Annotated in this window: 247 protein-coding genes, 1 rRNA gene, 4 pseudogenes, 2 riboswitches and 2 other annotated features (1 of these 256 cut by a window edge); of the genes and pseudogenes, 188 read left to right on the forward strand and 64 right to left on the reverse strand. The window is 34.0% G+C overall.

What is annotated here, in order from left to right; all coding sequences use genetic code 11:
- From ACOQFO_RS15350 to ACOQFO_RS15360, 3 genes are all read right to left on the reverse strand, one after another.
- Positions 1–703: IS66 family transposase zinc-finger binding domain-containing protein (locus tag ACOQFO_RS15350; RefSeq protein ID WP_421690551.1), on the reverse strand; the 703-nt coding region annotated here is incomplete at its 3' end.
- Between the two features lie 62 nt (positions 704–765).
- Entirely contained in the window at positions 766–1,119 is a 354-nt protein-coding gene (gene tnpB / locus ACOQFO_RS15355; RefSeq protein ID WP_421690552.1) for an IS66 family insertion sequence element accessory protein TnpB, read from the reverse strand.
- Positions 1,109–1,303, reverse strand: coding sequence for a hypothetical protein (locus ACOQFO_RS15360; protein WP_421690553.1), 195 nt, complete (start codon positions 1,301–1,303; stop codon positions 1,109–1,111). The genes tnpB and ACOQFO_RS15360 overlap by 11 nt, the downstream gene beginning before the upstream one ends.
- A 218-nt stretch (positions 1,304–1,521) precedes the next feature.
- Between ACOQFO_RS15360 and recO the strand changes: the two genes are divergently transcribed.
- Positions 1,522–2,307: a DNA repair protein RecO gene (gene recO, locus ACOQFO_RS15365; protein WP_421690554.1), complete on the forward strand. Its 786-nt coding sequence runs from the start codon at positions 1,522–1,524 to the stop codon at positions 2,305–2,307.
- An 8-nt stretch (positions 2,308–2,315) separates the two neighbouring features.
- Here the strand turns inward: recO and ACOQFO_RS15370 are convergent, their stop codons facing one another.
- Positions 2,316–2,795, reverse strand: a complete 480-nt coding sequence (locus ACOQFO_RS15370) for a hypothetical protein (RefSeq protein ID WP_421690555.1) — start codon at positions 2,793–2,795, stop codon at positions 2,316–2,318.
- Positions 2,796–3,249: 454 nt separating this feature from the next.
- Positions 3,250–4,638 carry a glycine--tRNA ligase gene (locus ACOQFO_RS15375; protein ID WP_421690556.1) on the reverse strand — a complete coding sequence of 463 codons (1,389 nt, stop codon included), beginning with the start codon at positions 4,636–4,638 and terminating at the stop codon, positions 3,250–3,252.
- Positions 4,639–5,163: 525 nt separating this feature from the next.
- Here ACOQFO_RS15375 and ACOQFO_RS15380 point away from each other — a divergent pair.
- The 9 genes from ACOQFO_RS15380 (at position 5,164) to ACOQFO_RS15420 (ending at position 14,300) form a co-directional block, all read left to right on the forward strand.
- A complete protein-coding gene (locus ACOQFO_RS15380) occupies positions 5,164–5,802 on the forward strand; it encodes a helix-turn-helix transcriptional regulator (RefSeq protein ID WP_421690557.1) in 639 nt (212 codons plus the stop codon).
- 11 nt (positions 5,803–5,813) lie between these two features.
- On the forward strand, positions 5,814–6,629 hold the full coding sequence (locus ACOQFO_RS15385; RefSeq protein ID WP_421690558.1) for a pyruvate, water dikinase regulatory protein: 816 nt from the start codon (positions 5,814–5,816) through the stop codon (positions 6,627–6,629).
- Between the two features lie 215 nt (positions 6,630–6,844).
- Positions 6,845–8,665, forward strand: coding sequence for a DNA primase (gene dnaG / locus ACOQFO_RS15390; RefSeq protein ID WP_421690559.1), 1,821 nt, complete (start codon positions 6,845–6,847; stop codon positions 8,663–8,665).
- Between the two features lie 32 nt (positions 8,666–8,697).
- Positions 8,698–9,822, forward strand: coding sequence for an RNA polymerase sigma factor RpoD (rpoD, locus tag ACOQFO_RS15395; RefSeq protein WP_421690560.1), 1,125 nt, complete (start codon positions 8,698–8,700; stop codon positions 9,820–9,822).
- 169 nt (positions 9,823–9,991) lie between these two features.
- Complete coding sequence (locus ACOQFO_RS15400; RefSeq protein WP_421690561.1) at positions 9,992–10,552, forward strand: hypothetical protein; 561 nt, start codon at positions 9,992–9,994, stop codon at positions 10,550–10,552.
- A gap of 152 nt (positions 10,553–10,704) precedes the next feature.
- Positions 10,705–11,847 (forward strand): acyl-CoA dehydrogenase family protein, encoded by a 1,143-nt coding sequence (locus ACOQFO_RS15405; RefSeq protein WP_421690562.1) that lies wholly within the window; start codon positions 10,705–10,707, stop codon positions 11,845–11,847.
- A gap of 147 nt (positions 11,848–11,994) precedes the next feature.
- Positions 11,995–12,342, forward strand: coding sequence for a cytochrome c550 (cccA, locus tag ACOQFO_RS15410; RefSeq protein WP_421690563.1), 348 nt, complete (start codon positions 11,995–11,997; stop codon positions 12,340–12,342).
- Positions 12,343–12,483: 141 nt separating this feature from the next.
- Positions 12,484–13,179, forward strand: coding sequence for a tRNA (adenine(22)-N(1))-methyltransferase (locus tag ACOQFO_RS15415; protein WP_421690564.1), 696 nt, complete (start codon positions 12,484–12,486; stop codon positions 13,177–13,179).
- Positions 13,179–14,300 (forward strand): Nif3-like dinuclear metal center hexameric protein, encoded by a 1,122-nt coding sequence (locus tag ACOQFO_RS15420; RefSeq protein ID WP_421690565.1) that lies wholly within the window; start codon positions 13,179–13,181, stop codon positions 14,298–14,300. Before ACOQFO_RS15415 ends, ACOQFO_RS15420 begins: the two co-directional genes overlap by 1 nt.
- A gap of 64 nt (positions 14,301–14,364) precedes the next feature.
- Here ACOQFO_RS15420 and dctA read toward each other — a convergent pair whose 3' ends face one another.
- Together dctA and ACOQFO_RS15430 are read right to left on the reverse strand one after the other, a co-directional pair.
- Positions 14,365–15,627, reverse strand: a complete 1,263-nt coding sequence (dctA, locus tag ACOQFO_RS15425; protein WP_421690566.1) for a C4-dicarboxylate transporter DctA — start codon at positions 15,625–15,627, stop codon at positions 14,365–14,367.
- Positions 15,628–15,958: 331 nt separating this feature from the next.
- Positions 15,959–17,005 carry a DctP family TRAP transporter solute-binding subunit gene (locus ACOQFO_RS15430; RefSeq protein ID WP_421690567.1) on the reverse strand — a complete coding sequence of 349 codons (1,047 nt, stop codon included), beginning with the start codon at positions 17,003–17,005 and terminating at the stop codon, positions 15,959–15,961.
- 103 nt (positions 17,006–17,108) lie between these two features.
- Here ACOQFO_RS15430 and ACOQFO_RS15435 point away from each other — a divergent pair, with 103 nt between their 5' ends.
- The 7 genes from ACOQFO_RS15435 to dacB all read left to right on the forward strand — a co-directional run bounded on the left by ACOQFO_RS15435 (position 17,109) and on the right by dacB (position 25,308).
- Entirely contained in the window at positions 17,109–18,686 is a 1,578-nt protein-coding gene (locus ACOQFO_RS15435; RefSeq protein WP_421690801.1) for an ATP-binding protein, read from the forward strand.
- A gap of 11 nt (positions 18,687–18,697) precedes the next feature.
- Entirely contained in the window at positions 18,698–19,396 is a 699-nt protein-coding gene (locus ACOQFO_RS15440; RefSeq protein ID WP_421690568.1) for a response regulator, read from the forward strand.
- A 143-nt stretch (positions 19,397–19,539) separates the two neighbouring features.
- Complete coding sequence (gene vrrA / locus ACOQFO_RS15445; protein ID WP_421690569.1) at positions 19,540–20,190, forward strand: VrrA/YqfQ family protein; 651 nt, start codon at positions 19,540–19,542, stop codon at positions 20,188–20,190.
- Between the two features lie 94 nt (positions 20,191–20,284).
- Positions 20,285–21,253 carry a 4-hydroxy-3-methylbut-2-enyl diphosphate reductase gene (locus tag ACOQFO_RS15450; protein ID WP_421690570.1) on the forward strand — a complete coding sequence of 323 codons (969 nt, stop codon included), beginning with the start codon at positions 20,285–20,287 and terminating at the stop codon, positions 21,251–21,253.
- A gap of 247 nt (positions 21,254–21,500) precedes the next feature.
- Positions 21,501–22,820: a DEAD/DEAH box helicase gene (locus ACOQFO_RS15455; RefSeq protein ID WP_421690571.1), complete on the forward strand. Its 1,320-nt coding sequence runs from the start codon at positions 21,501–21,503 to the stop codon at positions 22,818–22,820.
- A 38-nt stretch (positions 22,821–22,858) separates the two neighbouring features.
- Entirely contained in the window at positions 22,859–23,746 is an 888-nt protein-coding gene (locus ACOQFO_RS15460; RefSeq protein WP_421690572.1) for a deoxyribonuclease IV, read from the forward strand.
- 128 nt (positions 23,747–23,874) lie between these two features.
- Positions 23,875–25,308 carry a D-alanyl-D-alanine carboxypeptidase/D-alanyl-D-alanine endopeptidase gene (gene dacB, locus ACOQFO_RS15465; RefSeq protein ID WP_421690573.1) on the forward strand — a complete coding sequence of 478 codons (1,434 nt, stop codon included), beginning with the start codon at positions 23,875–23,877 and terminating at the stop codon, positions 25,306–25,308.
- Between the two features lie 51 nt (positions 25,309–25,359).
- On the opposite strand, the gene ACOQFO_RS15470 is transcribed toward dacB, so the two are convergent.
- A complete protein-coding gene (locus ACOQFO_RS15470) occupies positions 25,360–25,602 on the reverse strand; it encodes a hypothetical protein (RefSeq protein WP_421690574.1) in 243 nt (80 codons plus the stop codon).
- A 117-nt stretch (positions 25,603–25,719) separates the two neighbouring features.
- Here ACOQFO_RS15470 and ACOQFO_RS15475 point away from each other — a divergent pair, with 117 nt between their 5' ends.
- The 6 genes from ACOQFO_RS15475 to ACOQFO_RS15500 all read left to right on the forward strand — a co-directional run bounded on the left by ACOQFO_RS15475 (position 25,720) and on the right by ACOQFO_RS15500 (position 30,280).
- Positions 25,720–26,466 carry a metal ABC transporter ATP-binding protein gene (locus ACOQFO_RS15475; RefSeq protein ID WP_421690575.1) on the forward strand — a complete coding sequence of 249 codons (747 nt, stop codon included), beginning with the start codon at positions 25,720–25,722 and terminating at the stop codon, positions 26,464–26,466.
- A gap of 14 nt (positions 26,467–26,480) precedes the next feature.
- Positions 26,481–27,332, forward strand: coding sequence for a metal ABC transporter permease (locus ACOQFO_RS15480; RefSeq protein WP_421690576.1), 852 nt, complete (start codon positions 26,481–26,483; stop codon positions 27,330–27,332).
- Positions 27,333–27,336: 4 nt separating this feature from the next.
- Positions 27,337–27,747, forward strand: a complete 411-nt coding sequence (locus ACOQFO_RS15485) for a Fur family transcriptional regulator (RefSeq protein ID WP_421690577.1) — start codon at positions 27,337–27,339, stop codon at positions 27,745–27,747.
- Positions 27,748–27,823: 76 nt separating this feature from the next.
- Positions 27,824–27,995, forward strand: a riboswitch (cobalamin riboswitch).
- A 219-nt stretch (positions 27,996–28,214) separates the two neighbouring features.
- Positions 28,215–28,625: a DUF4430 domain-containing protein gene (locus tag ACOQFO_RS15490; protein ID WP_421690578.1), complete on the forward strand. Its 411-nt coding sequence runs from the start codon at positions 28,215–28,217 to the stop codon at positions 28,623–28,625.
- 12 nt (positions 28,626–28,637) lie between these two features.
- Positions 28,638–29,189 (forward strand): ECF transporter S component, encoded by a 552-nt coding sequence (locus ACOQFO_RS15495; RefSeq protein ID WP_421690579.1) that lies wholly within the window; start codon positions 28,638–28,640, stop codon positions 29,187–29,189.
- Positions 29,190–29,638: 449 nt separating this feature from the next.
- On the forward strand, positions 29,639–30,280 hold the full coding sequence (locus tag ACOQFO_RS15500; RefSeq protein ID WP_421690580.1) for an alpha/beta hydrolase: 642 nt from the start codon (positions 29,639–29,641) through the stop codon (positions 30,278–30,280).
- Positions 30,281–30,329: 49 nt separating this feature from the next.
- On the opposite strand, the gene ACOQFO_RS15505 is transcribed toward ACOQFO_RS15500, so the two are convergent.
- Positions 30,330–32,510: an EAL domain-containing protein gene (locus tag ACOQFO_RS15505; protein ID WP_421690581.1), complete on the reverse strand. Its 2,181-nt coding sequence runs from the start codon at positions 32,508–32,510 to the stop codon at positions 30,330–30,332.
- Positions 32,511–32,622: 112 nt separating this feature from the next.
- Positions 32,623–33,114, reverse strand: coding sequence for a hypothetical protein (locus ACOQFO_RS15510; protein WP_421690582.1), 492 nt, complete (start codon positions 33,112–33,114; stop codon positions 32,623–32,625).
- Positions 33,115–33,309: 195 nt separating this feature from the next.
- On the opposite strand from ACOQFO_RS15510, the gene ACOQFO_RS15515 reads away from it, so the two are divergent.
- Entirely contained in the window at positions 33,310–33,438 is a 129-nt protein-coding gene (locus tag ACOQFO_RS15515; RefSeq protein WP_421690583.1) for a hypothetical protein, read from the forward strand.
- Between the two features lie 72 nt (positions 33,439–33,510).
- Here the strand turns inward: ACOQFO_RS15515 and ACOQFO_RS15520 are convergent, their stop codons facing one another.
- The 4 genes from ACOQFO_RS15520 to ACOQFO_RS15535 form a co-directional block, all read right to left on the reverse strand.
- Complete coding sequence (locus ACOQFO_RS15520) at positions 33,511–34,083, reverse strand: hypothetical protein (protein WP_421690584.1); 573 nt, start codon at positions 34,081–34,083, stop codon at positions 33,511–33,513.
- A gap of 14 nt (positions 34,084–34,097) precedes the next feature.
- Positions 34,098–35,207, reverse strand: coding sequence for a flavodoxin-dependent (E)-4-hydroxy-3-methylbut-2-enyl-diphosphate synthase (gene ispG, locus ACOQFO_RS15525; RefSeq protein ID WP_421690586.1), 1,110 nt, complete (start codon positions 35,205–35,207; stop codon positions 34,098–34,100).
- A 194-nt stretch (positions 35,208–35,401) separates the two neighbouring features.
- Entirely contained in the window at positions 35,402–35,746 is a 345-nt protein-coding gene (locus ACOQFO_RS15530; protein WP_421690587.1) for a hypothetical protein, read from the reverse strand.
- A 52-nt stretch (positions 35,747–35,798) separates the two neighbouring features.
- Positions 35,799–36,311, reverse strand: a complete 513-nt coding sequence (locus ACOQFO_RS15535; RefSeq protein WP_421690588.1) for a DUF1189 family protein — start codon at positions 36,309–36,311, stop codon at positions 35,799–35,801.
- Positions 36,312–36,601: 290 nt separating this feature from the next.
- Between ACOQFO_RS15535 and ACOQFO_RS15540 the strand changes: the two genes are divergently transcribed.
- From ACOQFO_RS15540 to ACOQFO_RS15700, 33 genes are all read left to right on the forward strand, one after another.
- Positions 36,602–37,207: a superoxide dismutase gene (locus ACOQFO_RS15540; RefSeq protein ID WP_421690589.1), complete on the forward strand. Its 606-nt coding sequence runs from the start codon at positions 36,602–36,604 to the stop codon at positions 37,205–37,207.
- Between the two features lie 126 nt (positions 37,208–37,333).
- Positions 37,334–37,516, forward strand: a complete 183-nt coding sequence (locus ACOQFO_RS15545; RefSeq protein WP_421690590.1) for a hypothetical protein — start codon at positions 37,334–37,336, stop codon at positions 37,514–37,516.
- 170 nt (positions 37,517–37,686) lie between these two features.
- A complete protein-coding gene (locus ACOQFO_RS15550) occupies positions 37,687–38,595 on the forward strand; it encodes a patatin-like phospholipase family protein (protein ID WP_421690591.1) in 909 nt (302 codons plus the stop codon).
- A gap of 49 nt (positions 38,596–38,644) precedes the next feature.
- Positions 38,645–39,064: a pyridoxamine 5'-phosphate oxidase family protein gene (locus tag ACOQFO_RS15555; RefSeq protein WP_421690592.1), complete on the forward strand. Its 420-nt coding sequence runs from the start codon at positions 38,645–38,647 to the stop codon at positions 39,062–39,064.
- A gap of 298 nt (positions 39,065–39,362) precedes the next feature.
- On the forward strand, positions 39,363–39,584 hold the full coding sequence (locus tag ACOQFO_RS15560) for a hypothetical protein (protein WP_421690593.1): 222 nt from the start codon (positions 39,363–39,365) through the stop codon (positions 39,582–39,584).
- A 171-nt stretch (positions 39,585–39,755) separates the two neighbouring features.
- Positions 39,756–41,171 (forward strand): FAD-binding oxidoreductase, encoded by a 1,416-nt coding sequence (locus tag ACOQFO_RS15565; RefSeq protein WP_421690594.1) that lies wholly within the window; start codon positions 39,756–39,758, stop codon positions 41,169–41,171.
- Positions 41,161–42,507 carry a (Fe-S)-binding protein gene (locus tag ACOQFO_RS15570; protein ID WP_421690595.1) on the forward strand — a complete coding sequence of 449 codons (1,347 nt, stop codon included), beginning with the start codon at positions 41,161–41,163 and terminating at the stop codon, positions 42,505–42,507. Before ACOQFO_RS15565 ends, ACOQFO_RS15570 begins: the two co-directional genes overlap by 11 nt.
- A 29-nt stretch (positions 42,508–42,536) precedes the next feature.
- Positions 42,537–43,646 carry a CdaR family transcriptional regulator gene (locus ACOQFO_RS15575; RefSeq protein WP_421690596.1) on the forward strand — a complete coding sequence of 370 codons (1,110 nt, stop codon included), beginning with the start codon at positions 42,537–42,539 and terminating at the stop codon, positions 43,644–43,646.
- A gap of 208 nt (positions 43,647–43,854) precedes the next feature.
- Positions 43,855–44,886 carry a DctP family TRAP transporter solute-binding subunit gene (locus ACOQFO_RS15580; RefSeq protein WP_421690597.1) on the forward strand — a complete coding sequence of 344 codons (1,032 nt, stop codon included), beginning with the start codon at positions 43,855–43,857 and terminating at the stop codon, positions 44,884–44,886.
- 12 nt (positions 44,887–44,898) lie between these two features.
- A complete protein-coding gene (locus tag ACOQFO_RS15585) occupies positions 44,899–45,441 on the forward strand; it encodes a TRAP transporter small permease (RefSeq protein ID WP_421690598.1) in 543 nt (180 codons plus the stop codon).
- Positions 45,438–46,763 (forward strand): TRAP transporter large permease, encoded by a 1,326-nt coding sequence (locus ACOQFO_RS15590; protein WP_421690599.1) that lies wholly within the window; start codon positions 45,438–45,440, stop codon positions 46,761–46,763. Before ACOQFO_RS15585 ends, ACOQFO_RS15590 begins: the two co-directional genes overlap by 4 nt.
- A 19-nt stretch (positions 46,764–46,782) precedes the next feature.
- Positions 46,783–47,529 carry an SDR family NAD(P)-dependent oxidoreductase gene (locus ACOQFO_RS15595; protein ID WP_421690600.1) on the forward strand — a complete coding sequence of 249 codons (747 nt, stop codon included), beginning with the start codon at positions 46,783–46,785 and terminating at the stop codon, positions 47,527–47,529.
- Positions 47,522–48,004, forward strand: a complete 483-nt coding sequence (locus ACOQFO_RS15600; protein ID WP_421690601.1) for a PCC domain-containing protein — start codon at positions 47,522–47,524, stop codon at positions 48,002–48,004. Before ACOQFO_RS15595 ends, ACOQFO_RS15600 begins: the two co-directional genes overlap by 8 nt.
- A 5-nt stretch (positions 48,005–48,009) precedes the next feature.
- On the forward strand, positions 48,010–49,491 hold the full coding sequence (locus tag ACOQFO_RS15605) for a class I adenylate-forming enzyme family protein (protein ID WP_421690602.1): 1,482 nt from the start codon (positions 48,010–48,012) through the stop codon (positions 49,489–49,491).
- Positions 49,488–50,624: a thiolase domain-containing protein gene (locus ACOQFO_RS15610; RefSeq protein WP_421690603.1), complete on the forward strand. Its 1,137-nt coding sequence runs from the start codon at positions 49,488–49,490 to the stop codon at positions 50,622–50,624. The genes ACOQFO_RS15605 and ACOQFO_RS15610 overlap by 4 nt, the downstream gene beginning before the upstream one ends.
- Positions 50,625–50,954 carry a Zn-ribbon domain-containing OB-fold protein gene (locus ACOQFO_RS15615; RefSeq protein ID WP_421690604.1) on the forward strand — a complete coding sequence of 110 codons (330 nt, stop codon included), beginning with the start codon at positions 50,625–50,627 and terminating at the stop codon, positions 50,952–50,954.
- Between the two features lie 52 nt (positions 50,955–51,006).
- Complete coding sequence (locus tag ACOQFO_RS15620; RefSeq protein WP_421690605.1) at positions 51,007–51,981, forward strand: DMT family transporter; 975 nt, start codon at positions 51,007–51,009, stop codon at positions 51,979–51,981.
- A 125-nt stretch (positions 51,982–52,106) separates the two neighbouring features.
- Complete coding sequence (locus tag ACOQFO_RS15625; protein ID WP_421690606.1) at positions 52,107–53,366, forward strand: M48 family metallopeptidase; 1,260 nt, start codon at positions 52,107–52,109, stop codon at positions 53,364–53,366.
- Positions 53,367–53,586: 220 nt separating this feature from the next.
- On the forward strand, positions 53,587–54,183 hold the full coding sequence (locus ACOQFO_RS15630) for a histidine phosphatase family protein (RefSeq protein WP_421690607.1): 597 nt from the start codon (positions 53,587–53,589) through the stop codon (positions 54,181–54,183).
- 219 nt (positions 54,184–54,402) lie between these two features.
- Positions 54,403–56,070: an EAL domain-containing protein gene (locus ACOQFO_RS15635; RefSeq protein ID WP_421690608.1), complete on the forward strand. Its 1,668-nt coding sequence runs from the start codon at positions 54,403–54,405 to the stop codon at positions 56,068–56,070.
- A 139-nt stretch (positions 56,071–56,209) separates the two neighbouring features.
- Complete coding sequence (locus ACOQFO_RS15640) at positions 56,210–57,304, forward strand: histidine kinase (RefSeq protein WP_421690609.1); 1,095 nt, start codon at positions 56,210–56,212, stop codon at positions 57,302–57,304.
- Positions 57,301–57,942, forward strand: a complete 642-nt coding sequence (locus ACOQFO_RS15645; protein ID WP_421690610.1) for a response regulator — start codon at positions 57,301–57,303, stop codon at positions 57,940–57,942. The genes ACOQFO_RS15640 and ACOQFO_RS15645 overlap by 4 nt, the downstream gene beginning before the upstream one ends.
- Positions 57,943–58,095: 153 nt before the next feature.
- Positions 58,096–59,028: an ATP-binding cassette domain-containing protein gene (locus ACOQFO_RS15650; RefSeq protein ID WP_421690611.1), complete on the forward strand. Its 933-nt coding sequence runs from the start codon at positions 58,096–58,098 to the stop codon at positions 59,026–59,028.
- 11 nt (positions 59,029–59,039) lie between these two features.
- On the forward strand, positions 59,040–60,296 hold the full coding sequence (locus ACOQFO_RS15655; RefSeq protein ID WP_421690612.1) for an ABC transporter permease: 1,257 nt from the start codon (positions 59,040–59,042) through the stop codon (positions 60,294–60,296).
- Entirely contained in the window at positions 60,293–61,399 is a 1,107-nt protein-coding gene (locus tag ACOQFO_RS15660) for an ABC transporter permease (RefSeq protein ID WP_421690613.1), read from the forward strand. Before ACOQFO_RS15655 ends, ACOQFO_RS15660 begins: the two co-directional genes overlap by 4 nt.
- Positions 61,400–61,590: 191 nt before the next feature.
- Entirely contained in the window at positions 61,591–63,804 is a 2,214-nt protein-coding gene (locus ACOQFO_RS15665) for a peptidoglycan D,D-transpeptidase FtsI family protein (protein WP_421690614.1), read from the forward strand.
- A 167-nt stretch (positions 63,805–63,971) separates the two neighbouring features.
- Positions 63,972–64,952, forward strand: a complete 981-nt coding sequence (locus tag ACOQFO_RS15670; RefSeq protein ID WP_421690615.1) for a PstS family phosphate ABC transporter substrate-binding protein — start codon at positions 63,972–63,974, stop codon at positions 64,950–64,952.
- Positions 64,953–65,028: 76 nt separating this feature from the next.
- Positions 65,029–65,976: a phosphate ABC transporter permease subunit PstC gene (gene pstC / locus ACOQFO_RS15675; protein WP_421690616.1), complete on the forward strand. Its 948-nt coding sequence runs from the start codon at positions 65,029–65,031 to the stop codon at positions 65,974–65,976.
- Position 65,977: 1 nt separating this feature from the next.
- Complete coding sequence (gene pstA / locus ACOQFO_RS15680) at positions 65,978–66,856, forward strand: phosphate ABC transporter permease PstA (RefSeq protein WP_421690617.1); 879 nt, start codon at positions 65,978–65,980, stop codon at positions 66,854–66,856.
- Positions 66,857–66,880: 24 nt separating this feature from the next.
- Positions 66,881–67,717 carry a phosphate ABC transporter ATP-binding protein PstB gene (gene pstB / locus ACOQFO_RS15685; protein ID WP_421690618.1) on the forward strand — a complete coding sequence of 279 codons (837 nt, stop codon included), beginning with the start codon at positions 66,881–66,883 and terminating at the stop codon, positions 67,715–67,717.
- A gap of 21 nt (positions 67,718–67,738) precedes the next feature.
- A complete protein-coding gene (phoU, locus tag ACOQFO_RS15690) occupies positions 67,739–68,395 on the forward strand; it encodes a phosphate signaling complex protein PhoU (RefSeq protein WP_421690619.1) in 657 nt (218 codons plus the stop codon).
- A 123-nt stretch (positions 68,396–68,518) separates the two neighbouring features.
- Positions 68,519–68,739: a binding site (T-box leader), on the forward strand.
- A gap of 151 nt (positions 68,740–68,890) precedes the next feature.
- Entirely contained in the window at positions 68,891–70,279 is a 1,389-nt protein-coding gene (gene trpE, locus ACOQFO_RS15695) for an anthranilate synthase component I (protein WP_421690620.1), read from the forward strand.
- Positions 70,276–70,857: an anthranilate synthase component II gene (locus ACOQFO_RS15700; RefSeq protein WP_421690621.1), complete on the forward strand. Its 582-nt coding sequence runs from the start codon at positions 70,276–70,278 to the stop codon at positions 70,855–70,857. Before trpE ends, ACOQFO_RS15700 begins: the two co-directional genes overlap by 4 nt.
- Positions 70,858–70,926: 69 nt before the next feature.
- Here the strand turns inward: ACOQFO_RS15700 and ACOQFO_RS15705 are convergent, their stop codons facing one another.
- Both ACOQFO_RS15705 and ACOQFO_RS15710 read right to left on the reverse strand, forming a co-directional pair.
- Positions 70,927–71,397: a glutathione peroxidase gene (locus ACOQFO_RS15705; RefSeq protein WP_421690622.1), complete on the reverse strand. Its 471-nt coding sequence runs from the start codon at positions 71,395–71,397 to the stop codon at positions 70,927–70,929.
- Between the two features lie 19 nt (positions 71,398–71,416).
- Positions 71,417–72,634, reverse strand: coding sequence for an MFS transporter (locus ACOQFO_RS15710; protein ID WP_421690623.1), 1,218 nt, complete (start codon positions 72,632–72,634; stop codon positions 71,417–71,419).
- A gap of 147 nt (positions 72,635–72,781) precedes the next feature.
- Between ACOQFO_RS15710 and ACOQFO_RS15715 the strand changes: the two genes are divergently transcribed.
- Entirely contained in the window at positions 72,782–73,678 is an 897-nt protein-coding gene (locus ACOQFO_RS15715) for a LysR family transcriptional regulator (RefSeq protein ID WP_421690624.1), read from the forward strand.
- 32 nt (positions 73,679–73,710) lie between these two features.
- On the opposite strand, the gene ACOQFO_RS15720 is transcribed toward ACOQFO_RS15715, so the two are convergent.
- Together ACOQFO_RS15720 and ACOQFO_RS15725 are read right to left on the reverse strand one after the other, a co-directional pair.
- Positions 73,711–74,229 carry a hypothetical protein gene (locus ACOQFO_RS15720; protein ID WP_421690625.1) on the reverse strand — a complete coding sequence of 173 codons (519 nt, stop codon included), beginning with the start codon at positions 74,227–74,229 and terminating at the stop codon, positions 73,711–73,713.
- Positions 74,226–74,660 carry a hypothetical protein gene (locus tag ACOQFO_RS15725; protein WP_421690626.1) on the reverse strand — a complete coding sequence of 145 codons (435 nt, stop codon included), beginning with the start codon at positions 74,658–74,660 and terminating at the stop codon, positions 74,226–74,228. Before ACOQFO_RS15725 ends, ACOQFO_RS15720 begins: the two co-directional genes overlap by 4 nt.
- 172 nt (positions 74,661–74,832) lie before the next feature.
- Between ACOQFO_RS15725 and rpmG the strand changes: the two genes are divergently transcribed.
- From rpmG to ACOQFO_RS15745, 4 genes are all read left to right on the forward strand, one after another.
- Positions 74,833–74,982, forward strand: coding sequence for a 50S ribosomal protein L33 (gene rpmG, locus ACOQFO_RS15730; RefSeq protein ID WP_036173524.1), 150 nt, complete (start codon positions 74,833–74,835; stop codon positions 74,980–74,982).
- 229 nt (positions 74,983–75,211) lie between these two features.
- Positions 75,212–75,799 carry a 5-formyltetrahydrofolate cyclo-ligase gene (locus tag ACOQFO_RS15735; RefSeq protein ID WP_421690627.1) on the forward strand — a complete coding sequence of 196 codons (588 nt, stop codon included), beginning with the start codon at positions 75,212–75,214 and terminating at the stop codon, positions 75,797–75,799.
- Positions 75,796–75,999 (forward strand): YqgQ family protein, encoded by a 204-nt coding sequence (locus ACOQFO_RS15740; protein WP_421690628.1) that lies wholly within the window; start codon positions 75,796–75,798, stop codon positions 75,997–75,999. Before ACOQFO_RS15735 ends, ACOQFO_RS15740 begins: the two co-directional genes overlap by 4 nt.
- 306 nt (positions 76,000–76,305) lie before the next feature.
- On the forward strand, positions 76,306–78,201 hold the full coding sequence (locus tag ACOQFO_RS15745) for an LTA synthase family protein (RefSeq protein ID WP_421690629.1): 1,896 nt from the start codon (positions 76,306–76,308) through the stop codon (positions 78,199–78,201).
- A 130-nt stretch (positions 78,202–78,331) separates the two neighbouring features.
- On the opposite strand, the gene ACOQFO_RS15750 is transcribed toward ACOQFO_RS15745, so the two are convergent.
- Positions 78,332–78,511, reverse strand: a complete 180-nt coding sequence (locus ACOQFO_RS15750) for a DUF2759 domain-containing protein (RefSeq protein WP_421690630.1) — start codon at positions 78,509–78,511, stop codon at positions 78,332–78,334.
- 167 nt (positions 78,512–78,678) lie between these two features.
- On the opposite strand from ACOQFO_RS15750, the gene ACOQFO_RS15755 reads away from it, so the two are divergent.
- A complete protein-coding gene (locus ACOQFO_RS15755; protein WP_421690631.1) occupies positions 78,679–79,323 on the forward strand; it encodes an MBL fold metallo-hydrolase in 645 nt (214 codons plus the stop codon).
- A gap of 92 nt (positions 79,324–79,415) precedes the next feature.
- On the opposite strand, the gene ACOQFO_RS15760 is transcribed toward ACOQFO_RS15755, so the two are convergent.
- Both ACOQFO_RS15760 and ACOQFO_RS15765 read right to left on the reverse strand, forming a co-directional pair.
- Positions 79,416–79,658: a DUF2626 family protein gene (locus ACOQFO_RS15760; protein ID WP_421690632.1), complete on the reverse strand. Its 243-nt coding sequence runs from the start codon at positions 79,656–79,658 to the stop codon at positions 79,416–79,418.
- A gap of 116 nt (positions 79,659–79,774) precedes the next feature.
- Positions 79,775–80,473 (reverse strand): helix-turn-helix transcriptional regulator, encoded by a 699-nt coding sequence (locus ACOQFO_RS15765; RefSeq protein WP_421690633.1) that lies wholly within the window; start codon positions 80,471–80,473, stop codon positions 79,775–79,777.
- 289 nt (positions 80,474–80,762) lie between these two features.
- Between ACOQFO_RS15765 and comGA the strand changes: the two genes are divergently transcribed.
- The 10 genes from comGA to gcvPB all read left to right on the forward strand — a co-directional run bounded on the left by comGA (position 80,763) and on the right by gcvPB (position 89,529).
- Positions 80,763–81,782: a competence type IV pilus ATPase ComGA gene (gene comGA / locus ACOQFO_RS15770; RefSeq protein ID WP_421690634.1), complete on the forward strand. Its 1,020-nt coding sequence runs from the start codon at positions 80,763–80,765 to the stop codon at positions 81,780–81,782.
- Complete coding sequence (gene comGB, locus ACOQFO_RS15775) at positions 81,757–82,815, forward strand: competence type IV pilus assembly protein ComGB (RefSeq protein ID WP_421690635.1); 1,059 nt, start codon at positions 81,757–81,759, stop codon at positions 82,813–82,815. Before comGA ends, comGB begins: the two co-directional genes overlap by 26 nt.
- 17 nt (positions 82,816–82,832) lie before the next feature.
- Positions 82,833–83,174 (forward strand): competence type IV pilus major pilin ComGC, encoded by a 342-nt coding sequence (gene comGC, locus ACOQFO_RS15780; RefSeq protein ID WP_421690636.1) that lies wholly within the window; start codon positions 82,833–82,835, stop codon positions 83,172–83,174.
- Positions 83,174–83,626, forward strand: a complete 453-nt coding sequence (gene comGD / locus ACOQFO_RS15785) for a competence type IV pilus minor pilin ComGD (RefSeq protein ID WP_421690637.1) — start codon at positions 83,174–83,176, stop codon at positions 83,624–83,626. The genes comGC and comGD overlap by 1 nt, the downstream gene beginning before the upstream one ends.
- Positions 83,613–83,927, forward strand: a complete 315-nt coding sequence (locus ACOQFO_RS15790) for a hypothetical protein (protein WP_421690638.1) — start codon at positions 83,613–83,615, stop codon at positions 83,925–83,927. Before comGD ends, ACOQFO_RS15790 begins: the two co-directional genes overlap by 14 nt.
- Positions 83,900–84,355, forward strand: coding sequence for a competence type IV pilus minor pilin ComGF (gene comGF / locus ACOQFO_RS15795; protein WP_421690639.1), 456 nt, complete (start codon positions 83,900–83,902; stop codon positions 84,353–84,355). The genes ACOQFO_RS15790 and comGF overlap by 28 nt, the downstream gene beginning before the upstream one ends.
- A gap of 192 nt (positions 84,356–84,547) precedes the next feature.
- The gene (locus tag ACOQFO_RS15800) at positions 84,548–85,060 is read left to right on the forward strand and encodes a shikimate kinase (RefSeq protein WP_421690640.1); all 513 of its coding nucleotides are present in this window, start codon (positions 84,548–84,550) and stop codon (positions 85,058–85,060) included.
- Between the two features lie 130 nt (positions 85,061–85,190).
- Positions 85,191–85,363: riboswitch (glycine riboswitch) on the forward strand.
- A gap of 238 nt (positions 85,364–85,601) precedes the next feature.
- Entirely contained in the window at positions 85,602–86,705 is a 1,104-nt protein-coding gene (gene gcvT, locus ACOQFO_RS15805) for a glycine cleavage system aminomethyltransferase GcvT (RefSeq protein ID WP_421690641.1), read from the forward strand.
- 21 nt (positions 86,706–86,726) lie between these two features.
- Complete coding sequence (gene gcvPA, locus ACOQFO_RS15810) at positions 86,727–88,073, forward strand: aminomethyl-transferring glycine dehydrogenase subunit GcvPA (RefSeq protein WP_421690642.1); 1,347 nt, start codon at positions 86,727–86,729, stop codon at positions 88,071–88,073.
- Positions 88,066–89,529, forward strand: a complete 1,464-nt coding sequence (gene gcvPB / locus ACOQFO_RS15815; protein ID WP_421690643.1) for an aminomethyl-transferring glycine dehydrogenase subunit GcvPB — start codon at positions 88,066–88,068, stop codon at positions 89,527–89,529. The genes gcvPA and gcvPB overlap by 8 nt, the downstream gene beginning before the upstream one ends.
- 375 nt (positions 89,530–89,904) lie before the next feature.
- On the opposite strand, the gene ACOQFO_RS15820 is transcribed toward gcvPB, so the two are convergent.
- Positions 89,905–90,288 (reverse strand): rhodanese-like domain-containing protein, encoded by a 384-nt coding sequence (locus ACOQFO_RS15820; RefSeq protein WP_421690644.1) that lies wholly within the window; start codon positions 90,286–90,288, stop codon positions 89,905–89,907.
- 102 nt (positions 90,289–90,390) lie between these two features.
- Here ACOQFO_RS15820 and ACOQFO_RS15825 point away from each other — a divergent pair, with 102 nt between their 5' ends.
- The 6 genes and pseudogenes from ACOQFO_RS15825 to ACOQFO_RS15850 all read left to right on the forward strand — a co-directional run bounded on the left by ACOQFO_RS15825 (position 90,391) and on the right by ACOQFO_RS15850 (position 95,991).
- Entirely contained in the window at positions 90,391–91,224 is an 834-nt protein-coding gene (locus ACOQFO_RS15825; RefSeq protein WP_421690645.1) for a lipoate--protein ligase family protein, read from the forward strand.
- Positions 91,225–91,474: 250 nt separating this feature from the next.
- A pseudogene (locus ACOQFO_RS15830) lies at positions 91,475–92,914 on the forward strand (vitamin B12-dependent ribonucleotide reductase); the annotation flags it as partial.
- Between the two features lie 203 nt (positions 92,915–93,117).
- On the forward strand, positions 93,118–93,300 hold the full coding sequence (locus tag ACOQFO_RS15835) for a hypothetical protein (protein WP_421690646.1): 183 nt from the start codon (positions 93,118–93,120) through the stop codon (positions 93,298–93,300).
- Between the two features lie 398 nt (positions 93,301–93,698).
- Positions 93,699–94,253: pseudogene (locus tag ACOQFO_RS15840) on the forward strand (ribonucleotide-diphosphate reductase subunit alpha); the annotation flags it as partial.
- Positions 94,254–94,475: 222 nt separating this feature from the next.
- The gene (locus ACOQFO_RS15845) at positions 94,476–95,309 is read left to right on the forward strand and encodes an HNH endonuclease (protein ID WP_421690647.1); all 834 of its coding nucleotides are present in this window, start codon (positions 94,476–94,478) and stop codon (positions 95,307–95,309) included.
- A gap of 64 nt (positions 95,310–95,373) precedes the next feature.
- Positions 95,374–95,991 (forward strand): response regulator SirA, encoded by a 618-nt coding sequence (locus ACOQFO_RS15850; protein WP_421690648.1) that lies wholly within the window; start codon positions 95,374–95,376, stop codon positions 95,989–95,991.
- 69 nt (positions 95,992–96,060) lie between these two features.
- On the opposite strand, the gene ACOQFO_RS15855 is transcribed toward ACOQFO_RS15850, so the two are convergent.
- Positions 96,061–96,825 carry a TSUP family transporter gene (locus tag ACOQFO_RS15855; protein ID WP_421690649.1) on the reverse strand — a complete coding sequence of 255 codons (765 nt, stop codon included), beginning with the start codon at positions 96,823–96,825 and terminating at the stop codon, positions 96,061–96,063.
- 120 nt (positions 96,826–96,945) lie between these two features.
- Positions 96,946–97,884 carry a DUF1385 domain-containing protein gene (locus ACOQFO_RS15860; protein WP_421690802.1) on the reverse strand — a complete coding sequence of 313 codons (939 nt, stop codon included), beginning with the start codon at positions 97,882–97,884 and terminating at the stop codon, positions 96,946–96,948.
- A gap of 131 nt (positions 97,885–98,015) precedes the next feature.
- On the opposite strand from ACOQFO_RS15860, the gene ACOQFO_RS15865 reads away from it, so the two are divergent.
- The 15 genes and pseudogenes from ACOQFO_RS15865 to ACOQFO_RS15935 all read left to right on the forward strand — a co-directional run bounded on the left by ACOQFO_RS15865 (position 98,016) and on the right by ACOQFO_RS15935 (position 107,030).
- Positions 98,016–98,474 carry a hypothetical protein gene (locus ACOQFO_RS15865; protein WP_421690650.1) on the forward strand — a complete coding sequence of 153 codons (459 nt, stop codon included), beginning with the start codon at positions 98,016–98,018 and terminating at the stop codon, positions 98,472–98,474.
- Positions 98,475–98,647: 173 nt separating this feature from the next.
- On the forward strand, positions 98,648–99,094 hold the full coding sequence (aroQ, locus tag ACOQFO_RS15870; RefSeq protein WP_421690651.1) for a type II 3-dehydroquinate dehydratase: 447 nt from the start codon (positions 98,648–98,650) through the stop codon (positions 99,092–99,094).
- On the forward strand, positions 99,091–100,152 hold the full coding sequence (locus tag ACOQFO_RS15875; protein ID WP_421690652.1) for a M24 family metallopeptidase: 1,062 nt from the start codon (positions 99,091–99,093) through the stop codon (positions 100,150–100,152). The genes aroQ and ACOQFO_RS15875 overlap by 4 nt, the downstream gene beginning before the upstream one ends.
- Before the next feature lie 13 nt (positions 100,153–100,165).
- A complete protein-coding gene (gene efp, locus ACOQFO_RS15880; protein ID WP_421690653.1) occupies positions 100,166–100,723 on the forward strand; it encodes an elongation factor P in 558 nt (185 codons plus the stop codon).
- Positions 100,724–101,064: 341 nt separating this feature from the next.
- On the forward strand, positions 101,065–101,196 hold the full coding sequence (locus tag ACOQFO_RS15885) for a hypothetical protein (RefSeq protein ID WP_421690654.1): 132 nt from the start codon (positions 101,065–101,067) through the stop codon (positions 101,194–101,196).
- Positions 101,197–101,199: 3 nt separating this feature from the next.
- A pseudogene (locus tag ACOQFO_RS15890) lies at positions 101,200–101,310 on the forward strand (DoxX family membrane protein); the annotation flags it as partial.
- A gap of 6 nt (positions 101,311–101,316) precedes the next feature.
- A complete protein-coding gene (locus tag ACOQFO_RS15895; protein WP_421690655.1) occupies positions 101,317–101,490 on the forward strand; it encodes a hypothetical protein in 174 nt (57 codons plus the stop codon).
- A 215-nt stretch (positions 101,491–101,705) separates the two neighbouring features.
- Positions 101,706–101,912: a stage III sporulation protein AC gene (locus tag ACOQFO_RS15900; RefSeq protein ID WP_421690656.1), complete on the forward strand. Its 207-nt coding sequence runs from the start codon at positions 101,706–101,708 to the stop codon at positions 101,910–101,912.
- Between the two features lie 202 nt (positions 101,913–102,114).
- On the forward strand, positions 102,115–102,297 hold the full coding sequence (locus tag ACOQFO_RS15905) for a hypothetical protein (protein ID WP_421690657.1): 183 nt from the start codon (positions 102,115–102,117) through the stop codon (positions 102,295–102,297).
- Between the two features lie 12 nt (positions 102,298–102,309).
- Positions 102,310–103,221, forward strand: a complete 912-nt coding sequence (locus ACOQFO_RS15910) for a stage III sporulation protein AE (protein ID WP_421690658.1) — start codon at positions 102,310–102,312, stop codon at positions 103,219–103,221.
- Between the two features lie 206 nt (positions 103,222–103,427).
- Positions 103,428–103,832 (forward strand): hypothetical protein, encoded by a 405-nt coding sequence (locus ACOQFO_RS15915; RefSeq protein ID WP_421690659.1) that lies wholly within the window; start codon positions 103,428–103,430, stop codon positions 103,830–103,832.
- Positions 103,829–104,368, forward strand: coding sequence for a SpoIIIAH-like family protein (locus ACOQFO_RS15920; RefSeq protein ID WP_421690660.1), 540 nt, complete (start codon positions 103,829–103,831; stop codon positions 104,366–104,368). The genes ACOQFO_RS15915 and ACOQFO_RS15920 overlap by 4 nt, the downstream gene beginning before the upstream one ends.
- A 182-nt stretch (positions 104,369–104,550) precedes the next feature.
- Positions 104,551–105,060, forward strand: a complete 510-nt coding sequence (gene accB / locus ACOQFO_RS15925; protein ID WP_421690661.1) for an acetyl-CoA carboxylase biotin carboxyl carrier protein — start codon at positions 104,551–104,553, stop codon at positions 105,058–105,060.
- A 12-nt stretch (positions 105,061–105,072) separates the two neighbouring features.
- On the forward strand, positions 105,073–106,452 hold the full coding sequence (accC, locus tag ACOQFO_RS15930; RefSeq protein ID WP_421690662.1) for an acetyl-CoA carboxylase biotin carboxylase subunit: 1,380 nt from the start codon (positions 105,073–105,075) through the stop codon (positions 106,450–106,452).
- Between the two features lie 173 nt (positions 106,453–106,625).
- Positions 106,626–107,030, forward strand: coding sequence for an Asp23/Gls24 family envelope stress response protein (locus tag ACOQFO_RS15935; protein WP_421690663.1), 405 nt, complete (start codon positions 106,626–106,628; stop codon positions 107,028–107,030).
- A 135-nt stretch (positions 107,031–107,165) separates the two neighbouring features.
- Here ACOQFO_RS15935 and ACOQFO_RS15940 read toward each other — a convergent pair whose 3' ends face one another.
- On the reverse strand, positions 107,166–107,366 hold the full coding sequence (locus ACOQFO_RS15940; protein ID WP_106779816.1) for a cold-shock protein: 201 nt from the start codon (positions 107,364–107,366) through the stop codon (positions 107,166–107,168).
- 292 nt (positions 107,367–107,658) lie between these two features.
- Between ACOQFO_RS15940 and glpK the strand changes: the two genes are divergently transcribed.
- Positions 107,659–109,149 (forward strand): glycerol kinase GlpK, encoded by a 1,491-nt coding sequence (gene glpK / locus ACOQFO_RS15945; protein WP_421690664.1) that lies wholly within the window; start codon positions 107,659–107,661, stop codon positions 109,147–109,149.
- A 42-nt stretch (positions 109,150–109,191) separates the two neighbouring features.
- Here the strand turns inward: glpK and ACOQFO_RS15950 are convergent, their stop codons facing one another.
- On the reverse strand, positions 109,192–109,791 hold the full coding sequence (locus ACOQFO_RS15950; protein ID WP_421690665.1) for a hypothetical protein: 600 nt from the start codon (positions 109,789–109,791) through the stop codon (positions 109,192–109,194).
- 173 nt (positions 109,792–109,964) lie between these two features.
- Here ACOQFO_RS15950 and nusB point away from each other — a divergent pair, with 173 nt between their 5' ends.
- From nusB to ACOQFO_RS16020, 14 genes are all read left to right on the forward strand, one after another.
- Complete coding sequence (gene nusB, locus ACOQFO_RS15955) at positions 109,965–110,345, forward strand: transcription antitermination factor NusB (RefSeq protein ID WP_421690666.1); 381 nt, start codon at positions 109,965–109,967, stop codon at positions 110,343–110,345.
- A gap of 37 nt (positions 110,346–110,382) precedes the next feature.
- Positions 110,383–111,228: a bifunctional methylenetetrahydrofolate dehydrogenase/methenyltetrahydrofolate cyclohydrolase FolD gene (gene folD, locus ACOQFO_RS15960; RefSeq protein WP_421690667.1), complete on the forward strand. Its 846-nt coding sequence runs from the start codon at positions 110,383–110,385 to the stop codon at positions 111,226–111,228.
- Between the two features lie 116 nt (positions 111,229–111,344).
- Positions 111,345–112,700 carry an exodeoxyribonuclease VII large subunit gene (gene xseA, locus ACOQFO_RS15965; protein WP_421690668.1) on the forward strand — a complete coding sequence of 452 codons (1,356 nt, stop codon included), beginning with the start codon at positions 111,345–111,347 and terminating at the stop codon, positions 112,698–112,700.
- A gap of 1 nt (position 112,701) precedes the next feature.
- Positions 112,702–112,941, forward strand: a complete 240-nt coding sequence (locus ACOQFO_RS15970; RefSeq protein WP_421690669.1) for an exodeoxyribonuclease VII small subunit — start codon at positions 112,702–112,704, stop codon at positions 112,939–112,941.
- Positions 112,938–113,822, forward strand: a complete 885-nt coding sequence (locus ACOQFO_RS15975; protein ID WP_421690670.1) for a polyprenyl synthetase family protein — start codon at positions 112,938–112,940, stop codon at positions 113,820–113,822. Before ACOQFO_RS15970 ends, ACOQFO_RS15975 begins: the two co-directional genes overlap by 4 nt.
- A 94-nt stretch (positions 113,823–113,916) precedes the next feature.
- Positions 113,917–115,821, forward strand: a complete 1,905-nt coding sequence (gene dxs, locus ACOQFO_RS15980; RefSeq protein ID WP_421690671.1) for a 1-deoxy-D-xylulose-5-phosphate synthase — start codon at positions 113,917–113,919, stop codon at positions 115,819–115,821.
- On the forward strand, positions 115,818–116,636 hold the full coding sequence (locus ACOQFO_RS15985; protein WP_421690672.1) for a TlyA family RNA methyltransferase: 819 nt from the start codon (positions 115,818–115,820) through the stop codon (positions 116,634–116,636). The genes dxs and ACOQFO_RS15985 overlap by 4 nt, the downstream gene beginning before the upstream one ends.
- 156 nt (positions 116,637–116,792) lie before the next feature.
- Positions 116,793–117,242 carry a transcriptional regulator AhrC/ArgR gene (gene ahrC / locus ACOQFO_RS15990; protein ID WP_421690673.1) on the forward strand — a complete coding sequence of 150 codons (450 nt, stop codon included), beginning with the start codon at positions 116,793–116,795 and terminating at the stop codon, positions 117,240–117,242.
- Positions 117,243–117,264: 22 nt separating this feature from the next.
- Positions 117,265–118,956, forward strand: a complete 1,692-nt coding sequence (gene recN / locus ACOQFO_RS15995) for a DNA repair protein RecN (RefSeq protein ID WP_421690674.1) — start codon at positions 117,265–117,267, stop codon at positions 118,954–118,956.
- A 172-nt stretch (positions 118,957–119,128) separates the two neighbouring features.
- Positions 119,129–120,070: a SpoIVB peptidase S55 domain-containing protein gene (locus ACOQFO_RS16000; protein WP_421690675.1), complete on the forward strand. Its 942-nt coding sequence runs from the start codon at positions 119,129–119,131 to the stop codon at positions 120,068–120,070.
- Between the two features lie 266 nt (positions 120,071–120,336).
- The gene (gene spo0A, locus ACOQFO_RS16005; RefSeq protein WP_421690676.1) at positions 120,337–121,128 is read left to right on the forward strand and encodes a sporulation transcription factor Spo0A; all 792 of its coding nucleotides are present in this window, start codon (positions 120,337–120,339) and stop codon (positions 121,126–121,128) included.
- A gap of 178 nt (positions 121,129–121,306) precedes the next feature.
- Positions 121,307–121,594, forward strand: coding sequence for a phage holin (locus ACOQFO_RS16010; RefSeq protein ID WP_421690677.1), 288 nt, complete (start codon positions 121,307–121,309; stop codon positions 121,592–121,594).
- Positions 121,595–121,726: 132 nt separating this feature from the next.
- A complete protein-coding gene (locus ACOQFO_RS16015) occupies positions 121,727–123,307 on the forward strand; it encodes a DUF342 domain-containing protein (RefSeq protein WP_421690678.1) in 1,581 nt (526 codons plus the stop codon).
- Entirely contained in the window at positions 123,300–124,031 is a 732-nt protein-coding gene (locus tag ACOQFO_RS16020; protein ID WP_421690679.1) for a glycerophosphodiester phosphodiesterase, read from the forward strand. Before ACOQFO_RS16015 ends, ACOQFO_RS16020 begins: the two co-directional genes overlap by 8 nt.
- An 88-nt stretch (positions 124,032–124,119) precedes the next feature.
- On the opposite strand, the gene ACOQFO_RS16025 is transcribed toward ACOQFO_RS16020, so the two are convergent.
- Positions 124,120–124,389, reverse strand: coding sequence for a DUF2627 domain-containing protein (locus ACOQFO_RS16025; RefSeq protein WP_421690680.1), 270 nt, complete (start codon positions 124,387–124,389; stop codon positions 124,120–124,122).
- Between the two features lie 244 nt (positions 124,390–124,633).
- Here ACOQFO_RS16025 and ACOQFO_RS16030 point away from each other — a divergent pair, with 244 nt between their 5' ends.
- From ACOQFO_RS16030 to ACOQFO_RS16075, 10 genes are all read left to right on the forward strand, one after another.
- Positions 124,634–125,728 (forward strand): Glu/Leu/Phe/Val dehydrogenase dimerization domain-containing protein, encoded by a 1,095-nt coding sequence (locus ACOQFO_RS16030; RefSeq protein WP_421690681.1) that lies wholly within the window; start codon positions 124,634–124,636, stop codon positions 125,726–125,728.
- A 61-nt stretch (positions 125,729–125,789) separates the two neighbouring features.
- On the forward strand, positions 125,790–127,211 hold the full coding sequence (lpdA, locus tag ACOQFO_RS16035; RefSeq protein WP_421690682.1) for a dihydrolipoyl dehydrogenase: 1,422 nt from the start codon (positions 125,790–125,792) through the stop codon (positions 127,209–127,211).
- A 179-nt stretch (positions 127,212–127,390) separates the two neighbouring features.
- Positions 127,391–128,341 carry a thiamine pyrophosphate-dependent dehydrogenase E1 component subunit alpha gene (locus ACOQFO_RS16040; RefSeq protein WP_421690803.1) on the forward strand — a complete coding sequence of 317 codons (951 nt, stop codon included), beginning with the start codon at positions 127,391–127,393 and terminating at the stop codon, positions 128,339–128,341.
- Complete coding sequence (locus ACOQFO_RS16045; protein WP_421690683.1) at positions 128,341–129,324, forward strand: alpha-ketoacid dehydrogenase subunit beta; 984 nt, start codon at positions 128,341–128,343, stop codon at positions 129,322–129,324. The genes ACOQFO_RS16040 and ACOQFO_RS16045 overlap by 1 nt, the downstream gene beginning before the upstream one ends.
- 17 nt (positions 129,325–129,341) lie before the next feature.
- Complete coding sequence (locus ACOQFO_RS16050) at positions 129,342–130,640, forward strand: dihydrolipoamide acetyltransferase family protein (protein ID WP_421690684.1); 1,299 nt, start codon at positions 129,342–129,344, stop codon at positions 130,638–130,640.
- Positions 130,641–130,813: 173 nt separating this feature from the next.
- Positions 130,814–132,502 (forward strand): methylmalonyl-CoA mutase family protein, encoded by a 1,689-nt coding sequence (locus ACOQFO_RS16055; protein WP_421690685.1) that lies wholly within the window; start codon positions 130,814–130,816, stop codon positions 132,500–132,502.
- Positions 132,499–134,652: a methylmalonyl-CoA mutase gene (gene scpA / locus ACOQFO_RS16060; protein WP_421690686.1), complete on the forward strand. Its 2,154-nt coding sequence runs from the start codon at positions 132,499–132,501 to the stop codon at positions 134,650–134,652. Before ACOQFO_RS16055 ends, scpA begins: the two co-directional genes overlap by 4 nt.
- Positions 134,652–135,758 carry a methylmalonyl Co-A mutase-associated GTPase MeaB gene (gene meaB, locus ACOQFO_RS16065; RefSeq protein WP_421690687.1) on the forward strand — a complete coding sequence of 369 codons (1,107 nt, stop codon included), beginning with the start codon at positions 134,652–134,654 and terminating at the stop codon, positions 135,756–135,758. The genes scpA and meaB overlap by 1 nt, the downstream gene beginning before the upstream one ends.
- Positions 135,759–135,822: 64 nt before the next feature.
- Positions 135,823–136,263 (forward strand): BrxA/BrxB family bacilliredoxin, encoded by a 441-nt coding sequence (locus tag ACOQFO_RS16070; RefSeq protein WP_421690688.1) that lies wholly within the window; start codon positions 135,823–135,825, stop codon positions 136,261–136,263.
- A 95-nt stretch (positions 136,264–136,358) separates the two neighbouring features.
- A complete protein-coding gene (locus tag ACOQFO_RS16075; protein ID WP_421690804.1) occupies positions 136,359–137,324 on the forward strand; it encodes an aromatic acid exporter family protein in 966 nt (321 codons plus the stop codon).
- A gap of 36 nt (positions 137,325–137,360) precedes the next feature.
- On the opposite strand, the gene prli42 is transcribed toward ACOQFO_RS16075, so the two are convergent.
- A complete protein-coding gene (prli42, locus tag ACOQFO_RS16080; protein ID WP_421690689.1) occupies positions 137,361–137,456 on the reverse strand; it encodes a stressosome-associated protein Prli42 in 96 nt (31 codons plus the stop codon).
- A gap of 124 nt (positions 137,457–137,580) precedes the next feature.
- Here prli42 and mce point away from each other — a divergent pair, with 124 nt between their 5' ends.
- The 8 genes from mce to ACOQFO_RS16120 all read left to right on the forward strand — a co-directional run bounded on the left by mce (position 137,581) and on the right by ACOQFO_RS16120 (position 143,874).
- The gene (gene mce, locus ACOQFO_RS16085) at positions 137,581–137,991 is read left to right on the forward strand and encodes a methylmalonyl-CoA epimerase (protein WP_421690690.1); all 411 of its coding nucleotides are present in this window, start codon (positions 137,581–137,583) and stop codon (positions 137,989–137,991) included.
- Positions 137,992–137,995: 4 nt separating this feature from the next.
- A complete protein-coding gene (locus tag ACOQFO_RS16090) occupies positions 137,996–139,543 on the forward strand; it encodes an acyl-CoA carboxylase subunit beta (protein ID WP_421690691.1) in 1,548 nt (515 codons plus the stop codon).
- 228 nt (positions 139,544–139,771) lie between these two features.
- Complete coding sequence (locus ACOQFO_RS16095; RefSeq protein WP_421690692.1) at positions 139,772–140,884, forward strand: M20/M25/M40 family metallo-hydrolase; 1,113 nt, start codon at positions 139,772–139,774, stop codon at positions 140,882–140,884.
- 19 nt (positions 140,885–140,903) lie between these two features.
- The gene (locus ACOQFO_RS16100; protein WP_421690693.1) at positions 140,904–141,389 is read left to right on the forward strand and encodes a chemotaxis protein CheW; all 486 of its coding nucleotides are present in this window, start codon (positions 140,904–140,906) and stop codon (positions 141,387–141,389) included.
- 97 nt (positions 141,390–141,486) lie between these two features.
- Positions 141,487–141,996, forward strand: a complete 510-nt coding sequence (locus ACOQFO_RS16105; RefSeq protein ID WP_421690694.1) for a DUF1648 domain-containing protein — start codon at positions 141,487–141,489, stop codon at positions 141,994–141,996.
- A 27-nt stretch (positions 141,997–142,023) separates the two neighbouring features.
- Positions 142,024–142,374: a fluoride efflux transporter FluC gene (locus tag ACOQFO_RS16110; protein ID WP_421690695.1), complete on the forward strand. Its 351-nt coding sequence runs from the start codon at positions 142,024–142,026 to the stop codon at positions 142,372–142,374.
- Entirely contained in the window at positions 142,374–142,715 is a 342-nt protein-coding gene (locus ACOQFO_RS16115) for a fluoride efflux transporter FluC (protein ID WP_421690696.1), read from the forward strand. The genes ACOQFO_RS16110 and ACOQFO_RS16115 overlap by 1 nt, the downstream gene beginning before the upstream one ends.
- A gap of 112 nt (positions 142,716–142,827) precedes the next feature.
- The gene (locus ACOQFO_RS16120; protein WP_421690697.1) at positions 142,828–143,874 is read left to right on the forward strand and encodes an LLM class flavin-dependent oxidoreductase; all 1,047 of its coding nucleotides are present in this window, start codon (positions 142,828–142,830) and stop codon (positions 143,872–143,874) included.
- 44 nt (positions 143,875–143,918) lie between these two features.
- Here ACOQFO_RS16120 and ACOQFO_RS16125 read toward each other — a convergent pair whose 3' ends face one another.
- Positions 143,919–144,287: a hypothetical protein gene (locus ACOQFO_RS16125; RefSeq protein ID WP_421690698.1), complete on the reverse strand. Its 369-nt coding sequence runs from the start codon at positions 144,285–144,287 to the stop codon at positions 143,919–143,921.
- Between the two features lie 78 nt (positions 144,288–144,365).
- On the opposite strand from ACOQFO_RS16125, the gene ACOQFO_RS16130 reads away from it, so the two are divergent.
- Positions 144,366–145,055: a DNA alkylation repair protein gene (locus ACOQFO_RS16130; protein ID WP_421690699.1), complete on the forward strand. Its 690-nt coding sequence runs from the start codon at positions 144,366–144,368 to the stop codon at positions 145,053–145,055.
- On the opposite strand, the gene ACOQFO_RS16135 is transcribed toward ACOQFO_RS16130, so the two are convergent.
- The gene (locus tag ACOQFO_RS16135; RefSeq protein ID WP_421690700.1) at positions 145,056–145,577 is read right to left on the reverse strand and encodes a methylated-DNA--[protein]-cysteine S-methyltransferase; all 522 of its coding nucleotides are present in this window, start codon (positions 145,575–145,577) and stop codon (positions 145,056–145,058) included. It abuts the gene before it with no gap.
- Between the two features lie 174 nt (positions 145,578–145,751).
- Between ACOQFO_RS16135 and ACOQFO_RS16140 the strand changes: the two genes are divergently transcribed.
- From ACOQFO_RS16140 to ACOQFO_RS16160, 5 genes are all read left to right on the forward strand, one after another.
- The gene (locus tag ACOQFO_RS16140) at positions 145,752–146,186 is read left to right on the forward strand and encodes a MarR family winged helix-turn-helix transcriptional regulator (RefSeq protein WP_421690701.1); all 435 of its coding nucleotides are present in this window, start codon (positions 145,752–145,754) and stop codon (positions 146,184–146,186) included.
- Between the two features lie 232 nt (positions 146,187–146,418).
- A complete protein-coding gene (locus tag ACOQFO_RS16145; protein ID WP_421690702.1) occupies positions 146,419–147,039 on the forward strand; it encodes an NADPH-dependent FMN reductase in 621 nt (206 codons plus the stop codon).
- 195 nt (positions 147,040–147,234) lie between these two features.
- Entirely contained in the window at positions 147,235–147,789 is a 555-nt protein-coding gene (gene lepB / locus ACOQFO_RS16150) for a signal peptidase I (RefSeq protein WP_421690703.1), read from the forward strand.
- Between the two features lie 21 nt (positions 147,790–147,810).
- Positions 147,811–148,533, forward strand: coding sequence for an alpha/beta fold hydrolase (locus ACOQFO_RS16155; protein ID WP_421690805.1), 723 nt, complete (start codon positions 147,811–147,813; stop codon positions 148,531–148,533).
- A 195-nt stretch (positions 148,534–148,728) separates the two neighbouring features.
- Complete coding sequence (locus ACOQFO_RS16160) at positions 148,729–149,499, forward strand: ABC transporter ATP-binding protein (RefSeq protein WP_421690704.1); 771 nt, start codon at positions 148,729–148,731, stop codon at positions 149,497–149,499.
- Between the two features lie 101 nt (positions 149,500–149,600).
- Here the strand turns inward: ACOQFO_RS16160 and ACOQFO_RS16165 are convergent, their stop codons facing one another.
- Positions 149,601–149,921, reverse strand: coding sequence for a MerR family transcriptional regulator (locus ACOQFO_RS16165; protein WP_421690705.1), 321 nt, complete (start codon positions 149,919–149,921; stop codon positions 149,601–149,603).
- Between the two features lie 308 nt (positions 149,922–150,229).
- Between ACOQFO_RS16165 and ACOQFO_RS16170 the strand changes: the two genes are divergently transcribed.
- The 5 genes from ACOQFO_RS16170 (at position 150,230) to ACOQFO_RS16190 (ending at position 155,396) form a co-directional block, all read left to right on the forward strand.
- Positions 150,230–151,435 carry a branched-chain amino acid ABC transporter substrate-binding protein gene (locus ACOQFO_RS16170; protein ID WP_421690706.1) on the forward strand — a complete coding sequence of 402 codons (1,206 nt, stop codon included), beginning with the start codon at positions 150,230–150,232 and terminating at the stop codon, positions 151,433–151,435.
- Positions 151,436–151,610: 175 nt separating this feature from the next.
- The gene (locus tag ACOQFO_RS16175; protein ID WP_421690707.1) at positions 151,611–152,597 is read left to right on the forward strand and encodes a branched-chain amino acid ABC transporter permease; all 987 of its coding nucleotides are present in this window, start codon (positions 151,611–151,613) and stop codon (positions 152,595–152,597) included.
- 9 nt (positions 152,598–152,606) lie between these two features.
- A complete protein-coding gene (locus ACOQFO_RS16180; RefSeq protein ID WP_421690708.1) occupies positions 152,607–153,887 on the forward strand; it encodes a branched-chain amino acid ABC transporter permease in 1,281 nt (426 codons plus the stop codon).
- Between the two features lie 11 nt (positions 153,888–153,898).
- Positions 153,899–154,702 carry an ABC transporter ATP-binding protein gene (locus tag ACOQFO_RS16185; protein WP_421690709.1) on the forward strand — a complete coding sequence of 268 codons (804 nt, stop codon included), beginning with the start codon at positions 153,899–153,901 and terminating at the stop codon, positions 154,700–154,702.
- Positions 154,689–155,396 carry an ABC transporter ATP-binding protein gene (locus ACOQFO_RS16190; RefSeq protein WP_421690710.1) on the forward strand — a complete coding sequence of 236 codons (708 nt, stop codon included), beginning with the start codon at positions 154,689–154,691 and terminating at the stop codon, positions 155,394–155,396. The genes ACOQFO_RS16185 and ACOQFO_RS16190 overlap by 14 nt, the downstream gene beginning before the upstream one ends.
- Before the next feature lie 176 nt (positions 155,397–155,572).
- Here ACOQFO_RS16190 and guaC read toward each other — a convergent pair whose 3' ends face one another.
- A complete protein-coding gene (gene guaC / locus ACOQFO_RS16195; RefSeq protein WP_421690711.1) occupies positions 155,573–156,556 on the reverse strand; it encodes a GMP reductase in 984 nt (327 codons plus the stop codon).
- A 289-nt stretch (positions 156,557–156,845) separates the two neighbouring features.
- Between guaC and ACOQFO_RS16200 the strand changes: the two genes are divergently transcribed.
- The 5 genes from ACOQFO_RS16200 to ACOQFO_RS16220 all read left to right on the forward strand — a co-directional run bounded on the left by ACOQFO_RS16200 (position 156,846) and on the right by ACOQFO_RS16220 (position 160,864).
- Complete coding sequence (locus tag ACOQFO_RS16200; protein WP_421690712.1) at positions 156,846–157,079, forward strand: hypothetical protein; 234 nt, start codon at positions 156,846–156,848, stop codon at positions 157,077–157,079.
- A gap of 88 nt (positions 157,080–157,167) precedes the next feature.
- Positions 157,168–157,383, forward strand: a complete 216-nt coding sequence (locus ACOQFO_RS16205) for a hypothetical protein (protein WP_421690713.1) — start codon at positions 157,168–157,170, stop codon at positions 157,381–157,383.
- A gap of 226 nt (positions 157,384–157,609) precedes the next feature.
- Positions 157,610–158,905, forward strand: coding sequence for an ammonium transporter (locus ACOQFO_RS16210; protein ID WP_421690714.1), 1,296 nt, complete (start codon positions 157,610–157,612; stop codon positions 158,903–158,905).
- A gap of 198 nt (positions 158,906–159,103) precedes the next feature.
- The gene (locus ACOQFO_RS16215; RefSeq protein WP_421690715.1) at positions 159,104–160,057 is read left to right on the forward strand and encodes a DUF294 nucleotidyltransferase-like domain-containing protein; all 954 of its coding nucleotides are present in this window, start codon (positions 159,104–159,106) and stop codon (positions 160,055–160,057) included.
- Between the two features lie 81 nt (positions 160,058–160,138).
- Positions 160,139–160,864: an exonuclease domain-containing protein gene (locus ACOQFO_RS16220; RefSeq protein WP_421690716.1), complete on the forward strand. Its 726-nt coding sequence runs from the start codon at positions 160,139–160,141 to the stop codon at positions 160,862–160,864.
- A 77-nt stretch (positions 160,865–160,941) separates the two neighbouring features.
- Here the strand turns inward: ACOQFO_RS16220 and ACOQFO_RS16225 are convergent, their stop codons facing one another.
- Entirely contained in the window at positions 160,942–161,793 is an 852-nt protein-coding gene (locus ACOQFO_RS16225) for a DegV family protein (protein WP_421690717.1), read from the reverse strand.
- A gap of 237 nt (positions 161,794–162,030) precedes the next feature.
- On the opposite strand from ACOQFO_RS16225, the gene ACOQFO_RS16230 reads away from it, so the two are divergent.
- From ACOQFO_RS16230 to ACOQFO_RS16245, 4 genes are read left to right on the forward strand one after another with little or no spacing between them, the layout of a single operon-like run.
- Positions 162,031–162,774 carry a GTP cyclohydrolase II gene (locus ACOQFO_RS16230; protein ID WP_421690718.1) on the forward strand — a complete coding sequence of 248 codons (744 nt, stop codon included), beginning with the start codon at positions 162,031–162,033 and terminating at the stop codon, positions 162,772–162,774.
- Between the two features lie 13 nt (positions 162,775–162,787).
- On the forward strand, positions 162,788–163,894 hold the full coding sequence (gene ribD / locus ACOQFO_RS16235) for a bifunctional diaminohydroxyphosphoribosylaminopyrimidine deaminase/5-amino-6-(5-phosphoribosylamino)uracil reductase RibD (RefSeq protein WP_421690719.1): 1,107 nt from the start codon (positions 162,788–162,790) through the stop codon (positions 163,892–163,894).
- Position 163,895: 1 nt separating this feature from the next.
- The gene (locus ACOQFO_RS16240) at positions 163,896–164,978 is read left to right on the forward strand and encodes an FAD-dependent monooxygenase (protein WP_421690720.1); all 1,083 of its coding nucleotides are present in this window, start codon (positions 163,896–163,898) and stop codon (positions 164,976–164,978) included.
- Between the two features lie 18 nt (positions 164,979–164,996).
- Positions 164,997–165,551, forward strand: coding sequence for a 5' nucleotidase, NT5C type (locus ACOQFO_RS16245; protein ID WP_421690721.1), 555 nt, complete (start codon positions 164,997–164,999; stop codon positions 165,549–165,551).
- Positions 165,552–165,586: 35 nt separating this feature from the next.
- On the opposite strand, the gene ACOQFO_RS16250 is transcribed toward ACOQFO_RS16245, so the two are convergent.
- Positions 165,587–166,138 (reverse strand): biotin transporter BioY, encoded by a 552-nt coding sequence (locus tag ACOQFO_RS16250; RefSeq protein ID WP_421690722.1) that lies wholly within the window; start codon positions 166,136–166,138, stop codon positions 165,587–165,589.
- A gap of 231 nt (positions 166,139–166,369) precedes the next feature.
- On the opposite strand from ACOQFO_RS16250, the gene ACOQFO_RS16255 reads away from it, so the two are divergent.
- From ACOQFO_RS16255 to ACOQFO_RS16265, 3 genes are all read left to right on the forward strand, one after another.
- Positions 166,370–167,608 (forward strand): DNA polymerase IV, encoded by a 1,239-nt coding sequence (locus ACOQFO_RS16255; RefSeq protein WP_421690723.1) that lies wholly within the window; start codon positions 166,370–166,372, stop codon positions 167,606–167,608.
- Positions 167,609–167,642: 34 nt separating this feature from the next.
- Positions 167,643–168,587, forward strand: coding sequence for a ribonuclease Z (gene rnz, locus ACOQFO_RS16260; protein WP_421690724.1), 945 nt, complete (start codon positions 167,643–167,645; stop codon positions 168,585–168,587).
- Between the two features lie 278 nt (positions 168,588–168,865).
- Positions 168,866–169,096, forward strand: coding sequence for an acyl-phosphate glycerol 3-phosphate acyltransferase (locus tag ACOQFO_RS16265; protein WP_421690725.1), 231 nt, complete (start codon positions 168,866–168,868; stop codon positions 169,094–169,096).
- 92 nt (positions 169,097–169,188) lie between these two features.
- Here ACOQFO_RS16265 and proC read toward each other — a convergent pair whose 3' ends face one another.
- Positions 169,189–169,995, reverse strand: a complete 807-nt coding sequence (proC, locus tag ACOQFO_RS16270) for a pyrroline-5-carboxylate reductase (RefSeq protein ID WP_421690726.1) — start codon at positions 169,993–169,995, stop codon at positions 169,189–169,191.
- 61 nt (positions 169,996–170,056) lie between these two features.
- Positions 170,057–170,272, reverse strand: a binding site (T-box leader).
- 245 nt (positions 170,273–170,517) lie between these two features.
- Between proC and ACOQFO_RS16275 the strand changes: the two genes are divergently transcribed.
- A complete protein-coding gene (locus tag ACOQFO_RS16275; protein WP_421690727.1) occupies positions 170,518–171,459 on the forward strand; it encodes an MBL fold metallo-hydrolase in 942 nt (313 codons plus the stop codon).
- A 91-nt stretch (positions 171,460–171,550) separates the two neighbouring features.
- Here the strand turns inward: ACOQFO_RS16275 and hmpA are convergent, their stop codons facing one another.
- Positions 171,551–172,720 (reverse strand): NO-inducible flavohemoprotein, encoded by a 1,170-nt coding sequence (hmpA, locus tag ACOQFO_RS16280; protein WP_421690728.1) that lies wholly within the window; start codon positions 172,718–172,720, stop codon positions 171,551–171,553.
- Between the two features lie 231 nt (positions 172,721–172,951).
- On the opposite strand from hmpA, the gene ACOQFO_RS16285 reads away from it, so the two are divergent.
- The 4 genes from ACOQFO_RS16285 (at position 172,952) to argH (ending at position 177,069) form a co-directional block, all read left to right on the forward strand.
- Positions 172,952–173,389 carry an RrF2 family transcriptional regulator gene (locus tag ACOQFO_RS16285; RefSeq protein ID WP_421690729.1) on the forward strand — a complete coding sequence of 146 codons (438 nt, stop codon included), beginning with the start codon at positions 172,952–172,954 and terminating at the stop codon, positions 173,387–173,389.
- Between the two features lie 125 nt (positions 173,390–173,514).
- Positions 173,515–174,267 carry an SDR family NAD(P)-dependent oxidoreductase gene (locus tag ACOQFO_RS16290; protein ID WP_421690730.1) on the forward strand — a complete coding sequence of 251 codons (753 nt, stop codon included), beginning with the start codon at positions 173,515–173,517 and terminating at the stop codon, positions 174,265–174,267.
- 178 nt (positions 174,268–174,445) lie between these two features.
- A complete protein-coding gene (locus tag ACOQFO_RS16295) occupies positions 174,446–175,657 on the forward strand; it encodes an argininosuccinate synthase (protein ID WP_421690731.1) in 1,212 nt (403 codons plus the stop codon).
- A gap of 41 nt (positions 175,658–175,698) precedes the next feature.
- Positions 175,699–177,069, forward strand: coding sequence for an argininosuccinate lyase (gene argH, locus ACOQFO_RS16300; RefSeq protein WP_421690732.1), 1,371 nt, complete (start codon positions 175,699–175,701; stop codon positions 177,067–177,069).
- A gap of 288 nt (positions 177,070–177,357) precedes the next feature.
- Here argH and ACOQFO_RS16305 read toward each other — a convergent pair whose 3' ends face one another.
- On the reverse strand, positions 177,358–177,837 hold the full coding sequence (locus tag ACOQFO_RS16305; protein ID WP_421690733.1) for a hypothetical protein: 480 nt from the start codon (positions 177,835–177,837) through the stop codon (positions 177,358–177,360).
- A gap of 177 nt (positions 177,838–178,014) precedes the next feature.
- On the opposite strand from ACOQFO_RS16305, the gene ACOQFO_RS16310 reads away from it, so the two are divergent.
- Complete coding sequence (locus ACOQFO_RS16310; RefSeq protein ID WP_421690734.1) at positions 178,015–179,073, forward strand: LLM class flavin-dependent oxidoreductase; 1,059 nt, start codon at positions 178,015–178,017, stop codon at positions 179,071–179,073.
- A 41-nt stretch (positions 179,074–179,114) separates the two neighbouring features.
- Here the strand turns inward: ACOQFO_RS16310 and ACOQFO_RS16315 are convergent, their stop codons facing one another.
- Positions 179,115–180,380 carry a glutamate-5-semialdehyde dehydrogenase gene (locus ACOQFO_RS16315; protein ID WP_421690735.1) on the reverse strand — a complete coding sequence of 422 codons (1,266 nt, stop codon included), beginning with the start codon at positions 180,378–180,380 and terminating at the stop codon, positions 179,115–179,117.
- A gap of 17 nt (positions 180,381–180,397) precedes the next feature.
- Positions 180,398–181,489 (reverse strand): glutamate 5-kinase, encoded by a 1,092-nt coding sequence (gene proB / locus ACOQFO_RS16320; protein ID WP_421690736.1) that lies wholly within the window; start codon positions 181,487–181,489, stop codon positions 180,398–180,400.
- A gap of 550 nt (positions 181,490–182,039) precedes the next feature.
- Between proB and ACOQFO_RS16325 the strand changes: the two genes are divergently transcribed.
- The 11 genes from ACOQFO_RS16325 to ACOQFO_RS16375 all read left to right on the forward strand — a co-directional run bounded on the left by ACOQFO_RS16325 (position 182,040) and on the right by ACOQFO_RS16375 (position 191,367).
- Positions 182,040–182,423, forward strand: a complete 384-nt coding sequence (locus tag ACOQFO_RS16325) for a VOC family protein (protein ID WP_421690737.1) — start codon at positions 182,040–182,042, stop codon at positions 182,421–182,423.
- A gap of 134 nt (positions 182,424–182,557) precedes the next feature.
- On the forward strand, positions 182,558–182,773 hold the full coding sequence (locus ACOQFO_RS16330; protein WP_421690738.1) for an acetyl-CoA carboxylase biotin carboxyl carrier protein subunit: 216 nt from the start codon (positions 182,558–182,560) through the stop codon (positions 182,771–182,773).
- A gap of 158 nt (positions 182,774–182,931) precedes the next feature.
- Positions 182,932–183,603 (forward strand): GNAT family N-acetyltransferase, encoded by a 672-nt coding sequence (locus ACOQFO_RS16335; RefSeq protein ID WP_421690739.1) that lies wholly within the window; start codon positions 182,932–182,934, stop codon positions 183,601–183,603.
- A gap of 81 nt (positions 183,604–183,684) precedes the next feature.
- A complete protein-coding gene (locus ACOQFO_RS16340; protein ID WP_421690740.1) occupies positions 183,685–184,863 on the forward strand; it encodes a rhomboid family intramembrane serine protease in 1,179 nt (392 codons plus the stop codon).
- A gap of 149 nt (positions 184,864–185,012) precedes the next feature.
- The gene (locus tag ACOQFO_RS16345; protein ID WP_421690741.1) at positions 185,013–186,077 is read left to right on the forward strand and encodes a branched-chain amino acid aminotransferase; all 1,065 of its coding nucleotides are present in this window, start codon (positions 185,013–185,015) and stop codon (positions 186,075–186,077) included.
- Between the two features lie 229 nt (positions 186,078–186,306).
- A complete protein-coding gene (locus ACOQFO_RS16350) occupies positions 186,307–187,077 on the forward strand; it encodes a gluconate 2-dehydrogenase subunit 3 family protein (protein WP_421690742.1) in 771 nt (256 codons plus the stop codon).
- A gap of 14 nt (positions 187,078–187,091) precedes the next feature.
- A complete protein-coding gene (locus ACOQFO_RS16355; RefSeq protein ID WP_421690743.1) occupies positions 187,092–188,804 on the forward strand; it encodes a GMC family oxidoreductase in 1,713 nt (570 codons plus the stop codon).
- 21 nt (positions 188,805–188,825) lie between these two features.
- Positions 188,826–189,038, forward strand: coding sequence for a twin-arginine translocase TatA/TatE family subunit (tatA, locus tag ACOQFO_RS16360; RefSeq protein WP_421690744.1), 213 nt, complete (start codon positions 188,826–188,828; stop codon positions 189,036–189,038).
- Between the two features lie 12 nt (positions 189,039–189,050).
- Positions 189,051–189,935, forward strand: coding sequence for a twin-arginine translocase subunit TatC (gene tatC / locus ACOQFO_RS16365; RefSeq protein ID WP_421690745.1), 885 nt, complete (start codon positions 189,051–189,053; stop codon positions 189,933–189,935).
- 66 nt (positions 189,936–190,001) lie between these two features.
- Entirely contained in the window at positions 190,002–190,772 is a 771-nt protein-coding gene (locus ACOQFO_RS16370) for a metallophosphoesterase (protein WP_421690746.1), read from the forward strand.
- Positions 190,773–190,878: 106 nt separating this feature from the next.
- Entirely contained in the window at positions 190,879–191,367 is a 489-nt protein-coding gene (locus ACOQFO_RS16375; RefSeq protein WP_421690747.1) for a helix-turn-helix transcriptional regulator, read from the forward strand.
- Positions 191,368–191,373: 6 nt separating this feature from the next.
- Here ACOQFO_RS16375 and ACOQFO_RS16380 read toward each other — a convergent pair whose 3' ends face one another.
- The 5 genes from ACOQFO_RS16380 to ACOQFO_RS16400 all read right to left on the reverse strand — a co-directional run bounded on the left by ACOQFO_RS16380 (position 191,374) and on the right by ACOQFO_RS16400 (position 193,551).
- The gene (locus tag ACOQFO_RS16380) at positions 191,374–191,856 is read right to left on the reverse strand and encodes an MFS transporter (protein WP_421690748.1); all 483 of its coding nucleotides are present in this window, start codon (positions 191,854–191,856) and stop codon (positions 191,374–191,376) included.
- The gene (locus ACOQFO_RS16385; RefSeq protein ID WP_421690749.1) at positions 191,823–192,551 is read right to left on the reverse strand and encodes an MFS transporter; all 729 of its coding nucleotides are present in this window, start codon (positions 192,549–192,551) and stop codon (positions 191,823–191,825) included. The genes ACOQFO_RS16380 and ACOQFO_RS16385 overlap by 34 nt, the downstream gene beginning before the upstream one ends.
- 160 nt (positions 192,552–192,711) lie before the next feature.
- Positions 192,712–192,876, reverse strand: a complete 165-nt coding sequence (locus ACOQFO_RS16390) for an aspartyl-phosphate phosphatase Spo0E family protein (RefSeq protein WP_421690750.1) — start codon at positions 192,874–192,876, stop codon at positions 192,712–192,714.
- A 331-nt stretch (positions 192,877–193,207) separates the two neighbouring features.
- On the reverse strand, positions 193,208–193,330 hold the full coding sequence (locus ACOQFO_RS16395) for a hypothetical protein (protein ID WP_421690751.1): 123 nt from the start codon (positions 193,328–193,330) through the stop codon (positions 193,208–193,210).
- Positions 193,331–193,428: 98 nt separating this feature from the next.
- Positions 193,429–193,551, reverse strand: a complete 123-nt coding sequence (locus tag ACOQFO_RS16400; protein ID WP_421690752.1) for a hypothetical protein — start codon at positions 193,549–193,551, stop codon at positions 193,429–193,431.
- A 695-nt stretch (positions 193,552–194,246) separates the two neighbouring features.
- On the opposite strand from ACOQFO_RS16400, the gene ACOQFO_RS16405 reads away from it, so the two are divergent.
- Positions 194,247–194,612, forward strand: coding sequence for a DoxX family protein (locus ACOQFO_RS16405; RefSeq protein ID WP_421690753.1), 366 nt, complete (start codon positions 194,247–194,249; stop codon positions 194,610–194,612).
- A gap of 92 nt (positions 194,613–194,704) precedes the next feature.
- Here the strand turns inward: ACOQFO_RS16405 and ACOQFO_RS16410 are convergent, their stop codons facing one another.
- Both ACOQFO_RS16410 and ACOQFO_RS16415 read right to left on the reverse strand, forming a co-directional pair.
- Positions 194,705–194,845, reverse strand: coding sequence for a hypothetical protein (locus ACOQFO_RS16410; protein WP_421690754.1), 141 nt, complete (start codon positions 194,843–194,845; stop codon positions 194,705–194,707).
- Between the two features lie 327 nt (positions 194,846–195,172).
- The gene (locus ACOQFO_RS16415) at positions 195,173–195,421 is read right to left on the reverse strand and encodes a hypothetical protein (protein ID WP_421690755.1); all 249 of its coding nucleotides are present in this window, start codon (positions 195,419–195,421) and stop codon (positions 195,173–195,175) included.
- A gap of 193 nt (positions 195,422–195,614) precedes the next feature.
- Between ACOQFO_RS16415 and ACOQFO_RS16420 the strand changes: the two genes are divergently transcribed.
- On the forward strand, positions 195,615–196,067 hold the full coding sequence (locus ACOQFO_RS16420) for an SRPBCC family protein (protein ID WP_421690756.1): 453 nt from the start codon (positions 195,615–195,617) through the stop codon (positions 196,065–196,067).
- Positions 196,068–196,155: 88 nt separating this feature from the next.
- On the opposite strand, the gene ACOQFO_RS16425 is transcribed toward ACOQFO_RS16420, so the two are convergent.
- Positions 196,156–197,511: a hypothetical protein gene (locus ACOQFO_RS16425; RefSeq protein ID WP_421690757.1), complete on the reverse strand. Its 1,356-nt coding sequence runs from the start codon at positions 197,509–197,511 to the stop codon at positions 196,156–196,158.
- Between the two features lie 273 nt (positions 197,512–197,784).
- Between ACOQFO_RS16425 and ACOQFO_RS16430 the strand changes: the two genes are divergently transcribed.
- The 3 genes from ACOQFO_RS16430 (at position 197,785) to ACOQFO_RS16440 (ending at position 201,325) form a co-directional block, all read left to right on the forward strand.
- Positions 197,785–199,302: a DEAD/DEAH box helicase gene (locus tag ACOQFO_RS16430; protein ID WP_421690758.1), complete on the forward strand. Its 1,518-nt coding sequence runs from the start codon at positions 197,785–197,787 to the stop codon at positions 199,300–199,302.
- Between the two features lie 43 nt (positions 199,303–199,345).
- Entirely contained in the window at positions 199,346–200,134 is a 789-nt protein-coding gene (locus ACOQFO_RS16435) for a YqhG family protein (RefSeq protein WP_421690759.1), read from the forward strand.
- A 369-nt stretch (positions 200,135–200,503) separates the two neighbouring features.
- Entirely contained in the window at positions 200,504–201,325 is an 822-nt protein-coding gene (locus ACOQFO_RS16440) for a carbonic anhydrase (RefSeq protein ID WP_421690760.1), read from the forward strand.
- A gap of 42 nt (positions 201,326–201,367) precedes the next feature.
- Here ACOQFO_RS16440 and cbpA read toward each other — a convergent pair whose 3' ends face one another.
- On the reverse strand, positions 201,368–202,006 hold the full coding sequence (gene cbpA, locus ACOQFO_RS16445) for a cyclic di-AMP binding protein CbpA (RefSeq protein WP_421690761.1): 639 nt from the start codon (positions 202,004–202,006) through the stop codon (positions 201,368–201,370).
- A gap of 772 nt (positions 202,007–202,778) precedes the next feature.
- On the opposite strand from cbpA, the gene ACOQFO_RS16450 reads away from it, so the two are divergent.
- Positions 202,779–203,102 (forward strand): SCP2 sterol-binding domain-containing protein, encoded by a 324-nt coding sequence (locus tag ACOQFO_RS16450; protein ID WP_421690762.1) that lies wholly within the window; start codon positions 202,779–202,781, stop codon positions 203,100–203,102.
- An 81-nt stretch (positions 203,103–203,183) separates the two neighbouring features.
- Here the strand turns inward: ACOQFO_RS16450 and ACOQFO_RS16455 are convergent, their stop codons facing one another.
- A complete protein-coding gene (locus ACOQFO_RS16455; protein ID WP_421690763.1) occupies positions 203,184–204,137 on the reverse strand; it encodes a TRM11 family SAM-dependent methyltransferase in 954 nt (317 codons plus the stop codon).
- 21 nt (positions 204,138–204,158) lie between these two features.
- Entirely contained in the window at positions 204,159–204,614 is a 456-nt protein-coding gene (locus ACOQFO_RS16460) for a hypothetical protein (protein ID WP_421690764.1), read from the reverse strand.
- A gap of 270 nt (positions 204,615–204,884) precedes the next feature.
- On the opposite strand from ACOQFO_RS16460, the gene ACOQFO_RS16465 reads away from it, so the two are divergent.
- Positions 204,885–205,091 (forward strand): hypothetical protein, encoded by a 207-nt coding sequence (locus tag ACOQFO_RS16465; protein ID WP_421690765.1) that lies wholly within the window; start codon positions 204,885–204,887, stop codon positions 205,089–205,091.
- 23 nt (positions 205,092–205,114) lie between these two features.
- Here the strand turns inward: ACOQFO_RS16465 and qoxD are convergent, their stop codons facing one another.
- The 4 genes from qoxD to qoxA are packed head-to-tail and all read right to left on the reverse strand — an operon-like array spanning position 205,115 to position 208,921.
- Positions 205,115–205,396, reverse strand: a complete 282-nt coding sequence (gene qoxD / locus ACOQFO_RS16470; RefSeq protein WP_421690766.1) for a cytochrome aa3 quinol oxidase subunit IV — start codon at positions 205,394–205,396, stop codon at positions 205,115–205,117.
- 1 nt (position 205,397) lies between these two features.
- Positions 205,398–205,997, reverse strand: a complete 600-nt coding sequence (gene qoxC, locus ACOQFO_RS16475; RefSeq protein WP_421690767.1) for a cytochrome aa3 quinol oxidase subunit III — start codon at positions 205,995–205,997, stop codon at positions 205,398–205,400.
- Entirely contained in the window at positions 205,963–207,945 is a 1,983-nt protein-coding gene (gene qoxB, locus ACOQFO_RS16480; protein WP_421690768.1) for a cytochrome aa3 quinol oxidase subunit I, read from the reverse strand. Before qoxB ends, qoxC begins: the two co-directional genes overlap by 35 nt.
- 58 nt (positions 207,946–208,003) lie before the next feature.
- Positions 208,004–208,921 (reverse strand): cytochrome aa3 quinol oxidase subunit II, encoded by a 918-nt coding sequence (qoxA, locus tag ACOQFO_RS16485; RefSeq protein ID WP_421690769.1) that lies wholly within the window; start codon positions 208,919–208,921, stop codon positions 208,004–208,006.
- A 436-nt stretch (positions 208,922–209,357) separates the two neighbouring features.
- On the opposite strand from qoxA, the gene ACOQFO_RS16490 reads away from it, so the two are divergent.
- On the forward strand, positions 209,358–210,227 hold the full coding sequence (locus ACOQFO_RS16490; RefSeq protein ID WP_421690770.1) for a protein kinase domain-containing protein: 870 nt from the start codon (positions 209,358–209,360) through the stop codon (positions 210,225–210,227).
- A 329-nt stretch (positions 210,228–210,556) separates the two neighbouring features.
- Complete coding sequence (locus ACOQFO_RS16495) at positions 210,557–211,816, forward strand: mechanosensitive ion channel family protein (RefSeq protein ID WP_421690771.1); 1,260 nt, start codon at positions 210,557–210,559, stop codon at positions 211,814–211,816.
- A 50-nt stretch (positions 211,817–211,866) separates the two neighbouring features.
- On the opposite strand, the gene ACOQFO_RS16500 is transcribed toward ACOQFO_RS16495, so the two are convergent.
- The 6 genes from ACOQFO_RS16500 to ACOQFO_RS16525 form a co-directional block, all read right to left on the reverse strand.
- The gene (locus ACOQFO_RS16500; RefSeq protein WP_421690772.1) at positions 211,867–213,087 is read right to left on the reverse strand and encodes an amidohydrolase family protein; all 1,221 of its coding nucleotides are present in this window, start codon (positions 213,085–213,087) and stop codon (positions 211,867–211,869) included.
- A gap of 3 nt (positions 213,088–213,090) precedes the next feature.
- A complete protein-coding gene (locus ACOQFO_RS16505; RefSeq protein ID WP_421690773.1) occupies positions 213,091–214,110 on the reverse strand; it encodes a hypothetical protein in 1,020 nt (339 codons plus the stop codon).
- Between the two features lie 105 nt (positions 214,111–214,215).
- Positions 214,216–214,380 (reverse strand): hypothetical protein, encoded by a 165-nt coding sequence (locus ACOQFO_RS16510; RefSeq protein ID WP_421690774.1) that lies wholly within the window; start codon positions 214,378–214,380, stop codon positions 214,216–214,218.
- An 88-nt stretch (positions 214,381–214,468) separates the two neighbouring features.
- On the reverse strand, positions 214,469–215,638 hold the full coding sequence (locus tag ACOQFO_RS16515) for an aminotransferase (protein ID WP_421690775.1): 1,170 nt from the start codon (positions 215,636–215,638) through the stop codon (positions 214,469–214,471).
- Entirely contained in the window at positions 215,638–216,141 is a 504-nt protein-coding gene (locus ACOQFO_RS16520) for an Lrp/AsnC family transcriptional regulator (protein ID WP_421690776.1), read from the reverse strand. The genes ACOQFO_RS16515 and ACOQFO_RS16520 overlap by 1 nt, the downstream gene beginning before the upstream one ends.
- Positions 216,142–216,340: 199 nt before the next feature.
- Complete coding sequence (locus ACOQFO_RS16525) at positions 216,341–218,092, reverse strand: B12-binding domain-containing radical SAM protein (protein ID WP_421690777.1); 1,752 nt, start codon at positions 218,090–218,092, stop codon at positions 216,341–216,343.
- A 441-nt stretch (positions 218,093–218,533) separates the two neighbouring features.
- Between ACOQFO_RS16525 and ACOQFO_RS16530 the strand changes: the two genes are divergently transcribed.
- The 8 genes and pseudogenes from ACOQFO_RS16530 to ACOQFO_RS16565 all read left to right on the forward strand — a co-directional run bounded on the left by ACOQFO_RS16530 (position 218,534) and on the right by ACOQFO_RS16565 (position 223,885).
- Complete coding sequence (locus ACOQFO_RS16530) at positions 218,534–218,749, forward strand: hypothetical protein (RefSeq protein ID WP_421690778.1); 216 nt, start codon at positions 218,534–218,536, stop codon at positions 218,747–218,749.
- A 284-nt stretch (positions 218,750–219,033) separates the two neighbouring features.
- Positions 219,034–219,648 (forward strand): methyltransferase, encoded by a 615-nt coding sequence (locus ACOQFO_RS16535; RefSeq protein ID WP_421690779.1) that lies wholly within the window; start codon positions 219,034–219,036, stop codon positions 219,646–219,648.
- 10 nt (positions 219,649–219,658) lie between these two features.
- Positions 219,659–220,243 (forward strand): DNA-3-methyladenine glycosylase I, encoded by a 585-nt coding sequence (locus ACOQFO_RS16540; RefSeq protein ID WP_421690780.1) that lies wholly within the window; start codon positions 219,659–219,661, stop codon positions 220,241–220,243.
- A gap of 150 nt (positions 220,244–220,393) precedes the next feature.
- Positions 220,394–220,819 (forward strand): hypothetical protein, encoded by a 426-nt coding sequence (locus ACOQFO_RS16545; RefSeq protein ID WP_421690781.1) that lies wholly within the window; start codon positions 220,394–220,396, stop codon positions 220,817–220,819.
- 376 nt (positions 220,820–221,195) lie between these two features.
- A complete protein-coding gene (locus ACOQFO_RS16550; RefSeq protein WP_421690782.1) occupies positions 221,196–221,711 on the forward strand; it encodes a GNAT family N-acetyltransferase in 516 nt (171 codons plus the stop codon).
- Between the two features lie 435 nt (positions 221,712–222,146).
- The gene (locus ACOQFO_RS16555) at positions 222,147–222,335 is read left to right on the forward strand and encodes a hypothetical protein (RefSeq protein ID WP_421690783.1); all 189 of its coding nucleotides are present in this window, start codon (positions 222,147–222,149) and stop codon (positions 222,333–222,335) included.
- Between the two features lie 27 nt (positions 222,336–222,362).
- Positions 222,363–222,477: ribosomal RNA gene (gene rrf / locus ACOQFO_RS16560) — 5S ribosomal RNA — on the forward strand.
- A 415-nt stretch (positions 222,478–222,892) separates the two neighbouring features.
- A pseudogene (locus ACOQFO_RS16565) lies at positions 222,893–223,885 on the forward strand (S66 family peptidase).
- Between the two features lie 60 nt (positions 223,886–223,945).
- Here ACOQFO_RS16565 and ACOQFO_RS16570 read toward each other — a convergent pair.
- Positions 223,946–224,713, reverse strand: a complete 768-nt coding sequence (locus tag ACOQFO_RS16570) for a TerC family protein (protein ID WP_421690784.1) — start codon at positions 224,711–224,713, stop codon at positions 223,946–223,948.
- A 530-nt stretch (positions 224,714–225,243) separates the two neighbouring features.
- On the opposite strand from ACOQFO_RS16570, the gene ACOQFO_RS16575 reads away from it, so the two are divergent.
- Positions 225,244–225,522 carry a CC/Se motif family (seleno)protein gene (locus tag ACOQFO_RS16575; RefSeq protein ID WP_421690785.1) on the forward strand — a complete coding sequence of 93 codons (279 nt, stop codon included), beginning with the start codon at positions 225,244–225,246 and terminating at the stop codon, positions 225,520–225,522.
- A 378-nt stretch (positions 225,523–225,900) separates the two neighbouring features.
- Here the strand turns inward: ACOQFO_RS16575 and ACOQFO_RS16580 are convergent, their stop codons facing one another.
- On the reverse strand, positions 225,901–226,167 hold the full coding sequence (locus ACOQFO_RS16580; RefSeq protein WP_421690786.1) for a hypothetical protein: 267 nt from the start codon (positions 226,165–226,167) through the stop codon (positions 225,901–225,903).
- 103 nt (positions 226,168–226,270) lie between these two features.
- On the opposite strand from ACOQFO_RS16580, the gene ACOQFO_RS16585 reads away from it, so the two are divergent.
- The gene (locus ACOQFO_RS16585) at positions 226,271–227,107 is read left to right on the forward strand and encodes a DUF2268 domain-containing protein (protein WP_421690787.1); all 837 of its coding nucleotides are present in this window, start codon (positions 226,271–226,273) and stop codon (positions 227,105–227,107) included.
- A gap of 81 nt (positions 227,108–227,188) precedes the next feature.
- Here the strand turns inward: ACOQFO_RS16585 and ACOQFO_RS16590 are convergent, their stop codons facing one another.
- Positions 227,189–228,127 carry a 3-hydroxyacyl-CoA dehydrogenase family protein gene (locus tag ACOQFO_RS16590; RefSeq protein ID WP_421690788.1) on the reverse strand — a complete coding sequence of 313 codons (939 nt, stop codon included), beginning with the start codon at positions 228,125–228,127 and terminating at the stop codon, positions 227,189–227,191.
- Between the two features lie 338 nt (positions 228,128–228,465).
- Between ACOQFO_RS16590 and ACOQFO_RS16595 the strand changes: the two genes are divergently transcribed.
- Together ACOQFO_RS16595 and ACOQFO_RS16600 are read left to right on the forward strand one after the other, a co-directional pair.
- Positions 228,466–229,497 (forward strand): S66 family peptidase, encoded by a 1,032-nt coding sequence (locus ACOQFO_RS16595; RefSeq protein WP_421690789.1) that lies wholly within the window; start codon positions 228,466–228,468, stop codon positions 229,495–229,497.
- Positions 229,498–229,637: 140 nt separating this feature from the next.
- Entirely contained in the window at positions 229,638–230,504 is an 867-nt protein-coding gene (locus ACOQFO_RS16600) for an alpha/beta fold hydrolase (protein ID WP_421690790.1), read from the forward strand.
- A 58-nt stretch (positions 230,505–230,562) separates the two neighbouring features.
- Here the strand turns inward: ACOQFO_RS16600 and ACOQFO_RS16605 are convergent, their stop codons facing one another.
- Positions 230,563–230,686, reverse strand: the end of a protein-coding gene (locus ACOQFO_RS16605; protein ID WP_421690791.1) for a glycerophosphodiester phosphodiesterase. The gene runs 716 nt beyond the window's last position; only the last 124 of its 840 coding nucleotides appear in the window; its start codon lies beyond the right edge, outside the window — the gene reads right to left on this strand; it ends in the stop codon at positions 230,563–230,565.

Here is a 230,686-nt window from a genome sequence, read left to right on the forward strand (position 1 = left end):
TTGAAAGATTTTTATCGTTCGTGATTAAGCCTGAACGTTCCCATTCTTTCACTTGGCGATACAGTGGTAAATATTGAATGAACTTATCATATATTAATTTTGCCAACACCGTTGGACCTGCAATACTTCGTGGAATAACCGCCATCGGCGCTTTTCCACGTTTAATTTGAGCGTTTTGTGCCGTGTCTTTTTTACATTGCTTGCACTCATATGCATACTCAATGTGTTGTACGCGAACCATTCTTGCTGGGATAAATTTTGCTTCTTCACGTGCAACGCTGCTTCCGATTCTATACATGTCACTTTGACAACAGTCGCATTGTGTATTACTTGGATGATGATGTACTTCCTCAATCTCTACTCCTTCAATAAATGAGTCATTCCGCTTTTTGTTTTTTGTTCTACGAATAACTGTGTAGCTAATAGTCTCCGTGCTTTGTTCTTCTGTGTGCTCAGATTCGTTAAAAGAAGGATCATCCTCGAATAAGGAGCACTGACCATCTGGTGCTTGATATTTTGATTTCTCTGATTTTGAACCATATAACGCTTTTGTTAATTGGCGAACTTGTTCAGTTAACGCTTCAATTTGTTTCAATAAATCTTTATTTTGTTTTGTTAAATCACCGTTTTGTAGTTTCATATAAGTCAGCTGTTCTTCAAAAAGTTGAACCATTTTTTCTGTTGTTATTGAAGCGTTCGTCAAGTTATTCACCACATTTCCGTCCAGTATTTTCTAAAACCTATTATACATTTAGAATAATGAGTTTAAAAGACACCTTTAGAAGATTTCGCAATTGCTTTTGGTTGTGATAAAGATAATCCTTCTAACAACCAGCGCAATTCTTGATGTGATAAATTTCGTACTTCTGCTTCATTTTTCGGCCATTGCAACTTCCCGTTATCTATACGTTTATACAATAAAGCAAATCCGTCACCATCAAAATATAAACATTTATAACGGTCTCGACTCCATCCAGAAAATAAGAAAATCGCATCACAATAAGGATCTAGCTGAAATGAATCCTGCACAAGCGTAGCCAAGCCGTCTATTCCTTTACGCATATCCGTTCGACCACAAATGATATAGATTTTTTTCACCTTTGTAAAATCATGAATCATGGTTGCGTAACTCCTTCATAATTGTTTGAATGACAAAGTTCTTAACATCAGGGTAAAAGGAAATTTTTAATTCATTCGCTTGAATTACGCAGATTGGTTTTGCTGGTGAACGACTCGTATTACTAGAAGAAGTTGGAGTAGGTTCCAACTTGACTGGAACGATTGAAACCTTATTTGTTGACATAAAAAACACCTCCCTTGAAAAGATACTTTTATAGTACCGGGAGGTGCGTTCTGAAAATATGCGTTATTTGATTACGGGCTTACTTTATATATACATAATTAATGTAAATAATCTACCCTCAATAACTGTTTCTCTAATACAAATAACGAAGAAGTTACTTCAATCTAGCTTTCTCATGTATAATAGAAATAATGAATTTTTTGAAGGAAGTGCCGTGAGTGTTACATAAATGGGAAGGCATTGTCATAAAATCTCGCGCTTATGGCGAGTCAAATAAAATCGTTACCCTTTTGACGAGAGAAGCAGGTAAAGTAACGGTGATGGCAAGAGGAGCAAAAAAACCAACAAGTCGTTTAGCGGGAATTACACAAACCTTTATGCATGGAATGTTTGTATGTCAGCGTACGAGTGGAATGGGAACACTCCAACAAGGAGAGCATTTAAACTCGATGCGACATGTTCTAACGGACATTACGTTAACTGCCTATGCAAGTTATATCGTTGAAATTATCGATCGGCTTGTGGAAGAGGGGAAACCTGAACCTTATGCTTTTGATGTTTTACAACAAGCTCTCAATGCAATTGAAGAAGGTTATGATCCTGAGGCAATTACTTTATTCGTAGACTGGAAGATGCTTCCCTATACTGGGGTGCAGCCAATTTTACATGCATGCGCTCAATGTGGAGCCGTGGATGGGGAATTTGCTTTTTCTTTCTCACAAGGGGGTTTTTTATGCCACCGTTGTTTTCATCTAGATCCTTATATCATTCGTTTGACACCAACTCAATTGAAATTAATCCGTATGTTTTATATGGTGCCGATTGAGCAATTAGGAAAACTAGAGTTGAAGCGAGAAACGAAAAGATTTATTAAAAAAATCGTTACAACCATCTATGAAGAACAAACAGGCATTCGATTGAAATCTAGAACTTTTATCGAGCAATTAGAAAGAACGCCTGAGTTATTGCCAAGAAAGACCGATAAAAAGGAGGATAGCGAATAGCTACCTCCTTATCTTAATTCTGCTAATAAAGGCATTAAATCTTGTTTATATGCTTTCCAAAACAATTCTTGCATTTCCTGCTGTACTTTTGCTTTTTTGAAATCAATTAACTCGTTATATAAGGCTATCACCTCATCATCCTTAAAACTTAAACGATGATTAATTCTTTCTCTATCAGTATCAATGTGAAGTGTTATATATGAATCTATGAGTAATTGTAACTGGTTTGTATTTTTTATCGCTAAATCGTAAGCTTCCTTATGAAATTGTCCTATAGATGAATATAGATTAATTCGTTTTCTATGATATGAAGCTAATTCTTTTAGTTCTTCCAAACGTAAATTTGCTGTATAAAGAATATGATTCGCAGCATAATGCGATGGTAATTCTCTATTTAAAAGCGTTACAACTACAAATTGTAGTTGTTCATATAAATCTTTTTTTGTATCCCTTTCAATCTGCTTTTTTGATATTGCCTGAAAAAACATACTACTCCCCCCTAAGTACAAAAATCCCCTTACCACTAATATACCGAATTGGAAATAACTATTCATTAATAAAATTTGAATCTTCTGAATTTTTATTAAGGAATAGAAGGAAATGAAAAACTATCAGAAAATGATCCTAGTGATCAATTGGAGGTATAGAGCAATCTTATTGAGTGAACAAAGTGGGTTATAGTGACCATATGGATTGAAATTCTAATCGAAAGGTAACAGAGAAGGCTAATCAGTGACCATTTGGGTTGAAATTGCAATGGAAAGGTAACAGAGAAGCACTCTCAGTGACCAAACAGGTATGATTTAACACAGAAAGGTAACATAGAAACATTCAATTAGACCTGTTCCAGTAGTAGTCTTGTAATCGTAAAAAACCACTCAAGTAAACCAGATACAAAATAAAGGAGCATATCTCGCATTAGCGAAATATGCTCTATTTTTTTTAGAATTGTAAATGTTTTTCGATATAAGCTTTCACTTCTGAAATTGGCATACGTACTTGATCCATAGAGTCGCGGTGACGTACTGTTACTTGACCGTCTTCTTTTGAATCGAAGTCGTAAGTGATACAGAATGGTGTACCGATTTCATCTTGACGACGGTAACGTTTACCAATTGATTGTGATTCATCATAATCAACAGGGAATGATTTACGAAGTTCATCCCAAACAGCTGTTGCATCATCAGCAAGCTTTTTCGATAATGGTAGAACTGCTGCTTTAAATGGTGCTAGTGCTGGGTGGAAGCGTAGTACTGTACGTACATCGCCACCTTCTATTTCTTCTTCATCGTATGCATCAACTAAGAATGCTAACGTAACACGGTCTGCACCTACAGATGGTTCGATACAATATGGAACGTAACGCTCGTTAGTTACTGTATCAATATAAGTGAAATCTTCACCTGAATGCTCCATATGTTGTTTTAAATCGTAGTCTGTACGGTCTGCGATACCCCATAATTCACCCCAACCGAATGGGAAGCGGTATTCAATGTCAGTTGTTGCATTTGAGTAATGAGATAACTCCTCTTCACCGTGATCGCGAAGGCGAATACTATCTTCTTTAATACCTAAGTTTAATAACCAGTTTTTACAGAATTCTTTCCAATAATTTTGCCATTCTAAATCTTCCCCAGGTTTACAGAAGAATTCAAGTTCCATTTGTTCGAACTCACGTGTACGGAAAGTGAAGTTACCAGGTGTGATTTCGTTACGGAATGATTTACCTACTTGTGCAATACCGAATGGGATTCTTTTACGCATTGAGCGTTGAACGTTTTTGAAGTTCACAAAAATACCTTGAGCAGTTTCAGGGCGTAAATAAATTTCATTTGTTGAAGATTCAGTAACACCTTGGAATGTTTTGAACATAAGATTGAATTGGCGAATATCTGTAAAGTCATTTTTACCACAGTCTGGGCATGTTACTTCAAGCTCTTCCATTTTTGCTTTCATTTGATCGAAGCTCATACCATCTACAACGATTTCTTGGCCTGTTTTTTCAATGGATGCTTCTTCGATTAGTTTATCTGCGCGGTGTCTTGCTTTACATGATTTACAGTCGATCATTGGGTCATTAAAGTTACCTACGTGACCAGAAGCAACCCAAGCACGAGGGTTCATTAAGATTGCAGCATCAAGACCTACATTGTATGGAGATTCTTGAACGAATTTTTGCCACCAAGCACGTTTTACGTTGTTTTTAAGTTCAACACCTAATGGACCGTAATCCCAAGTGTTTGCTAAACCTCCGTAAATTTCAGATCCAGGAAATACAAACCCACGGTGTTTGGCAAGGGCTACAATTGTTTCCATTGATTTTGTTGTCATGAATATTCCTCCTATAGAAAAAATAAAATAAAAGCACCCGTCTCCGGGCACAATGGTTTTATGCCCAGGGACGAGTGCTTTACCCGCGGTTCCACCCTGATTGACTGAAAAACTGTTGGCAAGCGTTCGCACTCTGCGTTACGAGGTTCTTCACAATCCTCACGAACCCAAAAAGTTCGCTCCGGTTGTTCATCACCTCGTGCCTTGATTGACAAACGCTTTCAATCAGTTTTTCCTACTTACCAAAGCGTTTGCAAATCCGAGAACTTGCTGTTTTTCAATCCTCTTTTAATTTCAATGGCTCAAGGGTGCCGTTTCTCTTTTCGATGTAGGCTTTCACCAAATCCTACTCGCTTTTGTGGAAAAGATACTTATAGTCCTATCATTGCCTTATGATTTTGTTAGCTATAGTTTATGCTAATAATCTTAACTATGTCAATATTGTAGCATCTACTACTTTTCTTAGCAATTCATTGAATATTAGTATATAATATTTAAGTAAAAGTATAACACTATTTGAGGCGGGTGAGTCCAATAGAACTCAATAAACGTCAGGACACGATTCTGCAGATTGTCAAAGAAAATGGTCCTATTACTGGAGAGCAAATTGCAGAACGACTGAATTTGACTCGGGCAACATTAAGACCAGATTTAGCCATACTAACTATGGCTGGTTTTTTAGATGCTAGACCTCGTGTCGGGTATTTTTATTCAGGTAAAAAAACAATGGCAAGCGTTACAGAATCAATGATGAACTTAAAAGTTAAAGATTTTCAATCAGTTCCTGTTGTGGTATCTGAAAACATGATGGTATATGATGCCATCGTGCACATGTTTTTAGAAGATGTGGGAACTTTATTTGTTGTAGACCATAGATCACACTTACAGGGTGTACTGTCAAGAAAGGATCTACTTCGAACAAGTATTGGCACTCAAAATTTAAATCAAATCCCAGTACATATCATAATGACTAGAATGCCGAATATTGTATTTTGTCATAAAACAGACTCTCTAATCGTTGCAGCAAAAAAATTAATCGAGAGACAAGTAGATTCGCTTCCGGTCGTGAATGAGAAAGAAGATGGATTTGAAATTGTTGGGCGCATAACAAAAACGAATATTACAAAAGCATTTATATCATTAGCTGAAACGCATGATTTATAAGGAGTGCTAATTTGAAAAAGTTACAAGTATATGTCGTATCCGATTCTGTTGGTGAGACTGGTGAACAGGTAGTTAAAGCAGTTATTACTCAATTCCGTCCAAACTTTGATAATACGATTATTCGAAAATTTGCACATATAAACAATAAAGATCATATAGATAACATCGTTGAAATTGCCAAAGCACAAGATGCAATGATCGTCTTTACTCTAGTAGAAGAGAGTATGCGATTATATATGATTGAGGCCTGCAACCAAAAAGGTGTAAAATCGTATGATTTATTAGGACCTATGATTAGTATTTTTGAAAAAGAAACAAATCAAAAGCCACTACAAGAGCCTGGATTAGTTCATAAACTCGATGATGATTATTTTAGGAAAATAGAAGCTGTCGAATTTGCTGTTAAATATGATGATGGACGTGACCCTCGAGGTCTATTACTTGCGGATGTTGTATTAATAGGTGTGTCTCGAACATCCAAGACACCATTATCACAATATTTAGCACATAAACGATACAAGGTGGCAAATGTCCCTCTTGTTCCAGAAATCGATCCACCCGAAGAATTATCTCAAGTAAATCCTAAAAAGTGCTTCGGATTAGTCATTTCTCCGGAAAAGTTAAATATGATTCGAAAAGAAAGACTAAAAGCTTTAGGTTTAAACGATGATGCAAACTATGCAAAGCACGCAAGAATAGAAGATGAGCTTAAGCATTTTTACAAGGTTGTTCAGCAAATTGGTTGTGATGTGATCGATGTTACAAATCGCGCAGTTGAAGAAACAGCCAATGTGATTATTCACAAAATAGAACAAGAAAGGTCTTGATTAAACCGCCTCCAATCCGTTTGGGGGAGGTTTTTCTTCAGTTTTTACAAAAAAAGAGTGGATTTTTCAAAATGTTTGTTTTATAATAATAAAATTGTGGTAAAAATACAATTGGATATAATTATCACTTGAAATTTAGATTTTTTGTCGTATAATAAAGGATTTTTTAAAATTATCGCGAATTGTGTATTAAGTTAATTTAAGATGGTGATGCAATGACTGGAAAAATTCCTGAGGAAACGATTGAACAAATACGTTCTCAGTCGGATATCGTCGATGTAATCAGTGAATATGTACAGTTAACAAAGAGAGGGCGTAACTGGTTTGGATTATGTCCATTCCATGGTGAAAATACACCTTCATTTTCAGTATCTCAAGAAAAGCAGATTTTTCACTGTTTTGGTTGTGGTGCGGGAGGAAATGCAATTACGTTCATCATGGATATTGAAAATATTCCTTTTGTCGATGCTGTTTCCAAATTAGGAAATCGGATGGGAATCCATCTTGATATACAAAATGATAGTATGCAAAAAAGTGCAGGGAATTATTCAAAAGCAGAAGAAAATATGCTAAATGCACATCAATTTGCTGCTGATTTCTATCATCATTTATTAATGAATACAGAAGATGGTGAAGAAGCATTAAATTATCTTCTGAAAAGAGGATTTACGAAGGAAGATATCGAAACGAATGGTATAGGATGGTCATTATCTTCCTGGGACACACTGTCAATTCTTCTCCAAAGAGAAGGGTATGACTTAGATGAAATCGCCGAAAGTGGATTAATCATAAAAAGAGAAAATGAGCAATCATATTTTGACCGTTTTCGTGCACGTATTATGTTTCCAATTCGTGATGACTTTGGAAAGATTATTGCGTTTTCGGGTCGAATTCTTCATCAAACAGGCAATGATGCAAAATATTTGAATAGTCCCGAATCACCTATATTTCATAAAAGTCAAGTATTATTCAATTTGGATAAGGCTAGAAGTACAATTAGAAAATCCGGACAAGTCATTCTAATGGAAGGCTTTATGGATGTTTTAGCAACAAATCAGGCAGGTATTTTAAATGCTGTTGCAACCATGGGGACCTCCTTAACTCCCCAGCATATCACAAAGCTCAAGCGCTTAGTTGAAAAAGTAATAATCTGTTATGACGGTGATAATGCTGGTTTAGAAGGAGCGAAACGTGCCGCTGAACTGCTACAAGCAGAGAGGTTGAAAGTTGAAGTTGCCGTACTTCCCGATCAATTAGATCCAGATGAGTATATACGTAAATTTGGACCTGAATCTTACAAAAAGATTTTGGACAAACCTCAAAGCTATATCTCTTTTGTCATGATGCATGCAAGACGCAATAAAAACTTCCAATTTGAAAATGATATATTACAGTATATACAGGAAGTATTGGAACAACTTGTCGACAAATCTCCGGTTGAACGGGATTTATATATAAAACAGCTCGCAAGTGAAACAACTATTTCTGTAGATGCTATTTATACACAATTTCGTAAATTAGAAGCAGATAATGCAAAAACGTTTAAACGTAATTCTCAAAAAGTTGGACAAACTGTTGTCAATGATATTAAACAAAAAAAGAAATTGAATGCAACTGACAGAGCAGAAAGATTACTCCTATCGCATATGCTTAATAATGCTGAAGTGGTTGATCGAATTATGAATAGTTCAAATCCTCAGCCGTTTGTTCATGATGAATATGTTGCTGTTTTTGTTCGCTTAATTGGTTTTTATGAAGAGCATGAATCTGCAGATTACCAAAGATTTTTAGAGGTATTAGATGATAGTTCTTTAAGGAAAATTGTGATGGAAGCTGCCGTAACTGAACGTGATCCCGAGCAGTCGGAAGCTGAAATCTCAGATTGCTTAAAACAACTTAAAAAACATGGCATTGAATCAGAAATAAGTAAATTAACTCATGATTTCCAAGAAGCAGAAAAAATGCATGAGCATAAACGTGCACTTGAAATCGCCCAACAAATAATTGTTTTACGAAAATCATTATCGGCTATTTAACTTGATACGGTTGGTTAGAAGGAGGAAGGTTTATGGCTGACAAGTCAGAACATTCAAAAGAAGTAGTTAGTGAACAAAAATTAGAAGAGGTTAAAAAACTTCTCCAAGAGAAAGCAAAAGATAAAGAAATATCAATGGCTGAAATTACAAGCCAACTCGCACCTTTCGAATTAGAAAATGAAGAGATATTCCATTTTGCTGAAGAGCTTGAAAATAACTTTAATGCTACTGTAAATGGAAAAGAAGAGTTTGAAGAAGAGGCCCTTTCGAAACAAGAAGCTAGTGAAGAAGAATTTGATCTAAATGACTTAAGCGTTCCTCCTGGTGTTAAAATTAATGACCCTGTAAGAATGTACCTAAAAGAAATCGGAAGAGTGGATTTATTAACTGCTGAAGAAGAAATATTATTGGCAGAACGAATCGAAAACGGAGATGAAGAAGCGCGTAAACGTCTTGCAGAAGCAAACTTACGACTAGTAGTTTCCATTGCTAAGCGCTATGTTGGGCGTGGAATGCTTTTCTTAGATTTAATCCAAGAAGGAAATATGGGACTAATTAAGGCTGTAGAAAAGTTCGATTACCGTAAAGGATTTAAATTCTCGACTTATGCTACATGGTGGATCCGCCAAGCAATCACTCGTGCTATTGCTGACCAGGCAAGAACAATTCGTATTCCAGTTCATATGGTCGAAACAATTAATAAATTAATCCGTGTTCAACGTCAATTATTACAAGACCTTGGTCGTGAACCATCTCCTGAAGAAATTGGAGAAGAAATGGATTTAACTCCTGAAAAAGTTCGTGAAATTCTAAAAATTGCTCAAGAACCAGTATCATTAGAAACGCCAATTGGTGAAGAAGATGATTCACACTTAGGTGATTTTATTGAAGATCATGAAGCTCAATCTCCATCTGATCATGCTGCTTATGAATTGTTAAAAGAGCAGTTAGAGGATGTTCTAGATACTTTAACAGATCGTGAAGAGAATGTATTACGTTTACGTTTTGGTTTAGATGATGGTCGTACTCGTACACTTGAAGAAGTAGGAAAAGTGTTCGGTGTTACACGTGAACGTATTCGCCAAATCGAAGCGAAAGCATTACGAAAGCTTCGCCATCCATCTAGAAGTAAACGTCTAAAAGATTTCTTAGAATAATACATCAATTTAAAAATAGAATGCTAAATCCTAATACGTTTAGCATTCTATTTTTTTGTGTTTGTATCTTTTAAAATTTATTCACATTAATTTGTTACTTTTTAATGATTGATAATCTAGTACTGTAATATAAAATATATACATAATTAACTAAATTGGGAGATTACTAATGTCAAACCCACGAAAGCAAATCATACTTAACGAAATTCTTTTTTGGAAACAAAATAAACTACTACCTGAACAATATTGTGACTTTTTAATGACCTTATATTCTGAGGGGAATGAGTTAGAGGGCAAAGAAAAAATAAGTCATAAAAAAGCAGTAAAAGCTAAAGAAATGAAAAAAGTTTTTGTAATAAACAGTTTTTTAGTAATTATGGCAATTCTCTTACTTGGTTTACTTTTTACGGTTCAACAAATTACCTTATTATTATTAATTGTGGTAGGGATACTATCCATAACTAGCTTGGTTGGTGCTTATTATTTTGCAAAAAAACAAAGCTTCTTAGCACCAATATTACAGCTTGTATCGGCTCTATTTGTATTTGGTCTGTCAGTAAAAATTAGTATTTCCTTTTTTCCAAATGATGCTACTATTCTATACTCATTGATAATCGCTAACTGTATTTTATGGTTAGGAATGGGTATATTATCGAAAAAAATTTATTTCATCATTTCAGGGTCACTTGGTTTAATGGTACTAATTGTTTATAAATTATTTTTTAACTAACTCATAAAAGCATGTAAAAGATAGACAGTTTAAAACCGATTTATGGTTTCCTGTCTTCTGTGCATGCTTTTTATATTCATTTCATTGTTTTATTCGATTTCACCAATGAATATATCTATGGTAGTTGTATTCATAATACGAGGAGGAATGAAATGGATTTTGATTTAACAACTGAACATACAATGTTGTTAAAAATGATTAAAGAATTTGCTGATGAAGAGGTTGCTCCCGGTGCAATTGAACGTGATCGAACGAAAAGGTTTCCAATAGAAATTTTTCAACAACTGGCGGAAATGGGCATAATGGGGTTACCTTTTCCTGAAGAGTATGGTGGAGCCGGAAGTGACACAATAAGCTTCGCTATCGTAACTGAAGAAATAAGTAGAGCCTGTGCTTCAACAGGTATTACCTATTCCGCGCATATTTCGTTAGGTGGAGCCCCTTTAAACCTCTTTGGAACAAAAAAGCAAAAAGAGAAATTTCTTGTGCCTATTTGTGCAGGAGAGTCATTTGGAGCCTTTGGACTAACTGAACCGAATGCCGGATCCGATGCAGGTGGTACCGAAACAAAAGCAGAGCTTAAAAATGGACAATATATTATTAATGGATCAAAGGTCTTTATAACAAACGCTAGTTATGCGAAGCACCTTGCCTTAACTGCGATTACCGCAAAAAAAGATGGTGAAAAGGAAATAAGTGCCATCATAGTACCAACAGACAGTAAAGGTTTTACTATTAAGAGTGAATATGAAAAAATGGGGTTAAACGCTTCAAATACAACTGAACTCATCTTAGAAGATGTCGTAGTTCCTGAAGAAAACCTACTGGGTAAAAAAGGTGAAGGGTTTAAGCAATTTCTTAAGACTTTAGACGGTGGTCGAATTGGAATTGCTGCGATGGCTGTTGGTATTGCACAAGCAGCATTTGATAAGGCAGTAAATTATTCTAAACAACGAAAACAATTTGGAAAAACTCTTTCTGCATTCCAATCAATACAATTTAAATTAGCAGATATGGCTGTAAAGATAGAATTAGCGAGAAATATGGTATATAAAGCAGCTTGGTTAAAAGATGTAGGGAGACCTTATACGAAAGAAGCTGCTATGGCAAAATATTATGCTTCTGAAATAGCTATGGAAATTTCTGATGAAGCAATTCAAATTCATGGTGGTTATGGGTATATGAAAGAGTATGAAGTGGAAAGATATTTAAGAGATGCGAAACTTTTAGAGATAGGGGAAGGTACATCTGAAATACAAAAATTAATCATATCTAGGAAAATTCTGAACAATTAACACACATTTGTCAAAATTGTTACAGAGTATAGAAAAAGTTAGTGTTTAGGTCTTTTCGTTTTTGGAAGATTGCAGTACAATTATAGATGTTGACTAGATTCTATAATAAATAGAACCATATATGAAGTAAAAGGGAGGGTAACTTATATGAAAAACAATCCAGTAATTCCTTATATCCTAATTATGGCATTTGGTATCGGACTTATTTTCTTTATGTCTATGGAAGGCGTTGGAAACAAAGAGGAAATCGCTCATGGTGGCGAACATGGAGAAACTGCTGAAGAGGGTGCAGGTGGAGCAGAGTTAGTTTCATCTTGTATCGCTTGTCACGGTGGTGACTTAACTGGTGGTGCAGTTGGTCCAAATTTAGTAGGTTTAACAGATGTTGAACATATTAAAGATGTTATCATGAACGGTCAAGGTCAAATGCCGCCACAAGATAAAAGTGAAGCAGAAGCACAAGCTATCGCTGAATACATTACTTCTTTAAAATAATAATTTATTACAAGTAATCCTTAGTTGTATTTACAACTAAGGATTTTTATATTTCAAGATAATATATCGTTAACAATTGGTAGTTAGTCAAATTTTCTACTATAATAATGATTATCGAAATGGAAAAGGCGGTAATTTGTAGTGAATGCACAAAAACTTTCAAAAAGATTAGAAACAGTAGCATCATTTGTGCCTACAGGAGCAATTATAGCAGATATTGGTAGCGATCATGCTTATTTACCCTGCTATTTAATTCATAAAAAAATTGCTAAAAGAGCAATTGCTGGTGAAGTAGTAAAAGGGCCATTTGAAACAGCAGTTAGACAAGTCCGAGAAGAGGGTTTAATCCATAAAGTTTCCGTTCGTCTTGCAGATGGTCTGGAAGCAATCGATGAATCAGATAAAGTGGATACGATTACAATTGCTGGTATGGGTGGACCGTTAATTGTATCAATTTTAGAAAAGAATCCTTCTGCACTAAAATCTGTTACTCGTTTAATTTTGCAACCAAATATTCATTCGAAAGTGATTCGTGAGTGGGCAGTAAAAAATAATTGGGCACTTTTAGATGAAGTCATTTTAGAGGAAGATGACAAAATTTATGAAGTTCTCGTTTTACAGCGCGGAGAAATGGAACTATCTGAAAAAGAACTATTACTTGGGAAATATTTGCCAGTTGAGAAATCAAAAGTTTTCATAAAAAAATGGGAGAATGAAATTGCGAATTGGAAACGTGTCTTAGCTTCACTAAATGAAGCCGAATTAACTCCAGAAATCGATAGAAAAAGAGAGGAATTGCAACACTTAATTGCTATGGTTGAGGAGGTTATTTGGTAATGAAAACAGCAAATGGTCATGAAATTATTCAATTATTTGAAAGCTGGTCTCCCAAAAAACTTGCCTGTATGGATAATGATCCAATTGGACTGGCAATTGGAACTTTGAATAAAAATGTGACAAAGGTTTTAGTTACTTTAGATGTTACGGATCAAGTTGCTGATGAAGCAATTAAAAAAGGATGTCAATTAATCATTGCTCATCATCCACCAATTTTCCGTAAATTATCTAACTTAAGAACAGATACACCAGCAGGTAAGCTATATGAAAAACTTATAAAAAATGATATTGCAGTTTATGCAGCACATACAAATTTAGATGTAGCTACTGGTGGGGTCAATGACTTATTAGCAGAAGCTTTAGAGCTATTAGATACACAATTTTTTGAACAAACATTTAGTGAAAATTTGATGAAGCTCGCTGTATTCGTACCAGATGGACATGCGGATGCTCTCCGCTTAGCATTGGCAAAAGTAGGTGCGGGACATATTGGGAATTATGATTCTTGTAGCTTTTCTAGCAAAGGAATTGGACGGTTCCGTGCATTAGAAGGAGCAGATCCCTACATAGGTGAAGTAGGTGAAATGGAAGAAACTGAAGAAGTAAAAATTGAAGTCGTATTTCCTACTTCGATGAAAAACAAAGTATTAAAAGCGATGTTAAATGCTCATCCTTACGAAGAACCTGCCTATGATTTTTATACAATGGCTGTAGAAACGAATCAGATGGGTCTAGGACGCATTGGAACTCTGAAAGAACCAATGACTCTCGAACAATTTGCAAATCACGTAAAAAGCAGTCTAAACGTTCCTGCGGTTCGAGTTGTAGGAAATTTACAAGAAGAGGTTAAGAAAGTTGCTGTTATAGGTGGAGATGGTAATTCGTACGTTCATTCTGCAAAACGTGCAGGAGCAGATGTGTTTGTAACGGGAGATATTAAGTTTCATGTTGCTCAGGATGCAGAGAATTTAGGTTTGAATATCATCGACCCAGGTCACCATGTTGAAAAAGTTATGATTAAAGGTGTATCTGAAAAAATGACACAACTTTGCATTGAAAATAAACTCGATGTTGAATTTATAAAGTCCGAAATCAATACGGAACCATTTCAATTTATTTAACAAAAAACAACTTGCCAAGTATTACAGTTGGCAAGTTGTTTTATTATTTTTACATGAAATTGTATTATGCATGAGAGTGAGAGCGTTCATCTTTTAATTGCTCATATTTTGCATTGTCAAATTCTTTTTCTGATTTAGAAATAACTACCGCAGCTAAACCATTACCGATTAAGTTAGTAACTGCACGAGCTTCTGACATGAAGCGGTCAACACCAATTAATAAGGAGATACCTTCAACAGGAATCATTGGGAATGCTGCTAATGTTGCTGCTAATACAATGAATCCAGAACCTGTAACCCCTGCAGCACCTTTAGAAGTAATCATTAAGATACCAAGTAAAGTTAAAATTTGAATCCAAGAAAGATCTACACCGTAAGCTTGCGCGATGAATAGTGCTGCCATTGATAAATAAATTGCTGTTCCATCAAGGTTGAAGGAATAACCAGTTGGGACTACTAATCCAACCGTTGATTTTGAACAACCCATATTTTCTAATTTTTTCATTAATGATGGTAATGCAGACTCTGATGATGATGTACCGACTACCAAGAAAATTTCTTGCTTAATATAGTTGATGAATTTAAAGATATTGATACCGTAGTATTTTGCGATTGAACCAAGAACCAAAACAATGAATAAGAACATTGTGATATATATAGCTGCCATTAATAAACCTAAGCTTTTTAATGATCCTAATCCAAAGTTACCAATCGTGTATGCCATTGCACCGAATGCTCCGATTGGAGAGAAAATCATTACCATACCAACAATTTTAAAGAATATTTCTGATACTGTTTCAAAGAAGTTAATAACAGGTTTTGCTTTTTCACCAATTGCAGCTGCAGCTAAACCAAATAATACTGCTGCAAGTAATGTTGGTAATAATTCACCATTTGCTAGTGCACCTACAAAGTTATCAGGGATAATTTCTGAAATGAAACCAACAATACTAAAATCAGTTTCAGCTGCTGCAGTTGTGTATTTAGAAACATCTGCGTTTTCAGCTGCTGAAGTATCAAAACCATCTCCAGCGTTAATTAATAATGCGATTGCGATACCAATTGCTAATGCAATCGTAGAAACGATCTCGAAGTAAAGTAATGCTTTACCACCTATTTTACCAACTTTCTTCATATCACCCATCGCACCAATACCGATTGCAACTGTTAAGAAGATAATTGGAGCGATTAACATCTTGATTAATTTAATGAATAAATCTGCTAAAATTTTTAAACTTGCACCAAACTCCGGCCAAATTGCTCCTACAATAATACCTAAAATAATTGCTGCAATAACTTGAAAAGTTAAGTTCTTAACTATCTTCATAAACCATCCTCCTCTATGTTTGAAACAAATGATATCGTTTTCATAGACACATAATAGCAAATAATTTTCTGAAAACGGCGTTTAGTTTTTAAAAGTTATTTCGTTCAATTTGTTCATTTTAGGTTTAATAAACTATCAAATCCTTATTCATCAAGGGCTCAGGCTGTTATAATACTGTTTTAATTTACATGAAATTTGTTATAGAACAAAAATAAAAAACTGCCGAAATTAATCGACAGTTTCACTTTTGTTCATTTAGTTCATTAAAGAGATTAAACGATTTGGTTGTAATTTCCCCGTTATCAAAATATTACCAATACTCTTTATTTATTTATTTATTTATTTCATTTAAAAGTATATCTAAATAATCCGGATGGATATTTTTTGTGTAATATTCGTAGATTGGAGATAATTCTTCCATCCAATCTTTCTTATCTTCTTCATTTAATTCATAAATGTAAACTTGTTCATCCTGTAACAAGGTTTTTAGGTTTATGGCATTGATATTTTCTGCCTCTTCAAACTGCCAATTTTCCATCTCTTCAAGTGCACTCGCAATTATCTCCTGATCATTTTTACTTAACTGGTTCCAAAATTCCTTGTTCATCATAACTACATAGCTTAAGATTCCGTGATTTGAAAGTGTTATATGATTTTCCATTTCGTAAAATTTTTTCGAATAAATATTTGAAATTGTATTTTCTTGTGCATCTACTGACATATTTTCAAGTTCATTATAGACATCACCAAAGGATGTTGTTATCGGTTTAGCTCGTAACAAATAAAACTGTTCCTTTAGTAATTCACTAGGCATCATGCGAACTTTTTTATGCCAAAAATCTTGTATTTCTATTATTGGTGAGTGACTCGAAGCAATTTGTTTAAATCCATTATTCCAAAATGTAAGACCTTTAATATTGATAGAATCGAATTCGTCGAGTAATTGTTCGCTTAATGGTCCTGTTAACACTCTCTTTAATTGTTCCTCGTTTTCAATTAAAAAGGGAAGATCAAGAACCTGCAAGTTAGGAAGATATTCAGTCATTTTGGAGAAGGTTGGTGCAATCATTTGGATATCACCTTCTTTTAATGCTTGTAATTCATTATCATCGTTATAAAGCATGCCGTTTGGATAGACTTGAACAATTATTCGTCCATTACTTTTCTCTTTAACGATACTAGCAAACTTTTCTGCCGCTTTTCCTTTAGGTGTATTTTCTGCTACAACATGACTAAATTTAATAATAATTTGATTTTCTAATCCAACTTGTTCATCGTCGTAAGGGAGTTTTCCTTGGGAAAATATATTTTGACGATATCCAAGCAAAACAATTAATATAAAGATTGTTATTATTGAACCTATAAAAAATCTTTTCAACTTACTCACCACAATATATTTTTTTCTAAATTATAGCGATAGTTCACTTTATATAACAATGAAAATGTGATGGAGGCGAAAAAATTTGAAACTTAAACTTTCAATGAATGGAAAAATGTTATTCTTAACGTTTTTCATTATCGCTTTCTCGTTTTTAGTAGCCGGAACATTTGTATTAAACAGTCTACTGAAAGAACAAGAAGATGAAATTGGTCAGCGTGCCATGCTTATCGCAAGAACGGTCTCAAATTTATCAGAATTGAAAAATATATTAAGCAGTACTCATATAGAGGAAAAGTATACTAAAATAAACGAAATCGTAGAAGAAATTCGTTTTATTAATGATTTAGAATACATTGTCGTCATGGATATGAATCGTGTCAGATATTCTCATCCCTCGCAAGAATCAATCGGAAAAGTAAGTACTTCTACTGATATGAATGCTGCTTTTGCACAACATTATTATTTATCAAAAGCTGATGGTGTGAATGGAACGATGATTCGTGCATTTGTACCAATTATGGACGAAGAAAATAACCAAATTGGAGTTACACTTGTTGGAAATAAAATACCATCTATTAAACAAGTTTTTAATGATTTTAGTAATGAAATATTAATTACGTTCGGATTATCCATCTTCTTCAGTATTTGGGGAGCGCTTACGTTGGGTAGACATATAAAAAGACAAATGCTCGGATTTGAACCCCAAGAAATAGCTCAAATGTATGTAGAAAGAACTGAAACATTTAATGCGATGCACGATGGGATAATTGCAGTTGATGATCAACTAAATATCACAATATTTAATAATACGGCTGCTGAAATCCTCGGTGTTAACAAGGATCCTTCTACTCTTATAGGTAAAAATATATATGACATCATTCCTGATTCACGTTTACCCGAAATCGTATTTACTGGGAATTCTGTACACAATCAGGAAATTTACGTAAATGAACATAGTATTTTGAGTAACCGTGTTCCAATTCACGTGAACGGTAAATTAGTTGGAGCAGTAGCTGTGTTTCAGGATTTAACAGATTTTAAACTATTGGCGGAGGAACTAACAGGAGTAAAAGCCTATGTTCAAGCACTACGAGTCCATACTCATGAATATAAAAACAAACTACATACAATTAGTGGTCTATTAAATTTAGGGCATACAAAGCAAGCATTGGAGTACATTTCACAAGTACGAGATGAACACGATTTTGTCACAAAGTTTTTAAATGAGCGAATTTACAATGAAAATATTTCTGGCTTATTATTAAGTAAAATTAGTCGAGGTAAAGAGCTAGGCATAAAAGTAACAATAGACGAAGAAAGTAAATTTACAAAATTCCCACCAAAACTTGACCATCATGATTTTGTCGTAATCTTTGGGAATCTAATCGAAAATGCTTTCGACTCGCTCAAATCAATTGATATTGAGGATAAAGAGGTTACGATCTCAATAGATGATCAAGATGATATTTTAGCAATAATGGTTAGTGACAATGGTATTGGAATGGAAAAGGAAACAATTCAACATATTTTTGAACAAGGTTATTCTACTAAAGCAAAAGAAAACCGTGGAATTGGACTTTACTTAATCGATGAAATAGTGAAAAAAGGGAATGGTACAATAGAGGTAACAAGTGAATTAAATAAAGGAACGACATTTATCATTACATTTGAATTTTAGAAGGTGAAACTGTGACTTCAACAAAGGTACTACTTATCGAAGATGATCCTATGGTAAGAGAAGTGAATCGACAATTTATTGAAAGAGTTGAAGGATTTACTGTTATTGATATGAGTGGCAATGGAGTAGATGGAATATCAAAAATAAAAGCATTAAAGCCTGATTTAGTGCTAATGGACATTTTTATGCCAGAACAAGATGGTATTGAAACACTACGAAAAATACGAAATGAAAATTTACCTGTAGATGTCATTGCTGTTACAGCTGCAAATGACATACAAACGATTCAAAAAATTTTACATCTTGGTGTTTATGATTATATTATGAAGCCCTTTACTTTCGAACGGATGCAGCAGACATTAAAAAATTTCGATCGATTTAAACGAATGACCAATAGTGTAAATGATGTAACTCAAAAGGAACTAGACGAGATGATTCATCATTTCCGTGAAGGTGAAGCACCATTGGATACATCTTTAGAAGATATTGTTGATCTTCCTAAAGGTTTTAATCGAACTACATTGGAAAAAGTGCTAAATTATATTAAACAGACAAAAAACGGTGCCTCTGCGGATGACGTAGCTTCAAATATTGGAGTTGCAAGGGTAACCGCAAGGAGATACTTAGATTTCTTAGAAAAACAAAAACTGATTAAAGTTGATGTTCATTATGGTGGAATCGGTAGACCAATCAATCATTACTATATTTAAACGAAAGATGGTGATCCAAAATTTTTGGGTTAGCATCTTTTTAATTAGGCATTTAACCTATTACAAATGTTTAGTCCTTTGCATATGATAGCTGATAGAACAACCTACGCCATAGGAATCTTATATATTGAAAGGAGATCGACATGCGTAATTTTTACCGTCAAGGGCCACCGCCTATGGGACCATACAATCACTACCGCGGTCCAGGTCGTATGCCAGGTTACGGATTTCCACCACCACATAGGTACAATCCGGGAATGATTCCTCCAGCTGGACCAAAAGGAGTTTCCAAAGTCGAATCATTTATGGAAACATGTAATAGATTATTAGCTACTGCACAAGGATTTCAACCATACATTGCTCAAGCAACTCCACTCCTCCGTAATTTACCGGCAATATGGAGACTTTACAAAGGGTTTAGCTCAAAAGGTGAAGACAAGGGTGACTACTATGAACATGAGTCATCCGAATTTAATCTAGATGATTCTTCATCATTTGAGTATGTTTACAAAGATGATCAACATAATCATAAGCCACAACAAACACCAAAACATGAGCATAAAGAAGAGGAAAAAGATCATCATCATGAAAAACCAACTCGAGCAAAGCATGAACCAGAACGTAAAGCAGAATTTAACCATAAAGGATTTGCGAATCGCTTCTTCCCAATTCGCCATGAAAGAAGACAAGAGCCTGTTGTTGACAAACCAGTAGTTCAAACTCTAAAAAAACCATACAAAACGAAGCCATCAGTCCCAAGAATTTTCCAACCAACATTCCATATTGATGAATAAAACATCATCATAAACTTTTCCAATAACGAAGCTTTGTATTAAATGTCACTCTCCTATATAATAAAACTATGTAACAACAAAAGGAGTTGACATGATGCAAGTTATTAAGATTAATCCCAGAGGCTATTGTTATGGGGTAGTCGATGCAATGGTAATTGCGCGTAACGCTTCATTGGATAAAACATTACCGAGACCTATTTATATATTAGGAATGATCGTTCACAATAAACATGTAACAGATGCATTTGAAAAAGATGGTATTATTACTTTAGATGGTCATAATCGAAAAGAAATTATCGAACAGGTGAATGAAGGAACTGTTATTTTTACAGCACACGGTGTCTCACCTGAAATTCGCGAGATTGCTAGGAAAAAAGGTTTAGTATCGATTGATGCCACATGTCCTGACGTAACAGTCACACATGATTTAATTCGTGAAAAGTCTGCGCAAGGATATGATATTGTATATATTGGTAAAAAAGGTCATCCAGAGCCAGAAGGGGCAATTGGAGTTGCGCCAAATCAAGTCCATTTAGTCCAAAATGTGGAGGATGTTGATAAACTACAACTTAATAACGATAAGCTACTAGTAACAAACCAAACGACGATGAGTCAATGGGATGTGATAGCTGTGATGGATTATTTAAAACAAAAATATCCACACATTGAAGTTCATGAAGAGATTTGTCAAGCAACCCAAGTTCGCCAAGAGGCAGTTGCTGAGCAAGCAGGCGCAGCAGACTTAACGATTGTCGTTGGGGATCCTATGTCTAATAACTCAAACCGATTAGCACAAGTATCAGAGGAAATTGCTGGTACAAAAGCTTATCGAATTGCAGATCTATCAGAGTTAAAATTAGAATGGCTTGAAGGAGTTGAAAAAGTAGCAGTTACAGCTGGTGCTTCAACACCTACACCAATCGTAAAAGAAGTAATTACCTTTTTAGAGAAGTTCGATCCACAAGATCCTTCTACACATGATCTGACTAGAACTGTTACAATGGATCGAATTCTTCCAAAAATTAAAGAACCAAAACCTGTCGATAAAATTATGCCATATTAATTTATAGATATTAATTTCTGGGGTTATCTTGAAAATAGTACTTTCAAGATAACCCTTTACATTTTGGAACTAAATTGTTCAACTTACTGCTCTTGCCACAAAAGCTTTTTGCAGAAGTAATAGTTATTGTATAAAAATCGTTCAAAATATGGCAAAAAGGTCACATCAAAAGGACTTAAGGACGGGCTTTTATTGTGCATTAGCTTTTTGAAATGTTACAATATGAAACATACTAGGAGGGCGAAATATGTCGAAGTATTCGGATTACGATTTAAAACCTTTTCTTCGTGAAGCAATTGCTAAGTTAGGTTTCGAAGAACCTACACCCATTCAAAAGGAAATGATTCCATTAATCCTTAAAGGGAAAAGCGCGATCGGACAAGCTCACACAGGAACAGGAAAAACACATAGTTTTTTAATACCGATTGTACAACGTATCGTTGAAGAGAAACAAGAAGTGCAGGCTGTCATCACATCACCTACAAGAGAGCTAGCACAGCAAATTTTTGATGCGTTAAGTCAACTAATTGAAGGAACAACAATTCAAGCAAAATTATTTATTGGTGGTACAGATAAGTTACGTACGATGGAAAAATTAAAATCAGGTCAACCGCACATAGTGGTTGGAACTCCTGGTCGAATAAAAGATCTTGTTCATGAGAACTCGTTACTTGTTCATACAGCACCAATTTTAGTAGTAGATGAAGCAGACCTTGCATTTGATATGGGCTTCATTGAAGATATTGATGGATTTGCAGCGAAAATGCCTGAGAATTTAGAGATGTTTGTTTTCTCGGCAACTATTCCTGAAAAGCTACAACCATTCTTAAAAAAATACATGGATTCACCTGTTCATATTCATATGAATGATAAACGTCCAGTAGCAGAAGGAATTGATTTTATATTAGTTCCGATTCGTTCTAAATCACGCGATAGAAGATTAGTTGAAGTCATTGAGGGCATCAATCCATACTTAGCAGTTATCTTCTGTAACACACGTAAAACGGCTGAATCAGTTGCTACTTATTTGGCTGAACAAGGCATTAAATCTGGACAAATCCATGGTGATTTAAGTCCACGAGATCGTAAGAAAATGATGAAGCAAATCCGCGATTTAGAATACCAATATATTGTTGCGACGGATTTAGCTGCGCGCGGGATTGATATTCAAGGTATTTCTCATGTCATTAATTATGAAATTCCAGAAGACCTAGAATTTTTCATTCATCGTGTTGGACGTACAGCCCGTGCTGGAAATAAAGGTACAGCCATTACACTATTTGAACCAGAAGATGAAGACAAAATTGTTCGAATTGAAAAAATGGGAATTCCATTTGAACAAATGGATATTAAAAAAGGTGAATGGGTTGAGTTAAAAGAACGCCATGCACGCCAAAATCGTGTCAAACGTGAGAATGAAATTGAAAAAATTGCAAAAGCAAAAGTTCGTAAACCGAAAAAAGTAAAACCAGGTTATAAACGAGCAATGAAATGGGAAATGGAAGAAATTAAAAAGAAAGAACGTAAGAAAAGAACAAAGCAAGACAATAAAAAGCCGCGAAACTAGATTGGAAGTAGCGCTGTATATAATAGGAGGAAATGAGAATGTTAATTGGTTCGCACGTTTCAATGAGCGGCAAAGAAATGTTGCTTGCTTCTAGTAAAGAAGCTGCATCATATGGCGCTTCTACTTTTATGATTTATACAGGTGCACCTCAAAATACTCGTAGAAAAGCAATTGAAGAGTTAAATATTGAAGCAGGATTAGCACATATGAAAGAAAATGGTCTATCAAACATAGTTGTCCATGCTCCATATATTATCAATATTGCTAACACAACAAAGCCTGAAACTTTTGAACTTGGCGTAGAATTTTTACAAAAAGAGATTGAAAGAACAGCTGCAATTGGTGCTTCACAAATCGTTCTTCATCCTGGTGCCCATGTGGGAGCGGGAGTTGAGGCTGGTATAGCGAAAATTATTGAAGGATTAAATGAAGTATTAGCAACTGAACATCCAGTTCAAATTGCATTAGAAACAATGGCTGGAAAAGGCTCTGAGATTGGACGTTCATTTGAAGAATTAGCACAAATTATAGATGGTGTAACGAATAATGAAAGACTATCGGTATGCTTTGATACTTGTCATACACACGACGCAGGTTATGACATTGTGAATGATTTCGATGGAGTATTGGAACAGTTTGATAAAATCATTGGTCTTGATCGAATTAAAGTTGTTCACGTAAACGATAGTAAAAATGTTTGTGGTGCGGGGAAAGACCGACATGAAAATATCGGTTTTGGCCATATTGGATTTGAAGCTTTAAAAACAATAGTTCATCACGAAGTATTTAAAGATATTCCGAAAATATTAGAAACACCTTGGATTGGACCAGATGCAAAAAATAAAGTAGCACCATACAAAGAAGAAATTGAAATGCTACGTACAGGTAAATTCATCCCTGAGACTATAGAAGCTTTAAGAGGATAACTATTTTGAAAAATACTGTTTGAGAGAAATAATCTCTTAAATGGTATTTTTTTATGTTATATACATAATATGAGAGTAATTTTTCAAATGTTTGGGTAAACAGTTAATATAAGCTTATGGAGGAGACTATGAAGAAGAAAATTTCTGTGTTCGTTGTATTACTAGTTATGTTTCAACATACTTTTTTCCTATCAAATGCACATGCTTCACTAATCGATGAAACCATTTCTTCTGAATTAGGTACATCCAATATTAGTGTATCTGTGCGTTCCTTGGATAACGGGAAACTTATCTATCAAAATAATGGAGATGTAGGGATAAAACCAGCTTCTACTTTGAAATTACTTACCGCTTCTGCTGCATTAGATGTACTAGGGGAAAACTATCGATTCACAACAGAACTATATATTGATGGACAAGTGAAAGACAATGTACTAAATGGTAACCTTTATGTAAAGGGTGGAGGAGATCCTACTCTTCAAGAGGAAAATTTTAAAACCTTTAGCAATGTATTAAAAAGAGCTGGAATTACTTCGATTTCAGGTCATCTTTACGGCGATGATTCAATGTTTATTGGACCCCAATTAACCCCAGGAATAGCGAAACATGATGAGAGTTACTATTATGCTGCGAGGACATCGGCTCTAACGATGTCACCTGACGATGATTATGATTCTGGAACGATACTTATTGAAGTAAACGCTAATACAATCGGTAAAAGCCCTACTATTGATGTTAAACCGAATTTAAGCGGTATGATTATTACTAACAAAGCAATTACTGTAGATGCTAATGATAAGAATACAATCGAGATATATCGTGAGTATAATACGAACAAAATCTTCATTACTGGTAACATTCCATTTGGTGATTCTACAAAAGAATGGATATCAGTATTAGATCCAACCATTAATACACTTCATGCTTTAAAACAAATATTAAAAGAATCAGGTATTTCATTTTCTGCAAATTCGATGATAGATAGAAAAGTTGTTCCAACCAATGCGGAGTTAATTTACACTAAGAAGTCGATTCCATTAAAAAGTATTATGACACCATTTTTAAAATTGAGTAATAACGGAATTGCCGATATTCTTGTTAAAACAATGGGAAAAGAACAATTTGGTGTAGGAAGCCTGCAACATGGCTTACAAGTGTTAAATGATTATGGAAGAAGTATTGGACTCGAAATGAATCAATGGTCCTTTGAAGACGGCTCTGGCATGTCACATTCCAACAGAATAACAGCGAACCAATTATCAAACTTATTATTTCTTGTTAAAAATAAACCGTACTATCCAACCTTATATAACAGTTTACCAATTGGAGGAATACAAGATCGACTTGTAGGAGGATCCCTTAAAGATCGCTATAAAAATCCAAATTTAATAAATAGGGTAGTGGCCAAAACCGGTTATATCTCAGGAGTATATACTTTAGCTGGATATTTTAAAGCGAAAAGCGGAAAACAATATATATTTTCAATACTGACACAAGAGCAAACTACTATAAAACTTAGTTCTATAGATGAAGTAGTAGAAACATTTATTGAAAATTATTAATGGAAATAAAGTAGGTGGTTGAAATTCTGAGATTTCAACCACCTAAGTTTATTAATAATTATCAAGTATCTTTTTATATTTTTTGAATTTTTTTGGACCTAAAATTCTTTCGCACTCTTTCAGTACACTTTTCGGAATGCCTGTAACTAACCATGTAATATTGGCACTCTCAGCTAAAGGTCTTAACTGGCGGACTTCATCAATAGTCAGTTCAACTCCGTAATAACTTGCAATTTTAATCACTTCTTTATCAGACTTCGATAATAATGATTCCCAAACTTCTATTGCCCTCATTCTTTCAATCCTTTCCTCTTAAGCGATTCGAAATGGAAGTCTTTACAAAAGACTAGGAAACACGTATACTAACAAAATGTAAATCGTAATGATTCTTAATTAGAAAGAAGCGATATGATGGAGAAACCATTAATTGAATTACAAAATGTCTCTTTTCAATATGAACAGACTAAAGTTCTTCATAATATTTCCTTTTCCGTTAAAGAAGGAGATTTCCTTGCAATCCTTGGACCAAATGGGTCAGGTAAATCCACACTTTTAAAATTAATTTTAGGTATTGTGAAACCACTATCAGGCGAAATTAAATTATTTGGTGAGTCAGCAAATTCATTTCAACATCGTGAATGGATCGGCTATGTTTCGCAAAAATCCAATGCATTTAATTCTGCTTTTCCAGCTACAGTAGAAGAAGTTGTTAAAAGCGGGTTAACGAAAAAAATAGGTTTATTTAAAAGAATGCCTAAGAATGCAAATGAACTAGTAATGAATGCACTAAAGGCAGTTGGTATGGAAAATTTTGTATCAAGGAATATTGGACAGTTATCGGGTGGTCAACAGCAAAGAGTTTTTATAGCTCGAGCTTTAATCGCTGAACCGAAGCTACTTATTTTAGATGAACCTACAGTTGGAATTGATCATGAAAATGTTCAATCATTTTATGATATGTTAGCTAGACTAAACGAGGAACAACAAAAGACAATTATTTTAGTAACACACGACGTTGATACTGTTTCAAATCGAATTAGCCACGTCGCATGTTTAAATCAAACGATTCATTTTCATGGTTACAAAAAAGAATTTGATACCATTTCAAATGATAAATTAAATGACTGGTACGGTCATTCCGTACGGAAAATACACTAGAGGAGGGAAAGCTTTTGATTGAAGCATTACTTAACTATCCATTAATACAAAACGCTTTTCTCTCAGGTTTAATTATTGGCATTATTGCCCCTTTATTAGGCGTATTTATCGTTGTTAGACGTATGTCATTAATAGCAGATGCTCTATCCCATGTAACTTTAGCAGGAATTGCAGGGAGCTTATATTTAAGTCAATCTGTAGCTTCACTCGCTTTACTGAATCCAATCTATTTGGGAATCGTGGCTTCAGTAGGAGGATCCATCTTAATTGAACGTTTAAGAAGTTTATATAAACACTATGAGGAACTCGCGATACCAATTATCATGTCAGCGGGGATTGGTTTATCGGCGATTTTTATTTCATTAGCAAGTGGGTTTAGTACAGACTTAATGAGTTATTTATTTGGCTCTGTCTCTGTTGTATCCAGACAAGATCTTGGAGTTATATTCATCATCGCATTAATCGTCATTGTCTTTCTATTGTTATTCTTTAAGGAAATGTTTGTATTATCATTTGATGAAGAGTACGCAAAAGCAACAGGCCTACCATCTAAATGGATTCACTTATTATTTATGATTGTTGTAGCATTAGTGATTGCTGCTAGTATGCGTATAGTTGGTATTTTATTGGTTTCCTCACTAATAACATTACCTGTTGCAGCTGCTATGCGAATTGCAAAAGGTTTTAAGTCAACAATCATCTATTCGATTATTTTTGGTGAATCTTCGGTAATTATTGGATTAGTAAGCGCATTTTATTTAAATTTAGCGCCAGGTGGTACAATTGTTGTAACATCCATTATTATTCTATTCATCGTAATTTTCTTTAAAAAGTTTGGTAACAATTTACGAGTAGAAAGGAGATAAAGAAGTGAACATTACAAAAGCTTGGGAAATTCTAAAAGAAAATGGTTTTAAAAAGACTGACAAACGTGAACTAATATTAAATATGTTTAGTGAAACAGAAAAATATTTAACAGCGCGGGATTTACTGTCTGTATTAAAAAAAGATTTCCCTGGTATGAGTTTTGATACGATTTATCGTAATCTTTCTACTTTTGTAGAATTAGGTATTTTAGAAGAAACAGAGTTAAACGGAGAAAGAAACTTCCGAATGCAATGCGAATCAGATCATCACCACCATCATTTTATTTGTATGGAATGTGGAAAGGTAAAAAATATAGAAATTTGTCCTATGGAAATGTTATCCGAGAGACTACCTGGTTGTGAAATTGAATCGCACAAATTTGAAATTTACGGAAAATGTCCAAATTGTGCTTAAATTTACCTAAAACTGATAACGAAATAAAATAAGACTACTAATTTTATGAATAGTATGTTAAATTGCTATTAAGTGAATAATCTTGCAGGAAATAGACGCATGATGCTTAATTGGGAATTCGGTGAAAATCCGAAGCTGTATCCGCAACTGTAAGTGCTAGTTTTGGAATATGCCACTGTCAAATGATGGGAAGGCTCCAAAAATGTGAATGCACAAGCCAGGAGACCTGTCTTTTTCTGATCGTAACAAACCTCTTCGGAATTAAAGAGAATGTACGGCAAATCTCGTGAACACACAATTTCAGTGTTAATAACAAGTATTTCTTGCCATCCATTCTAGGGTGGCTTTTTATTTTGCCTCTGTTCTTTCTGTAGATTAATTCACGAAAAAAATGTAGGAGGGCTAGTAAGGAAATTTTTAAATCTGGATTACATATTAAAAAGGGAAAATACGAAGGAGAGTTTCAAATGAAAAACATACTTAAAAGAATATCTTTATTAATGGTAGTAGTAATCGCTTTAGTTGGATGTGGTAATCAAACACAAGAAGAGGTAAAACCTGCTGAACAAACATCGAATAATACAGCTGAAACGAATGTAGAAGAGTCAAAAGTAGTACTTGAAGTAATCAATGACGGTAAAACAGAATCTAAAGAAGTTACATTTACTGAAGGTGAAACAGCATTAGAAGTAACAATTAGGGAATTAAATGCTGTTGAAGAAGGCGGCTTTGTTACAACTATTAATGGTGTAGAAGCTGGCGAAGCTACAAAAACGTTTTGGGCATTATCAGTAAATGGTGAAATGTCAATGGTAGGCGCAGGAGAAGTAATCCTTAAAGATGGAGACAAAATTACTTGGGAGCTATCCTCTTACTAATGAGGTGAAATATTGGAAGATAAAAATCTTCAGTTAGGACACACAATGAAAATAAGACAATCAACAAGAGTAATGACAATCATTGCATGTCTTGCTGCTTTAAGCATTGTTGGAAGAATTTATACAGTAGGAATCCCAAATGTACAACCTTCAACAACAATCATTATTTGTGTGTCACTAGTATTCGGTATTAGAATTGGTTTAACATTAGCAGTCTTGACTGTGTTTGGTTCAAATTTAGTATTAGGGTTCGGTCCCTTTTTAATCATGCAATTGCTCGCATGGGGGGCTGTAGCCATTGTTTCTGGTCTATTAGGGAGAATATATAAAAAGATACCATTCGCTATCCTAGCGTTCTATTCAGCATTAATGGGAATGTTCTATGGATTTGTCGTTTCATTAAATATGCTATTTATTGGCAATGGTGTAATGTTTATTGCCTATTATTTAGCCGGCATTCCATTTGATATTTACCATGCAATCGGTAACTTCGGTTTTTTCTTAGTATTAGGACCAATCATCATTAAATTAATGGAAAAAGAAAAGAAAAAGTTATTTGGATAATGTAAAAGGGTTGACTTGAAAATTAAATTTCAGGTCAACCCTTTCTAAATGTGTAAGTTGCTGCTTAATCATTGTTAAAACGAGAATATGTACTAGTATATTAATTATTACAATTGCTATTAGAGAATTGCTCATAAATTCAGATTGCTTCCTTACAACTATTACGAATGGTCTAATTATATGAATTCGTTTTCAATTCAATGACGCAAGCTTTTACGAAGCGTGCTTGGTTTTCGGCCAATAATTGAATCTCCTCAGAATTTCCTAGGTAATACTATTAGTTTATAACTATTTTCGTATAATTACTAGAGGAAATTTGTAAATTTTCACAATATTAAAAAATAATACTTAATTCGTAATTCAACATTCACTTTCTTATACTTTTATTTCGAAAGTACAAATTTTTTGTTACACTTATTAGATGATAATACAGGAAGGACTAAATACTTATGAAATCACCTTACACATTTAAACATATAGCACCTTCATTTCAAATAGATGAAAAAGGAGCTGCAATTTTTTTATTACACGGACTAGGTAGTAATGAAGATGATTTACTTCAACTAGTCGATTCATATAAAGGGAATTGCCATATTTTTAGCTTAAGAGGACCAATTGCACACCGTCCTGGTTTTGCTTTCTATACTTTTGAAGAAGAGGGGAAACCAAATAGAGAAATATTTGATAAAATGATTTTATTTACGCTGGACTTTATAAAAGAAGCAGTAGAGGAATATCAATTAGATCCTAAGAAAGTTTATATTATTGGGTTCAATCAAGGCGCGGTTATTGCGCAAACATTAGCGCTTTTCCTAGGAAATGAAATAGCAGGTACTGTTGCTCTAAGTGGTTATATACCTGATTTTGTTATCGCTGATTATAAGAAAGCGGGTATAAAAGACGCCAAAGTATTTATTTCACATGGTGAGTATGACTATGACTTCCCAATCCAATGGGGAGAAAATAATAAGCGATTTTTTGAAGAGTACGGGGCGAACGTAACCTTTAAAACTTACCCAGTGGGTCATGGTGTTTCTCCTGAAAATATAAAAGATTTTCATTCATTTATTGAAATTAGTACAAAATGTTAATAAAACTCCACGTTTACCAATTGATGGTGAACGTGGAGTTTTTATATTGTTATTGGTTTGAATTTAATAACATTTCCGCTTCAACGATTGGCATAGGTTTATGGAAGTAGTATCCTTGCCCAATGACACAACCAATATTTTTTAAAAAATGATACTGTTCAATCGTTTCAATTCCTTCCGCAACAGCATTCATATTTAATTTTGAGGCTAATTGTACAATTGTTTGGACAACAGAGTACATTTCATTATTGTTCATATTACTAATAAATGACCGGTCAATTTTAATTTCAGAGAATGGAAGTTGCTGTATATAACTTAAAGAAGAAAATCCAACACCAAAATCATCAATCGAGCTATCGTATCCGAATGCTTTTAATTTTAATAAAATTTCTTTTGCCTTCTCAAAGTCAACTAGCTCAAAGTTTTCCGTCACTTCGATTTGTATGAGATCCGGACTAATATCATATTGACTTACAAGTTGGATAAAGTCATCTACGAAAGTTTCATGGTAAAAATGAACAGGGGAAATATTTACAGATACTGGTACCTGTTTTAATCCATGAATTTTTCTTTGTTGCTGCCATTCTAAAACTTGTTTTAAGATAGCATTATCAATTTCTCGTATTTTTCCGCTAGATTCTGCAATAGGTATAAATGAAGCTGGAGAAACAAATCCAAGTACAGGTGAATTCCATCTTGCTAATGCTTCAAAGCCTTCAATATCACCAGTATTTAAATTAACCTTTGGTTGAAGAAAAGCTGTAAATTCGTTATTTTTAAGCCCATAGATTAATTGGTTTAATGTATCCATTTCCTTTTGCATGACTTTATTTGTTTCTTCGTCAAAGAAAGTAACAACTGTTCCGTACTTTCTTCTAGAGCTTGTAAGAGCGATATCAGCTTGTCGAATACTTTCGTCCATTGCTACTTCAGAACTAAAATAGGTGATTCCCATATTAAAGTTGATAAACATTTCTCTTTCTGTTAGATCATATGGCGTTATAGTTAGTAAATTCCTTAAATTGGATACGTATGACTCTACATCCTTTTTATCAATATGAATCGCTTTAATAATAGAAGAATTTGAGAAACGACCATAAATCATATCATCATGATCATTACATAGAGTTTGTATTCGATGACCAATTTGTTTTAACAGCTCATCACCCGTTTTCCTACCGTACAAATCTACTATCCCGGCATATTCAACAGGTTGGAGTATTAATAATACTCCAGAAAAATCTTTCTGTATCCATTGTGATAAATTGGTGTAAAAGTAATTAGGATTGGGTAATCCTGAGTTCATGTCAAAAAAAGCTAACTTCTTTAATTCTTTTTTCTGTTCTGCATACTTTAATGACAGTGAAATAATAGGTGATAATTTATTTAAAAACTCAATGTCCGTTTGTTTTAACGAAGATTCATTTTTTAAATAAATCGTAATACTACCTAATATGACTTTATGTTGGTTCACGATTGGTTTTGACCAACTTGAAGTGACAGAATGAATTAAGTCTCTTTGCTTTGAACTCGATTTGTTCTTCCGTTTAGATGAATATTGGTCAATATAAATTGTATTTTCGTTAAAACCAGCACTTGAATCGAGCAAATTCTTGTTAATTTCTTCGATAGTATGTAGTGGTAGGGAACCAGTTGCTACCACTTTTAGTTCTTGATTTGGTTGTAAAACTCTAATAGCACAGTATATATTGCGAATATAATATTTTTCTACTTTTTCAGTAATTAACTGTAGTATATTTTCCGAATCTGCTCCTTGCTCTAATTCCGCATATACTTCTCTTTCCAGTTTCGAAAGCATTTTGTCTAAAGAAGAATCTGTAATATTTTTAAATAGAAGTACCGTATATTGTACTTTATTTGACATGTCCCTTATGGGGAATGAGTTAATACAATTCCAAAATGGAGTTCCGTCTTTATGATAGTGAATCAAATTGAGTTCAAAAGGTGTTTCTGTTTTTATATTAATCTCAATTTCTTGTTCCAGTTCAGAATCTGTTTTAGTACCACTTAAAATTTTTAAATTTTTCCCTATAAGTTCCTGCCTAGAATAACCTGTTAAAATAGATAAGGATTCATTGCAGTATAAAAAAGTTTGATGACAATCTGATTGATCAATGATCGCAATTCCATTTACTACTTGATCAGATAGATGACAAAGAAATGATATTAATTGATCTTTAGTTTGGGGCATCTTGCTTGGTATTAACATCCTTGTTCCCCCTAAGGTAAATAGACATGTATTTTAAAGTATTATATCAAATCTATCTAAAATTGCCGAGAATATTTTGAAAATTTGTAGTTTTTAGTAGATTATTGTAATTTTAGTAATTAATAGTAAATGCTTCATATAACATTTTTTGTGCAACTTCGCCAAATTCCTCAACTATTGTATTGTCCTTTAATTTCATCGTAACTTTAGTACTTTCTGTATTGATTTGACCATTTTCAATTTCAAGTTTGATTGTTACTTTTCCGTTCATTCGCAGATCTTGTTTCATTTCATCAGAAAACTTATTCTCTTCAAATAGTCCATCTTTCCAAGTACCTTTTATAGTAAAAATTTGTAATTTATCATTTTTTTCATATTCCCATAGAGTGTCACGTAATATAGTTGTAAATAACTCATCTATCGTAAAGGACTCATTGCCATACTCAATATTAATGGATTTTGCCTCTAGGGCTTCTTGCGAGATGGCGCTTGCCGCTTTGTGCGCCTGATCGTCTATTCCTGAAAGTGCATCTCTAATATCGGAACAACCGGCTAATATACTTGTAATGAATAAAATAATAGTAACAATTTTTATATTTCGCACGAAAATTCCTCCATTTCTAAAATAGTACATATATTTAATCTTAACGAAATTAACAACTAATGGGTTATGACATTTCTCACTTTTTTGGACAAAAGTAGAAAATTTTATTTGTATCTCCAAGTCGAACAACAAGAAAAAGATTATATGTGTAATTAGAAAGTGGAAAATTTTATTCTATTGCGAAAGGAAGAGACAATGAAGATTGATGACGAGATTCTGGATAAGTTAGGAGTCTATTTTGTCTATCATGATATTTATAATCGCTATGGAATTACCTTTGAAACGTTTGTAGATCGTTGGTTAAGAGGGATTTTAGACATTTAACGTTAATATTTGTGAAATAAAAAAAGAAGGACTACATTAGAATTTTACATTCTAACCTAGTCCTTCTTTATTTTAAAAATGGCGTTTAATCCAATCATTTGCCTCTAACCAATCATAAACACGAATCACGTTTTCGGGGACAGGGTTTCGATTGTATGGAGTATCAAATAATATTACAGGAATTTTTAATTCTTCTGCTATACAGACAGCATTATCATGTTTATCTTCAAAAAAGACGTCGACTTGATGTTTTTTAGCAACTTCGAGTTTATCATGACTTCCTATTAACTCAATATGATGAAAAGGTACTTTGTTTTCTTCAAACCATTTTTGAGTAATAGAGAATAAGTTTGTATTACGCGCTGATATATAAAATAATTCGTATATAGATTGCCAATCATTTAATATGGTTTTTGCATTTTTTGCAATTTCGCTTACAGAATACATATATGCTTCATTTTCTTGGAACCACTTTGAAAATTCATCTCGGTCGATTGGTTCTTTAAAAGCACTTAAGAAATCATATTCAACTACATCATCTAAAACGATATTTGTATTATATTTTTTATTGATATGTGGAATAAGTGTATCTGCAGTTGTTACCGTACCATCTATATCAATACCAAATCGAGGTTTATTTTTCATATAATAACTCCTGATTAACCCTGAGTCGATTCTGCTTTCGCTCTTTCCTCAGCCATTTCAGCTGCAAGTTTGTCGATTTCTTTTTTCAATTCTTCTACCATTGTTTCTTCAGGAACTTTACGAACAGTTTTCCCTTTCATAAATAGAAGACCTTCTCCACGTGCACCTGCAATCCCGATATCTGCCTCACGTGCTTCACCAGGACCGTTAACTGCACAGCCTAATACAGCAACCTTTAATGGTACATTTAGTTTAGAAATATATTCTTCAACTTCATTTGCAATTGAAATTAAGTCAATTTCAATACGTCCGCAAGTTGGACAAGAGATTAATGTTGCCATGTTTGAAGCCAAACCGAATGATTTTAATAGCTCACGAGCAACTTTTACTTCTTCAACAGGATCAGCTGATAATGAAATACGTAAAGTATTTCCAAGACCTCTTGAAAGAATTGCACCAAGACCTGCTGCAGATTTTACAGTACCAGCGAATAATGTTCCTGATTCTGTAATACCTAAGTGAAGTGGATAATCAAATGCTCTTGAAGCTTTCTCATATGCTTCAATTGCTAAATTAACATCTGAAGCTTTCATAGATACGATAATATCATGGAAATCTAAGTCTTCTAATATTTTAATATGATGTAGGGCAGATTCAACCATACCATCAGCAGTAGGGTAGCCATATTTTTCTAAAATGTGACGTTCTAAAGATCCAGCATTTACACCAATACGAATTGGAATCCCTTTTGCTTTTGCAGCATTTACAACTGCTTCAACTTTTTCACGACGGCCAATATTACCTGGGTTTATGCGAACTTTATCTATGCCGTTTTCAATTGCCATTAAAGCTAACTTATAATTAAAATGAATATCCGCTACTAGTGGGATATGTATGCGTTTTTTAATATCTGCGATTGCATTTGCTGCACGTTCATCTGGAACTGCTACTCGGACGATTTGACAGCCTGCTTCTTCTAATCGCAGAATCTCTGCAACAGTTGCTTCTACATCATGTGTTTTTGTTGTACACATACTTTGTATAAACAACTCATTACTACCACCGATTGTTAAATTACCTACACGTACTGGTCTTGTTTTTGTACGGTGTGTCATTTCATTCATTAAAAATTCTCTCCTTTATAAAGGTACGGATATGAAATAAGTAAAGCCATTGGCATGCAACAGTTAGTCAAGGTAAGAAATCATTTTCTTGAAAAATGTATAAAAGTCTACCAAGCCAAGGCTATAAGGATTGTTTTGTACCATAGCCACTCTATTTTATCAGTGTTCGAAAGGAAAAGACAAGGATATAGAAGCTATTGTTTTGAACAATTATTATATACATTAACATATACAGGAATTTTGATCAGTTCCCCCGGCACCATAGCTTGCTTCTGAAGATGCGGATTTAACTGATAAAAACGAGCTAAACGCTCTGCATTCGGTACTTCTACCTCTGAAGGATATACTGCAAACAAAGACTGAGGAGAATCTCCCATTTCAGTAATAACAGGAATTGTTTTTATAGTAAATTCTTTCTCACATTTTTGATTAGAAGTAGGGTGTTCAAAAGAGGCTAGTGGTATAGTTCCTTCTGTTAAATCTATCTTAATGACAAAGGCAATCATAAATATAATGGCAGTAATGATAATATAACGCATAAAAATATCCCTCCTTTCTCCACTATATGAAGACAAGAGGGATTCATGCATATTATTTCACTGGCATTTTCGGATATTTTGTAGACGCTATGAATAATAGAAAAACCGTAATAATTATTCCTAGTAAAGTTCCTATTGAACTATCGATAGGAATAAAAGGAAATAGAATAAATAATAGAGTATTCCACGTTATTGCTAACGAGGCAGATCTCCACATATGGCGATATTCCCCACGTCGTTTCATTAACTTTAGTATACCAAATCCAACAAGTGCAAAAATACTAATTTGGATAAATAAAAGGGTAGTAGAAGTTAAAAATAATACGATAAGAGAAAATGGATATAATAACCATTGTATATCTTCTACATACTGAGCAAATCCTTCAATATTGAATGTATTCTCATTTGACACTCCAGTTATATATTGTATAAATGAAAATATCGTTAAAAATGTAGTAAGTATAAATACATATTGAATAACTTTTCCAATTGTAAGCATTCGATAACCAGCTAATTTTTTTGGGTGAATTAAACTATCAATAAAAAGCTGTGAATGTTTAACCATTTTGTCACCTCCACCATTTGAAAGTTTACCATGAAATATTAGAAAAATGAATTGGATTCAACTCATGTGCTCTACATATCTAAATTGGAATTGAAAAATGTATAAAGTATTAGCAGATAGGATATAGTAGGATGTGGAATCAATTCTATTAGGTTATGAATATCGTTTTTAGTTCAGTCAAAAGGCTGAAATATAGACAAATTAAGTGTCAATTATTTGAACGAAACGAATTAATTTGATAACCTACTAATGTATTCAACATTATTTCTAAATCTAGGGAGGAAATACAAATGGCTTACGAATTACCAAAATTAACTTATGCATATGATGCATTAGAACCACACATTGATGCGAGAACTATGGAAATCCACCATTCAAAACACCACAATACTTATGTTACAAACTTAAATGCAGCAGTTGAGGGTACTGAATTTGCTGGTAAAGATTTAATCGAATTAATTTCAAATATCGATGCACTTCCAGCTGACAAACAAACGGCAGTACGTAACAATGGTGGTGGACATGCTAACCATACATTGTTCTGGGAAATTTTAGCTCCTGGTGGCGCAACTGCACCAACTGGTGAATTAGCTGCTGCTATTGATGCTAAATTTGGTAGCTACGATGCTTTCAAAGAAGAATTTGCAAAAGCTGCAACTGGCCGTTTCGGTTCAGGTTGGGCTTGGTTAGTTGTTGATGGTGGCGAAATCGCAATCACTTCTACTCCAAACCAAGATTCTCCAGTAATGGAAGGTAAAACACCAATATTAGGTTTAGACGTTTGGGAGCATGCTTACTACTTAAACTACCAAAACCGTCGTCCTGACTACATCTCTGCATTCTGGAATGTAGTAAACTGGGATGTTGTTGAAGCGAAATACCAAGCTGCAAAATAATAAAATCCATTATCATTAATAGTGATTTTTAGAGCGGACTCTTCACATTAAGGGTTCGCTCTTTTTATGTTTTCTAGCATAACAATTTTCAATATGCGCATATTAACTTTGTGGAGGTGACCCAACTTGGCAAAGGATAAAAAAGCTAAAAAAGGATTAGATCGTGAAGAGTATGGCTATGGTTTCGATTTAAGTCCTGATGATTTTGACGTAATTGGTCAAAATGATGCGGCAAAAAGAAAAAATCAAAATGAAAACAGAGATAAAAAAGATAATGAACATACCCCATCTAAATTAAACGAAAGTTGATAAGTATATTCGGGATAAATTAAAGTATTTGGCAAAGACATTTCGTTTATGCCAAATACTTTTCATTTTTTGCTAAATGATGTTTTTCTAATTAAACCTTATCGACATAAGTTCTAAACATTCACCATTTTTCTTAAAGTATAGAAAAGAAAAAGAATGGGGCGTTTGCTGTGTTAATCGATGGGGTATTTTCAGGTGGTGGTATTAGAGGGTTTGCTTATGTTGGAGCAATGCAAGTGCTCGAAGAAAGAGGTATCTACTTTAAACGGGTCGCTGGAACAAGTGCTGGTGCAATTTTAGCTTGTTTTGTCGCAGCAGGATATAATGCTAAAGAAATTGAAAAATTATTAGATGAACTTGATCTTAAATCACTTCTAGATCCTCCTAAATTTTCTCGAACTCTCCCGTTTTTAAAATGGCTCAATTTATATTTTCGTATGGGATTATATCAAGGAAAAGCGTTAGAAAAATGGTTTTATAAAAAACTAGCTGCTAAGGATATATATACGTTTGATGACTTGCCAAGAGGTTCCCTCAAACTAGTAGCCTCCGATTTGACAAATGGGAGAATGGTTGTTATTCCTGATGACCTACCATCATATGGATTCAATTGGAAAACATTCTCGGTTGCAAAAGCGCTAAGAATGAGTTGTGGTATACCATTTTTCTTTGAACCTGTAAAATTGAGGGATAATAAAAAAGAAGAATGTATTTTTGTTGATGGTGGTGTATTAAGTAATTTCCCACTATGGATATTTGATAATGGTAACAAAGAACGTCCTTTACTAGGACTTAAACTTAGTAGTCCTCGAGAAGAATCTGAACCACATACGATTAAAAATGGATTAAATTTATTTGAAGCACTTTTCTCTACAATGAAAGACGCTCACGATAAACGTTATATTTCTAGGAAGCATGAGAAAGATATTATTTTTATTCCAGTTGATGACTATAGTGCGACTAATTTTAACTTGGACAAAAATTCGAAGAAAGAATTGGTTAATATCGGTAGATCAAGAACAGAGAAATTTTTAACAAGTTGGTTACCTCAAGAACAAGTTTTATATAGGATAAAGTAGCCTCACAATTGTAATAATAAATGTAGCATTTGATGAGGAGATGATCTTTATGGCAAAAACAAATAGAGAAATTGCAGAAAAAATATTAGAAGATAATATGATTGGAACAATGGCTACTATCGAAAACAATAAGCCTCATTCTCGTTATATGACATTTTTTAATGACAATTTTACTTTATACACGGTTACAAGTAAAGATACTCATAAGGTAGAGGAATTGTCTAATAATCCCTATACCCATATTCTAATAGGGTACGATGGTAAAGGATTTGGAGATTCATTCCTTGAAATTGAAGGTAAAGTTGAAATTTCATCTGATGAATCAATAAAGGAAAAAGTATGGAATAAGGCATTACGCTTTTGGTATGATGGTCCAGATGATCCGAGAATGGTTGTATTAAAAATAACACCAAGCCAAATTCGTTTAATGAATACAAAAGGGGAAGACCCGAAAATCGTAGAATTATAATAAAATTAATTAAATGATGATGTGATAAGGTTGACTTGAAGATTCAGGTTAACCTTTTTTATTTCACAAAATACGTACAAAAAATTCACGAACAAATTCATTTTTCGGATTTTAGTTTACAAATGGAATAAAATTTATAAATTCATTTTAATTAGTCTAGTTAGATGCGAACAAAAAAACATTGCATGAATACACTATAGTAAAAGAAACCACATATTACAAAAAGAATTGAAAACGTTTTCAAATTAAACCTAACTAATCTCGGACTATACATATCAAAAGTTAGGTGGTGAAGCAAATGGAGTTCTTTTTATTAGGATTAACGCTTTGGTTGTTCGTCATTGTATCATTAATATTCATGGTAAAAGGTTTTCAAAAAAAATCTTCCCCAATTGTCTTTGTAAGTATCGTTGGTTACCTTGTACCTATGGCAATCTTTACAATGTATGAACAATACTTTATCGCCTTCGCACTTCTAGCTATAATTCCGTTTGTGGCTGCATTTCAAATGAAACGTTAAATGAGAATAGAAAGATTGGGTTAGCGTAAATCGCTAGCTCTTTTTTTATTTTTTAGACGTTTTATATAAAAAGAGGAGTTTTAATCATTAATATTTAATCATTAAGTACATATTATTTAAATTTTCCAAATTGTATAATAATTTTATTAGATAAATTTGTGGGGTGGGTTTATGGATAATCAAATAGTCCAGCAATTTATAAATATTGTTGGTGAGAACAATGTTAAACAATCAACAGCACAACTTCTTGCCTATTCTTATGATGCAACAGCTAATTTTCAAGCTTTGCCAGATTTAGTTCTATCACCAAGAAACACGAAAGAAGTTTCTGAAATTGTAAAAATATGTAATGCGAACAAAATTCCAATTGTTCCAAGGGGATCAGGTTCTAATTTAGCTGCAGGAACGGTTCCAAATCAAGGTGGAGTCGTGTTGTTATTTAACCATATGAACAAAATAATAGATTTTGATAAAGAAAACTTAACGATTACAGTTCAACCAGGGATGATTACCGCTGATATTTGTAAATTTGTTGAAAATGAAAATCTATTTTATCCACCAGATCCTAGTTCAATGAAAATTTCAACAATTGGTGGGAATGTTAGTGAAAATTCAGGGGGACTGCGCGGATTAAAATATGGTGTTACTAAAGATTATGTGAAGGGGCTCACAGCTGTATTACCAAATGGAGAAATCGTTCAGACAGGTGGAAAACTTGCAAAAGACGTAGCTGGTTACGATCTCACATCGTTATTAGTAGGTTCTGAAGGTACACTCGCAGTAATATCTGAAATTACATTAAAACTAATTCCATTGCCGAAATATAAAATGACTAGTATAGCTTATTTTGAATCATTAGAAGCAGCTGCAAAAACTGTTTCTTCAATTATTGCAAATAAGATTATTCCAGTTACCCTAGAGTTTCTTGATCGAAAAACGATTGATGCAGTGGAACAGTTTATGAAAATCGGGTTATCAACAGATGTGGAGGCAATGCTTCTATTGGAACAAGACGGTGATTTAAGTCAGGTTGAGCAAGACATACATGAGATGACGGAAATTGCAGTTGAAAATGGAGCAACATTTGCAAAAATTGCAAATGACGAAGATGAAGCTGAACAACTAAAAACTGCAAGACGTGTAGCTTTATCTGCTTTATCGAGGCTTCGACCTACGACAATATTAGAGGATGCGACAGTACCTCGATCTGAATTAGCTGAAATGGTAAAACGAATTGATCGTATTGCAGAAAAATATAATCTAACCATCGCTACCTTTGGTCATGCAGGGGATGGAAACTTACATCCAACGTGCTTAACAGATCTGCGTGATGAGGATGAGTTAAAACGAGTTGAAGAAGCATTCGAAGAGATATTTGAAGCAGCGTTATCTTTAGGTGGTACAATCACCGGAGAGCATGGGGTCGGTGAAATGAAAGCACCTTATTTGGAATGGAAAGTTGGGGAATCAGGTATTCATTTAATGAAAGGGATAAAAGCCGCATTTGATCCTAATAACATAATGAATCCTGGGAAAATGTTTGCGAAGAACACGAAAAAGAGAGTGGTGTTGCAAAGTGTCTATTAATGTAGCAATGCAGAAATCATTTCTAAAACATGTAGAAGAAGAATTACTTTTAGATTGTATGAGGTGTGGTTTTTGTTTATCGTCTTGTCCAACGTATATTCATACAGAACAAGATGAATCACAATCACCACGTGGACGCATAGCTTTAATGAAAGCCATTCGAGATGGAAAGATTCAATGGGATTCTTCCGTTGAGGATTCTTTTAACCTATGCCTAGGATGTAGAGCATGTGAACCAGCGTGTCCAGCTGGGGTTCAGTATGGTGCATTAATTGAACAAACAAGGGACGCTGTTCAGGAAGTGAAGCCTCAAAAGAATTTTGAAAAAACAGTTCGTAACGTTACGTTTAATCATTTATTTGCTGACAAAAAAGATTTAAATAAAGCGGTTAAATTAGTCCGATTTTATCAAAAATCTGGGTTGCAAAAAGTTACGAGAAAAATAGGGTTTTTAAATTTATTCCCATCGTTTATGAAAGACATGGAAAAAGCATTACCTGAAGTTCCAAAAAAGGTTGAAAAACTAGAACCAATTAAATCATCCAAAGTTAAAGTAGCTTTTTTTACAGGATGTTTAATGGAATCACTTTTTAAAGAAATAAACGATAAAACAATTGAACTAATAAAATTATTAGGTGCAGAAGTCATTATTCCAACTGGACAACAATGTTGTGGGGCATTGCATGCACATAGTGGGGAGCTTGCTAAGGGATTGCGTAATGCAAAAGTAAATGTAGAAGCTTTTGATAGTGATGAGTACGATTATATCGTCAACAACGCTGGAGGTTGTGGTGCATTTTTAAGTGAATATGAAAAACATTTAGAAAGCGATCATAAATATAAAGAAAAAGCACAACGTTTCTCATCAAAGATGATTGATATTTCATCGTTATTAGTGAAATTAGGTTTAATAGATTATTTAAATACATTACCAACATCTTACACAACAGTTATTGCAACATACCAAGACTCTTGTCATTTACGTAACGTTAACAAAGTGTACGAACAACCTAGAAGGCTTATACAATCTCTACCAGGTGTACAATACAAAGAAATGTTGAAAGCAGATAGTTGTTGCGGATCTGCTGGTATCTATAATTTATTACAACCCGAAATGGCTGGAAAAATATTAGAAACTAAAATGGGCTATGTAAAAGAAGTGAACCCGACCTATATTGTAACTTCGAATCCGGGATGTTTAATGCAAATGAAAGCGGGTATTAATAAAGAAAAACAAACAAGTACTATTGAAGCTGTCCATATTGTAGAAATTATCTATGAACAAATTAAAAAGGTGTCTAAGAACTTATCAACATATGAGGCTATAACACATTAAACAGACATGTTTTGAAGGGGGAGCAAAATATGTTTGATTTGCAGTTTATTGGTACAAAAATAGTAGATGAACTGAAAAAATTAATTGATCAAGATGTTGTTGTTATTGATCATAATGGTTTTATTATTGCTAGTACTGATGTATCACGTATCAATCAATTTCATGAAGGATCAATACTTGCGATGAAAAATAAACAAGTCATGCATATGACGAAGGAATTGGCTAGTAGATTAAAAGGCGTTCGTGAGGGGTTCGTTATGCCTTTGATCATAGAAGATACACCAATTGGGGTAATCGGTGTAACAGGGAAACCTTCTGAGATTGAAAAGTACGGAAAACTTGTTCAAAGAATTACAGAATTATTTGTAGAAGACTTTTTAACACGACAGGAAAAAGAAAGAGACGCTAGAATGTTTGAATTCTTTTTAGTAGATTTACTAAGTGGAAGAATTGATAAAGAGATACTGGCGCAACGTGTCGATCTGATGGGGATTGAAACAGAAATCTATAATCGGGTTATTATAATAAAAGTAGATCGACGGTTAGAATATAATGAGATTAATTTTTTGAATAGTATTCAAACGATTCACCCAAAACTGCGAATTACCCAATGGAGTTTTGATAAGTTAATAATGCTAGTTCCTAATGTATCTCGGGAACTACTAGATACCGGTTTACGTACTTTGAAGAGAAAAATTGAAAAAAAGTTCAAATCACAAGTTTTCATTGGTGTTGGAAATTGTGAAGATTTTTATAGTTTAAGCGAATCCTATAGTAAAGCAAATATCGCATTAAATATAGCTATTGCAGATGAAACGGAAATTGTATTTGAAGAAGATTTAACGATCGATTTATTATTGTCGGAAATAGAAGAATATAAAATTCAAAATTTCATAGATCGAACGATTAAACCAATCATATCCGACGAGGAACTATTACTCAATCTTGAAAAATGGCTAAACAGTAATTCATCCCTACAAGATATTGCAAATGAACTTCATATCCATAAAAACACACTTAAGTATAGATTGAAAAAAATTGAAAAATTATTAGATCTAGATTTGAACCAAAGCAAAATAAAATTAGATCTTAATTTGGCAATCTACTTATATAGAAAATATTATTATAAAAAGGCTTGAACAGAAAATGTTCTAGCCTTTTATTTATTGGGTAAACCAATTAAAGATCTCACTTTTATGTATTAGTTGGACAAAAAATATTAAAAAAGAGTGGGAATTTTTATGTCCTTTGTATATATATATTTAATTTTCAGAATTATAAAATAATTATAATTCAAAGTGATACTATACTTTGAAAATTATTGTAATTGCAAAGGGGATATGTTAGGTGAAGACGTTTAAAAAGGGGAAATTTCTATTAATCTCGTTATTAGCACTATTAACTCTAGTGTTAGCAGCTTGCGGAGGTTCATCTTCAAGTAATGGAAGTAGTGGTGAAGCAAAATCTTATAATTTAAAAATGTCAGTAACAGTTGGTGAAGCTTCAACATGGTATGAAGCAGCAAAAAAACTAGCGACTGACTTAGAAAAAGAAACGGATGGTCGTATTAAGATTGAAGTATTCTCTAACGAACAATTATCGGGCGGGGATTCTGGGAAAGCAGTTGAAGGTTTAGCTAAAGGATCAATTGACTTAACTTTTAACTCTACAATTATTTACTCAATTCTAGACCCTAAATTCGGGGTTGCAAGTGCACCATTCTTATTTGATAACCTTGACCAGGTAGATAAAGTATTTGCTGGAAAAGGTGGAGAAATGATTAAAGAACTTCTTGCTGAAAAAGGTGTACATGTTCTTGGTTACGGTGAAAACGGATTCAGACAATTAACTAATAGCAAAGTAAACGTAAAAACACCATCTGATTTAGATGGATTAAAAATTCGTATTCCTGGTATTACAATGTACACAGATTTGTTCCGTGAATTAGGAACTGACCCTGCAACGATGACATTCTCCGAAGTATTTACAGCTCTTCAACAAGGGACAATTGATGGTCAAGAAAATCCAATCGATGTAATCTATTCCGCAAAACTTAATGAAGTCCAAAATTATTTAACATTATGGAATTACTCATATGACCCACTAGTTTTAGGGATTAATAAAGAATTATATGACTCTTTGAGTGATGAAGATAAAGCGTTATTTGATCGTTTAGGTAAAGAAGCAGCTGCATATCAAGTGAAAATTACACGTGAAAGAGAAGCTAAACAAATTAAAGAATTAGAAGAAAAAGGTATGACAGTTTATACACCATCTGCTGATGAAATTAAAGCATTTAAAGATACTGTTCAACCTATTTATGATAAGTATGAATCAATCTGGGGAGCTGACTTATTAGAAGCATTCCAAGAAAGATAATGGAGGCGTGGCATGAAAATACTAGATTATTTTGAGGAAATTATTTTATTTATAACATTCTTGACAATTACATTAATAACGTTTGCCAATATATTATCTAGGAATTTTTTTAAATTCTCTTTCTCCTTTACAGAGGAAATAACGATAAATTTGTTAGTTCTATTAACCTTTGTTGGTACAGCTCTAGGTGTGCGTAGATACGCACACCTAGGATTTACTTTAGTTTACGACATTGCAGGAAAACTGGGGAAAAAGGTAATCTCATTAATCTCTTCAATTATCTCAGCAGGATTGTTCGCAATTTTACTATATTACGGGTATGAAATGGTTGCATTTCAAATGAAAATATCTCAAACAACACCTGCACTAGGAATGCCGCAGTGGATTCTATCCTTAGCATTGCCAATAGGAGCGCTTCTTTGTTTAATTCGTACTGTACAAGTAACTTTAGAAGAATTAAAACAAGTAAATAATATTGAAGATATTAAAGATGAAGCAAATGATGAAATAAATACAGTTGAGACTGAAGGTGTGAAAGGAGAAGTGAAAATATGACAGCAATTGCCCTATTTGGTTCCTTTTTAGCATTAATTGCATTACGTGTTCCTATTGCTGCTTCTCTTGCAGTATCTTCGGTTATTGTATTATTTATTTCAAACGGTTTTGGAAGTTTTGAAGTTGTGACAGACATTATGTATACAAGTGTTGCGAAATTTACATTGCTTGCAATTCCTTTTTTTATTTTAGCTGGTGTCATCATGGACCATATTGGAATTTCAAAAAGATTAATCGATTTTGCTCAAGCATTAGTAGGTCATCGTAAAGGTGGAATTGTTCTAGTAACAGTATTAGTAGCAATTTTTTTCGCTGCAATATCGGGTTCAGGTCCAGCAACTGTAGCTGCGATTGGAGGTATTTTAATACCTGCAATGATAAAAAATGGCTATCGTAAAGAAACAGCTGGGGGATTAGTAGCAAGTGCAGGTGCGATTGGCATTATCATTCCACCATCCATTGCATTCATCATTTTTGCAATAGTTGCTGGTGATCAAATTCCGATAACGATTAATCGCTTATTTATGGCGGGGATTATTCCTGGTATTTTAGTTGGAATAGGGTTATTTATTGCAGGGATGTACGTAAGAAATCGAGATATTAAACGTGGAATATTTAATCAATCTGTAGAGTTGCAAGTAAGAAAAAGCACTAGTAAAGAAAAATGGGATGCATTTGTTAAGGCTATTCCAGGATTATTAATGCCAGTGATTATTTTAGGTGGTATTTACGGTGGATTTTTCACACCTACTGAAGCAGCAGTAGTAGCTGTTATGTATGGTCTTATCATTGGTATTTTCATTTTACGTAAAGGTTATTTCAAAGTACTTTATAGAATATTTATTGAATCTGCACTACAAACAGCTGTGGTGATGATAATTGTAAGTGCGGCATCTGTATTCGCCTACATAGTAACAACGGAACAGATTGCTGCAACGGTTTCAGATGTTGTGTTAGGAATTACAGACAATAAATATATCATTCTATTACTAGTTAACATTATTTTACTTATTGTAGGTGCATTTATTGACGCAATTTCAGCATATTACATTTTCGTGCCGATATTACTACCGATCATGTTGCAGTTAAATGTAGACCCAACCGTATTCGGGGTATTTATGACAATTAACCTTGCAATCGGTTTGTTTACACCACCGGTAGGATTGAATTTATATGTGGCAGCTAGTATGTCAAAAACGAATATTTTACAAATTTCACGTGGCGTAGTGCCTTTTATTATTGCTTCAATCGTTGTTCTATTAATCGTAACTTATATTCCTATCATTACAACATTCTTACCAGATTTACTTGGAGTGAAATAACAGCAAAGGGGAAGTGTTTATGAATTTTAAAGATGATGTTGCTATTATTACGGGGGCTGCAAGTGGTATTGGTCAAGAAGTTGCAGTCCAATTATCTAAACAAGGAGTTCATACGGTTTTAGTAGATTTAAATAGTTGTAAAGAAACAATTTCAAGATTAGCTCATGAGAGTTATTTAGAATGTTTAGGCGATATCCGTGATGAAAAATTCGTTCGTGCTACAGTAAACCGAACAATTGAGAAATACGGTGAAGTTCATATATTAGTTAATAATGCTGGTACAGCAAGTCGAAAAGATATTGAAACAATGACTTTAGAAGATTGGGACCGGGATTTAAACACGAACTTAAAAGCAACTTTTTTATTTATTCAAGCATGTGTTTACCCTCATATGAAGGATGCAGGATACGGAAGAATTATTAATATAAGCTCTGTTTCTGGGTTAAATGGTGGTGTCACTTCTGGTGACGGAGGCAAAGGCAGATCCGGTCCAGCTTATGCTGCTTCAAAGGGTGGGGTTATTGCCTTAACAAAATGGGTAGCAAAGGAATTAGGTCCATTTGGTATTACATGTAATTCAGTTGCTCCAGGTGCAACAGCAACTGGAATTACTGCCGGTGTCCCATATGATACTAGCCAACAAGTAATTAAACGCATGGGTCAGCCGAATGACATTGCCGGTGCGGTATTATACTTTGCATCTAGAGACTCTAGTTATACAACAGCGCAAGTATTAAAGGTAGATGGGGGAATTTGTATTGGATAACCAACGATTGCAAGCTTTTTATGATAAATCGACAGAGCGAATTGTTGGAAGATTAAAAAAAGATACAGACCTATTTACTGGAATAAAGGAAGTATGTGAACATTTTGGCGTGCGTGCTGGACATTTTCAATGTTTAGGATCCTTAAAATATGCAACATTCCTTCAAGTAGCCAAAGGAGATAAAGAAGGCCTAATAAAATATTCTCCAAAGGTCCAAACAACTTCAGAAGTTGAAATTATTTCAGGAGTTGGATTTATCGGGGTAAACGAGCAAGGTGAACTGGATGTTCACTTCCATGGGACAGTAGTAGACTGCGATAAAAAACTTGATGGTGGTCATTTTATAGAGGGTGAAAACATTACAGCAATCACTGTTGAATTTATAATTCTTCCTTTAAAAGACGTTGTATTAACACGAAAGAATGATGAAATTTTTAATGTACCTGTTTTCACATTTAATCAAAAGGAGGCTTAAGTTCATTGACGACAATCGGGAAACTAGCGTTAAAATCAGCAAAAGCTTATCCAAGTAAAATTGCTGTGAAAGATAAAAATGTTTCATATACTTACGGTGAGTTAGAAAAAAGAGCCTATGCTTTATCAACTTACTTTAATCATATCGGACTGAAAAAGGGAGATCGAATTGGCATCTTAATGTCAAATCGGGCAGAGCATATTGAGTTAGATGTGGCAGTATCCATTGCAGGTTTAGTAAAAGTTCCACTTAACTATCGTCTTCATCCATTAGAACATGAGTATCAAATAAAGGATTCAGGAATGTCTCTACTAATCGGTGAAGAAGAGTTAATAAATAATATAAAAATGGAAATTCCATCGATTTTTGTAGGTAACGATTATGAAGAAATCGTTAAACAATATTATGGTAAATCATATGAAAATGAAGTAAACGAAGATGATTTGATGGCTATTATGTACACTTCTGGAACTACAGGAAACCCAAAAGGCGTAATGCTTTCTCATAGAAATATGGTAACAGGAGCACAATCGCTCGCAATAGCGTGTGAAGTGGATTTTACCGACATAATAGGTCATGTAGCACCCCTTACTCACGGAGCAAACTTTTTAAGTCACGTTGCTTGGCTCTATGGCTTAACACAAATTGTCTATGATAAGTTCGAACCACATCAATTTGTAAATCACCTAGAAGAGGATCGGGTTTCTGTTATTTTTCTAGTTCCCACAATGGTGAACTTAATGGTACAACATGAACACTTTGATCCTATTAAATTAAAAACAATTAAATCAATTAATATGGCTGGAGCTCCAATTGCTGTTGCTAAACTACAAGAAGCATTGGATAAAATTGGTCCGAAGTTTGTCGAAACATATGGTCAAGTGGAAGCGCCAATGTGTATTTCTATTATGCCTCGATATGATTTACAAACTCATCTAGATTCATGTGGTCGAATTGGGCCATTTGTTGATGTGAAAATTGTTGACGATGAAGGTAGAGAAGTACAAAGGGGAGAAATCGGCGAAATTACCGCTAAAGGACCACTCGTTATGAAAGGCTATTGGAATAACGAAAAAGCTACAAATGAGACGTTACAAGATGGATGGCTTCATACGGGTGATTTAGGACGATTAGATGAAAATGGCTATCTTTATATTGTAGATCGTAAAAAAGAAGTCATTATCTCTGGTGGTGTAAATATTTATCCACGGGAAGTTGAGGAAGTGTTAAATAAACATCCATATGTGAAGGAAACATGTGTTATTGGTGTTCCTGATGAAAAATGGGGAGAAAATGTTGTAGCTTATATCGTTCCAAATGGTCGTGGTGAAGTGATGGATGAAGATCTAATTGATTTGTGTAAAAATCATCTAGCAAGCTTTAAAAAACCGAAAGAGATTTATATTGTTGATACTTTACCAAAGAGCTCTTATGGAAAAATTCTTAAGCGAGAGCTTGTAAAAAAACACATTGGGGTGACGAAATGACCACAGTTTACGTACATGGTATAGGCATGACGAAGTTTGGTAGCTTTGAAGATAAGTCACTAAAAGATCTTTTAATTGAAGCAAGTATAGATGCATTGAAGGACGCCAATCATCCAAAAATTGACGCTGTCTTTGTTGGCAATTTTATGGGCGGGACATTGTCTAATCAAGAAATTCTAGGGGCAATTGTTGCGAATGACTTAGGGTTAGGTTATATACCTACTGCAAAATTAGAAGGGGCATGTGCCTCAGGAGGAATCGCTCTACGACAAGGTGTATTAAGTATTTTAAGCGGTGAATATGAAAATGTCCTTGTAGTTGGTGCTGAAAAAATGAAACACGCCTCAACAGCAACAGTTACCCAATTTATAAACACTGCAATGGACCAAAGTACAACAGAAAAAGAAGCAGGTTTAACATTTCCTGGATTCTTTGGTACTGTAGCAAATCGATATATGTACCAGACAGGGGCACGAAAAGAGCATCTTGCAAAAGTTGCTTTAAAAAATAGGGAAAATGCTATGAATAATCCATTAGCTCAATTCCAAAAGCCTACTACGATTGAGGAAATAGTGAATGCTCGTATGGTTACTGATCCATTAGGTTTATTTGACTGTTCTCCAATTACAGATGGTGCAGCTGCTGTCGTCTTGTCTAGTAAGCCATCAAATATTAAGGTGCGTGCTTCTTCACAAAGCTCGGGTCCAACATTAATGCAAGACGCAATCGAATTGTTATCTCTTCCTGCTGTTAAATTATCTGGTGAAATAGCATATGAAAAAGCAGGATTAGGTCCAGATGATATAGATGTAGCTGAAATTCATGATTGCTTCTCAATGACAGAAATACTATCCATTGAGGAACTTGGCTTTTTCCCTAAACTTGAAGGTTGGAAAGCAGTTGAAGCAGGAGAAACAAAAGTAGATGGGAAAATTCCAGTTAACACGAGTGGTGGCTTACTATCTAAAGGACACCCAATTGGAGCAACTGGAGTATCTCAAATCTATCAACTTGTTCGTCAATTAAGAGGGAATGCTCCAAATCAACTTGCAAAACAACCGAAAATAGCAATAGCTCAAAATTTAGGTGGTACGGGTGCCTATTCTGTAGTTCATATATTGGAGAGGGTGTAAATGATGAAAGTATATGAATGTTGTGGAATTGAGTCTGTGACAAAAAAAGTATATTGTAGCTCGTGTGGTAAAGAAATTACAAATGAAATTGACGTACCAGATGAGGGAACAGTTTATAGTTATACTGTAATTCAAGTACCGCCAGCACAATTTGCACATCTTGCCCCTTATACCGTTGCATTGATACAACTAAAAAACTCTAAAGCAAAGGTAACTGCTCGAATTTTAGAATCAGTAGCAATCGGAGATCATGTGAAATTAGATTCAGTTGTAGATGGGGCATACGTATTTAAAAAAGTAGGTAGTAGTAAAGTACTCCATAATTCGTAATGAATTATGGGGTTTTTCCTATTGCTTTGCGAGTATAAAGAGGGGCGATCTAATGAGTAATGCTAAAATCTATACAATATTAGTATTAGTTATGTTAGCTTGGGGATTAAATGTTACTTGGCTAAAAATTATTGTTTCAAACGGAGATCCGTTAACTTTACAATCCTTTAGAATTTTTTTAGCGGGTATTACAGTATTTACTTTTTTAATAATTCTAAGGCAAAAACTATATGTACGAAATATGCCTTGGAAATATATATTGTTAGGTAGTTTTTTCGGTGTTATTTGTCACCACGCATTTTTAGCATTTGGAATACAGCAAACAACTGGAACAAAAACTGCAATAATCAGTGGACTTAGTCCGTTAATAGTTGCGTTAATTGCTGTTATTTTTAAAGACACAATTATGACTAAATCTAAATTAATAGGTTTTATTTTAGGTGGAATAGGTGTTTTAATAGCAGTCGTTAGAGATTTTCGTGAATTGCTGAATTGGGAAATGGGAGATATTTTAGTTTTCCTTTCGTTCTTTTTACAGGCTTTTAGCTTTATTGCAATTAGAAGAGGAACAAGAACCATCTCTCCCTTATTAATGACTGCATATATGTTAACAATTGGTTCGATTTTATTGGTGATAAGCTCGACTTTAATCAATCCATCTAGTATTGTTTCTTTTGCTACAGCGAATTTAACTTTTTGGTCTGTCTTTTTATTATCCGCTATAGTTGCAACTGGATTAGGACATAGTCTTTACAACTTATGTATAAAGCATATTGGTACAGCTGAATCTGCTATTTTTGTTAATTTGAATACAGTTTTCGCATTGTTTGGAACGACAATTTTATTACATGAGTTCATTACTTACCAACAAATTACGGGGACAATTATCATCATTACTGGTGTTATAATTGGAACGAGCAATATTGAATCAATAATTATTAAGTTTAAAAATCGACAGAAGAAAAGTCTTGAAGATGAGATTTTTTTAAATACAGATTGTCTAAAGGAAGAACAGAAAGTTCAATAATTTAAAATAAGTAGACATGTAGTCTCATTCTTATAAAGAGTTTAAGTATGAAAATTAGTTCTATCTTTTGTTCTATTTGATTATATTAGTGTAGAAATGAAATGAATCACTATAGGTGGGTGTTTATGGCGAAAAAATGGGGAATCCGTGCGTTAGTGGCCTTTGGCATTTATGTGCTTATTATGTATTTCTATCTTTTCCACTTAAATAATGGAGGTATTCCTGATTCTTTAAAAGGGTCAACCAGTGATCCAGAAACATTCATGACAGAACAAGAACTATTATTAAGTGGAGAGTATTCTAAAATAAGAAACTTTTTATTTTTTATTTTGACTCCATTTGAATGGTTACTGTATTTATTTATATTGATTTCAGGGTTATCATATTTGTTTGAAAAATGGTCAACAGTTACAAGATGGAAAATTATGCACAATGCCATATATTTATTTTTATTATCATTATTAACATTTGTTGTGTTCTTTCCAATTAACTATTTTCGATATACATTAAGTAAAAGTTATGGAATAAGTACTCAAGAGTTTTCTTCTTGGATGAGAGATAATATTATCGATTTTTGGGTTAATTTTGTTATAACAGTTATCGTTATTTCTGTACTCTATTGGCTCATAAAGAAAAGTACAAAAAAATGGTGGTTTTATGCATGGTTATTAACCATACCATTCTCTATCTTTTTAATGTACATACAACCGGTTATTATCGATCCGCTATATAACGAATTTTACCCATTACAAGACAAGGAACTAGAAGCAAAAATTTTGTCGTTAGCTCAAGAAGCAGATATTCCAGCTGAACATGTTTTCGAAGTGAATATGGCAGAAAAAACAAATGCATTAAATGCTTATGTCACTGGGGTTGGAGACAATTCAAGAATTGTTTTATGGGATACGACGTTAAATCGGTTATCTGACGAAGAAATTCTATTTATCATGGGTCATGAAATGGGACACTATGTTGAAAAGCACATTTACATTGGGATCGTTGGGTATGTTTTAATGATGTTTGTCGGATTATGGTTGATTTCAAAAATCTTGCCATGGTTAATACAAAAGTATGGAAAAGAATTGAAAATAAAAAGTCTCAAACAGATTCATTCACTACCTTTATTATTACTAGTATCATCTTTTCTATTATTTTTCTCTAATCCATTCTATAATGCAGTTTCTAGATATCAGGAAGCTAGGGCGGATCAATTTGCCATCGAACTAGTGGAGGATCCAAATGCAGCAATTAGTGGGTTCCAAAAATTAGCGAAGGCAGGCTTAAGTGAAGTTAATCCACCAGCTTTAATAAAATGGTTTAGATATACTCATCCACCTATGCTAGAAAGAATAAATACCATTGAAGAATCGATCGAACAAAAGTGATTAAAAATTAAGGAAGCGTTCAAAGTTTGTTGAAACGCTTCCTTTCTCTTTAGAAATTTTACAATCTATTTAGTAAAAAATAGGTTTCTTTTTACCATTTTTGTTTAATTAATAGTATGATTGTAATTAGTAATGGGTCATTTGTAAAATTGGCTTATAAGGAGATGCGTGGAAATAATTGGGTGATACATAGGTAATTATACATAAGGGGGATGATCGTATGACGGTCATTTGTTTAGTACGTCATGGGGAAACGGATTGGAATAACCAACGAAAAATTCAAGGTAGAAAAGATATTCCACTGAACGAAATGGGAAGTTTACAGGCGAAAGATTGTCAAAATTATTTAAGCAAGTTTGATTGGAATGTCATTGTAACGAGTCCGCTTCAACGTGCAAAACAGACTGCTGAAATTATTAATGAAGAACTACAGTTACCCATTGTTGTAATGGAGGAATTTATCGAAAGGGATTATGGGGAAATCGAAGGACTAACAATTGAAGAAAGATTAAAATATTTTCCGAATTTCGAATGCCCAAGCCAAGAAAAATTCGAAGTTGTTAGAGAAAGAGTCATGTCGGGAATAAACAGATTACATGAGTTGTATAAAAATCAAAATATTATTGTTGTAGCCCATGGTGGTGTGATAAAAGTTCTGCTAAATTCATTGTTCAACGAGGAAGTCATTTCAAGGAAAAATGGACTTTTTAACGGTGGAATGAGTCATATTATCTATGATGATGGTTGGTATGTGAAAGATTACAACCGAGTGAGTCATCTATCAACCTTAAATACTATAAAGGATAAAAAGTTCTGAATATTTTACATTTTCTTCATATTAATATAAAAATATGACTAGCCATTGAAAGATATTTTACGAAATATGATAGTAAATAGTAAAAAAATGACTAAATTTCGGTGTGCTTTGTTGTAGTTAAAATTTAGGTGAGATGTGATTTATTGATAAAAAGGTAGATTCTTTACTCTTTTTCCAATAATATAGACAAATAAGGAACAATTGGAAGGTGGATTGAGGATGCAAGAGATAGAGAGGAAGACATCCGAATTACAAAACGTATTTGATCAAATAGGAGAACAAATCAATTTTCCATTTTTCATAACAAATCCTAATATAGCAAACGAACCTATCGTATATGTCAATCCAATGTTCACTAAACTTATTGTTGTAAGAAATGATGAAGTTATTGGTGAAAGTAAAGAAACATTCCTACATAGTAATTTTCATTTTAAGACAATCGATGGTCCAAATGAATTCGAATTAAATAACCTACAGGAGCAAACTCATGTAGAAATTTATAAAAAAGACGGATTTACGGTTTGTTTTAATTACACTGAACATAAGCTAATTGATAATAGTGGGAAACACATATATACGCTCTCTGTCTTGATAAACATAAACAAATATAAAGAAGAAATAGTAAACTTATCATTTTATGATCCGATTTCAAAGCTTCCAAATTATCACTATTTCCTCGAACATATAAATAAGTTGATCGATATGAATTCAAAGGGGTTTATTTTGACACTTCAGCCAGGAGATTATTGTCAAATTGCTGATACATTTGGGAGACAACAAATAAGCCTATTACATAAGGAATTATATAAAAGGGTGCAGGATTTATTAAAAGATATTCCATCTGTTATTGCGCTTACTTCTGAAGGCACAATTGTTGTTGCTGGACAATGTGATGAAAATGACATGAAAAAGTACGTAGACCAAATAGTAAATATCGTTAATCAACCGTTTACTTTGGATGAAATAGAATTATTTATCACATTAAAAGTAGGTGTAAATTCATTAAATGAATTTACTTCTAATATAGATGAATGTGTTCGTCAGGCGAATATTGCCTTAAGTTATTCCCGAAAAAAAGCGGGTAATTCGATTACATATTTTGAAAAACAATTTAGTACGGATTTGAAAGAAAAAATATTAATTCAAAATGAATTAGTCCTTGCGATTCGTAAAAGAGATATTAAAGTATTTTTACAACCTAAAGTTAATATTGTTGATGAAAAAATTGTTAGTTTTGAAGCATTAGCGAGATGGAATTCTCCTAAATTCGGACAAATCCCACCAGTAGTTTTTATTGAAGCAGCCGAATCAATTGGAATGATTGAAGATTTGGATTTTCTCATTATTGAACAGGTTTTAGAATGGCTACTGAATAGAAAACAAAGTAATTTACCTTTGTACCAAGTTTCTGTAAATATTTCACCAAGTCATTTTTACTCTGAAAACTTTATTGAAAAATTACGAGCAGTCGTAAATCGCTATGGAATCAATCCACGGTATATCAAAATCGAATTAACTGAAAATATCGGTTTAGTCGATTTAGAACGTGCAAAGCAAATTATTAACGATTTAAAACTTGAAGGTTTTGAAAGCTCAGTAGATGACTTTGGAATTGGCTTTTCTTCATTAAGTTACTTACACCAACTACCTGTTAATGAATTAAAGATTGACCGAAGCTTTATCAATAATATTAACGACAATGGTGGAAGTGCAATCGTAAAGACAATAATTGAATTGGCGAGAAGTATTAACCTTACTGCGGTAGCTGAAGGTATTGAAAGTGAAGAACAGTTAGAATTTATCCGTGAGATGAGCTGTAATGTTGCTCAAGGTTATTACTTTTATAAACCAATGACATTAGAAAAAGTTGATGAATTATTAATCTAATATATTTTGAATAATAATCACAGAGGTAGTTTATGCCTCTGTTTTTTTCTTTATAAATAATTTACATGATTCATAAAATTAGACATATGCAAAAATGGTATAATTAGGTGATTTGAATAAGAATGGATGGGTTCACTTTATGAAGGAATTATTATTGCGATTTGGTAGTTTAACGTTACTAATATTTATTCTATTATATCAATCTTATCAATCAAATGATCCAATGGTTAGCGTGTTCATCGTCTTAACGATCATTTTAGTATTATATTTTTTATTACCAGTCTTTAAGAAGCCTATCGTTAATTACTTAATGATCGTATCTTTGTTCTTAATTGTTGCTTTTCTTAATTTACAAATGGAGTATTGGTTAATTTTGTTATCCTTCTTTTTATTAGATGGTACATTTAACCTTATGACTCGTGAATTTTTTATTTATATTTTTTATGTCTTATTACTATTAATTACTTTCTCAATTATGGATGTTCTTCATTTACATAGTTTATTGTTGTTCAGCCTCCTTCTTATTTGTACGATTTTTTTAAATCATTATGCAATCAATATAAATGAAAAAAATGAGTTGTATGAACAACTTTTATTACAATATAGAAAACTAAAAAGACGTTCCGTAGAACAAGAAGAGCTTGTACGTGCTGAGGAACGGACTAAAATAGCTCGCGATATGCATGACTCCGTAGGCCACAAGCTAACTGCTTTACTTATGCAATTAGAAGTAATGGAATTAAAAAATAAACCAACAGATTTACATTATATTAAGCAATTAGCAAGAGATAGCTTAGAAGAAACGAGATATGCTGTTCGTCAATTAAAAGTAAATGAAACTACAGGAATACAATCTGTTATTCAATTAATTCGAAAGTTAGAAATGGAGAGTAATCTAATTATAAAATTTACTCTCGAAAGAGGTATATTGTCCATTCCATTAACAAATGAGCAAAGTATTGTACTTTATAGAGTATTACAGGAGTCTTTAACAAATGCCATGAAACATAGTGAATCGAAGGAAGTCGAAGTTACCATTACACTTAACGCGTTACAGCATGTGCATTTTTCTGTGAAAAATAAAGTGTATGCTCATTACCCGATTGTTCAAGGATTTGGGCTTAAGAATATGAAAGAACGCTTTCAAGAAATAGAAGGAGATTTTAGGGTAAACAAAACGGATCAACAGTTTATTGTCGAAGGGACATTTCCGTTAAGGAGTGAAGGAAAATGACGGTACGCATATTACTGGTGGAAGACCAAGCGATTGTTCGAAATGGATTAAAAATGATTATCGAACAAGACTCAGAATTTCAAGTTGTAGCGGAAGCGAGTAATGGTATAGAAGCTTTAAAAATGATCGAAAAAGTACATATAGATTTAATTATAATGGATGTTCGAATGCCAGAAATGAACGGAATTGAAGCAACAAAACGTATTAGAACCCGTTTTCCTAATATGAGAATAATAATTTTAACAACTTTCGATGACGATGAATATGCCTATCAAACATTAAAAGATGGTGCAATGGGCTTTATTTTAAAATCGTCACCACCTGAGAAACTTCTTACTTCTATTCACAGTGTGTTAGATGGTGGCATGGTCATACAGGAAGATGTCGCAGCGAAGTTAATGCCTAAACTATTACAACAACAATATACATCATTTGAAAAACAGCCCATCCCATTATCAGAACGAGAGTTAGAAATTGTAAAATTAGTAGGGGAAGGTAAGACAAACAAAGAAATTGCCAATGCACTATTTTTATCCGTCGGGACCGTTAAGAATCATATAACTAATATTTTACAAGAATTAGAGCTTCGAGATCGAACACAAATTGCCATATATGCTATCAAGAATGGTCTTGTTTAAGTAATTTATTCACAATTATTGGAAAGTAGTCTTGTATATTCATAAGACTGCTTTTTTTTATGACTTAAGTCATTTTGAAAATGACATGAGTGACTAATAATCAATAGAAGTATTTGGTATTGTATGGTTAGAATGGAAAGGAAGGCGAAAAAAATGCTTGAAGTTGTAAATTTAACGAAAATTTATAAAAAAGTGAAAGCAGTTGACCAAGTGAACTTTTATATAGAACCAGGAGAAATAGTTGGACTACTAGGTCCAAATGGAGCAGGGAAATCAACTACTATTGCTATGCTTTCAACCCTTATTCCACCTAGTAGTGGGGATGTATTATTACAAAATGAAAATGTGAATAAGAACCCAAGAAACCTACGAAACATTTTAGGAGTAGTTCCACAGGAAATTGCGCTATATGGTGATTTAACAGCGCGGGAAAACTTGGAGTTTTTCGGAAGTGTGCATAAAATGCCCAAAAAACAACTAAAGGAAAGAATTGAAGTCGTTCTTAAACAAGTAGGTTTAGAAAATGAACATAAAAAACTAGTAAAGCATTATTCTGGTGGGATGAAAAGAAGATTGAATATCGGAGTAGCCCTTTTACATGAGCCACAATATTTAATTATGGATGAACCGACAGTTGGGATTGATCCACAGTCACGTAATCATATTTTAGAAACTGTTAATAAGCTAAATCAAGAATTTAAGACTGCTATTATCTATACGAGCCATTACATGGAAGAAGTTGAGTATTTATGTAATCGAATCTACATTATGGATAAAGGGCGCATTATTGCTTCAGGTACAAAAGAAGAAATAAAATCAATTCTTTCTTCAGAAAAAATGATTGTTGTTAAGTTCGATCGCCACTCCAATTCATTAATTCAAGAAATTACAAATCAACCGTTACTATCAAACTTACAAGTGAAAGAATCGGAAATAAGCTTTACGGTGGCAAAAGATGCAAATCTCTTACCAACTTTACTGAACCTTTGTGAAAAACATAATGTCGTGTTAAATAGTTTCAACATAGAAGAACCAACATTAGAAGACGTATTTCTTCATCTAACTGGACGCGCATTGCGTAATTAGGAGGAGAGAAAATGATTTGGTCTATTATCAAAAAACAATTTAAACTTTTTTTACGTAACCCTTCGGAATTACTATTACTTCTTGCAATGCCAGTTGGATTAATTACGATATTAAGTTTTGCATTGGGAGCTCTTTGGGATAGTCAATCAGATATGGAAAAAATAGAATTGGCTATTGTACAACATGGAAATGAGGAACAACAAATTGAGGAATTTTTAGATGAAATTAGTCAGACGATTCCACTAAATGAAACATTAATTCAAAATGTTCATTCAATGTTACCTGTTTCTACTTTGATCGATCAAGTACTTGGAAGTAGTGAAACGGAAGAGTTTATTCACATTACAAATTTAGATCCTAGTAAATTAGAAGAAATCAGAAACAAAAATGAATTTAACGCAATTATTGAAATACCGGATGGTTTTACAAGTGATTATTTAACTTCAATTTTTTTTGAAGGTAATGCACCTACATTTCAAGTTTACTTAAATGAAAGTGAACAAACTACATCAATGATCATCCAAAATATATTAGATTACTATCAATATCAATTCTCATTATTCTCTCAGTTAGGGAAAGCGAGATTACTCACAGAACAATTGACTGATCCATCTATAGACTTATCTTCTGAGATTAAAACAGTTGAATCGAAACAGCAAATTTCAGCGAGCACTTACTATACATTCAGTATGACTGTAATGTTCATATTATTTCTTGCAGGAAGCATAGCAAGTCAATCATATATAGAAAAAGATTCACATATTTTTGATCGAATTCTACTAGCGCAAGTTCATCCTTTAATTTATTTATTAAGTATCGTTGTATCTACTATTATTTTAGCAGTGATGCAAGTTAGCATTTTAGTAGTAGCAGCTAAACTAATTTTTAACATACCAATTACAAATTGGGGCCTATTTTTATTGATTACCTTAATGCTTTCAATTGTTGTAGGTGGAATTAGTGCTCTACTATCTTCACTAAATTTCAAAAGTAATTCTGCAAATGCGTCAAATCTTTTTATGAATGCGATTGTGGCAATAATGTCATTACTTGGTGGAAGTTTCTTTAATATTAGTGGACTATCACCTGTTTTAGCGGAAATCGGTTTATGGACACCAAATGGTGCTGCTTTAGAAGGTTATTTACGACTTGTTCAAGATGGAACATGGAGTAGTATTCAACCCATTATTTTGAATTTAGGTATACTTGCCTTTATTTTTCTACTTCTTGCATTTCTTTTGTTTCCGAAACGAGGTGGTATCGTATGATCAATATATTAAAAACAAAATGTTTACTACTAGCTCGTCAACCTGCAAGTTTTATAATTTTAACGGTGGTCATTTGTGTATTTGCTTTTGTAATGGGGCTAGGACAACAAGCTAAAGTTCCAGTTGCTGTCTATTCTAATCTAAATACTGAGTTAACAAATGACATTGTAGATGAACTAAATGAATTACCACAAACTCAATTTACTTTATATGATGAAAAGGAAGCTTTACGAAAAGTAGAAGATGGGGAAGTGGACGTAACAATTCATTTATATGACAAAGGTTTTGATTTAATCGTTGCACCAGATTATATGAAAGGACCTATTCTTCAAAATCAATTAACGACTATTTATGGTAGAATCCTACAAAAAGACGTTATTATAAACACATTTCCAGCAGAAATGCAGTCAAATGTTGAGGAAGTGTTAAATGAAGCTAATCGCTCTCCGAGTTTCTTCATTAATTATTCAAACTTTTCAAATGATGGCGACTTTATATGGGACGCGAAGCTGCAAAGTTTATTTGGATTCACATTGTATATGGTAATTTATACAGTAGCAAATGGCGTGTATCATATTGTAATGGAAAGACGGAATAATATATGGGACCGACTAACCATTTCTTCTATTAGTAAAACAAAAATCTATTTAGCCAATTTAACGTATAGTTTTTTACTTGGCTATTTTCAAATAGCGCTCGTACTATCAATCTTCCACTTTGGTGTCGGTGTTAATTTCTATGGTGGATATTTTAATACACTACTGGTAATTATTCCCTATATACTGTGCATAGTGGCATTGGCAATTTTTATCGCTTCTATATCAAATACTCCTGGTAAATTTAATGCATATATGTCTGTAATCGCTGTTCCGATTGCAATGATCGGTGGTGGATTCTGGCCGTTAGAAATTGTTACTTCTGAAGCTATGCAAATCATTTCATACCTTTCGCCAATTAAATATGGTATGGAATTATTGTTTGGAGTTACCTCATATAATGAGCAAATTGTCGATATGGTTGCACCAATAAGTGTTCTGATGTTTATGACAGTATTATTAATGGGATTAGGTATTAATTTATTGGAGAAAAAAGCACAAAGATAAGTTTATGAAAGAGGGTATTAATACTCTCTTTTTTCTTTGTGTAAAACTTTAAATAAATCGAAACCAAAAGGAATATAAAACCGTCTCAATTCATTAGTTGTTCAGCTTTTTTATTAAATAAACAAATGATATACTAAAATGCATGAACAAAAAGCAATTAAGCCAGTTTATTAGATGAAAGGAGGATTCAGATGCGAAAATTGCCAAAAAACAATCGAGCTTCTAGTGTGAAGGCAAGATATCGTGCGAATTTATCTTTTCGTATGAATGTTCTGTTTTTTTCTATCTTTATTTTATTTTCACTTTTAATCTTCCGATTAGGATATTTACAAATAGTAAAAGGGGAAGATTATGTCCGTGCGCTCGAAAGAACAGAAGAAATCTCAGTAAATACGAGTGTTGCTAGAGGTAGAATCTATGACCGCTTTGGCAGAATACTTGTTGACAACGAACCTGAGAATGCGATAACTTATACGAAAATGCCAAGCACAACAACGAATGAAATGTTACAAATTGCTGAGCAATTGGCAATGTTAATCGAACAACCAATCGAACGTATTACATATCGTGACAAATTAGATTTTTGGATTTTACGAAATAAAGAAGAAGCCTATGCAAAAGTTACAAAAGAAGAAGAAGCCAAACTTCGTGCAAATGAAGAGTTAGAGTCAAAGGAAGTACAGGCTGAGATAGATCGTTTAGTTCGTGAACGTATTACCGATGAAGAACTAGAGCAGTTAACTGCACACGATTTAGAAGTATTAGCCATCTTTCGTGAAATGACGTCAGGATATTATTTATCCCCACAAATTATTAAAAACGAAAATGTAACTGCAGAAGAGTTTGCTCGTGTTTCAGAGCGTTTACCTGATTTGCCAGGTATAAATACAACTACGGATTGGAAACGAGTTAAACTTGCTTCACTTTCTATATTAGGTAGGACAACTGTACCTAGAAAAGGTATCCCTTTAACTAGGTTGGATTATTTCTTAGCTAGGGACTATTCACGTAATGATCGAGTAGGAGAAAGTTATTTCGAAGCACAGTATGAGGAATTGTTACAAGGGAAAAAGGCAGTAGTAAAAAATATTACGAACAAACAAGGGCAAGTTGTAGACACGCTCACAACATACGAAGGTGAGCCAGGTAATGATTTAGTTACAACTATAGATATTGAACTTCAAAAAGAAGCAGAGAGAATTGTTGAAGAAAAGCTTCTAGAATTAAAGTCACTAAGTGGTTCAAAATTATTAGATCGTGCATTTTTTGTTATGATGAATCCACATACTGGGGAATTACTAGCTGTTGTTGGTAAAAAAATCGAAAAAGATCCTGAAACAGGTGAAAGTTATGTAGTCGATTACTCATATGGCACATTTACAACAGCATATGAGGCTGGTTCTACAGTTAAAGGTGCTACAGTATTAATGGGGTATAAAGAAGGAGTTATCAATCCAGGTCAAACGCTAATTGACCAACCAATTAAGTTAGCAGGAACAGAACCGAAAAGTTCGATCTTTAACCGTTCTGGCGCGGTAGCAATGAATGACATTAAGGCATTAGAAAGATCATCGAACTCTTATATGTTCCAAATTGCGATGCTAATGGGAGGTACAAAGTATTCCTATAATATGCCTTTACTTATAAAGGAAGATACCTTATTAAGAATGCGTAATGGATATGCTGAATTTGGTCTTGGTGTTAATACTGGCATTGATTTACCCGGAGAATTTTCAGGTGTAAAAGGTATACCTGATAACCCAGGGGTGATTTTGAACCAAGCTATTGGTCAGTATGACACGTACACTACTATGCAATTGGCTCAATATATTTCTACTATTGCAAATGGTGGTTACCGAGTACAACCAAGAATGTTAAAAGAAGTTCGTGAACCTTCAGAAGATGGGAAAAAATTAGGTTTATTAGTTGAAGAGGTTACACCAACAGTACTAAATCGTATTTCCAATTCAACCGAGGAAATTGAACATGTGAAAAAAGGTTTAAGACAAGTTTATATTGGTTCTCAAGGTTCTGCTCGAAGTAGCTTCTCAAATGCACCATACACAGCAGCTGGGAAAACGGGTACTGCTGAGGTGGTATATTACGGACCAATTAGGGAAGAATGGCGAACAGATACGGTAAACTTAACTCATGTTGGTTTTGCACCATATGAAGATCCTGAAGTTGCATATGCCGTTATGATTCCATGGGCTTCAACGAACTTCAATTTATATTTGCCACATAATAATGAAATAGCTAGAGAAATATTAGATTATTATTTTGAACTAAAGAAAAAGTATGAAGACACTGGTTTATCTTCAAATACAGTTGAACAACAAATTTTACCGCCAACTACAGATGACAAAATTGATGAAGAAACTGAAGAACAAACAATAAACGAATAGTGTTTACAGGACTCAAAAGTGAATGAAATCACTTTTGAGTCTTTTTTATTCTAAAAATCTCAATTCTTTACAATTTCTTTACAATTTATTCATATGCCCTCAACAAATAAAATTTATAGTATTCCTTGTAAGACAACTTACTATGAATTTTATGGAGGAAGTAAATCATGAAAAAATGGAAGTACTTAACTATGACAGCTGTTGTTGGTTCAGCACTATTATTAGGAGCATGTGGATCTAACGAAAATACTACAAAAGATGAGCCAACAAAAACGAACGAAGAAAATACTGCTTCAGAATCTACAGAAGAAGTTGCTAAATTATCTGGGACGGTATCTGGAGATGGGTCATCGACTGTTGCTCCAATTACAGAAGCTTTAGTTGAAATTTACGCTGAAGAACAACCAGATGTAAAAGTATCATCAGGTGTATCTGGTACAGGTGGCGGTTTTGAAAAATTCATCGCTGGTGAAACAGACTTCTCTAACGCTTCTCGTCCTATTAAAGATGAGGAAAAAGCTGCTTTAGAAGATGCTGGTATTGACTTTACTGAATTCCTTGTTGCTTATGATGGTTTAACAGTAGTTCTTAACAAAGAAAATACTTGGGCTACAGATTTAACTGTAGATCAATTAAAGAAAATTTGGATCGAAGATGGCACAACTAAAAAATGGTCAGATATTGACCCATCATGGCCAGATGAAGAAATTCAATTCTTCGCACCAGGAACTGACTCAGGAACATATGACTACTTTGACGAAGTAATTTTAGACGGCGAAAGCCTAGTTTCTTCAGCACAATTATCTGAAGATGACAATGTGATCGTAACAGGTGTTGCTTCTGACAAAAACGCTATTGGATTCTTCGGTTATGCATACTACTTAGAAAATAAAGATACATTAACTGCTGCAAAAATTGAAGGTGTAGAACCTAATAACGATACAATCGAATCTGGTGACTATTCTCCACTTTCTCGTCCATTATTCGTTTACGCTAAAAATAGTGCACTTAAAGACAATGCTGCATTCTATGATTTCATGGAATTCACTTTGGAAAATGCTGGTGACATGGCTGAAGAAGTAGGTTATGTACGTTTACCACAAGAAATGTATGACGAAGGTTTAAAAACTTTAGAAGGTTTAAAATAAACTAGATTTTTTAAATGTGTGGGTAAATCTAGAGCCCACACATTTTCTCACGTGTATGATGAAGGGAGTTTAAATTATGGCTTCGCAAGGCTTCGGGAACGGTATGTCGGTTCAAGATTTGATCGCAAAGTCTCGAAATAGAAAAAGTAAAAAAATCACAGAAAAGACAATGCCCGCTTTATTATTTATTGCTGCATTAATTTCTGTACTAACAACCATTGGAATTGTATTTACATTAATTTTCGAGACCTTTGAATTTTTTCAGAGAGTATCAATTACAGATTACTTATTCGGTACTGAATGGTTACCATTCTCAGGGAATAATCCTACCTTTGGTGTCCTACCACTAATAATGGGGACATTTAAAGTAACAGTAATCGCAGTAGTCGTTGCGGTACCAATAGGTTTAGCGGCTGCCATTTATCTTAGTGAATATGCTTCAGATAAAGCACGTCGTGTTATTAAACCGATATTAGAAGTTTTAGCTGGCGTACCTACAATTGTTTATGGGTTCTTCGCATTAACGTTTGTTACACCCATCTTACAACAATTGATACCGTCGCTGAAAATATTCAACGCGCTTAGTCCGGGTATAGTCGTTGGGATTATGATTATTCCTATGATTGCATCATTATCTGAAGATGCGATGAGTTCCGTTCCAAATTCCATTCGAGAAGGTGCACTCGCTCTAGGTGCAACGAAGTTCGAAGTGGCTATTAAAGTTGTATTACCTGCTGCTTTATCAGGTATTATTGCTTCAATCGTATTAGCAATTTCTCGTGCTCTTGGAGAAACGATGATCGTATCACTTGCAGGGGGAGCATCACCTACATTTAATTTAGATGTTACAGGATCGATTCAAACGATGACAGCTTATATTGTGCAAGTTTCATCTGGCGATGCGGGTTACGGTACTACAATTTATTACTCTATCTATGCAGTGGGATTTACATTATTTGTATTTACATTGATTATGAATTTACTAGCACATTACATTTCTAAACGCTTCAGAGAGGAGTATTAATATGAGATACATTGATGATACAGTCCTAATGAAGCGTATGAAAATTCGATTAAATAAAAATAGAGGTTGGAAAGCACTTTTCTTTGCAGGAACTTTATTTGCTTTATTATGCTTAGTGATTTTACTAGTTCGTATCGTATCCCAAGGGGTAGGTTATTTAGATTGGGATTTCATCACAAACTTTGCATCTCGTAGACCAGAAAATGCAGGTATTAAAGCTGCATTAGTCGGTTCTATCTACATGATGTGTATTATTGCACCAGTTTCGGTGATTCTTGGTGTAGCAACCGCTATTTACTTAGAAGAATATGCAAAGAAAAATAGAATTAATGATTTCATCCGAATGAATATCTCTAACTTAGCCGGAGTACCATCGATCGTATTTGGTTTACTTGGTTTAACGATATTTGTTCGTGCATTAGCTTTAGGAAAAAGTTTACTTGCTGCCGGATTTACAATGAGTTTATTAATTCTTCCGGTAATAATCGTAGCAGCACAAGAAGCAATTCGTGCAGTACCACAAGAACAAAGAGAAGCTTCTTATGGTATGGGAGCTACTAAATGGCAAACTATTACACGTGTTGTATTACCAGCCGCAATACCAGGTATACTCACTGGAAGTATTTTAGCGTTATCTCGTGCAATTGGAGAAACAGCTCCATTAGTTGTAATTGGTATTCCAGTTATTTTACGTTTCTTGCCTGATAGTCTTTTTAGTGAATTTACTGCTTTACCAATGCAAATCTATGACTGGGCAAAAAGACCTCAAGAAGAATTTTTATATGTTGCCTCTGCTGGAATTATTGTGCTGATGATATTCCTAGTGATTATGAACTCTATTGCAATTTTCATCCGCAATAAGTTCCAAAAACGATATTAAGGAAGTGTAAAAGTGGTAAAGGCTATGATTAAAAATGAAAATAATATAAAAATAAATGTTCCATCAACGCAATTTGTCGGTGAAGAGTTAACTTCTATAGCTGAAAAGAATACTGTGTTTGGTACAAAAAATTTTAATTTATGGTATGGCGATCATCATGCCTTAAAAGATATCAATATAGACATTAAAGAAAATGATGTAACAGCTATTATCGGACCATCTGGTTGTGGAAAATCTACCTATATTAAAGCATTAAATCGTATGGTAGAATTAGTTCCAATAGTTAAAACTAATGGTGAGATTAACTATCGAGGAAGAAATATTTTTAGTGCTGATTATCAGGTTGAAGAATTACGTACAAAAGTTGGAATGGTTTTTCAAAAACCTAACCCATTCCCTAAATCAATTTATGATAATATTGCATATGGTCCACGAATTCATGGAATTAAAAATAAAAAAATTCTTGATGAAATTGTTGAAAAATCATTAAGGGGAGCAGCAATCTGGGACGAAGTAAAAGACCGTCTAAACCAAAATGCATACGGCTTGTCTGGTGGACAGCAACAACGTATTTGTATTGCCCGTTGTCTTGCAATTGAACCGGATGTTATTTTAATGGATGAGCCTACATCAGCACTTGACCCGATTTCTACATTAAAAGTGGAAGAGCTAGTTCAACAATTAAAAAGCAATTATTCAATTGTTATTGTTACACATAACATGCAACAAGCTGCCCGTATTTCAGATAAAACTGCATTTTTCTTAAATGGTGAAGTTGTAGAATTTGATAATACCGATAAGATTTTCTCTACGCCTAGTGACCAACGTACGGAAGACTATATTTCAGGTCGCTTCGGATAATAATTGGAAAGGTGTGTCGTAATGAGTCGCGAACGTTTTCAAGCGGAAATGCAATCAGTACAAGAGGATTTTTTAAAACTATGTGATCAAAGTATTGATCGCCTTGAAGAATCATTCTCTGCTCTAATCAATAAAGATATTGAAGCTGCACAAAATATTGTCAAACGTGATACTGAAATTAATCGTTCTGAAGATGGAATTAATGATCGAGTAATTTTATTATTAACTAGACAACAACCTGTAGCTACAGACTTACGTCGTTTAGTTGTTTTATTAAAAGCCGCTTCCGATATGGAGCGCGTTGGTGATTATGCTGTAAATATTGCCAAAGAAACAATCCGTATTGGTAAAGATCCATTTATTACCTCAGTTGAACTACTAGAAGATATGTGCTTAAAAGCAACTCAAATGTTAAGACAAATAGTGGATGCTTTTGTAGAAGAAAATACAACAAAAGCTAAAGAAATTGCTGAACTTGATGATCAAGTTGATGAAATGTATGGAAATATGATTGGACATTTAATGCGACTTTCAAGTTTGAAACCAGAAAGTGTTCAGCAAATCACCTATCTCGCATTTATTTGTCGTTATATCGAACGCTGTGCTGATTTAGCAACAAATATTGCTGAATATTTACTATATCTTAAAAAAGGTCAACGTTTTGATTTAAATAATTAAGAATAATGATAAAACAGGACTCCTTAATATAAAGGATTTCTGTATTATTTGAGTTAGAAATACAATAATTTTATTTGAATAGTTAATAAATTTAGTATAAAATTATTTTAATAATTCCATATGTAAAAAGCGATGATGAAAAAGAGTAGTATTATGGACTGTTAAAGAGAGCTAGCGTGTGGTGTAAGCTAGTACATGACATAATATGAATGGGCTTTCTAGCTACTAGTACTGAAGTAAAGTAAGTGCTAGCGTATTGTTACGTTATAACAGTTTAAGTGGACTATGACTTGTTTTTTGTTGTAGTCAATGAAGGTGGCACCACGGCTTTTTCCGTCCTTTGTGATGGAAAGCCTTTTTTTTATTTTTCGTAAATACTGCAAAGTATTGCGAACTTGCTTTTAGGAAGGTAATCAGTAGCTGATTTTTAGCTGAGGGGGATTTTTCTAAGAGCAAGGAGATAGATGAGTAGAGAGTGAGAGGAGCTAGTTGAGAATGGTTAGTAGAGAAAAGCAGTATGTCATCCGTGAATTACAAGGTGATATGATGACACCAATTTCGGTATTTCAAAGTTTAAAAGGGAAGCACAAGGTTTTATTTGAATCATCCAGTAAACATGAAGAAAGTGGAAGATATTCCTTTATCGCTGTGGATCCAATTGCAGAACTAAAGGGGAATCATCAAACATACTCATATTCTTTTAATGATCAAGAAGTAATAACAGAGGAAGGGTCAGTACTACAACAACTAAGAAAGATGATGCCAATCCAAAAAACTGAATTTCCTTTTTCATTTTTTGGTGGTGCAATTGGCTATTTTGGTTATGACACAGCCTTTTATAATGAAAAAATTGGAGAAGTTCTTCAGGATGAATTAAATATGCCAGATGTGCATGTATATTTTTACAATACCTTTATTGTATTTGATCATCTATTACAGACAGTAACGATTGCTTCAATCGATTTGATGGAAGAAGATCGAACAACGGATGAATTGTACCGATCCATTGAGAAAATTGAAGAAGAAATAAAAAATGGATTAACCTTTCAAAAAGATGAGAATGTAGCTGTTCAGTTTGAACCTACAATAAGCAAAGATCGTTTTATGAACATGGTAGAAAAAGCAAAGGAATACATTACTCGTGGAGATATTTTTCAAGTTGTATTATCTCAAAGATTCCAAGCTTCATTTAATGGAAATCCATTTGCTTTATATAGAAAACTAAGAACGTCAAATCCGTCACCATATATGTTTTATCTAGAATTTGACGAATATACGATTTTAGGAACGTCACCAGAGAGTTTGGTAAAAGTTCAAGATGGTCAAGTGACGACTAACCCGATTGCTGGTACAAAACCACGGGGTAAAACAATAGATGAAGATCTAGAGTTAGAACAGAAATTACTGAATGATGAAAAAGAAATTGCTGAGCACCGAATGCTTGTAGATTTAGGGAGAAATGATATCGGTCGAGTAAGCAAAGTAGGTTCGGTTCATGTGAGTAAATATATGACAATTGAAAGGTATAAACATGTGATGCATATCGTATCAGAAGTAAAAGGTGAACTTAGAGACGATGTGCACGTACTAGATGTATTAGCCACTTCATTGCCTGCTGGTACAGTATCAGGTGCACCAAAAATCCGTGCAATGCAAATTATCAATGAATTAGAGGATCGTAAACGTGGTGTATATGCAGGAGCGATTGGATATATTTCAGCTAATGGAAATATGGATTTAGCATTAGCAATACGGACGATGATTGTTAAAGATGGAAATGCGTATGTTCAAGCTGGTGCGGGTATTGTTTACGATTCCAATGCTGAATCAGAGTACAATGAAACATTAAACAAAGCTAAAGCATTGTTGGAGGTACAAAGATGATTTTACTAATCGATAACTATGATTCATTTACCTATAATTTATTTCAACAAATTTCTAGTCTTGGCAAAGAAGTAAAAGTTGTTCGTAATGATGCTATTACAATAGAGGAAATTCGTTTACTAAACCCAGAGGCAATTATTCTTTCTCCTGGGCCTGGAACTCCAAGTGAGGCAGGAATTACTGTGAATGTGGTACGCGAGTTGTATAAGGAATTCCCGATTTTAGGTATTTGTTTAGGTCATCAGTCAATTGGGGAAGCATTTGGTGGTGAAATTGTTCGAGCTGCAAATATTATGCATGGGAAATTATCAAACTTAACTTATGAAAAGAAGGGCTTATTCCGCAATCTAGAAGGGGAGGTTACTGTTATGCGTTACCACTCCTTAATAATAAATCCTTCTACATTACATGAAGAATTAGAAGTAGTGGCAACTTCTACAAATGATCATGAAATAATGGCAATTCAACACAAGCACTATCCAGTATACGGCTTACAGTTCCATCCCGAATCAATTGGGACAGAGACAGGTACACAAATGGTGAATGAGTTCTTACAAGAAATCGCAATGATTGGATAGTAAATGAAAAGGGATTGAAAGTATAACTTTCAATCCCTTTTTTGAATTTATTTACGTTCGATTCTACAATTATAGTAGTTTTTCAATTTCAGTTTCACACTTCTTAGGTGAATCTGTTGGAGCGAATCTTTTAACAACATTGCCATTTCGGTCGATTAGGAATTTTGTAAAGTTCCATTTAACATTTTTACCAAGAATCCCTTTTGTACGCTCCGTTAAATAATTAAATAATGGATGAGCTTTCTCACCGTTAACTTTTACTAAATCATGCATTGGAAATGTCACACCATAAGATAGACGGCAAGCTTCTGCGGCTTCTGTACCGGATGAAAGTTCTTGTTTAAATTGATCAGAAGGGAACCCAAGAATTTCAAACCCTTGCTCTTTATATTTTTTATAAAGATCTTCTAACTCTTTAAATTGGCCAGCTAAACCACATTTTGTTGCAGTATTAACTACTAATAATACTTTTCCTTTGTAGCGATCTAATGAGTAGGGCTCACCGTTTTCAGAAGTGACTTCAAAATCATAAATGTTCATACTATTACCTCTTTCTATTCTAGTATTGCAAATGATTTTCTAGTTTCGTTGCTGCCTTTCTACTGAATATCCATAGTATAACAGCTAAGAAAAATGAAGTAATAATAAAAACGCTTATAAACGCGATAACACCATTCCAGCCCCACTTAGTCCAAAAAATTCCCCCAGTTGTTCCACCAACACTAGAGCCAAAATAATATGCAAATAGATAAAGAGAAGAAGCCTGTGCTTTATCTTTTTTAGCACGATAGCTAACCCAACCACTCGCTATGGAATGGGAGCCAAAAAATCCGAATGTAAATACAATAATACCTACAATTTTGATGAGTAAATGTACATTTAATGTAATAAGTGCTCCAGAAAGCATGATGATAATTCCTGTAATCAATACTTTTTGTCTGCCTAACCGATCTGATAGACTACCAAACCAGGCGGAGCTAAATGTTCCGACTAAATATACGATGAAAATCCAGCCTACCACTCCTGCACTTAATAGGTATGGTGGAGCAATTAACTGATAACTAATATAATTGTATAAAGTTACGAATGAACCCATTAAAGTAAAGGCGATGCCAAATAAGCAAATTAACCAAGGATCTTTTAAATGAGAGAATAATGACTTTGTTAGTCCTTTCATTTCTAGTTTTCTAGGAATGAAATTTCTAGATTCAGGTAATGCCCATACAAAATAGATGGATACAATTAAACTTAATACTCCTAAAAAGATCATACCTATTTGCCAAGTAAATAAATCTGTCATAGTTCCCATTATGACTCGACCAGATAATCCTCCGATTGAGTTACCACTTATATATAACCCCATTGCAATACCTAAACTAGAAGGATCCATTTCTTCACCTAAATAGGCCATAGCAATCGCTGGGATACCTGCAAATACGAATCCTTGTACGACACGTAGAAGTAATAACGTTTCAAATGTTGGAGCAAATGCAAGAGCAATAGTTAAAAGCGAAGACGCAAATATAGAAAATGTCATTAACCTTTTACGACCCCAAGCTTCTGACAGTGAACCAAATAATATTAAACTTACTGAAAGTATACCAGTAGCTAACGAAAGAGAAAGACTAGCGACAGTTGGTGATACGCCAAATTCCTCTGAAAACTGAGGGAACAATGGCTGTGTAATATATAAATTGGCAAAAACAATAAAAGCAGCAGCAAATAAAGCTAAGTTTGCCAATTTAAATTCTTTTGTTCCTTTTTTAATATAGGTCATGCTAACCAACCTCTTTATCTATTAAATTTTGGTTGTGAAAATTTTTTGAATTTATTGAATTGATACCATTATAATAAGTGCAGGTATATAATCAAAATTGATTGTGTTTATATAACTTATAAATAAAAGTAATAAGGAGCATACAAAATGGATTTTACTTCACTTATGTATTTTAAAACTGTTGCGAAGTATGAAAATATGTCCCGCGCTTCTGAACATTTACATATTTCCCAACCCGCTTTAAGTAAATCCATTTCACTCTTAGAGGAGAATTTAGGAGTAATATTGTTTGACAGATATGGTCGTACCATAAAATTAAATCGTTATGGTCGATTTTTTTTAGAACGTGTAGAAATTATGCTTAGGGAATATGAACGAACAAAAGAAGATCTTCAAAATATGGTTGCCCCAGGACATGGAGAAGTTTCGTTAGGATTTATGCATACACTTGGACTGGAGGTAATCCCGTTATTAATGACAGATGCAAAGAAGTTATTTCCAAACATGAAATTCCTTCTAACGCAGAGTAATTCCAGTGTTTTGATAAAGAAATTAGATAGTGGGGAGTTAGATCTCTGTTTAATCTCATCTTTTGGGACAAATAGTGATGTTGTTTGGGAAAAACTTTGGGATGAAGAATTATTTCTAATTGTTCCTAAAACCCATGCATTAAGTAAAAAAGAAATTGTGAAAGTTGCGGAATTTGCTCATCTACCCTTTATCTGCATTAAAAAAGGAAATTCTTTAAGACAATCTGTAGATCAATTGTTTAGCAATGAAGGGTATAAGTTAAATGTAGCATTTGAAGGGGAGGAGGTTCATACATTAGCTGGGTTAGTTGAAAGTGGTCTCGGTGTTTCATTAATTCCGAAAATTAAAGGACTCGAACTTTATAACTTAAATCTCATACGAGTAGACTCAAATGAATGTAAAAGAGAGATTGGATTGGCTTATATTAAGCACCGCTATTTAAGTGAACCAACGACTCAATTTGCAAATTATATTCGTGACTACTTTAATGGAAATAAAAAAGGATTGGTCTAGAATTAAATCAAGATCAATCCTTAATTTTTAGCTTATTTCCCGGTAATGAGGTTTGCAATTTCTTCAATAGTCATAGAGGAGTCTAATTCAAATTGTCCTATTTGAATAGATTTTGCAAATTCAGGTTTCGCTAAATATAACTCCATCTCTAATCCATTTTTAACAATCCCTAAATCTTCTAACTTTTTCCCTATATCATAGGCAGTTAATCCAGAATAAATATGTAATGTAGCTTTCACAATTTCGTTGGATGATTCATTTTCTGTTGAATCATCATTGCTAGTTGATGAATCCGGTTCGGGTTGCTCAGATTTATTACTTGTCCCACTTTCTGTAGAGTCCTTAGAATCAGCAGTTTCATTGGATTTTTTCTCTTCTTTAAGCAATTTGATTTGTTCATTAGCCGATTTTAACTGTTGTTCTAAAGTATTAATTTTATCCTCGTATTCGCTTGAAGCGATGGTTTTAGTATCATTTATATCAAATAAAAGATAAACGGCACCTATCAAAAAACAAGCGATCCCGAAAGCACGGATTGAAGACTTATTCATTTCGTACCTCCATGATTTCTTAAAATATCTGATATTTGTTCAACAGTTAAAGTAGATAACTTACTTATTTCAGATATGGAATGACCTTGTTTATCTAATTCTATAACTTGACGTACTAAAATTTCATGAACAGGTTTTGATTTTTTTACTTGTGACTTCATATATGTACTTGGTAGGACTTGTTCACTTGACTTAGAATTCTCCACAGCACTTCGCTTATTGTTAACTGGTGGTTTTACATGGAAATTTGGTTCTAATAGTAATTCTTCTTCAACTATTTTGAGTCTACGTTTTATCGAATTAGTCTCTTGATATATACTAATTGATAGATCTTCAACATCTTTTTCAAGTTTCTTTGAGGAATCTTTCATGAAAAATGATAAGACCATACATAATATACCTATAATCATTAGTGTGATTGGAAAATCCATTTTGCTTCCTCCGTACATTGTTGTTTTAACTATTTTAACATAAGAAAAGTTAATAATAAATCATAGTAGATTTTTTATCGATTTATGTTATAATGGGTTAGTCGTATAAATCATGCTCAATTAATTATGCTCAAAATCAATACATTTTTCATATAGAGTGGGAGGGTTAATGATGCGCGTAAACATTACATTAGCTTGCACTGATTGCGGTGAACGTAATTACATTTCTAAAAAGAACAAACGTAACAATCCAGAACGTCTTGAACTTAAAAAATATTGCTCACGCGAGAAGAAAGTTACTCTTCACCGTGAAACAAAATAAGTTTTTGCGTCATTGCCAAAACCACTCAAGGTTTTGGCTTTTTGCTTTTATATATATAAATTGAAACTTCGATTAGTGGGGACTTTTTCAACTCCACTTTTTTGATAGTTAAATTTTTCGGGTGGTTAGAATCCGCACACTTACTTGTATACATAGTTTTTATTCAATATATTAAAGGTGGGTGTCATACGGACGGTTTCATCTTTATGAAAGTCGGGAGGAATTTATTATGGATAAGAAAGAATTGCGTAATCAGGTAAAAGGGGCTTTATCCCAACTATCAGATGAACAATATAAAGGAATGTCTAAACAGATTACCGACCAACTTTTAAAGGAAGAGGCGATAAAGAATGCTTATACGATTGCGGTTACTTTATCGAACAAACCTGAAGTAGATACATATTTATTAATTGAGGAACTTTGGAAAGGCAATAAAAAAGTAGTTGTTCCGAAATGTAATCCAAAGGACAGAACAATGCAATTTTACAAAATCAACAGTTTCAATCAACTAGAAAAGGTTTATATGAATTTAAAAGAACCGATTGTAGAAATAACACAACTAGTAAATTCAGATGAAATAGATGTTATCTTAGTACCAGGAGTCGTCTATGATTTCGATGGCTACCGTATTGGTTTTGGCGGTGGATATTATGATCGTTATCTTGTAAATTATAGTGGAACCCTTATTTCACTTGCGTTTAATATACAACTCATTGAAAAAGTACCTAGGGAATCCCATGACATTCCAGTAAATCTTATTATTACAGAAAACAAGAGAATTGAATGTGGTAAGAAACGAAAGGAGTCCTTAACATGAAATCGATGATTGATATTTATGATTTATTAAAGAAATTTGGGACTTTTATTTATACAGGAGATCGTTTAGGGGATTTGATGTTAATAGAAGATGAAATCCGAGAGCTTTATAAATCTCAAGTGCTAGATGTTAAAGACTTTCAAACAGCGATATTAATTATTCGCCAAGAGCAAACGAAACTTGAGAAAAATAAAAATTAATAAAATTTATACCAAAGTGTGTGTGAATGATTTTTTTGGTTAGTATATTAGGAAACAGTGGTTTTTTACCACTGTTTTTTTAAGGGAACCTTTTTGTTAAAAAAACGTAATTATCTATATGCCGTCTGTAAAAAACATTAAGTATATTTTAATTTTCAGCAAATTCCGTGTAATATTAAACTTATTGCAAAATAACGAAAATGCTATTATGATAGACTTTGTCTTTCGATATTATTTGTAAATTTATTGTAAATGTTATTTGGGATTTTAAAATATATCTGAATAAATTAGAAAGGGTGATTAGGAATGAAGTCCATTAAATGGCCAAAACATTCCATTTTACTAATAGCAATTATTGCTACTTGGATTAAAACGGCAATCACTTATCATACAAGCTTTGAAATCGATATTGAAAATGGAATGCAGGAATTTATATTAATATTAAACCCATTAAGCTTCTTACTTTTTGCATATGGGATTTCATTGTTCTTTAACTCACCAAAAATTAGAAATAGTTATTTAGTGTTTGTTAGTTTGTTATTATCAATCGTATTATATGCAAACGTAGCGTTTTATCGCTTCTATAATGATTTTATTACTCTACCAGTGTTATTCCAAACCGATAATGTTGGTCAACTAGGGTCATCGATTTCAGAAATCGTCAATTGGTATGACTTCTTATTCTTTATTGATGTAGTAATATTAATCATTGCAATGATCTTTATTCCTAAAATGGAAGTTAAAGTTGCAATACGTAAAAATGTTCGTCGTGCTTATTTTGTTGTTGCTTTAGCAATTACTTTCTTAAACTTAGGTTTAGCTGAAACTGAAAGACCGCAGCTATTAACTCGAAGTTTTGACCGTGAAATACTTGTTAAAAATATTGGGACATATAGTTATCACTTATATGACTTTTATATTCAGTCGAAATCTTCAGCTCAACGTGCACTTGCAGACGGAAGTGAGCTAGTTGAAATTGATAACTATGTCCAAGCAAACCAAGCTACTGTTAATGAAGAAATGTTTGGTAAATATGCTGGTCGTAATGTTATTGTAGTTCAACTTGAGTCATTACAAAATTTTGTTATTAATAATGATATGAATGGTGAAGTTGTAACGCCTTTCTTAAATTCTTTAACAAAGGATAAAGACACTTATTACTTTAGTGATTTTTATCATCAAACAGGTTTAGGTAAAACGAGTGATGCTGAGTTTGTAGTTGAAAACTCATTATTTGGTTTAGGTCGAGGAGCAGTATTCTTCACTCACGGTGGTAATACTTATAATTCAATGGCTGAAAGTCTTGGAAACAATGGATATTTTACAAATGTCATGCACTCAAACAATGACTCATTCTGGAATCGTGATATGATGTATGATTCACTGAATATCGATAAGTTTTATGATATTAACTCTTATACAGTAAATGATGAAAATTCAGTAAACTGGGGTTTAAAAGATATTCCATTCTTTGAGCAATCAGTTGAATTAATGACTGAGATGCCACAACCGTTTTATTCACGGTTGATTACTTTAACAAATCACTATCCGTTCAATTTGGAAGAAGAAGATCAAATGATTCCTGAATATACATCAAATTCAGGTACATTAAATCGTTATTTCCAAACAGTTCGTTACTTAGATGAATCAATTAAAGTATTATTCGAAGAATTAAAAGAAAAAGGGTTATATGAAAACTCTATTATCGTTATGTATGGTGACCATTATGGTATTTCTGAAAACCATAACAAAGCGATGTCGATGTATTTAGAAAAAGATGAAATTACAGCATATGATAGTGCTTTATTACAATCAGTTCCATTATTTATCCATATTCCTGGTTCAGGGGATGGAAAAGAAGTAACAGAAACAGCTGGTCAAATTGATTTAAGACCAACAATACTTCATTTACTTGGTATTGATACTACAAACGACATGCAATTAGGGGCAGATTTATTCTCTGATGAGCATGAAGAGTTTGTTATCTTCCGTGATGGTCGATTTGTGACGGATGAGCTTGTTTATGCAGGGGAAACATGTTATGAACGTACAACAGGTGAAGAAACAGATATGGCAGCTTGTCAACCTTATATAGATCGTGCACAAGTAGAGTTAGATTATTCAGATAAAATTATTAATGGTGACTTACTACGTTTCTATGATGAAAAAACAGGTAATTTAATAAAGAATGCTGTGCACTAAGGATTGAAAAAGGGATTTACTTGGAAGTTAAACTTTTAAGTAAATCCCTTTTTGCTTTAGAATTATAAAAATTTGGATAGAAAAAAGAACGACTCAAAAACTTGAGCCGTTCTTTTAGAACGATTACATATTAATGTAATGCAGGTGGGTAACCTTGATTTAATACAGTCATTACTGTAAACCACCCAAAAATCGCAAACGAAGCGACACCGAATAATAATGCAAGAATATTCTTGTTTCGAATTGATTTGAATGCGCTCACTAGAGAAAAGATTGCGATTAAAGCGAAAATAACCATTAATAAGTTCATTAAACTAGACACTCCTTTCGACATCAGAAAATGAATGTCGGTAAACAATATTCCTTCTCTATTGTAAAGCAACTGTATAGTTTTGTCGAGAACAAATAGTGACGTTTGTTTGAACAGTTGCTGTTATTTTCTTTATAGAACAGTATACTAATGTAGAGGTGATATAGTTGTTAAATGTAAAAATATACTCATTAGGACCTGTACAAACGAATTGTTACATCGTAAGTAATAAAGAAAAAGAATGTATCATATTTGACCCTGGAGAAGAAGCAGGGAAAATATTAAAGGAAATACGTCGCTATCAGTATAAACCTTTAGGAATCTTTTTAACCCATACACATTTTGATCATATAGGTGCAGTTGATTCGATTAGAGAGGAATATAATTTACCATTATATGTTCATGAGAAAGAGGTCAGTTGGTTATCAGATCCAATGAAAAACGGCTCTGGTAAATACGCTGAACTCCCAAACTATATTGTTAAATTACCCGAAGAAGCGCATATTATTCGTAAAGAGCAAGAAATCACAATTGGTGGATTTACATTTAAGGCAGTTTTTACTCCTGGACACTCACCAGGAAGTATTTCATTCATTTTTGAAAATGATGGATTTGCGATTGTAGGCGATACATTATTTGAACGTAGTATTGGAAGAACGGATTTAATTGGTGGATCACATGAAGTGTTATTAAAATCCATTCACGAAAAACTATTAACACTACCAGAAGATACGATTATTTACCCGGGACATGGTACTTATACTACACCAGAAGCTGAAATGGAGTGGAATCCTTTTTTAAATGGATTCTAATAACTTTTTCAACGAAGTTGTAAATGGATAAAATAGAGAAAAGGGGCAGTCTTGAAAATCTACTTTTCAAGACTGCCCCTTATGGTTTGAGATTAGTGGCCTCCACCAGGCATATGGATAAATGTTGTATAGTACGTAAATCCAGCCCAGAAGACTGTTAAGTAAGCGCCAAAAATATACATGTACATTCTTTCAGAAAGGTTTAAGAAGCCTAATAATAAGAATAATCCTGTATTACCAATGAATAATAGCGAAACCTCGTTCATACCTCCGAGATAGAAGAAAACGGCAAATATACCTGTAAACCAAGCCATAACTTTATACATGTTAGCCATGAAGAATCCCCTCCTTTTGCCATGCGACACAAATATCTCACGTTTTATTATAAATGATTTAGAACAATAATGTAAACTCATACTTTAGATAGTTTGTGACAATCAAGTGGAATTTATTAATATTTATCCGAAACTTTCATATTTATTTTATATTTACACTCGTCACAACTATGGATCATGCTACTAATTTGAATCATTTCATTTTTATGAAAGAGTACATCTATTTGTCCTTGTAAATATGATTCATGACAAGCACAAATAATTTGAGCGTTTTCCGGTAATTGTTCTTTAAATGGGCAATTATAAATGGTGAAAGTTATTTGTTTTTGACCATCTTTTTCTATTATAGATGGAACATACCCAATTTGAGAAGAGATGATTGTTAAAAGCTCTATTTTTTCTTCGTAGGTCATATTATGTTTTTTATCTATTAATGAACTCATCTCATTATATCCATCATCATAACTAATGGATTTTAAACTTTCTATTGCAGAGTTTCCGGCAATTGAAATATATTGCAAAGCCCAATTTAATAATCTTTCATAATCTCTCTTTGGAAAACTAATGATTAATCCACGTTCAGAAGCTCTGTATATTCTACCAGGGCGTCCACCTTTTCCTGATTTTATATATTCCGCTTGCACAATTCCTATCTCTGACAATTTAGTTAAATGGAGACGAGCAACATTTGGGTGTATATTAAATTGTTCCGCAATTTCTTGAACTGTATACGATTGTTTGTGTTGTAAAACATATTGGTAAATTTGATAGCGTGTTTCATCCGCTAAAGTACTCATTACTTTTAAATTTTGCATAGGATCACTCCATTTCGTATACTACACTTCCACATTTATTTTATCTTTTCCAATTGTTAATTGGTAGGGTTTTATATAATAAAATTCAATACTAGAAAAATATTGAAATTTAGAATTTGATATCATAAATAGCGATTTTCATTACTTTTTAGTCCAAAATTGTAATTTGATATGTATTTTGCTACCCAAAAAAATATGTTGGAAAAAACTATTTTCCTTATTGAAAAATCATTTTATAATATGGCTAAATATTTGCGGTCAAAAATTAAATATAGAAGAGGTGTGTTAATTGAATGTCGAATTAGTCGTAGAAAATAGGAGTGAACAACTTTTATTGAAAGCTTTGATGTTCGGTGCCTCCGATATTCACATTGTACCGACAAGTAGCAACTATTCAATCCATTTTCGGAAGTATGGAAAGTTATTTAATGCTGGTGATCTATCGGAAGATTTAGGAAGTCGAATGATTTCGTATTTTAAGTTTTTATCTTCCTTAGACATTAGTGAAAAGAGAAAACCTCAAAGTGGTTCATTTCAAAAAAATCTCCAGGATAAGTTATTTTCTTTTCGTGTATCAACACTGCCTTCTGTTTTCCAGAAAGAAAGTGTTGTTATTAGACTAATGATACAAAATGCTACTCATTCAATCTCTTCACTTTGCTATTATCAAAAATCTGCCGATAAATTGATCAATCTTATTTCAAATAGACAAGGACTATTATTATTTTGCGGGGCTACGGGATCGGGAAAAACTACCTCAATGTATTCACTAATCAATTACAGTAGTGATACATTATCTCGACACGTCATTTCCCTAGAGGATCCAGTAGAAAGAAGTCATGAAAACTTACTTCAAATTCAAGTAAATGAACGAGCTGGAGTAACATACGCAGCAGGTTTAAAGGCAATTTTGAGACATAGTCCTGATGTAATAATGATTGGTGAAATTCGAGATCATGAAACTGCAAAAATAGCAATTGAGGCAGCACTTACAGGGCACTTAGTGTTATCCACAATCCATGCAAAGGATTCTGTTAATTGCATATATCGTTTAATGGATTTAGGAATAACATTAGAGGAGATTCGACAATCTTTAGTAGGGGTTGTAGCGCAATGTTTAGTTCAAGATGAAAAAATGGATAATCGAAAAGCGTTGTATGAAATATTAAGTGATAGTTTTCTCTATGAAGCAATATTAGCAACAATGCGCGGAGAACAATATCATCTACCAAAATCGGAGACCCTTTTATATCAAATGCAAGCTATTGAGGTGAAAAAACAAATTGCTCCAAAGAGTATTGGATTATAGACAACAATTATTACGTAAGAAAGACAAAATAAAACAAGTGCCTTCATTTCTAAATAGAATGAGTACTTTATTAGATGAGGGATATACACTTCCTGATTCGATTCTTATGCTACTCCCTTATCATGTGGAGGATTATGATTATTGGTATAGTTTAATACAAGATAAATTACGCAATGGAGAAAGTGTAATTGAAATTTTTAAAAATTTTTCAATTCCAGATCATTATTTAATTTCAATCGAAATTGCTGAAGTAAATGGTGATTTGGCTAAAACATTAAAAATGATTGCTCAACAAATTGATTTTCAAGAAAAATTGAGAAAGAAGTTAACGAAATTACTTATTTATCCACTTTTTTTATTAGTATTTCTAGTTTTTATATTTGTAGGATTTCGAACGTATTTCTTGCCGAATATTGAACAAATCTTAAATTCGAGAAATGACAAGGGTTCGACAATAGGTGTTTCGAATATCATTTTATATTTCCCCGAAATAATGAGCATCACTGTCATTTTCATCACGATACTAATATTCCTCTTTTTAACTTTAATTAGAAAACAACCCATTCAACAACAAATGAAATTATTCACGACGATTCCTATCATAAATTACTTTTTTAAATTGCATATTACGAAACAGTTTTCAAGATTAATTGGAAGTTTGTTAATTGGGGGTTTTTCTTTACAGCAAACCTTTGAAATATTAAAAGGTCAAAAGTTAAATCATTATATTAAATTTTTAGCTTCCGAAATTGAATTAAAGGTTATTTATGGGGATTCCTTATCAAATTCAGTGCTTCTTTCAGGATACTTTTTCCCCAAGTTCAACGAATTCATAAAACATGGTGAAAAAAGTGGCTATTTAGGTAGGGAAATGATGATCTATAGCGATTTGTTAGATGAAAAACTACAAACTCATATAAAAACTGGTATTTCGTTCGTTCAACCATTATTTTTTATCATCATCGCGCTATCTATTATTGCAGCGTATTTAAGTATTTTAATGCCAATGTATAACATTATCGAAATTATATAAAAAGGAGAGATATTATAATGTTGAAAAATCAAAAAGGTTTTACTTTAGTTGAAATGTTAATTGTTTTACTAGTAATTTCAGTATTAATCGTACTCGCAATTCCTAATATAGGGAAGCACTTTGCAACGGTAGATGATAAAGGGTGCGAAGCTTATGAGACGTTAGTAAAAGCTCAGGTTGAAGCCTACAAATTAGAATTTAACAAATATCCTACTACTGTTACTGAGCTAGAAACAGCCGGTTATCTTAAAGAAAATGGTACTAAATGCTCTTTTGGAGAAAAGATTGTAATTAATAATGATAAGGTAGAATTAGTGAGTGAAGAGGAAGGAACGAGTGGTGACGGTAGTAATCCATAATGAGTAAGTCTAAATACTTGAAAAATCAAAAAGGATTTACCTTTATAGAAATGTTACTTGTATTAACGATTTTTACGTTAATCTCCACGATAGTTAGCCAATTGACAATCAAAACCTTTGAAAGACAGGCGATTGATCAATTTTTGGTACAAGTCTCACTGGATATTCAAAGAATGCAAACACTTTCTATGAGGGAAGGAACTCATACAACGATTACTTTTTTAGATAAATGGTACAAAGGCCATATTCACAATGACTTAACGAATTATGTATTTGAAAAAGAATACCCCAGTGGAATAACACTTGAAAGTGGAAGTAATTTGAAAAAAATTAAATTCTATAATAACGGTGAAATTTCCGATTTTGGAAAGGTGATATTTAAAACACCTTTTGGTAAGCGCGAAGTGATAGTCAATATAGAAAAGGGGAGGTTAAGATTTGTTGAACAATAGAGGTGTTTCCTTTGTTGAAACTTTACTTATAGTTGGGATTATCTTCACTTTGACCGGTTCGTTAATCCCCCTTATGGCAAAATTAAATGAATCTTTATTTGTTAGGAAATTGGATTTACATGTATCTCAAGTTGCCTATAATGCAGCTAAACAGATAGCACATTTAGGAAATTCTTCAGGTTCAGAAATTATTGACCTTATTCATTACCAATGGATATATGATGGACAAAAACTTTGTGTAAATTATGTCTTAACAGATGAGGAAGAAATGAAATGTTTCAGTCAAGAAGGCGTCCTATAAAAAACGGATATACATTGCTAGAAGCACTCTATCATCTGGTAGTATTTATTTTATTTTCACAATTAATTGTCCTTATTTTGGTTTGGATTCAAAAACAAAACAATACCTATTTAACAGATATACATACAACTTGGGAACTTTTTGTTACTGATTTTCAACAGTATTTAGAGCAAATTGAAGAAATAAAAGTAACAGGAAATGAAGATAAAATTGAAATTACCTATCTAGGCGACAGAGATAGTATACAAATTAGTCAATTAAGTGATGTTATTAGAAAACAAGTTCGAAATGTTGGAAACGTTCCTTTGTTAATAGGTATTCAAAGATTGAAATTTGAATTTCAAGAACCTGAGCTAAAGGTAATGGTTAAATACCCAAACGGAATCGTAAAGGAGAGATCATTCTTTGTTCAAATACATGAAGAATGAGAATGGTAGTGGATTTCTAATTGCAATTTTTTTATTGTTCGTTTGCCTTACGTTTATCGCATACTATGTACAATCATTTCAATCGCAAATAAATATTTATAATTCATTGGAATTCGTCAATGTTCGTGCTACGATAAACTTACTAGCAGAAATAAATAGCAAATAAGTCTCATGCAGTAAAGTAGGTGGAACATGCGGAAAATATATTTAGTTGGTTTTATGGGATCAGGGAAATCAGTAATAGGACGAAGATTGAGCTATTTCCTAAGACTCCCGTATTACGATATGGATCGTGAAATTGTAAGACAACAAGGAATGTCCATACCCGAAATATTTGAGAAGTATGGAGAAGAATATTTTAGAAAATTAGAAACTGATTTTTTGCTTAATTTTCGAGATGAAGCCTGTATTATTTCAACAGGTGGAGGCGTTGCCGTTAATGAAGAAAATCGTAAAATAATGCGAAGAACTGGTTTAGTATTCTTTCTAGATGCGAATTTTGAAGATATTTATAAGAGAGTAAAAAACGATAAAAATCGACCAATCGTACAAAAATCGACTAAAAATGAATTAGAGCAATTGTATTTTAGTAGAAAAAAATATTATCACCTAGCAGGGCATATAAGAGTGTTAACAGAGAATAGAAGTATTCGTCAAATCGTTGAGTATATTGCCTTCCAAGTTAATCGGTTAAAAGGCGAATAATGTCGTACTTAAGAATTATATTGTTCGCTTTTTGTCTAATTTTAAAAAAAGATTGGCTTTTTCTCCGGTTGAATGTTAGGATATAGACTGTAAATAATGTTTTGTACATTGAATTTTGAATAGTGTGCGGATGAATGTACGTGGAGAGAACGTGAACATAATGTTATTCCTTTGAATGTGGTAACGCTGATTAGAATTTTTTCAATCATCTGACATTCTAACCAAGGAATCATGAGATTAGCGTCGCCGAAGGAGCAAGTAGTGATCTATGAATCTCTCAGGCAAAAAGACTCGTACAGGACGCGTCTCTGGAGAGTGCTGTTATTTCTTCTATAATGGATAACTTAAATACATTGTAATGTAAATACAGCCACCAAAGAGGAAAGCTTAGTTTCACAAAAAGTCTAACTAGGTGTAACTTTCAGGTGCAAGGACAGAGGATTCCTCGATTTTTGAGGGATTCGTCTGTCCTTTTTTTATGAATCTCTCAAAGTTGTCTACTAAACATTCAATGTAATGATTATCTAAAGGGGGATTTACTGTGGAAACCAATTTAAAACGAACACCATTATTCGAAGAGTATGCAAAATCTGGTGGAAAAACAATTGATTTTGGCGGTTGGGAATTACCAGTTCAGTTTTCTTCTATTAAAGAAGAACATGATGCTGTTCGTAATCGTGCAGGTTTGTTTGATGTTTCACATATGGGAGAGATTTTTGTCGAAGGCAATGATGCCCTTAATTACTTACAAAAATTATTGTCGAATGATATTTCTAAAATTCAAATCGGCGGTGCACAATATAATGCTATGTGCTATGAGAACGGCGGAGTAGTGGACGATTTAATCGTTTATTTCCTTGAAGAAAATCGCTATCTACTATGTGTTAATGCAGCTAATATTGAAAAAGATTACGACTGGATGATTAGTAACGCAGAAGGTGACGTAACAATTACAAATAAGTCATCTGAGTATGCTCAAATTGCACTTCAAGGACCATTATCTGAAGAAGTACTTCAAACTTTAACAGAAACTGATCTTTCTGAGATTAAATCTTTCAAATTTAAAGATAATGTTGATGTTGCAGGTAACAATGTACTAGTTTCTCGCAGTGGTTACACAGGGGAAGATGGTTTTGAATTATATGGTATACCTGAAGCGATTGTAGATTTATGGTCAAAAATTTTAGAAGCTGGTAAAGACAAAGGAGTAATTCCTGCTGGTCTAGGTGCTCGTGATACATTACGCTTTGAAGCTGGTTTACCACTTTACGGTCAAGAATTATCGAAAGATATTTCACCATTAGAAGCTGGTATCGGATTTGCTGTAAAGTTACAAAAAGAAAGTGACTTTATTGGTAAAAAAGCTTTAATAGCACAAAAAGAAGCTGGATTACCACGGAAACTTGTTGGTGTTGAGATGATCGATAAAGGTATTCCTCGCCACGGATATAAGGTTTTCAAAGATGGAGTTGAAATCGGTGAGATTACAACTGGTACTCAATTACCATCTACAAAACGAAATGTCGGTTTAGCATTAATCGATTCAAAATTTACTGAGCTAGGGCTTGAAGTAGAAATTGAAATTCGAAATAAACGAGTATTAGCAAAAACGGTAGCAACACCTTTTTATAAACGCGCTAAATAAAAGGAAAGAGGGTATTAATACATGGTACATCGCTATCTTCCGATGACGGAAAATGATAAAAAAGAAATGCTTGAAACTATAGGAATTCAAAGCATCGATGAGTTATTTGCAGATATCCCTGAAAAAGTTCGCTTTAAAGGATTACTAAACATTCCTGAGGCGAAATCAGAGTCAGCATTACTAAAAGAATTGAAACAACTTGCTTCAAAAAATAGTGATACAGAAACGAATGTATCATTCTTAGGAGCTGGTGTATACAATCACTATAAACCTGTTATCGTTGATCATGTTATTTCAAGATCTGAATTTTATACTGCTTATACACCATATCAACCTGAGATTTCACAAGGTGAGTTACAAGCTATTTTTGAATTCCAAACTATGATTGCTGAATTAACTGGTATGGATTTAGCGAACTCTTCAATGTATGATGGGGGAACTTCATTAGCTGAAGCCGGTATGTTAGCTGCTGCTCATACTAAACGTAAAAAGCTTTTAGTCTCTGAAGCTGTTCACCCTGAATACCGTGATGTAGTTGCTACTTATGCAAAAGGACAATCAATTGAAATCGTCATAATTCCAACAAAAGATGGGGTTACTGATGTAGAAGCATTAAAAGAATTGCTAGATAGCGATACTGCTGCAGTAATGGTTCAATATCCAAACTTCTTTGGTCAAGTTGAAGATATTAAAACAATTGGCGAACTTGCTCATGACGCAAAAGGCTTATTTGTTGTATCTTCAAATCCACTAGCTTTAGGGATTTTAACACCTCCAGGAAAACTAGGCGCAGATATTACTGTAGGAGATGCACAACCATTTGGTATCCCTGAAAGTTTTGGTGGACCATATTGTGGTTATTTTGCTACAACAAAACAATTAATGCGTAAAGTACCTGGTCGTTTAGTTGGTGAAACAGTTGACCATGACGGTCGCCGTGGTTTCGTTTTAACATTACAAGCTCGTGAGCAACATATTCGTCGTGAAAAAGCGACTTCTAATATTTGTTCAAACCAAGCATTACTTGCACTTGCTGCTTCAGTTGCTATGACAGCACTAGGTAAAAAAGGTGTTCAAGAAATGGCTAAGCAAAATATCGTGAAAACTCGTTTTGCGAAAAATGCTTTTGAAGCTGCTGGTTTCGAGGTTCCATTCCAAGGTGCACATTTCAACGAAATCGTTGTGAAAACAAACAAACCTGTAAGTGAAATCAATAAAGCATTATTGACAAAAGGAATTATTGGTGGATTCGACTTAGGAAGAGTTTACCCTGAACTAGAAAACCATGTATTAATCGCAGTTACTGAATTACGTACTAGAGAAGAAATTGAAAGCTTAGTTGCAGAAATGGGGGCTTACAATGCATAACGACAATCAATCTCTTATTTTTGAATTAACAAAAGAAGGTCGAGTAGGCTACAGTTTACCTGAATTAGACGTAGAAGATATTGATCTGTCAGACCTTTTACCTGAAGGAAATATCCGTACAGAAGAGGCAGAACTACCAGAGGTTGCTGAACTTGATATTATGCGTCATTATACAGCGCTATCTCGTCGTAACCATGGTGTAGACTCAGGATTCTATCCACTTGGTTCTTGTACGATGAAATATAATCCGAAAATTAACGAAAATGTTGCTCGTATTTCAGGCTTTGCTAATATTCATCCATTACAAGATGAGTCAACAGTTCAAGGTGCTATGGAATTACTTTATAATTTACAAACATCACTTGTTGAAATTACAGGTATGGACGAAGTGACTTTACAACCAGCTGCTGGTGCTCATGGTGAATGGACTGCACTTATGATGATTCGTGCATACCATGAAGCAAATGGAGAAAGTCATCGTAATAAAGTAATCGTACCTGACTCTGCGCACGGAACAAATCCTGCTTCTGCTGCTGTAGCTGGTTTTGAAACAATTACAGTAAAATCAAATGAAGATGGATTAGTAGATCTAGAAGATTTACGACGTGTTGTCGGGGAAGATACAGCAGCCCTAATGCTTACAAACCCTAATACATTAGGATTATTTGAAGAAAATATTCTTGAGATGGCAGACATTATTCATAGTGTTGGTGGTAAAGTTTACTATGATGGTGCTAACTTAAATGCCGTTATGTCAAAAGCTCGTCCTGGAGATATGGGATTTGACTGCGTTCATTTAAACTTACACAAAACATTTACTGGCCCTCACGGTGGTGGTGGTCCTGGTTCAGGTCCTGTTGGGGTAAAAGCGGATTTAATCCCATTCTTACCAAAACCAGTACTAGTGAAAAAAGAAGATGGAACATTCCACTTCGATTACAATCGTCCACAATCTATTGGTCGCGTAAAACCGTATTACGGTAACTTTGGTATTAATGTTCGTGCATACACTTACATTCGTACTATGGGACCAGAAGGGTTAAAAGATGTAACTGAATATGCAGTATTAAATGCAAACTACATGATGCGTCGCTTAGAACCTTATTTCGATCTTCCATACAACCGTCATTGTAAACATGAATTTGTATTATCAGGTCGTCGTCAAAAGAAACTTGGTGTACGTACATTAGATATTGCTAAACGTTTATTAGACTTTGGATATCATCCACCAACAATCTACTTCCCATTAAATGTTGAGGAAGGTATGATGATTGAACCAACAGAAACAGAATCAAAAGAAACGTTAGATGCATTCTGTGACGCAATGATTCAAATTGCTAAAGAGACTGAAGAAAATCCTTCAATCGTTCAAGAAGCACCTCATACAACTGTTATTAGTCGTCTTGATGAAACTCGTGCTGCAAGAACACCGGTATTACGTTACCAAAAAGCGTAGAATTCACATATTCTGTCGTAAGTTTTAATGCGGGGGTGGTATTGAAAGGTTTTCCTTTCAATATCCACCCCATTATTTTTTATCAGAATATTATTATCTCGTGTTGCCAAAAATGAGAATGTAGGACTAAAAAAAAGAAACTTTTGGTTTTGAAATATAAAAAAATATTGAGTTTCTACTATTATATAGTAAGAAGTGTTTATTATCAGAAGTGTTAAAAATTTTTCAAGGATAATTAGTTGGATTGAGAGTTTTCTGATATTTTGATCTATATCTTAGAGGAAATGGATGTAGGTGAATTTATATTATTAAATTCGCAATAAAAAGACTTGTATTAATCAAATTATTAACACAAGTCATTTAGTGGTTGCACTATTAAGCTTTAGTTTTAACTTTACCAGTCCAAGTTTTAAATCCACCTTGTAATTGGTAAATTTGCTTGTATCCTTTTTTCTTAAGGAAAAGTGCAGCACGTGCGCTTCGTCCAGTATTTTGACAGTATAAATAAACTGGTAAATCAGGACGAATCTCTTTGTAGCGTTGACGTAGTTGTGTAGAAGGAATGTTTCTAGCACCTAGAATGTGACCAGAATCAAATTCCTTTGCTTCACGAACGTCAATTAGTTGGGCTTTTCGATACCCTTGGATAAATTGTTCTTGCGTTAAGTTTGTTACGGCTTTTTTTAAGCGTAATGAATTTACTACTACATACACAATGATGATAGCTAGTATAATCGCAATGGTATAAAGTACTGGCACTAAATATTTCTCCTTTCTATCTACATATTCCATTATAAAAGAGAAAGTAGCTATAGTCCAATACGTTTGATAAAATAGATTACATTGTGAGGAGATGAAAACATGAAAGCAACTTGGTATTTTATAAATTCTGGTCCTTGTAGTCCATCTTATAATATGGCGTTAGATGAAGCGCTATTAGACTTCCATAGTGAGGGGAAAATTCCACCTGTTATTCGATTCTATGAGTGGAATCCAGCAACATTATCAATTGGCTATTTTCAACGTGCTGAAAGAGATATAGACCTAAATGCGGTAAAAGAACAAGGTCTAGGGTTTGTTCGACGTCCTACTGGAGGACGAGCTGTTTTACATGATAGTGAGCTTACTTACAGTATTATTGTATCCGAAGAGTATCCTAATATACCTGTAACTGTCACAGAAGCATATCGAGTTCTAAGCGAAGGATTATTATTAGGGTTTCAAAATTTAGGTTTAAACGCCTATTTTAGTATACCGGATTCTGAGGAAAAACTATCAGATCTAAAAAAACCAAAAAGTGCTGTTTGTTTTGATGCACCAAGTTGGTATGAATTAGTTGTTGAAGGTAAAAAAGTAGCGGGAAGTGCCCAAACTCGTCAAAAAGGTGTCATTTTACAGCATGGTGCGATACTACTCGACTTAGACGAAGAAAAGTTACTTTCAGTATTTAAATTTCAGTCTTCTGAAGCGAAAGAAAAAATGCGATTAACGCTACCTGAAAAGGCTGTAGCTATTAATCGTTTAACGGATCGACGAATTACTATTCCTCAATGTATAGAAGCCTTTAAAAAGGGATTTGAAGACTCTTTAGAGATCGAACTAGTCCCTTATGAACTAACAGAAGAACAAAAGAACTATGTAAAACACTTAGAAGAAAATAAATATAAAACTGATGAGTGGAATTTTAGAAAATAAATAGAAAAAATCTATAATACTTTTTGGTTACAAAAATTTTTTATTTGTTCCAATCCTTGTGTTTTATTGGTTTCTATAAATTTTTAAAAAATCAAGCCCTTGCATCGAAAAATTTTATACGGTAATCTTTTCTAAGATAAAAAATAGTCTACATCTAGTATTGAATTTTGTGTTAATAACACAATATATTGTGTTGATAAGTTTGTTGATAGTATACTAGATGTAGATTTTAGAAAAGGGAGGCTGCCAGATGGTAATGGTAGATGCAAAGGACGCAACCATCCTCGTAGAACAATTGAACAAAGACATCGAGAAATTTCCTCAAGTTCATCCTATTACACCTGATATGCATATTACACATAAAGGTGTATCGAGACTGGTAATGATTGACCGTTATTCATTTAAGGATACGGAAAAGAAAACACTGAAAATTGGTGATTTTGTTGTTTTAACAATAAAAGAAGATCCAAAGTTTCCAGCTCGAGGATTAGGATTTATTCGTTCCATTGACTTTATCAATAAAAAAGCTGAAATTTTAATCGAAGAAGAATATCGCCATGTTCTAGATAACCCAAAAGAACAAGAAACAGGCATCATTACACGCGCTTTAGACGTGATTGAAAAACCGCTAGAAGTGTATTATGAACAAATTGCAAAACGTAATGCAACTGGTTTAGCAGCAGTTGAAAAAAACGAGGAGGACCGCGAGAAGTGGTTTAACAAGTTTTATGAACAACTTGTATCACTTAAGTTTGTTCCTGCAGGACGTGTCTTATATGGTGCGGGCTCTCAAACAGATGTAACATTCTTTAACTGTTACGTAATGCCATTTGTACCTGACAGCCGTGAAGGGATTAGTGATCACCGTAAGCAAGTAATGGAGATTATGAGCCGCGGTGGTGGTGTTGGTACAAACGGTTCAACATTACGACCTCGTAATACGTTAGCGCGCGGTGTGAATGGTAAATCTAGTGGATCTGTCTCATGGCTTGATGATATTGCAAAATTGACACATCTTGTTGAGCAAGGTGGGTCACGACGTGGCGCCCAAATGATCATGCTAGCAGATTGGCACCCGGATATTGTGGAATTTATTATTTCCAAAATGCAGAATCCACGTATTTTACGTTTCCTAATAGAAAATACGAATGATGAGTTAATTTCTCGTCTAGCACAAGAAAAATTAAAATTCAAACCTTTTACAGCACAAGAAGAGGCAATGTACCAAGGTATTGTAAATTATAAAAACTTCCCTGGTCTGGGTGGTTTCAATGAAGCAATCATTAAAGAAGCGGAACAAAAACTTCGTGACGGTGGAACATATAGCGTTCATAATCCTGAATTCTTAACTGGTGCGAACATTTCAGTTACATTAACAAAAGAATTTATGGCTGCTATTGAAAACGATGAAGAGTATGAACTTCGTTTCCCAGATGTAGCAAACTACACTCCTGAAGAGATGGCTGTTTATAATGAGAAATGGCATAAAGTAGGGGATGTAAGAGAGTGGGAAAAACTAGGTTACCGTGTTCGCACTTATCGTAAGATTCGTGCACGTGAACTATGGAATTTAATCAACGTATGTGCAACTTATGCTGCAGAACCTGGTATTTTCTTCATCGACAACGCAAACGACATGACAAACGCAAAAGCGTATGGTCAAAGTGTTGTAGCGACAAACCCGTGTGGTGGACTTCGCCTCACGTTAAAAATTGCGGGATAAAGCGGGAAGGCTGAGATTGCTAATCCGAACCGAAGGCTAGAGGTAACGCTTTAGTCAGGGGCAACGCATACCTGGTGATCCTACTAATATAAGTAGACTATAATCCGGGCACGAGACCGCAACATTACACACATTAATCAATTAAAGGATCGTACTTAGAGGTGATAAAATTGAATAGAGGCTATGCTGGTTTTTATAAAGAACATTATTTAAGAAGTTCTTATGAATATGCATATGCTAAATATTTAGATTATCATTCAATTCCTTGGAGTTATGAGGACAAAGTATTTGATTTAGGTTATAAATTGTATAAACCTGACTTTTTCTTTATGATCAAAATGGAAAAATTATAAAAATAGTGGAGATTAAATCTAGAGATAAAAAAGCAAAAGATAATGCACTAAAAGCTTAAAATTGCAACTGATGTATATGTTCAAAAAAGAAAAACAGTGCATCAAAACATAAGGGATTATATTATTAGTTGGTCGAAAGAGAATAAACATATTGTCTTATCGACACCTCTAAATAAAATCAAACCAACATTACAACCACTATTGCAAAATATTCAGGAACTGTTTGATATAAAAGATATAAGAGTAATATCTAAAGCAGTTTTTGGAGAAGATCGTGGAAGAAAAGAATTGATTAAGTTCATGAAAAAAGTGTGTAATGAAAATGTATGCTGAACTTACAGGAAGAAATGGAACTGTAAGAACTAGAGGATAAAAAGCCTTTAGGATAACAAATATTGGAACAACCACTTGCTCCGTATTCAGTCTGCAACTTAGCAGCTGTTAACTTAGCACAATTTGCAATTAAAGATCAAAAAACAGTTGATTATGAAGCGTTAAAAGAAACAGTACGTACTGGTGTGCGTATGCAAGATAACGTTATCGAAGCAACACCATACTTCTTAGAAGAAAACCGTATTCAAGCTTTAGGTGAACGTCGTGTTGGACTTGGAGTTATGGGTCTAGCTGACTTACTAATCTACTGTGAAAAAGTATATGGTTCAGAAGAAGGTAACGAACTAGTAGATAAAATCTTCGAAACGATTGCTGTAACAGCATATGAAACTTCAATCGAACTTGGTAAAGAGCGTGGAAGCTTCCCATTCTTACAAGGTGAAACAAAAGAAGAAACAAATCGTTTAAGACAAGCATTTATTAATACAGGTTATATGAGCAAAATGCCTGAACATGTACGTCAAGGCGTACTACAGAATGGCATTCGTAACTCTCACCTTTTAACCGTTGCACCTACGGGTAAACACGTTGCCCCCTACATTTGCAAAAATGTAGCGTAAACTTGGCTATATGCGGGAAACTCTGGCGTATCTTTTACTACCTAGCTTTGCCAGCTTTTAGAAAGGTAAAAAGGTAAAAGTGTTGGTATTTAACCTACCAGACAATCCGCAGGGAAGTCGTGGCTGACCCCTCAACGACTACATGCCGAGCAACCATATTCATTTGAAGAACATTTGTTCTTGTTTTATAATATAATTAAAACAAGATAAGGATGGTTCCAAATGAAAAAGAATTGTCTTAATTGTGGAAAGGAAATTTATGTAAAACCCAGTCATTTCGAAAGAAAAAAGTATTGTTCTCGAAAATGTAAAGGCGAGTATCAATCTAAGAACCCTATAGCATTTGAACATTTGAAAACGCAGAAGATTGTTCATTGTGATTACTGTGGTAATGAACTTTTAAGAAAACCTTCAGTATTAAAGAAAACAAAGAATGTTTTTTGTAATCAAGGTTGTAAATCAAAATACCAAAGTAAGTATAAAGATGAATTATTCGCTTCACTACGAAAGGAAAAAATAACAATTGAATGCATTGAATGTAGCAAATCATTTGAAGTAATTCCTTCTAGGTTATCAAGTGTAAAGTATTGTTCAAAAGAATGTTTAGGGAAAGCTAATGGGCGAAGAGCAAAGGAACTTTTGCAAAATAGAGTTATGGTCCTTTGCAGTAATTGTCCAACAATAATCTTTAAAAAGCCATCAGAATTATCTGACCATAATTTTTGTTCCATTGAATGTATGAGTGATTTTTATGTTAAAACAAGTATGTTCGCCGGTGAAAATAGTGGTACTTGGCGAGGTGGCGATATAGATTATTATGGGCCAAATTGGAGAGAACAGAGACGTAAGGCAAGAAAAAGAGATAATTATACATGCCAGGACTGTGGTATTACTGAAGAAGAGTATGGAAGGCAACTTTCTGTACATCATATAATTCCTTTTAGACAATTTAACGGAGATTGGAAGAAGGCTAATAGGCTATCCAATTTAATTTCATTATGTGAATATCCATGTCACAGAAAAAGACATTCAAAAATGGTTGATGATATAGTCTGACCCATATGGCGACATATGGAGCGGGTACTAATAATCCCGCCCTCTAAAAAAGAGAGTAACAATTGTGAGCACAGGTACGATGGTTGGAGTCTCAACTGGATTAGAGCCATACTTCTCGTTCGTATATTACCGTTCAGGTCGTTTAGGTAAATTTATCGAAGTAAAAGCAGAAATTGTACAAGAGTATTTAGGTCGTCATCCAGAAGCAGATGAAAACAAATTACCAAACTGGTTCATCTCCTCAATGGAATTAACACCAGAAGCCCATGCGGATGTTCAGTGTGTAATTCAACGCTGGGTTGACTCGTCTATTTCGAAAACAGTTAATGCACCAAAAGGCTACACAGTTGAACAAGTACAAAAAGTATATGAACGCTTGTACAAAGGCGGAGCAAAAGGTGGTACGGTTTATGTAGATGGAAGCCGTGACACACAAGTTCTTACATTAAAAGCAGAATCATCTCATGAAGAACAACTTTCATTTGATGAACTTAAAGAAGAAGATAAAGGAAAACAACCAGTCGTATTAGTGGATACAATCGCTCCACTTCAAACGACAAACGTTACAATTGGATCTGAAGTAGGTAATACTTGTCCAGTATGCCGTCAAGGTACAGTCGAAGAGTTAGGTGGCTGTAACACTTGTACGAGCTGTGGTGCCCAATTAAAATGTGGTTTATAATATAAAAAAATGTCGCAAAAGTGAATTAGCACTTTCGCGACATTTTTTTATGATTATGTAATTGATGGATTAACCAATAAAATAATCGTAAGAATTCTTCAAAATCAATATGATGGTCATGACAATAAATAGGATCCTTACAAAAGTTGTCCCTTTTTTCAAAGCAAATTTCGTCCCAATAAACGCACCTAGAATCATCGATAAGCCCATTATTAACCCATAGAGGAATACAACTTCACCAAGAATTAAAAACATGATGAGGGCAGCAATATTACTTGTAAAATTTAATAGCTTTGCATTGCCTGCAGCTTGTAAAAAATCAAATCCCATCACCAAAAATACAAAAATTATAAAAGATCCTGTACCTGGGCCAAAAAAACCATCATAAAACCCTAACAATAACAAACTTCCAACAAATAATATGCCATTCTTCAATGTGAATGGTTTACGATCTTCTGTACTACCCCAATTCTTCTTTATAACGGTGTAAAATAACACGACTATTAACATGACAATAATTAATGGTGTTAATATACTTGAATCAATTAAATGAACTGTAAAAGCACCTAACATCGAAAAGATAAAAACAAAAGGTATAATAGGCCCCATTAATTTTAAATCAACTTTTCCAGCTTTAAAGAAGGTTAATGTGCTTGTTAAATTACCCATAGTGGCTGCTAATTTATTTGTTGCGATAGCTGCAGAAGGTGGTAATCCTACTGATAACAATGCAGGTAATGTAATTAACCCTCCACCCCCAACAGTAGCGTTAATAAATGCCCCAACAAATCCGAAAAAAATAAGAATAATACAAGTAAATACATCTATTTCCATATGAATATCCCCTAAAAGTGTAATATCGAAATCTTATCGAAATTGTCGGAATATGTAAATAAAATATTTTTAAAAATATAAAAAAGAGAGTTTGTTGTATACCAAACTCTCTCATTGATATTAATCGTGATGTAATTCTTTTGCGATCTCTGGGTTTTTTTCAACTTCATGTAGTTTGTTGAAAGAAGCAATCGAAACCTCAACCATTTCATCTTTCGGTTCTTTAGTAGTTAGTAATTGTAACCATAAACCAGGATAACCTAAATATTTTAGTACAGGAATTTCTCTAAGTGCATTCGTTGCTTGTAAAACTTCAAAGGAAATTCCAATTACAACTGGAATTAATAATACTCGAATAACTACACGTAACCAAAGTGGGTCTGTTGGAAATAGGAAATATAAAAACATACCGACAATCACCGTAAATAGGATAAAGCTTGACCCACAACGATAATGAAGTCGAGATTGTTTTTGTACATTCTCTACAGTAAGTTCTAAGCCATTTTCATAACAATTAATCACTTTATGTTCAGCACCATGATATTGAAAAACACGTTTAATAATCGGCATCATTGAAATAAAGTACAAATAAACAAATAGTAAAATTAATTTAAAGAATGTTTCAAGTAGAATTTGACCTGTTTTATCTGGAATCCATGTTTTAAATAATTCAGCGATAAAAACAGGGACTAAAGTAAATACAAATTTACCGAATAAGAAAGAAAGCACTCCGACTACTGCAACACCTAAAATCATTTGCAGTTTAGACATTTCTTTTCCGTTTTCTACTTCTTCACCTGGAGTCACATCATAGCGATCTCCAGAAAATTGCATATGTCGTGCACCGAGTGCAGCTGATTCAATTAATGCTATATTTCCTCTAACAAAGGGGATTTTCTTTAATTTTTGAAATAAAGGTTTTTTCTCTTTCTTAGCATAAAAATATTCAATTGAATCATCGTTACGGCGGATTGCTGCAACGGTATGATCTTTTCCACCGAACATAACACCTTCTAAAAGTGCTTGTCCTCCATATACAGGTGTTTTATTACTCAATATGAACACCACTCTCTACTAGAATCTAAAAATAGCAACTATTATATTGTACTAAATTTTCATTAAAAGCACTATGCCTAAGCATATGAAATTACAGTTTTGGAAAAACTAAAAGAAAAAAATGAGGTGTTTCTATGTTTAAAACAGGATTATACACAAGTTTAGCAGCAGCAATATTTCTTACTATATCCTTAAGTGCATTATCTTTCTTCAAATTTATCCTATGGAATCCATTAGATTATACGAAGCGATTTCATATCCTCCAAGATAGCCATGGATTCTTTCAATGGCTGTTCTTAGGATTAGTGCTTTTCATTATTATTTTTGTTTTTTATTTGGTTATGCAATACGTACCTTTAGTACCTGCATTCGTATCTTCGTTACTAATTGGAGGAATAATTGCGTTAATCATAGAATGGTTTATTTTTGAATTGCCTGCTGAATTAGAATCTTTTACGAAATTGTCAATTCCATTTATCATAACAGTCATTGTTACAGCTCGATTTGTATTTGAAACAGCAAGCTTCCATCACCAAGCGAATGAAAATGAAAAACAAAATGAGTTGCCGTATGAAGACACTATGATAAAATAAAGTGAAACTTCCATTAGTGGGGTCATGCCCCTCTAATGGTTAGCTAATCCAATCGGTGTATTATTACTTATAAACTTCCACTAATCTTCGTTGTTCATTTTGATATTTCTGTGAGTTTATGATTTTACTCCGAGAAAATGTAGTGAATTCTGGCTTTTATTGGGGGAAATGAGATGAAGATCTTAGTTTTAAATGGTCCTAATTTAAATCGATTAGGTAAAAGAGAGCCTGAAATTTATGGTCGTGAAACGTTAGAGGATATTAAAGAGAGATTAGTAAACCTAGCGAATGATTTTAATGCGACAATAGATTTTAGACAATCAAATCATGAAGGTGTTCTCATTGACTGGATTCATGAAGCTGAAGATACTGGGGTAGATGGGATTGTTTTTAACCCAGGTGCTTATACACACACAAGTATTGGGCTTCGTGATGCCATTGCAGGAGTTCAGGTGCCAGTCATAGAAATACATATTTCTAATATACATAAGCGAGAATCATTCCGGCATACATCTCTTTTAGCACCAGAATGTGTGGGGCAAATAAGTGGACTTGGAACAGTTGGATACGATTTAGCTTTAAGAAAATTTCTAGGGAGTAATAAGGGGGATTTAAAATGACAAAATTAGCGAAGTTACGACAAGCTCTAGTTGAGCAAAATGTAGATGCAATATTAGTAACAAGTGAATATAATCGTCGTTATATTACAGGCTTTACTGGTACTGCGGGAGTTGCAATTGTATCACAAAATGATGCTGTATTTATTACCGATTTCCGCTACACAGAGCAAGCTAAAAAACAAATTCAAGATTTTCGTATTGTAAAACATGAAAAGTTAATAGTTGATGAAATCTCAACTCAAGTTGAACAAATGGGTATAAAAACATTAGGTTTTGAAAAAGATACAGTAACTTTTGCAGCTTACGAAGATTACAAAACGAAAATTAAAGCTGATTTAGTACCTCTTTCTGGGGTAATTGAAAAAATTCGCTTGATTAAGACAAATGAAGAGATTAATATTATTAAGGTTGCATGTGAAATTGCAGATCAAGCATTTACACATATACTCAATTTTATCAAGCCAGGGATTACCGAGCTTGAGGTATCGAATGAATTAGATTTCTACATGAGAAAATTAGGTGCAACTTCAACATCTTTTGATACGATTGTTGCAAGTGGATTGCGTAGTGCATTACCACATGGTGTAGCAACGGATAAGGTGATAGAGAAAGGTGATTTTGTTACACTTGATTTTGGTGCATACTATAATGGATATGTGTCTGATATAACTCGAACAATTGCAGTTGGAACTCCTTCACAGCAATTAGTTGATATGTATGATGCGGTGTTAGAAGCACAACTATTAGCGTTAGAAAAAGTAGGGCCTAACATGACTGGTATTGAAGCAGATGCCATTGCCCGAGACTTCTTAAAATCAAAAGGTTTAGGGGAAGCGTTTGGACATTCAACAGGGCATGGAATTGGACTTGAGATCCATGAAGGTCCTGGACTTTCATTCCGCTCTGACACTATTTTACAACCAAATATGGTAGTTACAATTGAACCTGGTGTGTACTTACCTGGTATTGGTGGCGTTCGTATTGAAGACGATATACTAATTACTGAAACAGGTAATGAAGTACTAACTCATTCGAAAAAAGAACTAATCATTTTATAATGGAGGAATATTCATGATTTCAGTTAACGATTTCCGTACTGGACTAACAATTATCGTAGATGGAAACCTTTACCGTGTATTAGATTTCCAACACGTAAAACCAGGGAAAGGTGCTGCTTTCGTTCGTTCTAAATTACGTAACTTACGTAACGGAAACGTTCAAGAAAAAACATTCCGTGCTGGTGAAAAAGTAGAAAAAGCAATGGTTGAAAACCGTAAAATGCAATACTTATATGCGCAAGGTGATTCACACGTATTTATGGATATGGAATCATACGAGCAAACTGAACTTGCTGCTAGCCAAATTCAAGATGAATTAAAATATCTTCTTGAAAACATGGAAGTTTATATTCAAACTTACCAAGGCGAAATGTTAGGTATTGAATTACCAAACACTGTTGTATTAGAAGTTACTGCAACAGAACCAGGTATCAAAGGTGATACTGCTACAGGTGGTTCAAAACCAGCAACTTTACAAACTGGATTAGTAGTTAACGTACCATTCTTCGTAAACGAAGGCGATAAATTAATTATTAATACTACAGATGGTTCATATGTATCTCGTGCATAATTAATTTGATAAAAAAACCAGAAGATAATCTTCTGGTTTTTTGTATTTAAAACACCATTTTTAATCGAATAACGAAAATTGCTAGTAATTTATAATCTGTGTCAATAAATAAAATAGAAGGACAAAAGTCACACTTTCATGAATATGACACAAATATTTTGCTAAATTTTGAGCTGTACCACTAATCCATTTCTTTCTGTTATATAACAAAGTAATCTGTATCTATGTTACAAACCTAAAACAACAAGGAGAGATTCATCATGATTAACAAATGGTTAAGAAATAATAAAATTGCTGCAGCTGTTATAATGCTGCTACGAATATAATTAGGATATAGCATTATGATCGTGGGTTGGGGAAAAATTACTGGTGGTCAATTTGACGCGAGTGGCTTCTTGAACAATGCAGTACAAAATCCTGTAAAGGGTCCAGATGGTACAAGTGTATTTAGATTATACAATTCATTCTTATAAAATATAGCATTACCAAATGTCGAGATTTTTAATGTATTAGTACCATGGGGAGAATTTTTAGTTGGACTAGGGTTAATCTTAGGATGTTTTACAACTGTTGCTGCCTTCTTTGGTGTTATTATGAACTTCTCGTTCCTAATGGCAGGTGCAATATCTCATAATCCAACAGACATATTAATCGGCTTACTTATAATATTTGCTGGTGCAAATGCAGGGAAATTTGGTTTAGACTACTTTGTACTTCCTTACTTAAGAAAAAAATGTTTATCCAAGAGTGTAAAAAAAGAAAGTTGAAACAAGTACAGCTCAATACTGAATATAAAAAATGACTCAAAATTACTTTAAATTTGAGTCATTTTTTATTTGGACAAATCCATATAATTGTTTTTGATGAGAGTTTGGAGATCATTAAATTAGATTATTTACGGAAGTTTGTCCACTTTTTCCTTAATAGATGGTCTATTTAATGATACAAGCTCATATATTGCGTTACACAAGGAGGCGTCGATATGGAATTACATGACGTTTTGCGAGTAGCAGGGGTAGGGTTAATCATAGCTTTACTTCATGTCTTATTAGAGCAATTCGGCAAAAAGGAATTTTCATTTTTCTTATATTTTATAGCTTATCTGTATATAACTGCAGAACTTATTAGATTCTTACGGCTATTCTTTGGAGATATTTTAACATTCTTCCAATGGCTGAACTTAACTTAGGTAACATATGATATTTATCTTTTACGCCGTAATTTTACTTTTAGTCTTAATACTTATTAAAGATGCATATAGCAAACTACACACAATAATAGCCATAGTTTTTTTCTTCGTACTATTACATTTCCTTTTGTCAATGCTTGTAATTCCATTTTTAGAGAAACTCCTGTCTTATGTACATTCGGTACCATATGTTGCTCAACTTGTGTATTCAGCATTGTTTTACCAGGTTGGATCATTAATCAGCACAATCTTTGAAGAACTAGAATATGACTCAATCGGCGAATTAGTCATGATTGCTGTAAGAATTGTTTTGCTAACTTATTGGCTAACCGAATTTGCAACAGTTTTATCAAAGTTTTCCTCAATTTTAGAAAAGCTTCAATAAGGGGCTTGAACAATGAATGAAATACTAAATATTTTCTTAGATCCACTGAAAATTGCTGGTCAGTCTATTCTCTTAATCATCACGTATACAGTTATTTTCTTAAGCATTGAAGCCTATGTTCCAAAATTTAAAAAATGGGCTGACACATTATTTATCGTCGTACTCGTTTTAACTTTGGGACAAACAGTCATGGATGCATTTTCATTGATGACTCAACTAGCCGGAATATTTGCTAATTTCTTCCTAGCATTATATCCAATCATCATGTCATTACTTGTTATTCTTAATTCAGTTTTTTCATTTATCGCATGGAGTCCAATTATATTTTTTATCTTTGAACTTTTAATTTTACTATGCGAAAGAATACTAATTCCTGCGGTATCAATTGCGTTAATCTTGGATTTTTGTACAAGATTTATAGGGGAAATGTCATTTGGAAAAGCCTCTGATTTAATTAGAGGATCTGTGATGACGATTATTACAGCAACTGTTCTAGCAATTGTCACTGTTCTTTCTTTTACAGGGGTTGCATTTTTTACAATTGATAAAGCGATTGCAGATCCTGTGAAAAAAGTGATAGAGCAAACGATTCCGATTGTCGGGTCTCTTATTGTACAAGGGTTTTCTATCTTTAATAAATATCAATCGACCGCAACAACTGTAGCAGGATTAAGTGCTATGACAGCATTTTGGGTAGCTGCTTTCTACCCTGCTGGTAAACTACTAATTCATGCCATGACATTTAAGATTTTAGCTGCCATCATTGAACCTTTTTCAAGTAGTACAGTGAGTGGATTGGTAGATGACGTAGGGAAGTCCTTATTAGTTTTATGTGCAGTTGCCTTCCTACTTGGAATTGCATTTGTATTCATATGGCTTATTTTAATGGTGATGACTCAACTAGGGGTGGGTAAAACGTTTTGATAAAACTAGTTGTAATTATCATAGTTGGCAAATGTTTACTACTTTTAGCGGATGAGCGTGAGTTGGTCGTTTATATTAAGCTAGCAACTTTAATAATTTTTTTAACAACATTGTTAGATTTCCTTAATCTATAAAGCATAGACGAGCACCAGACATCATACAATGTGTTGAAACGTTACAGAAAGGAGGCCGCAAAGGGACGTGAAGTGGAAAAGAAATGGACAAAGACTAATTTAATACTGATTCCAATAGCCTTAGTTGCGTTCATTGCGTACATTTCTTTAACGTTTAATGATCCAAACAGTGAGCAAAATGATCCATCCTCGCTTGAGGGGAAACTTGAGCAAACTTTAATGCAAATTAGAGGCGTTGGACAAGTCAAGGTGTATTTACATTACGATGACATACCTCCTGATGCAAATAATTTACTAAATGATTATTTTTCAACTGGTAAATCTGAAAAAGCAGTATCAGGTATGCTCATTGTATCGGAAGGGGCTTCGGACCCATCCATTAAAAGCCAATTATTGGAAACTATTAGTCGAGTAATGCAATTGCCTACTCACAGAATCATGATTGTACCTATGGAGAGAAAAGGAGATGTAGAATGAAAGTAAAAAGACGTACAGTATGGCTACTAACTTTATTTAGTTTAGCAGCTGTGATTTCAGTTTATTATCTATTTGAAGGGAACCGTGATGTGAATCTATCAACAGTATTCACTGACGATCCACTTGAAGAGACAACTTTAACTGGTTTAGATAAAGTAACGAATACATCCACTTCAACTGAGAGCTATTTATTCGATGAATTAAGAATTGAAGCAAGCAATGAGCGTAGTCAATTACGTACTCAATTAACAAATAAAATTGCTTCAAATGACATTACAACAGAAGAGAAGAACGCAGCGTTCAATGAATTAAATAAATTAATTAAACAAGAATCATCAGAAGCAATGTTAGAAATGTTAATCAAATCCCTTGGATATTCTGACGCATTCGTACTAGTAGAAGATGATCGTGTACAAGTTACGGTATTATCAGATGAATTAACTACAAAACAAGCAGATGAAATTATTTATACAGTAAGAAACAAAGTAGAAGGTATTAGTGATGTTAGTGTAGGGGCTCAATCAAGCTATTATTGATTGAACACTTGACATAAATTCGATTTTATATATATTAATACGATAAAAACAGTGCTTAATTGTCCATGGCAAATGCACTGTTTTTTACGTTATTTATCTAAAATAGAAAATATCTGTTTCAAAATGTTGTGAAAAACTATAAAATGATAGTTGTATTGAATATTTATTGAGGGGTGTTTACTTTGTTTAAAGTACAAGAATTACGTGAAATTATTAAATTAGTTGATGCATCATCTATCGAAGAATTCGTATACGAAAACGATGGCGCAAAAATAAAATTAAAAAAATCAAACGGTGTTGTTACAGAAGTAGTTGCTCCTAAGAAAGAAGTAGTTGCACAAGTAGCGCAACCAGCTCCACAGCCTGTTGTACAACCTGCTCCAGAACCAGTAAAAGTTGCTGCACCAGTTGCAGAAGAAGCTCCAAAAACAACAAATACAAGTGATGAATCTTTACACAAAATTACATCACCAATGGTAGGTACATTCTATCAAGCTCCATCACCAGATTCTCCTGCATATGTAAAAGTAGGCGATAAAGTTTCAGATGAATCTATCGTTTGTATCGTTGAAGCAATGAAATTATTCAACGAAATCGAAGCTGAAGTTAAAGGTGAAATTGTAGAAGTTCTTGTAAAAGATGGCCAATTAGTAGAATATGGTCAACCACTATTCCTAGTGAAACCTGAGTAAGGGGTGACCAATATGTTAAAAAAAGTATTAATAGCAAACCGTGGTGAAATTGCTGTACGTATTATTCGTGCATGTAAAGAACTTGGTATTCAAAGCGTAGCTGTTTATTCAGAGGCAGACAAAGATGCTCTTCATGTAAAACTTGCTGACGAAGCATACTGCATCGGTCCTAAATTATCGAAAGATTCTTATTTAAGTTTTCCTGCAGTGCTTAGTGTTGCGGAAAAAACTGGTGTTGATGGAATCCATCCAGGTTATGGTTTCTTAGCTGAGAATGCTGACTTTGCGGAAGCATGTGAAAAAGCTGGAATTAAATTTATCGGTCCATCTTCTGACTCCATTAAAATTATGGGTATTAAAGACGTTGCTCGTAGCACAATGGAAGAAGCTGGCGTTCCACTTGTACCTGGTACAGGCATTGTACCTGATATCGAAACAGGTAAAAAATGGGCGGCTGAAATTGGTTACCCAGTAATCATTAAAGCAACTGCTGGTGGCGGTGGTAAAGGTATTCGTGTAGCTCGTACTGAAGAAGATCTTGTAAAAGGAATCGAGATTACACAAAAAGAAGCTGCTGCAGCATTTGGTAATCCAGGTGTGTACCTAGAGAAATTCATCGAGTACTTCCGTCACTGTGAAATTCAAGTATTAGCTGATTCACATGGCAATGTTGTACACCTAGGTGAGCGTGACTGTACTGTTCAACGTCGTATGCAAAAATTAGTTGAAGAAGCTCCATCTCCAGCTTTATCACCTGAACGCCGTGCAGAAATGGGTGCTGCTGCAGTAAAAGCTGCAGAAGCTTGTAATTATGAAGGTGCTGGTACAATTGAATTTATCTATGATTACCAAGCAGACAAATTCTACTTCATGGAGATGAATACTCGTATTCAAGTTGAACATCCAGTTACTGAAATGATTACTGGTATTGACTTAGTACAACAGCAATTAAAAATTGCTTCTGGTGAAAAATTACCTTTCGCACAAGAAGATATTAAAATCAATGGATGGGCAATTGAGTGTCGTATCAATGCTGAAAATGCATACAAAAACTTTATGCCATCTGCTGGTACAGTGGAAACTTATATCACTCCAGGTGGATATGGTGTAAGAATTGATTCTGCAGTGTATGCAGGCTATACAATTCCACCATTCTATGATTCAATGGTAGCAAAACTGATTGTTCACGCTGATACTCGTGAGGAAGCTATTGCTCGTATGAATCGTGCATTAGGTGAATTTGTCGTTGAGGGTCCTGGAATTCATACAACAATTCCATTCCATGAAGCACTTATGAACAACGAAGTATTCCAATCTGGTAAATTCAACACAAAATTTCTTGAGGAAAATGATGTGTTAAATCAACAACAAACTGAAACAGTTACAAAATAAAACATAGATGTGTAGACAAAGTTGAGTGAAACAACGATGTCTACACATCTTTACTTTTATAGTTGACCCTATGTGAATTACGAGCAACCCTTATGAAAATGATGTATAATTAAGTAAGTATAGTTCACATAAAGAACATAGAAGTGTTTACCTAAGAAAGAGGGTGTAAGAAGATGGCTGACAAAGTGACAAAAACTTTTGTACAACCAACTCCTAACGGTAAAGAAGAACTTGGGCAAATTGAAGTAGCACCAGAAGTAATTGAAGTCATCGCAGGAATTGCAACAACTGAAGTAGAAGGTGTTGCAGCAACGCGTGGAAATTTCGCTTCAGGTGTAGCAGAGCGATTTGGTAAAAAAGTTCATTCTAAAGGTATAAAAGCTACTCTATCAGATGACGGGGAAATTATCATTGATGTATTTTGTTCCGTAAAATATGGATTCTCTATTCCGAAAGTGGCAAAAGATATCCAAACGTCTATTAGACAAGCGATTTATAACATGACTTCAATTGATACAAATGAAGTAAACGTTCATATTACAGCAATCCAATTTGATGCAGTAAAAGATCAAGAATAACATTTGGCGCAAGGATTTTTTGAAAGGTAAAACTTTCGAAAAATCCTTTCTTTTTTAGAGAAAGTAAAAAGCCGACTAGAAGTAATAATACTTCTAGTCGGCTTTAACTTTTCTATGTTGTCAATCAACTAAGAATTAAAGTTTAACTACGTTAGTAGCTTGTGGTCCGCGGTTTCCTTCTTCTACTGAGAATTCAACTTTTTGACCTTCTTCTAAAGATTTGAAACCTTCGCCTTGGATAGCAGAGAAGTGTACGAATACATCGTTTCCACCTTCAACTTCGATAAATCCAAAACCTTTTTCTGAGTTAAACCATTTTACTGTACCTTGAGTCATTTAAAAGACCTCCAAAAAATTTATTATAGTTAGAATCTCTCATTAAAAAAATTCACACATTACAAAAAGCATCGAATGTTCACCGATACTTTTTGTAACATGTGAATTCTTTGATAATTTAATGATTTTAACTAGTCTCTAAAATATACATGGATATTATTGCTTTGTCAACACTTTTACACATAAACTAAAAATAAAGATGGAAAACACAAAAAATATACTAGGAATCTTAACTTCATTATCGAAATAGAAATATAACAAGTGAAGTATGGAACAAAAGGAGAAATGATTGATGGAGAAATATATCCTATCTTTAGACCAAGGTACAACGAGCTCACGAGCAATTCTATTTAACCAAGCAGGTCATGTCGTTCATATAGCGAAACGTGAATTTAAACAATACTTTCCAAAATCAGGTTGGGTTGAGCATAATGCAAAAGAAATTTGGAGTTCAATTTTATCGGTTATTGCTTCAGTTCTTTCAGAAAAAAATATTAAACCTGAACAAATTGCTGGAATCGGAATTACAAATCAAAGAGAAACAACGGTTGTTTGGGATAAGAACACAGGGGAGCCGGTTTACAATGCAATTGTATGGCAGTCTAGACAAACTACAGATATTTGTAATGAGTTAATAGAACAAGGATACGAGGATCTATTTCGTAGTAAAACGGGTTTATTGATCGATGCGTATTTTTCTGGAACAAAAGTAAAATGGATATTAGATAATGTCGATGGTGCTAGAGAAAAGGCTGAGAAAGGGGAATTACTATTCGGTACAATTGATACATGGATTATATGGAAATTGACAGAAGGAAAAGTACATGTCACTGATTATTCGAACGCTTCTAGAACATTAATGTATAACATATATGATTTAAAGTGGGATGAGGAACTTATTCAAATTCTAGGTGTACCATTAACTATGTTACCTGAAGTTCGAGAATCCTCTGAAATTTATGGGCATGTTTCAAAAAATCATTTCTTTGGAACGAGTGTACCCATTGCAGGAATAGCAGGGGATCAACAAGCTGCATTATTCGGGCAAGCTTGTTTTGATTCAGCTATGGTAAAGAATACTTACGGTACTGGCTGCTTTATGTTAATGAATACAGGAGAGAAAGCAGTTCGATCAAATCACGGATTGTTAACAACCATTGCGTGGGGCATAGATGGGAAAGTTGAGTATGCTTTAGAAGGAAGTATATTCGTAGCAGGATCTGCTATACAGTGGCTTCGAGATGGATTAAGAATGCTTCGAAACACTGAAGAAAGCGAAAACTATGCTAAAAGAGTAGAAAATACGGATGGGGTATATGTGGTACCTGCATTTGTAGGACTCGGTACACCTTATTGGGACAGTGATGTACGTGGGGCTGTTTTTGGGCTAACACGAGGAACATCAAAAGAGCACTTTATCCGAGCTACTTTAGAATCATTAGCTTATCAGACAAAAGATGTTTTATCTGCAATGGAAGCTGATTCCGAATTAACTTTAAAATCGCTTAGGGTTGATGGAGGAGCGGTTACAAATGATTTTCTTATGCAGTTTCAATCGGACATATTAAATGTTCCTGTTGAAAGACCTGCCATTAACGAAACAACTGCTTTGGGTGCCGCATACTTAGCAGGGTTAGCGGTTGGTTATTGGGAAAGTAAAGAGGCAATTGCAGAATATTGGAATTTAAATCGAAAGTTTGAACCGTCAATGCAAGAAGAACAACGCACAAAACTTTATGAAGGATGGAAGAAAGCCATCAAAGCAGCTCAGGCATTTAAATAGATGTATATAGCACTGGATTGTGATGATCCAGTGCTTTTCATGTTATAAAGTATGAACTAAAGCATATCTTTGAATGCCTTTTGCAGCTTCAATCGCATTCGCTTTATGTATTTCATATGATGTGTTATTTTTTTCAACTTTTGCGAGAGTTGCTAATATGGCTTCACTCATCCAAATTTTATTTATCTGATAGGAAAGAGCCTCTTCTTTTTTACCTTGGTTTGCATAGACCAATGCTTTACTGTAACTCATGATTGGCTCTTTTTCGATCTTGGCAGCCTCATCTAAAGCTGTAGCATAATTTTCTTTTAACAATTCTTGTACAAAGCGATAATGATGATGAATATATTTTTGTGGATATTTCTTTAATATCCTTTCAATTATATCGAATTGTTCTTCTTTGGAACTATGAGCTTGTGCATAAACAAAAGCATAGATCGGTTCTTTTAGATTGTTTTTCAAAAATTTCTCTACCTTTTTCATATTTTTACTTCCATACAAAGTGTAAAGCATATCAATTAGTTTCAAAACAAATACGAAGATAAGTAATGTGATGACGGTCCATATTGGCCAGTTGTAATAGCCAGCAATCGTGAATCCAATAAGAGCAATAATTAAGTAAACTACGAATGATTTCCCCATAATTTCACCTCTTTCTAATCAATATGCTAAAGAAGATTGAAAATATGGTCAATCTATTTTGCCGAAATTTTGGAAATACTATTTTAGTGCAATGAAAACTTGTTGAATCTGTATATCCCGTACTAAAATATGTTATTATAAAACTTAATGTTACTAAAGAAGGAGATTTTTACATGAAACGACATGAAGCGCGTAGTAAAGCTATGCAAGTATTGTTTCAGTTAGATAATATAGAACTAACTTTAAATGATGCAATTAGCCATGTACTTGACGGAGAAGAGTCAGATTCTTTTTTTGAATCATTAGTTCATGGAGCAACTGAGAAAAAAGATGAAATTGATGAAATTCTTAAACAAAAATTAGAAAATTGGTCACTAAATCGACTACCAAAGATAGAAAGAACTGTGTTACGTTTGGCTGTATACGAATTATTGTATATGAAAGATACACCAAAAAATGTTGTTTTAAATGAAGCAATTGAGCTTTGTAAAACGTACGGCGATGAAAAATCGAGCAAATTTGTAAATGGTGTATTATCTAAATTCGTTGAATAACAAATGAAGTTCTTTTATTTGGAAGGAGAATTCAGAAATGACTAACATTATTAGTGGTACAGAAATTGGAAAGCAAATTAGACAATCCATCGCGGACCGAGTTGTAAAATTAAAAGATCAAGGAGTTACACCTGGTTTAGCTGTAATATTAGTTGGTGACAACCCTGCTTCGCAAACGTATGTGAGAAACAAACAAAAATCATGTGAAGCTATTGGAATTTATTCTGAACTTGTAAAATTACCTGAAGATACAAAAGAAAGTGAATTATTAGAGCAAATTCAACAATTAAATAAACGACAAGACATTCATGGAATCTTAGTTCAACTACCATTACCAAAACATATTAATGAAGACAATGTTATTGCAACAATTGCACCTGAGAAAGATGTTGACGGATTTTCTCCAGTTAGTGTAGGGAAAATGATGTTAGGTCAAGAAACATTCTTACCCTGTACTCCATTTGGTGTGATGAAATTGCTTGAGTATACCGGGGTTGATTTAGCTGGTAAACATGCAGTTGTTGTAGGTAGAAGTCATATTGTAGGAAAGCCAATGGGTCAATTATTACTACAAAAAGACGCAACCGTTACATATACACATTCTAAAACAAACGATTTACCGTCTATTACTAAGCAAGCTGATATTTTAATTGCGGCTGTAGGACGAGCAAACTTCATTACAAAAGAGCACGTGAAACCTGGTGCCATTGTGATCGACGTTGGTATTAATCGTGATGAAAACAATAAATTAGTTGGAGATGTTGATTTTGATGATGTATCTCCAATTGCTTCACACATCACACCTGTACCAGGTGGAGTTGGTCCTATGACGATTACAATGTTACTGTTTAACACAGTGCAATCGGCTGAACATTCTCTGTAAGAGGACAAAAGAGTTAAAAACATGTAGAATAGATTACAGGAAGCTGTTTTTCTGATGAGAAACAGCTTTTATTTTGAAAACAAAGTTAAATTCACTAGTAAAGGTGTCGAAAGCCTATGACTAATTCTTCTTACCTAACTGTAAAAGCATTAACTAAATATATAAAAAGAAAGTTCGATGCAGATCCCCATTTGCGAGATGTTTATGTAAAGGGAGAGCTTTCTAACGTAAAAATACATACATCGGGTCATATTTATTTCACTCTAAAAGACGATGAAACCCGAATTTCAGCTACAATGTTTCGAACTCAAGCTAGTAAATTAAAATTCAAACCAGAAGAAGGTATGCAAGTTTTTATTCGTGGTGATGTTTCGGTTTATGAGCAAGCTGGAACATATCAATTATATGCTAACTTTATGGAACCTGATGGAGTTGGTGGTCTTTTTGTTGCCTTCAATCAATTAAAGGAAAAGCTTCAAAAAGAGGGACTTTTCAATCCGAATTTTAAACAACCAATACCTAAATTTCCAAAAACAATCGGTGTATTAACAGCTACTACTGGTGCAGCAATTCGAGATATTTGTACAACGATAACAAGAAGATATCCACTAGCCGAAATAGTAATCTATCCTACACTTGTTCAAGGTGCCCAAGCTGCTCCAAATATTGTTAAAAATATTCGGTTAGCAAACGAACATAAACTTTGTGACGTACTTATTGTAGGACGTGGTGGCGGATCTATAGAAGACTTATGGGCATTTAATGAGGAAATAGTTGCCCGGGCAATTTTTGAAAGTCGTATTCCTATTATAAGTGCAGTAGGCCATGAAACGGATACAACAATTGCTGACTATGTTGCAGACTTACGAGCTCCAACTCCAACTGCAGCAGCAGAGCTATCTGTTCCACACCAGAAAGAATTGCACCAGCGTATTCTTTCGAGTAAATCCTATTTACATCAGATCATGTCATCCAAATTAACTTTTGAGCGAAATCGATTAAAAAAATTGCAAAATTCCTATACATTAGCAACGCCAGAACGACTATATAGACCCTTCACTGAGAGAATCATTAACCTTGATATGAGACTATCTCGTTCATCTCAATTATACTTAATGAAAAAAGGGAATGATTTACAAAAATTAGACGGAAAAATTAAAATGTATTCGCCTAAAAATGCAATTCACTATTACAGAAAACAAATAGATCAAACAACTACTTTACTAACACGCTCTGTATTTAAGCTAATGACGAATAAAAAAGAATCTTACCTTTCTACAATTCGTACATTGGAAGCATTAAATCCACTTACCATTATGAACCGAGGATTTAGTGTTACGTTTAAGGAAAATGAAGTGATCAAATCTGTCTCGCAACTATCAGCAAATGATGAAATTACTCTACAATTCCAAGATGGTGAGGCAAAGGCGAAAATATTAAATACGCAAATTAATCCTGGAGGTAGTAAATAATATGACAAAGCAACAAACATTTGCTGAAGCGATGTCCGAACTTGAAATTATTGTACAAAAATTAGAACAAGGTGAAGTGCCACTAGAAGAAGCGATTGATTTATATAAAAAAGGGATGGAATTATCTCACTTTTGTCATGAGAAATTACAAAATGCTGAACAACAGTTAATATCAGTAGTTAACGAAAATGGCGAAAAACAACCATTTGAACAAACAAATGATCGAGGTTTAACAGAATGACAAATACTTTAAAACAATTTATGGACGAACAAATTTTATTGATAGATGACGAGTTGTATTCATTAGTAGATAGTATACAAGCCCCAGAACAATTAAAAGAATCAATGCTTTATTCATTAAAAGCTGGTGGGAAAAGAATTAGACCATTATTTGTTTTGGCAGTGAATCAATTATTCAACAACATTCAAAAAGAGGCATATACGGTATCGGCAGCTATTGAAATGATTCATACGTATTCATTAATACATGACGATTTACCAAGTATGGATAACGATGAGTTAAGACGTGGAAAACCAACAAATCATGTTGTTTTCGGGGTAGCATTGGCTACTTTAGCAGGAGATGCGTTAAATACTTTTAGTTTTGGGGTATTAGCAAGAATGCAAAATGTATCACCTGAAATTAAAGTGGAATTGATCAACTTGTTAAGCGTCGCAGCTGGAGCAGAAGGGATGGTTGGCGGCCAAGTATTAGATATTGATGGGGAATCACGCTCATTAAATTTAGACGAGCTTGAAAAAGTACATGTCAATAAAACTGGAGCTCTGTTAAGATTTAGTATTGAATCTGGCGCTATTTTATCTAATGCAAGTGAAAATGAAAGAGCAATTTTAGTAGAATTTGCGCACCATATCGGACTTGCCTTCCAAATCCAAGATGATATTTTGGATATCGAAGGTACATCAGAAGAATTAGGGAAAACTGCTGGTAAAGATGTTGCAAGTAATAAAAGTACATACCCGTCGTTATTAACCCTTGAAGGTGCAAAGAAAAAATTAAATGAGCACTATGAAATAGCCATTTCTAACTTAAGTAAATTGCAAGGCGATACATCACTATTAAGAGAACTTACAGAGTATATTGTTCGTCGTAATAAATAATAAGAAAAAGGTATTGCTTTTGAATAACTTCGAAGACTGTTATAATAATAAAAATAAATTACTAATAATAATTTGATGAAAAGGTGTGTGAGAGATGGATTTATATAATATTACTAGTCCATCCTTTATAAAAAAATTGAATAAAAAAGAATTGGAAATCCTAGCGAGTGAGATCCGTTCTTTTCTAATAAATAAATGTTCAGTTACTGGCGGACATATTGGACCAAATCTTGGAGTTGTTGAGCTTACTATAGCGTTACACAGAGCTTTTAATACTCCTACTGATAAACTAATATGGGATGTTGGACATCAATCTTATGTCCATAAAATTTTAACTGGACGTGCTAGCAAATTTGATACATTACGTCAGTATAAAGGACTTAGCGGTTTCCCAAAGCGCAATGAGAGCGAACATGATGAATGGGAAACAGGGCATAGTTCTACATCATTATCCGCTGCAATGGGGATGGCCATCGCCAGAGATTTAAAGAAAGAAAAATCGTATGTTGTTCCAATTATTGGTGACGGTGCTTTAACTGGTGGTATGGCTTTAGAAGCATTAAATCATATCGGACACGAAAAAACGAAAATGATTGTCATTCTTAATGATAATGAAATGTCTATCGCCCCTAATGTAGGAGCGCTTCACAATATTTTAGGTAGACTACGTACTGCTAAAGAATATTCAAAAGCAAAAGAAGAATTAGAATCATTAATGAAAAAAATCCCAGTTTTAGGTGGTAAACTTGCGAGTACTGCCGAACGGGTAAAAGACAGTTTGAAATATTTAGTTGTTTCAGGTGTATTTTTTGAGGAAATGGGCTTTAAATATTTAGGTCCAATCGATGGTCATGATATTGACTCTCTTGAAAAGACATTAGAATATGCTAAAAATGCGAAAGGCCCTGTTCTTGTTCATGTTATTACTAAAAAAGGAAAAGGGTACAAACCTGCTGAAGAGGATACTGTAGGTACTTGGCATGGAACTGGTCCATATAAAATGGAAACTGGTGATTTTGTTAAAAGTAAATCAACTGGTCCAGCTTGGAGTAGCTTAGTTTCTGAATCCGTTCGTAAGTTAATGGAAACTGACAAACGCATTGTTGCTATTACACCAGCAATGCCTGTAGGTTCAAAAATGGAAGGGATTCAAAGAGATTTCCCTGAGCGATTCTTTGATGTTGGAATTGCTGAACAGCATGCTGTGACATTGGCTGCTGGTTTAGCGACACAGGGCATGAAACCTTATTTAGCTATCTATTCAACATTCTTACAACGTGCATATGACCAAGTATTACATGATGTAGCTCGTCAAAATTTAAATGTGTTTATTGGTATCGATCGATCTGGTTTAGTTGGTGCTGATGGAGAAACACATCAAGGTGTTTACGATATTTCATTTTTACGACATATTCCGAATATCGTTCTAATGATGCCAAAAGATGAAAACGAAGGACAACATATGGTAAAAACAGCCATTGAATATAATGATGGACCAATTGCTATGCGTTATCCTCGTGGAAACGGATATGGGGTACCGTTAGACGAAGAAATGACTACTATTCCTATTGGAAGCTGGGAAGAGTTAAGAAACGGTCATCATGCTGCTATTTTAACTTTTGGTACAACGATTCCTATGGTTATGGAAGCTGTGGAAGAATTGGCAGCTAAGGGTATTGAAGTAAAAGTTATTAATGCCCGTTTCATCAAACCAATGGATGAAGAAATGTTACATGAAATCTTGTCTACTGACATGCCAATCTTAACAGTTGAGGAATCGGTATTACAGGGCGGATTTGGTAGCGCTGTCTTAGAATTTGCAGCTGACCATCACTTTAAAAATAACATTGAACGAATTGGAATTCCGGACCAATTTATTGAACAAGGTAGTGTAGACTTACTGCTTGAAGAAATTCGAATAACTAAAGAGGAAGTTATTCAACGAATTGAGCAGTTGGTTTCAAATAAGGATTATCGATTAGGAACGAAGTTAGTATGACAAAACAGTTAAAAGAGCGTGTAGACGTTCTATTAGTTGAAAGAGGATTATGCGAAACTAGAGAAAAGGCTAAGCGGTCTATTATGGCAGGTTTAGTTTATTCAAATGAGACTAGAATCGATAAAGCTGGAGAAAAGATTCCGGTCGATGCACCTCTTCAAGTAAAAGGTAACCAATTAAAATATGTTAGTCGCGGCGGCTTAAAATTAGAAAAAGCTTTAGAGATATTTAATATGACCGTTGAAGGAAAAATCATGTTAGATATTGGATCTTCAACTGGAGGATTTACGGATTGTGCATTGCAAAATGGTGCTAGCCATTGTTATGCACTTGATGTTGGTACAAACCAACTTGCATGGAAAATTAGATCTGACGAACGTGTAACAGTGATGGAAAAAACGAACTTTCGTTACTCAAAACCAGAAGATTTTTCGAATGGTTTACCTCATATTGCAACAATTGATGTTTCGTTTATATCATTATCATTGATTTTACCAGTTTTAAAAAACATTTTACTTCCTGGTGGAGATGTCATGGCTTTAGTGAAGCCACAATTTGAAGCTGGGAAAGAAAATGTTGGTAAGAATGGAATTGTTCGTGATCCAAAAGTTCATTTGGAAGTATTAGAAAAGATAGCAAACTTTGCTACAGGAGTAGGTTTTGTTGTAAAAGATGCTTCCTACTCACCAATTACGGGGGGAGAAGGGAATATAGAATTCTTATTCCACCTTGTAAATCCAAAGGAAAACGAACAAATTGAGCCATTTACAAATTTTAAATCTGTAGTTGAATTAGCACATAAAGAATTAAAATGAATGTAAATTTACACTGAAAATAACATTAAAAGTCCCAAAGTATGCTCTGCAAACTATTGGGACATTTTTAATGATTGTATTCCTCCTTGGTGTGGCTTGAAAAAATCTCCTAAAATGTTAGTATAATTATACATATATATTCATAAGAGGTGTACGATGAACAAAGGTCAAAGACATATGAGAATTCGCGAAATCATTGCCAATCATAATATCGAGACACAAGATGAAATCGTCGATCGATTAAGAGAAGCTGGATATAATATTACCCAAGCTACTGTTTCAAGAGATATAAAAGAATTACATTTAGTAAAAGTACCGTTACAAGATGGTCGCTATAAATATAGCTTACCTGCAGACCAAAGATTTAACCCTTTACAAAAATTACAGAGATCTTTATCTGATGCGTTCATTAGTATTGATGGGGCGTCCCATTTCTTAGTTTTAAAAGCGCTTCCTGGTAATGGTAATGCCATAGCTGTCTTAATCGACCAATTAGATTGGAATGAAATTATTGGAACAATTTCTGGTGACGATACAATTCTTATCATTTGTCGTACTGAAAATGATCGTGAGTTAGTTAAAGAACGATTATTAGATATGTTATAAAACACGAATGAGGTGAAACTGTTTGTTAAGAGAGCTTAATATTCGTAATTTTGCAATTATTGATGATTTGACTGTTAGTTTTTTAGAGGGTTTAACTGTTTTAACAGGGGAAACTGGAGCCGGAAAATCCATCATTATAGATGCCGTCCATCAATTAGCGGGAGGACGAGCATCCTATGAATTTGTTCGTCATGGTGCAAATAAGGCGGAGCTGACAGGATTATTCCAAATTACTAATAATCATAAAATAATTTATGAAAAGCTTGAAGAAGTAGGCATTGAAATTGAAGAAGATTCCATCATCTTACAACGAGAGATAAATGACAAAGGTAAAAGTGTCTGCCGTATTAATGGTAAACTTGTCCCATTGTCCATTTTGCGAGAAGTTGGTGGGAAATTAGTAGATATCCATGGCCAACATGAAAACCAAGAGCTAATGGATGAAAAATTACATATTCGTTTACTAGATCACTTTGCTCATAAAAAAATTTCTACAATAAAAGAGCAATATGAAAAAACTTACTATGCTTATCGAGATCTTAGTAAAGAAATTATTCAATTAAGTAATGATGAGAAACAATCCATTCAAAAAATTGATATGTACCAATTTCAAATTAAAGAAATTGAAGATGCAAAATTGAAAATTGGAGAAGAAGAAGAACTACTAGAAGAACGAAAAAGACTGTCTAATTTCCACAAAATTTTCGAACGTGCAAATATTGCATATGAAGCAATTTCTGGTGATATGAATGGGTTAGATTTAATAGGTAAATCTATGGGTGCATTAGATGATATTGCGGAACTTGATAGTCAATTTAAAGAAATACAAGAAATAGTTACGTCTTCATTTTATTCACTACAAGATGCTTCGTATCAAATAAAAAGTATACTGGATGATTTAGAATTCAATCCTGAACGATTAAATGAAGTAGAACACCGACTAACACAATATCAAACCTTAAAAAGAAAATACGGTTCAAGTGTTGAGGAAATCCTATCTTATCTTGAAAAAATAAGTGGAGAATTAAACCAATTACTAAACCGTGATGAAGCCTTAAGACTTGCCGAGCAAAAACTAAAAAAATTAGAAGAAACGCTTGAACAATTTGCTAACGAATTAACGAATGTAAGGAAAGAATGTGCTCAACAACTAAGTGAAGCAATTATGGAACAACTTCGTGACTTACATATGGAAAAAGCGAAATTTATCGTTAATTTTGAAACACATAAACAATTCGATATTAATGGAAGAGATATTGTTACTTTCTACATATCAACAAACGTAGGGGAACCACCAAAATCTTTACCGAAGATTGCTTCTGGTGGTGAATTATCGCGTATTATGCTTGCGCTTAAAACGATCTTCTCCTCAAGTGAAGGTGTTACATCAATTATTTTTGATGAAGTGGACACAGGAGTTAGTGGACGTGTTGCTCAAGCGATAGCTGAAAAAATATCAGCCATTTCCAATCACTCACAAGTATTATGTATCACGCATTTACCTCAAGTCGCAGCCATGGCAGATCAGCATTATTTAATCCGAAAAGATGTTGAAGATAATCGAACATTTACAACTGTCTCAAATATTACGGTTGAAGAACGAGCAGTTGAAATAAGTCGTATGATGAGCGGTTCTGAAATAACAGATTTAACAATTCAGCATGCAAAAGAATTATTAAATTTAGCAAAAGAACGAAAATCTTCGCAAAAGTGAAAATATAAATTCATAAAATTGTCGAGAATATATGTATGTATTCATCGGCAATTTTTTTGTTTTAATTTATCATTTCAAATTTTTCTCAAGTATTTCACGACAAATATTTACCTCTCATTAATGTTCGAATTCTGACACATAGTAATGTTACAAACTTTAAAGGAGGTGGACTATGAGACATATGCGTAAACTGGTGTCAATAATTTTACTCATCAGTGTACTCACATCGCAGACGGTTTTCGCTGAAGCGAAGAAGTTAATCCCGATGGGTGAATCTATTGGAATACAGTTACAATTACCATTTGTCTATGTTGCTCATGATGTATTATTGCCGAATGGTGAATGGCTCAAAAAAGGTGATTTTATAACAGAATTAAATGGACGTAAGATTAATTCTGTAGATTCACTAAAAGAGGAGTTAAATGAAAGTAATTTAACGTTATCGGTTCAAAAGAAAGATGAGAAGAGGCAATTAGCATTAACAAAAGAAGAAGCAAGTAATATCTTACCGTTCTTAAAGGATGAAACAGATGGTATTGGTACATTAACATATATTGATCCGGATTCGAACCAATATGGAGCTTTAGGACACCAAATCGTTGACGGTGTGTTAAATGCACCACCAAAATTTAAAGAAGGATCCATTTTCTTAGCATCAATTGAGCAAATAAAAAAGAGTAGTCCAGGACATCCAGGCTATAAAATTTCTGTTATAGAAAATAACAATATTCGTTTAGGTAACGTTGTATCCAATGATATGTACGGTATTTTTGGACAGTGGGAAACTAATAATCAAAGTTTACGACAACCTATCGAAATTATGCATGTAGAGGATATTAAAGTAGGTAAAGCAGAGCTTTATACTGCTATAGAAGGCTCAAAAGTAGAGAGTTTTGATATAAATATTATTAAGGTTGAAGATAACTTTTTACAATTTATAGTAACAGATAAAGAATTGTTAGATAAAACAGGTGGAATTTTACAAGGGATGAGTGGAAGTCCAATTATACAAGATGGTAAATTTGTGGGTGCTGTTACACATATGTTTGTCGAACAACCATCTAAAGGCGCGGCAATTTCAGTTGAAGAAATGTTGAAGAAAACCCCAAAATAAGGTGAAAACGACTATACACTTAACAATCGTATAGTCGTTTTTTGATTTTTATGACAAAAAAGCAAACACCTTTAATAATTCAATATGTAGAAAGAACGAAGTATTTGTCGACCAATAGTGAAATCGTCAGACTAGTTACTCATTTTTATATACATAAAAGGTTTTTTCACGGAAATGTCGAAAATATGTAAAGTCAAGTAAAAAAACTGTGACTTCATAAACAAAGTGGTATTTTTTAGTAGAAATTATTAGTAGGGGGAATTTTTTTGACGAAAGTTAGAGTTGCAATTGCCGACGATAATAGAGATTTAGTGAGGACGTTAGAGCAATTTTTTGAAAATCATGCCGATATTGAGATTGTTGCGACAGCACCAAATGGAAAACTTTGTTTAAAAATGTTAGAAGATTTTCAACCAAATGTACTACTTTTAGATATAATTATGCCCCATCTTGATGGATTAGCAGTTTTAGAAACGATGTATAGCGATGATCGTTTTTCAAATACGCAAGTCATCATGTTAACAGCTTTTGGACAAGAAGATGTGATGAAGCAAGCTGTAACATATGGAGCTTCTTATTTCATGTTAAAACCATTTGAATTCGATCAATTAGTACAAAAAATACTACATTGTTCAGGTCAAAAAATTGAAACTGTAAAACGACAAAGCGTCTTACAACCTGAGTCAACAGGAAAAATCAATCAACGTCAACTGGATACAACAATTACTTCAATCATAAAAGAAATTGGAGTACCAGCACATATTAAAGGGTATTCTTATTTAAGAGAAGCAATACAAATGGTGTATTATGATATCGAATTGCTTGGTTCAGTAACGAAGATTTTATATCCAGAAATCGCGAAAAAATTTGGTACGACTCCTTCACGTGTAGAACGTGCAATTCGTCATGCAATTGAAGTTGCGTGGAACCGTGGTAACTATGAGTCAATTTCACAAATGTTCGGTTACACAGTTCACCATTTAAAATCAAAACCAACAAATTCTGAGTTCATTGCGATGATTGCCGACAAAATTCGTATTGAATTGGTTGCGTCCTAAATATTCATACTATATTAAGAAACGAATGATCCCTATTTAATTTAGGGATCTTTTTATTTACATTAACAGTTTTTAGGCATTTATTATTTCCAATAACAAAATTCAAAAATAGATTAGAGATAAAGGAAAAATAGTTTCTATATTTTGTGATTTTTGTTGATTGGAGGTGATTACTACTATGATGGAGATTAACTGGAAAGTTCGTTTTAAACATAAATCATTTTGGGTTTCATTAATTGCATTACTTTCTGTGTTTCTAAATCAAGTTGCGTCCATTTTTAACTTAGATATCACATTATATAGTTCGCAACTAACAGACTTAGCAGAAACTGTATTAATGATCTTTATTTTCTTAGGAATAATCGTAGACCCTACAACACAAGGGATAAATGATAGCGATCAGGCATTATCTTATCAAGAACCCCGGAAAAAAGAAAGTGTAAATGATTCCTCAGAAAAAGCTTAATATAAAACAATAAACCTAAATGCCTAATTAATGCTAAATTTTGTCATTAGTTAGGCATTTATGAATTATTGTGAGAAATTGCACTAAACAAAGAAAACTTTAACGATTATACTAATAGAAAAAAGAAGGAGGATGATAATATTGCTAATTTTCTCAAATGAATTCTTAGAAGTTATCGAAGAAAACAATAAAGTATTCGTGAGAAATATTAAAATTGGTTTCCCCCTAAAAGAATTTAGTACGATCATATCGAATTATCCTCGACTTAAACTAACAAATTTTGCTTTACTCAAAAGTGTTTTATCTAAAGTAACACCAAATCCCGTTGAAATTGGTAAGTGGCTACCACCGATAGAAGTGGAAGTTACGAAAGATAAAATGTCTGCTTTTATTTACATAAATGAATCGAAAGAAATCATTCATAATAAGAAAAATGAAATTGAACAACAAATAAACAATCTATTAACAGAACAAAAAATTATCCATGGCGTATTATCCATTGATCTTTCAAAAGTAGAGACAGGCAAAGCAGTATTGGTAGCAGAAGGAACTAAACCGATTAAAGGTGAGGATGCAAAAGTTTCCTATTTGGAAGTACCTGAGCGTAAACCTGTCATACTTGAAGATGGACGAGCAGATTTCTATAATTTAAATTTTCTATTTGAGATTAAGGAAGGTTCTTGGTTAGGAGAAAAAATAAAGGCTAAGCATGGGATCCCTGGGAAAAATATTTATGGTGATCTTGTTGAAGCAGCACCTGGAAAAGATATACCTCTAAAATATGATCGAAAAACTGCTATTGAAGTCGACGAGGGAGATAAAATCATTCTTAAAGCTAAACATAGTGGTGTACTTGAGCATAGACAAGGGGTAGTTACTGTAAATCGACATTTGGTCATTAATGGTGATGTTGGTGTTGAAACTGGAAATATAGATTTTGACGGATCAGTTAGCATACGAGGTACAGTACAAAATGGTTATAGTGTCGTAGCAACTGGTGATGTCTTAATAGAACATCCTGATGGCGTGAGTGGGGCAAAATTAATTCAATCAACTGAAGGTGAAATTTTGATTCGTGGCGGTATTTTTGGATTAGGTAAGTCGATTGTACAAGCTAAAAAAAGTATTATGGTCAAACATGTTAATGAAGCTAATTTAATTGCTGGTGAAGAGATTATAATTGCTTCCTACACATTAGGATCAAATTTATCTGCGAATAAAATTACAGTTGATGAGAGAATTGGTAAAATTATCGGAGGAAAAGCAGTTGCACAAGATACGATTATCACCGCATATTCAGGGAATCATTTAGAAAGAAGAACGGAATTAATCATCGAGAATGTTAGTAAGCAGGAAACCCAAGCTGCCATTCAAGAAAAAGCAAAGTTATTAAAACAACTGCATGATGAAATTGTTCATATTTCCACCCGTTTAAATAATATGATTTTAAATAAAGAACAAATGAAAGACAATCAATTATTGGCATTAGAACAAGCTGGTAAACTCGTCGAGCAGAAAAAACAAGAAGCTGAACAAATGGATATGGAAATTAAAACATTAATGAATCAATTCCATAAACAAGCTAAAGAGCAAATTGTTGTTCGAAAAGAAGCTTATCCAGGAACTCTTATTCAAATAGGTCGAAAATCCACTCTGTTATCTAAACAAACAAATGGTATATTTCGTATTGAGAATGGAGAGTTAAATGTATAATAATATTTCAATTTTTGCTCATCGCGGAGCCTCTGGTTATGAAGTAGAAAATACAATGTCTGCATTCGAAAAGGCATTGGAATTAGGAGCTACTGGTATTGAAATTGACCTTCAATTAACAAAGGACAATATTTTTGTTGTATTTCACGATCTAAGTCTTTCAAGGTTAACAGGGAAAAAGAAATTACTTACAGATTGTAGCTTTGATGAAGTAAGTACATATAAAATCGGTAAAAGGTTTTGGCGGAAATTTACGAATCATCATATCCCTAGTTTCCAACAAGTTGTAGACTGGGCAAACGAACATCAAATGCCACTAAATATAGAGCTAAAAGAATCAATCCTTTTAAATACTAACCCTTTAATCGATATGCTACAAAAACTAACCATACCAAAAGGAAGTCATTTTTCATCTTTTCATGATGAACTGATGAAAATTGTGAAAATGCAAAGACCAGAATTTGAAACTGCAATACTCGTTAATAAAAAGTTTCAATGGGAACACTTAAACAACATGTCTCATATAAATTCAGTTCATGCTCATAAAAGGTACTACAAACCGATGTATATGGACTATTGTAAAAATGCAAAGAAGAAAATGCGTCTTTATGGTATCAATGGGACTGAACCATTTTTAAAAGAACCAGATCCTGTGATTGTTGGATGGATTACTGATTATCCTGATAAAGTACGAAAAATTTGTAAAACTACTAAAAATGAATAGTAATAAAAAAAGAGACTTAAAAAGTATCGACTATACTTTTTGAGTCTCTTTTTATGAATTTATCATGTTGGTGCACAAAAAGGTTAATTTATTTTGGAGTTGAACTTTGTCTTTCTACATTTGACTTCTTATCAAATCTCGGAGCGACTTTACCGTTTTTTCGATCACGATTTAGTAAATATCCTGCAAAAAATCCAAGTCCAACGACTAAAAAGACGATTCCTATTCCAAATTGTAACCATAACCATGGAATTGGTGAATTTAACTTACCGTACAATGTATCACGTAAAAATTTTATGCCTGCTCCTGCCATTATTGCAGGTATTAATAACACGATAAATGCTGCCATACGAGCCATATAAAGTCCTCCTTATATCAATTTAATTTTACAATGGAGTAGGTGAATGTCAAGGAACGACATTTGTCTTTTGGGAGAATTCATACTATTGAACGAAAATTACTATTTGGAAAATAATATCTTGATTCATTAGTCATTTATAAGTATTGTAGAAATAAGGGTATGTTACCGAGAAAATTTTTGAATATTATAGAGAAAATCGCTTATAAAAAAGAAAGCGCTTACGCAAGGGGAGGATTTATAAATGGAAATCTTTAAGTATATGGAAAAGTACGACTATGAACAACTGGTATTTTGTCAAGATCAAACCTCAGGGCTAAAAGCAATTATTGCAATTCATGATACCACATTAGGGCCAGCACTTGGCGGTGTTCGAATGTGGCCGTATCAAACTGAAGAACAGGCAGTTGAGGATGCATTGCGTTTAGCACGTGGAATGACCTATAAAAATGCTGCAGCTGGTTTAAATCTTGGTGGAGGAAAAACCGTTATTATTGGTGATCCATTTAAAGATAAAAATGAAGAAATGTTTAGAGCACTTGGACGTTTTATACAGGGGTTAAACGGTAGATATATTACAGCTGAAGATGTGGGGACAACTGTATCGGATATGGATTTAATTCATGAAGAAACGAATTACGTAACAGGTATTTCGCCAACATTTGGTTCTTCTGGTAATCCTTCACCAGTAACTGCATATGGTGTATATTTAGGGATGAAGGCATCCGTAAAAGAAGCGTTTGGATCAGATTCATTAAAGGATGTAAAAGTAGCTGTTCAAGGTCTTGGTAATGTTGCTTATGCATTATGTGAATACCTGCATAATGAAGGGGCTAATCTTGTAGTAACTGATATTAATAAAAAAGCAGTTGAACGAGTTGTTCATGATTTTGGTGCAATTGCTGTTGAACCGGATGAAATCTACAAACAAGAGGTAGATGTATTTTCACCATGTGCATTAGGTGCGATTATTAATGATGAGACGATTCCACAATTAAAAGCAAAAGTCATTGCTGGTTCAGCAAATAACCAGTTAAAAGAATCTAGACATGGTAAAATATTACATGAGATGGGAATTGTTTACGCTCCAGATTATGTCATTAATGCTGGAGGAGTAATTAACGTTGCTGACGAATTATATGGTTATAATCGTGATCGTGCGATGAAAAGAGTAGAGACAATTTATGATAGTCTTACAAAAATATTTGCCATTTCAAACGATCAAAATATCCCAACATATTTAGCGGCAAACAGATTAGCTGAGGAAAGAATTGCACGAGTTGCAAAATCACGAAAGCAATTTTTACAGAATGGAAAAAATATATTAAATGGTAGATAACTGATTTGTGGAATGAAGTGAAAATCTCACTTCATTCCCAAATTTCTTAAGGGGGATTCGTATGTCTCGTGAATATGATTTAGTAATTCTCGGTGGTGGAACAGGTGGCTATGTTGCTGCAATTAGAGCAAGTCAGCTTGGCCTTTCTACAGCTATCGTAGAAAAAGAGAAACTTGGAGGCACTTGCTTGCATAAAGGATGTATTCCAAGTAAAGCATTACTTCGCAGCGCAGAAGTATACCGTCAATCATTAAATGCTAGTGAATTTGGCATTGATGTAGCTGCTGTTCGAATTAATTTTAATGCAGTTCAAAATAGAAAGAATACGATTGTCGATCAGCTACATAATGGTGTGAAAAGTCTTGTGAAAAAAGGGAAAATTGATGTGTATTATGGAACGGGGCGAATTTTAGGTCCTTCAATTTTTTCTCCAATGGCAGGGACGATTTCTGTAGAAAGAGATGGAGAAGAAAATGAAATGCTCATTCCAAAAAATATCATTATCGCTACTGGCTCTTCACCAAGAAATTTAGAAGGACTTACACCAGATGGAAAGCGTATTTTGAATTCCAATCACGCTTTAGAAATGACAGAACTACCAAAATCAATGCTTATAGTTGGTGGAGGCGTAATCGGAGTTGAATGGGCCTCTATGCTTTCTGATTTTGGAGTGAAAGTAACTATCATAGAAACTAGCAATCATATACTGCCTTCGGAAGATACGGATATTTCGAAAGAGATGGCGAAATTACTTGAAAAACGCGGAATAGAAATCTATACAAAAGCATTTCTTCAAGCAGATAAAGTAAATTTATCTGACAAAAATGTTAAAGCAACAGTTTTAATCGATGGAGAAGAAAAACTATTTGAAGCTGAAAAAATGTTAATTTCAGTTGGTCGTAAAGGAAATAGTTCTGATATAGGACTAGATAATACTGAAATTGAAATAGAATCTAGTTTTATCAAAGTAAATGAAGTCTATCAAACAAAAGAAAAACATATTTACGCAATCGGAGATATTATTGGTGGTTTGCAGTTAGCCCATGTTGCATCCCATGAAGGGATTGCTGCTGTAGAGCATATTGTGAATGGTACAGTGAAAAATATTAACTATGATAATATTGCTAGATGTATCTATTCAACTCCTGAGGCAGCAAGTATTGGTGTAACTGAAGAGAAGGCAAGAAAGCTTGGATATTCCATCAAAGTTGGAAAGTTTCCGTTTAAAGCAATCGGTAAAGCATTAGTATATGGTGAGATGGAAGGCTTCGTTAAAATCATTGCAGATCAAAATACAAACGATTTATTAGGTGTTCATATGATTGGTCCGCATGTTACAGATATGATTTCGGAAGCTGCTTTAGCCATGATTTTAGATGCTACTCCATGGGAAATAGGTGAAACAATTCACCCTCACCCTACATTAAGTGAAGTAATAGGTGAGGCAGCTTTAAGTATTGACGGGAGAGCAATTCACTTCTAATTACTTCTGAGAAGTGTTAAGTTGTAGAATCATAGGGGTAACAATACCCATATTTTTCTTTACGTGAAAATAAAAACAAATTTAAATAAGAGATCATTCAAACGAAAGGGGATGATTGTTTGACAACTGGAAAATTACATCATCAAGATTTAGGGTTAACTGACCAAGATGTTTTAAGTATGTATGAAACAATGTTAATGGCAAGAAGAATTGATGAAAGAATGTGGTTATTAAACCGTTCAGGTAAAATTGCCTTTGTAATTTCTTGTCAAGGTCAAGAAGCAGCCCAAGTTGGAGCAGCTTTCGCGTTAGACCGTACAAGAGACTATATTGCACCATATTATCGCGATATGGGTGTCGTTTTACATTTTGGGATGACTCCAAAAGAGTTAATGTTATCTGCATTTGCAAAAGCGGAAGATCCAAACTCTGGAGGACGCCAGATGCCAGGACATTTCGGACAAAAGAAAAATCGAATTTTAACTGGTTCATCTCCTGTTGCAACACAAGTACCACATGCGGTAGGAGTTGCACTTGTAGCCAAAATGCAAAATAAAGATTATGTTTCCTTCGTAACTCTCGGTGAAGGTTCTACAAACCAAGGGGATTTTCATGAGGGGCTAAATTTTGCTGGCGTTCATAAATTGCCAGTTATAACAATGGTAGAAAACAATAAATATGCAATAAGTGTTCCGATTGAAAAACAATTAGGATGTGCAAAAGTGTCAGACCGTGCAATTGGTTACGGAATGCCAGGAGTAACAGTTGATGGGATGAATCCTCTTGAGGTTTATCAAGCAGTAAAAGAGGCTGCCGATCGAGCTAGAAATGGAGAAGGTCCAACTTTAATTGAGGCTATTACTTATCGATTAACAGCTCATTCCTCAGATGATGACGACCGACAGTATCGAACTACTGATGACATTGCTCAAGGAAGAGCAAATGATCCAATTATTCTATTTGAAAAGTATTTAAAAGAAACAGGAGTTGCTGACGAAGAATCGTTACAAGCGATTAACAAACGTGTGATGGGTATTGTCAATGAAGCAACAGATTATGCAGAAGAAGCTCCATACTCTCCACCAGAACATGCACTTAAACATGTATACGCGGAAGGAGCTGATGTATAATGGCAGTTTTATCCTATATTGAAGCCATAAATTTAGCGATGAAAGAGGAAATGGAAAGAGATGACCGTGTATTTATTTTAGGTGAGGATGTTGGGGTTAAAGGTGGCGTATTTAAAGCTACACAAGGCTTATACAACCAATTCGGTGAATACAGGGTATTAGATACACCGTTAGCAGAAAGCGCAATTGCTGGTGTAGCTATTGGTGCAGCTATGGTAGGAATGAGGCCAATTGCGGAAATGCAATTTGCAGACTTTATCATGCCCGCTGTAAATCAAATCGTGTCTGAATCTGCAAAAATTAGATACCGTTCCAATAATGATTGGAATTGTCCATTAGTCGTTCGTGCTCCTTTTGGAGGCGGAATACATGGTGCATTATATCATTCACAATCAGTAGAAGCGCTATTTGCTGGAACACCTGGTTTGAAAATTGTGATTCCTTCAACACCTTACGATGCGAAAGGTTTGTTAAAAGCGGCAATCCGTGACGAAGACCCTGTGTTATTTTTCGAACATAAACGTGCTTATCGTCTTCTAAAAGGTGAAGTCCCTTCTGATGATTATGTATTACCGATTGGTAAAGCGGATGTGAAGAGAAATGGTGACGATATCACTGTAATCACGTACGGTTTAGCTGTTCACTTTGCATTGCAAGCTGCTGAAAGACTTGCTGCAGATGGGATTGAAGCTCACATTTTAGATCTAAGAACAGTTTATCCGCTAGATAAAGAGGCAATTGTAGAAGCTGCAAGAAAAACGGGTAAGGTACTATTAGTAACGGAAGATAATAAGGAAGGTAGTATTATTAGCGAAGTGTCTGCAATAATCGCTGAAGAATGTCTATTTGACCTTGACGCTCCTATTAAAAGATTAGCAGGTCCTGATGTTCCAGCTATGCCTTATTCACCTACAATGGAAAAGTTCTTTATGATCAACCCGGAAAAAATTGAAAAAGCGATGCGTGAGTTAGCTGCGTTCTAATGGAGGTGTACGAGAAGATGCCAATTGAAAATATATTAATGCCCCAGTTAGGAGAAAGTGTTACAGAGGGAACAATTGAAAAATGGTTAGTAAAACCAGGCGATTTTGTTAATAAATATGATCCTCTGGCAGAAGTAGTAACAGACAAAGTTAATGCTGAAATACCTTCATCCTTCACTGGTGTTGTCCATGAACTGATTGCAAATGAAGGGGAAACATTATCGGTTGGTAAAGTTGTTTGTACCCTTAACGTAGGTCAAGATTCAGCAGAGAAAACTGACCAACACGTAACTACTGAATCAAAAGTAGAAACTGCAAGTAATACTAATGAATCTTTAATGCCAACTGTAGAAAATATTGCTAAAACGAACAATAAAAAGGCTCGTTATTCACCAGCAGTATTGAAAATTGCGAATGAGCATAATATTAACTTGGAATTAGTAAATGGTACAGGTTTAGATGGAAGAATTACAAGGAAAGACCTATTGAAAATCATCGAGTCAGGTCAAGTGAATGAAGTTTCACAAAGTAGTTCGAAATCTACTGAAGTTGTAGCTCCAGTTGCAGCAGCATCCAAAAAATCAACGACTGATTTCGTTCCAACTACATCTCAAGGAGATATTGAAATTCCAGTTACATCGATTCGAAGAGCTATTGCGAATAATATGGTTCGTAGTAAACAGGAAATACCACATGCTTGGATGATGATGGAGGTAGATGTAACCGACTTAGTTATTTACCGAGATCGCCTAAAAAATTCATTTAAAGAACAAGAAGGGTTTAATTTAACTTATTTTGCATTCTTTATCAAAGCAGTTGCAATTGCGTTAAAAGAATTCCCAATGATGAATTCTGTTTGGGCAGGAGATAAAATTATTCAAAAGAAAGCTATTAATGTATCAATTGCAGTTGCAACAGAAGATTCATTATTCGTACCTGTTATTAAACATGCCGATGAAAAATCAATAAAAGGTATTGCAAGAGAAATTCATGAATTATCTCAAATTGTGCGAGCAGGTAAATTACGATCCGAACATATTGAAGGTGGAACATTTACTGTGAATAATACAGGTTCATTTGGTTCTGTACAATCAATGGGAATCATTAATTATCCTCAAGCAGCGATTTTACAAGTAGAATCTATTGTAAAAAGACCAGTTATATTAAATGGTGGAATGTTTGCTGCGAGAGATATGGTGAATCTATGTTTATCAATTGATCATCGCGTATTAGATGGATTAATTGCAGGAAGATTTTTAAATAGAGTCAAACAAATTCTTGAAAATGCAGATAGTAATCAATTATCGGTTTATTAATATTAAAGGAAGCCTCAAAAAAATAGGGCTTCCTTTTATTTTGTATCTTTTTTAGTAAGTTATTTGCAATTGTTGAAAGATTCACATTATTGCTTTATTGAAAAGGCTTTCTATTGTAAAATATTATTAGAACATGACGAAGGGGGCAGCTGTTAAGCGGATGTATGGCAAATATGAAAGATATTCAATTTGAATCAGTTAGCTATGAACAATGGAAAGAGCAAGCCATTCAAGCATTAAAGGGAAAGCCATTTGACTCTTTATTCACAAAAACTTTAGAAGGTATTACTCTTGAACCGATATATACGCAAGAAACTTTAATAGAAAAACTTGGGGACAAGCTAGAGAATCAAATCTCTACTATTCGAACTTTAAAAGCAACAAAAGGTTTTTCGTGTGCTCAACAAATATTCGGAGATAAAGAGGAGCAATTCTTCTCGAATCTATTAGATAGTATAGAGCGCGGAAATACTATTATAACAATTGATAGTAGAACTTCTTTTGAATGGAATGAACAAAACCTCTCAAAACTGGCTGATATACTTACAAAAAATGAGTTTAAGTTAATTATTCAAAATGCATCTGACACTCTTTTATCTGTTTTTGAAAAAATAGATGAAAGTAATCGTGAAAATGTAAAGGGATACATTATTTCAGAAGAACAAATAGAGTTAAGTAATTTTCCTCATGTACGTACGATTTGTGCAAATACGATTCCATATCATTATGAAGGAGCAAATGCTGTTCAAGAATTAGCTTTAACACTAGCATTAGCTCGAAAATATGTTGAAAACAATGATTTTGAATCCTTTGTCAATAAATTTTTCGTAAATTTTGCGATTGATACTCAATTTTTCTCAGAGATTGCAAAACTTCGCGCTGTGAAGGTACTCTGGAAAGCATTCTCATCCGCATATGGGGTAACAGATCAAATCAAATTACCAATCGTTGCAGAAACATCCATCCGCAGCTACTCAAAATTAGATATTTATGTGAATTTACTACGTGCCGGAAATGAAGCACTTTCAGCGTTAATCGGTGGAGCAGATGTATTTACTGTACATCCTCATGACGTTTTAACAAAACCAACAGATCAGTCAATTCGAATTGCTCGAAATGTAATTTTAGTGTTAAAAGAAGAATCACTTGTTCAAAATGTTACGGACCCATCTGGAGGTTCTTATTTTATTGAAATATTAACAAATGAATACGTTGAAAAAGCTTGGGCACTATTTTTAGAGATTGAAGAAGCTGGTGGAATTGATGCTTTCATCGAATCTGGAAAACTAGCTGAATTAATAGAAGAAGTTAATACAAATCGACTTAAAGCAATAGCGACTAGAAAACAATCACTCATTGGTACAAATATCTATGCAAATCCAGTAGATGTGTTACCTACTGAAACGAATCCTCTATTTGCAAATGTTAAACGCTTTGCAACACCTTTTGAGGAATTACGGGCTGCCTATCAAATTTTACAGCCGAAGATTGCTATATTAACATTCGGTCAACTAAAGAACTTTAAAGCACGTGCAGATTTTGTTGCTGGTTTCTTCTCTACAGCGGGAATTGTATGTGAGCAATCAGGAGAAATTCAATCAATCGAAGAAGCAAAGAAATGGTTAAGTGAAGCAAGCTACGATTATGTTGTGCTTGCAACGACAGATGAAGATACGAAATTACTAGTTCCAGAGCTTTTAGCAAGTAAACCAAATCACTTACTTCTTGATGTAGCAGGTAAATACAAAGAAGAAGAGAGAGAATGGTTAGCTCAAGGTTTAAATGGTTTTATCTTTGCTGGCCAAAATATCATTGAAAAATTAAATGAAGTAGCACAAGGCTTGAAGGGGGTACGATCATGAGTGCGAATTTTAAAGCTGTAAATATACAACAAATTTTAGCTGAAGAAACATCCGCTTCCACATCTATATCTTCTTTTGTGACAAATGAAGATATAGAAGTAAAAGAATTTTATTTGAAAGAAGATTTACAGGATGTTGAACATTTAAACGATACTGCAGGTATAGCTCCAAACACGCGCGGGCCGTATCCAACAATGTATGTAGCAAGACCTTGGACTGTACGTCAATATGCAGGATTTTCAACAGCAGAAGAATCCAATGCTTTCTATCGTCGTAATTTAGCGATGGGGCAAAAAGGATTATCTGTTGCATTCGATTTAGCAACCCATCGTGGTTACGATTCTGATCACCCTCGTGTAAAAGGGGATGTAGGGAAAGCTGGGGTTGCAATCGATTCGATTGAAGATATGAAGATTTTGTTTGATGGTATTCCACTTGATCAAATGTCCGTTTCCATGACAATGAACGGTGCAGTACTACCTATTCTAGCTTTCTATATAGTAGCTGCAGAAGAACAAGGGGTAACACCTGAAAAACTTGCAGGTACAATACAAAACGACATATTAAAAGAATACATGGTGCGCAACACATATATTTATCCACCAGCTATGTCGATGAAAATCATTGCTGATATTTTTGAATATACAAGTAAATTTATGCCGAAGTTTAATTCCATTTCAATTTCCGGCTATCATATACAAGAAGCTGGTGCCACAGCAGACATAGAATTAGCATATACTCTTGCTGATGGATTGGAATACGTTCGAACTGGTCTTAAAGCTGGTATTGATATTGATTCGTTCGCACCTCGTTTATCCTTCTTCTGGGGTATTGGTATGAACTATTACATGGAAGTTGCGAAAATGCGTGCAGCAAGAAGAATTTGGGCTCAAATGATGAGTACATTTAATCCGAAAAATCCCAAATCACTTGCATTACGTACACATTCACAAACTTCAGGATGGTCTTTAACAGAGCAAGATCCATTCAATAACGTAACTCGTACATTAATTGAAGCTAATGCAGCAGCAATGGGTCATACTCAATCACTTCATACAAATGCATTAGATGAAGCGATTGCATTACCTACAGATTTCTCAGCACGTATTGCCCGTAATACTCAATTATTCTTACAAGAAGAAACGGGAATGACGAAAGTAATTGACCCATGGGGTGGTTCTTATTATGTTGAAAAGCTAACGAAAGAACTTACTGAAAAAGCATGGGCATTAATCGAAGAAATTGAAGAATTAGGCGGCATGGCTAAAGCGATTGAAACTGGACTTCCGAAAATGAAAGTCGAAGAAGCGGCTGCAAAACGCCAAGCGAAAATTGATTCGAAAACTGAAACAATTATCGGGGTAAATAAATACCGTCTCGAAGAAGAAGAACCAATCGAAATATTAAATATTGATAATACAATCGTTAGACAAAAACAAATTGAAAGACTTGAAAAGATGAAAGCAGAACGAAATGAAGAAGAAGTACAGAAACATCTTGAAAGATTAACACGTGCAGCTGAAACTGGTGAGGAAAATTTACTTGCAATTGCAGTAGATGCAGCAAGAGCTCGTGCTTCATTAGGAGAAATTTCAGATGCAATCGAAAAAGTTTCTGGTCGTCATAAAGCCGTAATCCGTTCGATTTCTGGAGTTTATTCTTCAAACTTCTCTGATACAGAATTAATATCAGAAGTAAAACAAATGACAGAAGAATTCCAAGAAAATGAAGGTAGACGTCCTCGTATTTTGATTGCCAAAATGGGTCAAGACGGTCATGACAGAGGTGCAAAAGTTGTTGCTACAGGTTATGCAGATTTAGGATTTGACGTCGATATTTCACCATTATTTATGACACCTGAAGAAGCAGCTCTTATGGCAGTAGAAAATGATGTTCACTGTGTGGGTGTATCATCACTTGCTGCAGGACATAAAACATTAGTACCAGAATTAATTGAGGAACTAAAAAAATTAGGTCGTGAAGATATTATCGTTATTGTTGGTGGCGTAATTCCTGCACAAGACTATGAATTCCTTTATAATGCGGGAGCTGTTGCTATTTTTGGCCCTGGTACAGTGATTCCGGTTGCTGCGATTAAAATTATCGAGGAAATTTATCAACGTTTGGGCTACGAGGAAGTGTCTGAATAATGAAGGAAAACAATGGGGCTGATGAGAGCGCATTATTTGTCATGGAAGGTGTAAAAGGTACTCATGATGGATTTACGAAAATTACCCCTAAGAAATTTCGTAAAAAAAGAGAAGAACAAACTGATATACATCAATTGTCTAAAGAGATTCGCTCTGGAAACCGAATTGCACTATCTCGGGCTATAACGCTAATTGAAAGCTCTAATAGTAGCCATAAAGAGCTTGCGCAAAAACTATTACAAGAATTACTCTCCTACTCCGGAAATAGTATACGTATTGGTATCACTGGTGTTCCAGGAGCAGGTAAAAGTACATTCATTGAAAGTTTTGGCTCAATGTTGTGTGATATGGGGAAAAAAGTAGCTGTTCTGGCAATTGACCCTAGTTCATCATTATCTGGTGGAAGTATATTAGGTGATAAAACCCGAATGGAAAGACTAAGTCGAGAACCGAATGCTTTTGTCAGGCCATCTCCAAGTGCTGGTACTTTAGGTGGTGTCCATAAAAAGACAAGGGAAACGATGTTACTTTGTGAAGCAGCTGGTTTTGATGTTATTTTAATAGAAACTGTAGGCGTTGGACAAAGTGAAACATACGTAAGAGGTATGGTTGATTTCTTCCTTCTATTAGTATTAACTGGCGCTGGTGATGAACTACAAGGTATGAAAAAAGGGATCATGGAGTTAGCTGATGGGATTATTGTTCATAAAAGTGATGGTGATAATGTCAGCAGGGCAAAAAGAACAGTTCGAGAGTACAAGCAAATTCTTCATTTTCTGCAACCAGCAACTCCAGGTTGGATGAGTACATCACTTGCTGTTTCGTCAATTGCGAAAACCGGCTTACAGGAAACTTGGGAAATGATTTGTAAATTTGAAGATACTGTAAAGTCTAAAGGCTTTTGGAATCAACGTAGAGTTGAACAAACAAAGGATTGGTTCCACTCAATGATTACCGACCATTTAATTGAATCATTTTACCGTAATCAGGAAACAAAACAACTTTTACATTCAATTGAAGATGCTATTTTACACGGTGAAATGACGGTTACACAAGGCGTGAATAAAGTTTTTGAAAAAGATGAAAAATTTACTCCGTTAGAGTAAGCCTTTTATACTTAATATCGTTTCTAAATGTGATAAAATATGAATGTAAAAGGAGTGGAGATAAATGAATATGGATTACGATTTATTTATGCAAGAAATAACAAGAACAGCACGTTCTGAAATGGAAGCAGCTGGATATGAACAATTACGTACACCTGAGGAAGTGGAAGCAGCATTTGCACGCCCAGGTACTACTTTAGTAATGGTTAACTCTGTATGTGGTTGTGCTGGAGGGATTGCACGTCCTGCAGCTACTCATGCAGTTCATTATGATAAAAGACCAGACCACTTAGTAACAGTATTTGCTGGACAAGACAAAGAAGCTACTGCAGCTGCTCGTTATTTGTTCGGTGAAGATCATATCCCATCATCACCATCTTTCGTATTATTAAAAGATGGAAAAGTTGTTGCAGATATTGGACGCCATGAAATTGAAGGTCACGATCCGATGTCAGTAATTACAAACTTACAAGCAAACTTTGAAGAGTATTGCGAAGAAGTGTAATAAAGCATTGTCCTTAAGTAGTTCTTTACTTAAGGACATTTCTTCATTTTAAGGCAAGAGTACATACAAGTTTCACTACAAGAGGGGGCTTTGCTATAAAACCTTTTCGAATCGGCTATCGTACTATTAAAACGGCAGTTGGAGTTGCATTATCCATTGCAATTGCTCAATTCTTTGGGTTACAATTCTTTTCTTCTGCAGGTATCCTTACGATCCTTTGTATTCAAACGACAAAAAAGAAATCTTTACATGCAGTGTATACCCGTTTAGTAGCGAGTTTATTGGGAATGTTATACTCCTTTATTGCTTTTGAGACCTTTGGTTACCATCCATTAGTTCTTATCTTTATGATTTTAATTTTTATACCATCAATCGTTTCGATTGGTGTTGCTCCTGGTTTTGTATCCAGTGCAGTAATAATGATGCACATTTATTCCGAGGCGAATTTTACACTTTCATTATTGTATAATGAGCTTGCACTTATGGCTGTAGGATTCGGTGTAGCACTGTTAGTGAATATGTATATGGGAGACACACAAAAACGATTGGACCATTACCGTATTCAATTAGAGGACTTATACCGCAAAATATTTTCAGAAATTGTGAAATATTTGGAAAATGGAGATACAACTTGGGATGGTAAAGAGTTAATAGAAGCAGAGAAACTGTTGAATAAGGCGAAATCCTTAGCGTTTATTGATGTAGAAAATCATATAACACGTAAGGAAAATGAATTCTATCTTTATTTTGATATGCGTGAGAGACAGCTTGAAATAATTGAAAGAGTACTTCCAAAGATTACAACATTGCCTGTAATGGTACAGCAAACTAAATTGGTTGCGGACTTTATGGATGAGTTAAGTAAAAATGTCCATTCGGGAAATACTGCGCGTACTTTTAGAGATAAACTTGATATTGTTAAAAAGGAGTTTGCAGAAATGCCGCTACCAGAATCGCACGAAAAATTTCTTGCTATGGCTTCTCTGTATCAATTTATAGAAGAAATGGATGAATATCTAGCAATCAAGCAGACATTTAAAGGATTGAATAAAAAAGAATAAAGCGATTACTAGAGTCGCAATCGCTTTATGTTCTAATTAGTTAAACATAGCTAGTCCAAATGCAAATGTTGATATTACCATAATGGCAATCATAATATAAACTACTACTTTTTGAATCTTCTTATTACTCATAGAAACAATCGCTCCTTATATTATTATAGATAGTTTATCAAATCTGAAAAAATTCTCAAGTGCGTAGCGCGAATCTTTTAAATTCGGTACAATAGAGATGTACTATAACAGAAGGGGTGTTATAATGGAGAAAATAGATCATATCGGAATTGCTGTTAATAATTTAGAAGACAAAATTACATATTACACTGAAACACTAGGTTTAAAGCTTTTAAGAATAGAAGAAGTACCTTCTCAAAATGTACGAGTAGCATTTTTAGATGCGGGTAATGTTCACATTGAATTACTTGAGCCACTAAGTGAAGATGGTGCTATTTATAACCACATTCAAAAGCGCGGCGAAGGAATTCAACATGTTGCTTTCAAAGTGGGGAACATAGAAGAAAAAATGTCAGAATTAAAAGAAAAAGGAGTTCGTATCCTTTCAGAGCAACCAGTTCCAGGTGCAGGAGGCTCTAAAGCAGCGTTTATTCATCCGAAAGATTCTTTCGGTGTTTTATATGAATTATACGAAAAAAGTGGCAAAGGGGAATAATCTAATGGATATGTTCGATAAAATAAATGAATTATACGATCGTAAACGAGAGATTGAACTTGGTGGTGGAGATAAAAGAATTGAAAAGCAACATGAAAAAGGAAAGTTAACAGCTCGAGAAAGAATTGATTTATTACTTGATGCTGGAACATTTGTTGAAATCAATCCATTCATTACACACAGAACAACTGACTTTGGTATGGACAAGCTAAATGGACCCGGTGATGGAGTAGTAACTGGTTTTGGTAAAATTAATGGACGAAACGTTTATCTATTTGCCCAAGATTTTACTGTGTTTGGTGGAGCATTAGGGGAAATGCATGCTAAGAAAATTGCAGCTGTAATGGACTTAGCTGCAAAAAATGGTACACCTTTTATCGGTATTAATGATTCAGGCGGCGCACGTATTCAAGAAGGCGTATTGTCATTAGATGGATACGGCCATATCTTCTACAGAAATTCAATTTATTCAGGCGTAATTCCACAAATTTCGGTTATTATGGGACCTTCAGCTGGTGGAGCAGTATATTCTCCAGCAATTACAGATTTTATTTTAATGGTTGATAAAACATCACAAATGTTTATTACAGGTCCAAAAGTAATTGAAACAGTTACAGGAGAAAAAATATCTTCTGAAGATTTAGGTGGTTCTAAAGTTCATAATTCTATTAGTGGAAATGCCCATTTCCGTGCACCTAACGAAGAAGAATCTATTAAACAAATCCAAAGATTACTAAGTTATTTACCACAAAATAACAAAGAAAAAGCACCAAAACTGCCACGTCCAGAAGGCGATGATTATCGTCCAGATATTATTGACTGTGTACCAATTGAGCCGACGAAGCCATACGACGTTCGTAAAGTGGTTGAACAAGTTGTGGATGAAGGTTCCTTTATGGAAGTTCACTCTGAGTTTGCTAAGAACGTAGTAGTTGGTTTTGCTAGAATTGCTGGAGAATCAGTAGGATTAGTTTGTAACCAACCAAAAGCATTAGCAGGTGGTTTAGATATTGATTCTTCGGATAAGGCTGCTCGCTTCATTCGTACATGTGATGCTTACAATATTCCGATTATTACATTTGAAGATGTATCTGGATTCTTCCCAGGTGTAAAACAAGAGCATGGTGGAATCATTCGTCATGGTGCGAAAATTTTATATGCATATTCTGAAGCAACTGTACCAAAAATCACTGTAATTTTACGTAAAGCATACGGTGGAGCATATGTTGCGCTAAACTCTAAAGCAATTGGTGCTGACTTAGTATTTGCATGGCCGAATGCTGAGATTGCGGTAATGGGTGCTGCTGGTGCTGCAAATATCATCTTTGCTAATGAAATCGCAAACTCACCTGATCCAGAAGCGACACGTGCTGCTAAAATTGAAGAATATAAAGAAAAATTCGCAAATCCATATGTAGCAGCTTCGCGCGGTATGGTGGATGATGTTATTGACCCACGTGATACGCGAATTAAACTAATTCAAGCACTTGATATGTTATCCAACAAAGAAGAATCAAGACCTGCGAAAAAACACGGAAATATTCCTCTATAGTTATTAAAATAATAAGAGCCAAGAATAAAACTAAACATTTATTCTTGGCATTTTTATGCAATTAAATAGTAATTTAGAGAAGAAAGATCAACAAATTGATCAGAAACTAAGCGAAATTAACAATAAGAAAAACTTAATTCTAGGTGTGAATTAGTAATGTATGATTGTTTTCCCAATTCTCAAAGCGTAAAATAGAAGGCAAATAGCAAAAATAAGGGAGTTTTTTACATGAATAGCCGTTTAGTAAATGAATTTTTAGAATTAGTACAAATTGATTCAGAAACAAAACATGAAGAACTTATTGCACCAATTCTAGTGGGAAAATTAGAAGAGATGGGTTTTGAAGTATACCAAGATGATGCACATACAAGAAATGGCCATGGAGCAGGTAATATCATTGCTACATTAAATGGCACTCTTGATGTTGAACCAATTTATTTTACAGTTCATATGGACACAGTTGTACCAGGTGTTGGTATTAAACCAGAAATACGAGAAGACGGATATATTTACTCTGATGGAACAACAATTTTAGGGGCTGACGATAAAGCAGGGATTGCGGCATTATTTGAAATGGCAAAACGTTTAAAAGAACAAAATATAGAGCATGGCACAATTCAATTCATTATAACAGCAGGTGAAGAGTCTGGATTAGCAGGTGCAAAAGAGCTTGAACGAGAAAAAATCATTGCGAAATACGGCTTTGCAGTTGATAGTGATGGAAAAGTAGGTGGAATTGTTACAGGTGCACCTTATCAAGCTAAACTAAACGTAAAAATTCTTGGTAAAACAGCTCATGCAGGTGTTGCCCCTGAAAAAGGAATATCTGCTATTACCCTAGCTTCAAAAGCAATCGCAAAAATGAAATTAGGTAGAATCGATGAAGAAACTACAGCAAATATTGGCCGTTTTGAAGGTGGGAAAGCTACAAATATTGTATGCGATGAAGTAAATATTTTAGCTGAAGCACGATCTATTAATGAAGAAAAACTAAATGCTCAAACACAACATATGAAAGAAACATTTGAAACGGTAGCAAAGGAAAATGGTGGACGAGCAGAAGTCGAAGTGAAAATTATGTATCCAGGATTTTCAGTAACTGAAGAAGATAAAGTCGTTCAAATTGCAATGGAAGCTGTAAAAAATATTGGTAGAGAACCTAACTTAGGTGTATCAGGTGGAGGTAGTGATGCGAACATTATTTCCGGCTTTGGAATTCCTACAGTTAACTTATCAGTTGGGTATGAGGAAATTCATACAACAAATGAACGTATGCCAATTGAGGAATTAGAAAAACTTGCAGACCTATTAGTTGAAATAGTAAAAAGTGCTGCTAAATAAAAGTTGAGGTGTTAACCAAATGTCATTTGAAAAATCGATCATTTTTCGTTGTCGAACGGAAGAATATGCAGTACCAGTTAATCAGGTTGTATCCATTGAAAAAATAGAACGAATCACACCTGTGCCACATTTACCGAATTACTTAATTGGATTTACTCGTGTTCGTGGTGAACTTATTCCTGTTTTAGATTTCGGCATCATTTTATATAATCAAACGAGTTCAAGTAGCACATCAAAAATGATTGTACTTAATACTGAAGTTGTTAACTATGGTTTAGTTGTTGATGAAGCAAAGGAAATACTAAATTTCGCACCTAATGAGCTAACGGAAATGGGATTAGTCAATTACGCTAAAACTCAATATTTTGCAGCCATTGCGAATTTAGAAAATCGAATGATTACTTGTGTAGAGCCGAAAATTTTAGTAAATTCTTTAGAAGGAATTCGTGAAATTATCGAGTATTTAAGAAGTTTACTTGAAAATGAAAATGAAATAAATGCCTAAAACAAAACTAGAAATGACCATCAGTATTGGTCATTTCTAGTTTTTCTTTTATAATAATGGTAAGTAGTGAAATATATCCCAAATTTAATAAGAGGTGATGATTTTGAATAATCCATATCGGCCAATTTTAAATCTACCTAAAACGAGAATAGAAAGAATCTGGAATTATATTGGTGGAGGCATTTTTCTTTTATCCTTAATTTATGCGGCAGTTAGTTGGGGAACATTACCTGACAAAATTCCAGGGCATTTTAATGGATTAGGAGAAGTCGACCGGTGGGGTTCAAAATACGAAATAATTATTTTACCAATCATCGGAGGATTTATTTTTGTATTAATGACGCTATTCGAAAAAGCACCTCATATGCATAATTACCCAAAACGTTTAAATGAAAGCAATGTAAAACAATTTTATTTAAATAGTAGATTAATGCTTAATATGACAAAGAATGTTTGTCTCGTTATTTTTGCATTACTAATTGTACAAATAATTCGAGTTGCAAAAGGTGAGATTGATTCTCTTGGTGGGTGGTTTCTTCCAGTATTCATCGTATTGGTAACTTTTCCTATTATTATCGGGATTTATAGACAATCAAAAATTAAATAATACTTAAATATTATGGAGTGATTGTACGTGGGAAATTGGTTTTATGTATTTTTAGGTGGGATGACAGGAGCTACCTTGCGTTTCTTTGTACAATCGCTTTTTTCTTCGTTTACTATGCTTTGGATTGTCAATGTAGTTGGAAGCTTTCTATTAGGCTATATTAACGGGGTTTTTAGTAGAAAGAAAAATGATGCATGGAAACTTTTTTTAACGACCGGAATGTTAGGTGCATTTACTACCTTTTCTACCTTTTCCGAGGGTTTTTTTCGCTTATTAAGGGAGAGTTTAGTTGAAGGGTTGTTGTTTGGGGTAGGAATGACAGTTTGTTGTGTAATTTCTGCATGGATTGGTTTTCGAATAGTTCGAGGTGAAGATTGATGGAATGGATGATGGTAGCATTAGGGGGAGGTGTTGGAGCCACCCTTAGATATAGTGTCATCAAACTTAGTACCAGACTAAATTATCCAACTTATTATGCAACAGTTATTGTTAATTTACTGGGATCTTTTTTGTTAGGACTCGTTTTACAAATGAATATTTCCGACATATACATAGCATTTTTCGCTATTGGAATACTAGGAGCATTTACTACCTTTTCAACCTTTGCCTTCGATTTATTTCAATTATTAAATGATCGAAAATTAAAGAAATCAGCTTTATATTTAATCAGTAACTTGCTAGGTGGACTACTATTATTCGCCGTAGGTTACACGATTTAAGAACAGTACATTTTTTGTGATGTACTGTTCTTTTATTATTCGTTTGACTTTTTTAAATTACTTAAATATACTTAGTTACAAAAGGTAACTTATAATATAGGAGGACTTTCAAATGTCAAATTTTGAAATTGGAGTCTATACTTTAGCTGACATCGGACCTAATCCAATAACAGGTTCTAAAATTAGTGCTGAAGAAAGAGTAAAAGAAATCATTGAAGCAGCAATGCTTGCTGATGAAGCTGGACTTGATATTTTCGGAGTTGGAGAACATCACCGTCTAGATTATGCGGTTTCATCTCCAGCAGTGATGTTAGCAGCTATTGCAATGGTTACAAAAAATATTCGCTTAACAAGTACTACTTCAGTGTTGAGTACGTTGGATCCAGTTCGGTTATTTGAAGATTTTGCTCAATTGGATCTTATTTCTGGTGGAAGAGCAGAAGTTTTAGCGGGTAGAGGTGCTTTTATCGAATCGTTTCCACTATTCGGTTATGACTTAAATGATTATAATGAATTGTTTGAAGAACACTTGGAATTATTTCAACAATTAAATGAAAATGAATTTGTTACTTGGGAAGGGAAATTCCGTTCTGCCCTTAACAATGCACAAATTGCACCTCGTCCTGTTCAAGATGAGCTTCCGTTATGGATTGGCGTAGGGGGGACATATGAAAGTGCGTTACGTGCTGGACGTTTAGGTGTCGGAATGGCACTAGCGATTTTAGGAGGAGAACCAGAACGTTTTAAATTTTTAGTCGATGGTTATCATGAAGCAGCTAAAGAAGCAGGTCATTCAAAGGATAAATTAAAAATTGGAGTAACTGGACATACCTACATCGCAGATTCCCTAGAACAAGCGAGAGAAGAATTTTTCCCATATTACTCAAACTATTGGACTTATGTAAATAAACAAAGAGGTATGGGGTTTAGAATGACTAAAGAAGGATTTGAAGGGATGACTTCTCCGAAAAGTGCACTATTTGTTGGGGGGCCTGATGAAATTATCGAAAAAATACTTCATCAACATGAGTTATTTGGCCATACAAGATTTTTAGCACAAGTAGATATCGGGGGATTACCTTACCGTGATATTGCTAGAACGATCGAACTTTTAGCAACTAAAGTAGCACCAGTAATAAGAAAAGAATTAAATAAATAATAAAATGGCAACTTTAACTTCGGTGGAGTTGCCATTTTTATCGTTTACTCGATTTGTTCAATTCTAATCACGTGCGTAATTTGTGCGGGATAAGGTTCCAACACAATTCCATCATAGACAACACGTATTTGAGATCCTTTTTGTAAATCAGCTATATTAATTTTTTCAGAATAGATATTGTACACGCTGTCGATGTTATTAAAAGCAACGATAAATTCCCCACGATGATTAATATCGTTTTCAGGTATTCCTTCTAAATGCAAGGTGTTATTTTCATTACTTAACACATTAGCGTAGAACATTTCAACAAAGTCTGGTGTAGCATTATGATTACCTAATAAATAACCTATCGTGAATGATAGGATAATTGCCAATAAAGCAATGATTGTGGAAAACCATTTATTTATTTTCATGAAAATTTTCCTTTCCTTTGAAGAAAATAGTATTATAAACTAGTATATTATTAAATGAATCTTTTAGAGGTTGAAAAAATGAATTATGCAATTAGAGAACAATTACTTGAAGAAGTAGATGAAAAATACAAAAATTTCCAATATACACTCATTCCTAATACGACCAATATTCTCGGTGTCCGATTACCGATACTTAGGAGAATGGCAAAAGAAATTGCAAAAGGAAATTGGCAGGACTTTTTAAGAAATAGTCATGAAGACTATTTTGAAGAACTAATGTTAAAAGGGATTGTTATTGGATATGTGAAACTTGGAATAGATGAAAAACTTAAATGGGTTGAATGGTTTGTTCCAAAAATTTCGAACTGGTCGATTTGCGATAGCTTTTGTTCAAGTTTAAAAATTACAGAGAAGGATCGAAAAAAAGTATGGGACTTTTTAATGCCATACTTAAATTCGACTAATGAGTATGAAGTACGATTTGGAATTGTCATGTTATTAAACTATTTTATTGAAAAAGAATATATTGTGATGGTTCTTCGACTATTTAATAGTATTAAACACGATGGATATTATGTAAAAATGGCAATTGCTTGGGCTATTTCATTCTGTTTTATCCATTTTCCAAGTAAGACGATGAAATTTTTATATAATAACGATTTAGATGATTTTACTTATAATAAAGCTTTACAAAAAATTATTGAATCAAATCGAATTGAACCTGAAACGAAAGAGCAAATCCGAGAAATGAAAAGAAAGGCTAAGTAATTATCTTTTATATTGGATATTTTCTATTTGCAGAAGCTTTTCTTTAATATGAAGTCCACCACTGTAGCCTGTTAAAGAGCCGTCTTTTCCTAGGACGCGGTGACATGGGACAATAACTGCTATGGGATTTGCTCCTATGGCAGTCCCTACAGCACGTACTGCTTTCGGATTTCCAATGGAATGCGCAATATCTGAATAACATTTGGTTTCGCCATAGGAAATCGTACATAATGCATTCCAAACTTTCGTTTGAAAAGGAGTACCTCTTAAATCAAACGTACTTGTGAATTCAATATTTTTGCCATCGATGTATTCTTTCAATTCAACGATAATAGATGAAAGATGTTCCTGATTTTCGAGTAAAATTCCATTGGGGATATGCTTTTTTACCCAATTTTCTAGAACGTTTAATGGCTCGTTTTGTGAACCGACATAACATAATCCTTTTTCTGTTGCAGCAATATACATAGTCCAACCATTGTAGTCAAATTTAGTATAATAAATATTTTCATTTTGTTTCATGTTGATATTCCTCCGTTATCTCTATTTTAACATGATTTTGATTTGTTTTGACTAATATCTATTAACGAATTCATATGCTTACTTGTTTGACATTTTATTAGTATAGTGTTATATTTATCTCGAATTAAAGATATTTAACTTCGAGACAGTTGCTGGGGTAAGGAGGGAATACCTTTGGACCAACAAAACAATAGACTTAAAGCATTTACCGTGTTATTGAGAGCTAGTCAATCTGTACAAGAGGCATCGAAAAGCGAACATGTAAAACAAGGTATCAATCCAACAGAATTTGCAGTTTTAGAACTGTTATTTCATAAAGGTGATCAGCCAATTCAAGCAATTGGTAAGAAAATTCTAATCGCAAGTAGTAGTATCACTTACGTAGTAGACAAATTAGAAGAAAAGCAATACGTTACGCGAAAAGCATGCCCAACTGATCGTCGTGTAACGTATGCAAGTATTACCGATGAAGGAAAAAAACTTATGGAGCAAATTTTTCCTACCCATATTGAAAAAATTGAAGAAATTTTTAATGAGTTAACGGATGAAGAGATATTGATACTCATCGACTTATTAAAAAAAGTAGATTATAACGCCAAAAAGCTTTAATGTCAATTAATAATCTAAGGATTTTTTTCGATATATCTTAAATTCAAACATTGATCTAAGTTTATCCAACCTAACAACATGAATAAATGGTTAACTAAATGGAGAAATTATGGATGTTTAGCTTTCCTAATTCCATTTATAACTGTTATTTAAAGGATTGATGTCGAGTAAAACGTAGGAACAAAATCAATTTAAGAAAAAACATAATGATGGAATTCTAGGAGAAAATAAAATGGGATTTTTTAGTAAATTATTCGGTAAAAAGCAAACATTAGTACAACAAGAAGTAAATCAACAAAAAGATGGAGGAAAAGAAATGTTAAAAATCGGTATCATTTTAGGTAGTACACGTGAAGGTCGTGTTAGCCCACAAGTTGGTGAATGGGTAAAAGGAATCGCTGACAAACGAGGAGATGCTACTTACGAAATTATTGATATCGCAGATTTCAAGTTACCATTCTTAGGTGAACCAGGTGGAGATGTTTCTGGTGTAGCAAAATGGTCAGAAAAAGTAGCTGCATGTGATGGATTTGTTTTCATCGTTTCCGAGTATAACCATAGTATTTCAGGAGCATTAAAGAACGCTCTAGACTTCCTACGTGAAGAATGGAATAACAAAGCTGCAGGTATCGTTTCTTACGGTTCGGTAGGTGGAGCACGTGCTGCAGAACACTTACGTGGAATTTTAGGTGAATTATTAGTTGCTGACGTTCGTGTACATCCTGCGCTATCTTTATTTACAGATTTCGAAAATGGTAATGTGTTCAAGCCAAAAGATGTTCAAACAAATTCTGTAAATGATATGTTAGATCAAGTAGTTGCATGGAGTGGCGCATTAAAAACAATTCGCTAATCATTCTTTTAAATCATAATTATAAATGACTCAATTAGGTAATATATTATCTATTGAGTCATTTTTTATATGTTTTTTGTTGAGGAATATAATAGGAATATTAAAACTATGTTAAAAAGGAAGTCATTATTTTCCTAACTTCCTGAATTCATGTAATATGATAGAAAGATGATTTATTGCGAGGAGTAGAGATGTATGACAGAAAAAAAGACCTCAGCTAAAAAGGAATTTGTTTCTTGGATATTTGCGATTGTATTTGGAATTGTGGTGGCATTAGTTTGCCGAGAGTATATTTTTTCTCCGGTAGTTGTAAAAGGTGCTTCAATGGTTCCAACTTATGAAAACAAAGATGTGATCATTGTGAGTAAAGTAAGTCATATCGATCGTTTTGACCATGTTGTTTTTAAAGCTCCATATGAGGATGAGTACTATATTAAACGTGTTATTGGGTTACCTGGTGACACAATTGAAATGAAAGAAGATGTACTTATTATAAACGGCGTAGAGTATAAAGAAGATTACGTCAATCGAGAAGGTGCAGTTCCATTCCAAAATCGAATTACAGAAAACTTCACATTAGAAGAAGTAACAGGTGAGAAGACAGTTCCGGAAGGGTATATTTTTGTATTAGGAGATAACCGATTAAAGAGTGCTGATAGTCGACACTATGGTTTAATTCCGATGGATTCTATCTTAGGAGAATCGAAATTAAGAATTTTCCCTTTCCAAAACATTAGACTATTTTGGTAAGGGGGAATTGAATTGATAAAAATGGAGCCATATGGGGATACAAAGAAGCCTTGCCTTCTTTTCCTTCACGGTGGCGGAGTTGGAGGTTGGATGTGGGAGGAACAAATTCAATATTTTAAAAAGGATTACTTTATTTTAGTTCCGGAACTCCCACTTACAGATCCCCGTTTTTCCATACAACAAACAGCTTTAGAGTTAAATGAACTGTTGCGGGAATTCTATGGAAATCACAAGGTTACGCTTGTAGGTTTTTCTATTGGAGCCCAAATTAGTTTAGCAATGGTTGGAAATAGTTCAAGCCAATATAATGCAGCTATGATTAATAGTGCTCTAGCAATTCCAATTCAAAATAAGGTAATGGATAGCACTTTAAAATACTCCTATCCATTAACAAGAAGTCGAATGTTTGCCAAACTACAAGCAAAAAGCATGGCGGTTCCAAAAAGACATTTTAATACTTATTATGAGCAATCTCTTGAATTCACAAAGGAAGCCTTTCTCAATATGATGAAAGAGAATATGAGTTTTCAAGTTCCAAAAACATTTTTTGAAACAAAAATTCCGATTCTATTTACGATAGGGAGTAAAGAACAGAAAATAGTAAGGCAATCCTTTGAAATCTTAAATACGAATACAGAGAATTCAAGGATCTACATATTTGAGAAAGTTGGACATAATGCGCCATTTATAGCAGCTAATGAATTTAATAGAGTACTAGAAAAATGGTTAGAAGAGGTACTATAAATGAAAAAGCAACCAAACAAATGGATGAAATACTATGCAGTAGGATTAATCTTTCTCTTTATCATTCAAAGCATACTCTTTTGGGATAGGGAGAGAGTATTGTCATATTTTAATATCATTTGCGCAATAGTCGTTATTTTTATTAGTTTTCTATTATATAAAAATAAAAACAAAGATTAATAGAGGCGATTCTTCATGATAAAAATGGAACATGTAGATGTATTACGAAACAAGAAATTTATTCTTAAAGATGTATCTTGGAAAGTCAAAAAAGGTGAGCATTGGTCTATTATTGGGTTGAATGGATCAGGGAAAACAACATTATTAAATGTGTTGAATGGGTATATTTATCCCTATAGAGGAAAGGTAAAAGTACTTGGAAAAGAGTTTGGCAAAACGAATTTACAAGAATTGAGAAAAGAAATTGGTTTAGTAAGTTCTTCTATTAAATATGAATTCCATACAAATGATAGTGTACTAGCTGTCGTATTAAGTGGGAAATTTGCTTCACTTCGATTATTTGAAGCAGTTGATAAGAAGGATGTCGAATTAGCTCGCAATTTATTGGAATTTTTACATATTCCACACTTAGAAGATGAAGATTACGGAGTTCTTTCACAAGGTGAAAAACAAAGGGTGTTAATTGCGAGGGCACTAATGGCTGAACCGAAAATTTTAGTCTTAGATGAACCGTGTAATGGTTTAGATGTTATTGCTCGGGAAGAATTATTAAAATTCATCGAAATAGTAGCAAAAAAAGAAGATGGTCCAACTATTCTTTATGTCACTCATCATATTGAGGAAGTATTACCTGTGTTTACACATTCTTTATTATTAAAAAGTGGTACGGTGTTTGCAGCCGGCGAATCGAAAGAATTATTAAATGAAGAAAGTTTATCCACATTTTTCGGCAGAACTTTATCCATTCAGGTTGAGCAAGACCGAACGTGGCTAGCACTAAAATAAGAAAAAAGACTAATGTTGAATGATTCACTTACTACATAAGTGATTTTCACATTAGTCTTTTTTGTTCATATTTAAATTGCTCGAACATAAGCTTTAATGACTTACATTTTAAATTGAACATTCATCGTTTGATTAAAAGAATGATTTAAATTATCAGGATCTGTATTTAATTGTTCACGACGTTTTAGTTCTTTACGAATTTCACTTGTCCAAACTCCATCTTCAAGTCGGTTAGCGATTTCGATTAGCGTCTCAATATCCTTGAAGGAATATTTACGAAGACCTGTTTTAGACCTTTCTGGGAAAATTAATTTGCGAGATTCATAGTAGCGTATTTGTCTTTCAGTTAAGCCCGTTAATTCACTTACGGTTCCAATTGAAATCACTTTTTTTAATTTATATGTACCGTTAGTTAATGACATATTTGAGCCTCGCTTTCTTAAAATTCTGAAAAAAGAAATAATAATTAACATTGTATATTTTTTCCTTCTTAAATACAACAGAATTCTTGTCGGAAGTGTAAAGAAAGGTAACACAAATTAAGCTAAATTTTGACAAAATTCTACATAATCCGAACATGAATAAAATTAATCGTTAAAATAATATATTTTAATAAAAAGTGTGTAAGAACATCTGACATATTTGATGTGATTTTCTATTTTCATCTTTATACTTAGTAAGAACTAGTTCAAAACTAGTAAAATACAAAAATAGATTCAGGGGGTTTGCTATGAAATTTAAAAAGTCATTAGGATTATTACTCTCAGGTGTATTAACGGTTGGTTTATTAGCAGCTTGTTCTTCAGGTACACCATCTACATCAACTGACGGCAATGGGTCAACTGATGGGAAAACTGTAATTAAAATTGCAACACAATCTCCGCTTTCTGGTGGATCTTCTGTAATTGGTGATGCAATTAAATCAGGGGCTCAAATGAAGTTAGATGAAGAAAAAGCGAAATTTGAAGCTTTAGGCTTTATCCTTCAATTAGAGCCATATGATGATCAAGGTGACCCGAAAAAAGGCGTTACAAATGCTAACTTAATGGGTGCGGATGAATCTGTATATGGTATTATTGGGCACTACAACTCTGGTGTAGCGATTCCTTCATCTGAGGTTTATGAAAAATACAATATCGCAATGGTATCTCCTGCTAATACTGCAGTTGAAGTTACTGAGCGTGGTTTAAAAACGGTTAACCGTATTGTAGCTCGTGACGATTTACAAGGCCCAGCTGGAGCAGAGTATGCTGTAAACGAATTAGGTGCGAAGAAAATCTTCGTTATTAATGACAAAACAGCTTATGGTGTAGGTATTTCAGATACATTTACACAAGCTGCAAAAGATTTAGGTGCTGAAATCGTTGGTGAAGGTTCTGTAACGATTGGTGAAAAAGATTTCAATGGAGTTATTAACCAAATCACAACTGCAAAACCTGATTTAGTATACTTCGGTGGTTTATATTCTGAAGGTGGTATTTTAATTAAACAAGCTCGTGACAAAGGGATTGATATTCCATTCATGGGTGGAGACGGAATGGACTCTTCTGGTTTAGTTGATATTGCTGGTGACGCAGTAGTTAACACATATATCACTTCAATTGCTGGTGATAGTAATGCAACTGAATCTGGTAAAAAATTCGTTGCGGATTACAAATCGAAATTCAATAAGGATCCTGAATCCTTCTCTGTTTATGCTTATGACTCAATGGGCGTATTCCTAAAAGGTTTAGAAGATGCGATTAATGCGAATGGTGGAAAACTTCCTGCTAAAGAGGATGTTGTAGCTGCAGTTCGTGCTGTAAAAGATTATGAAGGTGCACTTACAACTGTTTCATTCGATGAAAAAGGCGATAACGTAAATGCAAAAGTGTTTATCTATTCATTTGAAGAAGCTTCATATCCTCCAGTTCAAGTTGGAGAAGTAGGTCAATAAAAGCGACATTAAAATTATTAAAAAGTGTTGGGATTATTTTCTCTCAACACTTTTTATTTAAAGTAGATATGGACAAGCAATTTGTTTATAAAGAGCACTAATCGATAGCATTATTCGTAAAAAAGATACTTTTCTTTTCTCGCATCTACGAAAAGTATAAATAGGAGGGTTAGGGATGCTTCAGGATTTGTTAATCAGTTTACCGCAAGTATTAATTGATGGACTTACATTAGGCGCTGTTTATGCAGTTGTAGCTCTCGGATATACGATGGTTTATGGTATCTTACAACTTATTAACTTTGCACATGGTGAGATCTTTATGACGGGGGCCTTCATTGGGACTAGTTTATTTATTTTGCTGATGGGGATGAGTTGGTCAGCGGCAATCCCACAATTACTAATATTTATTGTTGTTATTTTAGTTACAGCTTTATTTACTGGGTTAATTGGGGTAGGTATGGAAAGGGTTGCTTATAGACCATTAAGACATGCACCTAGATTAATCCCATTAATTACGGCAATCGGTATTTCATTTATCTTACAAGATGTGATTCGTTTTATCGCGGAGCTTGCAACAGGCCGCTATATATTAACGGGACCATCTTTATTCTCTGATCAAATCACAATTGGTTTTTCACAAATTTCCGGTTTGTTTAATGATGCAAGTTTCAAAACTTCATTCCTTATCGTTTTGGTGACTGCAATTGTTTTAATGATTGCATTAGATTTCTTTGTTAATAGAACGAAGTGGGGTACTGCAATTCGTGCCGTGTCGTTAGACCGGGAAACGGCATCATTGATGTCCATTAATGTCAATAAAGTAATTTCTACTACATTTTTCGTTGGATCTGCACTTGGTGGCGCGACAGGTGTGTTATTTGCACTCCAGTACGGAACGATTGACCCTTACATCGGATTTATCTTAGGGTTAAAAGCATTTATCGCTGCTGTCTTAGGTGGTATTGGGAATATTCGTGGAGCAATGCTTGGAGGAATATTGCTAGGTTTAATGGAAATGTTTGCAGCTGCTAATCTATCGCTCCTTACAGGTGGAATATTCGGTGCAGAATATAAAGACGTATTCGCGTTTGCTATTTTAATCATCGTGCTTATTTTCAAGCCAGAAGGATTATTAGGCAAACCGACTGCAGAGAAAGTGTAGGTGACTAGCATGAAAGAGAAAATAACTTTATTTTTAGAAAATAAATGGTCACAAGTTATTTTATTTACATTATTTGTTGCAATCACATCGCTCTCATTATATTTGTCTCAAAAATCAGTAGTTGCATTTTTGTTGTTACTAGCTTCCTTACTAGTTCTTTATTATATGAAATTGAAAAATTTAACGAAGTGGTTAATAGGTGGAGGTATATTATTCATTTTACTTCCATTCGCTTCGAGTGGTGGGCCAGCATTTCAGTCATATATGGAAGTTGCAACAATGGTCGGAATCTATGTTTCGATGGCGCTTGGCTTAAACATTGTAGTAGGTATGGCAGGGTTACTTGACCTAGGTTTCGTAGCTTTCTTCGCTGTTGGAGCATATTCCTACGCAATTTTCGCCACTCCACAAGCTTCGAAATTTATGCCTTTCGGAGAATATCCACTTGGTGGAGAATCTTTTTGGATCTTTTTAATTATTGGTGGGATCTGCGCTGCAATTGCAGGTGTGCTTATAGGAGTTCCGGTTCTCCGTGTTAAAGGGGACTACTTAGCAATTGTTACTCTCGGATTCGGTGAGATTATTCGAATTGTTTTCAATAATCTCGATCGACCTGTGAACTTTACGAATGGTGCGATGGGTATTTCTTCAGTTAAACCACCATCACTTTTCGGAATAGATCTCGTTTTCCCTCACCAATTCTATTTTGTTACTTTAGTTATATTAGCTTTTACTATTTTTGCAGTGTTACGTTTTGAACATTCAAAATTAGGTAGATCATGGAAAGCAGTACGTGAAAATGAAATTGCAGCTCAAGCAATGGGAATTCCATTAGTAAAAACGAAGCTATTAGCCTTTGCACTCGGTGCTACTTTCTCGGGAATGATGGGTGTTGTATTCGCTGCAAAACAGGCATTTATTGATCCGACGAGTTTTACTTTAATGGAATCGTTTACTATTCTCGTAATGGTAGTTCTCGGCGGTATGGGAAGTGTACCTGGTGTTATTTTAGGTGCTGCTTTAGTAACAATTTTAAATTTACAAGTATTAACTGAGCTTACGAACTGGGTAAACCAGTTAAATTTAAGTGGGATGATAACGATTCCAGATGCCTTATCACCAGCTAAAATGCAAAAATTATTATTTGGTTTACTTCTTGTAATTTTCGCATTGTATAGACCTATTGGATTAATCCCTGCGAAAAACAAAAAATTTGATGAGAATAAATTAAAAACCAACTCACTTACGATGAATAACAAAAATACAGTTGTCATCAATAAAGAAAAGTAGGGGGGATCTTGATGCCAATATTAGAAGTAACAAATGTAACGAAAGAATTCGGGGGCTTAACTGCCAATAAAGATATATCAATGACTGTGGAAGAAGGTTCCATAACTGCAGTAATTGGTCCGAATGGTGCTGGAAAAACAACATTTTTCAATTTAGTTACCGGTGTTTACAAACCGACTTCAGGTGAAATTTTAGTGGAAGGAAAATCGGTAGTTGGTTTAAAGCCGGATGAAGTAGCGAAAAGAGGTATTTCGAGAACATTTCAAAACATCCGTCTATTTGGTGAAATGACAGTTTTAGAAAATGTACTCGTTGGTATGCATAAACATTTAAAAACAGGTTTATTAGGTATTTTATTAAACTTACCTAGTACTAGACATGAAGAATTAGAGGCTGAAAAAGAAGCCTATCGATTGTTAGAGTATTTCGATCTTGCTCCATTCTTAAATGAAAAGGCAAAAAATCTAAGTTATGGTGCGCAACGTAAATTAGAAATTGCTCGTGCCCTTGCTACGAAGCCGAAGCTGATTCTATTAGATGAACCTGCAGCTGGTATGAATCCGAAAGAAACAAAAGAACTGACGGACATCATTAAGTCAATGGGAAAAGAATTTAATGTGTCGATTTTATTAATCGAACATGATATGAAACTAGTTATGGAAATATCGGAGCATATTTACGTTCTAGATCATGGTGAAAAAATTGCCGAAGGAACTCCAGATGATATTAGAACAAATCCAAAAGTTATCGAAGCATATTTAGGTTCTTCTGCTGCAAAACTTGCGCAAAGGAGTGAGACGAATGCCAATTCTTGAGCTGAAAAATATTGAGACGTATTATGGCGCAATTCAAGCATTAAAAGGAATTAGTCTCGAAGTAGGTAAAGGGGAAATTGTAACTTTAATCGGAAGTAATGGAGCTGGTAAATCAACAACGCTAAAGTCCATAAGTGGTCTTGCGAAAGTGAAGAATGGTTCCATTATATATAAAGATAAAGATATTACAAATAAACCACCTCATGAAACTACACTTTTAGGGCTTGCCCATGTTCCAGAGGGCAGAAGAATTTTCTCGCAACTTACTGTGAAAGAAAATTTACAAATGGGTGCCTATTCGGTAAAAGGGAAAGATATCATCCAAGAACGGATGGAAACAGTTTTTAATTACTTTCCAAGATTAAAAGAAAGAATTAATCAAAAAGGTGGAACGATGAGTGGTGGGGAGCAACAAATGCTCGCGATTGGTCGTGCACTCATGATGCAACCTGAAGTATTAATGCTAGATGAGCCTTCTATGGGCTTAGCACCTATTATTGTAGAACAAATCTTTGAGATTATTTTGCAATTAAACTCATTAGGGATCACTGTATTATTAATTGAACAAAACGCATATCAAGCATTAAGTATTGCCCACCGTGGATACGTTATCCAAAATGGTGAAATCGTTTTATCTGGTTCTGGTGCAGAGCTAATTGAAAATGAACAAATTAAAGAGGCTTACTTGGCTTAAAATTAACAAACGACTATTGGTAACGATAGTCGTTTGTTTTTGTTTGTGATCAATTGTTGTAGGGGACTTTAAGTTTTTTCTACAATCAGTATAATTTATTGGACAAAATATTAATCGAAATATATTGCAAAAAAATAAAGCGGAACTCGAAAGTGAGCCCGCTTTTATTAATTTAATTAATATACTCGGTCGCCGTTGAAGATTGAATTTTTTACGATTACATAATCTACTGTACGAATCGCCTCTAATTTATTTCCACCTGCATAAGAAATAGATGATTGTAAATCTTGTTCCATCTCGATTAAAGTATCTTTTAAGCTACCTTTATGTTCAACCCACATTTTTTTCCCTTCGACGTTTTTCTTTTCGCCTTTTTGGAATTCAGATGCTGAACCGAAATATTCTTTATACATTTTACCATCTCTAACGACTGTTTCACCTGGAGACTCTTCATGACCTGCAAATAAAGAACCGATCATAACCATTGAAGCGCCAAATCGTATAGATTTCGCGATATCACCATGAGTACGAATACCACCATCTGCAATGATTGGTTTCGTTGCAGCTTTTGCACACCAACGTAGAGCAGCTAATTGCCAGCCACCTGTACCAAAACCAGTTTTAATTTTCGTAATACAAACTTTACCCGGTCCAATTCCGACCTTTGTTGCGTCTGCACCAGCGTTTTCTAATTCGCGTACAGCTTCTGGTGTACCTACATTTCCAGCAATAACAAAACTTTGTGGTAAATGAGTTTTAATATGTTTAATCATAGCGATTACACTGTTTGAATGCCCGTGAGCAATATCAATTGTAATAAATTCAGGAACTAAATCTTCGATCGCTAACTGCTCGATAAATTTATATTCTTCTTCTTTTACACCTACACTAATAGAAGCAATTAGTTTTCTTGCGTGCATATCTTTAATAAAATCAGCACGAGTTTCAGGGTTAAAACGGTGCATAATATAGAAGTAACCGTTTTCAGCTAATTGAATCGCAATTTTTTCATCAATGATTGTTTGCATATTCGCAGGAACTACAGGTAGTTTAAATCTATAACCGCCAAACATTACAGAAGTATCACATTCCGAACGGCTATTTACGATACATTTATTAGGAATTAGTTGAATATCTTCATAGTCAAATACGTTATCCATTAGTATACACCTCAAAAAACGAATATTTTTTAACTCAAAGGGTCAATTGTTCGCCCTTTCGTAATTTACCCTATTTCATGTACTATGTCAAAACATTTTTGATTAAAAATTTATTAATTTAGTTTGTACTTTGTAATTGAATTTATGTTTATTTATAATCTCTAACACTTTGGTAGAATTGTTAACATGAAGTTCGATTATTCTGTGTGAGGAAATGTAACGTGCAATATTTTGAAATGCATAATTATGTCTTTTTTCGATAAGAATATCAGCAAAAGGAGATGAAATTATGCCGAAGGATACCCAAAATCAGCATGTGCAAACAAGCCCACATCCAGATGGGAAACAAGAAAGTATAATAAATGATCCTACTGCTACTGCAGGTGATAAGTTAAGTGTATTTACTTACTCAACGCAAGCTACGGAATTTGGGGGAGAAAGTAGTCCTTTTCATTTCACCCCTAAGAAAGATCCGATGATGGAGAGATTTGAAAAGTTGATGAGAGGTCACAAGAAAAAATAACTATTTTTTACTGACACTCTTGCAAATAAGGCGAATACACAAGCCCTCCTAACTGCAGTTCATACACTGTTAGGAAGGGGGCTAATCGATGCAGGATAGGATAAAAGCATTAGTAGGTCAGCCAATTGGTGTTGCTTTTAAAAATGGATTGTCTGTTTCAGGTGTATTATGTGAAGCAACTGACGATGAAATCGTGCTTATGGAATATGTATACCAATCGAAATTTAGACAAAAACATTATGACTTAGATTTAATCGATGGCATTTATATGTTCCCTAGTTACTCAGTAAACATATTAAATTAACAAGGATAAGGAGGTTATGTTCATACATAAACCTTCTTTTTTTCTGGGGTAAAAAGTTCATTTGTAACAAATCCTTACATTAGATATGTTTAATCTCAAAAAGATATTTGAATTCATGGAAGAATTAGATAAAATAAAATCATAAAACGTGTTACTTTTTCTAACATTTAAAAATAACATAATGTAACATGCTTATTTATTTTAAAAAAAGAAAGGGGAAAGTTTTATGGATTTAAATGCAGTTGTTGTTCTTATGGATAATCTGTGGGTAGCAATTGGCGCAATTTTAGTTTTCTTTATGCTAGGTGGATTTATTTTATTAGAAGCAGGTTCCACAAGAATGAAAAATGCTGGTCATATTGCTGGTAAAACAATTTTCACTGCAGGAATTGGAACATTAGTATTTTGGGCAGTAGGGTATGGATTTATTTATGGTGAAGGTAATGCATTTATTGGTTTATCGAACTTTTTCTATGGCGACTATTCAGCTGCTGACGGAGGCTTAACTCCTGCTGTTGACTTTTCATTCCAAGTAATGTTTGCATTAGTTTCATTAACAATTGCATTTGGTGGTTTTGCTGAACGTGCAAAATTATCTGTATACGTTATTTTCGCTGTTGTATTCTCAGCAATTATTTATCCGATTGTAGCTCACTGGATTTGGGGCGGTGGCTGGTTAGCTGAACATGGTAAGCAAGACTTTGCTGGTTCTACAGTAGTACACTTAACTGGTGCAATGGCGGCATTAGCTGCAACAATAATCTTAAAACCACGTATTGGTAAATACAATAAAAATGGTTCATCTAATCAACTAGCTGGGCACAACCAAGTTTACACTGCTTTAGGTGTATTAATTCTTTGGGTAGGTTGGTTTGGATTTAATGGAGCTTCTACATTTGGAGTAGCTGATGGATTTTTAGGATTTGTTCTTTTAAATACTCAATTAGCTGCAGGTGCTGGTGCAATTGCTGCAATGTTTACAGTATGGGCAGTTAAAGGAAAAGCAGACGTTCCAACTACATTAAACGGAGCACTTGCAGGTTTAGTAGCAATTACAGCTTCTTGTGGATTTGTTGAACCTTGGGCGGCAGTTGTTATCGGTCTAATCGGTGGTATCATGGTCGTATTCTCTATGGACTTATTCGATAAATTAAAAATCGATGATCCAATTGCTGCATTATCAGTTCATGGTACTGTAGGGGTTTGGGGTACTTTATCTAACGGTTTATTCGCTGTTCCTGCATTATCTACTGATATTGAATGGGGGCAAGCTGGATTATTCTACGGTGGAGGTTTTGCACAACTAGGTGTTCAAGCTTTAGGTGTAGTTGCTTCAGGTGCTTTCGCATTTGTCGTTTCATTCATCGTATTAAAAGTATTAGATAAAATTATCGGTCTACGTGTTTCTGAAGAGGAAGAAATTATGGGTCTAGATATTAGTGAACACGGAAGTTACGGATATCCAGAGCACATGACTTTAGAAGAAACAAAAGTAACAACTGCTGCAACTGTGGAAAAATAATTCCACTAAAAATATGAATTTACCATTAGTTTAATAGAAGTGAGAAAAGCCACTGTTTCAATTATGAAATGTCCTTTATGTAAAGTAAAGGATCAGTGTTAATTGATGCAGGCGGCTTTTTGCCTAGTATAAAATATTAGTTGAAAACATTTTTTATATAAGTGTTTATAATTCTTCATTTAATAGAGGAAGTGGATCATGGAAACATATGAATCTATTAAGCAATGGAAAGACTGTAATATTTCATCACATATAGAAAACAATTTCTCCCTTAATAAATTTCATGATCAAGTAATGTTAAAAGTATTGGAAGTGGCAAAAGGTAAAATGAACCATAGCCCCCCTTGTGAATTTTCATGGTTTATAACAGGGAGTGGTGGGCGGCTTGAACAAGGGCTAATTAGTGATCAAGATCACGGAATTATTTATGAAAACTCAAGTTTAGAAAATGATTCCTATTTTAAAGCATTAGGCGAGGAACTATGTTTTGGTCTTGATTTTGTAGGTTATCCATATTGCAAAGGACAAATTATGCCCTCAAATTCGCTCTGGTGTATATCATTTGCTCAATGGGAAAAACAAATAATGGATTGGCTGGAAGATGAAAGTTGGGAAGCGATCCGCTATTTACAAATCTTCTTTGACGCAAGAGTCCTTCACGGAAATTCCAATTATGTTTATGATTTAAAATCAATTATTTTTCAATATGAGAGAAACCATAGCAACCTATTAATTCGATTTGTAGCCAATATGAAGCATGCTAGAAATGTTATTGGTCCAATGGGTCAAATTATTGTTGAGCAACATGGTATCTATCAAGGCCATGTGAATCTGAAGTATGCTGCATTCACTCCATATGTAAATTCGATTCGATTTTTATCAATAAAAGAGGGAATCTATGAATCGAGTACTTTAGAGCGAATCGCACGATTAAATCAATTGGAAGAATATAAGTTATTACTACACAACAGTGAAAGAAATTTTCAAAAATTAATCCATTATCGGAATATGTTAATCGAAGCATTAGACTATGAAAACTCCCATTATTTAAAAATAAATAATCTATCAAAAGAACAACGGAAAGAAATAAAAGCAATATTAAAAGATGGAAAGAAAATACGCGATAAAGTGATTTCTTCTATTATAAATTGATTGATAATTTTCTTTCATAGTATTCTTTCATGAAAGTTCAAAATTGTACAATTAACAAATCAATACAAAAGGGTGTTATTCATGGCGTTTGAACCATTTATGCAATTATTTAGAGGGATACAATCGAGGCGAAATGCTGGTGGAATAAATGATGTTCAAAATTTACATCAAGTTGCTTACCTAAGACATTTACAAAAGGAAATAGTAAAAGAAGATGTCATGAATATCAATTTAAATGAGCTAAATGTTGTAGTGTTTGACATAGAAACAACGGGGTTTTCACCCGAAAAAGGAGATGTAATACTGTCAATCGGTGCGGTGAAAATGTGCGGAAAAGAAATCCAAGAAGATGGAACGTTTTATTCGCTTGTATATTTCGATCAAGATGTGCCAGATGAAATTGTAAAGTTAACTGGTATAACAAATGAGCAAGTCATTAATGCTCCAAAAATTTCAGACGTACTCATCGAATTTTATCAATTTGTAAAAAATAGTCCATTAGTAGCTCATCATGCTAACCATGAAAGAAGCTTTATGAGCTACTATAGTAATAAGATTTTAAAAACACCTTTCAAACACCGTATTATTGATACGTCGTTCATTTATAAAGTAGTTGATCCGACTATGAAAATGGCTACTTTAGACCAATTGTGTATGGAGCAAAATATTCTGATTGAAAATCGCCATCACGCTTTAGGTGATGCAATAATGACGGCGAAACTTTGGAGCATATATATTGAGAAAGTGCGGCAAAAAGGCTGTGAGACGTTAAATGATGTATACCATCGTTTCGGGAATATGCATTAATATTATGTATAAAATAATCCAAGTGAAGACAAAAAAGAGGTAGGCTCAAAACAGTAAAAGTTTTGAGATACCTCTATTTATTCTTCAAAAATCCAACTTAGCCCAGTTGTCCCTTCACCTGCATGAACACCAATTGCCGAACTAAATGGGTAAATAATAAAGTGAACTGTTGGGAACTGATTTTGTAATTCTAATTGCCAATTGATAGCTTCTTTTTCATTATTACAATGTACAATAGCTACTTCTTTAATTGGATATTTTGACAATTGTTCTTCTAGTAGACTATTTAAATAGTTTTTCGCTTTTGTAAATGTTCGTACTTTCTTCTTCAATAGGACAAGTCCATCTTCAAAAGATAATATTAGTTTTAGTTGTAGAATATTTCCGATTACTGCTGCAACACTGGGAACACGACCACTTTTTTGAAGCTGAGTTAAACTAGCAGGTACACCGGTTAAAAATATATTTTCGGTAGTTTTTTGCAAAGTATTTACAATTGTCTCAGCGTCATAACCAGCTTGTTCTAATTCAATGCCACGTTCAATTAATTTTTTCATAGGATATGAAATAGCTTTTGAATCGATGGGATACACTTTTAAACCAGCTTGTTGTGCTGCTGTATATGAACTTTCATATGTGTTGGACAGTTTACTGGAAGTGTGTATAGCAATTGCGCAAGTATATCCTTCTGCTTTCAGATTTTTATATAAATCAATGGATTCACCTATCACAGGTTGTGATGTGGTTGGAATTTTTTTTGTATTTTTTAGCTTTTCATAAAACTCTTCTAAGGATAAATCAACTGTTTCACGGTATGCACGGTCCTCAAATATTACGACGATTGGAAGTACAAAGATATTATGGTGATCGATAAATTCCTCATCTAACATGGCAGACGTATCTGTTACCCACGCGATTTTTTCTTTCATAAAAAGTCACCTGATTTCTCGTAAATTCTTGAAAACTAATTACTGTCAATCGTGAGTTACCTCTTATATAATAGTTATCTTATGATGTTGAATTTAATTGTTAATAAGTAGGTAATTAACCAATAATAAACTTCTTCCTAATCATACTATAATTTGACTTAACTTCATTATTATTATACACTTAGTTACGAAAAGTAACTGTATAATCTGAGAACTGAAACGAATGGGTGATGTACTATGAAAAAAGATTATAAAGAAATGAAAGATTTATTAATGAATAAAATGAAAATTGTTCAATTTAAAAATAAACAAAGCATTTGTATAGTAGGACCGGTTAATCTTCCAGTAAAACAAGGTGATTTTGATGCTACTTTCCAATGGTATACTTGGTTAACTCTTGATGATATGAAATCAAAAGAAGAAGTAATTCAACTAATTGTACAGGATAACTTAGCTTCTAAACAACAGTCATCCGTATTAGTGTATGGTGATTTTTTCAATGATGACGATGCAATCGTTAGAATGCATAGTATTTGTCATACAGGCGATATATTTGGTAGTCAGCGTTGTGATTGCGGATATCAATTACACGAATCCATGAAAATGGTCAAAGAGCATGGTTGTGGAGCAATTTTCTACCTAGCAAATCATGAAGGCCGTGGAATTGGTTTATTTTCAAAATCATTGGCATACTTATTACAAGAAGAAGGCTACGATACAGTTGAAGCAAATGAAGCTTTAGGTTTTAAAGATGATATGCGTTCTTATGAGGAAGCTGTTAAAGTTTTAGAATCTTTAAGGGAAAAACCTGTTACATTAATAACGAATAATCCAAATAAATTAAAAGCTTTAAAAGAACATGGTTTACTGGCCGATAAACATATTTCGTTATGGGGCGGACTAACTGAGACAAATCGCTTTTATTTAAATACGAAAATAGAAAAATCAGGTCATATTGTTACTACTAAAATTAGTGTATAAGTAGGTGTTTTGGTTGAAGACAGATCATGATTATATGAAATTGGCATTAGATTTAGCAGCATCGGCATTAGGAAATACAAATCCGAATCCAGTAGTTGGGGCAGTGCTTGTTAAAAATGGTGTAATCGTTGGAACTGGATTACACCGAAAAGCAGGAGAACCTCATGCCGAGGTACATGCCTTTAATATGGCAGGAGATCATGCAGAAGGAGCGACTTTATACGTAACTCTTGAGCCATGTTCTCACTATGGAAAAACACCACCTTGTGCAAATTTAGTGGTGAAATCGAAAGTTGCTCGTGTAGTTGTCGCAACTAGAGACCCTAATCCTGAGGTTGCAGGTAGGGGAATTCGTTTAATTGAAGAGGCTGGTATAAAAGTTGATGTTGGTGTATTAGAAAAAGAAGCGATTCAGTTGAATGAACGTTTTATTCATAATATGTTAACAAGTCGCCCCTTTGTCATTTCAAAATTTGCTATGACGTTAGATGGGAAAATTGCTACATATAATGGACATTCTAAATGGATTACTAGTGAAGAGGCTAGGGAGCATGTTCATGAAACACGACATAAAGTGGATGCAATATTAGTTGGTATTGGGACTGTTTTAGCAGATGATCCACAGTTAACAACTCGTCTTAAAACAGGTGTAGGAAAAAATCCAATTCGCGTTATTTTAGATGGTAAGTTGCGGATTCAGATGGAGGCAAAAGTCGTTGATACGAAACTTGCTAAAACAATTGTTGTTACCTCAACAACTAATCGGGATTCCGAAAAAGTGACTTCACTTCAAGAGCAGGGAGTTAATGTAGTTTTTGTTGATCAAAATGAAAATGGTCTTGATTTAGAACAAATGTTAGATGAACTATATAAACTTGGCATTACTGATGTATTAGTCGAAGGTGGAGGAGAAGTGAATGCTTCTTTCCTAAGAACAGGATTGATTAATAAATTTCTAGTTTATATTGCACCTAAAGTACTTGGTGGTAAAAATTCTAAGACGCCATTTTTAGGTCAAGATTTACAGTCAATGGATGAAGCGGTTGAGCTAGAATTTGAATCCTATCAACAAATCGGACAAGACTTATTCGTAGTAGCTTATCCAAGAAAAGGTGAATAAAGTGAGTTATCAAACTGATGTATGTATTGTTGGCGCTGGACCTGGTGGTGCACTACTTGCATATTTGTTAGCTAAACAACATGTATCTGTCATTTTAATTGAACGTCATCAAAAAATTGCAAAGGCATTTCGTGGCGAACATTTAAATGAAGAAGGCGAAGCGATTTTAAAAAAGCATAATTTATTTTCAAAGATTGAAAAATTAGGAATGCTCCCAATGGAATCTTTGGAATACTGGGAAAATGGAAAGCTACTTAAGAAGATACTTCCTGACCCTCAAGTAGGACACTTAGGAATCCATGTTCCACAGGCGCATCTTTTAAAAGTAATTATCGAAGAGGCAAAGAAATATCCAAACTTTACATTAATGACGAATACGAAAGTGGTTGACTTACTTATTAATGATGAAAAGAGAATTTACGGTGTTCAAGCGATGTGTGAAGGGAAAGAGATTACCATTGAAAGCCGTTTAACTGTTGGTGCAGATGGACGCTATTCTACCGTAAGACAGAAAGCAGGAATAGAAGTAACAAAACGTAAGCATGGATATGATTTATTATGGGCAAGAATTCCTGCTCCAGATGGTTGGGAACCTTCAATAAAAATGGCTTTAATTGATGGCTATCAGCTTTCTTTATTTACTCAAGCTATGGGCTATGTACAAATTGGGTGGAATATTGAAGAAGGATCTTTCCCTAACCTTAGGAAACAACCATTTAATACATTTATCGAAAAACTAATTAAAGCATTTCCTATGTTAGAAGAGTCAGTTAATGATTCTATACAATCGTGGAACGACTTTGTTTTACTTGATGTTCATAGTAATTTTAGTGAGCATTGGGGTGGTAACGGTGTTGCATTTTTAGGTGATGCAGTCCATACAATGACACCAACAGGAGCTTTTGGTTTAAATAGTGCGATGAAAGATGCTGACTGTTTAGCGCAAATTATCACACCAGATGAGATCAATAGACTAGATTTAATGCAATGCGAGTCAGAACGAAAAAGAGAAATTGAAAAGCTTCAAGCGATTCAAATCGAAAAAGAAAAAAACTTTGCGACACAATTTGTTATATATTCATAACATAAAGGTAGGTACATCGTGAGATTTGGCTTTGATATTGACGATACGTTAATTAATTTACGTGAACATGCATTTCATATTTACAATAAAAAACTAAACCGAGAAGTAGGAATCGAAGTTTTTCGGGAGTTAAAAACTGTTGAAATACACGAAGCCTTTGGAATGGATAAAACTGAGGGTGGGAAAATGTGGACAAGCTTGTTAGAAGAGATTTATTTTACAGATTGCCCTGCTTTTGAAGGTGCTATCGAGTTCTTAAATAATTTACAAGCAAATGGTCATGAAATTTTCTATATTACTTCTCGACCAAAAGGATATTGCCCACGTACGAAAGAGTGGGTTAAAAATCTTGGATTCCCGGTGAATGATGAACATTTCTTTTGTGGTATGCAAGATCATGAAAAAATATCGATCATAAAAGATTTAAATTTAGATTATTATTTCGATGATAAGCCGGCTGTGTTAGAAACATTAAAGGATATCCCAACGAAAATATTCGTAAAAGATCAGTCGTACAATCAACATATTGTAATTCCAAGAGTGAAAGAATGGACTAATTTTCACCTAGAATAAGAAAAAGCGAGCTTATATGCTCGCTTTCCTATTGTTTACGCGTATTGTGGAAGTAATTTTGCTCCCATTAAGCGGTTGCGTACAACAACACCTAACCATGCCGCAGCAACAGCTTTTATAATACCTACAATGATAAACGGATAAACGCCGCCCATAAATGCAGCTTCCCAAGTAATACTTAACGCGATCTTTAACCAAACAGTACCAAATGCTAATGTAATACACATACCAATTAAATTCGAAATAATTGCATGAACATATGTGTAACCAAACTTATCCATGTACAATCCTTGGATAAATGCTTGTGCAAGGAAACCGATAATGTATCCTCCAGTTGCTCCTACAAGTACTGCTAATCCTCCTGACATACCTGAAAAGACAGGCATACCTACTGCTCCAAGAAGAATATAGACTAAAACAGCCATTGATCCATATTTTGTTCCTAAAATTGTAACGACTAATCCAACAGCTAATGTTTGACCTGTAATTGGAACCCCCATCGGTAATGGAATCGATATTTGGGCAAGTACTGCAATTATTGCAGCTGCAAAAGCTGTAATTACATACATTTGTGTTTTTGTTTTCATATAAACGCTCCTTTGTGTTAACTAAAAAATAAAATAGGTTTACAAAAATGAGATTATTATAGTTTCATATTTTTGTCAACAATATATTTTTTCATCGAATCCTTTGGAAATTGAATTCTCAATTATGTTGATGTTTATTGTTCAGAAGCATGTTTATGTCAATGCACGCACATTTCCTGATTAATTATGATAAAATTTTTTATGAAAAAGAAGCTAAAGGAGGTGGAAATAATGGGGGCAGCGCGGATTATCTTTCACGTTGATATGAATAGTTTTTATGCCTCGGTAGAACAAGCTTATAATCCTGAATTAAAAGGAAAAGCTCTTGCAATTGCAGGGAATCCGAAAGAAAGACGTGGAATTATCGTAACAAGTTCCTATGAAGCAAGAGCAAAGGGAATTTATACAACGATGAATGTTGGGGAAGCTGTTAGAAAATGTCCTGAACTCATTATTCTTCCACCAGACTTTCCAAAATATCGAACTGCTTCAAAAGCGATGTTTACCATTTTGAGAGAGTATACAGAAATTGTTGAGCCGGTATCTATTGATGAAGGTTATATTGATATTTCGGAACTTTCAAAGAAACGCCATCCTCTTGAAATAGCAAAAGAAATTCAACTGCGTATTTTACATGAGTTAGATTTACCTTGTTCAATAGGTATAGGACCAAATAAATTTCTTGCGAAAACAGCTTCCGATATGAAAAAACCTATGGGGATCACTGTTTTAAGAAAAAGGGATGTGCAAGCTAAACTTTGGCCACTTCCGGTGATTGAGATGCATGGTATAGGTGAGAGTACATCCAAAAAATTAGCTTCTTTGAACATTCATACTATTGGTGATCTTGCTAAAGCAAATGAAGGGCTTTTAAAACAGGAGCTTGGAAAAAATGGAGTTCGATTACGTGAACGAGCTAATGGAGAAGATAAACGTATAGTTGACCCGGAATCCATCTATGAAACGAAAAGTGTTGGAAATTCAACGACATTGCCTTATGATGAAACAGATTTTGATAAACTAGAAGAGACCTTTGAAAAGCTTGCAAATAAGGTTGCAGAGAGACTCGCTGTGAAGAAACTTTGTGGTACGACTGTTAGTATACAAATACGAGATGCTGACTGGCACAATCATTCTCGAAGCAAATCATTACAAAATCCAATTCATTTAAAAACGGATATTTTTGATGAGGCTATGAAATTATTTACGAAAGCTTGGGATGGAGCACCAATTCGCTTACTTGGAATCACTGTTTCGAATGTACAAGACATACAAAATAGTGCAGTCCAATTATCCTTTGATAACTTTGAAAAATATGCAAAAGACGAACCAATTTATGAATTAATAGATGAAATTGAGAAAAAATATGGAAAAGGATTCCTCCAAAAAGGAATCACCATCGACAAAAAATCAACTTATGCCTCAAAAACAAGTTTTAGTAAGGATTTTCTAGAAGATTTAAAAGATTAACGAAACGTAAATAAAATGTAAATGTGGTGTTGACATGCAAATACAATTTTTAGGAACTGGTGCGGGTATGCCTTCCAAATTAAGAAATACAAGTGCTCTCGCATTAAAATTATTAGAAGAACGGGGAACACTTTGGTTGTTTGATTGTGGAGAAGCAACACAGCACCAAATATTACACACATCCATCCGTCCAAGAAAAATAGAAAAAATTTTTATTACCCATTTACATGGTGATCATATATTCGGACTGCCAGGACTATTAAGTTCAAGGTCCTTCTTAGGTGGGGAAGATACATTAACTATATATGGTCCAAAGGGATTAAAAGAATGGCTACAATTCTCCTTTGACGTATCAAATACTCACATTACATACCCAATAGAGTTTGTGGAAATACAAGAAGGTGTCATTTTTGAGGATGATCAATTTATTGTATTTGCTTTAGAACTCGAGCATGTGATTCAATGCTACGGTTTTCGAGTTGAGCAAAAGCCATTACCAGGTGAATTATTAATTGAAAAAGCAAGAGAACTTGGAGTTCCAAAAGGCCCACTACTTGGAAAATTAAAAAATGGCGAAGACATCACATTAGAAAATGGGACTGTAGTGTTAAGTAACGATGTAACATCGCCTCCTAAAAAAGGATTTATTGTGACCGTATTAGGTGATACAAGGTTTTGTGAAAATGCCAAATTACTAAGCGAAAACGCAGATGTTGTTATACATGAAGCGACATTTGATCATTCAACATCATCCCATGCAGCAAACTATGGTCACTCAACCAATGTTGAAGCTGCGAAAATTGCAAAAGAGGCAAATGCCAGTAATTTATTAATAAATCATATTAGTGCCCGTTTCCTACCATCTGATATTCATCAGTTGTTAGTGGAAGCAAAAGAGATTTTTCCGAATAGCTATATCGTAAATGACTTTGACCAATTTAATTGGAAAGGGCAACAGTTACTAAAAGAAGAATCATAAAAAGAAGTGTCTTGGGAGTTAGTCTTTCAAGATGCTTTTTTGTTTTACGTGGGGGGTGTGCGGAATTTGAGGCTTTATGTGCGAATTTGGCAAGAATATGTGCGGGTTCGGAAGAAATTTGTGCGGCTTTTCCAAATTTATGTGCGACTCCTGATTTATCAAAAGCTTAAACTGATATATGATAGACGTTAATATATCCCCTGACCGGCATTAAATAGAAAAAATAGATTCAACGAGTATTTTTATATTACAATAGAGAAACAAGGGGAGGGGTACGAATGAATGAACCAAAAATCAATCCTGCAGTATTAAGATTACTTGTCATTTTTCCAAATGTACTAAGTTATCTTCTACTATTTGGCATTATCGTATATATATTGACGAACTATAATGGGTTATCGGCAGCTAATGCATTAAGTGTTTGGCTAATTGCGGCAGCTGTGCTTACACCAATGGCCTTGTATACTACATATTCCATTGTTAAGAGAATTAAAGCAGGAACTCTATAACCGGAAAAAACGTGTAAATATTTTTCATATCTACACGTTTTTTATAGAAAGTAATGGCAACGAGAACAAATGAAGATATTGACCATATTTCATTATTCGCCCTTCGATAATTCTCTCGATCTTGCTTCTGCACTTTTTATACATTGGAAAATAGCTTCATTGAAATGATGGTCCTGTAATGCTCGGATTCCTGCTTCGGTTGTACCTCCTGGGCTAGTTACTTTTCTTCTTAGTACATCAGGTTCTTCTTTAACTTTTTGTAGCATGGCAGCAGATCCTGCAATTGTTTGCACCATCAAAGTACGAACTGTTTCTTTGGATAATCCAAATTCAGTACCGACTGTTTCAAAAGCTTCCAGTAAATAATATAAGTAGGCAGGACCACTTCCAGATAATGCTGTAACTGCATGTAATTTATCTTCTTCTACTTCAATTACAATACCAATTGCATCAAGCATTTGATAATATCTCTTTTTTTGTTCCTCGGATACATATTCATTAAAGGCAACGCCACTAGCTGACATTCCAATTGTAGCTGATGTGTTTGGCATTACCCTTGCGATAGGTCGATCACCAAGTATGTCGCTAATAGTAGACATTGAAATACCTGCCATTACCGTTAATATTGGAGTGTTTTCATCAATGAAGGGTAATATAGCTTCCATTGCTGTCTTCCCGTCCTTTGGTTTTACAGCTAATACAATTAAATCCGCATCAAATAATTGCTCTTTCTTCTGTAAAATATTTACTCCGTATTTTAAACTTAGTGAATCTAGTCTTTCATAGTTTAATCGATTAGAAATATAAATGTTATTTGCATTCACAACTTCTTGTTCTATCCAACCTTGTATTAATGCTTCAGCCATGGAGCCAGCTCCAAGAAACATAACTTTTTGCATGATGATCCCTCCACTTAACAGTATTATTTATAAAAAGAAAAAAATGCGTTTTTCATCCATATATAAGGACGAAAAACGCATCTATTTTCCGCGGTACCACCTTAGTTTGCTAATAGAATTAGCACTACTCAATTCCCAATATCGTAGGGAAGACGGTCATGTTGTCATGACTGCTCAGAAGTAGGTTCGATGAATCGAGGGGGTTATGCTATTTGCACCAAATATAGCACTCTCTAAAACCATCCATTCATTTACTTGTCTTCATCATCGCTTTTATTATTTGAATATTATGAAGAATTATATTCACAAGTGCACAAAATGTCAACAGTATATTGAAATTTCAATTATTGAAATTTTGATGACGATTAATTTCCATATGAAAATAGACGAATTTATCAAAAAGCAGTAAAATGAATGAATAATGATTCATTTTCTAATATAACTTCATAAAGCAACTGTGACGTGTTTTATGACTGTAACAAATGCTTTACAATTTTATGCTTTTTAAGGGGGATTATAAAATTGAATATACATAAAATTGTCATCCCAACTCCTTATGAGATTGGTGATGTCAATGCATTTTTAGTTAATGGGGAAGCGCTAACGATATTTGATGTTGGTCCAAAGACAACGGAAGCATATGAGGCATTAAAAAGGGGTATTCGAGAAGCAGGTTACGACTTGAGTGATATTGAACAAGTTGTATTAACTCATCATCATCCCGATCATGCAGGATGGGTAGATGCCTTTCCAAATGCTAATATTTTAGGTCATGAGTATGTGGATCATTGGATGCGAAAAGAAAGTCAATTTATAGAGTACCGTAATGAATTTTACCGACATTACTTAAAGCTTCAAGCTGTACCAGAAAGATATATTGAGAAGTTTATAGATAATCGAAGAGAAATCTCTTATTTTGGAACAATCCCACTAACTCATTTTATTAATGATGGTGATCAAATCCCAGGTCATCCAGGGTTAAAAGCCATTTATACTCCAGGTCATGCACAAAGTCATTTTATTTTTCATGATCATAAATCGAATTCGGTTATTGGTGGGGACTTACTAATGGAAAATGTTGCACCAAATCCTCTAATTGAGCCACCAGTAACACTAAATTTTGAACGTCCAAAAGCATTTTTACAATACCAGGAATCTTTACTTTTATTGAAAAACCTTCAAGTAGATAAGGTTTACGCTGGACACGGAAATGATGTTACAAATGTTAACGAATTAATATCAATGAGAATTAAGAGAGATCAATTGAAGGCTCAATCTGTTTATGAGATTCTAAGCAAACCGAAAACGGTTATGGAAGTAACAAGTGAATTATATGCTTCCATTTATAAATCACAACTTGGACTCACTCTTTCAAAAACAATTGGATATTTAGATCAATTAGAAAATGAAGGGTTGATTAAGTCTGAGTTAAATGACGATATTTTAATTTATTCAAGAACTTAAATAACTTAAAAAAAGACCCCAAATTGGTTGGATGGTGGCCAATCATTTGGGGTAAATATATGATAGGAATGTTTGAATTGAATGTTAATCATTAAGCATGTACTAATGCTTTAATTGTCATTGCAGGTCCGAAGAATTCATAGTGAATTTTTTCATCTGGAACATTTAACTCTTTAGCAATTGAGATAACAGTTTCCATAAATGGAGCTGGACCACAAGTGTAAATTTCTGTATTAGCAGTAATGTATGGAGCCAATACTTCTTTTGTAATAAATCCTTCTGCATCTGAGTAGTGTGTTTTGTATGTTCCTTTTAATTCATTAACTTTATTTTCGATTTGTTCTTTGAATGCAATAACATTTTCGTTACGCGCAGTGTGTACAAAAGTAACATCACGACCTGAAGTCATTGATTGAAGCATAGTGTTTAATGGTGTTACACCGATACCACCGCTTACAAATAATACAGGATTGTTTGATTCATCTAATGTGAATAAACCAGCAGGTGCACTTACTTCAATAGTATTGCCTTCGTTTAAACTGTTGTGAAGGTAAGTTGAAATAACACCTTTTGGATCACATTCGTCTTCACGTTTTACAGAAATACGGAATTCGTTCACGTTTGATGGTTGTGAAAGAGTATAGTGACGGTTTTGGACATATTCTTCACCAGCTGCTTTCGCGCGAACTGTAATGTATTGACCTGGTTTAAATGGTGGTAATTTTGAACCATCTTCAGGTACTAAATAGAATGAAGTTACTTCCGCATTTTCCTCCACTTTTTTAGCCACTTTGAATGGTTTGAATAATCTCCATCCGCCATTTGCTTCAGCCTGTTTATATAGATCTTCTTCAACTGAAATAAATACATCAGCAATTACTCCGTATGCATTTGCCCATGCTCCGATAATATCGTCAGTTGCAGCGTCTCCAAGCACTTGTTTGATTGCTTTTAATAAGTTTTCACCAACGATTGGATAATGCTCAGGTAAAATACCTAATGCGCGGTGCTTATGAGCAATTTGCATAACTACAGGAACGATTGGTTCAAGGTTGTCAATATATTTTGCTGCAGCTATAACAGTGTTTGCTAAAGCTGTTTGTTGACGACCTCTTTGTTGGTTTGCTTTGTTAAAGATGTTTAGTAATTCAGGATGTTCAGTAAACATGTTTTGATAGAAAGTTTTAGTAATCGTAACTCCATGTTGTTCTAATACTGGTACAGTTGATTTAATAATATCGATTGTTTGTTGTGATAACATAAATACACGTCCTTTCTAATGCCAATATACTCCCCGTATTTTTTAAAAACAATATACCGAATACATCTTTAACAAAACGGTCACAAAAAGGTATATAAAATACATCTTTAACAAAATAGACATAAATGTAGTATTTAAAATGTATCTTTAATGTTGTATGATTATGTGTCCTTTAACATAAGGTTCATATGGTATAATGTACTTTAGAAAGTGAAAGTGTGGTGTCTAAATTTGCGCTTAACCCTATATACAGACTATTCTTTACGTACTTTACTGTATCTTGGTATTAAAAGCTCAGATAAATTAACTACGATCCAAGAGATTGCTGATAATTATGATATATCTAAAAATCATTTAATGAAGGTTACATATGATCTTGGACAGCATGGATATATTGAAACAATCCGTGGACGAGGTGGTGGTATTCGGCTTGCTATGGACCCAAAAGATATTAATATTGGACAAGTAGTTCGTCATACAGAAGAAGATTTCCACCTTGTAGAATGCTTCAGCCAAGAAAATAATTTGTGTCGAATCTCACCTGCCTGTCAATTGAAAAATGCTTTGGCGGAAGCTTTAAATGCTTACCTAAATGTGTTAGATCAATATACTTTAGCAGACTTTTTGATCTCAAAAGATGAAATGTTCAAATTATTAAATATGAAATAGTAACGAATGAGTATAGATTGATCTGTACTCATTTTTGCGTTGAGCTAAAATACTTCAAATAACATAATGCAACGCTGAAACATTATAATAAAAAGTATGGCTACTATAAGAAAGGAACATACGATTTGAATAATGGTAAAGTTATCTTTGTTACAGGTGCGACAAGTGGAATTGGTCGATTAATAACAGAGTTATGTTTAAAAAATGGACATACAGTGTATGCAACTGGAAGAAATGATCCTTCATTACAAATGTTAAGTAAATTAGGTGCAAAAGTATTTAAAGCGGATTTAACAAAAAAAGAAGATATTGATTTTGTATGCAATCAAATACCACCAATTGATGTCGCGGTCATGAATGCAGGTATAGGGATTTTTCAAAATGCATTTGATCTTTTAGATGAAGATATCGATACAATGTTAGACGTAAATGTGCGAGCGCCGATATTACTTACACGGAGATTGGCGAAGAGCATGATAGAGAGAAATTCTGGGCATTTTATATTTATTAGTTCTCAAGCTGGAAAAGTTGCAACTAGAAAAGCAAGTGTTTATGCAGCGTCTAAACATGCAATAACAGGTTTTTCAAATGGACTAAGAATGGAGCTTGAAGCTTATAATGTGAAAGTAACTTCTATTTATCCAGGTCCTATTGATACACCATTTTTACAAAAAGCAGATCCAACAAATGCATATAGGGATACAATCAAATCTTTCCTTCTTAAACCAGAAAAAGTTGCAACAACTGTTGTAAAGTGCATTGATCATCCAGTAAGGGAAGTAAATTTACCTAAAATATTAGGAATATCGAGTAAACTTTATGCAGTAGCACCTAAATTGGTCGAAAGACTTGGAAAAAGGTTTTTTAATAAAAAATAATATCCATTCGAGTAGGACCAAAAATGCTTAAAAATCATTGGTTTCTGCTCTCTTTTTGTATTATTAACTTTTTATAAAAATGCACTTGTATTTATTTTTATAAAGTGGTACTATTCGTGTATAAACTTTTAAATGATTGTATAAAAATACAGATGTTAGTTATCGGAGGCAATACATTATGGCAAACAAAAAAGTAGTATTAGCATATTCAGGCGGTCTTGATACATCAGTAGCAATTCCTTGGTTAAAAGAACAAGGTTGGGATGTTATCGCAGTATGTTTAGACGTTGGAGAAGGTAAAGACCTTGAATTTATTAAAAATAAAGCACTTCAAGTAGGTGCTGTTGAATCATATATGGTTGACGCAAAAGATGAATTTGCAGAAGAATATGCATTAATCTCTTTACAAGGACATACATGGTATGAGCAAAAATATCCATTAGTATCAGCGTTATCTCGTCCACTAATCTCTAAAAAATTAGTTGAGATTGCTAACCAAGTTGGTGCAGATGCAGTAGCACACGGATGTACAGGTAAAGGAAATGACCAAGTTCGTTTTGAAGTTTCAATTAAAGCATTAAATCCAGATCTAGAAGTACTTGCTCCAGTTCGTGAGTGGGGATGGAGCCGTGATGAGGAAATCGAATACGCTGCAAAACATGGTGTTCCAATTCCTGCAACTATCGATTCACCATTCTCTATCGACCAAAACCTATGGGGCCGAGCTAACGAAGCTGGTGTAATGGAAGATCCTTGGGTAGCTCCACCAGAAGAAGCTTATGGATTAACAGTTTCAATCGAAAACGCACCAGATACACCAGAATATATTGAAATCGAGTTCGTTGAAGGTAAACCAGTTTCAATTAATGGACAAGAAATGAAATTAGCAGATCTTATCCAAGAATTAAACAAAATTGCTGGTGCACACGGAATTGGACGTATCGATCACGTTGAAAACCGTTTAGTTGGTATTAAATCTCGTGAAGTATATGAAATCCCGGGTGCAAAAGTTCTTTTAACTGCTCATAAAGAACTTGAAGATATTACTTTAGTAAAAGAATTAGCTCACTTTAAACCAATTATTGAACAAAAACTATCTGAGATCATTTACGAAGGATTATGGTTCAACCCAATTCGTACAGCACTTGAAGGTTTCTTAAAAGAATCTCAAAAATATGTAAATGGTACAGTTCGCGTGAAATTATACAAAGGTCATGCAATTGTAGAAGGACGTAAATCTCCAAACTCTTTATATTCTGAAGAGTTAGCAACATACTCAAAAGCAGATAAATTCAATCATAACTCTGCTGTTGGATTTATCGAATTATGGGGTCTTCCAACAGTTGTAGCAGCTGAAGTAGCTAAAAATACAGAAAAAGTAACAAAATAATTTCCACTTGTTTCATTTGGATCTAAGAAGTAGGTGTCATCATGACAAAATTATGGGGCGGTCGCTTTCAAAAGTCAGCGGAAAGCTGGGTAGATGAATTTGGCGCATCAATCGGATTTGACCAACAATTAGTTATGGAAGATCTTGAAGGTAGTGTGGCACACGTAACAATGTTAGGCGCACAAGGTATTTTGTCTGCTGAAGATGTAGACACGATTCTTGTCGGTTTAGCAGAGCTAAAGAGATTAGCAGAGGCTGGAGAGCTCGAGTTTAGTGTTGCAAACGAAGATATCCATTTAAATTTAGAAAAAATGTTAACGGATTTAATCGGTCCAGTTGGAGGAAAACTTCATACTGGCCGTAGCCGTAACGACCAAGTTGCAACAGACGTGCATCTATTCTTGAAAAAGCGTGTTGTGGAAGTTGTTGATCTAATTGAAACTTTCCAAAAGACAATTTTAGAAAAAGCGGAACAACATGTTGAAACGATTGCACCAGGATATACGCATTTACAGCGTGCGCAACCTATAAGTTTTGCACATCATTTAATGGCATATTTCTGGATGTTACAACGAGATAAAGAACGTTTCAATGAATCAATGAAACGTATTGATATTTTACCTCTTGGTGCAGGGGCAATGGCTGGTACGACATTCCCAATTGATCGATTAAAATCTGCAGAACTATTAGGATTTAGTAAAGTGTATGAAAATTCAATGGATGCAGTTAGCGATCGTGATTTCATCGTAGAGTTTTTATCAAATTCGAGTTTACTGATGACTCATTTATCTCGTTTTGCTGAAGAGATTATTCTTTGGTCTACAGATGAATTTAAGTTTATTGAATTAGATGATGCCTTTTCAACAGGATCGTCCATCATGCCACAAAAGAAAAATCCAGATATGGCAGAACTTATCCGCGGTAAAACTGGTCGTGTCTTTGGTAACTTGATGGGCTTGTTAACAGTATTGAAAGGTACACCATTAACATACAACAAAGATATGCAAGAAGATAAAGAAGGTATGTTTGATACAGTTCATACTATTCTTGGTTCTCTTAAGATCTTTGAAGGTATGGTTCGTACGATGAAAGTAAATACAGAGCGATTGAACCAAGCAGTTCATAGCGATTTTTCTAATGCAACGGAACTTGCAGATTATCTTGCAACAAAAGGTATGCCATTCCGTGAAGCGCATGAAGTAACAGGGAAATTAGTATTTACTTGTATTCAAAGAGGAATCTATTTATTAGATTTATCACTCGAAGATATGAAAGCCGAAAGTGATTTGATCGAAGAAGATGTGTATGATGTATTACGTCCTGAAGCAGCGGTTCGTAGACGTCGTTCACTGGGTGGTACTGGTTTTGACCAAGTTCGAATTCAAATAGAGAAAGCGAAACAAGGTCTATAAATAAAACCAACGACTTCTATTAATGTAGTACAGTGTTGCTCAATAGAAGTCAGACTTCTATTAATGTAGTACTGAGATACTCAATAGATGTCAGACTTCTATTAATGTAGTACTGAGATGCTCAATAGATGTCAGCCTTTTATTTAGAAGCCAGAGGGTAACTAAATGAAAGTAAAACTTTATAAGCAATAGTGCACATAATGTGATTTATTGCTTATAAAGTTCGAAAAACCGTCTCGGGGTCGCGAGGCGGTTTTTTTGTGTGGAAATTAAGGATTACTTCTATAATTACTCCACTTCAATCATAAACGCATTGGAACTATCTCCACCAGTACCTGTACCATTATCATCCCATCTAGCAAAATGTAAATAAATATATCTCCCTTTTTCCATAGGTGCAGAAAATGTGTCTGCAATTAATTCTACGGATTGACTTACATTACTTTCAACATTTTCGATACTTAACTCTTGTTCAATCGGTGCACGACCTATTAATAAAGTAATGGTTTCACCTGGTGAGACGTAAACGACGTCTTCCTCTGTCAACAATTGAGTAGGTGAACTCATATCTACACATTGTGCAGAATTGCCATTTCTCCAACAATAAGACCCTTGTCTTGTAGGATATCCAATTTCGTTTACGACAATTTCAACGCTAGGTGGCAAGTTTAAAGCAGTTTCCATACTTGAAAATGAACCACTCTGCATTGCAGTTCCGCAACCAGAGATCGTCATTAAACACATTATTAATAGTAATAACATCCTCATTCAATCAACTCCTTATGTATTAGTACGTATTCAATCAAGTAAGGTTACTAAATAAAAGTAAATGTAGTATGGAGCAAACCATATTTCAATCAAAAGATGTATGTAATAAATCTTGATTTCAAGAGATAATAGTAATGATAAGTTTTGCTTTTATGTCTTTTGAAAGGTTGGATTTACATGGAAAAATATCGCATTAACAAAAATAAAGGATTAGAATTTGGTATCTATACACTAGGTGATCATATACCAAATCCTCATACTCGTGAGAGAATTTCATCTCAACAAAGAATACTAGAAATAATTGAACTAGCTAAACTGGCAGAACAGGCTGGAATAGACTTTTTTAGTGTAGGGGAGAGTCACCAGGAGTATTTCACTACACAAGCTCATTCAATTGTTTTAGCAGCAATTGCACAAGCGACAAGTAATATAAAGATTTCTAGCTCATCAACTATTGTTAGTACACTCGATCCAGTTAGAGTATATGAAGACTTCGCAACAATTGATTTAATTTCAAATGGACGAGCTGAAATCATCGCTGGTCGTGCTTCACGGGTCGGACTATTTAGTTTATTAGGTTATGATCTTCGAAATTATGAAGAGTTGTTTGAAGAGAAGTTTGATCTTCTATTAAAAATTAATGAAGAAGAAATCGTTAATTGGAGAGGCGAATTCCGTGCACCATTAACTAATGCTCAAATTTTACCACGCCCACTAAATGGTTCACTTCCTATTTGGCGAGCAGTAGGTGGGCCGCCTGCCTCAGCTATTAAAGCTGGTCGAGCAGGGGTACCAATGATGCTTGCGATGCTAGGGGGACCTGCAACGAGTTTTAAATATTCCATTGATGCATATCGTGATTCGCTTAAAGAAAATGGTTTCGATCCAAAGGATTTCCCTGTCGCTACCGCTGGATTTTTCTATGTAGCAGAAACTACTCAAGAAGCACTAAAAGAGTACCATCCTTTTATCAACGAAGGAATGAAGTTAACAAATGGCCGTGGTTTTCCAGAGTACCAATTTTTACAAGGTGGAGATCCACAAAATGTTATGAACGTTGGAAGTCCGCAACAAATTATCGAAAAGATTCTTTACCAATTTGAATTATTCGGCCATCAGCGATACATTGGGCAAATGGATTTTGGTGGAGTTCCATTCGATAAATTAATGAAAAACATTGAAATTATTGGTAATGAAATTTTACCAGCAATTAAAAAATATACTGCACAACATTAATGAAAAACAAAAGGTGGGGAAATTCTCCCCACCTTTTCAGTTTAATTACGAATTTGACCACTTCCATAAACAAAATATTTTGAAGAAGTTAATGCAGGTAAACCCATCGGACCACGAGCATGTAGTTTTTGCGTACTAATGCCAATCTCTGCACCATAACCAAATTCAAACCCATCTGTAAATCTTGTAGATGCATTATGATAGACAGCTGCAGCATCCACATTATTTAAGAAATTAGCAGCATTAATAACATCCTCTGTTATGATAGCTTCTGAATGTTTCGTACTATATTTATTTACATGCTCGATTGCTTTATCGACATTGTCAACAACTTTCACACTTATTGTTAAACTTAAATGTTCGGTTGCATAATCTTCCTCAGTTGCTCTTGTTGCGGAAGGTAGAACTTTACATACTTTTTCATCGCCGAATACCGAAACACCATGTTCATGCAAAGTAAGTAATAATTTCTCGCCGTTATCAACAAACCATTCTTTTTGAATTAATAAATTTTCAGCAGCATTACATACTGAAGGGCGTTGTGTTTTTGCGTTCAAAAGAATCGTTTCAGCCATGTTGTATTTCGCATTATAGTCTACAAAAATATGACAATTCCCAGCACCCGTTTCTAATACTGGAACAGTAGATTCTTTTACGACAAGGTCAATTAATGCCTTACTACCTCGTGGAATTAATACATCTAAATATTCGTTTAAATTAAACAATTCTTTAGCCGTTTCATGCCGTATATCTTCAATTAACTGAACGGAAGTCAATGGAAGTGTAGTATTTTCTAGTGCACGATGAATCGATTTTACTAGTGCTTTGTTTGAATGCTTAGCAGATGAACTTCCTCTTAAAATAACTGCATTCCCAGTTTTTAAACATAGAGTCGCGGCATCAATCGTGACATTTGGACGTGCTTCATAAATCATACCAATCACACCAAGGGGAACACGCTTTTTCTCAATTTTTAACCCATTTTCTTTTTGAATCGTTTCTAAAATTTCACCAACTGGATCCTTTAATTCGATTAATTGTTTTACAGCTTCAGCCATGGCGTTTATTCTAGATTCGGTCAATAAAATACGGTCAAGAATTGAATCAGAAAATCCTTTTTCCTTACCAGAAGCAATATCTTTCTCATTTTCACTAAGAATTTCAGCTTGATCAATCAATAGCTGATTCGCGATTTTCGATAGTGCATCATTTTTTTCCTCTGTCGTTTTCATGTTTAATATTGTACTAGCTTTTTTCGCTAGTTTACCTTTAAGTAAAACTTCACTTTCTGTTGATATATTTGTCATGATAATCCCTCCTTAATTTAAACTTGTACCCAATTATTTCGATGAATGACCTCGATCGCATTGGATGAAATGTCTTCAGTTCTTTTACCTAGAGATTTGGATAATTCTTCACTAGAATATAAAACTTCACCACGTCCAAGTAATGTATCATGGCAATATACTTCAACTACATCCCCATTAGAAAACTCACCTACGATTTGATACACGCCGGCAGGAAGTAAGCTTTTTCCATTCGTTAATAATGCATTTTTTGCACCTTCATCGATAAAGATTTTTCCAGAGACTTCAGTAAATGAAATCCATTGTTTCGTATTTGGTAGAGTTTGAGTTTTGTCTCGACTTATGTAAGTACCATCACCATTGCCATCTAAAATGTCGATTAACTTATTCGCACCCTTTCCTTTACCGATAAATACTTTTACACCTGAATGGAGGGCAGTTCTTGCAGCAAGAAGTTTTGATTGCATACCACCAGTACCTACATTAGAACCACTTCCAGAAGCAAATGATAAGAAATCATCCGTAACATCCGATAAATGATTAATCCGTTTTGCATTCGGATTTCTATTTGGATTATCATCATAAAGCCCATTTACATCAGTCAATATTATCAATTGATCTGCATGAACTAAACCACTTACTAAAGCGGATAACATATCGTTATCACCAAATGTTATTTCCGCAACGGAAACAGTATCGTTTTCATTAATAATCGGAAGAATAGATCTTTCTAGTAACTCTGTAAATGTTGCATAGGCATTTTTGTATTGTTCCTTTTTTGAAAAATCTGTTCTTGTCAGTAAAATTTGAGCAGTTGTTATATTGTACTCTTGGAAACCAATGGAATACTGTTGTACAAGTAAGCTTTGCCCAACAGCTGCTGCTGCTTGTTTTCCTTTTAAAGTAATTGGTCTTGAAGGATAGCCAAGTTTTCGAAAGCCTGCTGCGACAGCACCTGATGACACAAGTAGTACTTCATGGCCGAGATTCTTAAGCGTTGCTAAAGCATTTATATGATCTTGTAGTTTTTCGTGATCTAATTCACCTTTTGAGTTTGTAAGGGAACTACTTCCGATTTTTACAACAACCCGCATTTTTTTTAATGACATTAAAATTGCCTCCTACATAAAGTCGAATTTTTCATAGGGAAATTTTGACCAATCTTTTTATTGATTTATATTTAAGCAAAAGATATTTTGAAATACCTCTTTCAAAAATGAAAATAAAAAACCCTTTCCACCCTATATAATTAGGGCGAAAAGGGTTTGAAAGTCTTTCCGCGGTACCACCTAAATTGGATTATACGATAATCCCACTTTACACTCCGTTAACGCTAGAGTATGCGTCTAGTTTTGGCTAGAAGCTAGCGAAGTAGGTTCTGTAGGTTCAAAAGTACGATGTTTTTCAGCCAAGAACAATCGCTCTCTGTTCAATGAAGGTCTACATACTATTCTTCGTTACGCTAAAAATATGTATTAAAAATTAATATGCCCGAAAATTATTAAACTGTCAATAGAATAGTTCAGAATAATTTAACAATAATATGAATCAATAATACTATGTTAGATACCCTTCGACAAATAAGTAATCTGAAAAAGGTTAAGTATGATAATATTGTTATGTGTAGGGATTTTGGAAAATGACTTATGGAGGGGTAATATGGGGATAAAGAAGATTGAACATACAGCATTGATTGTAAAAAATTTAGAAGAATCCATTGAATTTTATGAAAAAGTATTAAACTTTCAATTACGAACAACAGCAAATACTGGTATTCGAAAACTAGCGTTTCTATTTATAAAAGACCATCCTGAAGCTGAAATTGAATTAGTAGAAGAATTAACAGATAAAGAAAGTCCATATATTAACGGAGTTATAGATCACATCGCTTTTGCAGTTGATAATATAGAAGAAACAATAAAAGATTTGAAGGAAAATGATGTCAAATTGTTAAGTGAACAACCTAATCTTACTGCTGCTGGAAAGAAAACAATAATGTTTAAAGGAATTAACGGGGAGCTACTGCAATTAATTGAATCTTAAAATGATAATTGTATGTTCCTTTCTTTCATTTGCTACCATCTAAACGAAATAACTTTCCAATACTTTTTATCCACTCTTTGCAAGACTACCTATGTTAAAGCATAAGATGGTAGGGAAATGACTGGGGGGATACGATGGCAGTAAATGTTCAATCCGAAATGACAGGATTAGTATGGAGAATTGAAGTAACACATGGACAGAAGGTAACAAAAAATCAAGAATTAATCATTATTGAATCCATGAAAATGGAAATTCCAATTGTTTCACCTGAAGATGGTGTAGTAAAGGAAATCTTAGTCAAAGAGGAAGATTTCGTTACTGAAGGGGACGTTTTAATCGTTCTGGAATAAAGTAAACATTAGAAAAGGGGCGTTAGTAAGATAAACTTACGACGACCCTTTCCTCTTGTAAAGAATAGAAATATTGTTATACTGAAAGAAGGAATTGATTAAGTTCTAGCGAAATGTAAATGATAGGACAGATTAATGTTTTAAAGGAGAACAAGAACATGCAATATATTCGTATTACTAATATTGAAGATCCACTATTTGCAAAAATGCATAAACTATTAGGTGAAGTATTTCCGCCTGAAGAAGTATTAGAATTTGAACTATGGAAAGAGCCGTTAGAAGATCCAGGAATTCGCGTATTTGTTGCTGTTCATAATGATGAAGTTGTTGGTGCAACAGAATACCGTTACTATCCACAATGGAATATAGCAATGACTGATTTCACAATTATTGGTCGCGAAGGTCTATCGATTGGTAGATTTTTAGCAAATAACCGTGAAAAAGATCTCCATGAGCTTGCTTTGCAAAATGGAAAAACGCTATTTGGTATGTTTGCAGAAATTTATAATCCATATGTTCGTGAAGACTTTGACTTTGGTGGCGTTAAACCAATGAATCCATTTGTTCGAAGAGAAGTATTGTCCCATATGGGGTATAAAAAACTTGATTTTAATTACGTCCATCCTTCTTGGAAAAATGATGGAGAAGCTGTAAAGGGATTGGACTTCTGCTTTATGCCAACAGATGAAACAGTGAATGAAATTCCTTCAACTCTAATTACGAATTTCTTAAAAGATTATTATTCCGTTTTACCAAATAAACCAACTGAATGGATTCAAATGGTTGAAGACTTAGAGAAAATAGAAAATGTGAAATTACTACCAATTTAACATATTAATGCGCTTTGTTTTCGTTCAGATTACAAAGCGTATTTTCTATTCAAAGTGGTGAAAGTCAGGGGTGATTAAAAAGTGAAGAAGAGAAACAATTGGAAAAAGTATATAGAAAGTTTTCCTGCTACATCGACCATTATTCTCGCTATGAGTATCATCCATCTATTAACAATTGTTATGGGGAATGGTGCAACAGATTTTGAAACCGCAAGACAATTTGGTGCCATGCAATCCAATAATAAAGAATGGTCTGAATTACCTTATTTACTCACATCCTCTTATCAGCATATAGGGGGATTCTTACATTTTGCAATGAATGTTTTAGCGATTATTTTTATTGCACCATTTCTCGAAAGATTATTTGGAACGTTTAAGTTTGTTTTATTATTTAATCTATGTGGAATTTTCGGTGGGCTTGTCACACTACTCTTTACTTCGGATGTAACAAGTAGTGGAGCTTCAGGTGCCGTGTTTGGGATGTTAGGGATTTACATTGCACTCATGGTTAAACAACACCCACTCTTAACAAGTGAAATATCAACACCAATGATAGGGATTACAGTCATTAATGTTATTACAACATTTCTTATTCCAGGAATCTCCATCACTGCGCATTTAGGTGGTTTATTTGTGGGAATGCTTCTAGGAATGTGGTTTCCAACGTCGAAAACCTTCGTTAAAGAAAGTATTGTCGATAGCGTTTTTAAAACGATTGTTACAACTCTCGTACTTTTCGCATTATTATTAATTCCACAAAATGTTATTAAGAGTCATAGTTTTGTGGATGTCGCAACTCAGATTGGATTAGGTGATTTTGTAACAGGGAAGAAAACTGTACCTCTATTTAATCTACACCGGGATCCTATTTTAGATGAGATTAATTGGTTAATAGACCAATATAATGAAAATTCTGTTACTCATTATAATGGATTAGTGGAAGATTACAATAGTGGAATCAATAAAGAAAATACAACAAAACAACTAAATTCAATAGATGAAACAATCAAATTACTTGAGGAAAATATAGAGACGATTAAAGAGCACGAAGACATCGAGGATACTGAAAAGCTTCAGCAACAGCTTCTATTGATGAATGAGTTATTACTTGAAGCAGCCGAACAAGCGAAAAAAACTTTAGAAACAATGGATTCAGTAGAAGGGGATTTGTTTGTTGAAAAAATTACTGCTGTTAATGATGAATACGAAACCTTCAACTCTATGTTAAATAAGTTTAGAAATGAATATGGATTAGAATAATATGTAGAGAAAATAGTAGTAAATTAGTATAATAAAAAGAATAGCGATAATCGATTTAAGTAGGAACGAGTTTACTATATTTAATACATAAATCAGATTCATTTCGCACTATATTTTCAGAACATTCATATTAATCAGGAGGTTTACCCATGCTAGATATTCGAACAGAATTAACTCAAAACCCAAAAGAAAAACCAGCAGAAGACCAATTAGGATTCGGTCATTATTTTACTGACCATATGTTTATAGTTGAATATACAGAAGGAACAGGTTGGCATGACGCAAGAATAATCCCATATCAACCAATTACAATTGACCCTTCTTCTATGGTATTCCACTACGGTCAAGCAGTTTTTGAAGGTTTAAAAGCTTATAAAACAGTAGATGGAAAAGTGTTATTATTCCGCCCAGACCGTAACTTTGCACGTCTTAACAACTCGAACGAACGTTTAGTTATTCCAGCGGTTGACGAAGAATTTGGATTAGAAGCATTAAAACAATTAGTAACAATTGATCGTGATTGGGTTCCAAGTGCACCTGGAACTTCACTTTATATTCGTCCATTCATTATTGCAACAGAAGCTAATTTAGGAGTTCATCCTTCGAAAAACTATAAATTTATGATTATCATGTCGCCATCTGGTTCTTATTATAAAGAAGGCATTAATCCGGTGAAAATTTTAGTAGAACAAAAATATGTACGTGCTGTAGCTGGTGGTACTGGTGAAGCAAAAACTGCTGGGAACTACGCAAGTGCATTAAAAGGGCAAGAAATTGCAGCAAAAGAAGGTTACGCACAAACTTTATGGTTAGACGGTAAAGAAAACCGCTACGTTGAAGAAGTAGGTAGTATGAACATTTTCTTTAAAATTAATGGAACAGTTATTACACCTGCATTAAATGGCAGTATCTTACCTGGAATTACTCGTGATTCAATGATTCACGTATTAAAATCAAAAAATATTCCAGTAGAAGAACGTCGAATTGCTATTGATGAAGTGGTTGAAGCTGCTCACAACGGCACTTTAGAAGAGGTATTTGGTACTGGTACAGCAGCAGTAATTTCCCCAGTTGGAGAATTAAAATATTTAGATGAGAAAATTATTATCAACGACGGAAAAATTGGAGAAGTGTCACAAATGCTTTATGACACTTTAACGGGTATACAAAATGGTTCAATTGAAGACCCATTTGGTTGGACGATTAAACTTTAACCATTTTTCTCAACAAACGTAATCTAATTTAAACTGCACCACAATTGTTAGAAATCCTAACAATTGGAGGTGTAGTTTTTTTATTTTAACCAGAAATTTGCCTTAAAAATTATTAACCAACAAAAAATATATTATTTTTCAAAAATACATTTACCTAAAAATGATTAGTATGTCATTTTTTTAGCAATACTTTTTTACAGCTAAATATTAACATTTTAGGAGGATTATCATGGTAAATGAAAAAAAAGGTGTATCTCGGCGTGAATTTATGAAGACGACGGGTATAGCTACAGGTACCTTGATTGGTGGAGGAATCATTGGAGGTCTAATTGGCTATAACGTTAACCGCGATAAAGGTACTACTGGAACTACAGGTACTCAGAATGGTGAAGGTCATGGACAGACGCAAGATCAACCTAATAATGTCGGTCTTAAATTTTTCACTAATATGACCGCTTTTAACGTTTTGTCACAGGCAACCGAGAGAATTTTCCCCGAAGATGATTTAGGACCAGGGGCTATTTCCTTAGGAGTACCATATTTCATTGACAACCAATTAGCAGGCGCCTATGGCATGAATGCAAAAGAATATATGCAAGGTCCATTTGAAGATGGTGCTGTAACACAAGGATATCAAAGTAGGTTAACACGAGCTGAAATCATTTTACAAGGAGTTACAAAGCTTGAAGAAGAAGCTCAATCTCGTTATAAGAAAGGCTTCGCTGAATTAGAAGGAGAACAAATGGATGAAATTTTGACTGCATTCCAAAAAGGCGAAGTTGAAATGATGGCAGTCACTTCAGATTTCTTCTTTAAATTACTACGTCAGGCGACAATTGAAGGAGCATATGCTGATCCAATTTATAATGGAAATCGAAATATGGACGGCTGGAAAATGAAAGGGTTCCCTGGTCATCAATATAGTTATATAGGTCAAATTGAAAATGAAGATTTTGTAAAAATAGAACCACAATCAATCAGTAGTATGACACATAAATAATTGGAGGTGTAACAATGGTTACTACTTTAGAAAAAGTTGATGTTGTAACAGTTGGAGTTGGTTGGACAGGAGGTATTGTAGGTGCCGAATGTGCAAAAGCAGGTTTAAAAGTACGCGGTTTAGAGCGTGGTGCAAAACGTGGAACACAAGATTATGCTATGGTTCATGATGAGTTTCGTTATGCAATTCGATATGAATTATTTCAAAACTTATCGAAAGAAACGATTACATTTAGAAATCATAGAAAGATGAATGCACTTCCAATGCGTATGATGGGATCTTTCTTATTAGGAGAAGGATTAGGTGGAGCTGGTACCCATTGGAATGGTCATAATTGGCGCTTTTTACCATACGATTTTCAAATTAAATCAATGACAGATGAAAAATATGGTCCTAACAAACTTAGTAGTGATTACAATCTTCAAGATTGGGGTATCACTTACGATGAGCTAGAACCATATTTTACAAAATTTGAATATACAGCAGGAATTTCAGGTGAAGATAATAATCCGTTTTGGGGGAAAAGATCCAAACCGTTTCCAACACCACCTATGAAAAAAACACCTATTTTAAATCGGTTTGAAGAAGCTACGAAAAATCTTGGCTATCATCCTTTCATGATGCCATCAGCAAACCTTTCTGAATCCTATACAAATCCAGACGGGGCAACGATAGCAGCTTGTCAATACTGTGGATTTTGTGAACGTTTCGGTTGTGAGTATGGAGCGAAGTCCTCGGCAGAAATAACAGTAGTTCCAACCGCATTGGAGTCGGGGAATTATGATATCCGTTTCCATTCGAATGTAGTTGAAGTACTAAAACAAGGAGATAAAGTTACTGGAGTTCGTTTCATCGACACGATAACGGGTGAAGAGTTTATTCAACCTGCTGAAATCGTTGTATTAACATCTTATGTTTTGAATAATGCAAAGTTATTGATGATTTCTAATATAGGTGAAATGTATGATCCTGATACAGGAAGAGGTACACTTGGTAGAAACTATTGTTATCAAATATTACCTAGTGCTACAGGATTTTTTGAAGAACAATTCAACACCTTTATGGGAGCAGGGGCATTAGGAATGACAATTGATGATTTCAATGGTGATTCTTTTGACCACTCGGACCTTGATTTTATCCATGGTGCAAGTCTTACAATTACTCAAACAGGTCAGCGTCCAATTCAATTTAACCCAGTACCACCTGATACACCGGCTTGGGGTGCTGACTTCAAAAAAGCATCTATTCACTACTATACTAGAACATTAAATATTGGTGGACAAGGGGCTTCCATGCCACATAAAGAAAACTTTATGTCACTTGATCCAAACTATAAAGATGCTTATGGCTTACCATTATTGCAAGTAACATATAACTTTACAGAACAGGATCGTAATCTCCATAAGTACCTTTCAGAGAAGACTGCTGAAATTATGAAGGAAATGGGTGCAAAAACAGTGGTTCCAGCAAATCCTCTGACGGACTATGACATTGTACCTTATCAAACGACTCATAATACTGGTGGAACTGTTATGGGGACCGACCCAGCAACAAGCGTAGTGAATACATGGTTGCAACATTGGGATGCAGAAAATCTATTCGTCGTAGGAGCTGGAAACTTTGCTCATAATGGTGGGTACAACCCGACTGGTACTGTTGGAGCACTTGCTTACCGTTGTGCAGAAGGGATTATTAATTACAGTAAAACAGGTGGCAGTCTTGTTTAATTTGAATGGAGGAATTCATATATGGGTGGAATAGGTGCAATTGGAGTTCCAGGTTTAATAATCATTCTAGTTATTGTTTTAATCGTTTTCGGTCCAAAGAAATTACCTGAGATAGGTGGAGCTGTAGGGAAAACATTATCCGAATTTAAGAAATCCGCAAGAGAAGCGATTGACTTAGACGAGGACGACAAAAAAATTGCTTTTAAGGAAACGAAAAAGACCGAAGATGCGTAGTAGGTGATATAGATGGATCCTTATGGGTATAACAATTTAAGTCCATTGGATAAAAAAAAGAATCAGGAATCTAAAGAAATGGTAGACGAATCAACTATCGAAATGATTGAATCTAAACAAGAAGCAGTAGAAATAGAACAAAGTAATGAAGAACAAGATTTAATTGAAACGGGATCAATCCAAGATTCTTGGTTCGAACATATTACTGAATTAAGAAAACAACTAATGAAAAGTACAATCGTATTCGTCACATTGTTTATAGCAGTATTTTCTACCATCAATTTTTGGTTTCCATTTATTTCAAGGGGACATAATCTTGTAATTCTCGGTCCCTTAGAAGTCATTAAAGTGTACACGTCGATTTCGCTTACTTTATCATTAGGATTATCATTGCCTTTTATTTGTCATTTTTTATGGCAATTTGCTAAGCCTGGTCTTTATGAAAAAGAACAGAAGTTTATTGGATTATTTTCACCAATTATGTTACTTCTTTTCCTTATCGGATTAGCATTTGGTTATTTTGTTGTCAATCCAATGAGTTATCATTTTTTAGTTAGTCTTGGTGAAATGAATTTTGATATTATGATCACAGCTTCAGACTATATTAATTTCCTCATTATGACGACAGTACCTATTGGATTACTTTTTGAATTACCAATCGTTGCAATGTTTCTTTCATCGATTGATTTATTAACTTCACATACGATGAAAAACATTAGAAGGTGGTCTTATGTCATATTGGCTGTTGTTTCTGCGCTTATTACGCCACCAGACTTTATCAGTCAATTATTAATACTAATACCAATGATTGGCTTATATGAGATTAGTATCTACATCGTTCGAAAATCGGAAGAGAAAAGGTCGACAAATTCACCAATTACAGAAGAGGCACACTAATTCACAAAGTGTGTCTTTTCTATTGTAAAAATTTAATTTACCAGTAACTGTTAGGAGTTGGTCATTGTGAGAATTGAGATAAGTAAAGGTGTTGATATCATCGGGGATATCCATGCATGTTATGATGAATTTCTCGAAATGTTAGGGAAACTTGGCTATAAACAAGGGAAAGACGGGCTATATCGTCATCCAGACGGTCGAATTTTAGTCTCTTTAGGGGATGTCATGAGTAGAGGACCAAAATCCATAGTTTGCATGGAGTTTTTCCTTAAACATGTACAAGCAGGGGTTGCCTATATGACAGATAGTAATCATGGATGGAAAATTGCGCGGTGGTTAGATGGCAGGAAAGTTCAATTAAAACATGGGGATGAACTAGTTGAACAAGAATTTTTAGAATATGAAAAAGTGAATGGTGCAATAAAGACAAATGAATTAAAACGTAAATTGAAAGATTTATTAATGGCTGCTCCTTCACATTATATTTTACATGAAAACAATAAGGATCTAATTGTTTGTACTCATGCCGGCATCAAAGACAAATATATAGGTAAAGAAAACTCACGAATTAAAGACTTTTGCCGCTACGGTGATGTGGTAGGAATGGACGAAAACGGTAAACCGATTAGGAAAGATTGGTTTGTAAATCACGAAGGGGACTTACTGATTATTTGGGGACATGATCCAAAAAAGGAACCATTTATTCATAATAAAACAATCAATATCGATCAAGGTTTAGTATTTGGAGGAAAATTAACGGCCTATCGATATCCAGAAAAAGAATTTGTATTTGTTCAAGCAAAGAAAAATTATTCAGGTAAAGAAGATGTATTTTGAAAGTTATTGGCGAAATTTGGCAATTAATTCCAGTGGATAATATGTAACTAATTACGTTAATATCGGTCTAATTCTACAAATAGAATTGCGACCGAGGTGATATGGGATGGATCGAGATGTGTTAATTCAATTAACTTCAGAAAACGTGAAATTAGTTCGGCTCGAAAATAATTATTCAATTGATAAAATGGCTGAAATGATCGGGATTACTAGAAAGCATTTATTGAAAATTGAAAAGGGAAAAGCAATCGCAAATTGGCCAATTACGATTGCTATTTGTACTTTATTTCGCGATAGTCGAACATTAAAACGAGTGCTAGGAGGTGACCCACTTGATTTAATAGATATGTCGACAAAGTATATGCCTATATTTCCGCAAGATAAAACATTTGGTGGGAATGTACTATGGAAAAATATTGAGGAATTTCATGGCTTTAGACTACAACAAAATATAGTTACACGTCATTTTCGAATTATTGATAATGAAAATTATAGATTGATAAGTACTTCGGAAGAAGACTTCGCAATGGAGAAATGGAAAGATCTCTCCAAAACTGTCGATTTAGTTTATTCGAAATTAAATGTTTTAATATAATCTAGTTTATTTTTTGTTTTTAACTAATAATGATAATAGGTAACCAAAGAAAACTAATATACTAAAGATTGTTAAAGCAAATTGTGCATTTCCAATTTTCATTAAATACGAAGCTAATAGCGGACCTACACTAGCACCAATAAACAATATAAATGCATTAAATAATACAGCTGTCCCTTTTTGATCCCCAGCATGTTGGTTTATAAGCATAATATTAATAGGTACTAAAAGTGCAATTCCAGCAACAAATAGAATACTAAACACGGTTAAGGGGATTGGATTTGAGCTAATTCCCATTAATAGTAGTGCTACAGAAGAGATAATTAGACTAGTTCGGAATGTGCGATATACTCCGTACTTTTTCGTAATAGGACTAGCAAAAAAGGTCAAACTAATTCCGATTAAACCAGTAGCACGTACAATTAAAATAAGCTGATCAGGAAAATAAAATGGGGCTATAGATAATAATTCCCCAAGTATTGTATACATCCCATTAAAGAAAATAGTAATAAAAACGTGATAGAAAAAGAAAATAACAGCTCTTTTTTATGAAATAGTAACCTTATTTTAGAAAATTGTGAAAAAATTGATTTTTCATGTTTAACATTTGTTATTTTGGGTAAATAGGAGATAGAGGCAATTGTAAGAAAAAAGTAAATAGTGCCTAAAAGTATAAAAATAGCATGCCATCCGAAGTATTCATTAATTATCGTGGCAAAAATTTGAGAGACAACGCTAGCAACTAGAAACCCTGAAGTAATGAATCCAATTGCTGTAAGTCTTCTATCATCTGGAAATAATTCTGCTGTGTAAACTAACGAAATTGGTACAAAGGCGGCTGCACCTATTGCTTGAAGTATTCTTAAGAATATAAAGGTAGGATAATGATCTACAAAGCCACTTAAAATTGTAACAATGGTTAAGAATCCAATTCCAAATAATAAAAATAGGTTTCTACCATAATAATCAGAAAATGGACCATATATTAAGCAACATATTCCATAACAAAGTGAGAAGGCACTCCCAATCCAAAGGGCTTCCGTTTCTGTTATCGAAAAGTAAAGCATAAAATCTTTTGTTAAAGGGATTGGGACGTACATACTCATTAAAATAAACAAACCAGCACTAGTTAACATAGCAGTAATGTATGAATATTGCAATGAGGTAAGTTTAGTCGTATTCACGATTTCCACCTAATCATAAAGTAGTCTACATATGATATTAATCTATTGTCGAAAAAGTGAAAAACCCAGTAAATTAGACAATAATCTAACTTACCGGGTGGAATCGAATATTCTATATGTAATGTATCGATAGAATTAACTCCAAGATTCGTATATTATTTTATGCCACTTTATGAGCGTAAACATTTAGTAAAGCATCTAACTCTTGACTACATGTAACAGTTTCTGGGTGTGTGAATCCTAAGTCTTGTGCCTTTCTATACATATCTTTTCGTTTCATTTCTATCGCTACTTTTAATACCTTTCTAAATATAAAGTCTTTCATACTGTCCTTCCTCCGTCTATTATTGTGTTCATTTGATAGATTTGAATCTATTAAATTTACTAAAGCTCTCCCATTGTATAATAGAAAATTTAAAAAATTTGTCGGATTGTGGATGAAAATACGAAATTCACAAATTTGTCACAATTACGTTCTTCAATTAGTAATATTTGTATTTTTACTATTAGATAATTTACAAAAAATAGGTGAAATGTAGAAAAATGGTGTAGAAAGAAGTAAAAACAGCCATTTTCTTTAAGAGGTAAATGACGAAAATATGAAGAAAATTTGACAAGAAAAAAAGAGTATCGACGATTCGACACTCCAAATTAGACTACATAGTAAAAGATAAAATAGCAGATTCTTTATAGATTTCTAATACTTTTGCTGCTTCCTCTTGCTCATTAATTTCAAAAATTCGAAAGGTATCTTGATCAAAAACAGTGACAACCCACATTAATTAATCCACGATATTTAATTTGTATTCTATCGTCAAAACAGTACGAACTGTTAAATCAGTTAAGTTAATTTTGGAAAACCCACATGTAAAATTGCTTAGTTTGTAAAGGATAAGATTGCAGAACCATTGTAGCTTTCCATTAACATTGAAGCTTCACTTTTATCAGCAAATTCAAAAATTCGAATCGAATTTTCTTCGAAAACAGTCACAACCCACATTGAAGGAACTCCTCTCAAACTTATTTTTTTGTTATATAACAACTCCTTAAATATTATTGAGTTAATACGTCGTGTTATATAACTATTGTTATTGTACATCCAAAAGAGGGAAATTTAAATAGAAAGTGAAATAATTCACATATTGTTCAAACTGATAACGATTACACGAAATTTTATTAAAAGAGTAGGTATTTTCATGCTTCATCCATTTTTTTAAGGGTAATTATATTATTGCACATATAACATGGAGGCGATTGATACAACTTTGCAATAACACTTCAAATAAAGGATAAATTTGACAAATTCCGATATTGTTACTAATTTTTATGTTGTATTCATTTAATCAAAGGCATAGGAGGATTATTGTTGTGAAAATTGTTGCTTTAGTCGGAAGTTTACGAAAAGAATCATTCAACCTGCAGCTTGCAAACTATATGAAAAAACGTTACTGAAACAGGACAATTAATTGATGAAGCGACAATCAAATTCCTAGACGAAAAAGTAAATAATTTTATACAATTTATTGAAGAAGTGAAGGGATCATCTATATAATAAGTAATCCGCGCATGGACAAGTTCCATGCGTTTTTTTAATCTAGATCATATGTAAATAGAACCAATACAGTTTTTAGACGATTCCCCAATAATAGGCTTCTTGAATATGATAGCTTAAGAACAAAAATGGGGGAAAGTTGAATGGATGTTTTGTTATTAATAGTTCAACTTGGTTTAGGGTTAATATTTGTGATGGCTGGGGTATTGAAAGCCTTTGAATATAATAAGGCAAAGGAGAGAATGGATTGGGTAAGTGATGTACCAAAGAGAATGGTCATATTCCTAGGTTATGTCGAAATAGTAGGGGCAATGGGATTGTTGCTACCTATTGGTTTAAGAATGTCGCCATTTATCGCACCAATTGCAGCTCTTGGATTAGCCGTAATTATGGTATTTGCAGCAATTTTCCATCATAGTAGAAAAGAATTTTATATGATCCCGCTTAATGTAATCCTATTACTAATCGCTTTATTTATTGCTATCAGTCGATTATATTTTCAACTTTAATAAGGATAGATTAAAGAGGATTTATTATGTATTTTGTTACAGTAAATAAAAAATGTGGAGACACGTTTGTATATGTCTCCACATTTTTATTTTTAAGCTGCTAAAGATAAGTTAGTGAAAGTAATAACCGCTGGATAATTTGATTTTTCTAATGCTGCAGTTGCTTCTTCTTTTGTTTCAAATTCGAACATGTGAATTGTTTCTTTTTCAAATACTGTTAGTACCCATTTCATGATGGATTCCCCCTAATTGTTTATGTTTTTTTATTTTTTATTATTAAATAATATTGTTTTTGTTCAATGTTGTATAACACGTTCACAAAATGCGCTTTTGTTTTATATTGTGTTATATATCAACTTGAGACCATTGTACACCTAAAAACATGAAATGGGAATAGCTAGTGAAACAATTCACATATTGTTCAAATACCTTTTTTATTTTTTGACAAAGATGAATATTTGGGGATTTCGAGTAAGTTATGTAAAAAATAATTCGTTGTTTTACATACTTAAATACAAAATCAAAGAAATGATCATTAACAACAATCCGTATTGTTTTTACTATTTTTTATGATCATCTCTTTGCATTTTCTTCATTTCTTTTTGTAAGAATTGGATTTGTTTTTCTAATTCATGAATTTTTTTATCAAATTCCTTTTCTATTTTCTTATTATCTCTCATTTTTTCAATCGCTATAAGTGAGCCACCTATTGCTTGAATAAATTCACCAAGTGAGGAAATAAACCCACCAGCTACGATAAATTTCGCACCGGTACCATGATGATCCGAATGTTGATCTTTATTCGTCATGTTGTTTACCACCTCTCGTTCCTATTTCACTTATTATTTTATGTAATTGTTGACTATTGATATCGGCAAACGCACACTTTGCTTAAAGGGAAGTAGAGACTTAAAAATATTATCTTCTTAAAAACATCGTTCTAGATAATTTTTACATCTACTATTATGATGAATATAAGACTTTGTGATGGGGGATATGTTTGTGAAAACGTGGACAAAGGATATTGAAATTAATGCACCGATTGAAGAGGTATGGAAGTTTTTTGATGGCGATTTAGAAGACATGCAAAAGATCATGCCTCAAGTAGTTGACAATAAACTGATACATGAAACGGAAGACAAAGTTGGTACAATCTATCGACAAAGTTACCGTGAAGGTAAAAGGGTTATGGAATATGATGTAAAGGTGCTCGAATATAAAAATACATCTGATGAAAAGAGATTGAAAATCACATTTAACCTTGCAAATATGTTTGATATTACCGCAGCGTATGATTTGAAAAAAACAGATGAGAATAAAACATATTTTAAATATGAAACAACGAACAAGCCAAACAAATGGTTTATTAAATTGATGCTTAAATTTGCTTCAGACAAAGTGGTTGTTCAGTTTGTAGAGCGTGTTAAAAGAGTGGCGGAACAAGGGGTCAATTAAAATCTCTAATTACATTACCATAAGTTTTACTCAATTTAATAAATAAAAAGAGGCTCTCCATAAAGATGACTTATAGAGAGCCTATTTATTATAGTTTTACAGAATTGAATTTTCTAATCATTTCTTGAGTAGCATGAAAGGAATTCGATTCTAATTGTTTTTTTAGTACATTCATATCCGTTTCAATTTGTAAGATCTTAGGAACAATATGATTTAAAGGCGTAAGTAAAGTAGAGTTTTTAATCGAATGTCCTTTAATTGTGTTAATTTCTTCAAATAGTTTTTCAATATCATCATGGATATGATCAACATAATTTTTTAGAATGTTTATACGGTTACTACATTTCTCGATTTGACTTGTTATTGGTTGTAAATCCGTTTGAGTCGCTTCAAATGATTTTCTTTGTTGTTCCTCAGTAACTTTCCACTCTGCAATAGTCTCTCTAAGGTTAGTTTGAGATGAGGTAACTTCATAAACCGCATTATTTAATTCGATATTTGAAACTTGTAATTCAGCAATTGCATTTTGCAAGTTATTTTGAGTGGACTGAACTTCATTAACAGTTACATTCGATATACTCTGCGCAGCTTGTAATTCGAAGATCGAATTTTTAATCTCACCAACTGTGTTTTGTAAATGCTCTAGGGATGTTTTCATTTTGTCGACTATCTGCATATCTATTGGAGCAGTTTGTGAATTTAGATTTTTTGGAAGTTCGTTGAATGCTGTTTTTAATTCTACTTGCGAAATGTTCATTTCATCAAGCTGGTTCTTTAAGCTGTTATGGGAATTAATCATTTCTTCAAGTTTAATAACAATATCTTCAGTCGAACTTGTTTCCTCAGGTTGGTTCTCTGCAATATTTTGTGAAGGTTTCAATTCCTCTAAACTAGATTTCAATATATTTTGTGAAATATTTAATTCTTCTAACTTGTCCTTTACAACACTATGAGATGTGTGAAGTCCATGAATATTGTTTTTCACCTGATTTACTGTTATTTGTAAATTTGAAATAGAAGATTTTGTATCTTCAATTTTTGTACTAGATTTTGATATTAGATCAGTAAGTTTATCCGTATTTAATTTTTCCTTATTTTCTAGGTTGGAAAGAGTAGACTTAATACGATTAAGTTCGGAATGTAATTCTGTGATGGATAAACTAATAGAATTTTGTGTAGCTTGGAAAAGGGCAAATAATTCGTTAATATAGTTTTTATTTTGTGTATCTGAAGATGGTGATTCTAATCCGTTTTCAGCCAATTGTAAGTTAAGATTAGATTCAATTGAACGATTTCCTAATGATTCTAATACGTGAATAGATTGCTTCATCGAAAATTGTGATGACTGTAATTCTCGAATAGACGTATTCATTTCACTTTGTGATTGTTCAATACTATCCATTTTTCTCAAAATTTCTTCTAACAATTCTCTTTTTGTTGGCATAAATTTACCCCCTTTGTAATTGGATCGTACTGGAATTTTCTAGTTAATGTAAGTAAAATCTTACCACATTATTACCATTCTATATAGTGTATTCATAATCACTCAGAAATTTTACTAGATTTTAAAAATAAATTACAACATTTTAATAGAAATATAGAAGATTTTTATTACTCGATGAAATAATACCCTGAAAACAAAACTTAGATATATTTTGTGAACATATGTTTCTCTATTTTGGACATGATAAGATAGAAAAATTGTGAGGTGACGAAAGTGATTATCGAAAGGTCGTCCAATTGGAGAGAAGATTTTAATAAGCGAATTGATGAAAATGGCCCTTGGGATAGTTGGTCATTATATAAAATGAGTTATGAAATAGAAAAGATGAATTTGATTCCAGAGTTTTCTGGTCTACAAGCACCAAAATTTTTACCACATCTTCAGCTATTACCACATCAAGTGGAAGCTGCTCAAACTGTTATTGAAAAAATGAATGGGAAAGCAATTTTAGCTGATGAAGTAGGGCTTGGAAAAACGATAGAAGCTGGGCTCATTATGAAAGAATATATGATTCGAGGGTTAGTGAAAAAAGCACTTATATTAGTACCCGCTTCATTACAAAACCAATGGGTGACAGAATTAAACATTCGATTTTACATCCCAGCAATTCCATATAAAAAGAATACCCCATTAGATCATTATGATGTAGTGATTATGAGTATGGATACCGCGAAGAAAAGTCCTCATCGTGAAAAAATTTATGAACAAGATTATGACATGATTATAATTGATGAAGCACACAAATTAAAAAATAGTAAAACGCAAATTTATGAATTTGTTCAAAGTTTAAAAAAGAAATTTTGTTTATTACTTACTGCAACACCTATTCAGAATGATGTATTTGAAATTTTCTATCTCGTTTCATTATTAAAACCAGGTCACTTAGGGAATTTTGAAACATTCCAAACTTCATTTTCTGCCACAAAACACAGTTTAAAAGAAGAAAAGTATTTGAAAGAGCTCGTCAATCAAGTTATGGTGCGCAATCGAAGAGCTGAAACGGGTATTGAATGGACAAGTCGAAAAGTTAAAACAATCCCGGTTACATTTACAAAAGAGGAACGTAAAGTTTACGACATGATTTATGATTTGAAAAATGTGTCTTCCGTTTTTGGAAGCTCCTTTACGATGGTGACATTATTAAAGGAAATGTGTAGTAGTAAAGAAGCAACATTTTTAACGCTGAATAAAATGATTGAGAAGTGTATTACAAAAGAAGAAATCGATTATATTGAAAGTATTATTAATGAATTAGTGAAGCTCGAAATTAATTCGAAAGCAGAAAAAGTGTTTGAAATTATTGAACAAGCCAAAGATAAAGTACTTATTTTTACAGAATACCGTGCAACTCAAAACTACTTGCAATGGTATTTAAATACAAAAGGTATATCGAGTGTTCTATTTAACGGAAAGTTTAGTAAGAGTAAACGAGATTGGGTGAAGCAGCTATTTAGAGAAAGAGATCAAGTGTTAATTGCTACAGAATCGGGCGGTGAGGGAATCAACCTTCAATTTTGCCATCACGTCATTAACTATGATTTACCGTGGAATCCGATGAAAATCGAACAAAGAATTGGACGTGTACATCGTCTCGGCCAACAAGAAGATGTTCATATATATAATCTAGCGATTGAAGATACGATAGAACAAAAAATATTAGACTTATTAGGCGATAAAATCGATGTCTTTGAAAAAGTTGTAGGAGATTTAGATGATATTCTAGCGACTTAATATAAAAGTATCCTTATCTAAAATATGAAAGGAGTAAATCTTCATGTTCGCAACACAAGTTCATGACTACTTAAGAACGTTCTTCGGTGAGACGAATTGTGAAATAGAATACGATGAAGGTTATATGATGACGGTTCAATTAACCATTGATGTCGATAAAAGAATAATGAATCGTCCATTTTATTGGCAGTATATTGAAATGACAGGTAGTGAACCAAACCCTGCTAGATTAACATTAATTACAGATCGAACAAAAATAGACAATCCTTTCATGGGCGAAATGATTCATTTTGGTTCAAGAAGGTTAAATCAAATTTTTAAAGCGACGAAGGAACTTGGATCATTTGTTCAAATGTATGAACAAGTTCAAGTCAATCAAGCTGAAAATCGTCCAGTATTAAAACCGTATCTTTGTGTGAATTATAAAATTTCATATTACTGTGATCAAACAAAAGAAAAATTGTATTCGTTAGGTATCAATTTAATAAATGGAGATATTGAGGATCAATTCCATGATTCCATTATTAATCTCCCATTAGTGAATCAGCCACCAGAGAATGCATTTTGTTTACAATATATTATTAAGCCCCACCGTGGATTAGAAAGATTAGATGAAATGATCCAATCAATTGTACAAAATGATGACCATTCATGGGCACATGAAGCGAATAGAAGATGGGAAAGAGAACAAGAAGTATTAGACTACTTTTATGAAGGGGTAGAAGAAAAACCAGAGTGCTACGAAATTGAAAAAAAAGCACTAGAAGAACGATTCAATCCGAGAATTAAAGTAGAAATTATTAACGGAGGATTATTTTATTTGCATTCATAATTTCTTATTAAATTTATTGCACTTATTCTTATAAAAAAAGAATAGGTGCTTTTTAATATTTTCTCTATTAGCTGCATATATAAATAAATAATAATTTGATTTCAGTAAATAGTTTCGATTATTAAATTGATATCCAAATGTTTAAGACGAATTAACAAAACATCCTTTAATCTTGTGAGTAAAGTATAAGGAATACTTATTCAAAAGTGTTAAAGCTCTCATAATTTGTTTTATCCCTCCTTATTTTGCCTTCTCAATATTTGGGAAGGTATTTTTTAGTGTTTTAATCGAATGTCCTTCGTTAAGAAACGAATTATTCGGTTAATTTAGTAATAACAGCATGATTTTACAGCAAAGGAGGAACTAATGTTGAGTAGGACAAAATATTATTTAATTTTATTATCTGTACAAATCGTGGTTGCAATTATTGTTTATTTTTCATTGAGTACTGTTCCAACAGAGACAGAAGAAACACACAACGAACCTGAAGAAACTCATCAACAGGTTAACTGGACTTATGAAGAAAATGGTCCGAAAGAATGGGTGAGTATTGACCAAACATATTATTCATGTGAAGGTGGCTACGAACAATCTCCTATTAATATTCAACGTGAGAGTATTTGGGAAGATAAAACGTTTGAGCTTGAATTGAATTATTCTCCAACAAAATTTTTACTAGAAAATACAGGACACACAATTGAAGTAAAGGATACTTCTGGTAAAAATTCTTTAATGGTAGATGGAGAAGAGTATATACTGAAACAAATTCATTTTCACTTACCAAGTGAGCACCAATTAAATGGAAAAACATTTAACATGGAAGGACATTTAGTTCATCAAGCGGAAAATGGTAAAATTGCAGTTGTTGGACTGTTTATTAAAGAAGGACAAGTAAATACTGAATTGGCCGAAATGTGGTCTTTACTACCATATGAGGAAACAACAGAACCAATTGAGTTAAGTCAGTCAATTGATTTATTAGAGGTAATACCAAAAGAGAAAGATGTTTATTTATATAGTGGTTCCTTAACAACACCACCCTGTGCTGAAGGTGTAACATGGTTATTAATGGAGGAACCAGTTCAAATGTCTTCTCAGCAAATTGAAGTTTATGCAGAACTTTATGCTAATACGAATCGTCCAATTCAACCATTAAACGATCGTAAAATTTATAAAAACGATATGGAATAAAGCATAAACATGACCACTCGATTTTTGAGTGGTCATGTTTCTTTAGAAGTTTTCTTTATCAAACACTTCAACATCAATGATTCTTGCACCGATTTTATGAAGTAGTGTTTCAATTTCTTTTACTGTTTTGCTTGTCGCACCTTTACTTAAAGTGACAATAACTCTTCTTAAATACCAATCATCGTCATCAAGTGAAAGTACACAATGGATTGGATGTCTTTTCTTAATTTCTGTTAATGTTTTTGCGAGGATGCCATCTGTTTCAGGGAATGCTAGTGTTAGTGCACAGCTTCCAGTATTGTAGCCCCAAGCTTGTTCTAGAATTTCAAAAATTTTCGAGTGCGTTAAAATACCTTTAAAATCCCCATCCTCATTTAGCACAGCTAAGTATGGAAGACGTTTAATTGAGAAAAATACTTTGTAAAATGAGTCCTCTTCGTTGATATAGCCATCTTGGTCTAAAGCAAGTAGGGAGATAGGTACATCTTCTCCATGTTCTAATTGGTGTTCTAAAATTGAAACTTTATAGGCGTTTCCTATAAATCGATCATTAGAATCACTTAGTATAGGGATGCATCGATAGCCCGATTCATTTAATTTTGTTAAAACAACGGATGAAGAATCTGATTCTTTACAAAAAACAACGTCATCTTTAGATAAATATCTTTGTTTTACGATCATGTTATTCTCCCTTTCACAAAAAATCTGCCTCTATAAGTGGCTTACTTAGGACAGAATTCTTCTAAGCTACTCAACTATATATGAGCAGATTCTACCAATTATGCATAGTAATTACAATATATTTTTTATCGTTTTAATAATTAATTTAACTTAGTCATCATGCAGTGTTGGGTAAATCGGAAGGGAGACTAATTTTTGTGTCCAATTATACGCATTAGGGAATGCATCTATCGTACCTAATAACTCCCAATCCGGAAGGGGAATAACAGATAATATGTAATTTCATTAATCCGTAACAGTCTAGTACATAACAGGTAAGCAATGATAGTAGTAGAAGGAAAAATACAAAAAAGATAATTTTGATGAACAGCCATCGTTTTCAGGTTTTACTTTCAAAAATCATATAATTATCATCACCTTACTTTTCTATTGAAAACTATTAATATGCTAGATTTTGTACATTACCTAAACATTTAACATAGTTATGTGAAGAAATAGTGGCTAATAATTTGCAAAAAATTGGTATATATTTAAATCATCTCTCTCTGTAGGAAGATAAGCATAATATTTTTGAAAAGTTAGTTGATACTTTCCTCAATAGAGGGGAGCAAGGAGAACAATTATACCGGGATAAAAACATTATCCTTAGAAAAACAATGAAACATTGAAATTATCATATTCTTACGTGAGGTAGAAATTATGGTTGAAAAGTAAGAATAAATTGTTATTATTGTAATTAGAGATGGGAAAATGGAAAAAAAGGGGATATTTTATGAGTGTAGCAGCAGTTAAAGAATTGCTTCATAAAATTGAAGCAGATGGTAATGGCTTAAAAGGCTATGAAAATATCATTCAATTTGAATTTACGGATTTAGGGGAAACATATTCTGTGGAGTTTTTAGGTAATCAGGCTGTACTACTAGATGAGGCAAAAAGAGGAGCTTGTCTCGTACAAATTACGAGCGAAAACTTTGAGAAACTAGTTAAAGGCGAACTTAATCCTCAAACGGCTTTCTTTTTTGGGAAAATTAAAGCAAAAGGGGATCTCACTCAATTGTTGAAATTGAGTAGTATTCTAGACTACTATCAAAAGTAGGCAAATATTAACCCGAACCAATTATTTAGGAAATGGTTCGGGTTTTATTTTTTACTCTTGCGCGGTACTACTGCACAGATTTTATTCACATAACAGAATGTGGCGAACAAATTGTTGTTTTTTCGCTTCGCAGCGGTCAATGATTGTAAAACCAACTTTTTCTAAAAAGTGCTCAATTGGGTCAATGGATACAAATAATACCCTGTCTGCAATTCGTCTTGCATGATAGATAATCTCATACTCTTGTTCCTTTGAAATATGAGAGTATATATTATAAGGTAAGTCAATAATGGCTACATCGTAATGTTCTTGTACTTCAGATATAGGTCCTTTTGTAACGACTCCATCAAGTTCAAAGTACGCAATATTTTCTCTGGCACCGATACAAACGAAAGGACTGATATCTCTTCCTACAATGTTTATTCCCATTGAAAGTGCCTCAATTAACACGGTTCCAATACCACAGCACGGGTCAATTGCTCGAACATTTTCGATTTTTGGAATGGCAATGTTACTAATAGCCCTAGCTAATCTAGTATTAAGCGCTGTCGAATAACTTTTTGGTTTATGTACATGTTTACGCCAAATCGATTCACTTCTTACATAATGACCAAAATACCAACGATTTTCGAGAGATATTAAACCGAAAACTACATCTGGATGATCCAGTTCAGGTTCGCCTTCTATACATAAACCAATCTCACGTTCAATTGATCTTCTTTCTGGATGAGGGATTTTTTTTGTTTCACCTAAACCCATTTTATTTAAACAGATCACTTTATAGGTTGACTGTTCGAGATTCAAGACTTTCACGGCTTCTTTTATGTCCGCTACTGTGTCTCCCTCAAATAAGATTTCAATACGGTCTTGTATAAATGGACTACGATCAGGATTTACATCAGTATCGCTCCATAAATAATTCAACTCTGTATCAAAACCAAATAATGCTCGCATTTCCATACGACATAAATCAAATTCTTCTACTTGATGAACATAGGTGTAAATATAAGTAGACTTCTTTTCTAAGTTGTACAATAATTTCATCCTTTTTTATGGCTATTGCTGTTCAATATCCTTAACTAATGTCCTAACAAATTCGTAAGTAAGTGAAAGCGCATCGCCAATTGTCATTTCTTCGCTGAATCCTTGAATATAATCTAATGGAATATTTAAGTCCCAAATTCCTTCGTCGCCAGAGAAACTTGCACTAAAATATTTATTCTCACCTATTAAATTCTCGTTAAAATAGTTTTTAATCGCTGCTGTATATTTTTTCTGCATGCGAAGTCCTAGTAGGGCAGTATAGGTTTGAAAAACGTCATCCAATTCAATCGAGATTGCATCTACTTTAATCTGGTCAAAAGTAGGGGACTCGATATAGATAAATTCATTTGGATGTTTTTTTACATGTTGTAAAGGTGTGCTTAAGAATTCCAATTGCTCAGAAGATATAACATCTTCCGTTTCTTTATCGCAACGTTCAATAATTACTTCAGATAAATGTAAATTCACTTTTTAATCCTCCTAAATCTCATTCAATCCTTATTATTACCATGATTGAATCCCATCATCATTTGTATACCTCATGAAAGCAACTTCTTTATTTTAGCATTTGAGTACAGTTTTCACCATTAACAAATCTATTAATCCAAATTAGTAATGAAATTGAAGATAAATATTTTATTTCGAAAGGGTATATGTTACAATTTTATTAACAAATTGTGACTAACTTGTGAACTTAATGCGCGAAACAGAATATTATTGAATAAAAGGAGTGAAATGATGGTGAAATTTTTTAAAATTTTTTCTATAACACTATTTGCACTAGGATTTCTTCTGATCGGTTTAAGCTTTTTTGGTAGCGTTTCCATTTGGTTTGGTATTGAATTAGTTAAAGGTGGCTTTTACGTATTAATTCTTGGACTATTTATGAACATACTAAAACATGTTGATGAAAGAGAAAAAAATACAAATATGAAAAAAGCTTGAGAACAAGTCTCAAGCTTTTTATATTACATATCCCATAGAAGGATTAATAATGTACCAAATACAGTAACGAGGGCGATGATCGCACCATAGAAAATTGTTGTGTAAATAGACAGACCATCTTTTGTTTCACCAGCATGCATAAATACTACAAGTTGTAATAAGGCTTGAGCAAATGCTGTAACTAGTAGAACGATCATTCCAACAGAAAATGACATGTTTGTAAAGTAAACTAGCATTGCGACAACTGTAAGAACTAAAGAAAAGACAAAGCCCATTACCTGTTTAGCGGGAAATAATTCTTTCATATTACATCATCATTCCTTTCAGATAGATGAAGCTGAAGATAAAGATCCAAACAACATCTAAGAAATGCCAGTAAAGAGAGAAGATGAATGACTTATTTGCATTTTCAGGTGTTAAACCACGTTTTTTAACTTGAAGGATGATGAATGTTCCCCAGAACAAACCTAACGTTACGTGGGCACCATGTGTGCCTAATGTTGTCATAAGAGCTGCGGTAAATGCACTTGTTTGATAAGTTGCACCTTCATGATAGTAAGTCATGAATTCAAAGATTTCTGTACCTAAGAATCCTAAGCCGAGTAATAGGGTAATACCAAAGAAAGTTAACATCGCATTTTTGCGACCAAGTCTCATAGCATGAATCCCTAATCCAATTGTAAAACTACTTGTTAATAAAACAAATGTTTCTATTAAAACAGGTGTAATTTCAAAGATTTCTCCAGGTGTTGGACCGCTACCTGTGCGACCTTCTAACGTGAAGTAAGCTGTGAAGAGGGTAGCGAATAACATAATTTCGGCACCAAGGAAAATCCAAAATCCTAGAATATTTAACTGATTTTGATCTGTACTATACTCTAGTGGCTTTGTGTGATCGAGTTTCACTACCTTGCACCTCCTCGTATTGCGATTCAATTTCGTTAATTTCTTTTACGTGAATATGGCGTCCATGATCTTTTTCAAATGAACGTAAAGTCATACATACAAAGATACCGATTAATGAAATTACTGCTGGAACCCATAAAGCAAAGATGAATGAGAATCCGGCAACAAAGAAGATAATCCCCATTATGAATGGAACGCCGCTATTGTTTGGCATGTGAATATCTTTAATTTCACCAGTAAATAATTTGTGACCTTTTTTCTTAGAATCCCAGAATGCTTCACTTGAAGCAACTTGTGGAAGTCTTGCAAAGTTATATTCAGGCACTGGAGTGTGAGTTGCCCATTCTAAAGAACGTGCATCCCATGGGTCACTACCAATGTCACGTGGTGAGTTTTTGAAACTATAGTATACGTTATAAACGATTGTTAAGAATCCAATCGCCATTAAACCAGCACCGACAAATGACATCATGTTTAATGGACCAAAACCAGTTGCTTCTGAGTAAGTGTACATACGACGTGCTTGACCGTCTAAACCAGTAATATACATAGGGAAGAAGGCAAGAACGAAACCTACAGTTAGTAACCAGAAAGTAGATTTACCGATTTTTTCATTTAGCATGAAGCCAAAGAATTTTGGCCAGTAATAAGTTAATCCAGCTAACATCGCAAATACAACACCAGGAATAATTGTATTGTGGAAGTGAGCTACTAAGAACATTGTATTATGGTATTGGTAGTCCGCAGCAGACATAGCAAGCATTACTCCAGTAACCCCACCAATTGTGAATAGTGGAATAAATCCTACTGAGTAAAGCATTGGAACAGTAAAGCGGATTTTCCCTTTCCACATTGTAAATAACCAGTTAAAGATCTTAACCCCTGTTGGAACAGCAATCGCCATTGTTGTAATAGAGAAGATACTGTTTGTAAGAGCTCCTTGACCCATTGTAAAGAAGTGGTGAGTCCATACTAAGAATGAAAGTAGGGAAATTAACACCATAGACCATACCATTGATTTATAACCGTATAAGTTACGTCCAGAGAACGTTGAGATAATTTCACTGTAAAGACCGAATGCAGGCAATATTAAAATGTAAACTTCAGGATGTCCCCATACCCAGAAGAAGTTCGCCCAAAGCATATCCATACCACCATTAGTAGTAGTAAAGAAGTTTGTGCCAAATAAACGGTCAGTTGTACCCATTAATAGAGCAACTGTTAATACAGGGAATGCGAATACGATAATTACGTTAGCAATAAATGCTGACCAAGTAAACATTGGCATTTTCATCAGTGTCATGCCAGGTGCCCGCATTTTTAAGATTGTTGTCATCATGTTAATCCCTGTCATTAAAGATCCAATACCAGAAATTTGGATTGCTAACATGTAATAGTTCGTACCAACAGATGTACTAAAATCGTTACCTGCTAGAGGGAAGTATGATGTCCATCCTGCATCAGGAGAACCACCAACTACGAATGAAATATTAAATAACATAGCACCAGCAAAGAATAACCAGAAGCTAAGTGCGTTTAATCGAGGGAACGCTACGTCACGAGCCCCAATTTGTAAAGGTACTATTAAGTTCATGAAGGCAAAGATAAATGGCATCGCCATGAAGATAATCATAACAACCCCGTGAGTTGTAAAGATTTCATTATAATGTTGTGCGTCTAACAATTTCATCTCAGGTGCAGATAATTGTGCACGCATTAATATTGCGTCTGCGCCACCACGGAAAAGCATTAGTAGGGCAGAGATTAAATACATAATCCCGATTTTCTTATGGTCTACAGTTGTAAACCATTCACGCCATAAATAACCCCATTTTTTAAAATATGTGATCCCAACTACGATTCCGATTGATACTAATGCAATCGCAACCATTGATGCGTAAATCATTGGACTTGGATGAGGTATGGCAAATCGTTCAAAGAATTCCATCCTAGTTGCTCCTTTCTAGATCAAAGATTAGTCTATGAATCTAGTTTTTTTATATAAATTAATGACCGCTGTGTTTTGACTCTTCATGTGAAGAATGATCATCTTGATTTGTTTCTGTTTCTGTTTCTGTTTCGTCTGCTTCAGAATCGTGATTATGTTCTGGAGCTGGACTAAAATCTAAATGTGTACCTGTGAATGTCATTTGACCTAAATGACCAGGTTCTAATAGTTTGTTAAATTCTTCTTCCGTGATTGGATCGGCAGTTTCATGAACTTCCTCAACCCACTCATCGAAATCTTTTTGTGACATCGCAGTTACATTAAATGTATTTTCTGCGAAACCTTTACCACTAAAGTTTGCGTTTCGACCCCAATATTCACCAGGCTCATCTGCAGCTAAATGTAAAGTTGTGACCATGTCGGCCATTGCGTATTTTTGTCCACCAAGTTGTGGAATCCAGAAGCTTGTAATTGGACCATAAGAGTAAAGTTTAAATTCAAGTGGTCGATCAGTTGGTATATATAAGTAGTTCACTGTTTCAATTCCTTCTTCAGGATAACTAAAGTGCCATTTCCAATCAGAAGATGATGCATAAACAACTAAAGGTTCTTGATCCTCATAACCTACTGGAGCAGATTCCACTATATAGTTACTTTTAACTGAGACAAATGATAGGAATGCTACAATTATTACTGGAATACCTACACAAATTGCTTCGACCCAAATATTACCCTCAATATGAGGTGGTTCGTAATCGGCAGGTTGTTTTGACGCGCGATATTTAAATAGAATAACTACTAAAATTACTAGAACAGCAATTACAATTCCTGACATAATGAAAATTGATAACATAATGTCACTGGCTTGCCTTGCTGCTTGTGGACCTTTTGGATCTAAAACTAACAGTGGTTCACAGCCTGCAAGAATTGCTGCAAGTGCAGTTAATGAGGCTAACAATGCCCATTTCATTTTCATAAAGATACTCCTTTCCTAAATACGTACCAAAAATCTATTACATAATGATCTCTTATAATCATTAAATTCATTTTAATAGAATAATTTCATTTTAAAAACGTTTTCACTGTGACAATAGTGTTTAATTCATAATTTAGTCACTTATAGTTTGAAAAAAAGACATAATTTTTTTGGGAACTGTGAGGTATTTACTTGCATTTTAAAAAACACCGTGAAATGAGAGAGAAATTTTTGAAAAGGCTTCCAATTCTGTATCTATCAGTATTTATAAGGAATTAAATGCTAGGTTAGTTCACTGTTTGTGATAGTAGAAAAAGTGAAAATAGAAATTTTATTAATGAATAAAGGAATTTTGTTCATATTGTAGAAATATTAAGAAAGTTTGAGTTTCCGCTTTAAAATTATTATTCACGAATAATAAATATGGAGGTTTTCAATGAATAATGGATCAGAGTTACTTGTCGGAAAAGTTTACTTTCAATTAAAAGAGCACCACAATTTTGACTGGTTAGATGAAATGGGAAATGTATTTAAAGTGTTTCAACACCAAGATTCGGGAAATATTAGTTTCGGAATAGAGGCGGATGGGATTAAAAAGTTTGTGAAATATGCCGGCGCAAAAACAATGAACTTTAAAGGTGAACCAGAACAAGCGATTAACAACTTAAAGGAATGTGTGGCAGTATATCAGGATTTATCTCATCCTTATTTAGTGAAGTTACTCGATCATTTTCAAGTAGGGAAGGGGTATGCTTTAGTTTTTGAATGGTTTGAAGGTGAAAACCTACATCCTCATTGGTCTTTTCCACCACCATTAAAATACAATCACCCAGAATCGCCTTATTTTCGTCATAAACAATTACCATTAAGTGAACGGCTAAAATCATTCCAAAGTATTTTAGAATTTCATGTACATACAGAGAAAAAAGGATATGTAGCAGTGGACTTTTATGATGGAAGTATTCTTTATGATTTTGAGAACAATGAAACTAAAATTTGCGACATCGATTTATATAGAAAGAAACCATTTATAAATACAATGGGAAGAATGTGGGGATCAAAAAGATTTATGTCTCCTGAAGAATTTGAATTGGGTGCAGTAATTGATGAGCGAACAAATGTGTTTAATATGGGGGCTATTGCCTTTGGATTGTTTGGTGCGGAACTAGATCGTTCCTTCTTAAAATGGGATGCTGGGGATGACTTATACAATGTGGCAATGAAGGCGGTAAGTGAAAAACGATTGGAGCGATTTGCTTCTGTTGAGGAATTCTACTTAACTTGGCTAGAAAATGCAAATAAATAATTTAAATGAAAAAATCGGCCTTGATTATTTAGTCAACGCCTGGACAGCAGCATTCTAATATTGTCACTGGCTAAAATTACCGGTTGTTTCTATTATATAGTTATACTATAATAAAAACAGAATACAAGCGATTCAAAAAGAAAACCGTTTCCGTTAGGTGTTGGTATCACTTAACATGAGGAAACGGTTTTTTATTTTTGTTTTCCAAAAATTAATAGTTCTTTTTGTTTTGATATGAAAATATCAATTAGTATAATAGTTTTTGTCGTTCAATATGTATACATAAGTGTTACCCTAAATAAAAATTACATAGAAATGGAGGAACTAAGATGGAATTCATACATAAATACCTCCTGGATTCAGGCATTGATGATGTTTGGGCTGATTATTTGGCTTTAGGAATTATGATTGTAGCCATTGCGATCATTTGTATAATTGCAAATTTTATTTCTAAAAAAGTGGTTATTCGCTTAATCACTCATATCGTCAATAATAATAAATACAAATGGGACAATGTTCTGTTAGAGCGAAAAGTCTTCCATAAGCTTTCTCACATAGTTCCAGCGATGATTATTTATTACTTTGGCCAATCGTTTCCTGCTTACGCTTCAATGATTGAAAAGTTTGCAGTTCTGTATCTTATTCTTGTAATCATTAGTGTCATTAATAGTTTACTTAGTGCAGTGAATGATATTTATCAACATTTTGAAATCTCTAAAGTAAGACCGATTAAGGGATATGTTCAGGTTGCAAAGATTGTTCTATTTATCGTTGGAACAATCGTTATTGTTGCCAATTTAATAGGAGAAAGTCCATTAATTATTTTAAGTGGTATTGGTGCACTTTCGGCTGTATTCATGTTAATTTTTAAAGATTCTATTTTAGGATTTGTCGCTGGTGTTCAATTAAGTAGCAATGATATGGTTCGTGTTGGTGACTGGATTGAAATGCCGAAGTTTGGTGCAAATGGTGATGTGATCGACATTTCATTAAATACAGTAAAAGTACAAAACTTTGATCGTACAATTACGATGATTCCAAGTTACGCACTAATCTCAGACTCATTTATTAACTGGAGAGGGATGCAAGCTTCCGGGGGACGTCGTTTAAAACGATCGTTATTAATTGATACAACGAGTATTTCGTTTTGTTCAGAAGAGTTCATTGAAAAATGTAAAAGTATTCATTACTTAAAGGATTATATTGTGGAGCGAGAAAAGGAAATCGCGGAATTTAATAAGAAGAATCAGATTGACCGTAGTAATTTAGTCAATGGAAGAGCACTTACTAATATCGGTGTATTTCGTGCCTATATACAAAATTACTTAAAAAATCATCCTGGAATTCATAAGGAATCGACATTAATGGTGCGACAATTAGAACCAACTGAAAATGGAGTGCCTTTAGAGATTTATGCATTTGCAAATACAACGGTTTGGGTTCAGTATGAAACGATTCAATCAGATATTTTTGATCATTTATTTGCCGTAGCTCCTGAATTTGAGCTTCGTATTTTCCAAAATCCTTCAGGAAATGATTTGAAGGCAGCATTAACTATTAATAAACAGAGTGAAACATTGATTTCATAAATAAAACCCGTTTCTGTTAGTAAAATTTCTAATAGAAACGGGTTGTTTTATTAACTTCGTTGAATCATTTTTTCTCCACGAAAATAGACAGCTTTTATTTTTTCTATATCAACAATTTCTAACCCAGGAACTCCTTCTGCCACAAGGAAATTCGCATCTTTACCAATCTCTAAACTACCAAAAAGGTGATCTTTTTCAAGTATTTTTGCTGGGGTAGATGTGATGAGTGAAAGGGTGTTGTTTTCGTTATATCCACATGCTATTAATTGTTTCATATATGGATGGGCAATGGCCATTAATGAATCTGGACCAATTAATCCTTCCAACACTTTTGGGAAGGACACCGTGTTTTCGTGTGGTGGTAAATATCCATCGCTTGAAATGGCAACCGGAATTCCTAAATGAATCATGTAGATCACTTCATCAATCGTATTTGGAGGTAAATGAGTTCCACCAAGTGGTGTAGCAACAATTTTGACACCTTGTGTTGATACCCGCTCCATTTGTTCTTTTGTTATTCCGTGTGCGTGATGAAGTACATCAAACTGGGCATTTAGTGCCATGTCTATTCCTTCTTTACCAGCTACATGGGTACCAATCTTTTTATTCATCGAATGAAAGATAGAAACAATTCGATTGAGTTCTTCTTGAGAGTAAATAATCTCCCCAGCATTCGGTACAAGATCTTTTGTGAAATTTGCAGGAGTGGCATTAATAAAGACATTCTCTCCGCCAAATTCACTGTGGTTTGCAATTTCTTTAACAATTTCAGGGTCTACTAATTGCTCTCTTGCCACTGCAAGTGAACCTGTAACCGAAGTAAAATGTAGTAGCGTTTCTAAACCAATTGAGATACTAGTCGTTGCAAATGAAAAATCGATTGGAAAGTCTCTTATAGATTGTTTTAATGTTGAGATTTCACAAGACAACATGGGACTACCGCAAATTTGTTCACCAAGAGCTGTAATTCCAGAAGCAAGAGATTTTAATAAAATTGCTTTCGCTGCAAGAATTTGCGTTTCTTTTGTTATGGGATAGTGAGAAGAAGGGGCGAATTCTAGTAAATGAGTGTGACAATCAATAAGACCTGGAGTTATGACAGAATCTTGATAATCTACGCTAGGGATCGAATCACCGTATTTTACTTTAATTTCTTCTGCTAGCCCAAGATCCGCAATCTTTCCATCTTGGATTAACATGGCACCATCCACGATTGTGCCGGTATTTGATACAGTTACAATTTTACTTGCTTTCACGATAAAAATTGACAACGCTTACACCACCAAAAATGGAGTGACAACAAAACCTAAGAACCATGCAGTAGCGAAACGAATGACAAGACCAACTAATGCTGCTTCAATCACATCTTTTTCTTTCAAACTAGAGCATTCACGCCAAGTTAAAGGCATTTGGCCAAAAATGACGGAAAGTGGTAATCCGGAATTGGCAATAACAAAAGAACCGACAACTAACCCTGGTGGAATTGTACTTGCATATTCGGCAAGTTGTGCAACAGCAAGAGTCGGAGCAGCAAGGATGGAAACAATCCCTGATGCAGGATCAATACTTAAATAAGTTAAAGTAACCGTTAATACTGAATTAATGAATGCCCACACACCGATAAATTTCAAAATCCCAATAACAAAGAACACAGCGGCAACTGCTGGGATGATCACTAATAATAAAAGCTCTGTTCCTTCTTTAGCTGACTGAAATAAAGTTTCAAGTGGCTTCGTTTTTGGAGTGAAGCGTGGAAGTTCATGTAAATCTACTTTTCTTGTATTACGATAAATTGTTTTTGAAAGAATGAATGGGACGACAATGAGAGGTACAAATATAGAAAGAATAATAATAGGGAATAAATTAATTCCCGCAGCAGTAAGGGCAAGTAACCCTAATACAAAGGTTGCAAAGGATTGTGGTGATTGAATCATGGTAGCAACAGCAATTTTCTGTTCATCTTTTGTGGCATTGGCTTTAACTAATACTGGTGCTGCGATTTTACCAGCGGCATTGATGTCACCCAAAATATTATAAATACTTGGAATTATAACTGTCGGATTAATGAGCATCCATTTCATAATAGGTACGAAAAGACGAATCAATCCATCTGTAAAACCAAGTCGCTCTAAAATTCTACCCAAGATAACACTAACAATAATAGCAATACCAACTGTTCCTGTTAAGAAAATCGGCACTACCACGTCGTACACTTCTTTAATCGTCAAGTCGAACAACTGTGACAGTGAATTTGGTGCAAATAGTAATGCAATTAGTGCAATTAAAACAATCACTAATCATACCACTTCAATGGGAGCCCAAGACTTTCTTGAATTGTGCATCTGCACACCTCCATTCTTTTTACTATAGTATGTTGTGGGTTTGTGAATGTGAGGCTCTTATAAAATGCGGCATGGTTCCAGATTGATACGAAATTGATTCATTATTATGTAATAAATAATAAAACCAAATGAAACCGCTTCTTCAATAGAAGAATATATACCTGCTCCAACTCCAGCATATAAAGCTGTTCCTAAAGCGGCAGATTCTTTTACAACAGGCACATTTACTTTAATACCTAATGGAAATTAATAATTATGTAAAAAAAACCGTCTAGTGTCTTAATAACACTGACGGTTTTTATTGTTGATTTTATAACGAATCAATAAATCGTTTAATACGCTTCACAGCTTCTTGAAGTTGTTCTAGTGAAGATGCGTATGAACAACGGATAAATCCTTCACCGCTTTCTCCGAATACATCCCCTGGAACAACAGCAACACTTTCTTTCATTAATAATTGTTCTGCAAATTCCTGTGAGCTTAGCCCTGTAGACTCAATAGAAGGGAAGGCGTAGAACGCTCCTCCAGGTTCGTGACATGTCAAACCGATTTCATTGAAGGATTGAACGATGAAATTACGGCGACGACGGTAGCTTTTCACCATCTCATCAATATCAGGTCGTCCATTTCTTAAAGCTTCAACTGCAGCATATTGAGACATTGTTGATGCACAAAGTAATGAATATTGGTGAACCTTTAGCATGGCACTTGAAATCTCTACTGGAGAGCAAACAAATCCAAGACGCCATCCTGTCATAGCGAAGCTTTTTGAGAATCCAGAAACTAAGATTGTTCTTTCTCTCATTCCATCCATTGCAGCCATACTTGTGTATTCTTCATCATAAGAAAGCTCGGCATAAATTTCATCAGCAATAATGAGTAAATCATGCTCAATAGCTAAATTCGCAATAGCTTGTAATTCCTCTCTATTCAACATTGTCCCAGTTGGGTTGTTTGGTGAACAGAGCATAATCGCTTTTGTTTTTGGTGTAATGGCACCTTCTAATTGACTTGCTTGAATTTTAAAATCATGTTCTTTCGTAGCTTGGACTTTAACTGCTACGCCTCCAGCTAATTCTACCATTGGGACATAGGATACGAAGCAAGGTTCAACGACGATGACTTCATCACCTGGATCTAAAAGGGTTCTCATTGCCATGTCAATTGCGGAACTAGCACCTACTGTGACGATGATTTCGCTCTTTGGACAATATTCCACATCAAATGTAGACTTCATGTAATTTGCAATCTCTTCACGTAACTCGATGATCCCGGCGTTTGGTGTATAAGAAGTAATGCCACGTTCAAGAGAATTAATGGCAGCTTCTCGAATATGCCAAGGAGTAACAAAGTCAGGTTCACCTACACCTAAAGAGATGACATCTTCCATTCCAGCAGCCAAATCAAAGAATCGGCGAATACCAGATGGTTTTAATTCGGTTGCGATTTTAGAAATATAAGTAGTTCTTGTTGTTTTCATTAAGGGGACACCACAATTCTTTGATCTTTGTTAGTTTCATTTTCTAGTATGATTCCATCATGTTTATATTTCTTTAAGATAAAGTGAGTTGTTGTAGAAATAACAGAATCTAATGTAGATAATTTTTGTGATACAAAATTTGCCACTTCATTTAATGATTTACCTTCAACAGTAATTGATAAATCATAAGTACCAGACATTAAATAAACCGAACTCACCTCATCAAATCGATAAATACGTTCAGCGATTTCGTTGAAACCAACACCACGTTTTGGTGTAACTTTCACGTCAATCATTGCACGGACACCAGGATGATTTTCAACCTTTGTCCAATCGACTAGGGAAATGTATCGTACAATCACTTTATTGTCTTCCAACTTTTTGATTGTTTGTTCGGTTTCTTCTACTGTTAAGCCGACCATTTTGGCTAAAACATCTGTGGCTATACGTGCATCGCTTTCTAAAATCTCAACAATTTCCATTTCTTTCGGCGATAATTTCATTGAAAGACCTCCAAAGTGAATAATATTATTTGAATCATAAAAATTATAATAGCTATGACGGTTCAACAATTCAATATGTTTCAATAGATTGTTCGAAATTTTTATATTCAAATACTATTCTGTGAGAATGGGTTAAAATACTCGTTACAAATAAAAACAAGGAACTCTGTTTGAAGGAGTTCCTTGTTGCTTTAATGAATTAAGTTGTTTTAATTTCTTTTAACGTTGCAAAATATGGCATTTGACCAGGGCGGAACAGTGTTAGTAAAATTCCATCTTGTTCTAAGATCTCACCATTTTTGTATGCTTCATAGTCAATGCCAAATGGGACAAGTAGGGAATACTTAAAGAATTCCTTTTCAGTCAGTTTCATTTCAGCAAACTCAGTACCAGCAAGTTCTGGTGATTCCTTTAAAATACTGTAGATTTGTTTTTGTTCCTCTTGTTGAATACGCTCTTCAAACCATAATTTGCGCGGTTGGAATTGTTGTTTCGATAGGTAATCAAGCTTCATTAAACTGCGAACTACTGATAGATTAACATGTGGTTGTGTTAGTAAAAACTTTTCTAATCGGTTGAATAGATCTTCTAATTGGTGACCAATTCTCGACCAACCTTTTTCTTCCCAGAAAGTACCGAAGTTTTGGAAGAAGTCAAAAGGTGTTTCAAATCCTTCTGTTACTAAATATTCAATCGTGTTGTCCATTCGGTGGTCATTCCAATATTTTTCTAACACGTCTTCAGCTTGTTTTATACGAATGATTTCATCGAATGTTAAAACATTATTCGAGAAGATTTCATAGGGTGCAATATCCAGGTAAGTGTAGCCATATTTTTCTGCTTCGACACGAAGTCCAGTTCCACGAAGTAATTTCAAGAATCCTAGTTGTAATTCTTCTGGGCGCATTGCAAACACATCATTGAATGTTTTTCGGAAGCTATTATAATCCTCTTCAGGAAGTCCTGCGATTAAATCTAAATGCTGGTCAATTTTGCCACCATCTTTAACCATTGTCACCGTACGTTTTAATTTTTCAAAGTTTTGACGGCGTTTTACTAGTTCATTTGTTTCATCGTTTGTTGACTGTACTCCAATTTCAAAACGGAATAAACCTTTAGGTGCATTGTTATTTAAAAATTGAATTACTTCTGGACGCATAATATCAGCTGTAATTTCAAATTGGAAAACTACACCTGGCTTATGTTCATCGATTAAGAATTGGAACATCTCCATTGCATAGCTTCGACTAATGTTAAATGTGCGGTCAACGAATTTAATTGTTTTTGCTCCATTGTTCATTAAATAGCGAATGTCTTCTTTAATTTTCTCACGATTAAAGTAACGAACACCTACTTCAATAGAAGAAAGACAGAATTGGCAACTAAATGGGCAACCACGGCTTGTTTCAATATATTGAATTCGTTTTCCAAGGTGAGGGAGATCCTCCTCAAAACGATACGGGCTTGGTAATTCTCGTAAGTCAACCTTCGATGGTTGCGGATGAATTTTAAAATTGCCATCTTCTAAATAGCAAACACCTGGAACTTCATCTAATGGTATTTCTTCATTTAAATACTTCAGTAATTGCTTAAATGAAACCTCGCCTTCTCCCATAATAATGAAATCCACTTCATTTTCTAATCTACGAACCCAATAGTTAGAATCATACGATACTTCTGGTCCACCTAATACGATTTTTGTTTGTGGGGAAACCGTTTTAAGCATTTTTACAACACGAATCGTTTCTTCTATATTCCAAATATAACAACTAAAACCTACAACATCTGGTTTATGTTGGTAAAGGTCCGTCACAATATTAAACGTTGGGTCTTTGATCGTATATTCAACGATTGTAGGGTTAAATTCAGGTAGCGCGGCCGCTTTTAAATAACGAATCGCAATGTTCGTATGGATATATTTCGCATTAAGCGTTGTTAAGACGATATTCATTGACTTAGTAAATCTCCTTTATATACACGTACTATGATAACTATATGATTTTAGCAGTAATTCAGAATTTGTGCTAGTTTAGTTGTGCTTTTTGACGTAGGTGATATGGATTACATTAACTTTAGGTTATTAATTGCCATAATTCCAAAATCCAAACAACCTTATATTTTTATACATAACTCGAAAATTCAGCGGAACAATAAGGGGAAAATTGGAGGTGAATAAAAAACTTGGAAAAAAAGAAAATCAAACAATTTTTCAAACAACTTATTGTAGAGGAGCGCCCTCCATTTGAAGAAGCTGCACAAGAGGATAATTTGTTAAATAAAAAAACCATATAATCATGCATCCCTTTCTTTTGATGATAAACTAAATGAAGTTTATAGTTTCGGGAGAAAATCCGTTCGAAATCCGTTTCGTGGAGGATTCGTAAAAGAAAATATGCAATCAAAATTGTTTCGAAGATCCAAATGTGCGATTTATTCATTTGAAATTACAGATGAACAAATTAGTGAAATGAAACAATTTATACAATCTATTGAAGCTGAAAGAGAACAATATAGTTATAATTTTATAGGATTATTTGGGTTTATTAATAATAAACCGATTAATAGAAAAACAAATATATTTGTTCACAGTTTGTGGCAACAGTATTAAGTGTAAGTAATATTTTTGTCTTTAGAAAAATCACCTTCACTGATTGCTCCGAATGACTTTGAACAATTATGTACATCTAAAAAAGTATATGAGGGCAATCTTTATGATTATCTAATTGAAGCAATAGAGGAATCAGTTAGAGTAGCAAAACGAAATCCCTATGTTAAAAAGTACACCTTACAATGAGATGAGTATACTTTTTTTGATGTTTTAATAAGAGTATAATAGGTGAAGTCTTCTTATTAAAAGAAAAGTAAATTTTGAAATTGGATTGGAGTACATTTGTGAACGAGAAGGATTATGACGAACTTTTACATATACAAACTGAAGGAAATAAACACGAAGTAAACGATTCGATTTATTATCATCCCTATGAACCTACACCATATATTGCACTGGAATGTTTATTTAAAGAATATGAGATGAGTGAACAAGATTGTATTGTCGATTTTGGTTGTGGAAAAGGTCGACTGAACTTTTATCTTCATTATTTATTTCATTCTCGAGTGACAGGAATTGAAATGAACGAAATTTTTTACCGTGAGGCATTGAAAAATAAAGAGCGATATTTGATGAAATTGAAATGTGACCCTAGAACTATACAATTCCACTGTTGTAAGGCAGAGCAATATGAAATTCTTCCTAAAGAGAATAAATTTTATTTTTTCAATCCATTTTCGATCCAAATCTTTATGAGAGTAGTAAATAATATATTGCGCTCATTTGAAGCTGTAAATCGGCATATGGATATTATTTTATATTATGCTTCAGATGAGTATCGATATTTTCTAGAATACCAAACGTCATTTGAATTAATAAAAGAAATTGAGATTCCAGTTTTGAATGAAAAGAATGTATTTGAACGATTTTTAATTTATCGTTTACGTAAAGAATGGTAGGTGTTGCAAAATGGTAAAGAGATGTGATTGGGTAACAAAAGAGCCGCTTTATATTGAGTATCACGATAAGGAATGGGGTGTTCCTGTATTCGATGATCGTCAGTTATTTGAAATGGTTTGTTTAGAAGGTGCGCAGGCAGGTTTAAGCTGGTGGACAATTTTGCAAAAACGTGAAAATTACCGACAAGCTTTTGATAATTTTGAAGCTGAAAAAATTGTTCTGTATTCAGATGAGAAAATTCAAGAGCTACTACAGAATCCGGGAATTGTTCGGAATCGGTTAAAAGTTCAAAGTGTCATTACAAATGCAAAAGCTTTTTTAAAGATTCAAGAAGAGTATGGTTCCTTTTCGAATTACATATGGAAGTTTGTAGACCACAAACCTATTGTGAACGAGTGGAAAACGATTAAAGAAGTACCAGCAACAACTGAAATTAGTGACAAAATGAGTAAGCAACTTAAAAAAGATGGATTCAAATTTGTCGGTAGTACGATTTGCTATTCTTTTATGCAGGCAGTTGGTATGGTAAATGATCATACTTTAGAATGTATTTGTCATTCGTCGAATTCGAATCGACATAATATTTTTATGTAAAGTAAAAGGAAACAAGCTGATTTTACTTTAATTAAAGTTTCTTTAACTTTTAAATAATTTAATGGTATAAAATCCTTTCAGAATCACACGTTATAAACTATGGAAAAGGTAATTCCACAAACTAGTCTATTTATAAAGGTTGCTGGTTAAATGAACTTGTTTCGTGGTGATGCACATAAAATCTATCGTCGTCTAAAGAAAAATTCACAATCGATTCATCAATCGAAATATTTACTAGAAGTAAAAGAAGTTCGTGATTTTTATGAATCCATGGAAAGTGATATTCTAAAATTGATTTTTTACCGTTTGATCAAAGAGAAAAATGGTTCTGGAATGATTCCAATCTATGTTTCATCGATTCCATTTTTATTTTTATTTTTCTCACAACATTTAGATAAGATCTTATTTGCAGACGGAAGTCGTAATTGGATGATTTTCATCTTAATCTATATTATTGGAATTACTTTTAGCCTTTTTCTTCACTTTCGTGAAAAGGCATGGGCTTCCTGTCACATTGAAATTATTCAGGATATTTTAGTTTCAAGAAATGATAAAATGATTAATTTGGATGACTAAACGAGTGTTTCACACTTAATAGGTGATCGAGATTACGCATTCATATTAGGGTGCGTATTTTTTATTGTTTATTGTGTATGGACATAATTTCCGGGAATTTCCCCAGTTCATTTCCCAGGGAAGCGCAGGATTTGACAAGGTTACGTCGATTTTGATGTGAGTGGATAGGTGTTTTCATATCGAAATTTGTCAATCTGAAAAGAACAGAAAGATAAAATGTTGAAAAGTAGTTTAAATATTCAGAAAATTTTAGAATGTATTTCCGGAAATGTTTCCTTTTAAGGAAATGTATACATAGATTTTTTTAGAGGAAATTCGCAATTTTAACCGAATATGTATTAAGCGTTCAAAAGCTAAAACAAATGGGGAGTAGTATATGAATCTAACAACAGAGAGATTAACGATTCGGAAATTTGAAACAACAGATTGGAAAGCCGTATATGAGTATACATCAGATCCAATCGTGATGGAGTTTATACCTGAGGGCGTATTTTCAGAAGAAAATGCCAAGCAGTTTGTATTAGAAAATATGGGGGAACATCCGGAAAAGTTCCCAGTGATTTTGACGGAAGAAAATGCCCTAATTGGACATATGGTATTTCATAAATACTTTGGAAATCATACGTTTGAGATCGGATGGGTGTTTAATCCGAAATATTATAATAAAGGCTACGCAACAGAAGCAGCATATGCCCTTTTAAAACATGGTTTTGAAAATTTGAACTTACATCGAATTATTGCAACATGTCAACCAGAGAATCCACCTTCATACCGCATTATGGAGAAGATAGGGATGAGAAGAGAAGGCTTTTTCAAAAAATGTATTCCACACGGCGATGAGTGGTGGGATGAATATTATTATGCGATTTTACGAGAAGAGTGGAATGTGTAATCAGGATTTGTTAAATAAATCAATTTACGGATCGTTTCTATTTAGATGATGTCTATAGAAAAGTAAGCTACTTTCATTTTTGTGGCTTACTCTTTTTAATTTGAGTTGGGAAATCGCGTTCGATTTGAGCGATTTTATTTCCTGGCTATTTCCCAGGGAAGCGCATAAACTACACTCTTTCGCCAAATTTTGTCGAGAGGAGTTTAGTTTGTGGTATTGGTAGATTTCCTAAGGAGGTGGAGGGGGGCGGTGGCTGATAAGTACCCTGGTTTGGCTGATAAATCCGAAAAGTTGGCTGATAACCAGTGGAAATTGGCTGATATTCCGGGGTAGCCATTAACGTTGGCTGATAAGTCCCCGGATTTGGCTGATAAATCAGAAAAGTTGGCTGATCACCAGTGGAAATTGGCTGATATCCCGGGGTAGCCATTAACGTTGGCTGATAAGTCCCCGGATTTGGCTGATAAACCCGAAAAGTTGACTGATAACCAGCGGAAATTGGCTGATTTCCCGAAGTGGAAGGTTGCATTGGCTGATAAGTCCCGTGATTTGGCTGATATATCTGTAAAGTTGGCTGATATTAAGAGAAGATTGGCTGATATCCCGGGGCAGCTGTTTACGTAACGGCGAAGCCAGTACATCCATGTACAAGGAAGTGATAATGGCAAAGAGGTCACACCCGTTCCCATACCGAACACGGAAGTTAAGCTCTTTAGCGCCGATGGTAGTTGGGGGCTTCCCCTGTGAGAGTATGACGTCGCTGTAAAATGACACCGCTGATATTCAGTGGTGTTTTTTTATGCCCAACTACCATGAAATCCTAAGGTTATCGTACTTCGAACTAAGTGGCGACTCCCTGTGAAAGTAGGACGTAGTTTCGCAAATCACACTTTAATTTATTTTCATTATAAATTGTCACGAAACAAGTGATTACGTGCCAAAATAAATCAATCTCACAAAAAAGTGTCACGAAACAAGAAATACAGTGCCAATTTAATTCAAACTCCTAAAATTTTGTCACGAAACATTATCTACCCGTACTTACCTTGATCACTTCAATGTAATTTCAATTGTAAGATTTGAAAATTACAGTAAAATATATAAAACTCCTAAAAATTGGAGTAGCACAATCAAATGATGCAGGGAAGTTAGTTTCGTATGATAGGGGTAGTTTATTTATTATGCTGAAGCGTTTAAAAAAGGGAGATAAAATCGGTATATATAGTCCTTCATCTCCTGCAACAGTTTGGGCGTATGAACGTTTTGTTCGTGCGAAGGATTTTCTTGAAGAAAAAGGGTTTATTATTGTTGAGGGGAAGTTGACTGGACAATCCGAAGAGTATCGATCAGGTACTCCGAAAGAACGTGCTGAGGAATTAAATGAATTGATAAGAGATCCAAATATAAAAATGGTTATGTCGACGATTGGTGGTACCAATTCAAATAGTATGTTGCCGTATATTGATTATGAAGCGTTTAAAGAACATCCTAAGTTGATCGTGGGTTATTCAGATGCAACTGCAATTTTACTATCGCTCTATGCTAAGACGGGTATTACAACATATTACGGACCAGCACTTGTTCCTTCGTTCGGCGAGTTTGAGCCACTTGTAAACGATACATATCGTTACTTTGAGCAATATTTTATAGATGAAATTGAGCTACCTTATGAAGTACCTATGCCTCCATTTTGGTAGGATGAGCCTGTGAATTGGCTTAAAAAAACTACAGAAAAAACTCTTTACCCAAATGAGTGGATTACAATTCACGATGGAGTTGTTGAAGGAAGATTAATTGGTGGCAATGTGAATGCTATGTATGGTTTTATAGGAACACAGTATTTTCCGGAGATTCAACATGGAGATATTATGTTAATAGAAGATTGTATGAAGGACGCATCAATAGTGGAGAAAAACTTTGCCATGCTGAAACTACATGGTGTATTTGATAAAGTTTCAGGTATTATTTTAGGTAAACACGAACGATATGACGACTTAGGAACAGGGAAGCGTCCTTTAGATTTGTTACTAGAACAATTTGATGGTAAAGAAATACCTATTCTCGCTGAGTTTGATACTTGTCACACCCATCCAATGCATCCGTTAGCGATAGGGAAAAAGGTTAAGTTAGATACAGTTGCGAAGAAGGTTGTATGTGTTGAGCCGTGGCTTTAATTTGATAGATCAAAAAAAGGCTTAGTTCTTTTGATTATGAACTAAGCCTTTCGATATTTATTACTGTTCTTTCATTTCTTTCTTACCACCTGTGAAGAACCATCCAATTAATGCGATGGATAGTAGTACTCCGTAGAAAAATAATTTCCATGTTGTTGAGTGTGCGAATTCATATGGAATGATCCCGATATCTTTATGACTTAAAGTTAACACAGCTAGCTTTACTCCAACCCAACCAACGATAGCGAAGGCTGCTATTTCAAGTCCAGGTCTTGAGTTCAATAACTTTACAAATAGGTTGGCAGCGAAACGCATGATGATTAAACCGATTAATCCACCAATAAAGATGACTATAAATTTACCGCCATCCATTCCACCGATTTGAGGTAAATTTGTATTTGGTAACGTCATAGCAAGTGCTACGGCAGCTAAAATCGAGTCTATTGCAAATGCAATATCAGCTAATTCCACTTTAAATACAGTTCCCCAAAATCCTGATTTTTTCTTTTCTTTTTCTTCCACATCTTCATCTTTCTTTTTAAAAACGAGCTTTCGAACAATATGATTGATCGCGATGAACAACAGATATAATGCACCGATAGCTTGAATTTGCCATACGTCTACTAGGAATGAAATGATAAATAAAGACGCAAAACGGAATACAAATGCCCCAGCTAAACCGTAAAAGAGTGCTTTTTTCCTTTCTTTTTCAGGAAGGTGTTTCACCATAATTGCTAACACCAGTGCATTATCTGCAGCGAGTAACCCTTCAAGTGCTACTAACAGTAACAAAACCCATCCATATTCGAATAAAATTGATAACTCCATTTGATAATTCCTCCTTAAATTTTGTTAAACTTACTTAAAAGAAGTAAAAATAGTACAAATCAACTCGATCTGAACTGTTATTCTTAGATTGAGAGTTCATTTCATGTCTGATACACGTTAATGAAAAAATAAAAAACCTTTACCAGATACGGTAAAGGCTCAAATATAAAAGACCTCTACCTATGAATGGTAAAGGTCTTGCTAACAACGAGTTGGTTGCCAACATAACCGAGAAGAGATAGAATCTTCCGAAATGACGACTATGTTGTAAAAGCTACTCCCCTTTAGGAGAACTATTCAATTAAGTAAATTAAGCATAAACTATTCAACTAAGAAAGTCAATTATTTATTCTATAATACTAATGTAAAATGCTCGGATTGATGAAAATTTTCTCTTTTCACAAGCAGATACTCCGTAAGTTCTAAATAATAAATGATATTATTAATACAATAAAAAATAATGAATATGATAGGTTTAACAGTGGTATGTCGGATTTCTGTAGGAAAACTAGATGAAAGGGTGGAGAGCCTTGCATATTGAGTTAAATGATGATGTGAGAAATTGGATTCGTTCTAAAGGTAATCAAGTTACGGTGAAAATGATTGAAGTGAACTCATGTTGTGCACCAGGTGTACAGGAATTATTTGTGTATACCGGAAAACCAAAGGATTTGCAAAACTACGAAGAGGTTAAGGAAGGGGATTTAACGATTTTTATTCAGAAGAGTTTAACATGCAAACAATCACTTTCCCTAAAATTATCTGGAATTAAACTTTTCCAAACCCTTTCTGCAAAAGTTCATTCTTAAAAGTAGAGATCCAATTAGAAGTACGCGTATTTCAAATTGGATTCTTTCTTTTTTTGCCTCCTTACGTTGAAGCATTTATTTAGCTTAATACTGAAATTTAGTAGATAATAATGGTAACAACACCATTAGATTTGTTGGATATCCAATGATTTTTACATTGTTGCTAAAGTAGGAGGAGAAATTATGGAAGAAGTGAAAACGGATCCTCGAATAATCCGTACAAGAAAATTAATCATGGACCTTTCATAGAACTTTCCAGTAAAAAAGAATTAGTCAGGATGTAACTCCTGAAGAATATATAAAAAAGGTAATTTCATTTATAACAAATGGGATTAATAAATAAAAGTGGGGGTTAATTACATTACCCCCACTTCATGTTTACCAGCGAAATGCTCTTACAAGTGCAATTCCTAATATTGTTCCAAGTGCAATACCAATTCCGAAACCGCCGCCAAAGCCCCAGAAACCTAAACCATAGCCTCCGCGGCTTCCTCTTCCACCACGACCTTGATAAGGCATGATCCAAACCATTTCTCTATCTACTTTTGTAATTCGACCGATATGTTTTTGCCCACGATTATCCGTAATGCAAACTACTTTTCCCATATAACTACAACAAAGATCATATGCCTGTCTTTTATTCATCTTCTAACCTCCTTTACCTTAGACTTTTAATACTATATTCACGAGAAAAATGAACACACGAGTTATTAGTCTAAAACATATGTTAGAAAAAAGGAGGGATAGTATGGCAGTTGAAAAGACAAATACATTACTTGAGAAATTAGTTGATATGTCCTGTCACTCATTAGAGAATTCACCTATAAACTTTCTCCTAGATTGGATCTATGACCAGTTACATAACTACTTTCCAGGTCTTCCTCGAGAAGAAATTCATTATGAATTATTATGTCAAGGGATGTTTAACCTTGAGGAAATAGTAGAATTGGATAAAACTTTGACGTTGTTGAATAAGAAGCAGGTGTTTGAAATTGTTCAAGAGGAATATGAGCATTTGAAGAGATTTTGGAATGGTGAAGAGGTACCAATTTTTATTTTCCCTCTAACAAAATATAGGCCGATGATTGATGGGATCGAGGCGAATAAAAACGGGGTGTCTTATGGGAATGTCATTTTTTTATTTATTTCTCCTGAACTTAAAAATACGGAATTAAAAGCGATGATTGCTCACGAATATCATCATAGCTGTAGGTTGAGTAGGTTAGATAAAGTTCCCGAAGAGATGTCTTTATTGGATTCATTGCTCCTTGAAGGGATGGCGGAGTGTATGGTTGAGGACTTGTATGGAAGGGAATGGTGTTCACCATGGATTTCACGCTATTCGGAGGAAATGCTCCAGAAAATTTGGAGTAAGGTATTTGTTAGATCCCTTAATATGAAGGGTGTCGAGAATCATGAACGATTTTTATATGGGGATGGATCAAAGCGACTTCCGAATTGGATCGGGTATTGTTTGGGGTATAGGATTGTGAGGTCTTTTTTGAATCGGAAGAGGTATGTAGACCAGAGAATGCTTTTAAAGATGAGTTCGGAGGAGATAGTGGCGGGTTCTGATTTTGGGTGATATTGGTGGATGGTGTGGGACAACAGGGACAGGAAAAGTGTCCCACGAGATTTTGGGACAGAAAGACTGTCCCCAGTGTCCCTAATCCAACTGCTTCTTCTTCAACTTCGTTAACTGGATAAAGTTTTCATCTCGTTCTCGAATTCGTTTTGCAACTTCCGCTGCGTCATGTATAAACAATCCACATCCGGTTTTCGTTCCAAGTTCCCCTTTTTGAACCTTTTCTTCAATGAAAGCGGGTACCTTTTCATCCTTCGATAAAACAGGGGAGAGATTTTCTACGACGCTTTTCCAAATATCTAGTCCACCAAAGTCAGCTGTTTCAAGAGGTCCAATGAATGCCCATCTAAAACCTGGACCAGCTGTAATTGCTAAATCAATGTCTTTTCCATCTGCCACGCCTTCACTAACTAAATAAAATGCTTCCCTAACCAATGCTGCTTGCAATCTGTTTGCAATTAAACCAGGAACATCCTTTTTTAAAATGACTGGTTGTTTACCTATTAACTTCAGTATTTCTAAAGCTCGATCAATTATTTCTTGTGGTGTTTCAGGACTTTTCACCACTTCAACAAGTGGTACTAAATGAGCTGGGTTAAAGAAATGTGTAATGATCAGACGATTCCGGTGTTGAAGACCTTCAGCTAATTGTTGAATTGAGAAAGTCGACGTATTTGAAGCAATGATCACATCTTCATTTATCACTTCTTCTAATTGTTTAAATAAATCAAACTTCGCCTTTAAGTTCTCAGATACAGCTTCAATAATAAATGAAGTCCCATCTACGGCTTCCACCAGATTAGTAGTTTGACTTATCTGTTGTAATGTCTTTTCTTTATCTACAGGCGTTAATGAATTTGATTCTATCAACAAATCTAAGTTGCTTGAAATGCGAGTTAATGCTTGGTTCAAAAATTGATCATGAATGTCATATAATGAAACCTCGAAACCTGCTTGTGCAAAAAGTTGGGCAATGTCATGTCCCATTGTACCTGCGCCGAGTACAGTTATTTTTTCCATTTTGAAACCTCCGTATTTACTTGATTTTTTTGTCTCAGTAATTCTCCTTAATAATCTATATTCCTTCCAATCTATACTTCAAAATATGATAAACTTTATATGTTAATGATTGAAAATATATAATATAAGCATAAGCATTATATACATATATAGGTAAAAATTAGTGCTTTATAGTTTGAATATCATATTGTCGGGATTAACTGAAAAAATGTAGGGAATAATTTAATTTTTGTAGGGATTAACTGAAAAAATGTCGGGAATTCATTCGATTTTGTCGGGATTATGTATCCGATGTACCAAATCATATTGAAAGTGGTTATATGTAGGGGGGGATTAATGTGTTAATAAAACCAAAGAAATTGAATCCGGGTGATCGTGTTGCAACAGTAAGTCCTTCTTGGGGAGGCGCTGGTGAACTAGAACTTCGATGGCGCTATGAACAAGGGGTTAAGAGATTAGAAGAAGTATTTGGGTTGGAAGTTGTACCTATGCCTAATAGTTTAAAAGGCGCTGATTATCTTTATCAAAATCCACAAGCTCGCGCGGAAGATTTGATGACAGCTTTTAAGGATGAAAGTATTAAAGGAATCATTGCAAATATAGGTGGAGATGATAGTATTCGTTTACTTCCTTATATCGAGTTTAATGTGATCCGCGAAAACCCGAAAATTTTTATGGGTTATTCAGATGTGACCATCTCTCATTTATTTTGTCTTAAAGCGGGAATATCTTCATTTTATGGACCAGCCATTTTAACCGATTTTGCTGAAAATGTTGAGATGGATCCATATACGGTAGAAATGGTATATCGAACGCTTTTCTCAAATGAAGTGATTGGTGAAATTCAACCAGCTAACAAATGGACAAGTGAGCGATTAGAATGGGTTGAGTCAAACAAAAATCAAAGACGAACTATGAATGAAAACACTGGGTATGAGCTACTCCAAGGAACTGGTGTCGTGCAGGGGCGATTAATTGGAGGATGTATGGAAGTACTGGAGTTTGCAAAAGGAACCGAACTTTGGCCAGAGAGCAAATACTGGGAAAATAGTATTCTCTTTTTTGAAACATCTGAAGATAAGCCGGAGCCAAATCTTATCAAATATTGGTTACGAAATTATGCTGCTCAAGGTATACTTCAAAAAGCGAATGGTATTATTTTTGGTAAACCGCAAGATGAGAAGTATTACGAGGAATATAAAGAAGTAATTCTAAAAGTCATGAAAGAATTTGATCTGGAGGATTTGCCAATTCTTTATAATTTGAATTTTGGGCATACGGAACCGAAGTTTATATTGCCATACGGCGCAATGGCTGAAATTAATTGTAATAAAAAGACTTTCACGATTCTAGAAAACGGTGTGGAATAGTTGTAGGTCGTTGAGTGATTTAATAGATTTTCAATGTGGAAAGCATTGATTCTTGAAGGATTAATGCCTTTTTTTGTTGAAGTTTTACACTATTGATTCGTTTTGAAATATACATTATTCAATATTAGGGGGAGAAAAGTATGTGGATTCAAAGATTCGTAGAAACAAAAAGGGGTAAGTTTGAACTCTTTGAGAAAGGGGATGGGGAGCCATTAGTAATCACGCATTTATATAGTGAGTTTGATATTCGTGGAAATGCATTTGCAAGTTCATTTACTGAATTGTACCATGTGTACTTAATTAATCTTCGTGGTGCTGGTAATTCTGTCGGTGCACAAAACGAAAGTGAATATAGTATGGATGAAACGGTGCTCGATTTAGAAGCTATTCGTGAGGCACTTGGAATTGACAAGTGGGCTTTTGGTGGTCATTCAACTGGTGGAATGCTCGCTTTAAAGTATGCAGTACTAAAGGAATCATCATTAACTAAAATTATAGTAAGTGGTGCTGCAGCGAGTATACGCTATAATACTGACCCTAACAGTATTTATAACAATCAAAATCCAAACTTCAACCGAATTCGTGAAATTATGAATGCATTTAATGATCCAGATTTACCGGTTGAAGAACGAAAAAAATTATCAAGAGAATGGACATTAATGTCCTTTTACAAAGAAGAAAATTTAGCAAAAGCTTACGAAAAGCCGAGTAGTGCTAAAACGGTAGGGGAAAGACTTGATTACTTTAGAAAAGTTGACTGTCAATCGTATGATGTCACTGAACAAATAAAGCAAGTCACGATTCCGGCATTTGTATGTTCTGGGCTTCATGATGCGCAATGCCCATATCGTTTTGGTGTAGAAATCGCAGATCTAATTCCAAATGCAACTTTAACCACATTTGAACAAAGTAATCACTATCCGTTTTGGGAAGAAGAGCAAGCCTTTAATGAGTTTGTAAAATTAACTACCGAAACAAAACAATATAGCAAAAAGGTTAGTAATTAGTTTCTAAATAATAAAAAAGTGTAAATCCAATCCGAGGATTTACACTTTATTTATTAGTTTATTTAACTACCAATTTCGCATAATCAGGAAAATCAGTAATTATTCCATCAACACCTAAACTATACAGCCTTCCAGCTTCGGATGGATTTCTTACTGTGTAAGCATACATTGACATGTTCGTA

Origin of the sequence: Ureibacillus sp. MALMAid1270 (assembly GCF_049202975.1) — a bacterium.
Taxonomy (GTDB): Bacteria; Bacillota; Bacilli; order Bacillales_A; family Planococcaceae; genus Ureibacillus.

Bases quoted from the DNA above. Each gene is read 5' to 3' on its own strand.
- tnpB (WP_421690552.1), bottom strand. From the start codon at position 1,119: ATGATTCATGATTTTACAAAGGTGAAAAAAATCTATATCATTTGTGGT.
- ACOQFO_RS15360 (WP_421690553.1), bottom strand. From the start codon at position 1,303: ATGTCAACAAATAAGGTTTCAATCGTTCCAGTCAAGTTGGAACCTACT.
- ACOQFO_RS15370 (WP_421690555.1), bottom strand. From the start codon at position 2,795: ATGTTTTTTCAGGCAATATCAAAAAAGCAGATTGAAAGGGATACAAAA.
- ACOQFO_RS15375 (WP_421690556.1), bottom strand. From the start codon at position 4,638: ATGACAACAAAATCAATGGAAACAATTGTAGCCCTTGCCAAACACCGT.
- dnaG (WP_421690559.1), top strand. From the start codon at position 6,845: ATGACTGGAAAAATTCCTGAGGAAACGATTGAACAAATACGTTCTCAG.
- rpoD (WP_421690560.1), top strand. From the start codon at position 8,698: ATGGCTGACAAGTCAGAACATTCAAAAGAAGTAGTTAGTGAACAAAAA.
- ACOQFO_RS15400 (WP_421690561.1), top strand. From the start codon at position 9,992: ATGTCAAACCCACGAAAGCAAATCATACTTAACGAAATTCTTTTTTGG.
- ACOQFO_RS15405 (WP_421690562.1), top strand. From the start codon at position 10,705: ATGGATTTTGATTTAACAACTGAACATACAATGTTGTTAAAAATGATT.
- cccA (WP_421690563.1), top strand. From the start codon at position 11,995: ATGAAAAACAATCCAGTAATTCCTTATATCCTAATTATGGCATTTGGT.
- ACOQFO_RS15420 (WP_421690565.1), top strand. From the start codon at position 13,179: ATGAAAACAGCAAATGGTCATGAAATTATTCAATTATTTGAAAGCTGG.
- dctA (WP_421690566.1), bottom strand. From the start codon at position 15,627: ATGAAGATAGTTAAGAACTTAACTTTTCAAGTTATTGCAGCAATTATT.
- ACOQFO_RS15435 (WP_421690801.1), top strand. From the start codon at position 17,109: ATGAATGGAAAAATGTTATTCTTAACGTTTTTCATTATCGCTTTCTCG.
- vrrA (WP_421690569.1), top strand. From the start codon at position 19,540: ATGCGTAATTTTTACCGTCAAGGGCCACCGCCTATGGGACCATACAAT.
- ACOQFO_RS15450 (WP_421690570.1), top strand. From the start codon at position 20,285: ATGCAAGTTATTAAGATTAATCCCAGAGGCTATTGTTATGGGGTAGTC.
- ACOQFO_RS15455 (WP_421690571.1), top strand. From the start codon at position 21,501: ATGTCGAAGTATTCGGATTACGATTTAAAACCTTTTCTTCGTGAAGCA.
- ACOQFO_RS15460 (WP_421690572.1), top strand. From the start codon at position 22,859: ATGTTAATTGGTTCGCACGTTTCAATGAGCGGCAAAGAAATGTTGCTT.
- dacB (WP_421690573.1), top strand. From the start codon at position 23,875: ATGAAGAAGAAAATTTCTGTGTTCGTTGTATTACTAGTTATGTTTCAA.
- ACOQFO_RS15470 (WP_421690574.1), bottom strand. From the start codon at position 25,602: ATGAGGGCAATAGAAGTTTGGGAATCATTATTATCGAAGTCTGATAAA.
- ACOQFO_RS15475 (WP_421690575.1), top strand. From the start codon at position 25,720: ATGGAGAAACCATTAATTGAATTACAAAATGTCTCTTTTCAATATGAA.
- ACOQFO_RS15490 (WP_421690578.1), top strand. From the start codon at position 28,215: ATGAAAAACATACTTAAAAGAATATCTTTATTAATGGTAGTAGTAATC.
- ACOQFO_RS15500 (WP_421690580.1), top strand. From the start codon at position 29,639: ATGAAATCACCTTACACATTTAAACATATAGCACCTTCATTTCAAATA.
- ACOQFO_RS15505 (WP_421690581.1), bottom strand. From the start codon at position 32,510: ATGTTAATACCAAGCAAGATGCCCCAAACTAAAGATCAATTAATATCA.
- ACOQFO_RS15515 (WP_421690583.1), top strand. From the start codon at position 33,310: ATGAAGATTGATGACGAGATTCTGGATAAGTTAGGAGTCTATTTTGTC.
- ACOQFO_RS15520 (WP_421690584.1), bottom strand. From the start codon at position 34,083: ATGAAAAATAAACCTCGATTTGGTATTGATATAGATGGTACGGTAACA.
- ispG (WP_421690586.1), bottom strand. From the start codon at position 35,207: ATGAATGAAATGACACACCGTACAAAAACAAGACCAGTACGTGTAGGT.
- ACOQFO_RS15530 (WP_421690587.1), bottom strand. From the start codon at position 35,746: ATGCGTTATATTATCATTACTGCCATTATATTTATGATTGCCTTTGTC.
- ACOQFO_RS15535 (WP_421690588.1), bottom strand. From the start codon at position 36,311: ATGGTTAAACATTCACAGCTTTTTATTGATAGTTTAATTCACCCAAAA.
- ACOQFO_RS15540 (WP_421690589.1), top strand. From the start codon at position 36,602: ATGGCTTACGAATTACCAAAATTAACTTATGCATATGATGCATTAGAA.
- ACOQFO_RS15555 (WP_421690592.1), top strand. From the start codon at position 38,645: ATGGCAAAAACAAATAGAGAAATTGCAGAAAAAATATTAGAAGATAAT.
- ACOQFO_RS15560 (WP_421690593.1), top strand. From the start codon at position 39,363: ATGGAGTTCTTTTTATTAGGATTAACGCTTTGGTTGTTCGTCATTGTA.
- ACOQFO_RS15565 (WP_421690594.1), top strand. From the start codon at position 39,756: ATGGATAATCAAATAGTCCAGCAATTTATAAATATTGTTGGTGAGAAC.
- ACOQFO_RS15575 (WP_421690596.1), top strand. From the start codon at position 42,537: ATGTTTGATTTGCAGTTTATTGGTACAAAAATAGTAGATGAACTGAAA.
- ACOQFO_RS15585 (WP_421690598.1), top strand. From the start codon at position 44,899: ATGAAAATACTAGATTATTTTGAGGAAATTATTTTATTTATAACATTC.
- ACOQFO_RS15590 (WP_421690599.1), top strand. From the start codon at position 45,438: ATGACAGCAATTGCCCTATTTGGTTCCTTTTTAGCATTAATTGCATTA.
- ACOQFO_RS15595 (WP_421690600.1), top strand. From the start codon at position 46,783: ATGAATTTTAAAGATGATGTTGCTATTATTACGGGGGCTGCAAGTGGT.
- ACOQFO_RS15610 (WP_421690603.1), top strand. From the start codon at position 49,488: ATGACCACAGTTTACGTACATGGTATAGGCATGACGAAGTTTGGTAGC.
- ACOQFO_RS15615 (WP_421690604.1), top strand. From the start codon at position 50,625: ATGATGAAAGTATATGAATGTTGTGGAATTGAGTCTGTGACAAAAAAA.
- ACOQFO_RS15620 (WP_421690605.1), top strand. From the start codon at position 51,007: ATGAGTAATGCTAAAATCTATACAATATTAGTATTAGTTATGTTAGCT.
- ACOQFO_RS15625 (WP_421690606.1), top strand. From the start codon at position 52,107: ATGGCGAAAAAATGGGGAATCCGTGCGTTAGTGGCCTTTGGCATTTAT.
- ACOQFO_RS15630 (WP_421690607.1), top strand. From the start codon at position 53,587: ATGACGGTCATTTGTTTAGTACGTCATGGGGAAACGGATTGGAATAAC.
- ACOQFO_RS15635 (WP_421690608.1), top strand. From the start codon at position 54,403: ATGCAAGAGATAGAGAGGAAGACATCCGAATTACAAAACGTATTTGAT.
- ACOQFO_RS15640 (WP_421690609.1), top strand. From the start codon at position 56,210: ATGAAGGAATTATTATTGCGATTTGGTAGTTTAACGTTACTAATATTT.
- ACOQFO_RS15645 (WP_421690610.1), top strand. From the start codon at position 57,301: ATGACGGTACGCATATTACTGGTGGAAGACCAAGCGATTGTTCGAAAT.
- ACOQFO_RS15650 (WP_421690611.1), top strand. From the start codon at position 58,096: ATGCTTGAAGTTGTAAATTTAACGAAAATTTATAAAAAAGTGAAAGCA.
- ACOQFO_RS15655 (WP_421690612.1), top strand. From the start codon at position 59,040: ATGATTTGGTCTATTATCAAAAAACAATTTAAACTTTTTTTACGTAAC.
- ACOQFO_RS15660 (WP_421690613.1), top strand. From the start codon at position 60,293: ATGATCAATATATTAAAAACAAAATGTTTACTACTAGCTCGTCAACCT.
- ACOQFO_RS15665 (WP_421690614.1), top strand. From the start codon at position 61,591: ATGCGAAAATTGCCAAAAAACAATCGAGCTTCTAGTGTGAAGGCAAGA.
- ACOQFO_RS15670 (WP_421690615.1), top strand. From the start codon at position 63,972: ATGAAAAAATGGAAGTACTTAACTATGACAGCTGTTGTTGGTTCAGCA.
- pstC (WP_421690616.1), top strand. From the start codon at position 65,029: ATGGCTTCGCAAGGCTTCGGGAACGGTATGTCGGTTCAAGATTTGATC.
- pstA (WP_421690617.1), top strand. From the start codon at position 65,978: ATGAGATACATTGATGATACAGTCCTAATGAAGCGTATGAAAATTCGA.
- pstB (WP_421690618.1), top strand. From the start codon at position 66,881: ATGATTAAAAATGAAAATAATATAAAAATAAATGTTCCATCAACGCAA.
- phoU (WP_421690619.1), top strand. From the start codon at position 67,739: ATGAGTCGCGAACGTTTTCAAGCGGAAATGCAATCAGTACAAGAGGAT.
- trpE (WP_421690620.1), top strand. From the start codon at position 68,891: ATGGTTAGTAGAGAAAAGCAGTATGTCATCCGTGAATTACAAGGTGAT.
- ACOQFO_RS15700 (WP_421690621.1), top strand. From the start codon at position 70,276: ATGATTTTACTAATCGATAACTATGATTCATTTACCTATAATTTATTT.
- ACOQFO_RS15705 (WP_421690622.1), bottom strand. From the start codon at position 71,397: ATGAACATTTATGATTTTGAAGTCACTTCTGAAAACGGTGAGCCCTAC.
- ACOQFO_RS15710 (WP_421690623.1), bottom strand. From the start codon at position 72,634: ATGACCTATATTAAAAAAGGAACAAAAGAATTTAAATTGGCAAACTTA.
- ACOQFO_RS15715 (WP_421690624.1), top strand. From the start codon at position 72,782: ATGGATTTTACTTCACTTATGTATTTTAAAACTGTTGCGAAGTATGAA.
- ACOQFO_RS15720 (WP_421690625.1), bottom strand. From the start codon at position 74,229: ATGAATAAGTCTTCAATCCGTGCTTTCGGGATCGCTTGTTTTTTGATA.
- ACOQFO_RS15725 (WP_421690626.1), bottom strand. From the start codon at position 74,660: ATGGATTTTCCAATCACACTAATGATTATAGGTATATTATGTATGGTC.
- rpmG (WP_036173524.1), top strand. From the start codon at position 74,833: ATGCGCGTAAACATTACATTAGCTTGCACTGATTGCGGTGAACGTAAT.
- ACOQFO_RS15735 (WP_421690627.1), top strand. From the start codon at position 75,212: ATGGATAAGAAAGAATTGCGTAATCAGGTAAAAGGGGCTTTATCCCAA.
- ACOQFO_RS15740 (WP_421690628.1), top strand. From the start codon at position 75,796: ATGAAATCGATGATTGATATTTATGATTTATTAAAGAAATTTGGGACT.
- ACOQFO_RS15745 (WP_421690629.1), top strand. From the start codon at position 76,306: ATGAAGTCCATTAAATGGCCAAAACATTCCATTTTACTAATAGCAATT.
- ACOQFO_RS15750 (WP_421690630.1), bottom strand. From the start codon at position 78,511: ATGAACTTATTAATGGTTATTTTCGCTTTAATCGCAATCTTTTCTCTA.
- ACOQFO_RS15760 (WP_421690632.1), bottom strand. From the start codon at position 79,658: ATGGCTAACATGTATAAAGTTATGGCTTGGTTTACAGGTATATTTGCC.
- ACOQFO_RS15765 (WP_421690633.1), bottom strand. From the start codon at position 80,473: ATGCAAAATTTAAAAGTAATGAGTACTTTAGCGGATGAAACACGCTAT.
- comGC (WP_421690636.1), top strand. From the start codon at position 82,833: ATGTTGAAAAATCAAAAAGGTTTTACTTTAGTTGAAATGTTAATTGTT.
- comGD (WP_421690637.1), top strand. From the start codon at position 83,174: ATGAGTAAGTCTAAATACTTGAAAAATCAAAAAGGATTTACCTTTATA.
- comGF (WP_421690639.1), top strand. From the start codon at position 83,900: ATGTTTCAGTCAAGAAGGCGTCCTATAAAAAACGGATATACATTGCTA.
- ACOQFO_RS15800 (WP_421690640.1), top strand. From the start codon at position 84,548: ATGCGGAAAATATATTTAGTTGGTTTTATGGGATCAGGGAAATCAGTA.
- gcvPA (WP_421690642.1), top strand. From the start codon at position 86,727: ATGGTACATCGCTATCTTCCGATGACGGAAAATGATAAAAAAGAAATG.
- gcvPB (WP_421690643.1), top strand. From the start codon at position 88,066: ATGCATAACGACAATCAATCTCTTATTTTTGAATTAACAAAAGAAGGT.
- ACOQFO_RS15825 (WP_421690645.1), top strand. From the start codon at position 90,391: ATGAAAGCAACTTGGTATTTTATAAATTCTGGTCCTTGTAGTCCATCT.
- ACOQFO_RS15845 (WP_421690647.1), top strand. From the start codon at position 94,476: ATGAAAAAGAATTGTCTTAATTGTGGAAAGGAAATTTATGTAAAACCC.
- ACOQFO_RS15855 (WP_421690649.1), bottom strand. From the start codon at position 96,825: ATGGAAATAGATGTATTTACTTGTATTATTCTTATTTTTTTCGGATTT.
- ACOQFO_RS15865 (WP_421690650.1), top strand. From the start codon at position 98,016: ATGTTTAAAACAGGATTATACACAAGTTTAGCAGCAGCAATATTTCTT.
- aroQ (WP_421690651.1), top strand. From the start codon at position 98,648: ATGAAGATCTTAGTTTTAAATGGTCCTAATTTAAATCGATTAGGTAAA.
- ACOQFO_RS15875 (WP_421690652.1), top strand. From the start codon at position 99,091: ATGACAAAATTAGCGAAGTTACGACAAGCTCTAGTTGAGCAAAATGTA.
- efp (WP_421690653.1), top strand. From the start codon at position 100,166: ATGATTTCAGTTAACGATTTCCGTACTGGACTAACAATTATCGTAGAT.
- ACOQFO_RS15885 (WP_421690654.1), top strand. From the start codon at position 101,065: ATGATCGTGGGTTGGGGAAAAATTACTGGTGGTCAATTTGACGCGAGT.
- ACOQFO_RS15895 (WP_421690655.1), top strand. From the start codon at position 101,317: ATGAACTTCTCGTTCCTAATGGCAGGTGCAATATCTCATAATCCAACA.
- ACOQFO_RS15900 (WP_421690656.1), top strand. From the start codon at position 101,706: ATGGAATTACATGACGTTTTGCGAGTAGCAGGGGTAGGGTTAATCATA.
- ACOQFO_RS15910 (WP_421690658.1), top strand. From the start codon at position 102,310: ATGAATGAAATACTAAATATTTTCTTAGATCCACTGAAAATTGCTGGT.
- ACOQFO_RS15920 (WP_421690660.1), top strand. From the start codon at position 103,829: ATGAAAGTAAAAAGACGTACAGTATGGCTACTAACTTTATTTAGTTTA.
- accC (WP_421690662.1), top strand. From the start codon at position 105,073: ATGTTAAAAAAAGTATTAATAGCAAACCGTGGTGAAATTGCTGTACGT.
- ACOQFO_RS15935 (WP_421690663.1), top strand. From the start codon at position 106,626: ATGGCTGACAAAGTGACAAAAACTTTTGTACAACCAACTCCTAACGGT.
- ACOQFO_RS15940 (WP_106779816.1), bottom strand. From the start codon at position 107,366: ATGACTCAAGGTACAGTAAAATGGTTTAACTCAGAAAAAGGTTTTGGA.
- glpK (WP_421690664.1), top strand. From the start codon at position 107,659: ATGGAGAAATATATCCTATCTTTAGACCAAGGTACAACGAGCTCACGA.
- ACOQFO_RS15950 (WP_421690665.1), bottom strand. From the start codon at position 109,791: ATGGGGAAATCATTCGTAGTTTACTTAATTATTGCTCTTATTGGATTC.
- nusB (WP_421690666.1), top strand. From the start codon at position 109,965: ATGAAACGACATGAAGCGCGTAGTAAAGCTATGCAAGTATTGTTTCAG.
- folD (WP_421690667.1), top strand. From the start codon at position 110,383: ATGACTAACATTATTAGTGGTACAGAAATTGGAAAGCAAATTAGACAA.
- xseA (WP_421690668.1), top strand. From the start codon at position 111,345: ATGACTAATTCTTCTTACCTAACTGTAAAAGCATTAACTAAATATATA.
- ACOQFO_RS15970 (WP_421690669.1), top strand. From the start codon at position 112,702: ATGACAAAGCAACAAACATTTGCTGAAGCGATGTCCGAACTTGAAATT.
- ACOQFO_RS15975 (WP_421690670.1), top strand. From the start codon at position 112,938: ATGACAAATACTTTAAAACAATTTATGGACGAACAAATTTTATTGATA.
- dxs (WP_421690671.1), top strand. From the start codon at position 113,917: ATGGATTTATATAATATTACTAGTCCATCCTTTATAAAAAAATTGAAT.
- ACOQFO_RS15985 (WP_421690672.1), top strand. From the start codon at position 115,818: ATGACAAAACAGTTAAAAGAGCGTGTAGACGTTCTATTAGTTGAAAGA.
- ahrC (WP_421690673.1), top strand. From the start codon at position 116,793: ATGAACAAAGGTCAAAGACATATGAGAATTCGCGAAATCATTGCCAAT.
- ACOQFO_RS16000 (WP_421690675.1), top strand. From the start codon at position 119,129: ATGAGACATATGCGTAAACTGGTGTCAATAATTTTACTCATCAGTGTA.
- ACOQFO_RS16010 (WP_421690677.1), top strand. From the start codon at position 121,307: ATGATGGAGATTAACTGGAAAGTTCGTTTTAAACATAAATCATTTTGG.
- ACOQFO_RS16015 (WP_421690678.1), top strand. From the start codon at position 121,727: ATGATAATATTGCTAATTTTCTCAAATGAATTCTTAGAAGTTATCGAA.
- ACOQFO_RS16020 (WP_421690679.1), top strand. From the start codon at position 123,300: ATGTATAATAATATTTCAATTTTTGCTCATCGCGGAGCCTCTGGTTAT.
- ACOQFO_RS16025 (WP_421690680.1), bottom strand. From the start codon at position 124,389: ATGGCTCGTATGGCAGCATTTATCGTGTTATTAATACCTGCAATAATG.
- ACOQFO_RS16030 (WP_421690681.1), top strand. From the start codon at position 124,634: ATGGAAATCTTTAAGTATATGGAAAAGTACGACTATGAACAACTGGTA.
- lpdA (WP_421690682.1), top strand. From the start codon at position 125,790: ATGTCTCGTGAATATGATTTAGTAATTCTCGGTGGTGGAACAGGTGGC.
- ACOQFO_RS16040 (WP_421690803.1), top strand. From the start codon at position 127,391: ATGTATGAAACAATGTTAATGGCAAGAAGAATTGATGAAAGAATGTGG.
- ACOQFO_RS16045 (WP_421690683.1), top strand. From the start codon at position 128,341: ATGGCAGTTTTATCCTATATTGAAGCCATAAATTTAGCGATGAAAGAG.
- ACOQFO_RS16050 (WP_421690684.1), top strand. From the start codon at position 129,342: ATGCCAATTGAAAATATATTAATGCCCCAGTTAGGAGAAAGTGTTACA.
- ACOQFO_RS16055 (WP_421690685.1), top strand. From the start codon at position 130,814: ATGAAAGATATTCAATTTGAATCAGTTAGCTATGAACAATGGAAAGAG.
- scpA (WP_421690686.1), top strand. From the start codon at position 132,499: ATGAGTGCGAATTTTAAAGCTGTAAATATACAACAAATTTTAGCTGAA.
- meaB (WP_421690687.1), top strand. From the start codon at position 134,652: ATGAAGGAAAACAATGGGGCTGATGAGAGCGCATTATTTGTCATGGAA.
- ACOQFO_RS16070 (WP_421690688.1), top strand. From the start codon at position 135,823: ATGAATATGGATTACGATTTATTTATGCAAGAAATAACAAGAACAGCA.
- prli42 (WP_421690689.1), bottom strand. From the start codon at position 137,456: ATGAGTAATAAGAAGATTCAAAAAGTAGTAGTTTATATTATGATTGCC.
- mce (WP_421690690.1), top strand. From the start codon at position 137,581: ATGGAGAAAATAGATCATATCGGAATTGCTGTTAATAATTTAGAAGAC.
- ACOQFO_RS16090 (WP_421690691.1), top strand. From the start codon at position 137,996: ATGGATATGTTCGATAAAATAAATGAATTATACGATCGTAAACGAGAG.
- ACOQFO_RS16095 (WP_421690692.1), top strand. From the start codon at position 139,772: ATGAATAGCCGTTTAGTAAATGAATTTTTAGAATTAGTACAAATTGAT.
- ACOQFO_RS16100 (WP_421690693.1), top strand. From the start codon at position 140,904: ATGTCATTTGAAAAATCGATCATTTTTCGTTGTCGAACGGAAGAATAT.
- ACOQFO_RS16105 (WP_421690694.1), top strand. From the start codon at position 141,487: ATGATTTTGAATAATCCATATCGGCCAATTTTAAATCTACCTAAAACG.
- ACOQFO_RS16115 (WP_421690696.1), top strand. From the start codon at position 142,374: ATGGAATGGATGATGGTAGCATTAGGGGGAGGTGTTGGAGCCACCCTT.
- ACOQFO_RS16120 (WP_421690697.1), top strand. From the start codon at position 142,828: ATGTCAAATTTTGAAATTGGAGTCTATACTTTAGCTGACATCGGACCT.
- ACOQFO_RS16125 (WP_421690698.1), bottom strand. From the start codon at position 144,287: ATGAAAATAAATAAATGGTTTTCCACAATCATTGCTTTATTGGCAATT.
- ACOQFO_RS16130 (WP_421690699.1), top strand. From the start codon at position 144,366: ATGAATTATGCAATTAGAGAACAATTACTTGAAGAAGTAGATGAAAAA.
- ACOQFO_RS16135 (WP_421690700.1), bottom strand. From the start codon at position 145,577: ATGAAACAAAATGAAAATATTTATTATACTAAATTTGACTACAATGGT.
- ACOQFO_RS16145 (WP_421690702.1), top strand. From the start codon at position 146,419: ATGGGATTTTTTAGTAAATTATTCGGTAAAAAGCAAACATTAGTACAA.
- lepB (WP_421690703.1), top strand. From the start codon at position 147,235: ATGACAGAAAAAAAGACCTCAGCTAAAAAGGAATTTGTTTCTTGGATA.
- ACOQFO_RS16155 (WP_421690805.1), top strand. From the start codon at position 147,811: ATGGAGCCATATGGGGATACAAAGAAGCCTTGCCTTCTTTTCCTTCAC.
- ACOQFO_RS16160 (WP_421690704.1), top strand. From the start codon at position 148,729: ATGATAAAAATGGAACATGTAGATGTATTACGAAACAAGAAATTTATT.
- ACOQFO_RS16165 (WP_421690705.1), bottom strand. From the start codon at position 149,921: ATGTCATTAACTAACGGTACATATAAATTAAAAAAAGTGATTTCAATT.
- ACOQFO_RS16170 (WP_421690706.1), top strand. From the start codon at position 150,230: ATGAAATTTAAAAAGTCATTAGGATTATTACTCTCAGGTGTATTAACG.
- ACOQFO_RS16175 (WP_421690707.1), top strand. From the start codon at position 151,611: ATGCTTCAGGATTTGTTAATCAGTTTACCGCAAGTATTAATTGATGGA.
- ACOQFO_RS16180 (WP_421690708.1), top strand. From the start codon at position 152,607: ATGAAAGAGAAAATAACTTTATTTTTAGAAAATAAATGGTCACAAGTT.
- ACOQFO_RS16185 (WP_421690709.1), top strand. From the start codon at position 153,899: ATGCCAATATTAGAAGTAACAAATGTAACGAAAGAATTCGGGGGCTTA.
- ACOQFO_RS16190 (WP_421690710.1), top strand. From the start codon at position 154,689: ATGCCAATTCTTGAGCTGAAAAATATTGAGACGTATTATGGCGCAATT.
- guaC (WP_421690711.1), bottom strand. From the start codon at position 156,556: ATGGATAACGTATTTGACTATGAAGATATTCAACTAATTCCTAATAAA.
- ACOQFO_RS16200 (WP_421690712.1), top strand. From the start codon at position 156,846: ATGCCGAAGGATACCCAAAATCAGCATGTGCAAACAAGCCCACATCCA.
- ACOQFO_RS16205 (WP_421690713.1), top strand. From the start codon at position 157,168: ATGCAGGATAGGATAAAAGCATTAGTAGGTCAGCCAATTGGTGTTGCT.
- ACOQFO_RS16210 (WP_421690714.1), top strand. From the start codon at position 157,610: ATGGATTTAAATGCAGTTGTTGTTCTTATGGATAATCTGTGGGTAGCA.
- ACOQFO_RS16215 (WP_421690715.1), top strand. From the start codon at position 159,104: ATGGAAACATATGAATCTATTAAGCAATGGAAAGACTGTAATATTTCA.
- ACOQFO_RS16220 (WP_421690716.1), top strand. From the start codon at position 160,139: ATGGCGTTTGAACCATTTATGCAATTATTTAGAGGGATACAATCGAGG.
- ACOQFO_RS16225 (WP_421690717.1), bottom strand. From the start codon at position 161,793: ATGAAAGAAAAAATCGCGTGGGTAACAGATACGTCTGCCATGTTAGAT.
- ACOQFO_RS16230 (WP_421690718.1), top strand. From the start codon at position 162,031: ATGAAAAAAGATTATAAAGAAATGAAAGATTTATTAATGAATAAAATG.
- ACOQFO_RS16250 (WP_421690722.1), bottom strand. From the start codon at position 166,138: ATGAAAACAAAAACACAAATGTATGTAATTACAGCTTTTGCAGCTGCA.
- ACOQFO_RS16255 (WP_421690723.1), top strand. From the start codon at position 166,370: ATGGGGGCAGCGCGGATTATCTTTCACGTTGATATGAATAGTTTTTAT.
- rnz (WP_421690724.1), top strand. From the start codon at position 167,643: ATGCAAATACAATTTTTAGGAACTGGTGCGGGTATGCCTTCCAAATTA.
- ACOQFO_RS16265 (WP_421690725.1), top strand. From the start codon at position 168,866: ATGAATGAACCAAAAATCAATCCTGCAGTATTAAGATTACTTGTCATT.
- proC (WP_421690726.1), bottom strand. From the start codon at position 169,995: ATGCAAAAAGTTATGTTTCTTGGAGCTGGCTCCATGGCTGAAGCATTA.
- hmpA (WP_421690728.1), bottom strand. From the start codon at position 172,720: ATGTTATCACAACAAACAATCGATATTATTAAATCAACTGTACCAGTA.
- ACOQFO_RS16295 (WP_421690731.1), top strand. From the start codon at position 174,446: ATGGCAAACAAAAAAGTAGTATTAGCATATTCAGGCGGTCTTGATACA.
- argH (WP_421690732.1), top strand. From the start codon at position 175,699: ATGACAAAATTATGGGGCGGTCGCTTTCAAAAGTCAGCGGAAAGCTGG.
- ACOQFO_RS16305 (WP_421690733.1), bottom strand. From the start codon at position 177,837: ATGAGGATGTTATTACTATTAATAATGTGTTTAATGACGATCTCTGGT.
- ACOQFO_RS16310 (WP_421690734.1), top strand. From the start codon at position 178,015: ATGGAAAAATATCGCATTAACAAAAATAAAGGATTAGAATTTGGTATC.
- ACOQFO_RS16315 (WP_421690735.1), bottom strand. From the start codon at position 180,380: ATGACAAATATATCAACAGAAAGTGAAGTTTTACTTAAAGGTAAACTA.
- proB (WP_421690736.1), bottom strand. From the start codon at position 181,489: ATGTCATTAAAAAAAATGCGGGTTGTTGTAAAAATCGGAAGTAGTTCC.
- ACOQFO_RS16325 (WP_421690737.1), top strand. From the start codon at position 182,040: ATGGGGATAAAGAAGATTGAACATACAGCATTGATTGTAAAAAATTTA.
- ACOQFO_RS16330 (WP_421690738.1), top strand. From the start codon at position 182,558: ATGGCAGTAAATGTTCAATCCGAAATGACAGGATTAGTATGGAGAATT.
- ACOQFO_RS16335 (WP_421690739.1), top strand. From the start codon at position 182,932: ATGCAATATATTCGTATTACTAATATTGAAGATCCACTATTTGCAAAA.
- ACOQFO_RS16345 (WP_421690741.1), top strand. From the start codon at position 185,013: ATGCTAGATATTCGAACAGAATTAACTCAAAACCCAAAAGAAAAACCA.
- ACOQFO_RS16350 (WP_421690742.1), top strand. From the start codon at position 186,307: ATGGTAAATGAAAAAAAAGGTGTATCTCGGCGTGAATTTATGAAGACG.
- ACOQFO_RS16355 (WP_421690743.1), top strand. From the start codon at position 187,092: ATGGTTACTACTTTAGAAAAAGTTGATGTTGTAACAGTTGGAGTTGGT.
- tatA (WP_421690744.1), top strand. From the start codon at position 188,826: ATGGGTGGAATAGGTGCAATTGGAGTTCCAGGTTTAATAATCATTCTA.
- tatC (WP_421690745.1), top strand. From the start codon at position 189,051: ATGGATCCTTATGGGTATAACAATTTAAGTCCATTGGATAAAAAAAAG.
- ACOQFO_RS16375 (WP_421690747.1), top strand. From the start codon at position 190,879: ATGGATCGAGATGTGTTAATTCAATTAACTTCAGAAAACGTGAAATTA.
- ACOQFO_RS16380 (WP_421690748.1), bottom strand. From the start codon at position 191,856: ATGTATACAATACTTGGGGAATTATTATCTATAGCCCCATTTTATTTT.
- ACOQFO_RS16390 (WP_421690750.1), bottom strand. From the start codon at position 192,876: ATGAAAGACTTTATATTTAGAAAGGTATTAAAAGTAGCGATAGAAATG.
- ACOQFO_RS16395 (WP_421690751.1), bottom strand. From the start codon at position 193,330: ATGTGGGTTGTCACTGTTTTTGATCAAGATACCTTTCGAATTTTTGAA.
- ACOQFO_RS16400 (WP_421690752.1), bottom strand. From the start codon at position 193,551: ATGTGGGTTGTGACTGTTTTCGAAGAAAATTCGATTCGAATTTTTGAA.
- ACOQFO_RS16405 (WP_421690753.1), top strand. From the start codon at position 194,247: ATGGATGTTTTGTTATTAATAGTTCAACTTGGTTTAGGGTTAATATTT.
- ACOQFO_RS16410 (WP_421690754.1), bottom strand. From the start codon at position 194,845: ATGAAATGGGTACTAACAGTATTTGAAAAAGAAACAATTCACATGTTC.
- ACOQFO_RS16415 (WP_421690755.1), bottom strand. From the start codon at position 195,421: ATGACGAATAAAGATCAACATTCGGATCATCATGGTACCGGTGCGAAA.
- ACOQFO_RS16425 (WP_421690757.1), bottom strand. From the start codon at position 197,511: ATGCCAACAAAAAGAGAATTGTTAGAAGAAATTTTGAGAAAAATGGAT.
- ACOQFO_RS16435 (WP_421690759.1), top strand. From the start codon at position 199,346: ATGTTCGCAACACAAGTTCATGACTACTTAAGAACGTTCTTCGGTGAG.
- cbpA (WP_421690761.1), bottom strand. From the start codon at position 202,006: ATGATCGTAAAACAAAGATATTTATCTAAAGATGACGTTGTTTTTTGT.
- ACOQFO_RS16450 (WP_421690762.1), top strand. From the start codon at position 202,779: ATGAGTGTAGCAGCAGTTAAAGAATTGCTTCATAAAATTGAAGCAGAT.
- ACOQFO_RS16465 (WP_421690765.1), top strand. From the start codon at position 204,885: ATGGTGAAATTTTTTAAAATTTTTTCTATAACACTATTTGCACTAGGA.
- qoxD (WP_421690766.1), bottom strand. From the start codon at position 205,396: ATGAAAGAATTATTTCCCGCTAAACAGGTAATGGGCTTTGTCTTTTCT.
- qoxB (WP_421690768.1), bottom strand. From the start codon at position 207,945: ATGGAATTCTTTGAACGATTTGCCATACCTCATCCAAGTCCAATGATT.
- qoxA (WP_421690769.1), bottom strand. From the start codon at position 208,921: ATGAAAATGAAATGGGCATTGTTAGCCTCATTAACTGCACTTGCAGCA.
- ACOQFO_RS16490 (WP_421690770.1), top strand. From the start codon at position 209,358: ATGAATAATGGATCAGAGTTACTTGTCGGAAAAGTTTACTTTCAATTA.
- ACOQFO_RS16495 (WP_421690771.1), top strand. From the start codon at position 210,557: ATGGAATTCATACATAAATACCTCCTGGATTCAGGCATTGATGATGTT.
- ACOQFO_RS16515 (WP_421690775.1), bottom strand. From the start codon at position 215,638: ATGAAAACAACAAGAACTACTTATATTTCTAAAATCGCAACCGAATTA.
- ACOQFO_RS16520 (WP_421690776.1), bottom strand. From the start codon at position 216,141: ATGAAATTATCGCCGAAAGAAATGGAAATTGTTGAGATTTTAGAAAGC.
- ACOQFO_RS16525 (WP_421690777.1), bottom strand. From the start codon at position 218,092: ATGAATATCGTCTTAACAACGCTTAATGCGAAATATATCCATACGAAC.
- ACOQFO_RS16530 (WP_421690778.1), top strand. From the start codon at position 218,534: ATGCAATCAAAATTGTTTCGAAGATCCAAATGTGCGATTTATTCATTT.
- ACOQFO_RS16540 (WP_421690780.1), top strand. From the start codon at position 219,659: ATGGTAAAGAGATGTGATTGGGTAACAAAAGAGCCGCTTTATATTGAG.
- ACOQFO_RS16545 (WP_421690781.1), top strand. From the start codon at position 220,394: ATGAACTTGTTTCGTGGTGATGCACATAAAATCTATCGTCGTCTAAAG.
- ACOQFO_RS16550 (WP_421690782.1), top strand. From the start codon at position 221,196: ATGAATCTAACAACAGAGAGATTAACGATTCGGAAATTTGAAACAACA.
- ACOQFO_RS16570 (WP_421690784.1), bottom strand. From the start codon at position 224,713: ATGGAGTTATCAATTTTATTCGAATATGGATGGGTTTTGTTACTGTTA.
- ACOQFO_RS16580 (WP_421690786.1), bottom strand. From the start codon at position 226,167: ATGAATAAAAGACAGGCATATGATCTTTGTTGTAGTTATATGGGAAAA.
- ACOQFO_RS16585 (WP_421690787.1), top strand. From the start codon at position 226,271: ATGGCAGTTGAAAAGACAAATACATTACTTGAGAAATTAGTTGATATG.
- ACOQFO_RS16590 (WP_421690788.1), bottom strand. From the start codon at position 228,127: ATGGAAAAAATAACTGTACTCGGCGCAGGTACAATGGGACATGACATT.
- ACOQFO_RS16600 (WP_421690790.1), top strand. From the start codon at position 229,638: ATGTGGATTCAAAGATTCGTAGAAACAAAAAGGGGTAAGTTTGAACTC.